General features: G+C 71.2%; 197 protein-coding genes, 1 tRNA gene, 2 pseudogenes and 1 riboswitch (2 of these 201 only partly in view). Of the genes and pseudogenes, 104 read left to right on the forward strand and 96 right to left on the reverse strand.

Going from position 1 to position 228,200, the window contains the following annotated elements; genetic code table 11:
* The 7 genes from J8N05_RS03445 to J8N05_RS03475 form a co-directional block, all read right to left on the reverse strand.
* A protein-coding gene (locus tag J8N05_RS03445; RefSeq protein WP_210880997.1) for an aldehyde dehydrogenase family protein crosses the window boundary here: on the reverse strand, positions 1-793 show its 5' portion. The gene continues 674 nt to the left of window position 1, outside the view; only the first 793 of its 1,467 coding nucleotides appear in the window; its start codon is at positions 791-793; the stop codon falls past the left edge of the window.
* The gene (locus J8N05_RS03450; protein ID WP_210880998.1) at positions 790-2,520 is read right to left on the reverse strand and encodes an N-acyl-D-amino-acid deacylase family protein; all 1,731 of its coding nucleotides are present in this window, start codon (positions 2,518-2,520) and stop codon (positions 790-792) included. Before J8N05_RS03450 ends, J8N05_RS03445 begins: the two co-directional genes overlap by 4 nt.
* Before the next feature lie 80 nt (positions 2,521-2,600).
* Positions 2,601-3,719, reverse strand: coding sequence for an LLM class flavin-dependent oxidoreductase (locus J8N05_RS03455; protein ID WP_210880999.1), 1,119 nt, complete (start codon positions 3,717-3,719; stop codon positions 2,601-2,603).
* 164 nt (positions 3,720-3,883) lie between these two features.
* Entirely contained in the window at positions 3,884-4,702 is an 819-nt protein-coding gene (locus J8N05_RS03460; RefSeq protein WP_210881000.1) for an SDR family NAD(P)-dependent oxidoreductase, read from the reverse strand.
* A 129-nt stretch (positions 4,703-4,831) separates the two neighbouring features.
* A complete protein-coding gene (locus J8N05_RS03465; protein ID WP_210881001.1) occupies positions 4,832-5,773 on the reverse strand; it encodes an LLM class F420-dependent oxidoreductase in 942 nt (313 codons plus the stop codon).
* Positions 5,774-6,010: 237 nt separating this feature from the next.
* A complete protein-coding gene (locus J8N05_RS03470; protein ID WP_210881002.1) occupies positions 6,011-6,667 on the reverse strand; it encodes a class I SAM-dependent DNA methyltransferase in 657 nt (218 codons plus the stop codon).
* Between the two features lie 127 nt (positions 6,668-6,794).
* Positions 6,795-8,024 (reverse strand): amidohydrolase family protein, encoded by a 1,230-nt coding sequence (locus tag J8N05_RS03475; protein WP_210881003.1) that lies wholly within the window; start codon positions 8,022-8,024, stop codon positions 6,795-6,797.
* A 224-nt stretch (positions 8,025-8,248) separates the two neighbouring features.
* Between J8N05_RS03475 and J8N05_RS03480 the strand changes: the two genes are divergently transcribed.
* The 4 genes from J8N05_RS03480 (at position 8,249) to J8N05_RS03495 (ending at position 12,608) form a co-directional block, all read left to right on the forward strand.
* Positions 8,249-11,203, forward strand: a complete 2,955-nt coding sequence (locus J8N05_RS03480; RefSeq protein WP_210881004.1) for an AfsR/SARP family transcriptional regulator — start codon at positions 8,249-8,251, stop codon at positions 11,201-11,203.
* Positions 11,204-11,419: 216 nt separating this feature from the next.
* A complete protein-coding gene (locus J8N05_RS47205) occupies positions 11,420-11,737 on the forward strand; it encodes a hypothetical protein (protein ID WP_247706129.1) in 318 nt (105 codons plus the stop codon).
* Between the two features lie 181 nt (positions 11,738-11,918).
* Positions 11,919-12,062 (forward strand): hypothetical protein, encoded by a 144-nt coding sequence (locus J8N05_RS03490; RefSeq protein WP_210881005.1) that lies wholly within the window; start codon positions 11,919-11,921, stop codon positions 12,060-12,062.
* Between the two features lie 144 nt (positions 12,063-12,206).
* Positions 12,207-12,608 (forward strand): DUF6247 family protein, encoded by a 402-nt coding sequence (locus tag J8N05_RS03495; protein ID WP_210881006.1) that lies wholly within the window; start codon positions 12,207-12,209, stop codon positions 12,606-12,608.
* Positions 12,609-12,701: 93 nt separating this feature from the next.
* Here J8N05_RS03495 and J8N05_RS03500 read toward each other — a convergent pair whose 3' ends face one another.
* The 3 genes from J8N05_RS03500 to J8N05_RS03510 form a co-directional block, all read right to left on the reverse strand.
* Entirely contained in the window at positions 12,702-13,886 is a 1,185-nt protein-coding gene (locus J8N05_RS03500) for a serine hydrolase domain-containing protein (protein WP_210881007.1), read from the reverse strand.
* A gap of 343 nt (positions 13,887-14,229) precedes the next feature.
* Entirely contained in the window at positions 14,230-14,889 is a 660-nt protein-coding gene (locus J8N05_RS03505) for a response regulator (protein WP_210881008.1), read from the reverse strand.
* Positions 14,877-16,148, reverse strand: a complete 1,272-nt coding sequence (locus J8N05_RS03510; protein WP_210881009.1) for a sensor histidine kinase — start codon at positions 16,146-16,148, stop codon at positions 14,877-14,879. The genes J8N05_RS03505 and J8N05_RS03510 overlap by 13 nt, the downstream gene beginning before the upstream one ends.
* A 280-nt stretch (positions 16,149-16,428) precedes the next feature.
* Here J8N05_RS03510 and J8N05_RS03515 point away from each other — a divergent pair, with 280 nt between their 5' ends.
* Genes J8N05_RS03515 through J8N05_RS03525 form a run of 3 tightly spaced genes read left to right on the forward strand, consistent with a single transcriptional unit; the run spans position 16,429 to position 20,073 of the window.
* Positions 16,429-16,686 (forward strand): hypothetical protein, encoded by a 258-nt coding sequence (locus J8N05_RS03515; protein WP_210881010.1) that lies wholly within the window; start codon positions 16,429-16,431, stop codon positions 16,684-16,686.
* 29 nt (positions 16,687-16,715) lie between these two features.
* The gene (locus J8N05_RS03520) at positions 16,716-17,447 is read left to right on the forward strand and encodes an ABC transporter ATP-binding protein (RefSeq protein ID WP_247706130.1); all 732 of its coding nucleotides are present in this window, start codon (positions 16,716-16,718) and stop codon (positions 17,445-17,447) included.
* Between the two features lie 4 nt (positions 17,448-17,451).
* On the forward strand, positions 17,452-20,073 hold the full coding sequence (locus tag J8N05_RS03525) for an ABC transporter permease (RefSeq protein WP_210881012.1): 2,622 nt from the start codon (positions 17,452-17,454) through the stop codon (positions 20,071-20,073).
* 82 nt (positions 20,074-20,155) lie between these two features.
* Here J8N05_RS03525 and J8N05_RS03530 read toward each other — a convergent pair whose 3' ends face one another.
* Positions 20,156-21,802 carry a fatty acid--CoA ligase family protein gene (locus J8N05_RS03530; protein WP_210881013.1) on the reverse strand — a complete coding sequence of 549 codons (1,647 nt, stop codon included), beginning with the start codon at positions 21,800-21,802 and terminating at the stop codon, positions 20,156-20,158.
* Positions 21,803-21,932: 130 nt separating this feature from the next.
* Between J8N05_RS03530 and J8N05_RS03535 the strand changes: the two genes are divergently transcribed.
* The 3 genes from J8N05_RS03535 to J8N05_RS03545 are packed head-to-tail and all read left to right on the forward strand — an operon-like array spanning position 21,933 to position 24,322.
* Positions 21,933-23,096, forward strand: a complete 1,164-nt coding sequence (locus J8N05_RS03535; RefSeq protein ID WP_210881014.1) for a lipid-transfer protein — start codon at positions 21,933-21,935, stop codon at positions 23,094-23,096.
* A gap of 9 nt (positions 23,097-23,105) precedes the next feature.
* Complete coding sequence (locus tag J8N05_RS03540) at positions 23,106-23,552, forward strand: Zn-ribbon domain-containing OB-fold protein (protein WP_210881015.1); 447 nt, start codon at positions 23,106-23,108, stop codon at positions 23,550-23,552.
* Positions 23,549-24,322 (forward strand): enoyl-CoA hydratase/isomerase family protein, encoded by a 774-nt coding sequence (locus J8N05_RS03545; protein ID WP_210881016.1) that lies wholly within the window; start codon positions 23,549-23,551, stop codon positions 24,320-24,322. Before J8N05_RS03540 ends, J8N05_RS03545 begins: the two co-directional genes overlap by 4 nt.
* 356 nt (positions 24,323-24,678) lie before the next feature.
* Here the strand turns inward: J8N05_RS03545 and J8N05_RS03550 are convergent, their stop codons facing one another.
* On the reverse strand, positions 24,679-27,057 hold the full coding sequence (locus tag J8N05_RS03550; protein WP_210881017.1) for a serine/threonine-protein kinase: 2,379 nt from the start codon (positions 27,055-27,057) through the stop codon (positions 24,679-24,681).
* 340 nt (positions 27,058-27,397) lie between these two features.
* The gene (locus J8N05_RS03555; protein ID WP_210881018.1) at positions 27,398-28,285 is read right to left on the reverse strand and encodes a VOC family protein; all 888 of its coding nucleotides are present in this window, start codon (positions 28,283-28,285) and stop codon (positions 27,398-27,400) included.
* A gap of 124 nt (positions 28,286-28,409) precedes the next feature.
* Here J8N05_RS03555 and J8N05_RS03560 point away from each other — a divergent pair, with 124 nt between their 5' ends.
* The gene (locus tag J8N05_RS03560) at positions 28,410-29,057 is read left to right on the forward strand and encodes a TetR family transcriptional regulator (protein WP_210881019.1); all 648 of its coding nucleotides are present in this window, start codon (positions 28,410-28,412) and stop codon (positions 29,055-29,057) included.
* A 203-nt stretch (positions 29,058-29,260) separates the two neighbouring features.
* Here the strand turns inward: J8N05_RS03560 and J8N05_RS03565 are convergent, their stop codons facing one another.
* Together J8N05_RS03565 and J8N05_RS03570 are read right to left on the reverse strand one after the other, a co-directional pair.
* Positions 29,261-29,809 carry a nitroreductase family deazaflavin-dependent oxidoreductase gene (locus tag J8N05_RS03565; RefSeq protein ID WP_210881020.1) on the reverse strand — a complete coding sequence of 183 codons (549 nt, stop codon included), beginning with the start codon at positions 29,807-29,809 and terminating at the stop codon, positions 29,261-29,263.
* A complete protein-coding gene (locus J8N05_RS03570) occupies positions 29,809-31,008 on the reverse strand; it encodes an acyl-CoA dehydrogenase family protein (RefSeq protein WP_210881021.1) in 1,200 nt (399 codons plus the stop codon). The genes J8N05_RS03565 and J8N05_RS03570 overlap by 1 nt, the downstream gene beginning before the upstream one ends.
* Before the next feature lie 148 nt (positions 31,009-31,156).
* Here J8N05_RS03570 and J8N05_RS03575 point away from each other — a divergent pair, with 148 nt between their 5' ends.
* From J8N05_RS03575 to J8N05_RS03585, 3 genes are all read left to right on the forward strand, one after another.
* The gene (locus J8N05_RS03575; protein ID WP_210881022.1) at positions 31,157-32,332 is read left to right on the forward strand and encodes a thiolase C-terminal domain-containing protein; all 1,176 of its coding nucleotides are present in this window, start codon (positions 31,157-31,159) and stop codon (positions 32,330-32,332) included.
* A gap of 887 nt (positions 32,333-33,219) precedes the next feature.
* Complete coding sequence (locus tag J8N05_RS03580; RefSeq protein ID WP_210881023.1) at positions 33,220-34,362, forward strand: C40 family peptidase; 1,143 nt, start codon at positions 33,220-33,222, stop codon at positions 34,360-34,362.
* Positions 34,363-34,366: 4 nt separating this feature from the next.
* Entirely contained in the window at positions 34,367-35,287 is a 921-nt protein-coding gene (locus J8N05_RS03585; protein ID WP_210881024.1) for a hypothetical protein, read from the forward strand.
* Positions 35,288-35,785: 498 nt separating this feature from the next.
* Here the strand turns inward: J8N05_RS03585 and J8N05_RS03590 are convergent, their stop codons facing one another.
* A complete protein-coding gene (locus J8N05_RS03590; RefSeq protein WP_210881025.1) occupies positions 35,786-36,352 on the reverse strand; it encodes a dihydrofolate reductase family protein in 567 nt (188 codons plus the stop codon).
* Between the two features lie 100 nt (positions 36,353-36,452).
* On the reverse strand, positions 36,453-37,022 hold the full coding sequence (locus J8N05_RS03595; RefSeq protein WP_210881026.1) for a hypothetical protein: 570 nt from the start codon (positions 37,020-37,022) through the stop codon (positions 36,453-36,455).
* A gap of 351 nt (positions 37,023-37,373) precedes the next feature.
* Between J8N05_RS03595 and J8N05_RS03600 the strand changes: the two genes are divergently transcribed.
* Positions 37,374-37,799 carry a pyridoxamine 5'-phosphate oxidase family protein gene (locus J8N05_RS03600; protein WP_210881027.1) on the forward strand — a complete coding sequence of 142 codons (426 nt, stop codon included), beginning with the start codon at positions 37,374-37,376 and terminating at the stop codon, positions 37,797-37,799.
* Positions 37,800-37,826: 27 nt separating this feature from the next.
* Positions 37,827-38,591, forward strand: coding sequence for a pyridoxine/pyridoxamine 5'-phosphate oxidase (locus tag J8N05_RS03605; RefSeq protein ID WP_210881028.1), 765 nt, complete (start codon positions 37,827-37,829; stop codon positions 38,589-38,591).
* A 61-nt stretch (positions 38,592-38,652) separates the two neighbouring features.
* Here the strand turns inward: J8N05_RS03605 and J8N05_RS03610 are convergent, their stop codons facing one another.
* The 5 genes from J8N05_RS03610 to J8N05_RS03630 form a co-directional block, all read right to left on the reverse strand.
* Positions 38,653-39,273, reverse strand: coding sequence for a GNAT family N-acetyltransferase (locus tag J8N05_RS03610; protein WP_210881029.1), 621 nt, complete (start codon positions 39,271-39,273; stop codon positions 38,653-38,655).
* A gap of 125 nt (positions 39,274-39,398) precedes the next feature.
* Positions 39,399-39,857: a Zn-ribbon domain-containing OB-fold protein gene (locus tag J8N05_RS03615; RefSeq protein ID WP_210881030.1), complete on the reverse strand. Its 459-nt coding sequence runs from the start codon at positions 39,855-39,857 to the stop codon at positions 39,399-39,401.
* A complete protein-coding gene (locus tag J8N05_RS03620) occupies positions 39,857-40,306 on the reverse strand; it encodes a DoxX family protein (RefSeq protein WP_210881031.1) in 450 nt (149 codons plus the stop codon). Before J8N05_RS03620 ends, J8N05_RS03615 begins: the two co-directional genes overlap by 1 nt.
* Positions 40,307-40,436: 130 nt before the next feature.
* Positions 40,437-41,840 (reverse strand): ATP-binding protein, encoded by a 1,404-nt coding sequence (locus J8N05_RS03625; RefSeq protein WP_407699963.1) that lies wholly within the window; start codon positions 41,838-41,840, stop codon positions 40,437-40,439.
* Between the two features lie 199 nt (positions 41,841-42,039).
* Positions 42,040-42,255, reverse strand: coding sequence for a hypothetical protein (locus J8N05_RS03630; RefSeq protein ID WP_210881033.1), 216 nt, complete (start codon positions 42,253-42,255; stop codon positions 42,040-42,042).
* 161 nt (positions 42,256-42,416) lie between these two features.
* Between J8N05_RS03630 and pglX the strand changes: the two genes are divergently transcribed.
* Together pglX and J8N05_RS03640 are read left to right on the forward strand one after the other, a co-directional pair.
* Entirely contained in the window at positions 42,417-46,001 is a 3,585-nt protein-coding gene (gene pglX / locus J8N05_RS03635) for a BREX-2 system adenine-specific DNA-methyltransferase PglX (RefSeq protein ID WP_210881034.1), read from the forward strand.
* A gap of 435 nt (positions 46,002-46,436) precedes the next feature.
* Positions 46,437-47,585 carry a flavin-containing monooxygenase gene (locus J8N05_RS03640; RefSeq protein ID WP_210890000.1) on the forward strand — a complete coding sequence of 383 codons (1,149 nt, stop codon included), beginning with the start codon at positions 46,437-46,439 and terminating at the stop codon, positions 47,583-47,585.
* A gap of 129 nt (positions 47,586-47,714) precedes the next feature.
* On the opposite strand, the gene J8N05_RS03645 is transcribed toward J8N05_RS03640, so the two are convergent.
* Positions 47,715-48,323 carry a TetR/AcrR family transcriptional regulator gene (locus J8N05_RS03645; RefSeq protein WP_247706131.1) on the reverse strand — a complete coding sequence of 203 codons (609 nt, stop codon included), beginning with the start codon at positions 48,321-48,323 and terminating at the stop codon, positions 47,715-47,717.
* A 225-nt stretch (positions 48,324-48,548) separates the two neighbouring features.
* On the opposite strand from J8N05_RS03645, the gene J8N05_RS03650 reads away from it, so the two are divergent.
* From J8N05_RS03650 to J8N05_RS03675, 6 genes are all read left to right on the forward strand, one after another.
* Positions 48,549-49,649, forward strand: a complete 1,101-nt coding sequence (locus J8N05_RS03650) for a medium chain dehydrogenase/reductase family protein (RefSeq protein ID WP_210881035.1) — start codon at positions 48,549-48,551, stop codon at positions 49,647-49,649.
* A 141-nt stretch (positions 49,650-49,790) separates the two neighbouring features.
* On the forward strand, positions 49,791-50,441 hold the full coding sequence (locus J8N05_RS03655) for an ABC transporter permease (RefSeq protein ID WP_210881036.1): 651 nt from the start codon (positions 49,791-49,793) through the stop codon (positions 50,439-50,441).
* Between the two features lie 130 nt (positions 50,442-50,571).
* The gene (locus J8N05_RS03660; RefSeq protein WP_210881037.1) at positions 50,572-51,291 is read left to right on the forward strand and encodes an SRPBCC family protein; all 720 of its coding nucleotides are present in this window, start codon (positions 50,572-50,574) and stop codon (positions 51,289-51,291) included.
* Positions 51,292-51,573: 282 nt separating this feature from the next.
* Positions 51,574-53,811 (forward strand): acetate--CoA ligase family protein, encoded by a 2,238-nt coding sequence (locus J8N05_RS03665; protein ID WP_210881038.1) that lies wholly within the window; start codon positions 51,574-51,576, stop codon positions 53,809-53,811.
* A 364-nt stretch (positions 53,812-54,175) separates the two neighbouring features.
* Positions 54,176-54,958 (forward strand): enoyl-CoA hydratase/isomerase family protein, encoded by a 783-nt coding sequence (locus J8N05_RS03670; RefSeq protein WP_210881039.1) that lies wholly within the window; start codon positions 54,176-54,178, stop codon positions 54,956-54,958.
* An 84-nt stretch (positions 54,959-55,042) separates the two neighbouring features.
* The gene (locus tag J8N05_RS03675) at positions 55,043-55,702 is read left to right on the forward strand and encodes a flavin reductase family protein (RefSeq protein ID WP_210881040.1); all 660 of its coding nucleotides are present in this window, start codon (positions 55,043-55,045) and stop codon (positions 55,700-55,702) included.
* A gap of 28 nt (positions 55,703-55,730) precedes the next feature.
* On the opposite strand, the gene J8N05_RS03680 is transcribed toward J8N05_RS03675, so the two are convergent.
* On the reverse strand, positions 55,731-57,065 hold the full coding sequence (locus J8N05_RS03680; protein WP_210881041.1) for an MFS transporter: 1,335 nt from the start codon (positions 57,063-57,065) through the stop codon (positions 55,731-55,733).
* 71 nt (positions 57,066-57,136) lie between these two features.
* Between J8N05_RS03680 and J8N05_RS03685 the strand changes: the two genes are divergently transcribed.
* The gene (locus J8N05_RS03685; RefSeq protein ID WP_210881042.1) at positions 57,137-58,126 is read left to right on the forward strand and encodes a GlxA family transcriptional regulator; all 990 of its coding nucleotides are present in this window, start codon (positions 57,137-57,139) and stop codon (positions 58,124-58,126) included.
* A gap of 293 nt (positions 58,127-58,419) precedes the next feature.
* Here the strand turns inward: J8N05_RS03685 and J8N05_RS03690 are convergent, their stop codons facing one another.
* The 3 genes from J8N05_RS03690 to J8N05_RS03700 all read right to left on the reverse strand — a co-directional run bounded on the left by J8N05_RS03690 (position 58,420) and on the right by J8N05_RS03700 (position 61,613).
* Positions 58,420-59,469, reverse strand: a complete 1,050-nt coding sequence (locus tag J8N05_RS03690; RefSeq protein WP_210881043.1) for a Zn-dependent alcohol dehydrogenase — start codon at positions 59,467-59,469, stop codon at positions 58,420-58,422.
* Between the two features lie 4 nt (positions 59,470-59,473).
* Complete coding sequence (locus J8N05_RS03695; protein WP_210890002.1) at positions 59,474-60,616, reverse strand: acyl-CoA dehydrogenase family protein; 1,143 nt, start codon at positions 60,614-60,616, stop codon at positions 59,474-59,476.
* A gap of 85 nt (positions 60,617-60,701) precedes the next feature.
* On the reverse strand, positions 60,702-61,613 hold the full coding sequence (locus tag J8N05_RS03700; protein ID WP_210881044.1) for an SDR family NAD(P)-dependent oxidoreductase: 912 nt from the start codon (positions 61,611-61,613) through the stop codon (positions 60,702-60,704).
* A gap of 101 nt (positions 61,614-61,714) precedes the next feature.
* Between J8N05_RS03700 and J8N05_RS03705 the strand changes: the two genes are divergently transcribed.
* Positions 61,715-62,641: a cyclase family protein gene (locus tag J8N05_RS03705; protein ID WP_210881045.1), complete on the forward strand. Its 927-nt coding sequence runs from the start codon at positions 61,715-61,717 to the stop codon at positions 62,639-62,641.
* A 440-nt stretch (positions 62,642-63,081) separates the two neighbouring features.
* Here the strand turns inward: J8N05_RS03705 and J8N05_RS03710 are convergent, their stop codons facing one another.
* The 4 genes from J8N05_RS03710 to J8N05_RS03725 all read right to left on the reverse strand — a co-directional run bounded on the left by J8N05_RS03710 (position 63,082) and on the right by J8N05_RS03725 (position 67,390).
* Positions 63,082-63,600 carry an ATP-binding protein gene (locus J8N05_RS03710; RefSeq protein WP_210890003.1) on the reverse strand — a complete coding sequence of 173 codons (519 nt, stop codon included), beginning with the start codon at positions 63,598-63,600 and terminating at the stop codon, positions 63,082-63,084.
* 515 nt (positions 63,601-64,115) lie between these two features.
* Positions 64,116-65,033, reverse strand: coding sequence for an acyl-CoA dehydrogenase family protein (locus J8N05_RS03715; RefSeq protein WP_210881046.1), 918 nt, complete (start codon positions 65,031-65,033; stop codon positions 64,116-64,118).
* Positions 65,034-65,036: 3 nt separating this feature from the next.
* Positions 65,037-66,191, reverse strand: coding sequence for an acyl-CoA dehydrogenase (locus J8N05_RS03720; protein ID WP_210881047.1), 1,155 nt, complete (start codon positions 66,189-66,191; stop codon positions 65,037-65,039).
* Positions 66,191-67,390 carry an amidohydrolase family protein gene (locus J8N05_RS03725; protein WP_210881048.1) on the reverse strand — a complete coding sequence of 400 codons (1,200 nt, stop codon included), beginning with the start codon at positions 67,388-67,390 and terminating at the stop codon, positions 66,191-66,193. The genes J8N05_RS03720 and J8N05_RS03725 overlap by 1 nt, the downstream gene beginning before the upstream one ends.
* Before the next feature lie 152 nt (positions 67,391-67,542).
* On the opposite strand from J8N05_RS03725, the gene J8N05_RS03730 reads away from it, so the two are divergent.
* Positions 67,543-69,054 carry a class I adenylate-forming enzyme family protein gene (locus tag J8N05_RS03730; RefSeq protein ID WP_210881049.1) on the forward strand — a complete coding sequence of 504 codons (1,512 nt, stop codon included), beginning with the start codon at positions 67,543-67,545 and terminating at the stop codon, positions 69,052-69,054.
* Here J8N05_RS03730 and J8N05_RS03735 read toward each other — a convergent pair.
* Together J8N05_RS03735 and J8N05_RS03740 are read right to left on the reverse strand one after the other, a co-directional pair.
* Complete coding sequence (locus J8N05_RS03735; RefSeq protein WP_210881050.1) at positions 69,033-69,545, reverse strand: EF-hand domain-containing protein; 513 nt, start codon at positions 69,543-69,545, stop codon at positions 69,033-69,035. The genes J8N05_RS03730 and J8N05_RS03735 overlap by 22 nt on opposite strands.
* Before the next feature lie 162 nt (positions 69,546-69,707).
* On the reverse strand, positions 69,708-70,082 hold the full coding sequence (locus tag J8N05_RS03740) for an STAS domain-containing protein (protein WP_210881051.1): 375 nt from the start codon (positions 70,080-70,082) through the stop codon (positions 69,708-69,710).
* A 407-nt stretch (positions 70,083-70,489) separates the two neighbouring features.
* Between J8N05_RS03740 and J8N05_RS03745 the strand changes: the two genes are divergently transcribed.
* Both J8N05_RS03745 and J8N05_RS03750 read left to right on the forward strand, forming a co-directional pair.
* Complete coding sequence (locus J8N05_RS03745; RefSeq protein ID WP_210881052.1) at positions 70,490-71,056, forward strand: sigma-70 family RNA polymerase sigma factor; 567 nt, start codon at positions 70,490-70,492, stop codon at positions 71,054-71,056.
* Positions 71,053-72,306, forward strand: coding sequence for a zf-HC2 domain-containing protein (locus J8N05_RS03750; RefSeq protein ID WP_210881053.1), 1,254 nt, complete (start codon positions 71,053-71,055; stop codon positions 72,304-72,306). The genes J8N05_RS03745 and J8N05_RS03750 overlap by 4 nt, the downstream gene beginning before the upstream one ends.
* 187 nt (positions 72,307-72,493) lie before the next feature.
* Here J8N05_RS03750 and purU read toward each other — a convergent pair whose 3' ends face one another.
* Entirely contained in the window at positions 72,494-73,345 is an 852-nt protein-coding gene (gene purU / locus J8N05_RS03755; RefSeq protein ID WP_210881054.1) for a formyltetrahydrofolate deformylase, read from the reverse strand.
* Positions 73,346-73,531: 186 nt separating this feature from the next.
* On the reverse strand, positions 73,532-74,032 hold the full coding sequence (locus J8N05_RS03760; protein ID WP_107015415.1) for an SCO4402 family protein: 501 nt from the start codon (positions 74,030-74,032) through the stop codon (positions 73,532-73,534).
* A gap of 117 nt (positions 74,033-74,149) precedes the next feature.
* On the opposite strand from J8N05_RS03760, the gene J8N05_RS03765 reads away from it, so the two are divergent.
* Positions 74,150-75,478 (forward strand): ABC transporter substrate-binding protein, encoded by a 1,329-nt coding sequence (locus tag J8N05_RS03765; protein ID WP_210881055.1) that lies wholly within the window; start codon positions 74,150-74,152, stop codon positions 75,476-75,478.
* A 67-nt stretch (positions 75,479-75,545) separates the two neighbouring features.
* Here the strand turns inward: J8N05_RS03765 and J8N05_RS03770 are convergent, their stop codons facing one another.
* Positions 75,546-77,363, reverse strand: coding sequence for a hypothetical protein (locus tag J8N05_RS03770; RefSeq protein ID WP_210881056.1), 1,818 nt, complete (start codon positions 77,361-77,363; stop codon positions 75,546-75,548).
* Between the two features lie 231 nt (positions 77,364-77,594).
* Entirely contained in the window at positions 77,595-78,980 is a 1,386-nt protein-coding gene (locus J8N05_RS03775; protein ID WP_210881057.1) for a transcriptional regulator, read from the reverse strand.
* A gap of 300 nt (positions 78,981-79,280) precedes the next feature.
* On the opposite strand from J8N05_RS03775, the gene J8N05_RS03780 reads away from it, so the two are divergent.
* From J8N05_RS03780 to J8N05_RS03790, 3 genes are all read left to right on the forward strand, one after another.
* Positions 79,281-79,964, forward strand: a complete 684-nt coding sequence (locus tag J8N05_RS03780) for a bifunctional DNA primase/polymerase (protein ID WP_210881058.1) — start codon at positions 79,281-79,283, stop codon at positions 79,962-79,964.
* A gap of 200 nt (positions 79,965-80,164) precedes the next feature.
* A complete protein-coding gene (locus tag J8N05_RS03785) occupies positions 80,165-80,935 on the forward strand; it encodes an ABC transporter ATP-binding protein (RefSeq protein ID WP_210881059.1) in 771 nt (256 codons plus the stop codon).
* On the forward strand, positions 80,932-82,536 hold the full coding sequence (locus J8N05_RS03790; protein ID WP_247706133.1) for a transporter: 1,605 nt from the start codon (positions 80,932-80,934) through the stop codon (positions 82,534-82,536). The genes J8N05_RS03785 and J8N05_RS03790 overlap by 4 nt, the downstream gene beginning before the upstream one ends.
* A 272-nt stretch (positions 82,537-82,808) precedes the next feature.
* On the opposite strand, the gene J8N05_RS03795 is transcribed toward J8N05_RS03790, so the two are convergent.
* Both J8N05_RS03795 and J8N05_RS03800 read right to left on the reverse strand, forming a co-directional pair.
* Complete coding sequence (locus J8N05_RS03795; protein WP_210881060.1) at positions 82,809-83,717, reverse strand: alpha/beta fold hydrolase; 909 nt, start codon at positions 83,715-83,717, stop codon at positions 82,809-82,811.
* A 772-nt stretch (positions 83,718-84,489) separates the two neighbouring features.
* Positions 84,490-85,182 carry a metal-dependent transcriptional regulator gene (locus J8N05_RS03800; RefSeq protein ID WP_107015407.1) on the reverse strand — a complete coding sequence of 231 codons (693 nt, stop codon included), beginning with the start codon at positions 85,180-85,182 and terminating at the stop codon, positions 84,490-84,492.
* A gap of 271 nt (positions 85,183-85,453) precedes the next feature.
* On the opposite strand from J8N05_RS03800, the gene J8N05_RS03805 reads away from it, so the two are divergent.
* Positions 85,454-86,212, forward strand: a complete 759-nt coding sequence (locus J8N05_RS03805) for an SIS domain-containing protein (RefSeq protein ID WP_210881061.1) — start codon at positions 85,454-85,456, stop codon at positions 86,210-86,212.
* Between the two features lie 252 nt (positions 86,213-86,464).
* Here J8N05_RS03805 and J8N05_RS03810 read toward each other — a convergent pair whose 3' ends face one another.
* Together J8N05_RS03810 and J8N05_RS03815 are read right to left on the reverse strand one after the other, a co-directional pair.
* Positions 86,465-87,841: a PAS domain-containing protein gene (locus tag J8N05_RS03810; RefSeq protein WP_210881062.1), complete on the reverse strand. Its 1,377-nt coding sequence runs from the start codon at positions 87,839-87,841 to the stop codon at positions 86,465-86,467.
* Positions 87,842-88,509: 668 nt separating this feature from the next.
* Positions 88,510-89,610, reverse strand: a complete 1,101-nt coding sequence (locus tag J8N05_RS03815; protein WP_210881063.1) for a citrate synthase 2 — start codon at positions 89,608-89,610, stop codon at positions 88,510-88,512.
* Positions 89,611-89,909: 299 nt separating this feature from the next.
* Here J8N05_RS03815 and pdxH point away from each other — a divergent pair, with 299 nt between their 5' ends.
* A complete protein-coding gene (gene pdxH / locus J8N05_RS03820) occupies positions 89,910-90,599 on the forward strand; it encodes a pyridoxamine 5'-phosphate oxidase (RefSeq protein WP_210881064.1) in 690 nt (229 codons plus the stop codon).
* Between the two features lie 221 nt (positions 90,600-90,820).
* Here the strand turns inward: pdxH and J8N05_RS03825 are convergent, their stop codons facing one another.
* The 8 genes and pseudogenes from J8N05_RS03825 to J8N05_RS03860 all read right to left on the reverse strand — a co-directional run bounded on the left by J8N05_RS03825 (position 90,821) and on the right by J8N05_RS03860 (position 101,294).
* Positions 90,821-91,435: a TetR/AcrR family transcriptional regulator gene (locus tag J8N05_RS03825; RefSeq protein ID WP_210881065.1), complete on the reverse strand. Its 615-nt coding sequence runs from the start codon at positions 91,433-91,435 to the stop codon at positions 90,821-90,823.
* Complete coding sequence (locus J8N05_RS03830) at positions 91,423-92,166, reverse strand: enoyl-CoA hydratase family protein (protein ID WP_210881066.1); 744 nt, start codon at positions 92,164-92,166, stop codon at positions 91,423-91,425. Before J8N05_RS03830 ends, J8N05_RS03825 begins: the two co-directional genes overlap by 13 nt.
* Positions 92,163-93,727 (reverse strand): annotated as a pseudogene (locus J8N05_RS03835) (4-coumarate--CoA ligase family protein). Before J8N05_RS03835 ends, J8N05_RS03830 begins: the two are co-directional and overlap by 4 nt.
* Positions 93,728-93,809: 82 nt before the next feature.
* Positions 93,810-95,000 carry an acyl-CoA dehydrogenase family protein gene (locus tag J8N05_RS03840; protein ID WP_210881067.1) on the reverse strand — a complete coding sequence of 397 codons (1,191 nt, stop codon included), beginning with the start codon at positions 94,998-95,000 and terminating at the stop codon, positions 93,810-93,812.
* Positions 95,001-95,180: 180 nt separating this feature from the next.
* Positions 95,181-97,061, reverse strand: a complete 1,881-nt coding sequence (locus tag J8N05_RS03845; RefSeq protein WP_210881068.1) for an acetyl/propionyl/methylcrotonyl-CoA carboxylase subunit alpha — start codon at positions 97,059-97,061, stop codon at positions 95,181-95,183.
* A 44-nt stretch (positions 97,062-97,105) separates the two neighbouring features.
* A complete protein-coding gene (locus J8N05_RS03850) occupies positions 97,106-98,704 on the reverse strand; it encodes an acyl-CoA carboxylase subunit beta (RefSeq protein WP_210881069.1) in 1,599 nt (532 codons plus the stop codon).
* Positions 98,701-100,503, reverse strand: coding sequence for an acyclic terpene utilization AtuA family protein (locus J8N05_RS03855; protein ID WP_210881070.1), 1,803 nt, complete (start codon positions 100,501-100,503; stop codon positions 98,701-98,703). The genes J8N05_RS03850 and J8N05_RS03855 overlap by 4 nt, the downstream gene beginning before the upstream one ends.
* Positions 100,500-101,294: a TIGR03084 family metal-binding protein gene (locus J8N05_RS03860; RefSeq protein ID WP_210881071.1), complete on the reverse strand. Its 795-nt coding sequence runs from the start codon at positions 101,292-101,294 to the stop codon at positions 100,500-100,502. The genes J8N05_RS03855 and J8N05_RS03860 overlap by 4 nt, the downstream gene beginning before the upstream one ends.
* 311 nt (positions 101,295-101,605) lie before the next feature.
* Here J8N05_RS03860 and J8N05_RS03865 point away from each other — a divergent pair, with 311 nt between their 5' ends.
* Entirely contained in the window at positions 101,606-102,301 is a 696-nt protein-coding gene (locus J8N05_RS03865) for a hypothetical protein (RefSeq protein WP_210881072.1), read from the forward strand.
* An 81-nt stretch (positions 102,302-102,382) separates the two neighbouring features.
* Here the strand turns inward: J8N05_RS03865 and J8N05_RS03870 are convergent, their stop codons facing one another.
* Positions 102,383-103,348, reverse strand: a complete 966-nt coding sequence (locus J8N05_RS03870; protein WP_210881073.1) for an EamA family transporter — start codon at positions 103,346-103,348, stop codon at positions 102,383-102,385.
* Between the two features lie 341 nt (positions 103,349-103,689).
* Positions 103,690-106,650: an FAD-binding and (Fe-S)-binding domain-containing protein gene (locus J8N05_RS03875; protein ID WP_210881074.1), complete on the reverse strand. Its 2,961-nt coding sequence runs from the start codon at positions 106,648-106,650 to the stop codon at positions 103,690-103,692.
* Between the two features lie 464 nt (positions 106,651-107,114).
* Between J8N05_RS03875 and J8N05_RS03880 the strand changes: the two genes are divergently transcribed.
* The 5 genes from J8N05_RS03880 (at position 107,115) to serC (ending at position 112,587) form a co-directional block, all read left to right on the forward strand.
* A complete protein-coding gene (locus tag J8N05_RS03880) occupies positions 107,115-109,121 on the forward strand; it encodes an ATP-binding protein (protein WP_210881075.1) in 2,007 nt (668 codons plus the stop codon).
* Positions 109,118-109,591 (forward strand): roadblock/LC7 domain-containing protein, encoded by a 474-nt coding sequence (locus J8N05_RS03885; RefSeq protein WP_210881076.1) that lies wholly within the window; start codon positions 109,118-109,120, stop codon positions 109,589-109,591. The genes J8N05_RS03880 and J8N05_RS03885 overlap by 4 nt, the downstream gene beginning before the upstream one ends.
* Positions 109,588-109,944 carry a DUF742 domain-containing protein gene (locus tag J8N05_RS03890; RefSeq protein WP_210881077.1) on the forward strand — a complete coding sequence of 119 codons (357 nt, stop codon included), beginning with the start codon at positions 109,588-109,590 and terminating at the stop codon, positions 109,942-109,944. The genes J8N05_RS03885 and J8N05_RS03890 overlap by 4 nt, the downstream gene beginning before the upstream one ends.
* A 27-nt stretch (positions 109,945-109,971) precedes the next feature.
* A complete protein-coding gene (locus J8N05_RS03895) occupies positions 109,972-111,201 on the forward strand; it encodes a cytochrome P450 (RefSeq protein WP_210881078.1) in 1,230 nt (409 codons plus the stop codon).
* A gap of 267 nt (positions 111,202-111,468) precedes the next feature.
* On the forward strand, positions 111,469-112,587 hold the full coding sequence (serC, locus tag J8N05_RS03900; protein WP_210881079.1) for a phosphoserine transaminase: 1,119 nt from the start codon (positions 111,469-111,471) through the stop codon (positions 112,585-112,587).
* 94 nt (positions 112,588-112,681) lie between these two features.
* Here the strand turns inward: serC and J8N05_RS03905 are convergent, their stop codons facing one another.
* The 3 genes from J8N05_RS03905 to J8N05_RS03915 form a co-directional block, all read right to left on the reverse strand.
* Positions 112,682-113,599 (reverse strand): hypothetical protein, encoded by a 918-nt coding sequence (locus J8N05_RS03905; protein ID WP_210881080.1) that lies wholly within the window; start codon positions 113,597-113,599, stop codon positions 112,682-112,684.
* A 206-nt stretch (positions 113,600-113,805) separates the two neighbouring features.
* Positions 113,806-113,991, reverse strand: coding sequence for a DUF397 domain-containing protein (locus J8N05_RS03910; protein WP_210881081.1), 186 nt, complete (start codon positions 113,989-113,991; stop codon positions 113,806-113,808).
* Positions 113,988-114,857, reverse strand: coding sequence for a helix-turn-helix domain-containing protein (locus tag J8N05_RS03915; protein WP_210890005.1), 870 nt, complete (start codon positions 114,855-114,857; stop codon positions 113,988-113,990). Before J8N05_RS03915 ends, J8N05_RS03910 begins: the two co-directional genes overlap by 4 nt.
* 177 nt (positions 114,858-115,034) lie before the next feature.
* Between J8N05_RS03915 and J8N05_RS03920 the strand changes: the two genes are divergently transcribed.
* Together J8N05_RS03920 and J8N05_RS03925 are read left to right on the forward strand one after the other, a co-directional pair.
* The gene (locus tag J8N05_RS03920) at positions 115,035-115,460 is read left to right on the forward strand and encodes an ATP-binding protein (protein WP_210881082.1); all 426 of its coding nucleotides are present in this window, start codon (positions 115,035-115,037) and stop codon (positions 115,458-115,460) included.
* Positions 115,461-115,894: 434 nt separating this feature from the next.
* On the forward strand, positions 115,895-119,230 hold the full coding sequence (locus J8N05_RS03925; RefSeq protein WP_210881083.1) for a WD40 repeat domain-containing protein: 3,336 nt from the start codon (positions 115,895-115,897) through the stop codon (positions 119,228-119,230).
* A gap of 127 nt (positions 119,231-119,357) precedes the next feature.
* On the opposite strand, the gene J8N05_RS03930 is transcribed toward J8N05_RS03925, so the two are convergent.
* Entirely contained in the window at positions 119,358-120,881 is a 1,524-nt protein-coding gene (locus J8N05_RS03930) for a cellulase family glycosylhydrolase (protein ID WP_210881084.1), read from the reverse strand.
* Positions 120,882-121,519: 638 nt separating this feature from the next.
* Between J8N05_RS03930 and J8N05_RS03935 the strand changes: the two genes are divergently transcribed.
* Both J8N05_RS03935 and J8N05_RS03940 read left to right on the forward strand, forming a co-directional pair.
* Complete coding sequence (locus J8N05_RS03935; RefSeq protein WP_210881085.1) at positions 121,520-122,524, forward strand: ATP-binding cassette domain-containing protein; 1,005 nt, start codon at positions 121,520-121,522, stop codon at positions 122,522-122,524.
* Positions 122,521-123,321 carry an ABC transporter permease gene (locus tag J8N05_RS03940; protein WP_210881086.1) on the forward strand — a complete coding sequence of 267 codons (801 nt, stop codon included), beginning with the start codon at positions 122,521-122,523 and terminating at the stop codon, positions 123,319-123,321. The genes J8N05_RS03935 and J8N05_RS03940 overlap by 4 nt, the downstream gene beginning before the upstream one ends.
* Here J8N05_RS03940 and J8N05_RS03945 read toward each other — a convergent pair.
* Entirely contained in the window at positions 123,302-126,442 is a 3,141-nt protein-coding gene (locus J8N05_RS03945; protein WP_210881087.1) for an ATP-binding protein, read from the reverse strand. The two genes, J8N05_RS03940 and J8N05_RS03945, sit on opposite strands and share 20 nt — an antisense overlap.
* A gap of 37 nt (positions 126,443-126,479) precedes the next feature.
* Entirely contained in the window at positions 126,480-127,475 is a 996-nt protein-coding gene (locus J8N05_RS03950) for a WD40 repeat domain-containing protein (protein ID WP_210881088.1), read from the reverse strand.
* Positions 127,476-127,574: 99 nt separating this feature from the next.
* On the opposite strand from J8N05_RS03950, the gene J8N05_RS03955 reads away from it, so the two are divergent.
* Entirely contained in the window at positions 127,575-128,273 is a 699-nt protein-coding gene (locus tag J8N05_RS03955) for a GDSL-type esterase/lipase family protein (protein ID WP_210881089.1), read from the forward strand.
* 7 nt (positions 128,274-128,280) lie between these two features.
* Positions 128,281-128,409: pseudogene (locus J8N05_RS47210) on the forward strand (Uma2 family endonuclease); the annotation flags it as partial.
* Here the strand turns inward: J8N05_RS47210 and J8N05_RS03960 are convergent.
* Together J8N05_RS03960 and J8N05_RS03965 are read right to left on the reverse strand one after the other, a co-directional pair.
* Positions 128,375-129,304: a hypothetical protein gene (locus J8N05_RS03960; RefSeq protein WP_210881090.1), complete on the reverse strand. Its 930-nt coding sequence runs from the start codon at positions 129,302-129,304 to the stop codon at positions 128,375-128,377. The pseudogene J8N05_RS47210 and the gene J8N05_RS03960 overlap by 35 nt on opposite strands.
* Before the next feature lie 112 nt (positions 129,305-129,416).
* Entirely contained in the window at positions 129,417-129,836 is a 420-nt protein-coding gene (locus tag J8N05_RS03965) for a hypothetical protein (RefSeq protein ID WP_210881091.1), read from the reverse strand.
* Positions 129,837-129,919: 83 nt separating this feature from the next.
* Between J8N05_RS03965 and J8N05_RS03970 the strand changes: the two genes are divergently transcribed.
* Positions 129,920-130,732, forward strand: coding sequence for a helix-turn-helix domain-containing protein (locus J8N05_RS03970; RefSeq protein WP_247706134.1), 813 nt, complete (start codon positions 129,920-129,922; stop codon positions 130,730-130,732).
* Complete coding sequence (locus J8N05_RS03975; RefSeq protein ID WP_210881092.1) at positions 130,729-130,944, forward strand: DUF397 domain-containing protein; 216 nt, start codon at positions 130,729-130,731, stop codon at positions 130,942-130,944. Before J8N05_RS03970 ends, J8N05_RS03975 begins: the two co-directional genes overlap by 4 nt.
* Here J8N05_RS03975 and J8N05_RS03980 read toward each other — a convergent pair.
* Entirely contained in the window at positions 130,926-131,771 is an 846-nt protein-coding gene (locus tag J8N05_RS03980; RefSeq protein ID WP_210881093.1) for a phosphotransferase, read from the reverse strand. The genes J8N05_RS03975 and J8N05_RS03980 overlap by 19 nt on opposite strands.
* Before the next feature lie 103 nt (positions 131,772-131,874).
* Here J8N05_RS03980 and J8N05_RS03985 point away from each other — a divergent pair, with 103 nt between their 5' ends.
* A complete protein-coding gene (locus J8N05_RS03985; RefSeq protein ID WP_210881094.1) occupies positions 131,875-132,201 on the forward strand; it encodes a hypothetical protein in 327 nt (108 codons plus the stop codon).
* The gene (locus J8N05_RS03990; RefSeq protein WP_210881095.1) at positions 132,198-132,710 is read left to right on the forward strand and encodes a hypothetical protein; all 513 of its coding nucleotides are present in this window, start codon (positions 132,198-132,200) and stop codon (positions 132,708-132,710) included. Before J8N05_RS03985 ends, J8N05_RS03990 begins: the two co-directional genes overlap by 4 nt.
* A 219-nt stretch (positions 132,711-132,929) precedes the next feature.
* Here the strand turns inward: J8N05_RS03990 and J8N05_RS03995 are convergent, their stop codons facing one another.
* Positions 132,930-134,453: a hypothetical protein gene (locus J8N05_RS03995; protein WP_210881096.1), complete on the reverse strand. Its 1,524-nt coding sequence runs from the start codon at positions 134,451-134,453 to the stop codon at positions 132,930-132,932.
* Between the two features lie 132 nt (positions 134,454-134,585).
* Between J8N05_RS03995 and J8N05_RS04000 the strand changes: the two genes are divergently transcribed.
* Positions 134,586-135,035, forward strand: coding sequence for a DUF6924 domain-containing protein (locus J8N05_RS04000; RefSeq protein WP_210881097.1), 450 nt, complete (start codon positions 134,586-134,588; stop codon positions 135,033-135,035).
* A gap of 91 nt (positions 135,036-135,126) precedes the next feature.
* Positions 135,127-136,119, forward strand: coding sequence for an aldo/keto reductase (locus J8N05_RS04005; protein WP_210881098.1), 993 nt, complete (start codon positions 135,127-135,129; stop codon positions 136,117-136,119).
* Between the two features lie 275 nt (positions 136,120-136,394).
* On the opposite strand, the gene thpR is transcribed toward J8N05_RS04005, so the two are convergent.
* The 3 genes from thpR to J8N05_RS04020 all read right to left on the reverse strand — a co-directional run bounded on the left by thpR (position 136,395) and on the right by J8N05_RS04020 (position 139,021).
* Positions 136,395-136,994 carry an RNA 2',3'-cyclic phosphodiesterase gene (gene thpR, locus J8N05_RS04010; protein WP_210881099.1) on the reverse strand — a complete coding sequence of 200 codons (600 nt, stop codon included), beginning with the start codon at positions 136,992-136,994 and terminating at the stop codon, positions 136,395-136,397.
* Positions 136,995-137,126: 132 nt separating this feature from the next.
* Complete coding sequence (locus J8N05_RS04015; RefSeq protein ID WP_210881100.1) at positions 137,127-138,476, reverse strand: MFS transporter; 1,350 nt, start codon at positions 138,474-138,476, stop codon at positions 137,127-137,129.
* Between the two features lie 107 nt (positions 138,477-138,583).
* Positions 138,584-139,021, reverse strand: coding sequence for a MarR family winged helix-turn-helix transcriptional regulator (locus J8N05_RS04020; RefSeq protein ID WP_107015362.1), 438 nt, complete (start codon positions 139,019-139,021; stop codon positions 138,584-138,586).
* Between the two features lie 164 nt (positions 139,022-139,185).
* Here J8N05_RS04020 and J8N05_RS04025 point away from each other — a divergent pair, with 164 nt between their 5' ends.
* Entirely contained in the window at positions 139,186-139,368 is a 183-nt protein-coding gene (locus J8N05_RS04025) for a ribbon-helix-helix protein, CopG family (protein WP_210881101.1), read from the forward strand.
* Between the two features lie 48 nt (positions 139,369-139,416).
* Here the strand turns inward: J8N05_RS04025 and J8N05_RS04030 are convergent, their stop codons facing one another.
* Positions 139,417-140,868: an NCS2 family permease gene (locus J8N05_RS04030; protein ID WP_210881102.1), complete on the reverse strand. Its 1,452-nt coding sequence runs from the start codon at positions 140,866-140,868 to the stop codon at positions 139,417-139,419.
* A 144-nt stretch (positions 140,869-141,012) separates the two neighbouring features.
* On the opposite strand from J8N05_RS04030, the gene J8N05_RS04035 reads away from it, so the two are divergent.
* Positions 141,013-141,261 carry a DUF2530 domain-containing protein gene (locus tag J8N05_RS04035; protein ID WP_210881103.1) on the forward strand — a complete coding sequence of 83 codons (249 nt, stop codon included), beginning with the start codon at positions 141,013-141,015 and terminating at the stop codon, positions 141,259-141,261.
* A 448-nt stretch (positions 141,262-141,709) separates the two neighbouring features.
* Positions 141,710-144,166, forward strand: coding sequence for an HAD-IC family P-type ATPase (locus tag J8N05_RS04040; protein ID WP_210881104.1), 2,457 nt, complete (start codon positions 141,710-141,712; stop codon positions 144,164-144,166).
* Between the two features lie 404 nt (positions 144,167-144,570).
* Here the strand turns inward: J8N05_RS04040 and J8N05_RS04045 are convergent, their stop codons facing one another.
* The 3 genes from J8N05_RS04045 to J8N05_RS04055 all read right to left on the reverse strand — a co-directional run bounded on the left by J8N05_RS04045 (position 144,571) and on the right by J8N05_RS04055 (position 150,252).
* Positions 144,571-145,458 carry a hypothetical protein gene (locus J8N05_RS04045; protein WP_210881105.1) on the reverse strand — a complete coding sequence of 296 codons (888 nt, stop codon included), beginning with the start codon at positions 145,456-145,458 and terminating at the stop codon, positions 144,571-144,573.
* Between the two features lie 205 nt (positions 145,459-145,663).
* Positions 145,664-148,870 (reverse strand): sacsin N-terminal ATP-binding-like domain-containing protein, encoded by a 3,207-nt coding sequence (locus J8N05_RS04050; RefSeq protein ID WP_210881106.1) that lies wholly within the window; start codon positions 148,868-148,870, stop codon positions 145,664-145,666.
* Between the two features lie 458 nt (positions 148,871-149,328).
* Positions 149,329-150,252: a DUF3027 domain-containing protein gene (locus tag J8N05_RS04055; protein ID WP_210881107.1), complete on the reverse strand. Its 924-nt coding sequence runs from the start codon at positions 150,250-150,252 to the stop codon at positions 149,329-149,331.
* A 435-nt stretch (positions 150,253-150,687) separates the two neighbouring features.
* Here J8N05_RS04055 and J8N05_RS04060 point away from each other — a divergent pair, with 435 nt between their 5' ends.
* The 4 genes from J8N05_RS04060 (at position 150,688) to J8N05_RS04075 (ending at position 154,355) form a co-directional block, all read left to right on the forward strand.
* Positions 150,688-152,109: an MFS transporter gene (locus tag J8N05_RS04060; RefSeq protein WP_210881108.1), complete on the forward strand. Its 1,422-nt coding sequence runs from the start codon at positions 150,688-150,690 to the stop codon at positions 152,107-152,109.
* A gap of 148 nt (positions 152,110-152,257) precedes the next feature.
* Positions 152,258-152,746, forward strand: coding sequence for a hypothetical protein (locus tag J8N05_RS04065; RefSeq protein WP_107015354.1), 489 nt, complete (start codon positions 152,258-152,260; stop codon positions 152,744-152,746).
* Positions 152,747-152,785: 39 nt separating this feature from the next.
* A complete protein-coding gene (locus tag J8N05_RS04070; RefSeq protein WP_210881109.1) occupies positions 152,786-153,466 on the forward strand; it encodes a futalosine hydrolase in 681 nt (226 codons plus the stop codon).
* Entirely contained in the window at positions 153,450-154,355 is a 906-nt protein-coding gene (locus J8N05_RS04075) for a 1,4-dihydroxy-6-naphthoate synthase (RefSeq protein WP_247706135.1), read from the forward strand. Before J8N05_RS04070 ends, J8N05_RS04075 begins: the two co-directional genes overlap by 17 nt.
* A gap of 125 nt (positions 154,356-154,480) precedes the next feature.
* Here the strand turns inward: J8N05_RS04075 and J8N05_RS47875 are convergent, their stop codons facing one another.
* Positions 154,481-154,864 carry a cold-shock protein gene (locus J8N05_RS47875; protein ID WP_107015351.1) on the reverse strand — a complete coding sequence of 128 codons (384 nt, stop codon included), beginning with the start codon at positions 154,862-154,864 and terminating at the stop codon, positions 154,481-154,483.
* Between the two features lie 195 nt (positions 154,865-155,059).
* Between J8N05_RS47875 and J8N05_RS04085 the strand changes: the two genes are divergently transcribed.
* The gene (locus tag J8N05_RS04085; protein ID WP_189771853.1) at positions 155,060-155,308 is read left to right on the forward strand and encodes a hypothetical protein; all 249 of its coding nucleotides are present in this window, start codon (positions 155,060-155,062) and stop codon (positions 155,306-155,308) included.
* A 15-nt stretch (positions 155,309-155,323) separates the two neighbouring features.
* Here J8N05_RS04085 and J8N05_RS04090 read toward each other — a convergent pair whose 3' ends face one another.
* Together J8N05_RS04090 and J8N05_RS04095 are read right to left on the reverse strand one after the other, a co-directional pair.
* Positions 155,324-155,944 (reverse strand): HAD family hydrolase, encoded by a 621-nt coding sequence (locus J8N05_RS04090; protein ID WP_210881110.1) that lies wholly within the window; start codon positions 155,942-155,944, stop codon positions 155,324-155,326.
* Positions 155,945-156,074: 130 nt separating this feature from the next.
* Positions 156,075-157,169: a hypothetical protein gene (locus tag J8N05_RS04095; RefSeq protein ID WP_210881111.1), complete on the reverse strand. Its 1,095-nt coding sequence runs from the start codon at positions 157,167-157,169 to the stop codon at positions 156,075-156,077.
* A gap of 163 nt (positions 157,170-157,332) precedes the next feature.
* Here J8N05_RS04095 and J8N05_RS04100 point away from each other — a divergent pair, with 163 nt between their 5' ends.
* Positions 157,333-159,981, forward strand: a complete 2,649-nt coding sequence (locus J8N05_RS04100) for a helicase-associated domain-containing protein (RefSeq protein WP_210881112.1) — start codon at positions 157,333-157,335, stop codon at positions 159,979-159,981.
* A gap of 507 nt (positions 159,982-160,488) precedes the next feature.
* Positions 160,489-160,758, forward strand: coding sequence for a hypothetical protein (locus J8N05_RS04105; protein WP_210890599.1), 270 nt, complete (start codon positions 160,489-160,491; stop codon positions 160,756-160,758).
* Here J8N05_RS04105 and istB read toward each other — a convergent pair.
* Positions 160,736-162,280 carry an IS21-like element helper ATPase IstB gene (gene istB, locus J8N05_RS04110; RefSeq protein ID WP_210881113.1) on the reverse strand — a complete coding sequence of 515 codons (1,545 nt, stop codon included), beginning with the start codon at positions 162,278-162,280 and terminating at the stop codon, positions 160,736-160,738. The two genes, J8N05_RS04105 and istB, sit on opposite strands and share 23 nt — an antisense overlap.
* A 246-nt stretch (positions 162,281-162,526) precedes the next feature.
* Between istB and J8N05_RS04115 the strand changes: the two genes are divergently transcribed.
* A complete protein-coding gene (locus J8N05_RS04115; protein ID WP_210881114.1) occupies positions 162,527-164,170 on the forward strand; it encodes a DNA repair helicase XPB in 1,644 nt (547 codons plus the stop codon).
* 80 nt (positions 164,171-164,250) lie between these two features.
* On the opposite strand, the gene J8N05_RS04120 is transcribed toward J8N05_RS04115, so the two are convergent.
* Positions 164,251-164,439 carry a hypothetical protein gene (locus tag J8N05_RS04120; protein WP_210881115.1) on the reverse strand — a complete coding sequence of 63 codons (189 nt, stop codon included), beginning with the start codon at positions 164,437-164,439 and terminating at the stop codon, positions 164,251-164,253.
* A 326-nt stretch (positions 164,440-164,765) separates the two neighbouring features.
* Between J8N05_RS04120 and J8N05_RS04125 the strand changes: the two genes are divergently transcribed.
* The gene (locus J8N05_RS04125; protein WP_210890008.1) at positions 164,766-166,814 is read left to right on the forward strand and encodes a HelD family protein; all 2,049 of its coding nucleotides are present in this window, start codon (positions 164,766-164,768) and stop codon (positions 166,812-166,814) included.
* 178 nt (positions 166,815-166,992) lie between these two features.
* Here J8N05_RS04125 and J8N05_RS04130 read toward each other — a convergent pair whose 3' ends face one another.
* Positions 166,993-167,646 carry a GOLPH3/VPS74 family protein gene (locus J8N05_RS04130; protein WP_210881116.1) on the reverse strand — a complete coding sequence of 218 codons (654 nt, stop codon included), beginning with the start codon at positions 167,644-167,646 and terminating at the stop codon, positions 166,993-166,995.
* Positions 167,647-167,892: 246 nt separating this feature from the next.
* On the opposite strand from J8N05_RS04130, the gene J8N05_RS04135 reads away from it, so the two are divergent.
* Positions 167,893-168,606, forward strand: coding sequence for a DUF3159 domain-containing protein (locus J8N05_RS04135; RefSeq protein WP_210881117.1), 714 nt, complete (start codon positions 167,893-167,895; stop codon positions 168,604-168,606).
* A 98-nt stretch (positions 168,607-168,704) separates the two neighbouring features.
* Complete coding sequence (locus J8N05_RS04140; RefSeq protein WP_247706136.1) at positions 168,705-169,361, forward strand: TetR/AcrR family transcriptional regulator; 657 nt, start codon at positions 168,705-168,707, stop codon at positions 169,359-169,361.
* Between the two features lie 106 nt (positions 169,362-169,467).
* Here J8N05_RS04140 and J8N05_RS04145 read toward each other — a convergent pair whose 3' ends face one another.
* Positions 169,468-170,160 carry a copper homeostasis protein CutC gene (locus tag J8N05_RS04145; RefSeq protein WP_210881118.1) on the reverse strand — a complete coding sequence of 231 codons (693 nt, stop codon included), beginning with the start codon at positions 170,158-170,160 and terminating at the stop codon, positions 169,468-169,470.
* Positions 170,161-170,349: 189 nt separating this feature from the next.
* On the opposite strand from J8N05_RS04145, the gene J8N05_RS04150 reads away from it, so the two are divergent.
* The 3 genes from J8N05_RS04150 (at position 170,350) to J8N05_RS04160 (ending at position 173,550) form a co-directional block, all read left to right on the forward strand.
* Positions 170,350-171,021, forward strand: coding sequence for an HD domain-containing protein (locus J8N05_RS04150; protein ID WP_210881119.1), 672 nt, complete (start codon positions 170,350-170,352; stop codon positions 171,019-171,021).
* 150 nt (positions 171,022-171,171) lie between these two features.
* Entirely contained in the window at positions 171,172-172,452 is a 1,281-nt protein-coding gene (locus J8N05_RS04155) for a Cmx/CmrA family chloramphenicol efflux MFS transporter (protein WP_210881120.1), read from the forward strand.
* 18 nt (positions 172,453-172,470) lie between these two features.
* The gene (locus J8N05_RS04160) at positions 172,471-173,550 is read left to right on the forward strand and encodes a GNAT family N-acetyltransferase (protein WP_247706137.1); all 1,080 of its coding nucleotides are present in this window, start codon (positions 172,471-172,473) and stop codon (positions 173,548-173,550) included.
* On the opposite strand, the gene J8N05_RS04165 is transcribed toward J8N05_RS04160, so the two are convergent.
* Positions 173,539-173,814, reverse strand: a complete 276-nt coding sequence (locus J8N05_RS04165; protein ID WP_210881121.1) for a DUF4031 domain-containing protein — start codon at positions 173,812-173,814, stop codon at positions 173,539-173,541. The two genes, J8N05_RS04160 and J8N05_RS04165, sit on opposite strands and share 12 nt — an antisense overlap.
* Entirely contained in the window at positions 173,811-174,200 is a 390-nt protein-coding gene (locus tag J8N05_RS04170; protein WP_210881122.1) for a hypothetical protein, read from the reverse strand. The genes J8N05_RS04165 and J8N05_RS04170 overlap by 4 nt, the downstream gene beginning before the upstream one ends.
* Before the next feature lie 189 nt (positions 174,201-174,389).
* On the opposite strand from J8N05_RS04170, the gene J8N05_RS04175 reads away from it, so the two are divergent.
* From J8N05_RS04175 to J8N05_RS04185, 3 genes are all read left to right on the forward strand, one after another.
* On the forward strand, positions 174,390-175,307 hold the full coding sequence (locus tag J8N05_RS04175; RefSeq protein ID WP_210881123.1) for a MurR/RpiR family transcriptional regulator: 918 nt from the start codon (positions 174,390-174,392) through the stop codon (positions 175,305-175,307).
* A 166-nt stretch (positions 175,308-175,473) separates the two neighbouring features.
* Positions 175,474-176,439 (forward strand): N-acetylmuramic acid 6-phosphate etherase, encoded by a 966-nt coding sequence (murQ, locus tag J8N05_RS04180; protein WP_210881124.1) that lies wholly within the window; start codon positions 175,474-175,476, stop codon positions 176,437-176,439.
* A gap of 228 nt (positions 176,440-176,667) precedes the next feature.
* Positions 176,668-177,267: a hypothetical protein gene (locus J8N05_RS04185; RefSeq protein ID WP_210881125.1), complete on the forward strand. Its 600-nt coding sequence runs from the start codon at positions 176,668-176,670 to the stop codon at positions 177,265-177,267.
* Here the strand turns inward: J8N05_RS04185 and J8N05_RS04190 are convergent.
* Together J8N05_RS04190 and J8N05_RS04195 are read right to left on the reverse strand one after the other, a co-directional pair.
* Entirely contained in the window at positions 177,264-178,832 is a 1,569-nt protein-coding gene (locus J8N05_RS04190) for a subtype B tannase (RefSeq protein WP_247706138.1), read from the reverse strand. The genes J8N05_RS04185 and J8N05_RS04190 overlap by 4 nt on opposite strands.
* Before the next feature lie 201 nt (positions 178,833-179,033).
* Entirely contained in the window at positions 179,034-179,600 is a 567-nt protein-coding gene (locus tag J8N05_RS04195) for a TetR/AcrR family transcriptional regulator (RefSeq protein WP_210881126.1), read from the reverse strand.
* 110 nt (positions 179,601-179,710) lie between these two features.
* Here J8N05_RS04195 and J8N05_RS04200 point away from each other — a divergent pair, with 110 nt between their 5' ends.
* Complete coding sequence (locus J8N05_RS04200; protein ID WP_210881127.1) at positions 179,711-180,646, forward strand: NmrA family NAD(P)-binding protein; 936 nt, start codon at positions 179,711-179,713, stop codon at positions 180,644-180,646.
* A gap of 307 nt (positions 180,647-180,953) precedes the next feature.
* Here the strand turns inward: J8N05_RS04200 and J8N05_RS04205 are convergent, their stop codons facing one another.
* The 5 genes from J8N05_RS04205 to thrC form a co-directional block, all read right to left on the reverse strand.
* Positions 180,954-182,105, reverse strand: coding sequence for an NADH:flavin oxidoreductase (locus J8N05_RS04205; RefSeq protein ID WP_210881128.1), 1,152 nt, complete (start codon positions 182,103-182,105; stop codon positions 180,954-180,956).
* A 236-nt stretch (positions 182,106-182,341) separates the two neighbouring features.
* Positions 182,342-183,970 carry a chaperonin GroEL gene (gene groL / locus J8N05_RS04210; protein WP_210881129.1) on the reverse strand — a complete coding sequence of 543 codons (1,629 nt, stop codon included), beginning with the start codon at positions 183,968-183,970 and terminating at the stop codon, positions 182,342-182,344.
* Positions 183,971-184,327: 357 nt separating this feature from the next.
* Positions 184,328-184,534, reverse strand: coding sequence for a cold-shock protein (locus J8N05_RS04215; RefSeq protein WP_007493268.1), 207 nt, complete (start codon positions 184,532-184,534; stop codon positions 184,328-184,330).
* A 464-nt stretch (positions 184,535-184,998) separates the two neighbouring features.
* A complete protein-coding gene (locus J8N05_RS04220) occupies positions 184,999-185,274 on the reverse strand; it encodes a MoaD/ThiS family protein (RefSeq protein ID WP_210881130.1) in 276 nt (91 codons plus the stop codon).
* Between the two features lie 69 nt (positions 185,275-185,343).
* Entirely contained in the window at positions 185,344-186,660 is a 1,317-nt protein-coding gene (gene thrC, locus J8N05_RS04225; RefSeq protein WP_210881131.1) for a threonine synthase, read from the reverse strand.
* A 15-nt stretch (positions 186,661-186,675) separates the two neighbouring features.
* A riboswitch (SAM riboswitch) is annotated at positions 186,676-186,833 on the reverse strand.
* Between the two features lie 175 nt (positions 186,834-187,008).
* Here thrC and J8N05_RS04230 point away from each other — a divergent pair.
* The gene (locus J8N05_RS04230; RefSeq protein WP_210881132.1) at positions 187,009-187,956 is read left to right on the forward strand and encodes a glucosyl-3-phosphoglycerate synthase; all 948 of its coding nucleotides are present in this window, start codon (positions 187,009-187,011) and stop codon (positions 187,954-187,956) included.
* Between the two features lie 213 nt (positions 187,957-188,169).
* Positions 188,170-189,579 (forward strand): alpha,alpha-trehalose-phosphate synthase (UDP-forming), encoded by a 1,410-nt coding sequence (locus J8N05_RS04235; RefSeq protein WP_210881133.1) that lies wholly within the window; start codon positions 188,170-188,172, stop codon positions 189,577-189,579.
* Between the two features lie 123 nt (positions 189,580-189,702).
* Here the strand turns inward: J8N05_RS04235 and otsB are convergent, their stop codons facing one another.
* The 3 genes from otsB to J8N05_RS04250 form a co-directional block, all read right to left on the reverse strand.
* A complete protein-coding gene (gene otsB, locus J8N05_RS04240) occupies positions 189,703-190,563 on the reverse strand; it encodes a trehalose-phosphatase (protein ID WP_210881134.1) in 861 nt (286 codons plus the stop codon).
* 29 nt (positions 190,564-190,592) lie between these two features.
* Positions 190,593-190,832, reverse strand: coding sequence for a DUF3263 domain-containing protein (locus J8N05_RS04245; RefSeq protein ID WP_210881135.1), 240 nt, complete (start codon positions 190,830-190,832; stop codon positions 190,593-190,595).
* A 132-nt stretch (positions 190,833-190,964) separates the two neighbouring features.
* Positions 190,965-192,230: an ABC transporter substrate-binding protein gene (locus tag J8N05_RS04250; protein WP_456339974.1), complete on the reverse strand. Its 1,266-nt coding sequence runs from the start codon at positions 192,228-192,230 to the stop codon at positions 190,965-190,967.
* Positions 192,231-192,412: 182 nt separating this feature from the next.
* On the opposite strand from J8N05_RS04250, the gene J8N05_RS04255 reads away from it, so the two are divergent.
* From J8N05_RS04255 to J8N05_RS04265, 3 genes are all read left to right on the forward strand, one after another.
* Complete coding sequence (locus J8N05_RS04255; RefSeq protein WP_210881136.1) at positions 192,413-193,354, forward strand: ROK family protein; 942 nt, start codon at positions 192,413-192,415, stop codon at positions 193,352-193,354.
* Complete coding sequence (nagA, locus tag J8N05_RS04260) at positions 193,351-194,523, forward strand: N-acetylglucosamine-6-phosphate deacetylase (RefSeq protein ID WP_247706140.1); 1,173 nt, start codon at positions 193,351-193,353, stop codon at positions 194,521-194,523. Before J8N05_RS04255 ends, nagA begins: the two co-directional genes overlap by 4 nt.
* A 118-nt stretch (positions 194,524-194,641) precedes the next feature.
* The gene (locus J8N05_RS04265) at positions 194,642-195,571 is read left to right on the forward strand and encodes a 1-phosphofructokinase family hexose kinase (RefSeq protein WP_210881137.1); all 930 of its coding nucleotides are present in this window, start codon (positions 194,642-194,644) and stop codon (positions 195,569-195,571) included.
* A 223-nt stretch (positions 195,572-195,794) separates the two neighbouring features.
* Here J8N05_RS04265 and J8N05_RS04270 read toward each other — a convergent pair whose 3' ends face one another.
* Both J8N05_RS04270 and cdgB read right to left on the reverse strand, forming a co-directional pair.
* Positions 195,795-196,781, reverse strand: coding sequence for a carbohydrate-binding protein (locus J8N05_RS04270; RefSeq protein WP_210881138.1), 987 nt, complete (start codon positions 196,779-196,781; stop codon positions 195,795-195,797).
* Between the two features lie 118 nt (positions 196,782-196,899).
* Positions 196,900-198,600 carry a diguanylate cyclase CdgB gene (gene cdgB, locus J8N05_RS04275; RefSeq protein ID WP_210881139.1) on the reverse strand — a complete coding sequence of 567 codons (1,701 nt, stop codon included), beginning with the start codon at positions 198,598-198,600 and terminating at the stop codon, positions 196,900-196,902.
* A gap of 326 nt (positions 198,601-198,926) precedes the next feature.
* On the opposite strand from cdgB, the gene J8N05_RS04280 reads away from it, so the two are divergent.
* Entirely contained in the window at positions 198,927-199,490 is a 564-nt protein-coding gene (locus J8N05_RS04280) for a flavin reductase family protein (RefSeq protein WP_210881140.1), read from the forward strand.
* A 284-nt stretch (positions 199,491-199,774) separates the two neighbouring features.
* Here the strand turns inward: J8N05_RS04280 and arfB are convergent, their stop codons facing one another.
* The gene (arfB, locus tag J8N05_RS04285; RefSeq protein WP_210881141.1) at positions 199,775-200,203 is read right to left on the reverse strand and encodes an alternative ribosome rescue aminoacyl-tRNA hydrolase ArfB; all 429 of its coding nucleotides are present in this window, start codon (positions 200,201-200,203) and stop codon (positions 199,775-199,777) included.
* Between the two features lie 258 nt (positions 200,204-200,461).
* Between arfB and J8N05_RS04290 the strand changes: the two genes are divergently transcribed.
* Both J8N05_RS04290 and J8N05_RS04295 read left to right on the forward strand, forming a co-directional pair.
* Positions 200,462-201,037, forward strand: coding sequence for a TerD family protein (locus tag J8N05_RS04290; RefSeq protein WP_210881142.1), 576 nt, complete (start codon positions 200,462-200,464; stop codon positions 201,035-201,037).
* Between the two features lie 275 nt (positions 201,038-201,312).
* Positions 201,313-201,828 carry a GNAT family N-acetyltransferase gene (locus J8N05_RS04295; protein WP_210881143.1) on the forward strand — a complete coding sequence of 172 codons (516 nt, stop codon included), beginning with the start codon at positions 201,313-201,315 and terminating at the stop codon, positions 201,826-201,828.
* 19 nt (positions 201,829-201,847) lie between these two features.
* On the opposite strand, the gene J8N05_RS04300 is transcribed toward J8N05_RS04295, so the two are convergent.
* Complete coding sequence (locus J8N05_RS04300) at positions 201,848-203,251, reverse strand: M1 family metallopeptidase (protein ID WP_210881144.1); 1,404 nt, start codon at positions 203,249-203,251, stop codon at positions 201,848-201,850.
* Positions 203,252-203,288: 37 nt separating this feature from the next.
* Here J8N05_RS04300 and J8N05_RS04305 point away from each other — a divergent pair, with 37 nt between their 5' ends.
* Positions 203,289-203,789, forward strand: coding sequence for a hypothetical protein (locus J8N05_RS04305; protein ID WP_107015315.1), 501 nt, complete (start codon positions 203,289-203,291; stop codon positions 203,787-203,789).
* A gap of 404 nt (positions 203,790-204,193) precedes the next feature.
* Here J8N05_RS04305 and J8N05_RS04310 read toward each other — a convergent pair whose 3' ends face one another.
* Positions 204,194-204,895, reverse strand: a complete 702-nt coding sequence (locus J8N05_RS04310) for a pentapeptide repeat-containing protein (RefSeq protein ID WP_210881145.1) — start codon at positions 204,893-204,895, stop codon at positions 204,194-204,196.
* A 128-nt stretch (positions 204,896-205,023) separates the two neighbouring features.
* Between J8N05_RS04310 and J8N05_RS04315 the strand changes: the two genes are divergently transcribed.
* Entirely contained in the window at positions 205,024-206,250 is a 1,227-nt protein-coding gene (locus J8N05_RS04315; protein ID WP_210881146.1) for an FAD-dependent oxidoreductase, read from the forward strand.
* 93 nt (positions 206,251-206,343) lie between these two features.
* Positions 206,344-207,390, forward strand: coding sequence for a zinc-binding dehydrogenase (locus J8N05_RS04320; protein ID WP_210890014.1), 1,047 nt, complete (start codon positions 206,344-206,346; stop codon positions 207,388-207,390).
* A 32-nt stretch (positions 207,391-207,422) separates the two neighbouring features.
* Here the strand turns inward: J8N05_RS04320 and J8N05_RS04325 are convergent, their stop codons facing one another.
* On the reverse strand, positions 207,423-208,247 hold the full coding sequence (locus J8N05_RS04325; RefSeq protein WP_247706141.1) for an aminoglycoside phosphotransferase family protein: 825 nt from the start codon (positions 208,245-208,247) through the stop codon (positions 207,423-207,425).
* Between the two features lie 253 nt (positions 208,248-208,500).
* On the opposite strand from J8N05_RS04325, the gene J8N05_RS04330 reads away from it, so the two are divergent.
* Both J8N05_RS04330 and J8N05_RS04335 read left to right on the forward strand, forming a co-directional pair.
* On the forward strand, positions 208,501-209,880 hold the full coding sequence (locus J8N05_RS04330; RefSeq protein ID WP_247706663.1) for an NAD(P)/FAD-dependent oxidoreductase: 1,380 nt from the start codon (positions 208,501-208,503) through the stop codon (positions 209,878-209,880).
* A 16-nt stretch (positions 209,881-209,896) separates the two neighbouring features.
* Positions 209,897-210,625, forward strand: a complete 729-nt coding sequence (locus tag J8N05_RS04335) for an alpha/beta hydrolase (protein WP_210881149.1) — start codon at positions 209,897-209,899, stop codon at positions 210,623-210,625.
* Between the two features lie 396 nt (positions 210,626-211,021).
* On the opposite strand, the gene J8N05_RS04340 is transcribed toward J8N05_RS04335, so the two are convergent.
* Positions 211,022-211,870, reverse strand: a complete 849-nt coding sequence (locus tag J8N05_RS04340; protein ID WP_210881150.1) for a hypothetical protein — start codon at positions 211,868-211,870, stop codon at positions 211,022-211,024.
* Positions 211,871-212,449: 579 nt separating this feature from the next.
* Between J8N05_RS04340 and J8N05_RS04345 the strand changes: the two genes are divergently transcribed.
* On the forward strand, positions 212,450-213,205 hold the full coding sequence (locus J8N05_RS04345) for a DUF5677 domain-containing protein (protein WP_210881151.1): 756 nt from the start codon (positions 212,450-212,452) through the stop codon (positions 213,203-213,205).
* 142 nt (positions 213,206-213,347) lie between these two features.
* On the opposite strand, the gene J8N05_RS04350 is transcribed toward J8N05_RS04345, so the two are convergent.
* Positions 213,348-214,166, reverse strand: coding sequence for a class I SAM-dependent methyltransferase (locus J8N05_RS04350; protein WP_210881152.1), 819 nt, complete (start codon positions 214,164-214,166; stop codon positions 213,348-213,350).
* A gap of 65 nt (positions 214,167-214,231) precedes the next feature.
* Here J8N05_RS04350 and J8N05_RS04355 point away from each other — a divergent pair, with 65 nt between their 5' ends.
* The 13 genes from J8N05_RS04355 (at position 214,232) to J8N05_RS04415 (ending at position 225,168) form a co-directional block, all read left to right on the forward strand.
* A complete protein-coding gene (locus tag J8N05_RS04355) occupies positions 214,232-214,948 on the forward strand; it encodes a GntR family transcriptional regulator (RefSeq protein WP_210881153.1) in 717 nt (238 codons plus the stop codon).
* Between the two features lie 467 nt (positions 214,949-215,415).
* A complete protein-coding gene (locus tag J8N05_RS04360) occupies positions 215,416-215,721 on the forward strand; it encodes a hypothetical protein (protein ID WP_210881154.1) in 306 nt (101 codons plus the stop codon).
* A gap of 20 nt (positions 215,722-215,741) precedes the next feature.
* Positions 215,742-216,788, forward strand: coding sequence for a DUF2637 domain-containing protein (locus J8N05_RS04365; RefSeq protein ID WP_210890015.1), 1,047 nt, complete (start codon positions 215,742-215,744; stop codon positions 216,786-216,788).
* A complete protein-coding gene (locus J8N05_RS04370; RefSeq protein WP_210881155.1) occupies positions 216,788-217,171 on the forward strand; it encodes an RRQRL motif-containing zinc-binding protein in 384 nt (127 codons plus the stop codon). Before J8N05_RS04365 ends, J8N05_RS04370 begins: the two co-directional genes overlap by 1 nt.
* Positions 217,172-217,200: 29 nt before the next feature.
* On the forward strand, positions 217,201-217,704 hold the full coding sequence (locus tag J8N05_RS04375) for a hypothetical protein (protein WP_210881156.1): 504 nt from the start codon (positions 217,201-217,203) through the stop codon (positions 217,702-217,704).
* Between the two features lie 17 nt (positions 217,705-217,721).
* Positions 217,722-218,273, forward strand: coding sequence for a plasmid transfer protein TraA (gene traA / locus J8N05_RS04380; protein WP_210881157.1), 552 nt, complete (start codon positions 217,722-217,724; stop codon positions 218,271-218,273).
* 69 nt (positions 218,274-218,342) lie between these two features.
* Positions 218,343-220,355, forward strand: coding sequence for a plasmid transfer protein TraB (traB, locus tag J8N05_RS04385; protein WP_247706664.1), 2,013 nt, complete (start codon positions 218,343-218,345; stop codon positions 220,353-220,355).
* A gap of 160 nt (positions 220,356-220,515) precedes the next feature.
* Complete coding sequence (locus J8N05_RS04390) at positions 220,516-220,827, forward strand: hypothetical protein (protein WP_210881159.1); 312 nt, start codon at positions 220,516-220,518, stop codon at positions 220,825-220,827.
* Positions 220,828-220,916: 89 nt separating this feature from the next.
* Positions 220,917-221,831, forward strand: a complete 915-nt coding sequence (locus tag J8N05_RS04395) for a bifunctional DNA primase/polymerase (RefSeq protein WP_210881160.1) — start codon at positions 220,917-220,919, stop codon at positions 221,829-221,831.
* Between the two features lie 167 nt (positions 221,832-221,998).
* Positions 221,999-222,181 carry a hypothetical protein gene (locus J8N05_RS04400; protein WP_210881161.1) on the forward strand — a complete coding sequence of 61 codons (183 nt, stop codon included), beginning with the start codon at positions 221,999-222,001 and terminating at the stop codon, positions 222,179-222,181.
* Positions 222,178-223,329 carry a DUF3631 domain-containing protein gene (locus tag J8N05_RS04405; RefSeq protein ID WP_210881162.1) on the forward strand — a complete coding sequence of 384 codons (1,152 nt, stop codon included), beginning with the start codon at positions 222,178-222,180 and terminating at the stop codon, positions 223,327-223,329. Before J8N05_RS04400 ends, J8N05_RS04405 begins: the two co-directional genes overlap by 4 nt.
* 180 nt (positions 223,330-223,509) lie before the next feature.
* The gene (locus J8N05_RS04410; RefSeq protein ID WP_210881163.1) at positions 223,510-223,710 is read left to right on the forward strand and encodes a helix-turn-helix domain-containing protein; all 201 of its coding nucleotides are present in this window, start codon (positions 223,510-223,512) and stop codon (positions 223,708-223,710) included.
* Between the two features lie 60 nt (positions 223,711-223,770).
* Positions 223,771-225,168 (forward strand): tyrosine-type recombinase/integrase, encoded by a 1,398-nt coding sequence (locus tag J8N05_RS04415; RefSeq protein WP_247706142.1) that lies wholly within the window; start codon positions 223,771-223,773, stop codon positions 225,166-225,168.
* Between the two features lie 46 nt (positions 225,169-225,214).
* Here J8N05_RS04415 and J8N05_RS04420 read toward each other — a convergent pair.
* Positions 225,215-225,289 (reverse strand) — tRNA-Thr (locus J8N05_RS04420).
* A gap of 252 nt (positions 225,290-225,541) precedes the next feature.
* Between J8N05_RS04420 and J8N05_RS04425 the strand changes: the two genes are divergently transcribed.
* From J8N05_RS04425 to J8N05_RS04435, 3 genes are all read left to right on the forward strand, one after another.
* Positions 225,542-226,672 carry an ABC transporter ATP-binding protein gene (locus J8N05_RS04425; protein ID WP_210881165.1) on the forward strand — a complete coding sequence of 377 codons (1,131 nt, stop codon included), beginning with the start codon at positions 225,542-225,544 and terminating at the stop codon, positions 226,670-226,672.
* A gap of 229 nt (positions 226,673-226,901) precedes the next feature.
* Entirely contained in the window at positions 226,902-227,384 is a 483-nt protein-coding gene (locus tag J8N05_RS04430) for a hypothetical protein (protein WP_210881166.1), read from the forward strand.
* 129 nt (positions 227,385-227,513) lie between these two features.
* A protein-coding gene (locus J8N05_RS04435; RefSeq protein ID WP_210881167.1) for a nucleotidyltransferase family protein crosses the window boundary here: on the forward strand, positions 227,514-228,200 show its 5' portion. It continues 45 nt past the right edge of the window; the window shows 687 of its 732 coding nt (coding positions 1-687); the start codon lies at positions 227,514-227,516; its stop codon lies beyond the right edge, outside the window.

A 228,200-nucleotide genomic window follows, 5' to 3' on the forward strand; every position in this document is an offset into this window, starting at 1 on the left:
TGCCGCCCAGCTCCATCAACTGCCGTTTCATCCCGCGCCCGCACACCTCGGCGATCCGCCGGCCGACCGCCGTCGAGCCGGTGAAGCTCACCATGTCGACGTCGTCCGAGTCGACGGCCGCCTCCCCGACCTCGGCGCGCGAGCCGGAGACGACGTTCACGACCCCCGGCGGTACGCCCGCCGCCTCCAGCGCCTCGGCCATCCGGTAGACGGAGAGCGGATCCTGCGGGGCGGGTTTCACGAGGACCGTGTTGCCCATCGCGAGCGCCGGGGCGATCTTGCCCGCCGGGTTCGCCCAGGGGTTGTTGTACGACGTGATGCAGGTGACCACGCCCACGGGACGTCGTACGGCGAGCGCGCCCAGCACGGCCGCCCCGCCGAACGGGCCCGCCTCGTTGATCTGCGGCGGCAGCGGCTCCTCGACGGGCTCCACGCGCGCGTACCGCTGGAACCGGGCCGCCCCGACGCCCACCTGCATCCCTCGTGCCGTACCCGTGGTGGCGCCCGTCTCCGCCTGCGCCAGTTCCGCGTACGGAAGGAGGTTGCGGCGGATCTCCTCGGCCGCCCGGTGCAGCACGGCCGCCCGTTCCTCCGGCGTCGTGCGCGACCACGTCCGGAAGGCCTCGCGGGCCGCGCCTGCCGCCGCGTGCACCTGATCCCGCGAGGCCTCCGGCGCCAACCCGACGACGTCCTCGGTCGCCGGGTCGATCACCTCGTAGTGGCCGCCGTCCGGCTCCACCCACGAACCCCCGATGAACAGCCCCCGCACCGAGGAGGCCGGCGCGCCCGTCACCTGGTGCTCACCGTGCGCGTGTCGCGGCCCGACCGGAGCACCTTGCCCGGTACGGCCCCGGTCACCACGTCGTCGCGTATCGACTCGACGCCGTTGACCCACACGGCCGTGACGCCGATCGCCTTGGAGTCGAGGCGCGGGCTGTCTCCCGGCAGGTCGTGCACCAGGGTGGCCTTGCCGGCGTCGATCCGTTCCGGGTCGAAGAGCACGAGGTCCGCATGGAAACCCTCCGCGATCCGTCCGCGCTCACGGAGCCCGAAGAGCCGTGCCGGATCGTCCGTGAGCATCTTCACCGCCTGCTCCAGCGTGACGAGTCCGCGGCCCCGCAGGCAATCCCCCAGGAACCGGGTCGTGTACGGCGCCCCGCACATCCGGTCCAGATGGGCGCCCGCGTCGGAACCGCCGAGCATGACGTCCTCGTGCCGCCACGTCTCCTGGCGCAGGGTCCACGAGTCGGGGTCGTTGTCGGTCGGCATCGGCCACAGGACCGTACGGAGGCGGTCGGCGGCACAGATCTCGACCAGCGTCTCGAAGGGTTCCTGGCCGCGCTCGGCCGCGATGTCCCGTACGACGCGGCCGGTCAGGCCCTCGTTCTCCGTGCTGTACGTGTCCCCGATGACGTACCGGCCGAAGTCCGCGAGGCGGCGGAAGACGCCCGCCTCCTTGGAGTCGGCCCGCCGCAGCATCTCGGCGCGGACCGCGGGGTCCCGCAGTTTCCCGATCCGTTCGGGCACCGGGAGGCCGAGGATCTCGCCCCAGCCGGGGATGAGGTTGAGGGCGCAGAAGGTGCCCAGCGACATGTTCATCGGCGTGAGGATCGGCATCGTGAGCGCGACGATCCGCCCGCCCGCCTTACGGGCCCGCTCGCTCGCCGCCAGCTGCCGCGGCACGCGCTCGGGGACGGCCGCGTCGATCGTCAGGACGTTCCAGTTCAGGGGGCGGCCGGCCGCCGCGCTCATCTCCACGAACAGGTCGATCTCGTCGTCGCTGAACTGGTCGAGGCAGCCCGCCACGATCGCCTCGATCTGAGTGCCCTCGCGCTCGCCCACCGCCCGGGAGAGGGCGAGGAGTTCGGCGGGCCCGGCGTGCCGGGAGGCGACCGGTTTCCCGTCGCCGTCGGAGTGGGTGGACGACTGGGTGGTGGACAGCCCCCAGGCCCCGGCCTCCATCGCCTCGTCGAGCAGCGCGACCATCGCCGCCAGCTGTTCCTGCGTGGGCTGCCCGCCGACCGCGTCCGGACCCATCACGTACCGCCGCAGCGCGCAGTGCCCCACCATGAAGCCGGCGTTGACGGCGATCCGGCCCTCCAGGGCGTCGAGGTACTCCCCGAAGGAGTGCCAGCTCCACGGCGCGCCCTCCTCAAGGGCGACCAGCGACATCCCCTCGACCTTGGACATCATCCGCCGCGTGTAGTCGGCGTCCTCGGGCCGCGCGGGGTTCAGGGGCGCGAGCGTGAAGCCGCAGTTGCCGCCCGCCACGGTCGTCACCCCGTGGTTCAGCGAGGGCGTCGCGTACGGGTCCCAGAAGAGCTGCGCGTCGTAGTGCGTGTGGGGATCCACGAACCCGGGGGCGAGGACGAGCCCGGAGGCGTCCTCGGACGTCCGGGCCTCCTCGGTGACCGCCCCGACGACGGCGATCCGCCCGTCCCGTATCCCCACGTCGGCGACGAAGGCGGGCCGCCCCGACCCGTCGACGACTCGCGCACCTCTGATCAGATGGTCAAGCACGACAGCCCCTTCGTTTGTTTTTTTGGGGGCGCGGGGAACTGCGCGACCAGCCCCGACGGACCCGCACCCTCCGACGAACCTCAGACCGCCCCGCGGAATCGAGTGGTCCGGTGGACGGGGTCGGTATCGATCTTCGGAATCACGTGCTCCCCGATCAGCCGGATCGTCTGGAGCGTCTCCTCCTTGGGCACCCCCACCGGCAGCCCGAACGACAACTGATCGGCCCCGGCCTGCTCCCACCGCTTGCACTGCGTGAGCACCTCGTCCGGGTCCCCGCAGATCAACAGCTCCTCGGCGATGAGCAGTTCGATGAACTCCTCGTTGTACTCCGGCAGCGTCTCCGGCCAGACGGGGAAACCCTCGGGCCGCGGGAACGTGTCGTGGTAGCGGAAGACGAGCGAGGGCAGATAGTGCAGCCCGCCGCTCACGGCGACCCGTACCGCCTCGTCGTGCGTGGGCGCGCAGACCGCCGTCGTCGTCACCATCACGTTGTCGTTGACGAAGTCCCCGACCGGCTCGGCCTCGACGACCGCCGTCTTGTACTGCTCAAGGACCCACTCCATGTCGGAGACCTTCTGCACGCTGAACCCGAGCACCCCGAGCCCCTTGCGGGCGGCCATGGCGTACGAGGGCGGCGACCCGGCGGCGTACCACATGGCGGGGTGCGACTTCCCGTACGGCTTCGGCAGGATCTTGCGCGGCGGGAGCTGCCAGTGCTTGCCCTGGAAGCCGACGTACTCGTCCTGGAGCCACATCTTGGGGAACTCGGCGATGGTCTCTTCCCAGATCTCCTTGGTGTGGTTCATGTCGGTGATGCCGGGGAGGAAGCCGAGGATCTCGTGCGAGCCGGCCCCGCGTCCGCTGCCGAACTCGAAGCGGCCCTCGGTGAGATGGTCGAGCATGGCGACCTTCTCGGCGACCTTCACGGGGTGGTTGACCTGGGCGAGCGGGTTGAAGATGCCCGAGCCCAGGTGGATGCGTTCGGTGGCGTGCGCCAGATAGCCGAGGTAGACGTCGTTGGCGGAGAGGTGCGAGTACTCCTCCAGGAAGTGGTGCTCCGACGCCCAGGCGTACTTGAAGCCGGACTTGTCGGCCTGGATGACGTACTCGGTCTCCTCCATCAGCGCCTTGTGCTCCGCGAGCGGGTCGGTCTCGGCCCGCTTGCCCACGTATCCCTGTACAAAGAGCCCGAATTCCAAGGAGGTTCACCGTCCCCTGTGTCCGTCATCCGTCCGGCGAACGCCGAACCTGACGCATCGTCAGATTGACCTGCCGCCGACTGTGGCACCGCACCCGTGAGGCGTCAATAGCTGATGGCCCGTCACATCCGGCCCGCCGCTCCCCGCCGCCGCTCACATCGCGCTCACATCGCGCTCACACCCGCCAGCCATCCGCCGTCGATCACGAAGGGCTGGCCGGTGATGTAGGAGGAGTCGTCGCAGGACAGGAAGAGGGCGAGCCGGGCCACCTCCTCGGCCCTGCCGATCCGGCCCATCGGGACGAGCTTGCGGTACAGCTTGGCGACGGCCGCCGAGGCCGCCTCCGCGGCCTCGGCCGAACGGGCGCCCCCCGATCCGGTGTCCGCCGTCGCCGGGTCCAGCAGGGCCGGATTGCTCATGGCGGTGTCGATCGCGCCGGGACAGACGGCGTTGACGCGGACCCCCTTCGGGGCCAGCTCCAGCGCGGCCACGCGCGTGAGGCCGACGATGGCGTGCTTGCTCGCGCTGTACGCGCCGACGTACGCCATGCCGGTGAGCCCGGTGTACGAGGCGGTGTTGACGATCGTCCCGCCGCCGGCCGCCTCGATCTCGGGGGCCAGGGCCTTGATGCCGAGGAAGACGCCGACCTGGTTGACGCGCACGATCTGCATGAACTCGTCGAGGGGGGTGTCGACGAGGGCGTTGAAGCGCAGGATGCCGGCGTTGTTGACGAGCCCGTCGACCTTCCCGTACGCCTCCTTCGCCAGCGCCACCGCGGCGGCCCAGTCGTCCTCCCGGCCGACATCCAGGTGTACGTACCGGGCGCGGGCCCCCAGTTCCTTGGCGAGGGTCTCCCCCTGCTCGTCGAGCACATCGGCGACGACGACCGAGGCGCCCTCCTCGACGAAGAGCCGGGCCTCCTGCTCCCCCTGCCCCCGAGCCGCCCCGGTGACGACGACGACCCGTCCGTCCAACTTGCCCATGATCACTCCTAAGCCGATGGGCGCCCTGTCAGGGGCGCGGGGCTGTGACATGTGCGGCTCCGCCGCGTGGGCGCGGCCGGCCACGACGCACCCGCGGCCGGGTACGGGTACGGGTACGGGTACGGCCGCCTACCCGAGCAGCGGGCCGACCCCCGACCCGAACGCCGCGATCTGATCTGTCAGTTCGGCCCGGCTCCGAGACCGGAACCGCACCTGGATCTGATGCACCCCCATCGCCGCGTACGCCCGCAGCGACTCGGCGATCTCCTCGGCGGAGCCGGAGACCGTCCGGCGGCCCACGGCCCACGAGGGCCGCCCCACGTACAGCGGCTCGGTGATGGCGCCGACGGTGAGCGGCCGGGTCACCCCCGCCTCCTCCCGCAACCGCCCGAGCCGGGCGATCTGCTCGGGCAGCCGCTCCCGCGGATCGCCCTGCGGCAGCCACCCGTCCCCCCGGACCGCGGCCCGCCGCACGGCCGCGGGCGAGGACCCGCCGACCCACACGGGTACGTGTTCCTGCGCGGGCCGGGGCAGCTGGCCGAGCCCCTCGAAGTCGTACAGCTTCCCGTGGTGGGAGGGATATTCGTCCGGGCCGAGCGCGGCCCGCAGCGCGTCGATGCACTCGTCGAGGACCGCCCCGCGCCGCTCGAAGTCCACCCCCAGCGCCTCGAACTCCTCCTGTACGTGACCTGCGCCGACCCCGAGGATCAGCCGGCCGCCGCTGAGGTGGTCGAGGGTCGCGTACTGCTTGGCGGTGGCGAGGGGGTGCCGCAGGCCGACGACGGCGACGTGGCTGAGCAGCCGTACGTGCTCGGTGACCCCCGCCAGGAAGGCGAGGGTGGCGACCGGGTCGTACCAGACCGTGCTCATCGCGGCGGCGAGGCGGCGCGGGACGGCGACGTGGTCGCAGCTCGCGAGGTACGCGAAGCCGGACACGTCGGCGGCCCGGGCGATCTCCACGAGATCGCCCGGGCCGGCGTCGGCCTCCCACGCCTCGGCGTAGAGGGTGCTCTGCGACTGGACCGGGAGCTGCATCCCGTACTCCAGTCGCCCTTCGGGGAGGTTCTGCATGGGCGGCGCCCCCTATCTGACGGGCCGTCATATTGATGGGCCGACACCCATCGTCATAGCTGACGGATCGTCAGACAAGGTATGTGCGGGGACTCGTCGCCCTGACGGGCCCGCCCGCGATCAGAACGCGCTCGGGACCCGGGCATCGGGCGGCAGCGCGCCGGTGGCACCGCCCAGGGCCGGCCGCCCGATCGCCGTCACCGGTGTGGAGATCGAGACCCGCCTCCGAGCCCGCTCTCAGGGGCGACGACGCGCGAGGATGATCCCGCCCAGCCTGCTCTCGGCCGAGGTGAGCGTCTTGTGCGTCTCGACGTCGAAGCCGGCTTGATCGAGCCACGCGATCGTCCGGTCGTGCTGTCGGCGGTGAACACGGACCTTCATCGGGTGCCCGCCGTAGCCCTCGGTCTTCAGATGCGACGTGTCTCCGAGGTGGAAGCTGAGCAGCAGGGGCCCACCGGGCTGGAGCACTCGGTGGAAGTGCGCGAGTACGGAGCCGATCTCGCTGTCGGGGATGTGGATCAGCGAGTACCAGGCGACCAGACCGGCGGCCGAGGCGTCGGCCAGGGCGAGGTCCGTCATGGAGCCGAGCTCGAAGCGCACCCCGGGGTGGTCGCGACGGGCCACCTCGATCATTCCGGGTGACAGATCGATGCCGAACACGTCCAGGCCCAGCTCTCGCAGGTGGCCCGTGATCCTGCCCGTCCCGCACCCCACGTCCGCGACCGGCCCGCCGCCCCGGGCACCCACCAGGTCCGCGAACCCGGCCAGGACCTCGCGTTCTTCGGGTGCTTCGTCCAAGATGTGTCGCGTCAGTTCCCTGTAACTTGCCGCGACGGTGTCGTAGGACGTCCGTGTGTCCGCCAGCCAGTCATCTGCGTCGAGTCCCATTTCCATCGGCCGCAGGGTACACAGATCATCGGTCATCGCTCGGCGTGACGGCCGGATCGGCCGGAATGCGCCGCACCGCGCGGGTGCGCGGTGCTGTTCGGCGCAGGCGTCGGCGTCCGGACGTCGGGTCCGTTCACCTCTGTTTCGCCGACGCCCAGAGTCCGTCCGCCGTCAGCCCCAGCAGTTCGATCGCGTTGCGGCGGACGATCCGGTCCACGACGTCCGCGTCCAGGTGGCCCATCTGGGCCTCGCCGACCTGGCGGGACTCGGGCCAGGTGGAGTCGGAGTGGGGGTAGTCGGTCTCGTAGAGGACGTTGCCGACGCCGATGGCGTCCAGGTTCTTCAGGCCGAAGGCGTCGTCGAAGAAGCAGCCGTAGACGTGCTCGGTGAAGAGTTCGGACGGCGGGCGGTGGACCTTGTCCGCGACGCCGCCCCAGGCGCGGTTCTCCTCCCACACCACGTCGGCGCGTTCGAGAATGTAGGGGATCCAGCCGATCTGCCCCTCCGCGTACATGACCTTCAGATTCGGGAAGCGCTCGAACTTGCCGCTCATCAGCCAGTCGACCATCGAGAAGCAGCAGTTGGCGAAGGTGATGGTGGAGCCGACGGCGGGCGGCGCGTCGGCGGAGGTGGAGGGCATCCGGCTGCTCGACCCGATGTGCATGGCGATGACCGTGCCGGTCTCGTCGCAGGCGGCGAGGAACGGATCCCACTCGTCCGTATGAACGGAGGGCAGTCCGAGGTGCGGAGGTATCTCGGAGAAGGCGACGGCCCGCACTCCGCGGGAGGCGTTGCGCCGCACCTCCTGGGCGGCGAGGTGCGGGTCCCACAGAGGGATGAGCGTGAGCGGTATCAGCCGCCCCCGCGCCTCGGGCCCGCACCACTCCTCGACCATCCAGTCGTTGTAGGCCCGCACCGAGAGCAGCGCCAGCTCGCGGTCGGCGGCCTCGGTGAACGTCTGGCCGCAGAACCGGGGGAAGGTCGGGAAGCAGAGCGCGGACTGCACATGGTTGACGTCCATGTCGGCGAGGCGCTGCGGGACGTCGTACGAGCCCGGCCGCATCTGCTCGTACGTGATGATCTCCAGCTTGATCTCGTCCCTGTCGTAGCCGACGGCGGTGTCGAGCCGGGTGAGCGGGCGGTGCAGGTCCTCGTAGACCCACCAGTCGCCGATCGGCCCGTCGTCGCCGGGGCCGCCCATGACGGGGGCGAACTTCCCGCCCAGGAAGGTCATTTCCTTCAACGGGGCGCGTACGACGCGCGGCCCGGTGTCCTGGTACTTCGACGGGAGCCGGTCCCGCCAGACGTTGGGGGGCTCCACCGTGTGGTCGTCCACCGAGATGATCTTCGGGAAGGTCTCCATGCGTTGTACGGTAACGCTGATCTGACGATCCGTCAGCTACTGGGGAGCGGTCTCCGGAATGCGGGGACCGCCCCGCGGGGTTGCGACTACGGAGTGTGGGCCCTGTGAGGGGATGCGTGAACTTGGCATGGCGGCCTGTGATCGGTGTCTCCCACGGCTGACGCATCCGCCATGAACAAGGCAAACTGGCCTGGTTGTCATGACGGTTCGGCAGGGGGACAGCGATGGACGGTGTACCGCGAGTACCGGAGCAGTGGGTTCCCGAGGAATCGGTGGCCCTGCGCTTCAGTGTGCTCGGACCGGTGCGCGCCTGGCGGGGGGCACAGGCGCTGCCCACGGGGTCCCCGCAGCAACGCGCCCTGCTGGCCGCCCTGCTGCTCCGTGAGGGCCGCACGGCGACGTCCGGCGAGCTGATCGACGCCCTGTGGGGCGACGACCCGCCGTCCCAGGCGCTGGCCGCCGTGCGCACGTACGCCTCGCGACTGCGCAAGATCCTCTCCCCCGGCGTCCTCGTCAGCGAGTCCGGCGGGTACGCGATCCGGCTCACCGACGCCTCCGGCGGCGGCGCCACCCTCGACCTCGCCCTGGCCCAGGAACTGGCGGCCGACGCGGAGAAGGCGAAGAGCAGGGGCGATCTGTGCCATGCGCGCGCCCTGCTGAACAAGACGCTGAGCCTGTGGGACGGGGAGGTGCTGGCGAGCGTCCCGGGCCCGTACGCGGAGACCCAGCGCACCCGGCTGCAGGAGTGGAAGCTCCAGCTCACCGAGTCCCGCCTCGACATGGACCTCGAACAGGGCTGTCACGCCGAGGCCGTCTCCGAACTCACCGCGCTCACCGCCGCCCAGCCCCTGCGGGAGCGGCTGCGCGGACTGCTGATGCTGGCGCTGTACCGCTCGGGCCGGCAGGCCGAGGCCCTGGCCGCGTACGCCGACACCCGGCGGCTGCTCGCCGACGAACTGGGCGTGGACCCGAGCCCCGAACTCCAGGAGCTCCAGCAGCGCATCCTCCAGGCCGACCCCGGCCTCGCCGAACCCTCGGCCCCGCTGGCCCCGGAGACCGCCGCCGCCCCGGTGCGCCCCGCCCAACTGCCCGCGACCGTCCCGGACTTCACCGGACGCACGTCCTTCGTCTCCGAGCTGTGCGACGTCCTCGCGAGCGCCGAGGGCCGCGTGATGGCCGTCTCCGCGCTGGCCGGCATCGGCGGCGTCGGCAAGACGACACTCGCCGTCCACGTCGCCCACCAGTCCCGCGTCGCCTTCCCGGACGGCCAGCTGTACGTGGACCTGCAGGGCGCGGGTGCGCGGGCCGCGGCGCCGGAGGCCGTACTGGGCGCCTTCCTGCGCGCGCTCGGCACCCCGGACTCGTCCATTCCGGACACCCTGGAGGAACGGGCGGCCCTCTACCGCTCGGTGCTGGACGGCCGCCGCGTCCTGGTCCTCCTCGACAACGCCCGGGACGCGGCCCAGGTCCGCCCCCTGCTGCCCGGCACCGAGGGCTGCGCCGCGCTGGTCACCTCGCGGGTGCGGATGGTCGACCTCGCCGGTGCGCACCTGGTCGACCTCGACGTGATGTCGCCGGAGGAGGCCCTCCAGCTCTTCACGAAGATCGTCGGCACCGAGCGGGTGGAGTCGGAACGCCAGTCCGCGCTCGACGTCGTGGCGGCCTGCGGCTTCCTGCCGCTCGCCATCCGGATCGCCGCCTCCCGGCTGGCCGCCCGCCGCACCTGGACCGTCTCGGTCCTCGCGGCGAAACTCGCGGACGAACGGCGACGCCTGGACGAACTGCAGGCCGGCGACCTGGCCGTGAAGGCCACCTTCGAACTGGGCTACGGGCAGCTGGAGTCCGCCCAGGCCCGCGCCTTCCGGCTGCTGGGCCTCGCGGACGGCCCCGACATGTCCCTCGCCGCCGCGGCCGCGGTCCTCGACCTGCCCCTCGACGACACCGAGGAACTCCTCGAATCCCTCGTCGACACCTCGCTGCTGGAATCGGCGGCGCCCGGCCGCTACCGCTACCACGACCTCGTACGGCTCTACGCGCGTGCGTGCGCCGAACGCGACGAACAACCGCCGGGCGAACGGGCCGCCGCGATGTCGCGTCTGCTCGACTTCTACCTCTCCACGGCCGCGCGCGTGTACGCCATCGAGCGCCCCGGCGACCGCCTGGTGGACCATCTGGAGACGACGCAGTACCCGGGCCTGACCTTCTCCGGAGGCAGCGCCGCGCTCGACTGGCTCTACACGGAGGCCGCACCGCTGCTGGCGTGCGTACGGCAGTCGGCGGGGACGGAGTTCCTGCGGCGGGCGGTGGATCTGTTGTGGGCCGCCAAGGATCTCACCGAGTCGGGGGCGAACTCGCACCAGTACGAGACCACGGCCCGGGCGATGTGCGACGCCACGCGGACCGCGGGGGACGAGCGGGCGGAAGGGAGGGCCAGGACGATCCTCACCGACGTCCTCCTGGTCTCCGGCCGCATCCAGCAGGCGGAGGACGAGGCCCAGCGCGCCATGGCGCTCGCGGGTGCCGCGCAGGACGCCACCGCGATCAGCTGGGTCGCCAACAACCGGGGCCTCATCTGCCTGCACCAGAGCCGGCACGCGGACGGCAAGGAGTTCTTCGATCAGGCCATAGAGCTTCTGCGGGCCGCCGACAACCGGCCGTTCGAAGCGACCAGCCTCTGCAATCTCTCGCGCGCCCACCTCGGCATGGGCAACGTCACCAAGGCCGTGGAGATCGCACAGCGCGGTGTCTCGATCCATGCCGAATTCGGCCGGACGGTACGCCTCGCCAACGGCCACTACGCGGTGGGGATCGCTCTGCACATGGCCGGGCGGCACTCCGAGGCGCTCGGCCACTTCTCCGAAGCCCTGGGCATCCTCGGGGACCACCGGCAGCGGCTCTGGGAGGGGACGACCCACTTCCGTATCGCCGAGGTCCATCTGGCCGCCCACCGTCCCGCGCCGGCGGCGCAACATGCCGAACAGGCGCTCGCACTCAGGTGCATCGGCGGCGACCGTATGCGGGGCAACGTCCTGACGCTGCTGGGGCGGGCCCTGTCGGTCCTGGGACAGGTGGACCGGGCCACGGCCTGCTGGAGAGAGGCCCTCAACCTCTACGAGCATTGTGGCGCCGAGGAGGCCGCCGAGGTGCGCGCCCTGCTCACACCCGCCGCCGCTGCGTGATCGACGGACCGCCCACCAGGGCGGATGCAGACGTTCAGCATTCGTTTATCTCCGCGCGTCAGTCTCTACCTGTCACACCGTCGCGTCGGGGGGCAGACGGTCTGACCAGGAGCCCAACCGGCTAGTGTGCGGCTCCGAACGCCCGTCCAGCGGCCCTCGGGGGAGTCTCTGGACGGGCGTTCTTCACTTGTCAACATCAGCAAAGGGAGTCACCCCATGAGCGACAAGAAGAAGGACACGGCCGGGGCTCTGCCGGACGACTCGGTCAAGGACGAGGCCATCACCACGATGGACAACCCGATGCCGACGCCGACGGCCGGGCCCGACCTCACCGCGATGGACAACCCGATGCCCACACCGCCGGCCGGGCCCGACCTGACGGCGATGGACAACCCGATGCCGACGCCGCCGAAGGACTCGGACGTCGTCGTCACACTGGACAACCCGATGCCGAGCGAGCCCGCCAAGGGTGGCGTCACGACGCTGGACAACCCGATGCCGACGCCGCCCGCGCTCGGTCTGGACAACAACTAAAGACCTTTCTCCCGACGGGGATCGGCCGCGGTGGCGCGGAGGGGGAGCCACCGCGGCCGAGGTCTGTCCGCGGGAGGGTTCAGGTCAATCGATGGCTCGAACCGTTCGACTCCATCGAACACACGTCCCCTGTCGCTAGGGTCGCTTGCGACTCGGAATCCCCTCTCCACCAGGAGCAGAGATGACCCGTACCAAGAAGATCCTCGCCACGATCGTCCTGATGCTCGGCATCACCGCGGCGGCCGCGAGCCCTGCGCTGGCCGATAACGGCATGCCCGTCGCGCCGCCGGACAACGGCATGCCCGTGGCGCCGGTCACCCCCTGACACTCCATCACCCCGACAGGGCCGAGCCCGGAACCCGTGCTCGGCCCGTCGTCGTGTCCGGGGCTCCGGGACCGGCCGGAATTCGTTGCCGGGCGGGCCCGGTTCTCGCGGTGCCCGCCCGTACGCCGTACTGTGCGGCTCACGATGACAGCGCACCCCATCGAGCCCGGCAGACCCCTCGTTCCCCGGCCGGAACGGACACCCGGCGCCCTTCGCGCGGCCGTCATCCGGGTTGCCCCGCACCGGCTCGCCGAGCTGGAGCGGGACACCGACGGGGCCATCGGCGCCGCCGCGCGCACCGGCAGTCTCGGACCGATCATCCAGTTGCTCGACACCTGGGCCGTCACCGTGGAGATCGCCAGGTTCCCGTCCACGGCCGCGCGGCTCCGCAAGGCCGAGCACACGGTGGGTGCCGCGGGGCGGGGCGCTCCCGCGCGGCGCGGGGCCCGGGACGAGATCCATGCGTTGCGGGCGGCGGCGCGGGAATCGCTGGCGCGGGATTCGCTGGCGCGGGGCTCGGGGACTTCGACGTCGGCGTCGGCGTAGGCTCGTTGCCATCTGCGGGCCGGTGGGGGCTGGTCGCGCAGTTCCCCGCGCCCCTAAGAGGCGCCCCTTACGAGGCGTGCCCCGGGGTTGGCGTTACGCGCAGAGTTCGTCGTCGATCAAAGCGTTCTGGGTGTCCTGGGTGGACGCGTCGGTGGAGCCGTCGCCGGTCGAGTTCAGGACGACGGTGCGGCTGCCGTCGTCGCTGGTGCCGTTGCGGGTGGTGTAGCCGGGGAGGTTGCCTCCGTGGCTGTAGTAGACCCCGCCGCAGGACAGCGGGACGCTCATCAGACCGAGGCCGTAACGCACACCGGGCCAGGCGTCGTCCAGTTCCGGGGCCGGTACGGTCGTCTTCATCGCCGTCAGCTCCGCAGGGCGCAGCAGCCGGCCGCCGAGGAGCGCCTGGTAGAAGCGGCTCAGGTCGGCCGTCGTACTGATCATGGCGCCCGCCGCGCCGCCCGCGGAGGCGTTGAGTTCGGTGATGTCGATCGCCGGCCCCTCCTCCTCGAAGCTGGAGTAGCCGCGCAGATGGCGGCCGGGGATACGGGACTCGGTGGTCGGGGCGAGGGTGTCGCGCAGGCCCAGCGGGCGGATGAGACGCCGGTCGACCTCCTCGTTCCAGGTGTGCCCGGTGGCCTTCTCGATGATCATTCCGGCGAGGATGTAATTGGTGTTGGAGTAGCTCCATCCGTCGCCGGGCGCGAATCCCGGGGTGTGCCGCATCGCGATGCCGACCAGCTCCTGCGGGGTCCAGGTGCGGTAGCGCTCGGCCTGGTAGCCGGCCGTGCCTTCGAACTCGGGGAAGTCCGACGTGTAGTCGAACAGTCCGCTGGTGTGCTGGAGCAGCTGCCGTACGGTGATCGCGCCGCCGTCGTTTCCGTTGCCCGAGACGACTCCGGGCAGCCACTGCTCCACGGTGTCGTCGAGCGACAGGCGTCCCTCGCCGACGAGTTGCAGGATCACCGTGGCGACGAACGTCTTGCTGGCGCTGGCGATCCGGAACCTGTCACCGGGGCGTACGGCCGCCTGGGTGGCTCGGTCGGCGACCCCGCCGGTGGCGTACCGGACGCCTCGCGGGCCCGTCGACCGCGCCACGACCCCGACGGTCCCGGTCTTCATGACCGCGTCCACGCCGGCCTGCAACGCCCTGCTGTGCGAGGCGCTGTGCGCGGGTGTGCCGGTGGCCCCGGTCGCGCCCGCGGCGGGCAGGGTCAGGCCGATGCCGGCCAGCACGGTCGCCAGGGTCGTGGCCACCACTCGGGAGGTGAGTTCGGTCTTCATGGGTCACGGGCTCCAAGCGTCTCGGTCGGGGTCGGGCCGTCGTCGCGGTACGACCACCACGCTAGAAACTCCACCTGTGCAACACGATCAAGCAGGCGCCCCAGGAGCCCCTGATGCACTCCCCCGCAAGAAGGTAGCGCCTCCTGTACCAACGAGCCGAGCCCCATCCCACCCAGGGGCGCGAGGAACTGCGCGATCAGCCCCCACCGACCCGCACCCCACAACCCAACCGGAACCACCCCCCCCACCCCAGGGGCGCGGGGAACTGCGCGGCCAGCCCCCACCGAACCCGCACCGCACCACGCACCCCGCACCCCACGCACTCCCCGTGACGGGCGGGCCGTCAGGCCCTGCGCCGCGCATCATCCAGGTACCGAAGAACCGCCGCCACCCGCCGATCCACCTGATCGGCCGGCGACAGGTCCAGCTTCGCGAAGATGCTGCGGATGTGCTTGTGCACGGCCCCCTCCGTGACCACGAGCCGTTCGGCGATCGCCCCGTTGCCGAGCCCCTCCGCCATCAGCGCGAGCACATCCCGCTCGCGCGGACTGAGCCGCTCCAGCCGGGTGTCCTGCCTACTGCGGGTGAACAGCTGCGCGACGACCTCCGGGTCGATCGCCGTACCCCCGCCCGCCACGCGATGGAGCGCGTCCAGGAACTCCTCGACCCGCCCCACCCGCTCCTTGAGCAGATAGCCGAGCCCGGTCACCCCACCGCCCAGCAACTCCGTGGCGAACGACTGCTCGACGTACGCCGACAGGACGAGGACCGCGAGATCGGGCCGTCGCCGCCGGGCCTCCACCGCCGCGACGATCCCCTCGTCGGTGTGCGTCGGCGGCATCCGTACGTCGAGGATGGCGACATCCGGCTTGTGGGTGTCGATGGCGTCGAGGATGCCGTCACCGGTACTGGCCGTCCCCACCACGTCGAGCCCTTCCGCGCGCAGCAGCAGCGCCAGCCCCTCCCGCAGCAGCGCGTCGTCCTCGGCGATCACAATCCGCATGGCAGTTCCACCTTGAGAGTCGTCGGGCCGCCGGGCGGGCTGGCCAGTTCGAGGGTGCCGTCGTGCGCGGCGATCCGGTTGCGGATGCCGGTGAGCCCGGACCCGGCCTTCTCGTCGGCGCCGCCCCGGCCGTCGTCGGTGATGTCCAGGCTCAGCCGCCCGCCACCGCTGCGGACCGTGACCGCCGCCTGCCGTGCCCCGCTGTGCTTGGCGATGTTCGTCAGGGTCTCGGCGACCACGAAGTAGGCGGTCGCCTCCACGGACGCGGCGCACCGCTCGGGCGCCTGGACGTCGATCCGGCAGGGCACCGGACAGCTCGCGGCGAGTCCGGTGAGCGCCCCGGCGAGCCCCCGGTCGGCCAGGACGGGCGGCAGGATGCCCCGGGCCACCGAGCGCAGTTCGGACAGGGCCTGTTCGGCGGCGCTCTGGGCGCGTTCGAGGAGTTCCTCGGCGCCCGCCGGATCGCGGGCGACCATGCGGCGTGCGGCGCCGAGGAGCACGGTGACGGTGACGAGCCGGTTCTGGGTGCCGTCGTGCAACGAGCGCTCGATACGGCGCAGTTCGGTGGCGTGGGCGTCCAGGGCGGCGGCCCGGGTGGCGGTGAGTTCCGCGACCCGCAGGGACAGGTCCGTGTCGGGCCCGGCCGCGAGGAGGACCCGGCCGGGCCGGGCCTGGAGGCGCGCCATGCCGGGGCTGAGGCCCAGGATGATGGCGGTCCAGCCGAGTCCCAGGAGGCCGGCGGCGGCCGCGTCGGCCCAGGTCTCCGCGACCCCTATGCCGAGGGACGTACTGGTCGCGCCCTCCGGCAGCAGGCGCCAGTAGAGCGGGAAGAGGGAGTCGCGCAGGGCCAGCAGCGGCAGCAGCAGGCCGGCGAAGCCGAGCAGCAGACCGAGCGAGGCGTGGCGGGCCAGCCAGCGCAGTTCGCGGCGTGTGGTCGGGTCGACGACGGCGAGCCGCAGCGCGGTCGGCGCCGGGTCCGGCCCGATCACCTCGGGTCCCCACCGGCCGAGCCGGTCGCGTTCGCGTCCGGCGAGCGCGTGCAGGACCCGCAGGACGAGCGGTGCCATCAGCAGTCCGACGCCCGCCAGGGACGCCACGGCGGTCACGGCGGCCCAGAAGAGAACGAGCAGCGCCATCAGCGCGGTGCCGAGTCCGCCGACGAGCTGTTCGAGAGCGGCGACGGCCGCGCCGGCCGCCCGGACGACGGTGGCCCGGATACCGGGCCTGTCCTCGCCGCCCTCGTCGGGTGGGGTCGGCATCCGCCCCTCCTCTCCCGCTCGTCCACAGCCCTGCGCGAGCGACCGTTCCACTGTCGTGGAGGAGCGTAGAGGTACAGCCTGCTGTACCCCCACTCGGGCTGCTGGCGGGCTCGGCCGACGGGGGTCCTGATCCGTAACTTCGAAGCCACGACAGCGAGACCCGCAGCGCGAGTCGCACACCGCGAATCGCCAACCGCGAACCGCACACCGCGCACCAGGCGCCAGGCGCCGCGCACCGCACAGGGTCCGAAGAGCTCGACGACTCCGAAGAGGGACAGCCATGACGACCACGGACCCCTACCGCCTCGACGGCTTCCCCGGAAGCACGGACCCGGCGCGGCAGGACGCCCCCCGGGAAGGCATCACCCGGGACCGCTTCGTGCGTACGGCGCTGTGGCTGGTCCTGGTGATCAGCACCGTCGGCAACATGGTGGCCTCCTACAGCGCCGCCTCCACCGGGGTCCACCTGGTCTGCGGCGGGGTCACCGCCGTGTGCGTGACCGCGCTCGTCGTCCGTCACCTGCGGGGCCGGCGATGAGCGGGGTCCTCGCGGGAGCCGGCCACCCGATGGCTGCACCGACCGCGCCGGCCATCGAGCTGGCCAACGTCAGCAAGACGTACGCGGGAGGCGTCCGCGCCCTCGACGACGTGTCGCTGAGCGTCGAACACGGCACGTTCCTCGCCGTGATGGGGCCCTCGGGCTCCGGCAAGAGCACGCTGATGCACTGCGCCGCCGGTCTCGACTCCCCCACCTCGGGCAGCATCCGTATCGGCGAGCGTGAGATCAGCGGGCTGAACGAGACCCGCCGTACCGAACTGCGCCGCGAGCACATCGGTTTCGTGTTCCAGTCCTACAACCTGGTCCCCGCCCTCAGCGTCGCCGACAACATCACGCTGCCGCTGCGGCTGGCGGGCCGCGCCCCGGACCGGGAATGGGTACGGACGCTGGTCGAGCGGGTCGGTCTCGCCGACCGGATGGCGCACCGGCCCGCCGAACTCTCCGGCGGCCAGCAGCAACGGGCCGCGATCGTACGGGCCCTGGTGGCGAAGCCCGCCGTCGTGTTCGCCGACGAGCCGACCGGCGCCCTCGATCTGCGCAGCGCCCACGAGGTGCTGGGCCTGCTGCGCGAACTGGTCGACGAGCTGCGCCAGACGGTGGTGATGGTCACCCACGACCCGGCCGCCGCCGCCCAGGCCCATCACGCGGTGGTGATGGCCGACGGCCGGGTGGTGGAGCGCCTGTACCGGCCCACCGCCCCCGAACTGGCCGACCGTCTCGTCAAGCTGGGAGAGGTCTAGAACCATGCTGCATCTCGCGGTCCGTATGGCAGGACACCGGATCACCGCCCTGATCGCGGTGGCGTGCGCGGTGCTCGGCGGCGCGGCCCTGATCACCGGCACGGGAGTACTGGCCGAGTCCGGCCTGCGCTCCCAGCTGCCGGCCGGACGGCTCGCCGGAGCCGGCGTCGTGGTCTCCACCGACCAGAGCTTCCATCCGGCCGGGGACCTGCCGATCGCCCTGCCGGAACGCGGCACGGTCCCGGCCTCCCTGGTCGACCGGCTCGCCGAACTGCCCGGGGTCACCGCGGCGGTCGGTGACGTCAGCTTCCCCGCCGCCGTGGTCGACGCCGACGGCCGCGTCGTACCGGCCGAGGAGCCGCGGACGGCCGGTCACGGCTGGTCGTCGACGAAGCTGCTCACGGATGCGGAGGTCAGGGGCGACGAGCCGTCCGGCGCCGCCGAGGTGGCGCTCGACCGGGCGACGGCCGAGGCCGCGGGTGTCCGGGCGGGCGACCGGGTCGAGATCGTCGCGGCCGGCCGGTCCGCCGCCGGGTACCGCGTCACGGCGGTGGTCGACGCCCCGGGCGCGGGCATCCTCTTCGCCGACCCGACGGCCCGGCGGCTGGCGGGCCGCGACGGCGGCAGCGGCAGCGTCGGCAATGCGGGAGCGCGCGCCGGGACCGTCGACCTGGTCGGTCTGCGCACCGAGCCGGGCGCCGAGGCCTCGGTGGCCGCCGCGGCCCGCGAGGCGGTCGAGGAAGCCGGCAGGAACGCCGGCAAGGACGCGAACGGAACCGCTTCCGGCAAGGCCGGCGCCGAGGTGATCGTCTCCACCGGTTCCGACCGCGGGGACATCGCCTCCCCCGGTGCGGGCGCGGCCCGTTCGCTGCTGATCCTGCTCGCCGGTTCGCTCTCCGGGATCGTCATGATGATCATCGGGTTCGTGCTGGCGAGCGCCCTGGCCGTGTCGATCGGCGGCCAGCGCCGCGACCTCGCCCTGATGCGGGCCGTCGGCGCGACCCCGAAGCAGATCAGACGGCTGGCCGCCGCGCAGGCCTCGGTCATCGCCGCCGTGGCGGTCGTGCCCGGGGTGGGCCTCGGCTATCTGCTGGCCGGGCAGTTCCGGCGGATGCTCGTCGACCGCGAGGTGATCCCGGCCGGTCTGCCGCTCACCTACGGCCCGCTGCCCGCGCTCGCCACCGTTCTCCTCCTGGGTCTCGCCGTGCAGGTGTCGGCCCGCGGTGCCGCGTGGCGCACCTCGCGGCTGCCGGCCACGGAGGCGGTCGCCGAGTCGCGCGTGGAGCCCCGTACCCCCTCGAAGGTCCGGATCCGCTCGGGCCTGCTGCTGATCGTCGCCGCGACGACACTCTCGGTGGTGCCGCTGCTGAGCCGGACGGTCCTCGGCGCGGCGGCCACCTCCATGGCCGGCATCATCGGCGCGATCGGTCTCGCTTTGGCGGGACCGGCCCTGGTCAAGGGCATCGGCGACACGGCGGCCCGCCGGCTGCGGCCCGGGGTCTCGGCCCCGACCTGGCTCGCGGTGGCGAACATCCGCGGGTACGCCCTGCGGCTGTCGGGGGTCGTCAGCGCGCTCGCCATGGCGGTCGTGTTCGTCCTGACCTACACCCTCGCGCAGACGACCGTCATGAGCGCCACCGCGCAGGACACCCGTACCGGCACGCTCGCCCAGCAGAACCTGAGCGCACCGGGACTCGGCGGGGTGCCCGCGGGCACCCTGGCGGACGTCCGGCGGACCGACGGGGTACGGGCGGCGGCCCCGGTCAGCGACACCACGGTCGTGTGGGAGTACGAGATGTTCGGCGAACCGGAGGTCGAGGCCGCCTCCGCGATGATCCTCACCCCGGCCGCGCCGGACGTCCTGGACCTCGGCGTACGGGACGGCAGCCTGGCCGGGCTCACCGGTGACACGGTCGCCGTCGACAGCGAGGCCGCCCGTTCCCGTGGCGCGGAGGTCGGCGAGCGGATCACTCTCGTCCTCGGGGACGGCAGCCGGGTCAGCCCGAAGGTCGTCGCCGTCTACGACCGCGGCCTCGGCTTCGGCCCGGTCGCGCTCTCCCACGACCTCGCCGCGGGGCACACCACCGCCGGCCTCGACCAGCGACTCCTCGTACGCACCGACGGCACCGACGCCGCCGAGCGCAACCTCGCCGAACTGGCCGCGTCCCGGCCCGGGTTGGCCCTGGCGCCCACCGACACCGGGTCAGGCGACAGCCTGAGCGACGCACCGGCGACGGTCTGGATCAACCTCGCCACCATCGTCGTACTCCTCGGCTATCTGCTCCTGTCCATCGCCAACAAGCTGGTCGCCACGACCGCCCAGCGGCGCAACGAGATCGCCACGCTCCGCCTCAACGGCACCACCCCGCGCCAGATCCTCGCGATGATGCGCCGCGAGGCCGCGGTGATCGGGGTCGCCGCGGTCGCCACCGGGCTGCTGCTGTCCGCGATCCCGCTCGTGCTGCTCGGCATCGGCTTCCTGGACCGGCCGTGGCCCGCGGGCCCGGTGTGGCTGCTCCCGGCCGTCGCGCTGACCGTGATCTGCACGGCCTTCGTCACGGTCGAACTCCCCACCCGGCAGGCCCTGCGCACGGCCCCGGCCCACGCGCTGTCCGCCCGCGAATAGCCCACGGGCGCACGGTCGCGTGGGCGCACGGCCGCGTGGGCGCGTGGGCGACCGGGGTCCCGTCGGCACAGGGCGGGGCCCCTCAACGCCGCCTGCGCAGCTCCCCCTTCACGACCTTCCCGCTGGCGTTCCTGGGCAGTTCGGCGACGAACTCCACCGCCCTGGGCACCTTGTAGTTGGCCATCTCGCGGCGCGCCCAGGCGATCAGGTCGTCGCCGGTGAGCGGGACACCGGGACGGCGTACGACATAGGCCTTGCCGACCTCGCCGAGCCGGGCGTCGGGGACGCCGATCACGGCCACGTCGGCGATGTCCGGGTGCAGGCCGAGGAGTTGCTCTATCTCCGCCGGGTAGGCGTTGAAGCCGCCGACGATGAACATGTCCTTGATGCGGTCGGTGATCCTGAGGTTGCCGGCCGCGTCCAGGACGCCGATGTCGCCGGTGCGCAGCCAGCCGTCCGGGGTCATCGCCTCCGAGGTGGCGGGGGCGTCCTCGTAATAGCCACGCATGACGTTGAAGCCGCGGACCAGGACCTCGCCCGGGGTGCCGGGGGCGACGGCCGTGCCCTCCCCGTCCACGACCCGCACCTCCGTGCCGGGGATCGCGCGGCCGGACGTGGACGCGATGACGTCCGGCTCGTCGCCGCGGCGGCACATCGTGACGATCCCGCTGGCCTCGGAGAGTCCGTAGGCGGTGAGGACCGTGCCCACGCCCAGTTCCGCCCGCAGCCGCTCCACCAGCAGCAGCGGCACGACCGCCGCGCCCGTCACCACCAGCCGCAGGGCCGAGAGGTCGTACGCGTCACGGTTGGGGTGGTCCAGGAGGGACTGGTGGAGGGTGGGCGGGCCGGGGAGCACCGAGATGCGTTCCGAGGCCACGTTCGCGAGGACCGTGTCCACGTTGAACACCGGCTGCGGGATCATCGTCGCGCCCCGCATCAGACAGGCGATGACGCCCGCCTTGTAGCCGAAGGTGTGGAAGAAGGGGTTCACGATCAGATAGCGGTCGCCCTCGCGCAGACCGGCCAGTTCGCACCAGACGTCGTACGCCCGCAGGGTCTGCGCGTGCGTGATCACGGCGCCCTTGGGGCGGCCCGTGGTGCCCGAGGTGAAGATGATGTCCGAGGGGGCGGACGGGTCGAGCGCCGAGGCCCGGGCCCGCACCTCGGCCTCCCCCACGCCGTCCCCGCTCGCCAGGAAGTCCTTCCAGGTACGGAAGTCGGCGGGGGCGTCGTCGGACAGGACGACCACCTGCTCCAGATGCGGAAGCCCCGGGAGGGGGCCCTCGCCCCGGCCGGTACGCGTGCCCGTGCCGGCGCCGGTGCCGTCCGGCTCCTCGCTCTCGACGCAGGCCCGCCGCAGGGACGCCACGTACGAGGTCCCCAGGAACGTACCGGTCACGAACAGCAGTTTCGTCCGGCTCCGGGCCAGTACGTACGCGGCCTCCGTCCCCTTGAAGCGGGTGTTCAGCGGGACGAGGACCGCGCCCGCCGACACCGCGCCGAGGGCGGACGTCATCCAGTCCAGGGTGTTGGGCGCCCAGATGGCCACCCGGTCGCCGGGTTCCACGCCGTTCGCGACGCAGGCCGCCGCCGCGCGTTCCACCCGGGCGCCCAGCTCCGCGTACGTGACGCGGGTACGGCCCTCGACGACCGCCTCCACGTCCGCGTACCGCTCGGCCGCCGCCCGCACGAGCCCCGGGATCGTCTCCCACTCCAAGTCACCGCGCACAGCAGGCCTCCCTCCGCCGCCCGAGCGGTCGTCCGATCGATCGGCCGGACGACCGCTAGCTGACTACCCGTCAGATTAGCTGTAGCCTGACGCCCTGTCAGCATTCGTGGACCGTCGTGGAGGTACGCCCATGGCAGGCACAGGGGCAGCGGGGCTCAAGGACGCGACCGCCGTCGTCGGGATCGGACAGACGCCTTTCGCCAAGCAACTCCCCGACAGCGAGAAGACCTTGGCCTGTCGGGCGATCCTCGCCGCCCTCGACGACGCGGGGATCTCACCGGCCGAGGTCGACGCGCTCGCCTCCTACACCATGGAGGAGACCGACGAGGTCGAGGTCGCCAAGGCCGTCGGGTTCGGCGACCTCAGCTTCTTCAGCAAGGTCGGCTTCGGGGGCGGCGGTTCATGCGCCACGGTCGCGCATCTGGCGTCCGCGGTGGCCACCGGCCAGGCCACGGTCGGCGTCGCCTGGCGCTCCCGCAAACGCGGCAGCGGACCGCGTCCGTGGAAGAACACGGCCGTCCAACTCCCCACCCCCGCCCAGTGGACCCGCCCCTTCGGCCTCCTGCGCCCCGCCGACGAGATAGCCATGCTCACCCGCCGCTATCTGCACGAGTACGGGGCGACCCGCGACCACCTCTTCAACGTGGCCCTCGCCTGCCGCAACCGGGCCAACCAGAACCCCGCGGCGATGATGTACGAACGACCGCTGACCCGGGACATGTACATGACCTCACGCTGGATCAGCGAGCCGCTCTGCCTGTTCGACAACTGCCTGGAGACGGACGGGGCGCTGGCCTGCGTGATCGTCTCCGCCGAACGCGCCCGCGACTGCCGACAGCGGCCCGTGTACGTGCACTCCGCCGCCCAGGGCCTGCCCGCCCAGCACCACGGAATGGTCAACTACTGGAACGACGACCCGCTGACGGGCCCCGCCTGGACGGCCGCCCGCCACCTCTGGAAGCAGGCGGACTTCACCCCGGAGGACGTGGACGTCGCCCAGATCTACGACGCGTTCACCCCGCTCATCCCGCTCTCCCTTGAGGGCTACGGCTTCTGCGGCCGGGGCGAGGGCGGCGCCTTCACGGAAGGGGGCGCCCTGGAGATCGGCGGCCGGCTGCCGCTGAACACGAGCGGGGGCGGCCTCTCGGAGGCGTACGTCCATGGCTTCAACCTCATCAACGAGGGCGTGAAGCAGCTCAGGGGGACCAGTACGGCGCAGGTGCCGGGCGCGGCGACCTGTCTGGTGACGGCGGGCGAGGGCGTCCCGACCTCCGCCCTGCTTCTGAGGACCTGAGGAGTGCACATGCTCACACCTGTGGTGGACGACGACGGCGCCCCCTTCTGGGAGTACGCGGCCCGCGGCGAACTGCGCGTCCAGGCCTGCGCCGAACCCGGCTGCGGGGAACTGCGCTTCCCGCCCCGCCCCTGCTGCCCGCACTGCCACTCCTTCGACAGCGAGTGGCGCAGGATGAGCGGCCGGGGCCGTATCTGGTCGTACGTGATCCCGCACCCCCCGCTCCTGCCGGACTACGCGGCGCAGGCCCCGTACAACGTGGTCGTCGTCGAACTGGCGGAAGCGCGGCGGATCCGGCTGGTGGGCAACCTCGTCAGCGGCCCGGACGCGCCTCTCAACTCGGTGGCGGGGGAACGGATCCGGATCGGGGCGCGGGTGCAGGTGGTGTTCGGTACCGGCGTTGGGGACGGCAGGGACGGCCCCCGGCTGCCGCGCTGGGTCCTGGAGCGGCCATGACCGCCCTGCGGACCACCACCGACAAGGAGACGGGCGTCGCGGTGGTGACACTGGACCGCCCGGACCGCCTGAACGCCATCGACCTGGAGATGACGGCTCAACTTAAGTCGCTCTGGGCGGAGTTCAGATTCGACGATTCCATACGGGCGATCGTCCTCACCGGGGCCGGCGACCGGGCGTTCTCGACGGGCCTCGACCGCGACGCGGAGATTCCGCAGCCGGCGTCTCCCTACATGCTCGACGACCCACTCGCCTCGATCGGCCCGAAGGCGTCCGACCTGTGGAAGCCGGTGATCGCCGCGGTGAACGGGATGGCGTGCGGCGGGGCGTTCTATCTGCTCGGCGAGGCGGACTTCGTGATCGCGGACGAGACGGCCACGTTCTTCGATCCGCACACGACGTACGGCATGGTCAGCGCGTACGAGTCCGTGTACCTGGCCCAGCGGACACCGTTCGGGGAGGTGGCCCGCATGGCCCTGATGGGAACGGCCGAACGGGTGTCCGCGCGGCGGGCGTACGAGGTGGGGCTGGTGTCGGAGGTGACGGAGCCGGGGGAGTCGGTGGAGGCGGCGGTGCGCTGCGCGACCGTGATCGCGTCCTACCCGCCGGCGGCGGTGCAGGGCACGGTCCGTGCCCTGTGGTCGGCCCAGGAGGCCACGCGGACGGCGGCGCTGTCGCAGGCACCCCAACTGATCACGCTGGGCAACCTGCCGCCCGACGCCCAGACACACCTCTTCAACACCCGATCCCCAACATCCCGAACCCGCTGAACCCTCCCCTGCGGGCGGGTGGGGGCCGGTCGCGCCGTTCCCCGCGCCCCTGAGGGGGTGGGGGTGTCGGCCGGAGACTCGACCGCGGGCGCATCGTGGCTGAGCGCGCCGTTCCCCGCGCCCCTGAAAAGCGGGGCTGCGCCCCAGCTTTTCCCTTCAGGCGCCCGCCGGCCTTCGCCCCTCAGGGGCGCGGGGAACGGCGCGCTCAACCCCCACCGGCCCGCGGTCAAAACCCGGCCCGAGCCACCCCCCACCCAGGGGCGCGGGGAACTGCGCGACCGGCCACGACGGGCCCGCACTCACCACGAACCCGCAGGGCACGCGCGTGGCGCGGAGCCGGCCGGTGGAACCCCGGTTCAGGAGCGGGCCGTGCCCGTTCCCTTTTCCGCGTCCAGTGCGTACACGCACCGATCCTTGCTGCACGCGTACACCACCCCGTCCTTGACGACCGGAGACCCCGTGATCTCCCCACCGGTGGCCAGCTTCCAGCGCAGCCGGCCGTCGTCCGCCTTCAGCGTGTACAGCAGGTGGTCGGTCGAGCCGAAGTGGATGCGGCCGTCGGCCACGGCCGGCGCCCCCACCAGGTCGCCGCCCGCCTGGAAGCGCCACTTCGGCGTCCCCGTGACCGCGTCCAGGGTGTAGAGCCCCTTGCCGCTGCCCACATGGACATGCCCCGCCGAGACGAGCACCGGGTCGATGGAGGACCGCGCCTCCGTCGCGATGCGCCAGCGGTCACGCCCGTCGGTGGCGTCGAGCGCGTACACCGTGCCGAGGTAGTCGGCGAGGTACACCCCGCCCCCCGTGACGGCCGGCCCCGGCGCGAACGTGGGCGCGCTCAGGAACACCGCCGGCGCCTCGAAGTGCCAGCGCACATGCCCGCCGGCGATGTCGATGGCGAGGACGCGCGTCCCGGCGGACACGTACACGTATCCGTCGTCGGCGTGCGTGATCCGGACGGGCACGCCCCCGCAGGAGGCCGCGTCGCCGATCGGGTACGACCAGCGCTCGTCCCCCGTACGGGCTTCGAGCGCGCGCAGCCGGGCGTCCTTCCAGACGTAGACCGTGCCGTCGTGGACGGCGGGACCGGCCTCCGGCGACTCGAAGTCCGTCTGGGCGCCGGTGATCTCCCAGAGCTTCTGCCCGTTGGCGGCCTCCCAGGCCTGTACGCCGCCACCGCGGGTGCCGGTGACGACCGTGCCGCGGTCGGCCTTGAGGGAGTACACCCAGGCGTCGGTCGGCAGCCGCCACAGGTCGGTGCCCTCGCGGGCGTCCAGCGCGAAGAGCGTGGGCCCGTCGGACGCGTGCACGCGCCCGTCGGCGACCGCCATCGACCAGGCGACGTCGCGCGTCTTGAAGCGGCGCCGCCCGGTGGCCACGTCCAGCGCGTGCACCTCGAAGGAGGTGACGTAGACCAGGTCTCCGGCGACGGCGGGCGTCCCCCACACGTCGTTCGACATACGGAAGCGCCACGGCCGCCAGGAGGAGCCGCCGTCGGGCCCGGCGGGCGCGGGGACGGCCGCCACGGGCTCGGCGCCGTTCACGCCGGGGCGCGAGCGGGACCAGGCGGCGGCGAGTCCGGCCTCGGGGGGAGGCGCCTTCACCGCCGCCGCGCGGGCGTCGGCGACGCGCGGGCCCGGCCCGATCGGCACCTGGGCACCGGCGAGACGTACGGGCCCGACGTCGGGCGCACCGCCCGGCCGGCCGACGCCCGCGCCGACCGGCATGCGCGGCGGCCCGGACGACGGCATGGGCGGGATCGGCGGGTCGTGCGGCGGCGGGGGCGGCACCACGGCCACCCCGCGTCCGCCGCTGCGGCCGGACGAGGGCTTCGGGGCGGGCCGGCCGCCGCGCCGCGTCTCGATGAGGCTGACGGCCCGCTCGGGCAGCCACGCGGACGCGGTACCGCTGTCGTCGGAGCCGGAGCCGAAGAGGTGGGGTGCCAGTTGGGCCTGGAGGTCGGCCGGGTTGGGGCGGGCCGTCGCGTCCATCTGCATGCAGGACTCGATCAGCGGACGCAGTTCGTCGGGGAGCCCTTCGAGGTCCGGCCCCTCCCTGAGCAGCATGAAGACGGTCTCGACGGGGTTCGCGCCGTGGAAGGGCGCGTGACCCGTGGCGGCGAAGACGAGCATCGAGCCGAGCGAGAAGACGTCGCTCGCGCCGGTCACGCTGCGGGAGTCCTTCGCCTGCTCGGGTGACATGTACGCGGGCGTACCGACGGCGACGTTCGTCATCGTCAAACGCGTGTTCGAGACACCGGAGGCGATACCGAAGTCGATGACGCGCGGCCCGTCCTCGACGACGAGGACGTTCGACGGCTTCAGGTCGCGGTGGACGAGACCGGCGCCGTGGATGGACTGCAGCGCCTCGGCGACGCCCGCGGCGAGCCAGCGGACCGCCTGGGCCGGCATGGGCCCGCACTCGGTCACTATCTCTTCGAGGGAGGGCGCGGGCACGTACGCGGTGGCCAGCCAGGGCACGGCCGCGCGCGCGTCGGCGTCGACGACGGCCGCCGTGTAGAAGCCGGAGACGGCACGGGCCGCCTCGACCTCGCGCGAGAAGCGGACGCGGAACAGCTGGTCCTCGGCGAGCTCGGTCCTGACCGTCTTGATCGCCACGCGCCGGCCCGAGGCCGAGCGCGCGAGATAGACCAGCCCCATGCCGCCGGCGCCCAGCCGTCCCAGCACCTCGAACGGCCCGATCCGCCGCGGATCGTGCTGTGTCAGCTGATCCACCACTTGCCTGCCACCTCCCCGTACGCGGCCGCGCTTCCAGCCACCGCTCCAGCCGCAGCTTCAGCCACTGCGCAGCGTCTCACCACCGAACCGATCCGGCGGTACGCACCCCGATTCTTCCTGTCCTGCGCTCCGGTTGCGAACCCGGGACCCATTCGGGATGTCTCCCACCATTCCCGGGCAAAAAGCCCGCCGCCGCCTTGATTTTCAACGTCGGCCGGGGCTTTTCGGTGCCTTTCAGAGCTTCCCGCACGGGTTTCGGCCCTGGAGCATCGTCTATTTCAGCGGCGCAGAAACCTGAAATTCCGCGCTGGAGCATGACTCGTCCCCCATCGTGGACGCCTCATCCGCCGTCGCGGCGCTGCAGCAGCGCGAACGACGCCCCCTGATTATCACTGACGACGGCCACCCGTCCGTACGAGGTGTCGAAGGGCGGCGCCTGGACCCGGCCGCCGAGCCTCGCCACCGCGCCGAGCGCCGCCTCGCAGTCCTGGACCCCGAAGTGCACGAGGAAATGGGGCGGCATCTCGGCGGGATAGACGTCGGAGATGTGGGCGCGGCCGAATTCCCGGGTGACGCCCGGCCCGAAGAGGGCCTCGCGGAAGAGACCGGGATAGAAGGCGTCGGCGGTGGCGGTGTCCCGTGAGTACAGCTCGACCCAGCTGAAGGTGCCCGTCCCGCGGCTGCCGCCGAAGCCGGGGTGCGTACCGGCCTCCCAGAGCCCGAAGACCGCGCCCTCGGGGTCGGCGGCGAGGGCCCCGATCCCGTACGGGCCCACCGGCACGGGGGTCGTGACGATCTGGCCGCCCCCCTTGCGGATGCGGTCGGCCATGTCGTGGGCGTCCGGGGTGGCGAACCAGACCGTCCAGACGGTGGGCATCCGCCCGTCCCGCTTCGGTACGAGGGCCGCGACGGGTTCCCCGCCGAGCCGCGCCCGCACGGCGCCCGCGTACGGACTGTCGGCCCACTGCGCGGCCTCGGCCTCGGCCCTGGTACCTGCCCTGGTCCCGGCCCCTGCCTCGGCCCCTGCCTCGGAGGGTGCGGCGCCCTCCGAGGGACCGGCGGGGTCCGTGAGGTCCGTGAGGTCCGCAGGGTCCGCAGGGTCCGCGGAGTCGAAGGTCCAGCCGAACAGTCCGCCGTAGAAACGCTTGCCCGCCTCGACGTCCGGCAGCTGGGCGTCGATCCAGCAGGGGACGCCCTCGGCGAACGCGGCAGAGTCAGATCCAGCCATGCGGCCAAGCTAACGGCGTTCCGCCGATCCCGCAGAGCGGGCGGCTCCACCGCTCCGCAGGTCGGTGCACCCCATTTGCAGTCGGCCGAATCGCGCTCCGATCACCCCTCGGTAAGCTGACGGCATGACAGGACAAGTGCGTACCGTCGACGGCCGTGTGGCCGGTCGGCGCGGGCAGGCGACGCGGCAGAAGCTGCTCGACTGCCTCAGCGAGATGCTCAGCTCCTCGCCCTACCGCGACGTCAAAGTCATCGACGTCGCCCGGAAGGCGGGCACTTCACCGGCGACCTTCTACCAGTACTTCCCGGACGTCGAAGGCGCCGTCCTGGAGATCGCCGAGCAAATGGCGGCCGAGGGAGCCGGGTTGACCGAGGTCCTCGAAGGACGCTCCTGGGTCGGCAAGGCGGGCTGGCAGACCGCGCAGGAACTCGTGGACGGATTCCTTGAGTTCTGGCGCAAAAACGATGCCATCCTCCGGGTCGTCGACCTGGGCGCCGCCGAGGGCGACAAACGCTTCTACAAGATCCGTATGAAGATCCTCAACTCCGTGAACAACTCCCTCACGGACACGGTCAAGGAGCTCCAGGCCAAGGGCAAGGTCGACAAGGACGTCAACCCCGCGGCCATGGCGGGCTCCCTCGTGGCGATGCTCGCGGCGGTGGCCTCGCACCAGAAGGGCTTCCAGACGTGGGGCGTCAAGCAGGCTGAACTGAAGCCGAACCTGGCGCTGCTGGTGCACCTGGGTGTCACGGGCAAGAAGCCGACCAAGTAGGCCGCCCAGACATTCCGCACGTTCCCGGCTCGCCGCTTCCAGGCACACGTCCTGTCACACGGGCGGCAGTTCACCCCGGAAGATTCCCCGGTGGACTGCCGCCTGTCGCGCTCCCGGGACCGGGTCCAGGTCCAGGCCCGCACCCGTCATCTCCGCACGAGCCCTTCACCTCCGTACGAGCCCGTCATATCCTCATAAGCCCGTCATCTCCGCACGATCCGGAACAGCCGGATCTCCCGCTCCACCCGCGCCTGGTACGTCGCGTACGGCGGCCAGAACTCCAGCAGCGCCCGCCACACCGCGTCCCGTTCCGCACCGGCCAGCAGACGGGCGGTCACCGGGATGTCCCGGCCCTTCCAGTTGATCTCCGCGTCCGGGTGCGCGAGCAGATTGGCGGTCCAGGCGGGATGGTCCGTACGCCCGAAGTTGGACCCGATGAGAATCCAGCTCCCGACGGCACCCTCGCCCCCGCCCTCACCCCCGGCCCCGCCCTCGACCGCGTCCTCCCTGGTACGCGTCTCCGGCATGCAGGCCAGCGGCGTACGCCTGGGCAGCCCGCTCCTCGCGCCCCGCGCCGTGAGGATGACACCGGGCAGCATCTGAGCGCTGAGCAGCACCTTTCCGCGCGTGAGCCGGTGCACCGCGCGGTCCAGCGCCGGCACGACGTGCGGTGCGACCTTCGCGAAACCGCGGGTAGAGGACACCTTCTGCACCAGCCGCACCCCGGGCCGCCGGGACGGGGACACGGTCATCAGACCGCCACCTCCCCGCCGCCGAAGAGCCGTGCCTCCTGCGCCGCGTACGCGCGCAGCCGGTGCACCGGCCCGAAGAGCAGTTCGTCACCGGCCGCCCGCTTGAAGTACAGATGCGCCTCGTGCTCCCAGGTGAACCCGATCCCGCCGTGCAGCTGAACGGCCTCGGAGGCGCAGACGCGCAGCGCCTCCAGAGCCTGCGCGAGCGCGAGTCCGCCGACCCGCTCCCGGCCCTCGACGGTCGCCCAGGCCGCGTAGTAGGCGGCGGAGCGCGCGCCCTGGACCTGTACGTACAGATCGGCCAGCCGGTGCTTCACCGCCTGGAACGACCCGATCGCCCGCCCGAACTGCTCACGCTGCTTGACGTACTCCACGGTCCGTTCCAGTACGCGGTCGGCGCCGCCGACGGCCTCCGCGGCGAGGACGGCGGCGGCCGAGTCCCCCACGCGCACGAGGACACCGCCGACGTCCGCGCCGTCCCCGTCCCCGTCCCCCAGCAACTCGGCTTCCACATCCCGCAATTGGATGCGGCTCTGCGAACGGGTCTCGTCGAGGGAGGTCTGCCGTACGCGGGTCACCCCCTCCCGTACGAGCTCCCGCACAAGGAAGAAGAGGGTGCGCGGGCGGGCGAAGCCGCCGGTGTGCGCGGCGACGACCAGCAGGTCGGCGCTGTGCCCGTCGAGCACCTGGTCGGCCTGCCCGTACAGCCGCCACCCGCCGTCGGCCCGCCGCGCCTGTACACCGCCGGCCCGTCCGCCGCCCGCCCAGTCGCCGCGGTTGCCGCCGGTCAGGCCGAGGGCGGTGGTCAGCGCCGCCCCCGGTACGACGAGGGCGGCGGTGAGTTCACCGGAGGCGATACGGGGCAGCAGCGCGGCGCGCTGGTCCGCGCTGCCGAGGCCGAGCACGAGGGGCGCGCCGAGCACGGCGGTGGCGAGGAGGGGCGACGGGGCGAGGGCACGCCCCATCTCCTCCGCCGCGAGGGCGAGTTCGGACGTCGTGCACCCCACTCCCCCGTACGCCTCGGGGAGGGCGAGGCCGGGCAGGCCGAGCTGCTGGGCGAGGGCCTCCCAGAGGCCGGGGTCGTAGCCGTCCGCGGTCCGCACCGCGGACCTGACCTCCTCCGGGCCACAGCGTTTGAGGAGCAGCTCACGGAGGGTGCGGCGGATCTCGTCCTGTTCCGCGGTGAAGGTGGCGTCCATCGGCGGGCTCCTCCCCGGGCCGGGTGACCGGCGTCCGGTTCCCTGATCTGACGGGCCGTCATGTTAGAGCGGCGGCAGGCAGATGCCCAGGGTCACGACAGCACGACGCCTCCCCCATCCCTCCCTATCTGATGTACCGTCAGATCCCATGACGACCCCGTCCGGGAACCGCAAGGTGGCAGTTGTCGGTGTGGCCCTCTCCGACTGCGGGCGCGTGGACGGGGCGACGCCGTACGCGCTGCACGCCCAGGCCGCGCGCAGGGCCCTGGCCGACTCGGGCCTGGACCGCTCGGTGATCGACGGCTTCGCCTCGGCGGGCCTCGGCACGCTGGCGCCGGTCGAGGTGGCGGAGTACCTGGGTCTGCGCCCGACCTGGGTGGACTCCACGTCCGTCGGCGGCTCGACGTGGGAGGTCATGGCGGCGCACGCGGCCGACGCGATAGCCGCGGGCCACGCCAACGCCGTCCTGCTGGTGTACGGGTCCACCGCCCGCGCGGACATCAGGGCGGGCCGCCGCACCGGCAACCTCTCCTTCGGCGCCCGGGGGCCGCTGCAGTTCGAGGTCCCGTACGGGCACACGCTCATCGCCAAGTACGCGATGGCCGCGCGGCGCCACATGCACGAGTACGGCACCACGCTGGAGCAGTTGGCGTCGGTGGCGGTGCAGGCGCGGCAGAACGCGGCGCTCAATCCCGACGCGATGTTCCGCGACCCGATCACGGTGGACGACGTCCTGTCGGGGCCGATGATCGCGGACCCCTTCACCAAGCTGCACTGCTGCCTGCGGTCGGACGGCGGGGCGGCGGTCCTGCTGGTGGCGCAGGAGTACGTACGCGACTGCCGTACCGCTCCCGTCTGGATCCTCGGCACCGGTGAGCACGTCTCGCACACGACGATGTCCGAATGGCCGGACTTCACGGTGTCGCCGGCTGCGGTGAGCGGACGGATCGCGTTCGAACGGGCGGGAGTCCGGCCCGGTGACATAGACGTGGCGCAGATCTACGACGCTTTCACGTACATGACGCTCGTGACCCTGGAGGATCTCGGCTTCTGCGCGAAGGGGGAGGGGGGTGCGTTCGTGGAGAAGGGGCGGTTGAGGGTGGAGGGAGGGGAGTTGCCGGTCAACACGGACGGGGGCGGCCTCTCGGGCCAGCATCCCGGGATGCGCGGCCTGTTCCTCCTGGTGGAGGCGGTACGACAACTCCGCGGCGAGGCGGGACCCCGCCAGACCCACCGCCCCGACGACACCCTGCCCGAACTGGGCGTGGTGTCGGGGACGGGGGGTTGGTTCTGCTCGGCGGGGACGGTGGTTTTGGGGCGGTAGGGGGTGGGGGGGTCCGGCCGGTTGTCGGGTGCGGGCCGGTGGGGGGCTGGTCGCGCCGTTCCCCGCGCCCCTGTGGGGCGGGGCGGCTCCGACCGGTTACCGAGTGCGGGCCGGCGGGGGCTCGTCGCGCAGTTCCTCGCGCCCCATAGGGGCGGGGCGGTGGGGGTTACCCGCACCGTTCCCCGCACCCCTGACGGGGTGGGCGGCTGCGGCCGGTTATTGCGTGCCGGTCCGTCGTGGCTGGGCGCGCAGTTCCCCGCGCCCCTGAAAAGCGGGGCTGCGCCCCGGCTTTTGTCTTTGGGGGCGCGAGGAACGGCGCGAGCAACCCCCACCGACCCGCGGCCAACAACCGGCCGCAGCCACCCCGCCCCTCGGGGGCGCGGGGAACTGCGCGATCAGCCCCCACCGGCCAGCGCAGGCCATGGACCCGCGGGCCCCTTTCGCCCCTCAGGGGCGCGCGCGGGGAGCCGCGTGATCAGCCACGACGGGGCTGCGGTCAAAGACCCGGCCGGCACCCCCACCCACCCCAGGGGCGCGGGGAACTGCGCGAACGGCCCCCACCGGCCCGCACTCGGTAACCGGCCGGAGCCACCCCGCCCCTCAGGGGCGCGGGGAACTGCGCGATCAGCCCCCACCGGACCCGCAGACGAACATAACGGTCCAAACAACCCCACCACACACCAAGCAACCCGCACCCCCAAAGACGTACGGGAGTAGAAAAGTTGGCTGCGGGGAGATTGACACGCGTGGGGATACAGGGGCCATCCGTGCAAGGGACGGTAGTGTGTTCGAAGGTTGAACGACCCCCCGCAGACAACGCGGTGGCGACTCCGACACACAAGCAGTCCGTCCGAGCAGCCCGCACGCGACCTCTGAAAGTGGAGCTGATGAACGTGTCGACCGGCGGCAGACGGCTCCGCAGTCGCGCCACCATAGCCACCCTCACCCTCACCCTCACCATCGCCATCTCCCTCATATCCGGACCGAGTTACGCAGCCCCGGGCGAACCCGACCCCGGGAGCGACCAGTCCATCGAGGACATCCGCACCGAGCTGGACGGCCTCTACCGCACGGCGGAGGTGGCCACCGAGGCGTACAACACCGCGGACGAGAAGGCCAAGAAGCAGGAGAAGCGGCTCAAGTCGCTCCGCAAGGGCCTGACCCGCGCCGAGAACCGCGTGGACGACCTGCACGACCTCGGCGGCGCGGCAGCCCGGACGCAGTACCGCGGCGGCGACCTCGCCGCCACCGGCATCCAGTTGCTGCTGGGCGACCACCCCGAACAGGCCCTGAACGAGGCGTCCCAGGCCCGTCAGGCCATGCGGGGCCTGGCCAACGTCTCCGAGTCCCAGAAGACCGCCCGCGCGGAACTGAGCCGGCAGACCGACTCCGCCGAGAAGGAACTGCGGAAGCTGAAGAGCAGCCGCGCGGACAAGGCCGAGGCGAAGCAGAAGATCGAGGGGAAGATCGCCGAGGCCGAGCAGATCGAGGCGGGCCTCGAAAAGGACCAGACCCGCAAGCTGGCCGCGCTGGAGAAGCAGCGGAACGAGGAGGCCGAGTCCCAGTGGACGGCCTCGGGCGGCGGCGGCACCTCGACCGGGAACGGCGGCGGAACCGGCGGCGGAGGCGGCGGGGGCAATAACGGCGGTGGCTCGATCGGCGGCGGGACGACGGCCACCGGAGCAGCCGCGAAGGCCGTCGACTTCGCGATGGCCCAGATCGGCAAGCCGTACGGGTGGGGCGCCACGGGCCCGTCGGCGTACGACTGCTCGGGGCTCACGTCCGTGGCCTGGGCGCGCGCCGGCCACCCCATACCCCGTACGTCACAGGCGCAGTGGGCGGGGCTGACCCGCGTCAGCCTGGCGTCCGCGCGGCCCGGCGACCTGATCATCTACTTCAGCGACGCCACGCACGTGGGCATGTACATCGGGGGCGGGAAGATCGTCCACGCCCCCCGCCCAGGACGCACGATCACGATCGCCCCGGCCGCCTCCATGGCCATCCTCGGCGTCGTCCGACCGGGAGTATGAGCGGATGTCCCACTCGCTGACACCCCGTGACACGGGAAACCTGCCCGCGCTCGCCGCACGGCCGCTGATCCGCCTCGACGCCTACGTGGCCGAGGACGGATCGACCGTGGTCAACGGCCATCTGCTGCAGATGGGCGGCAACCACAAACCCAACGAGGCGATCCTCGACGCCATCGCCATGTTCGCCCGCACCCTGGGGGCCCCGGTGGCGGCCACCGTCATCGACCGCTCCGTGATGCAGGTGGCACGCCTGCGGGTGCATCCCGACGGGTCGAGCCGGACGATCGCCGACGAGGACGATCTGCCGCCGGGGCTCGAACGGACCGCCGCGGAGGAGGAGGCGTTCCCTCCGCTCGCCCGCGTCGAGCGGATCATCCAGCACGCGCAGCGGGAGGAACTGCATGCCGCGTTCGTGCTCGCCAGCGCGTTGCGGGAGCACCTCACGCTGCGCCGGGGGCCGGAGGACGATCTCTCGCTGGAGGCTCGGGCGATAGAGGCGTACCTCGCCCATCTGCGCGGCGACTACACGCTGTCCATCACGCTCGCGCTGACCGTCGCGCGCATCCGGTGCCGCGTCGACCTGAACCGGGCCGCGCCCGATGTGGCCCGGGCCACGGCGGCGTGGCAGCGGCTGAACGACGAGGGTCAAGTGGTCACGCGGGGGCAGGAGTTGCTCCACATGTGGGGGCGGTTGTCCGCGGAGGGGCTGTTGCTGGAGCCTGCGCACCAGGCGATGGCGCATACGGTCCGGACGCGGCTGGAGCATGGCGGGCGGGCGGTTCCGGCGGCCCCGGTCTCGGCGCCGGCCCTGCCGCCGGGTCAGGCGCCGGCCGCCCCGGACGCCCCCGAGGACAAGCCCCTCAAGCCCACGCGCAGGGGCCTGCGCCGCTTCACCCGCAAGGCGACCAGGACGCCGGCTCCTTAGGGGGCGCCCCGGCGGGGACGAGTACGCGGTTCGCCGACTGCGGCCCGGCGGGGGCCGTTCGCGCAGTTCCCCGCGCCCCTGAAGGGGCGGGCCTGCTCCCCTGACCTGGGTGAACACGCAGTCCACCGGGTGCAGGCCGGTGGGGGTTGCCCGCGCAGTTCCCCGCGCCCCTCAGGCGGCAGGGGCGCGGGCAACCTCCCACCGCCCCGCCCCTTAGGGGCGCGGGGAACTGCGCGGCCAGCCACGACGGACCCGCGGTCAAAAACCCGACCGACACCCCCACCCCCCTCAGGGGCGCGGGGAACTGCGCGGGCAACCACAACGAACCCGCAGTCAAAAACCCGGCCAACACCCCCACCCGCCCCCTCAGGGGCGCGAGGAACTGCGCGGGCAACCACCACGGACCCGCGGTCAAAAACCCGACCGACACCCCCACCCCCCCAGGGGCGCGGGGAACTGCGCGAACGGCCCCCACCGGTCCGCAGACGACAACCCGGCCTAAGCCACCCCACCCCCCGGCCCGTACACAAGATTCAGCACGCCCGTCCGGAACGTCTCCGACGAGATCAGCGTCAGCGGAATCGACGCATCCCCCTCCTCGAACAACCGCATCCCCTTCCGCACCGCGATCGGATGCACCAGCAGATGCAGTTCGTCCAACAGCCCCGCCCCCAACAGCTGCCGTACGACAGACACGGACCCGCTGAGCGCGATGTCCCCGCCCTCCTCGTTCTTGAGGGCGGTCACCACCTCGACAAGGTCCCCCTCCAACTGCTCGGAGTTGCGCCACTCGAACTGAAGCCGCGTCCTCGACACCACGATCTTGCGCACGTCACCGAGCTGCTTGGCGAACCCCGCGTCCTCGCCCCCGGCGGCCTCCCGCTCCGGCCACGCCCCGGCGAAGCTGTCATAGGTCTTGCGGCCGAACAGCATCGTGTCCGCCGAACCGAAGGTCGCCCCGACAGCCGCGCCCATCTCGTCGTTGAAGTAAGGGAAGTGCCACTGGTCGGGCGCCTCGACGACGCCGTCGAGCGAGATGAACAGTCCGGCGCTGATCTTCCTCATGATGTTCCTCCAGGGTCCGTAGGAGCCGGTCGGTGCAGATCCGCGTACCGGTCACTACTTGGACGGCAAGAGCCGGAAAAACTAATCGGCACCCAGCCCATCACGCCCCGGCCGCGAGGACCAGCGGAGAGCGGGAGACGGAAGCGACCGACACCAGGACGACCGGGACGACCGGGACCGGCGCGACAACCCCGCCCCCACGCCCACCCGCACCCGTAGCCACACCCGCACCCGCACCCGCCGCGAAGACGAACACCCGCAGCACCAGGAACCGCCCCACCCCCGCGAGCCCGGAAGCCGCGAGGTAGACGATCTGCTCGGTGAGCACCCCGGGCGACGACTGCACCAGGTGCAGGGCCAGTACGGCGAAGGAGGTCACCGCGTAGGCGGCCGTCGCCGACCCCGCCGACTGCCAATGCCGCCGCCACCCGGCCCGCTGACCGGTCCCGAAAGTGAACAGCGCGTGCAACTCGGTGCACAGAGCGGTCGACACGACAGTGATCACCGCGTTCGCCACCACCCACGGCATCGCCCCGGCCAGCAGCGCCACCGCACCGCTGGACAGCACCCCGACACCCCCACCGCACACCACGAACCGCACGAAGGAGACGAACGCCCCGGGAGCGGCCACACCCACCGTCTCCGGCTCCGCCGCGAGCTGCGCCTTCATGGGGGTTTTCCTTCCGGGGGAAGAGGCTGCGGCCCCTTCGATCAACTGGCTTCGACCGGGTTCAACAATGCCGTCGCCCGGCCGCCCCATCGAGACAGTCCGCACCCGGATCCATGGTGGTGCCAGCCCTACCCCCGGCCTGCGCCGCACCCCCGCCTCGCCTCGCACCCCGCCCCGCTCCGCGCGCCCGCTGCCGCTCCGGCGCGCCGACGCCGTGGCGCTCCCGGAATACACGGACGGGCGCACCACGCTGAAGGAGCTGAAGGCACCACCGAAGGCACCACCGAAGGAACCACCGACGGACCGCGGAAAGACATCCCAGGCACCCCGACGACCCTCCGGAGGAACCCCATGGCCCTGACCCGTGAAGAACGCGAGAAGTTCCTCGCCGAACCGCACATCGCCGCGCTCGCCGTGGACGCGGGGGCGGGCCGCGCCCCGCTGACCGTGCCGATCTGGTACCAGTACGAGCCCGGCGGCGACGTCTGGATCCTGACCGGGCTGAACTCCCGCAAGAACGAGCTGATCAGCGCCGCGGGCAGGTTCTCCCTGATGGTGGACCGGCTCGAACCCACCATCCGGTACGTGTCCGTCGAAGGGCCGGTCGTCGAATCGACCCCCGCGACCCGCGAGCGGCTCCACGAGATCTCGGCCCGCTATCTCCCGGCGGACAAGGTCGACGGGTACGTCGACTTCTCCTGGAAGGAGCACGGCGAGATGGTGGTCATCCGGATGCGCCCCGACCGGTGGCTGTCGTCCGACCTCGGTTCGGTCTGAGGGCGCCCACCGCGTGACAATCGGCGCATGAGTGCCGACAGCGCCGACGCCCCCACCCCGCCCACGACCGACTCACCCGGCTCACCACACTCCCCTGGCTCCCCCGCCCCCTCAGCCGCCTCCGATCCCTCGGCGCCCTCCGAGTTCGTACGGCTGCTGAGGGCTCAGCGGGTCTGGGACACCGAGCTGCCGGACTTCGCCCCGGCCGCGGCACCGGCCGGTCCGCTGCCGCTCTTCGAGCAGTGGTTCGCCGAGGCCGTGGCCGCCGGGCAGGTCGAGCCGCACACGATGTCGCTGGCCACGGCGGACGCCGAGGGCCTGCCCGACGTACGGACCGTGATGCTGCACGGCGCCGACCAGGAGGGCTGGCACTTCGCCTCGCACGCGGGCAGCCGCAAGGGTCGGCACCTGGCGGCCCGCCCGTACGCGGCGCTCGGCTTCTACTGGCCCGCGCAGGGCCGGCAGATCCGGGTACGCGGCCCGGTGACCGTCGCCCCGCCCGAGGTCGCGCGGGCCGACCTGCACGCCCGCTCGACCGGCGCGCTCGCCTCAGCCCTGGTGGGCAGACAGAGCGAAGTACTGCACTCGTACGAGGAGTTGGAGCGCGCCTCGGACGCGGCCTGGGACCGCGCCCGGCGCGAACCGGACGCCTCGGCGCCGTCGTGGACGGTGTACGTGCTGGCCCCGGACGAGGTGGAGTTCTTCCAGGGCGACGCGCGCCGCCGCCACGTACGCCTGACCTACCGCCGCCGCGAGGACGGCACCTGGCGCAAGGACCTGCTGTGGCCCTGACGGCCACCGCGGTCCGGGCGGTCCGCGCAGGCGGCTCAGGGCAATCAGGGCACGCAGGGCACTACGGCAGTACGGGCGCGGGCTCCAGATCCGTCGCGGGGTCCGTGGCCAGCCGGCCGTGCAGGTGGACGTCCCGGAAGGCGTCCAGGCGCCCCGACTCGAACATCGCGCCGCGCAGCGTCCCCTCGGCCGGGTACCCGCACCGCTCGGCGATCCGGCACGACGCCTCGTGACCGAGCGCGTGCCCCAGCTCCAGCCGGTGCAGGCCCAGTTCCTCGAAGGCCCACCGTGAGGCCAGGGCGAGGGCGCGCGTGGCCACCTGGCGGCCGCGCGCGTCGGGGAGCACCCAGTAGCCGACGCGGGCGACCCGTATGACGTGGTCGATGTCGTTGATCCCGACGTGCCCGAGCGGTACGCCACCGGTCGCGTCGGTGACGCAGAAGGAGGCGCCCACCCCCTCCTGGGCCGCCTTGACCCGCGCCGCCATCGACTCCTGCGCGTCGGCACGGCCCTCTATCGGCTTGAGCGGTGTGTTCCACCGCTGGAACTCGGGGTCGAGGTATCCCCGCAGCCACGCCTGGACATCCCCCTCGGTGTCCGGGTCCCAGGGGCGGAGCCGCAGTCCGTGGCCGCGGATCTCGGGATGGGGGAGGGAGCCGGAGGACTCGTACAAGTCGGTCATTGAGCCATTCAACAACGGCCCCGAGCCGGAACGGGACGAGGGTCGCCCCGAAGCCCCGGGAAGCCCCTGGAAGCCCCGAGAAGCCGCGGAAGCTCTGAAAAAGGAACTAAGGAAACTAAGAAAGCTCAGGAAGAGAAGCGGGGCCGGAACACCGGAACAGCGACGCCCTCCTCCACTCTCCCCTCCCCCTCCCCTTCCCCTTCCGCCCGGAAGGCCACCTCCAACGCCATCTCCACCCGCAGGTCGCCCTCCCCGCACTCCACCACCTCGGTCATCATCCGCGGCCCCTCTTCGAGGTCGACGACGGCGGCGACGTACGGGGTGCGGGCCCCGAAGGGCGGCAGGTCGTTGCGGTGGACGACGGACCAGGTGTAGAGCGTGGCCCGGCCGCTCGCCCGTTCCCAGGTCACGGCCTCGCTCCAGCAGTGCGGGCAGAACTCGCGCGGGTAGTGGTGGGCGCGCCCGCACGCGCCGCACCGGCGCAGCAGCAGGCGCCCGTCGGCGGCGGCGTCCCAGTAGGGCCGGGTGAAGGCGTCGATCTCCGGCAGGTCGTAGCGGGCCGGTACGCCGGAGCCGGCCGCCATCAGAAGAGTCCCAGCGCGCTGTCCAGCGACCACGTCTGCCAGGACATGCCGAACAGGGCCACGAGGGAGATGAGGGCCATCATCGCGTTCTGCCCCTGCTCGGCCCAGTCGTGGATCATCAGGACGAGGTAGAGGAGATTGAGCAGCAGACCGCCGACCAGGGCGATCGGGGTCAGGAAGCCCACGACGAGGCCGAGGCCCAGGGCGAGTTCCGCGTACACGACGACGTACGCCATCGTGCGCGGCCGGGGCGCGACGACCACGTCGAAGCCGCTGCGCACCGAGGTCCACCGGTGCTTCGCGGCGACGTCGGCCGCCCAGGCGATCCCGGTGCCCCGCTCGAACCAGCCCTTCTTGTCCTTGTGCCGCCAGCTCTCCAGCCACCACAGCCCGAGCCCGACCCGGAGCACGGCGACCCATTCCGCACCGGTGAGCCAGATGGTGTCCATGGCACCGCATCCCCTCCGCAGCCGCAGATCTGACGGTACGTCAGTTCAGTCGATGCGAAGGCACTCGCGCAAGACCGCGTGCGGAAACTTTCCGCCGACCACCCAGGCTCCATTCGCCGGCGAAGGTCCATCAGGTCAGGACTCCTTCGGGGACCGCCCTTCCGTACAACTCATCCAGTCCGACCAGCAGTACGCCCCCCTGCCTGGCTTCGACACGCAGCGCTTCACTGAAGCCGGCAGCACTGAAGCACGCCAGGCCGCAATGCCCGGTGTCCATCCCCCGCACGGCGAGCAGCTCTCTGGCCCGACGGAGGCGTTCCAGGTGACCGACTCCCATGACCGTGCCCCACTTCACCTCACCGAGCAGAGCAACCGACTGCGCACTGCCACCGGAGCCCGGCTCGACGACGGCCACGTCGATCTGAATCTGCCGACGTTCCTTCGGATCCGTCACCACGCCGCCGCCGACAGTTCCGAGAGAAGTACTGAGCAGGGATCTCCCCGGCCCCAGCACGTACTCACGGCACACCGTCTCGAAGTGCGGCCCCGCCACCTGAGCGGCGAAGCGCTCTGCGGACTGCGCCCACACCTCCTGGGCCTGGCCACTCTCCAACCGCGCCCAGGACGGCCGCATGACGGCCTCATAAAAGTTGATCAGCGGTTCGGTGATGCGGTACTGCGACTTGCCGGCCCGAAAGACATCTTCCTCTCGCGCGAGGAGATGGCTGTCCTCCAGCACATTGAGCGGATGGGAGATGTCGACGGACTTGCGTCCGATGTAGCCGGCGATACCGCCCCGCGTCGTGTTGCCCTGCGCCACAGCCGCCAGCACCGAGTGATACAGGGCGGTGTCACGGATGTCCGCCTCCTCGGCGAGCAGATACCGCGCCTCCCGGAAGAGAGGACTGAACGGCGAGAGGACGGTGCGGCAGAGCCAGTCGTCGAAGTCGGCCAAACTGCCGGGAACGTCGTCCGCAAGGAACTGCCGACGATACGCGGGGGTCCCTCCGACAACGGCGTGCAGCCTGGCGGCCAGTGCCGGATCGCCGCCGACATCCCAGAAGTCCGCCGCCGCCCGATACCCGAAAGGCCGTACGACGAGTTCGATTTGGGCACGGCCACGCAAGGGTGCCGTGCTGGCCAGCAGCCCACCCATGACCGACATGGCCGAGCCGCACAGGAGGAGCCTCATCCGACTCCCCTCCACCTGGAAGCGGTCGGTCTCCCGCTGGATGAGCGAGGGGAGCTCCGGCGCCACCTTCGCCAGGTACGGAAACTCGTCGATGACCACGAGAAGCGGCGCCTTCGGGTCGGCACCTCCCGGAGTGTCGCCCTTTCGGGGGGAGGCGAGCCCGAAGAGATACGAGATCGCGTCGTCCCACGTGGCGAAGGAGAAGGCCACCGGGGAACTGGCGTACTCGGCCAGGGCTGCGCTGAACTGGCGGAGGGACTCCGCCTCGGTCCCCGCCGTGGCGCCGAAGTAGAACCCTCCGTACTGCTCGACAAGCGCGCGCAGCAGGTAGGTCTTGCCCATCCGCCGTCTGCCGCTGAGGATCCCGAGCATGGCGTGCGGCAGGGGCCGGTCCACGAAGGCGGTGAGCGCGTTCCACTCATCCCCGCGATCAAAGACGCGTGACGGCTTGCCCGGCTTGGCCCGCTGCTGCAAGTGAACTCCCGAGACCAATTCGTAAGGGATACAGCACTAAGGAGTGTACCCCTTACAGAATGATGCGTCACGCGGCCACAAAGGCCCCGACCGCGAGGCCAAGCGTCGCCACCCCAAGGAAGGTCACACCACCCGCCGCGAGCGCCACCTTCACCCTCTCCCCGGCCGGGTCACCACTTGTCGCCAGCCAGAAAATACCAGCGGCGACACAACCAATCAGCAAAGCGCCAATTAGCACGAAACCCACCCATACCCACTTGAGCCTCCCACCATCACCATCCATGAGCCACCCACCCCCTTTCATCGAAGACAACCGGCCACCACGACCGCCCCATCGCCAGAAGAGTAGACCGCGATCACAACACTCTCCAAACTTTATGACACTCTCTCGTTGATAAAGTGGGGCTCGCACCACACGAAGACAATGGGAAGGGGCACACGCCCGTGGACAACGGCCTGCTGGGCGACCTGCTGGGGCTCACAGCCCGCATCGAGTCGGACCTGCGCACTCGCGTCCCCGCCGATCCGGCCGTCGAGAATCTGCGCGACGAGTACAAGACCGCCAGGCAGGCCGGGCTGACGTCAGGGACATGGGCAGGCTGGCTGGATGCCCGGCTCTCCCAGGTGGCGACCGCGTGGGTACTCGCGACCGTGATGATCCGGTTCTGCGAGGACAACGAGCTGCTCGACATCCCCTTCGCTGTTCATCCGGCCGACCTCACGGGCGAGGACTCCTACTCGGCCCGCACACACACGACGGCAGGCGACGTGCTGGTACACGCCGTCGACCGACTCCGCGCGCATCCCGCGATGGCCTCCGTGTTCGACGGCTCCGGGCATCCCTTCCGTCAGCTGCGCCCCAGCGACGAGGTCGGCAGGGAAGTGCTGTCCGTCTGGCGCCGCCGGAACCCGGACGGCACTCTCCGGCACGACTTCACCGACGCCTCACGCTCCACGGAGTTCCTCGCCGATCTCCACTCGGCGCTCAACGAGCGGGCACGGAAGTCGTACGGCCAAACCTCCACTCCTCGGTTCGTGGTCGACCTCATCCACGATCTGGTACTCGAACCGGCCCTCGCGGAATACGCGGCGGACCGGACATCGGGCACCGGGGGGCTGTCCGGATTCCGGGTCGTCGACCCCGCTTGCGGCTCGGGAGCGTTCCTCCTCGACGCGTACGAACGGCTCTTCCGGCGTTGGTCCGACACCCGGCCGGACATGAGCCCGTGGCAGCGTGCGGCACGGGCTCTACGATCGGTACACGGCTGCGACATCGACCCGGGCGCTGTGAACGTCACCCGGTTCCGTCTGTTGCTGGCCGCCATGAACAGCACTGGGGAGCGACGTCTCGACAAGGTTCCCGACCTGTCGCTGGTCGTCGCGACCGGTGACTCCCTTCTCTACGGCCGTACAACGCGTCCGAGTCGAACCACGAGTCCGGGTCTGCTGCGCTCCGAGTTCGACGAGTGCCAGGCCCACCCCTCGGAGGTCGACGAGTACGCCGCTCGGCACGGGTTTCTTCTCCCGGCGTCGTACCACGTGGTGACGACCAATCCGCCGTACATCACCGTCGCGGACAAGGCACTGTCCGCGACCTATCGCGACCTCTACGAGAGCTGCAGTGGCGCGTACACGCTGCCGGTTCCCTTCACGGAACTGGCCTTCGAACTCGCGCGGCGGGGCGAAGCGGGCGGCCGGGTCGGTCTTTTCACGTCCAACTCCTTCATGAAGCGTGAGTTCGGACGGAATCTCGTCGAGCACACTCTGGCCAGGGTGGAGATCACGCACGTCATCGACACGTCGGGGGCATACATCCCCGGTCACGGCACACCGACCGTCATCCTCGCGGGCCGCAACCATGTGGCCGATCCCGGTACGCCTGTCCATACGGTCGTGGGCCGCCGGAGTGAACCCTCGGCACCGGCGGTCCCCGAACAGGGACACGTCTGGCAGTCTCTGCGGGCCTTGGCATTCATGACCGGGGCGGTGAGCGAGTGGGCGGAGTCCTACGAGCAGGACCGCAAGCAGTTGAGCGTCTTCCCCTGGAGTCTCACGCCGTTGGCGGCCCGCGACGTGTTGCGCCGCATGGAGACCGGTGAGCGGCTCGGCGACCGGGTCGTGCGCATCGGATACGCCGCCAATACCGGAGCCGACGACCTTTTCTGCGCCACCGGCGGTACGTTCCGGCGCCAGGGCGCCGAGGAGTCTGCCACCGTCCCGGTGCTGACCGGTTCCGAGGTGCGGGACTGGTCGGCGTCCCCAGCACTCAAAGCGTTCTTCCCCCGTACGCCACAGCGCTTCGACCCCGTCATCGACCTGCACAGCCTTCCCGGACACCACCGACGCCTGTGGCCGTACCGAACCGTGTTGAAGGAGCGGAAGGGCGCGAAGAAGTCGTCCCCCTGGTACGACTGGCACCACATCGCGTCCACCGGCGACGCGCATCCGTGGTCCCTCGTCTTCCCCTGGGTGGCCACCCATCCCCACTTCAGCCTGCTCCGGGGTGCTGCCGTTCCCCTCAACTCGGCACCAGTGATCAAGCTGCCGAAGAGCACCTCGGCGGAGTCCCATCTCGGGCTGCTGGGCACCCTCAACAGCTCGGCCGTGAGTTTCTGGCTCAAGCAGATGAGCCAGAGCAAGGGACAGTCACGCGTGGACCAGCTACGTGGCTCCGAAGCTGGCGGTGACGCATGGGCGAAGATCTACGAGTTCACCTCGACCCGGCTTCTCGACCTGCCCCTTCCTGCCGAGTTCCCTGTCGCGGAGGCGGCCGAGCTGGACCGGCTCTCGGCCGAGTCGCAGCACGTCCTGCGGGAGATCGCAGCCCCTGACACCCGCGTCACCGCAGACTTCCTCGGCTCAGCCAAAGCCCGGTCCTCGTCACTCAGAGCACGGATGATCGCCCTTCAGGAAGAACTCGACTGGGAGGTGTACGCCCACTACAACCTGATCTCAGACGCCGGGGAACTGACCGGCCCGGTCGAGGACGTACCCGCCCTCGCCATCGGGGAACGAGCCTTCGAGATCGTGCTCGCCCGGCGCGCCGCGACGGGTGAGGTGCAGACGCAGTGGTTCACGCGTCACTCGGCCACGCCGCTGACCGACGTTCCTCAGCACTGGCCCCCGGCGTACCGAGATCTGGTACGACGCCGGGTGGACGCCATCCAGCGGAGTACCTCCCTGGGGCTGCTGGAGCAGCCGGAGTACAAGCGCCGCTGGGCGGTCGAACCCTGGGAAGCAAGGATCCATGCCGTGCTCCGGCAACGCCTGCTGGACCACTGCGAAGCGCCCCACCTGTGGTTCGAGATCTCCCCGACAGGACGTCAGCCCGTTCCGCGGACCGTCCGCCAACTGACCGAGCTGCTGGGCGGGAACGAGGACTTCACCAGGCTGGCAGGCCTCTACGCTCCCGCTGCCGGGGTGTCCGAAGTGCTGCTGGACCTGCTCACCGACGAACACGTACCCCAGGCAGCACCTCTTCGGTACAAGGCATCGGGCCTCGCCAAGCGTCGCGTCTGGGAAGAGACGTGGGAGGCACAACGTCGAGAGGACCGGCAGGAGATCGCCGACGACGTACACCACTCGACGCCGGCCCCACCGCGCTTCATGGCCGTGGACTTCATGAAACCCTCCTACTGGAGACACCGCGGCAAGTTCGACATCCCTGACGAGCGGTTCGTCTCGTTGGCGTCGTCCGCCTCGCCGCTTTCTCCCCTCACACCGATCGGCTGGGCGGGCTGGTCCGCCGACGAGCGAGCCTTGGCGGTGTGCCGCCTCCTTGCATCCGATTCCCACGCCCACGCACAGCGTCCGGCGTCGGCCGTGCCCTTGCTCAGGGCATTCGCGGATCTACTCCCGTGGACCGCTGCGGTCACTCGCGGCACCGCCCCGTCCCCGCCGCTGGAGGGCAGCGAATCCCTTCGTCACGCCTACGAGCAGCACCTCACCCGCCTGGGCCTCTCGGCCGAGGATGTGGACACGTGGCGCCCCCCAGCCCCGAAGCGGGGCAGGCCACGCAGAGGCGCATAGCCCTGGCATCGAAACAACACAAGGCCGCCGCCCGGGTCATCACGTGCATCGCCGTCTCCGCGTAATCCGAGGCACCTACGCCACCGGACCCACACACCCCTCCTACAGCCGTGATCAATTCGCAACCGATTCCGGGCTTGACCGAGACCCATCAAATGCCGACATGCATACGCTCGGCACATGGCCGACTCTCCCGACCCGACACCCCGGACACCCGAGACACCCGAAACGTCCGAGGCGTCCGCAGCACCCGCAGCACCCGCAGCACCCGCAGCGTCCGAAACACCCGCGGCGTCCGAGGCACTCGCGGCGTCCGAGGCACCCGAGCCGACCCCGTCGGCTTCGTCCACGTCGTCGGCTTCGTCCACGTCGTCGACGCCCTCGGCCTCGCCGGCACCGCCGACCGCGACGGCCGCGCCTCAGCAGGACCGGCCCGTGTACGTCATCGGGGGCGGACCGGGCGGCCTCGCGGCGGCGCACGCGTTGCGCGTCCAGGGCGTACGGGCTGTCGTGCTGGAGAAGTCCGACCGGGTCGGGGCCTCCTGGCGGCGGCACTACGACCGGCTGCGGCTGCACACCACGCGGCGGCTCTCCGCGATGCCGGGCCTGCCGATGCCCCGTTCGTTCGGGCGGTGGGTGTCGCGCGACAACGTGGTGCGCTATCTGGAGAAGTACGCCGAGCACCACGAGTTGGAGATCGTCACCGGCGTCGAGGTCTCCCGCGTGGAGCGCTCCGCCGACGGCACCGGCTGGCTGTTGCACGCCACCGGCGGACGTGAGCTGACCGGCAGCGCGGTGGTCGTCGCCACCGGCTTCAATCACACGCCGCACGTGCCCGACTGGCCTGGCCGCGACGGGTACACGGGCGAGTTCCTGCACGCAGGCGAGTACCGCAACCCCGCACCCTTCGCCGGACAGGACGTCCTCGTGGTCGGTGTGGGCAACACCGGCGCCGAGATCGCCGTCGACCTCGTCGAGGGCGGCGCGTCGCGCGTACGCCTCGCCGTGCGGACCGCGCCGCACATCGTGCGCCGGTCGACGGCCGGGTGGGCGGCCCAGTACACCGGGATACTCTGCCGGCGGCTGCCGGTCGCGCTGGTGGACCGGCTGGCCGGGCCGATCGCCAAGCTCAGCATTCCGGACCTCGCCGCCCAGGGGCTGCCGCGGCCCGACACCGGGCTGTACTCACGGGTGAAGGAGGGGTCCATCCCCGTGCAGGACGTCGGCCTCATCGACGCGGTCCGCAAGGGCCGGGTCGAGGTCGTGGCGGCGGTCGAGGGCTTCGAGGACGGCAAGGTCGTCCTCGCGAACGGCGACCGCGTCGGCCCGGACGCCGTGATCGCCGCGACCGGCTACCGGCGGGCCCTGGAGAACGTCGTCGGCCACCTCGACGTGCTCGACGGCCGCGGCCGCCCGGTCGCGCACGGCGCCCGCACCCCGAAGAACGCCCCCGGCCTGTACTTCACCGGCTTCACGAACCCCATCAGCGGCATGTTCCGCGAACTGGCCCTGGACGCCGAGAAGATAGCGAAGGCGATCGCACGAGACGCCGACCGCAGGAACCCGTCCCGCCTCCCCCGCTGACACCGACCCCCGGCGGCCGTTGCCGCCGGGGGTGACGGCCACCATGCGCCCCGGCCGGGCCGCCGGGCACCGACCCCCGACGCCCCAGGCCGCCCCGCGCACCCCCTCCGGGCGCAACGCCCCGCGGCCCTACCCCTCCGTGAAATGCGCGAGCGTGCCGATGAGTCGTTCCGCGATGTTCGGGGGCCAGGGGAACGACGGGGCGACCGCCCGTTGGTGGGCCAGTCCGTGCAGGCCGAGCCAGAGTGCGACCACGTCGGTCGCCACGTCGGCGCTGGCCGAGGAGCCCTCCGCGACGCACTCCTGGAGGGCCTCGCCGAGTCGCCGCATGCTCGCCTCGCCGAGCGCGCCGAGGTCCTCCGCCGTCACGGAACTCGCGTCCGGATCGGGCATCCAGAACCCGCCGAACATCGTGCGATAGCGCCCCGGGTGGGCCTCGGCGAACTCCAGATAGCCCTCGCACAGGGCCGTGAGCCGCGCGCGGGGCGAGTCGTCGGCCGCGTCCACGGCCGCGCGCAACTGCTCGTCCAGCTCGGCGAAGGCGTTGCGCACCACGGCCAGCATGATGGCGGGCTGATCGGCGAAGTGCCGGTAGATCGAGGGGGCGGCGATACCGACCTTGCGGGCCACGGAGCGCAGGGTGATGGCGCTCTCGTCGCCGGTCTCGTCGAGCAGGGCGACCGCCGCCGTCACGATCTCCTGGCGCAGCCGGTCCCCCTCCCCCCGGCGGTTGCGCACGCGGACGGGCGTCGCCGCGCTGTCGCCCGCGTCGTCTCCCGTACCTGCTCCCGTACCTGTTCCCGTGCCTGTTCCCGCACCTGTTCCCGCACCTGTTCCCATAGCTGCTCCCATACCCGTCACCTTACAGCGCGAAGCTTATGAGCGTTTCCTCTTGCCATCCGTGAGCTAACAGTCATAGCCTTACGACCGTAAGCACACGGCAGCAACTTCAAGGGGTACGCCATGACCAACACCGCCGCCCACGCATCCGCCACCTCCACCACTCCCGTCGTCTCCGCGACCGAGGTCGTCCTGCCCGGTCTGGTCGAGCCGGACGGCCTGGAACTCCGGAGCCGCGAGCTCCCGGCGCCGGCCAAGGGCCAGGTCGTCCTGCGGATGGACGCGACGGGCGTGTCGTTCGCCGAGCAGCAGATGCGGCGCGGCAAGTACTACGACCAGCCGTCGTTCCCCTTCGTGCCCGGCTACGACGTGGTCGGCACGGTGACGGCGGCCGGCCCGGACGTGGACACCGCGCTCGTCGGCCGCCGGTTCGCCGCGGTCACCAAGATCGGCGCCTGGGCCAGCCACCTCCTGGTCGACGCCGTGGACCTGATGCCCGTACCGGACGAGGTGGACGCGGCCGACGCGGAGACCGTCGTCGTCAACGGCATCACGGCCTGGCAGATGCTGCACCGCATCGCCAAGGTCCGTACCGGCGGCACGATCGTGGTCCTGGGCGCCAACGGCGGCGTCGGCTCCACGCTCGTCCAACTGGCCCGTCACGCCGGGATCACCGTCATCGGCACGGCGTCCGCCCGCCACCACGCGACCGTACGGGAACTGGGCGCGACTCCGGTCGACTACCGCGACCCCGACATGTACGCCCGGATCCGCGAACTCGCCCCGGCCGGCGTGGACGCGGTGTTCGACCACGTCGGCGGCGCCGGGGGGGAGCAGTCGTGGCAGCTGCTGCGCAAGGGCGGCACGCTGGTCTCGTACGGCACCGCCGCCACGAAGGACGACGAGGGCAACTCCCAGGTACCGGTACTGAAGCTGTTCGCGCGCCTCGCCGCGTGGAACTCCCTGCCCAACGGCAGGAGCGCGCACTTCTACAACTTCTGGGCCGGCAAGCGCCGTTGCCGGGCCTCCTGGCAGCAGCGGATGACCGAGGACCTGACCCAGGTGCTGCGCCTGGTCGCCGACGACGTCCTCACCCCGCAGATCGCCGCGCGGATCCCGCTGTCGGACACCGCCGCGGCCCTGACGCTCGCCGAGTCCCGCACGGTCGCCGGAAAGATCGTCATCGTCCCCGCTGCCGCCCCCGCCCCCGCCCCGGAGGCGTGACGCGTCGAGCACCGCGGTTACGCCACTCGCACGCGCCGTCGGCACTCCAACACCCCCACTCCACCCCGCCCCACTCCTCAGTCCGCAGCTCGCACCCGCACTCGCACTCGCGCCCTCGCCCGCAGCCCGGAGGTATCCGCCATGTCCGTCACCACCACCGCCGCCACCGCCACGGCCGTCCCCCTCACCGGCCACCCGGACGCGGCGTTCGCGCCGACCGCGGCGCGTGTCCCGGGCGACGTCGACAACCGTGCGACCTACGTGAGCTTCGGGCTGGCCTACCTGTTGGGCCACGGTTCCGCCGCGGTCTCCGAGGGCGCGACCCCGCTGCTCGACCTGCCCGGCTGGCTGCCCATGACCCTCCTCGGCGCCGGGCTGGCCGTCGGCACCGTCCAGGCCACGGTCGCCGCCCTACGTGCCCAGCGTGCCGCCGCCGGGCCGGACGACGTCCTCTCCGGCAAGCTCCTCGGCGCCGCCTGGGTCACCGCCTTCGCCGCGCTCTTCCTCGCGATCACCGGTCTGACGGCCACCCTCGACATTCCCGACGTGCAGTCCCTGCTCTGGCCCACCGGTTCCGGCTTCGTCGTCGGCCTGCTCTACATCGCCGAAGGCGCCCAGCGCCGCAACCTGCTCCACTACGGCCTCGGCACCTGGCTCGCCCTGACCTCCACCGCGGCCCTCCTCCTCGGCACCCCCGGCCTCTACTGGGTCCTCACGCTCGCCGGCGGCGGCGCCTACGCCCTGGCGGCGGTCCTCGAAGGCCGCCGCCTCGCCGCTCCCGCAGCCCCGTAACCCGGTAACCCCGCGAACCCCGTAGAACGCACCCACCGAAGCCCTCCCCTGCCACCCCAGCCCCACCACCACCATCGCCATCTCCATCGCCACCATCGCCATCACCACCACCCACAGCGAGAGGAACACCATGCCCAGCAACAGCTCCTCCTCCCTCCCCGTCCAGCCCTCCCGCCGTCAGCGCCGGCCGCGGACGCGCATACGCACCGCCACCACGCTCACGGCCGCACTCGCCGCGATCGGCGTCCTCGCGAGCACCGCTCCCGCCCAGGCCGCCTCAGCCTGGACCGCCGCCCCCACCCGAACGGGACCCCCGCACCAGACGGACGGGCTGAAGTGCCAGGGCAAGGGCACGAACCCCGACGCCCTCATCCGCTACCGCACCGACATCGTGATCAAGGCCCCGCTGAGCACCGTCTTCAAGCTGCAGACCGACGTCGAGCGCTGGCCGTCGTGGCAGGCGCCGGTCCTCTCCGCGAAGCGGCTCGACCACGGCCCGCTCCGCGCGGGCTCGCAGTTCCGGTGGACGACCCCGGCGCCCGCCACGCCCACCACCCCCGAGACCACCCTGAACATCACCTCCACCGTCCGCGGCCTCGACCGGAACTCCTGCATCCGGTGGACGGGCCCCGCGGTCGGCGAGGGGCTGACCATCGACGAGGGCGTCCACGTCTGGAACTTCACCGAGGTCAAGGGCGGGGTGCGCGTACAGACCGAGGAGACGTGGACGGGTGCCCAGGTCGAGGCGGACGTCCCCCTGGCGACCTCGATGCTCGGCGCGGGACTCGAACAGTGGCTCCGCGAGCTGAAGACCACCGCGGAATCCCGCACCGGCGGACCGTGCGCCTGACGGACGGCCACCCGCCCACCCGGAGGCCCGTTCCCCGGCCACCGGAAGGCCCGTTCCCCGCCCGCCCGGCGGGGAATTCGCCACGCGCCGGAACCCGCACCTTCGGCACCCACACCTGTGGCCGCCACTGTGGCAGCCACTATGGCCGCCACAAGTTCTTTGCTTCCCGACCCATTCCTGACGCAGCGTCAGTTCAGTAATCTGGCCTTATCTGACACTGCGTCAGTTGTTGGCAGTCATGTTGGCAGTCGTATTGGCAGTCATACAGGAGCGGGCGGACCGATGCTTGGATCAACCCACGGCACCCTCACCACCGACTCCCGCCGGGCCCGGGTCATCGCCTGCGGCGAGCAACCGGCCCCTGCCGTGCACGGCAGGCCGGCCGCCACCGACGACCTCGACGTCAGCGGCAGGCCGCTGTACGCCGGCGTACCCGATCTGGACCGCTTCTTCCGCCCCGAGTCGGTGGCCGTCGTCGGCGCCTCGGACGCCGAAGGGCGACCGAACACCGGCATCACCCGCCAACTGCTCGCCTGGGCCGAGCGGGTGGGCGCGCGCCTGCATCCGGTGCACCCCACCCGGGAGACCGTGTTCGGTCTGCCCTGCGTCCCATCGGTCGCGGAACTGCCCGAACAGGTCGATCTGGCCGTGCTGCTGGTCTCCGACCCGCTGCCCGTGATCGAGCAACTCGCCGAGACCAAGGTGCGGTTCGCGGTCGCCTTCGCGTCCGGATTCGCCGAGACGGGAACCGTGGGCGCCGCCGCCCAGGACCGGCTCGCCGACGCCGTACGGCGCTCCGGAATCCGCTCCGGCCTGCGGCTGCTCGGCCCGAACACCAACCTCAACGCCTTCGAGAAGTTCCGCGACGACCTCGACGGCCCGGCGATCGCGCTGATCACCCAGTCCGGCCACCAGGGCCGCCCCGTCTTCACCCTCCAGGAACTGGGCATCCGCGTCTCCCACTGGGCCCCCACCGGCAACGAGGCCGACCTGGAGAGCGCCGACTTCATCTCCTACTTCTCCGAGCAGCCCGAGGTGGGCGCCATCGCCTGCTACGTCGAGGGCCTCAAGGACGGCCGCTCCTTCCTCCTCGCCGCCGACCGGGCCGCCCGGCGCGGGGTCCCCGTCGTCGCGGTCAAGGTCGGCCGCACGGAGACGGGCGCGCGTACGGCGGCCTCCCACACCGGCAAACTGACGGGCGCGGACGCGGTGGTGGACGCCGCGATGCGCCAGTACGGGGTCGTACGCGTCGACGGCCTCGACGAACTCCAGGACACGGCGGCCCTGTTGGCCCGCGCCAGGCCACCGTCCGCCGACGGAGTGGCCGTCTACTCCATCTCAGGCGGTACGGGCGCCCACTTCTCGGACCTGGCGACGGAGGCGGGCCTGCGCCTGCCGCCCCTCTCCCCCGCCAAGCAGGCCGAACTCCACCAGTGGATACCCGAGTACCTGGACGTCACGAACCCCATCGACAACGGCGGTCACCCGGTCGGCGACTGGCGGGGCCGCAAGATCATCGACGCGATCCTCGCCGATCCGGCCGTCGGGGTGCTGATCTGTCCGATCACGGGCCCCTTCCCGCCCATGAGCGACAAGCTCGCGCGGGACCTGGTGGACGCGGCGGAGCAGACGGACAAACTGGTGTGCGTGGTGTGGGGTTCACCGGTCGGCACGGAGTCCGCGTACCGCGAAACGCTCCTCGGTTCCTCCCGGGTCGCGACCTTCCGCACGTTCGCGAACTGCATCACGGCGGTACGCGCCCACCTGGACCACGCCCGCTTCACCGCCTCCTACCGCTCCCCCTTCGACGAGGCCCCGCGCACCCCGTCCCCCTCCTGCCGCAAGGCCCAGGCGCTGATGCGGCCGGGCAGCAGGCTGAGCGAACACGCGGCGAAACAACTGCTGCGGGCGTACGGGATCCGGGTGCCGCGCGAGCAGTTGGTGACCAGCGCGGCGGCCTCCGTACGGGCGGCCGGTCTGGTCGGGTACCCGGTCGTCATGAAGGCGTCCGGTGCGCGGCTCGCCCACAAGACGGAACTGGGCCTGGTGAAGATCGGCCTCACCTCCGCCAGCCAAGTACGGGACTCGTACCGCGAGTTGACCGACATCGCCCGGTACGAGGACGTGTCGCTCGACGGGGTTCTGGTGTGCCAGATGGTGGAGCAGGGGGTCGAGATGGTCGTCGGCGTGACGCACGACGACCTCTTCGGTCCGACGGTGACGGTCGGGCTGGGCGGCGTACTCGTGGAGGTCCTCCAGGACACCGCGGTACGGGTGCCGCCGTTCGGCGAGGACCAGGCACGGTCGATGCTCGACGAGTTGCGGGGGCGGGCGCTGCTGGACGGCGTCCGCGGGCGGCCTCCGGCGGACCTCGACGCGCTGGTGGAGGTCGTCCTCCGCGTCCAGCGGATGGCCCTGGAACTGGACACGGACCTGTCCGAACTGGACATCAACCCCCTGATGGTCCTCCCCCGAGGCCAGGGAGCGGTGGCCCTGGACGCCCTGGCCATCTGCCGCTGACCCACTGCGTGGGGCTGGGGGAACGGGGTTGGGGGGACGAAGAGGATGCGTCTTCAACCGCGGGCCGGTGGGGGCTGGCCGCGCAGTTCCCCGCGCCCCTAAAGGGCGCCCCTCCGGGAGCGCAAGGAACGGCGCGCCCAGCCACAACCACCCCACACCCACAAACCCACCCCAGCCCCCACCGCCTAAGGGGCGCGGGGAACTGCGCGGCCAACCCCCACCGAACCCGCACCCAACACCCCAAGGCCAGGCCCCACCCCCTCAGGGGCGCGGGGAACTGCGCGACCAGCCCCCACCGGACCCGCACCCACCCACAACCCATCACACCCACTCCCTCTGTCTCCCCTCCCCCCTCGGAGCCCCCATGATCATCCACACCCTCGACGACACCCACGTCTCCTGGATCACCCTCAACCGACCCGAGGTCATGAACGCCATCACCCCCGAGCAACGGGAAGAGCTCATCCACCTCATGGAGACCGCGTCCGCAGACGCGAACACCCGCGCGGTCGTCCTCACAGCCACCGGCCGAGGTTTCTGCACAGGCGCAGACCTCCGCGGAGGCCCACCCCCCGAGGACCGCCTCCCAGGAGACGTATCCCGCGTCATAAAGAACGGCGCCCAACGCCTCATCACCGCAATCCTGGACTGCGAAAAACCGGTGATCGCCGCAGTGAACGGCACCGCGGCCGGCCTCGGCGCCCACCTCGCGTACGCCTGCGACCTCATCCTCGCCGCGGAATCGGCAAGATTCATCGAGGTGTTCGTCCGCCGCGGCCTCGTCCCCGACGGCGGCGGCGCCTACCTCCTCCCCCGCCTGATCGGCCCGCACCGCGCGAAGGAGCTGATGTTCTTCGGCGACGCCCTCACCGCCGCGGACGCCCACCGCCTCGGCCTGGTCAACCGGGTCGTCCCGGACGGCGAGTTGGAGAAGACGGCCCGCGCCTGGGCCGAACGCCTCGCCACCGGCCCCACCCGCTCCCTCGCCCTCACCAAGCAACTGGTGAACGCCTCCCTGGACTCCGACCGCGCCACCGCGTTCACCGCCGAAGCCACCGCGCAGGAGATCAACATGACGACGTCGGACGCCACGGAGGGCGTGACGGCGTTCGTGGAGCGCCGCACCCCGGACTTCACAGGCCGCTGAACACCGCCGAACGCCACCGAAGACCACCGAAGGCCACCGCACCCCTTCCAATCTGACGCCCCGTCACCTTCAATGGACGGTGTGATGGGACACGCAGGAATGGCCGCGGCAGCCGTCCGCTATCTGAGGTCGGCCGGGGAGCCGAGGACCGCGGGACCGGTCGACCCGCTCCCGCGCCCGGACCTGCGCGCGGTCGGCGACGACGAACGCGCACCGATCGACCCGGCGGAATTCCGCCGCGTACTCGGAAACTTCGCCACGGGCGTCACCGTCATCACAGCTCCGGCCCCGGCCACCACCCCGGACTCCGCCCCCGGCACCCCATCCGGCACACCCTCCGGCTTCGCCTGCCAGTCCTTCGCCGCGCTGTCCCTCGACCCGCCCCTGATCGCGTTCATGGTCGCGCGTACGTCCACGACCTGGCCGCGTATCGCCCGCGCGGGCGTCTTCTGCGTGAACGTCCTCGGCGCGCACCAGGGCGACCTGTGCCGCCGCTTCGCGGTGAGCGGCTCGGACAAGTTCGCGGGTGTCGACCACGAACCGTCGCCGGTCTCCGGTTCGCCCCGCCTGGCCGGCGCCACCGCGTGGATCGACTGCGCCGTCCACGCGGTCCACACGGGCGGCGACCACCTGATCGTGGTGGGCCGGGTGAACGCCCTGGGCACCCCCGACCCCGACCCCGACGGCAACGGCGGCGCCCCCCTGCTCTTCCACCGCGGCCGCTTCGGCGACTTCACGGCCTGACGCCCCCCGAACGCCGTCCGGCCCCGCCCTAGGCCCTGGCGAGAGCGGTCGCCCCCGGCACCACCCTGCGCCGGATCACCAGCGCCATCAGCGCCGCCACCGCGCACAGCGCCCCGGAGGCGTACCACATCACGTCGTACGAGCCGAAGGCGTCGCGGGCCACCCCGCCCAGGAAGGCGACCAGCGCAGCCCCGACCTGGTGGGAGGCGAGGACCCAGCCGAAGACGATGGCGCTGTCGTCGCCGAACCGGTCGCGGCACAGGGCGATGGTGGGCGGCACGGTGGCGACCCAGTCGAGCCCGTAGAAGACGATGAAGAAGACCATCGGCGGGTGCACCGAGGGGCCGAGCAGCAGCGGGAGGAAGAGGAGCGAGACGCCGCGCAGGGCGTAGTAGACGGCCAGCAGCCGGCGCGGGTCGAAACGGTCCGTGAACCAGCCGGAGGCGATCGTGCCGACGACGTCGAAGACCCCGATGACCGCGAGCAGCGAGGCCGCCGCCGTGATGGGCATGCCGTGGTCGTGGGCGGCGGGCACGAAGTGGGTCTGGATCAGACCGTTCGTCGAGGCGCCGCAGATCGCGAAGGTCCCCGCGAGCAGCCAGAAGGGCCCGGTGCGCGCTGCGGAGAAGAGGACCTGCACCGCCCGGCGCGCGGCCCCCGGCACGGGCGGCGGCTTCTCGACGAACTCCGTCGCCCCGTACGGCTTGAGGCCCACGTCCGCCGGATGGTCGCGGAGCAGCAGCCAGACGAACGGTACGACCGCGAGCGCCGCGAGGGCCACGGTCACGGCGGCCGGGCGCCAGCTGTGCTCCGAGACGATCCACGACAGTACGGGCAGGAAGATCAGCTGCCCGGAGGCGGAGGCCGCGGTGAGGATGCCGGTGACGAGGCCGCGCCGCTCGGTGAACCAGCGGTTGGTGACCGTGGCGGCGAAGGCGAGGGCCATCGAGCCGGAACCCAGGCCCACGAGCAGCCCCCAGCACAGCAGCAGCTGCCAGGCCGCGGTCATCCACACGGTGGCGCCGGAGCCGACCGCGATCACGACGAGCGCGAGCGCGACGACCCGCCGGATGCCGAACCGGTCCATGAGCGCCGCGGCGAACGGCGCCGTCAGCCCGTACAGCGCGAGGTTGACGGAGACCGCGAGGCCGATCGTGCCGCGCGACCAGTCGAACTCGTCGTGCAGCGGGTCGATCAGCAGCCCCGGCAGGGAACGGAAGGCCGCCGCGCCGATGATCGTCACGAAGGTGACGGCGGCGACGAACCACGCCCGGTGCACCCGGGTGCGGCGCCGCGCGCCTCCGCCGGTTCCGGGGTCCTGCGCGGGTACCGCCTCGCTCGCGGCGTCGGTTGTCTGGGTCACGTCACCGAGCTTCCGTCCTCGGCCTGCCCCGAACGAGTGGCCCGAAGGACAGCATTCGCTAGGATCGGGCCATGGGTACGCACACGCCGGACGCCCCGCCCCCTCGGCACCGTGTCGTCGTCCTCGCCCTGGACGGCCTCCTCCCCTTCGAGCTGGGCATCCCGCAGCGCATCTTCGGGCGCGCCAAGGACACCCGGGGCCGCAGTCTGTACGAGATCGTCACCTGCTCCGTCCGGCCGCCGGGCCCGGTCGAGACGGACGCCGACTTCTCCGTACTGGTCGAGAACGGCCCGGAGGCCCTGGCCACCGCCGACACCGTGGTCGTCCCGGCCTCGTACGAGCTGGGCCCGGTCCACGACGAGGGTGTGCTCACCGAGGAGCTGGCCGCGGCCCTCGCCCTGATCCGGCCGGGCACCCGGCTCGTCTCGATCTGCACGGGCGGGTACGTCCTGGCCGCCGCCGGGCTGCTCGACGGGCGCCCGGCGACCACGCACTGGGCGTCCGCCGAACACTTCCAGCGCCTCTTCCCGAAGGTGCGGGTCGACGCGGACGTGCTGTTCATCGACGACGGGGACGTGCTGACCTCCGCCGGGGTCGCGGCGGGCATCGACCTGTGCATCCACATCGTGCGCCGCGACCACGGGACCGCCGTCGCGAACGAGGTGGCCCGCCGCACGGTGGTGCCTCCGCACCGGGACGGTGGGCAGGCGCAGTACATCGAACGGCCGGTGCCCGAGCCGCAGTTGGCGACGACTGTCGGGGCGCGGGCGTGGGCGCTGAGCCGGTTGCACGAGCCGATCCAGTTGCGGGACATGGCGGCGCAGGAGGCGATGTCGGTGCGGACGTTCACGCGGCGGTTCCGGGAGGAGGCGGGGCTCAGTCCCGGTCAGTGGCTCACGCAGCAGCGGGTCGAGCGGGCTCGCCATCTGCTGGAGTCCACGGACCTGTCGATGGACCAGGTCGCGGCGGACTCCGGCTTCGGCACGGCCCAGTCGATGCGCCAGCATCTCCAGTCGGCCCTAGGGGTCACCCCCACGTCCTACCGCCGAACATTCCGCTGAACAACTCGTCTCCGCCCCCGCCGCCCCTACCCGTTCCCGTCCACGCATGGGGGCTCCGCCCCCTATCCCCCGCTGCGCAGTTCCCCGCGCCCCCAACCACCTAGGGGCGCGGGGAACTGCGCGGCCAACCCCCACCGGCCCCGCACCCACAAACCCACGCGAGTCCCACCCCCTAAGGGGCGCGGGGAACGGCGCAGTCTTTTGCCTTTAGGGGCGCGGGGAACTGCGCAATCCTTAGGGCCCGCCCCCACCGGACCCGCACCCGCAAGCGGCAAGCGGCAAGCCGCACGTTCCTAGAACGTCAAAACAGCCCGGGCCGCAAGCCCACCCCGCGCATCCGCGACCGCCTTCTCGAACTCGTCCACCCCATACGTCTCCGTCACCAGCTCATCCAGCAACAACCGCCCCTCCCGATACATCTCCGCATACAGCGCAACATCCCGCTGCGGCCGCGAGGACCCGTACCGGCACCCGAGGATCGACTTGTCCAGGTACATCGACGAGACGAGGAACGACGCCTCGGCGCCGGCGGGCGGCACGCCCAGCAGTACCGCCTGCCCCCGCCGGTCGAGCAGATCGACGGCCTGCCGTACGAGCTCGACCCGCCCCACGCACTCGAAGACGTGATCCGCCCCCGTCGGCAGAACGTCCCGCGCCCCCTCCACGGACGTGAAGAAGTGCCCGGCCCCGAACCGCCGCGCCACCCCCTCCTTCGCCGGATTCGAGTCCACCGCGACCACGGTCAGCGCCCCGGCGATCCGCGCGCCCTGGATCACGTTGAGCCCGATCCCGCCCGTCCCGATGACGACGACGCTGTCCCCGTGCTCCACGCGCGCCCGGTTCAGCACGGCCCCGACCCCGGTCAGCACCCCGCATCCGATCAGTGCGGCCGAGGCCATCGGGATGTCCTTCGGGATGCGTACCGCCTGCACGGCCTTCACCAACGTCCGTTCGGCGAAAGCGGAGTTGGACGCGAACTGGTACAGCGGCCGCCCCTCCCGCAGGAACGGCCGCTGCGGCATCCCGATGGCCTTGCGGCACATGGTGGGCCGCCCCCGGTCGCACTCGGCGCACGCACCGCAGTTCGCGAGCGTGGACAGGCAGACGTGGTCGCCGGGCTGCACGTGGGTGACGCCCGCGCCCACCTCCGCCACGACTCCCGCGCCCTCGTGTCCGAGCACCACGGGTACGGGGAAGGGGATGGTCCCGTCCAGCACGGAGAGGTCGCTGTGGCACAGCCCCGCCGCCGAGACCGCGACCAGTACCTCGCCGGGCCCCGGATCCCGTATCTCCAGATCGTCCACCGTCCGGGCCTGCTCACCGTCGAAGATCACGCCCTTCATGGCCTCAGCCCTTCGCTTCCCTGGGAAGGCCGAGCACACGCTCGGCGATGATCGTGCGCTGGATCTCGTCCGAGCCGCCGTAGATCGTGTCGGCCCGGCTGAAGAGGAACAGGTGCTGAAGCGCGTCCAGTTCGTAGGGCGAGCCGGCCGACCAGTCCCCGGGACCGACCGCCGCCCCGGCCCCCCGTACCCGCATCGCCAGCTCGCCGAGCCGCTGATGCCACCGGCCCCACATCAGCTTGGCCACGCTGGGAGCACCCTGGTCCGCCGAACTCCCCAGCGTCCGCAGGGCGTTCCACCGCATGGTGCGCAGCTCGGCCCACTGGCGTACGAGCAGATCGCGCACGACCGGGTCGTCGGCCGCCCCCGAGGCGACGGCCGCCTCGATCACCTGCCCCAACTCCTGGGCGAAGCCGACCTGCTGGGCCAGCGTGGAGACTCCGCGTTCGAAGCCGAGCAGGCTCATCGCGACCTGCCAGCCGTTGCCCTCGCCGCCGACGAGATGCTCCGCGCGGGCGTGCGCCCCGTCGAAGAAGACCTCGTTGAACTCGCTGGTCCCGGTCATCTGCCGGATCGGCCGTACGTCGATACGTCCGGGCTGGTCCATGGGGACGAGCAGAAAGCTCAGCCCGCGATGCCGCCGCGACCCCGCCTCCGTACGCGCCAGCACGAAGCACCAGTCCGCCTCGTGCGCCAGCGAGGTCCAGATCTTCTGCCCGCTGATCCGGTACCCGTCCGCCTCCCGCACGGCCTCCGTACGGATCCCGGCGAGGTCGGACCCGGCCCCGGGCTCGCTGTACCCCTGGCACCACAGCTCGTCACCGGAGGCGATGGGCGGCAGGAAACGGTTCTTCTGCTCCTCACTGCCATGCGCGATGAGCGTGGGAGCCAGCAGCTTCTCCCCGATGTGCCCACTGCGGGCCGGCGCCCGGACCCGCGCGTACTCCTCGGCCCACACCACCTGCCGTTCCAGCCCGACCGCACGATTCCCATACCCCTCCACCCCCCACCCGATCCCGATCCACCCCCCACCCCCAAGAACCCGCTCCCACTCCCTGCGGTCCCCGACACCCCCCACATGCTCCGCAAGCCACCCCCGCACCTCAGCACGAAAGGCTTCATCCTCCGACGTACGCCCGAATTCCAAGATGTCCTCCCACCGCCCAGCTTTCAGGGGCGCGGGGAACTGCGCGACCAGCCACAACGCACCCGCACTCACCCACGACCGCCTCCTACGCCCCCGCCCCCTTCGCGGCCCGAGCAGCCCGCTCCATCTCCTGCACCCGCTCCAGCAACGGCATGGGATCCACCCCCACCGCCCCCGGCAGAAAGTCCGCGATCCGCTCAGGCGTCCACCCCCCTTCCGCATACCCGGCACGGAGTTCCCGCGGCTGCGCCCACACCGCGATCTTCGGCCCCGCGACGGTGTACACCTGCCCGGTGATCCCCTCCTCCCGGGCCCGCCCGGACAGCAGGTACACCACGAGCGCGGCCACATCCTCCGGCTCACCGATCTCCGCCAGCTCCATCGGCACGTTCGCGGACATCCGCGTACGCGCGACCGGCGCGACCGCGTTCGCCGTCACCCCGTACTTGTGGAGCCCGAGCGCCGCGCTGCGGACGAGCGAGATGATCCCGCCCTTCGCCGCGCTGTAGTTGGCCTGCGAGACGGACCCCTGGTGGTTGCCGCTGGTGAACCCGATCAGCGTCCCGGCACCCTGCTTGCGCATGACGGCGGACGCCGCACGGAACACGGTGAACGTGCCCTTCAGATGCGTGGCGATCACCGGGTCCCACTCGTCCTCGGACATGTTGAAGAGCATCCGTTCGCGCAGGATCCCGGCCACGCAGACGACCCCGTCGAGCCGCCCGTACGCCTCCAGGGCCGTGTCGACGATCCGCTGCCCGCCCGCCATGGTGGAGATGTCGTCGGCCACCGCGACCGCTTCCCCGCCGGCCGCCCCGATCTCCTTGACGACGGCGTCGGCGACCGAGCTGCTCGGCTCCGAGCCCTCGATCGAGACGCCGTAGTCGTTGACGACGACCCGTGCGCCCTCGGCCGCGGCGGCCAGTGCCACCGCGCGTCCGATGCCCCGGCCCGCCCCGGTCACGGCGACGACCCTGCCTTCCAGGAAGTTCCCCACGCCCTGGCCCCTTCCCGCGGTTTCTGACGGTCCGTTAGATTTGCTACGGCTCAGATTCTACGACCCGTCAGATACCTGGAGACAAGCCCCGGGGAGTACTCATGTCACTGCCGGCCGAGTTCCACGAGATCGCCAAGCGCGTGAACAACTGGGGGCGTTGGGGCGCCGACGACGAGATCGGCACCCTGAACCTGATCACCGACGAGGTCGTGCGCGAGGCCGCCGCGAACGTCCGGACCGGCCGTCGCGTACCGCTGGCGCTCCCGCTGCGCCAGGACGGCGTGCAGACGGGGATGATCCCGGGCCGGGTCGATCCGCTGCACACGATGGTGCAGATCAACCAGGAGCTGTTCGGCCCGGGCACGATCGCGTGCAGCGACGACGCCGTGACGATGGGCCTCCAGGCGGCCACCCACTGGGACGCGCTCAGCCATGTCTCGCACTCGGGCAGGCTCTACAACGGCCGCCCCGCCGGCACGATCACGGCGCACGGGGGCGCCGAGTTCAACGGCATCGACAAGCCCCGGCACATCGTCTCGCGCGGCGTCCTGCTGGACGTGGCCCGCGCGCGCGGCGTGGAGCGCCTGGACGGCGGGCACGCGGTGACCCCGGAGGACCTCGAAGCGGCCGAGGAGCTGAGCGGCACGAAGGTCGGCCCGGGCGACATCGTGCTCGTACGCACCGGTCAGATCCAGCTCCTCCTCGCGGGCGACAAGCACGGGTACGCCTTCCCCTCCCCCGGCCTGTCCGTGCGCACCCCGGAGTGGTTCCACGCCCGCGATGTCGCGGCGGTCGCGAACGACACCCTCACCTTTGAGATATTTCCTCCGGAAATAGAGGACTTGTGGCTGCCCGTCCATGGGCTCCATCTGGTCGAGATGGGCATGCTCCAGGGCCAGAACTGGAATCTCGAAGAGTTGTCCACAGCCTGTGGAGAAGTCGGCGGCTCCACGTTCCTGCTGTCGGCGATGCCCGAACCGTTCACCGGAGCCACGGGAACCCCCGTCGCACCGGTCGCGATCCTCTGAAAGCCCGGACCACCGGGGCCGGCTGGCGGCGCGTCTCCCCCAGTACGACCACGCCCGGGCGAGCGAGGCCCCCACCCCACCCCGGGCGCGGCACCGCGCGCCGCCATCCGGCTCTCCGGCGCGCCTGCCCCCGACCCCTCGGGAGCCGACGCCGAATCGCGATCCGCGCTCGCCGAGGGCTCCCGTCACCGAAGACCTCGACGTCCCCTCACGGCGAACCGCTGACCACAAGCGTGATGAAACGGACACGAGCCGTCAACGCCTGTTCGGCGATTCATGCCATTGGCGCGCTTTGTGACGCCCGCGGGCGGAAGCACGGCCCGGCGCACTCGGCATCACCGGACACCAGGGCCCCGGACTCCGTGCCACCCGTGCGCCAGCGGGCGCACCCGTGCCCGAGCGCCCGCTCCCGCGTGACGGGCCCGGCGGGGAGCCGGTGCCTACACGGCCTCGTACGCCAGGCCCCCGTACACCACGGGAGATGCCGCCGAGGGCCCCACCGGCACCGCGTCGCATCCCGTGACGAGGGGGGTCGCCGACGAACATCGGTCCACCTCGCACCAGATGCGCTTCCCGGCGCCCTCGGAACTCCAGCCCCACCGGTCGGCGAGACCGTCGACGAGTGCGAGGCCGCGGCCGTTGGTGTCGTCGCCGTCCGCGCAGCGCGGGCGCGGGGCCCGGGTGCTGGCGTCGACGACCTCCAGGCGGACGGTCGCGACGGCGTCCCCGACGGCCCGCTCACCGGCTGTCGGCCCGCTCGCCGCGTCCGGCACGAACAGCCGCAGGACCGCGGGGCGGCCGGTGTGCACCACGGCGTTGGTGACCAGCTCCGAGACGAGCAGGATCAGCGTCTCGGCCAGGGGCTCATCGGCCTCTATCCCGGAACCCGCGAGCCGCGAACGGGCCCACCTCCGGGCTCGCCCCACCTCCGCGGGGTCGGGCCGGATCTCCAGCTGCACTTGAAGCACCTGCACCGCTCACACCATCCGAACCGGCGGACACATCGCCTCGCGCCTCGCAAGGGCCACGATCGTGGTCAGAAAAGGGCTCACGGAACGTGATTCCCTCAGGAGACAGCATGGTTGACGTACAGTCACCCCAACAAGCGCTTCGGGCATATTCCAGCGCGAAGGAGTACGCGTGCGGCATACTGTGCGACGCTCGCCACGGGGAGTCGAACAGGCAGGAACGGTCCTGCTTCCTGCCCCGCGAGCGGCACGCATCGCCGGATCCGGGGCTGCCCCGGGGGCAACACCGTGATGGCCCGGCCTCAGAACCACTCGCATCCCACACAAGGTACCGGAGCGGGCCGCCGACTCCAGGCCGTGACGAGTCACGCGTAGGACACAACCCGGTATCAACGCTCGGTAATTCCGGTATGCCACGTTCCGTGACTTCCGTCCTTTCGGGCGCCTGCCGCTCCTCGCCGCAGTGCCACGATCGGCGGCATTGAGCGCCGCCCGGCCCGCGCGGCTCACGTCCCGGGCCGCGCCGCCGACGCCAGCAGATCCTCCGCGAGCGCCTCCTCGGCCGCCGCGGCGCCCGGCCCGCGGCGGGCCCGCGACCAGGCCCGTTTGAGGTGGAGGTGGACATCGGACTCCCAGGTGAATCCCATCCCGCCGTGCACCTGGAGGCAGTCGCGGGCCCCGCGCTCGGCGGCCTCGTCGGCCAGCAGCCGGGCCGCCGCGATGTCGAGCGGGTCGGCGGTGACGGCCGCCGCGTACACCGCCGCACGGGTCACTTCCACCCGCACCAGCATCTCCGAGCACAGGTGTTTCACCGCCTGGAAGGCCCCGATCGGCTGCCCGAACTGCTCACGGGTCCGGGCGTGTTGCACGGCCAGCGCGCACGTCCACGCGGCCGAGCCGAGCTGCTCGGCGGCGGTCAGCAAGGTGGCGACCGGGTCGGCCGGCGCGGCGCGGGGCACCCGGTGCAGGGGCGTCAGCGGATCGACGGACCGCAGGGCGACGGCTCCGCCCGCATCTCCCCGTACGACGTCCGCCTCGTCCAGCCATTCGACGAGGTCGCCGTCGACGGCGGTGACGACACACGCGCCGGTGGCGGCGCCGGGCACCTCACCGGCCGCGAGGTGGGTGGCCACGAGCGGTCCGGGCAGCAGCGCCCGGCCGGCCTCCTCGAAGGCGAGCACCGCCTCGGGCAGCCCGAGCCCGACCCCGCCCCGCTCCTCCGGCAGCCGCAGCGCGAAGAACCCGGCCTCGCCCAACTCGCGCCAGAGCGCCCGGTCGAGCCCACCGCCCGCTCGCGGCCCCCCGGAGCCCTCTCCTCCCGGGCCCGCGGCGGCCCGCAGCCGCTCCCGCCCGAACCGCCGTACCAGCAGCTCGCGCACCCCGGCCCGTAACGCCCGTTGATCGTCGCTGAGTTGGAAATCCACCGGTCACCGTCCCTTCGGGAGGCCCAGAATCCGCTCGGCCACGATGTTCCGCTGGATCTGCGAGGTCCCGGCCGCGATGGTGTACGAGAGCGACGACAGCCGGTCGACCGTCCACTCCCTGCCCAGGTCGAGCGCTTCGGGACCCAGTACCTCGGCCGCCGCGTCGTACAGCTCCTGCCGTGCCTGCGAGTAGCGCAGTTTGAAGACCGAGCCGCCGACGCCCGGCACTCCGCCACCGCGCTCGGACTCGCTGACGTTCCACTGCGTCAGCCGCCACAGTGCCCGGAACTCGGCGTTGAGACGGCCGAGTCTGCGCCGCAGCGGCACGTCGTCCCACCGGCCGTTCTTGCGGGCCTCCCGCGCCAGCTCCCCGAGCACGCGCCGGCAGGCAACCACCTCGCCCACGAAGGCGGTGCCGCGCTCGAAGGACAGCGTCACCATGGTCACGCGCCAGCCGTCGTTCTCCTCGCCGACCCGGTTGGCGACGGGCACCCGCACCTCGTCGAGGAAGACCTCCGCGAACTCGGCCGACCCGGCGAGCGTACGGAGCGGCCGTACGGTGATCCCCGGCGTGTCCATCGGCATCGCCAGCCAGGTGATCCCCCGGTGCTTCGGCGCCTCTGTGTCGGTCCGCACCAACAGCTCGCACCAGTCGGCGACTTCGGCGTGCGAGGTCCAGATCTTGGAACCGCTGACCACGTAGTCGTCGCCGTCCCGCCACGCGCGCGTGCGCAGCGACGCGAGGTCGGACCCGGCGTCCGGCTCGCTGAACCCCTGGCACCACACCTCCTCGCCCCGCAGCACGGGCGGCAGCCACCGCGCCCGCTGCCGAGCGCTTCCCTCGGCGGCGATGGTCGGCCCGGCATGCAGCAGCCCGACGAAGTTGGCCCCTACGTAGGGAGCACCCGCCTTCTCGGTCTCCTCCAGGAAAATCAGATGCCGGGTCGGTGTGGCGCCACGGCCTCCCGCGTCGACCGGCCAGTGCAACCCCGCGTACCCGGCGTCGTACAACAGCCGCTGCCACCCGAGGTCGTACGCACGCCGCCCCGGCCAGTCGTCGGCCGAGGGCTTGGGAGGCAGCCCGGGAAGTACCTCACCCAGCCACTCCCGCAACCGCGCCCGGAACTCCTCGTCCTCGGCCGAGTAGGAGAGGTCCATTACCTGTCGCGGTCCAGGTCGAGGCCCAGCATGCGGATGGCGTTGCCGCGCATCAGCTTGTAGACGGTCTCGTCGTCGAGGCCCTTCACATGGTCGAGGGCGACCTCCTTGGTGTGCGGGAAGGTCGAGTCGACGTGCGGATAGTCGGTCTCGAACGTGGCGTTGTCGCGTCCCACCACGTCCAGCGAGGCGACCCCGTGCTTGTCGCGGAAGAAGCAGCAGAAGATCTGCCGGTAATAATAAGTAGAAGGCGGCTCGGGAATCAGATCCCGCACCCCGCCCCAGGCCCGATGTTCCTCCCACACGTCATCGGCCCGCTCCAGCGCGTACGGAATCCACCCCATCTGCCCCTCGCTGTACGCGAGTTTGAGCCGAGGAAACTTCACGAGGACGCCGCTGAACAGGAAATCCATCATCGAGGCCATGGCGTTGTTGAAGCTCAGGGACGCCTGCACGGCGGGAGGGGCATCGGGCGACGCGGCGGGCATCTGACTGCTGCTGCCGATATGCATGTTGACGACCGTGCCGGTCTCCTGGCAGACGGCGAAGAACGGATCCCAGTACCCGGAGTGAATGGACGGCAGCCCCAAATACGTCGGTATCTCCGAGAAGGTCACAGCTCGCACCCCCCTCCCCGCGTTGCGCCGGATCTCGGCGACGGCGAGGTCGATGTCCCAGAGCGGGATGATGCACAGCGGAATCAGCCGCCCCCCGCTGTCCCCGCACCACTCCTCGACCATGAAGTCGTTGTAGGCGCGCACGCAGGCCAGCGCGACCTCCTTGTCGTGCGCCTCTGCGAAGGTCTGCCCGCAGAACCGCGGGAAGGTGGGGAAGCACAGGCTCCCCTCCACATGGTTGGCGTCCATGTCCTTGAGCCGCTCGACCGGATCCCAGCACCCGGGCCGCATCTCCTCACGGGTGATGCCCTCAAGCGTCATCTCGTCCCTGTCGAACCCGACGGCGGCGATGTTGCGCTTGTACGGGAACTTCAGGTCCTCGTAGATCCACCAGTCGGTCGGCGGCCCGTCCGGGTCCATCGTGATCCGGTACTTGCCCGCCACGTAGGCCAGTTCACCGATACCCGCCGTCAGGGGCTTGGGCCCCCGGTCCCGGTATTTCCTCGGCAGCCAGGTCTCGAAGAGGTGGGCGGGCTCGATCACATGGTCGTCGACGCTGATGATCCGAGGCAGTTCGGTCATGAGTCCAGCCCTCTCCGGCGGCAAATCTGATGACCCGTCAGAAGGCAGGCTAGCCCCGCACCCCTGGACCGACAAGGCGCAGACGCCTACGCTCTCCACGCGACCTGACTACCCGTCAGTTACCTTGGCCATCAGCGGTGAGGAGCACGGGCATGCCCACGGACACCGCGCACACACTCGACACCTCCCGCACCTTCTGGGAACTCGTCGAACGCCGCGCAGCGCTCACCCCCGACCGCCCGGTCCTCCTCCAGGACGACCGCACCCTGACCTTCGAGGAGCTGCGCGCCGGTGCCGAACGGACGGCGGCGGGCCTGCACGACATGGGCGTACGCCCCGGAACGGTGGTGGCCTGGCAGCTGCCCACCCGCATCGAGACCGTCGTCCTCGCGATGGCCCTGACACGGCTCGGCGCGATCCAGTCCCCGATCATCCCCTTCTACCGCGACCGCGAGGTGTCCTTCGCCGTCCACACCTCGCAGGCGGAGTTCTTCGCGGTCCCCGGCACCTGGCGCGACTTCGACCACACGGCCATGGCCGAACGCATCGACGCCCGCGGCACCTTCGAGGCGTACGACACCCTCCCCACCGGCGACCCGGCGTCACTCCCCGCCCCGCCCACCACCGGGACGGACGTGCGCTGGATCTACTGGACGTCGGGCACGACCTCGGACCCCAAGGGCGTCCTGCACACGGACCGTTCACTCATCGCCGGCGGCAGCTGCCTCGCCCACGCCCTGCACCTGTCGGAGGCCGACACGGGCTCGATCGCGTTCCCCTTCGCCCACATAGGCGGCCCCGACTACCTGGTCATGCTGCTGCTGTACGGGTTCCCGGCGGTCCTCTTCGAGAAGTTCGCGCTGCCGGACGCGCTGGAGGGCTACCGCAAGCACGGGGTGACGGTGGCGGGCGGTTCGACGGCGTTCTACTCCATGTTCCTGGCGGAACAACGCAAGCAGCCAAACGTCAAACTCATCCCGACCCTGCGCCTCCTGGCCGGCGGAGGGGCGCCCAAACCCCCCGAGGTCCACCACGCGGTCGTACGCGAGATGGGCGTGAAACTCACCCACGGCTACGGCATGACAGAGGTCCCGATGATCACCATGGGCTCCCCGGACGACACGGAGGAGAACCTGGCGACGACGGAGGGCAGACCCCCACGGGGCATGGAGATCCGCATCACAGAGGGGGAAGTGCGCCTGCGAGGCGAAGCGGTGTGCGCGGGCTACCTGAACCCGGACCAGACGACGGAGGCCTTCGACGAGGACGGCTTCCTGATCACGGGGGACCTCGGCCACCTCACGCCCACCGGCCACCTGGTCCTGACGGGCCGCCTGAAGGACGTGATCATCCGCAAGGGCGAGAACATCAGTGCCAAGGAGCTGGAGGACCTACTGCACAACCATCCGGCCATAGCCGACGCGGCAGTGATAGGCCTCCCCGACGCGGAGCGAGGAGAAAGAGTCTGCGCGGTGATCGAGCAGACCACCGGAACCTCGCCCCTCACCCTCCCCGAGGTGACGGCCCATCTGCGCGCGGAAGGACTGTCCCCCCACAAACTGCCGGAGCAGCTGGAGGTGGTGGACGCCCTTCCGCGCAACGAGACACTGCGCAAAGTGCTGAAGTATCAACTACGGGAGCGCTACTCGGGCACCGTGAAGTAGCGGGCGAAGGCACTCACGATGTCGGGCTCGGTCACCACGCCGTCGGCGTCCGAGTCGAGAGCACCGGCTGCGGTGGCAGCGACATCCCCGGGCACGCCCAGGGCCTTGAGGATCCGCGTGGTCTCGTCGAGGGTCACGGAGCCGTCCCCGTCGCCGTCCGCGACGGCGAGCGCCGCGTCCAGGAAGGGGCGGGCGATCTCGGCGAAGCGGTCGGGGTTGTCGCGCAGCCGCTTCACGGCCCCGTTCACGAACTCCTCGCGGGTGATCCGCTGGTCGCCGTCCCGGTCCGCTATGCCGGCCATGCCCTGCCAGAAGGCCTCCGCGCCGATGTACAGGGCCTGGCCCTTGTCGCAGCGGGCCGTCGTGCCGAACTCGGCGAGCAGCGCCTTCGTCGCCGCGTTGAAGTCCTCGCGGTCGATATAGCCGTTGCCGTCCTGGTCGAAGCCGGCGAACCGGGCGGCGATCTTCCGCTCGTACTCGGTACTGACCATGTCTTTCGGGCCGCCTTACCTCACGTGGGTGCGTCTGGCAGGAGCGTACGACGACCAGCCCCCTCGGGGAGCCGGAAAACGACGCTTGCGCCAAGACCGGGGGAAATCCGCGACAACACCGTCACGAACACACCCGACGATCTTCCCCCCTCGTGACGGGAATCACGCGGAAAGCGAACTCGCCTCGTCGTCCACGGCGGCGTCGACATCGGCGTAGGCGTCGAAGAGCCTGCGCACACCGAGGGCACCCAGCACCCGGTTCACGTGGGACCCATCCTCCGCTCCCTGCGCGGGGAGGATCACCCGCAGACGCCCCTGACAGGAGCGGATCAGCCGCCGCGAGGCGATGAGCACACTCACGCCGCTGGAGTCGCAGAACAGCACCCCGGACAGATCCAGCACGACATCCCGCCGCCCGTCGGCCACGGCCTCGTGCACCCGCTGCCGCAGTACGGGCGAGGTCACCAGATCCATCTCACCCGAAACCCGCACGACGGCCCAGCCGCGCTGCTCGCCTTCGGTCACCCTGAGCGTCACGCGTCTGTCCCTCGCTCGACGATGTCGGACCCGGACGGCCCGGTTACGGCCGGACCCGGAAACGGAAGCCACAACTACGCTTCCCTGCTGCGTGGCTGCCCCACCCCCCGCACCCCGAAACACGGAATATCGAATCGAAACGCACCCCACACGACCGCTTCCATTCAAGCGGCAGCAGACCCGACCACCCCCAACCAGAACAATTCCCCCACGACCCCACCCAAAGTAACAACAGCCACACACACCGCGACAATCCCCCTACCACCCCGCCCCCTCCCCGGGGCGCGCATTGCCACAAAGGGGCGTGCGTCACCACGGGTGCCGACTACATTCGTGAGGAGACCGGAGAGGAGAATCCGGTGGACACGGGCACAGGCGCACGGCACGAACAGGGGCGAGGGGGCCGCATGGCCAGGAGGGACACGCCACCCCGCTGGGACCGCAAGATGCAACAGCGGCTCGCACGAGGGGAGGCGGCAGCGCTCGGCGAACTCTATGACCGCTTCGCTTCACTCGTGCACGGTCTCGCCCATCGCGTCCTGGGCGACGAGCACGCGGCCGACGGCATCACCCGCGAGGTCTTCGCCCACGTCTGGGAGAACCCCGAGTCGTACGACCCCAAGCAGGGCCCCCTGCGCTCCTGGGTCGCCACCCTCACGCACCGACTCGCCGTGCAGCGCCTGCGCACCACGGAGACCGCCGCGCTCGCCCAGGACGGCACGGACGACACCGACGAACTGGAACGCAAGGTCCGCCGCGCCTCCGTGGCGGCCCGCGCCGACTACATCGTCACGTCCATGCCGACCCCGCTGCGCACCGCCCTGGAACTCGCCTACTTCCAGCGCCGCGACTACCAGCAGACCGCGGCGGACCTGGGCGTCACCGCGGACGAGGCCCGCCGCCGCCTGCGCCTGGGCCTCCAACTCCTCTCCACGGCCCACGACACGTCCCCCGACCAAGGGGGCACAAGGTGAGCAACACAAACCCTTTCGACGAGTACGACGACAACCCGGCCCCCCACAACCCTCCACGCATCCCCGTCCCACGCACCTCACTGGAGGACACGGACCTCCCCCTGCCCACCCTCACGCCCATCCCCACCCCCGCCCCTCCCCTCCTCCTCGAACACCGGGTGCTGAAGGCGCTGCTCGGCGCCTGGGCGCTGGCGGCCTGCTCGCCCGAGGAGACGGCGGCGGTGGAGGAGCATCTAGGCGACTGCGGTGCCTGCGCGGACGAGGCCCTGCGCCTGCGTGAAGCGGTGGGCCTCCTGCACCCGCCGGAGACCCTCGACCTGGACCCGGCCCTGCGCACCCGGGTCCTGCAGGCCTGCCTGACCCGCCGCCCGCCCCGGATCCCGGTCCCCTCCTGGGCCACCCCGTACGACGCGGAGACCGCCCGCCTGGACGCCCTGCTCCAGGACATCGGCGACGCCGAGTGGCACGCCCCGGTGCGACTGCGCTGGTTCGACGGCAAGGAACCCACCAGCCGACGCACCACCGTCGCCGGAGTGATCGCCCACCTCCTGACCGTGGACGGCCTGGTCGCCGTCACACTGGGCCTGGAAGACCCCCTGGAAACCCGGACGGACACCCCCACCCCCGCGGCCCGCACCGAGGCCTTCTGGGGCGCCACCAGTTACCCGCCCACGCGTTCCGTACGCGGCCCCTGGCGCGAGCAGTCCCACAACCTCGTCCGCACGGTCGCCTTCGCGGGCGGAGGCTCCGGCCGCCTCCCCGTCCCGTACGGCGACTTCGAACTCCCGCTCCGGGACTCCATGCTGGACCGGGCCTTCGAGACCTGGGTCCACGCGGGGGACATCGCCGACGCGGTCGACTACCCCTACGAGCCGCCCTCGCCCCGCCATCTGCACGCGATGATCGACCTGGGCGCCCGCATGCTCCCCTCGGCCCTGGCCGCCCGCCGCCAGGCAGGCCTCGCGGCCCCCGGCGAAACCCCCCACCTGGTCCCCGCCGGCACCCCGGGCCGCAGCCTCCGCCTGGAGATCGAGGGCCTGGGCGGCGGCGAGTGGCTCATCCCGCTCGACTCCCCCGGCGCCCTGGCCTCCGCGGACCGCGAGGTGGCCCACGTGGCCCTGGACGGCGTGGAGTTCTGCCAACTGGCAGCGGGCCACGTCTCCCCCGAGGAAGCGGCGGCAGGCCAATCGGGCGACCGAGAGGCAATCAGAGACGTCCTCTTCGCAGCAGCATCACTGAGCCGCATGTAGAAGACAGGCCCCCCTGGACGCGCACCCGCAAGAGACCGGAGGGGGCCGGGGCGACGTGTCCGCCCGCAGCGGCCGGCGCGTCCGCCAACGGTGCCCTCTCCAGCCAAGTCAATCGCGCCGGACCGAGGACGGACACGTCGCCCCGGCCCCCGCCCCACTCCCCCGGCAGGCGTCCGACCACGAACCGTCAGTCAAAAACAACGGTCCGGCGCCCGTTCAACAGGATCCGCCGCTCCGCATGCCACTTCACGGCCCGGGCCAGCGCCTGGCACTCCACGTCCCGCCCCACAGCCACCAGCTGCTCCGGCGTGACCTGGTGCCCCACCCGCTCGACCTCCTGCTCGATGATCGGCCCCTCATCAAGATCGGCCGTCACATAGTGCGCGGTGGCACCGATCAGCTTCACACCCCGCACATGCGCCTGGTGATAAGGCTTCGCACCCTTGAAGCTAGGCAGAAAAGAGTGATGAATATTAATAATTTTCCCACTCAACTGCTTGCACAGATCATCCGAGAGCACCTGCATGTACCGAGCCAACACGACCAGCTCGACCCCCTGCTCCCGCACCAACTCCAGCACCTGCGCCTCAGCCTGCGGCTTATTTTCCTTGGTGACCGGAATATGCCGAAACGGCACATGGTACGAGTCCACCAGCTCGGCGAACTCCGTGTGATTGGACACCACAGCCGCGATCTCGACGGGCAGCGCGCCGATCCGCGCGCGGAACAGCAGATCGTTCAGGCAGTGCCCGAACTTGCTGACCATCAGCACGACCCGCATCTTCTCGTCGGCCCGGTGGATCTGCCAGTCCATCTGGAAGGAGTCACCGATCGCCGCGAAGCTCGCGCGCAGCTTGTCCACGGTCACGGGGGGCTCCGCCGAGAAGTGGACGCGCATGAAGAACAGTCCCGTGTCGTGGTCACCGAACTGCTGGCTGTCCTCGATGTTGCAGCCGGTCATGAAGAGGTAGCTCGACACGGCGTGCACGATGCCCTGCTTGTCGGGGCAGGAGAGCGTCAGGACGTACTGGTCGTTCATTTCGCCAGGGTCCCACAAAGGTGCGGCCCCCCAGGCACCAGCCCGGTGTTCGTCTGCGGGCCCGGTGGGGGCTGAGCGCGCAGTTCCCCGCGCCCCTTAGGGGCGAAAGCTGGGGCGCAGCCCCGCTTTCAGGGGCGCGGGGAACTGCGCGGGTGACCCCCACCGACCCGCACGTACGACGAATCCTCAAGCGGAGCGGGTCATGATCTGCAATACCTCAAGCGTGCGGGGCGGAACGTCCGGATCCTCCCCGTCGCTCACAGCCATCCGCACATGCGCATCCCGCGCGGCCCGAACCGCATCGGCCCACCCCGCATGTTCGAGATACACGGAGACGGCCGCATCAGGCCCCACCTGATGCATGATCCTCAACACCCGCAACACCGCGGAGTCGACCAGCGCCGCCTCCTGCGAGTCCCGGAAGATCGTCCCCACATATTTCTCGGCTGACCAGTTGTCCAGCCAGGTGTCCTCGACAAGGCGATAGACGGCGTCGGTCACATCCCCGTACCCGTCGACCCCCGCGAGCCATATCCCCCGCTGGAACTCGGTGTCGGAAAGCATGTGCAGCGCGGAGCGCACATTGCTGCGCCAGCGCCACCACGGCATATCGTTCAGTGGCATGCCGCCCATGGTGGATGAGCGACGCCCGCGACGGGAAGAGTTCTCCGAACCTTGCACGGTCACCGATCGTACGTTCCCGCCGAACCGGCCCACCCCGCACCCCGGTGTTCACCCGGACGTCACCATGCGTTGACCAAGGGTCACACCAGCCGTAGCGGTGTGACGGAATCGTGCGTAACCATGACCGGCCGGCGACGCACCCGCAGCTTCCTCCCCGCCCTGCACCTCCGCCCCCACCCTCGCCCCCGCCTGCGCCTCCCCGCCGCCAGGGCGAGAGTGCTGTCGGCGGGCGCGCTGGCGGTGTGTCTGTCGACGGCCGTCGGTTGCGGTGTCGTCCCCGGTGTCACAGGGGGTTCCGGGGACGACACGATCACCGTCATGACGTGGGCGCCCGAAAAAACCAAAACGACCAACAAGCCCGGAATGCCCGCCCTGGCCAAGGCGTACGCACGCTGGGTCAACTCCCAGGGCGGCATCAACGGCCGCAAGCTCAAGGTGCTGACCTGCAACGACCACAACGACACGGTGGCGGCCGCGAGCTGCGCCCGCCGCGCCGCCGCGGAGAACGTCGTCGCGGTCGTCGGTTCGTACAGCCAGCACGCCCGCTCCTTCCTCGCCCCGCTGGAGGCGGCCGGCATCCCCTACCTCGGCGGATACGGCGTCACGGACGACGAGTTCACGAGCCCGCTCTCGTACCCGGTGAACGGCGGCCAGCCGTCCCTGCTGGTCGGCCTGGGCCAGCAGCTGGCCAAGTCCTGCGGCCCGGTCACACTCGTCCGCCCCGACACGATCGCGGGCGACGAACTGCCCGTACTCCTGGACTCGGGGCTGACCTCGGGCGGCCACAAGGCCTCCGTCGACCAGCGGGCCGCCGAGGACGCCACGGAGTTCTCCGGGCACGCCCAGCAGGCCCTGCAGCGGGTCACGAAGGACCCGCAGGAGGAGGGCTGTGTGATACCCGCGCTCGGCGACCGCACGGACACCTTCATGGACTCGTTCCGGCGGACCCGCGAGGACTACCCGGCGGTACGGACGGCCTCCGTGCTGGGCAGCATCGATCAGTCGATGATCGACGCGACGGGAAACATGTACGAGGGCTCGTACGTCACCGGCTGGTACCCCGCGTCGAGCGACAAGCGGTGGAGCCGGATGCGCGAGGTCATCCAGAAGGAGGCGTTCGGCGACAACCGGATCGACGCCTCCGATCCCGGCGTGCAGACGACCTGGATCGCGTACACCGTCCTGAAGCAGGCCGTCGAGTCGCTGGGCGACGGCGACGTGACCGCGCGGTCGATCAGGCGCACGCTCGACGACGGGCTGAAGGTCGACACGGGCGGGCTCACCCCGACCCTGAACTGGAGCTTCCAGGACCTGATCGCGGCGAGCGGCTTCGCGCGCCTGGTCAACGCGGACGTGACCTTCCAGGTGGTGCGCAAGGGCAAGCTGGTCACGGAACGCAAGGGCTTCGTGGACGTCTCGAAGGTCCTGGAGACGACCCAGACATCCTGATCGTCCCCGCGGACCGCAACGGCCCGGACCCGGACCCAGCCGTCCCGCCGACGAACCGAACCCTTGATCAGAGCTGCCCCGGCTGCCGCTCCGTGAGGTCGTAGGTCTGCGCGATGGAGTTCCACAGCTTCGCGGCCTTGGCCTTCTGCGTGGTCGCGGTGCCGCTCTCGCGGTTGCCCGCGGCGGTCTGCCCCGTGGACCGGGCCTGCCCCTTGTTGCAGCCCTTCTTGCCCGCGGCCTGGTCCGCCCACGCGGCGTAGTGGGTGTCCGCCGCGGCGGAGGCCTTCCACGCGCTCTTGAGCGCGGCGGTCAGCTGCGCGTGGTTCTCCAGCTTGTCCACGGACAGCCCCGCGAGCCGCGTGACCAGTCCGTTGCGCTGCTCGGCGGCGTCGCGCAGATCGGTGGCCGCCTGGCCGAGGTCGGTGCACTTGCGTACGTTGTCGACGGCCTTGACGACCGAGTCACGGCTGTTGCCACTGTCCGCCAGGAGCTTGTCCAGGGCCACGGCCTGCTTCTCCTCCGGCCCCGCCGAGGACGAGCCCGAGTCCTCGGTGGCCGGCGCGGTCGCCGCGACCGTCGTGTTCTCGTCGCCCTTGTCCTCCTCGCCCCCGCCACCGCTGAGCAGGGCGCCCGCGCCGATGCCCAGCACGGCGATACCCACGCCGACGGCGGCGATGAGGGGGACGCGCGACCGGGAACGGCCACCGCGGCCGTGGTCACCGTCCGCGGCGGCCCGGCGTGCGCCACGCCCGCCGGGACCCTCGGGGCCGGCGGGCGCACCGGCGCCACCGGAGGCGCCGAAGCCGCCGGGCGTACCGAAACCGGCCGGAGCACCGAACTCGGGCGAGGCACCGCCCGGTTGTCTGCCCCGCCGCGACCGCGGCTGGTCGACCGGGGGCAAGTGCTGGGTGGCGCCCGCGGCGTCGGCCCGGAAAAGATTGTCGAACTCGGCGGGCGGCTGCTGCCGGTCCTCCGGCCCGGGCCCGCCCGGCCGTACGCCGAATCCGGCCGCGCCGGGCTGCGAGGGCACAGGCGCCATGAACTGGGTGGGCTGGGCGTCGGGGTCGACGGCGGCGGGCAGCGGCCCGGGACCGTCGGACGGGACCCGCCCGAGGTACTGCGTGGAGTCACCGGAAGCCGTGTTCGCTCCCGTACCCGCACCCGCCGCGGGCATCTCCGGAGGCAACGCCCCGGGCCCCACCGGCGGAAGGAACTGCGTGGCGCCCTCGTCCATGGGAGCGGCGCCACTGACGGGCGGCAGGAACTGGGTCGCGCCCTCGTCCATGGGGGCGGCGGGCGGCAACGCTCCCGCTCCCGCTCCGGAGACGTCCGGGTAGCCGTAGCCGCCCTGGCCGTGCGCCCCGGAAGGGCTCCCGGCGGGGTTCTGCGTCTGCGAGACCCCGTACCCGTCACCGGTACGGCCGTCGTACTGCTGTTGCTGCTGAGGCTGTGCCTGGGGTATCGCGCCGCCGGGCGGCTGCGGGGCGGCGCCCCACTGACCGCCCTGGGCCTGCGCCCCGTACGGACCGGCAGGCGGCTCGGTGTACTGCGAGACCTGCCCGCCACCACCGGACGCACCCCAGCCCGAGCCCTGCGCGCCCTGGCCGGCGGCACCCTGCGGCCCGGCGCTCCAGCTGGATATCTGCGTATCGGGCGCCTGAGCGGCACCACCGGCCCCGCCACCCGCGTTACCGGCATTACCCCACTCGTCGGCCTGCGGAGCGGACCGCGGACCCCACGGCTGGTCCCAGGCCTGACCGCCCGCCGGGACCGCGCGGTCGCCGGTCTGGCCCGGCAGGAGGGGCTCGCCGCCGTCGGACGGCAGCACGATGCCTTCGCGCGCGGGTCGCGCCGAGGGCTCGTCGCCCTGTCCGTTGTGCGTCACCGGGACTCCTACGAATGGGGGACCTTCGGAATCGTCGGTTCACGCTACCGGGTCCCCAGGAGCCGGTGCCACGCAGCACGGGACGTGACACCCGCCACCGGGGACAGTGGGTGACAAACCGCCCCCGGAAAGCTGTTCGAGCCCCCTTTTTGCGCCTCCTTTCCCAACGCGTGCTTCTTTTCTCACACGTTCACGCCCGGCCGGCCCGGACCGGCTCCCGCCCCGGCGGCCCTAAGCGGCCGCCTGAAGCTCCATCCGCGCGCCGAACTCCCGCACCACGGGCTCGTCCCTGTACGGCTCCAGGCGCTGCTGGAAGTCGTCCAGGTACTCGGCGCCGCGGTTGGAGCGCAGCGTGCCCAGCAGTTCGACCGCGCGCAGGCCCGTGTGGCAGGCCTCCTCCACCTCGCGCTGCTGCACCTGCGCGCTGGCCAGGAGCACGTACCCGATCGCGCGCCGGCGGGCCCGTGACTCGGGGTGCCCGTCGAGGGACTCCTGCGCGCGCCGCGCCGCCGCCTCGGCCTGCCCCAGATCACGGTGACAATGCGCCAGTTCGTCGGCGAGATAGGCCTCGTCGAAGTGCGCGATCCAGCGCGGGTCGTCCCCGGACTCCGGATCGGCCTGCTCCAGCGCCGCCACGGCCCGGCCGGACGCCGACTGCGCCGAACGCGCGTCGCCCAGCAAGGCATGGCCCCGCGCCTCCGCGGCGTGGAACATCGACTCCGCGCGCGGTGTGACCCGCCCGCGCGCCCCCTCCTGCGCCGCCCGCGCCAACTGGGCGATCTCCCGGGGGTTTCCGAGCTGTGCGGCCAGGTGGCTCATGGACGCGGCGAGCACGTACCCGCCGTATCCACGGTCGCCCGCCGCCTGCGCGAGCCGCAGCGCCTGGATGTAGTAGCGCTGCGCGAGACCCGGCTGCCCGGTGTCGATCGCCATGTAGCCGGCCAGTTCCGTCAACCGCGCGACCGCGGCGAAGAGTTCACGCCCGACCGCTTCCCGATACGAACCCGCCAGCAGCCCGGAGACGACGCTGTTCAGGTAGTGCACGACGACCGGGCGGACATGCCCGCTGCCGTACTGGTGGTCGAGGTCGACGAGCGCCTGCGTCATCGCGATCACCGCCGCCACGTCGGACTGCCCGACCCGTGGCCCGGCCGAGCGCGAGACCTGCGCGTCCGGCGACGAGATCAGCCAGTCCCGGCTCGGCTCGACGAGCGCGGAGGCCGCGACGGACGAACCGGACAGGAAGTCCCGGCGCCCCACGTCGCTGCGCCACAGCTCGCAGACCTGCTCGATCGCGCCGAGGACCGTCGGCGAGAACTGCAGACCCACGCCCGAGGCGAGGTTCTTGCCGTTCGCCATGCCGATCTCGTCGATCGTGACGGTCCGGCCCAGCTTGCGGCCCAGCGCCTCGGCGATGATCGCGGGCGCCCGGCCGCGCGGCTGCTGTCCGCGCAGCCAGCGCGCCACGGACGTCTTGTCGTAGCGCAGATCGAGACCGTGTTCCGCGCCGCACATGTTGACCCGGCGGGCCAGACCGGCGTTGGAACAGCCCGCTTCCTGAATGAGCGCCTGCAGTCGTTCGTTCGGCTGCCGCGCGACGAGAGGCCTTGCGGCCATTGGCGTACCCCCTGTGGCTGCGGTGCCTGCCCACGCGCACCGAGTTGATGAGCTCTCAGTGACCGGGATCTCCCGCCCCTGGCGAAGGGAGCGAAAGTCCGGCCTCGAAGATCAATGCCCCGCGGACATACCGAAGATGCGAGACATGCGAGGATTGCCGGGTAAAGGCTGCTGCCCGCCCCACACAGGGCTACCCACCCCCCGCTGCCGCCTCCCATGCGCGCCCCCACAGATGCATCCATGCGCCCCACGCGTGGGATCGGTGCTCCTCCCCCGCGCGCGCGGGGCCCGTAACCCCTGATGGGTGCGGGAGTTGAGTTCAGCGTGGAAGAGACCATCGCAGGCACCGAGACCGCCCAGATCCCGAAGCAGCGCGGCGAGTCGCTGCAGGACACAGCCGTGCGCTATGCCGAGGAGCGCCACTGGGACGTGTTCCCCGGCACCTGGCTGGAGGCCGTCGACGGCGTGCAGTGCTGCTCGTGCGGCGATCCGTCGTGCGCGGTGCCCGGCGCGCACCCGGCGCGCGACGACTGGGAGACGGTGGTCACGGGCAGCGTGACCGTCGCGCGCCGGCTGTGGGCGAAACAGCCCGCGGCGTCGATCCTGCTGCCGACGGGGCGGACGTTCGACGCGATCGACGTGCCCGAGACCGCGGGGTTCCTCGCGCTCGCGCGCATGCGGCGGATGGAGCTGACGCTCGGGCCCGTGACGTGTACGCCGGATCGGCGCATGCAGTTCTTCGTGCTTCCCGGAGCGGCGGCGAAGGTGCCCGATCTCGTACGGAAGCTGGGGTGGCCGCTCGCCTCCCTCGACCTGGACGTGCTCGGCGAGGGCACGTACGTGGCCGCGCCGCCCACGCGGTTCGGGGCGCGGGGGGCTGTGCAGTGGGCCTGCCGGCCTACGCCTGCGAATCGGTGGCTGCCGGATGCGGAGGAACTGATCTCGCCGCTCGCGTACGCGTGCGGCCGCGACGCACGTCGGTGACGCCAGCCGTCGCGCCCGTCCGGTGGACATCTGACGGCCCGGTGGGGGCCGTTCGCGCAGTTCCCCGCGCCCCTTAAGGGGCGCGGGGAACTGCGCAGTCTTTTGTCTTTTAGGGGCGCGGGGAACTGCGCGGGCAACCCCCGCCGGGCTGCGCGTGCGGACAACGCGCGGCTCCGAACACGTCACGTATCGTGCGGAGCATGACGGTCGCGGTGCGAGTACACGGGCTCTGGAAGCGGTTCGGGGAGCAGATCGCCGTCGCGGGGATCGATCTGGAACTGCCCGCGGGCCAGTTCATCGGCCTCGTCGGCCCCAACGGCGCGGGAAAGACCACCACCCTCTCCATGGTGACCGGCCTGCTGCGCCCGGACCAAGGCACCGTCGAGATCGTGGGCCACGACGTGTGGCGCGACCCCACCGAGGTCAAGGCCCGCATCGGCGTACTCCCCGAGGGCCTGCGCCTCTTCGAACGCCTCTCCGGCCGCGAACTGCTCGCCTACACCGGCCGCCTGCGCGGCCTGCCCGGCACGGAGGTCGACAAGCGCGCCACCCAGCTCCTCGACGTACTCGACCTCGCCGGAGCCCAGCACAAACTGGTCGTCGACTACTCCACCGGCATGCGCAAGAAGATCGGCCTTGCCGCGGCCCTGCTGCACAACCCTGAAGTGCTGTTCCTGGACGAGCCGTTCGAGGGCGTCGACCCCGTCTCCGCCCAGACCATCCGCGGCGTCCTGGAGCGCTACACCGCCTCCGGCGCGACCGTCGTCTTCTCCTCCCACGTGATGGAGCTCGTCGAGTCGCTCTGCGACTGGGTCGCCGTGATGGCCGCGGGCCGCATCCGCGCGCACGGCCCGCTCGCCGAGGTGCGCGGCGAGGCGCCCTCCCTCCAGCAGGCCTTCCTGGAACTCGTCGGCGCGAACGGCCGCACCACCGGTTCCGACCTCGACTGGCTGGGCGGCGGCGCCAGGTGAGCGCCGACTCCGTCACCTCCGTCACCCCCGTCGTCGTACGGCTGAAGCTGTCCCTCCTGCGCAACGGTCTGCGGCAGTCGTCCGGGCGCCGGGCCGCGTACGTGGCCTCGCTCGTCGTCGTCCTCCTCTTCGCCGCGCTCCAGCTCCTCGGCCTGATCGCGCTGCGCGGCCACTCGCACGCACTGAACGTCACCGTGCTGCTGACGGCCGTTCTGGCCCTCGGCTGGGCCGTGATGCCGCTCTTCTTCCCCGGCGGCGACGAGACCCTCGACCCCACCCGCCTGGTGATGCTCCCGCTGCGCCCCCGCCCCCTCGTACGGGCCCTGCTGGTGGCGTCGCTGGTCGGCATCGGCCCTCTCTTCACCCTGGTCCTGCTCGTCGGCTCGGTCGTCGCGACGGCCCACGGGGCGGCGGCGTACGTCACCGGCGTCGTCGCGATCGTTCTCGCGCTCCTGCTCTGCGTGGCCCTCGCACGGGCCGTCGCGACCGCCAACCTCCGTCTGCTGACCAGCCGCAAGGGCCGTGACCTGGCCGTTCTGAGTGGCCTGGTGATCGCGGTGGGCGCCCAGGTCGTCAACTTCGGCGCGCAGCGGCTCGGTTCGTCGGGCCTGGCCACGCTGGACCCGGCGGTGGACGTACTGCGCTGGGTGCCGCCCGCGTCCGCGCTCGGCGCCGTGGACTCCGTCAGCGAGGGCTCGTACGCCGTCGCCGTCGCCCAGCTCGCCCTGAGCGGCCTGGCCCTCGCGGCGCTGCTGAGCTACTGGCAGCGGACCCTCACCCGGCTGATGACCTCGCCGGACGGCTCGACCCTGCAGGCCGCCGAGCCCGTACGGGACAAGGCGGGGCGTTCCTCCGGGCTCGGCCGGCTGCTGCCCGCGGGGCGCACGGGCACGGTCATGGCACGCAGCCTGCGGTACGTGTGGCGGGATCCCAAGACGAAGGCCGCGTGGGTGACCTCGCTCGCGATCGGCCTGATCGTGCCGGTGTTCAACGCGTTGCAGGGGACCGGCTCGATCTACTTCGCGTGCTTCGCGGCGGGGATGCTCGGCATCCAGATGTACAACCAGTTCGGGCAGGACACGTCCGCGTTCTGGATGGTCGCGATGACGATCTCCTCGACGAGGGACGCGTACGTCGAGCTGCGGGGCCGGGCGCTGGCCCTCCTCCTGATCACCCTCCCGTACACCGCTCTCGTCACCGTCCTGACGACGGCGCTGCTCGGCGACTGGGGCGCCCTGCCCGAGGTGCTCGGGCTCTCCTTCGCGCTGCTCGGCGCGATGCTGGCGACGGGTGCCTGGTCCTCGGCGCGGTTCCCGTACTCGATCCCGCAGGAGGGCTACAAGAACGTCGCTCCCGGGCAGGCGGGGCTGGCCTGGATCGCGATCTTCGGTGGCATGGTCTCGGCCGCGCTGCTGTGCGCGCCCGTCATCGCCCTCACCATCTGGCTGAACGTCTCGTCCACCGGCGGGAACCGGACCTGGCTCCTGCTCCCCCTGGGCACGGCCTACGGCACCCTCCTCACCCTGTCGGGCCTCCGCCTGGCCGCCCCCCGAACCTCCCGCCACCTCCCAGAAATCCTGACAGCGGTAAGCAAGGGCTGACCTCACTGCTTCCAGGGGCGCGATGAACGGCGCAATCTTTTGGCTTTGGCTTTGGCTTTCAGGGGCGCGGGGAACGGCGCAGTCTTTTGCCGTTTAGGGGCGCGGGGAACTGCGCAATCTTTCGCCTTCCGCCCCACAGGGCCGCGGGGAACAGCGAGCCTTCCGCCTCCAGGGGCGCGGGGAACTGCGCAGTCTTTTAGGGGCGCGGGGAACTGCGCGACCAGCCCCCACCGGGCCCGCAGCCGGACGACACAGACCCTCCCCCCGACCCCCTACCGAAGCACCTCGTCCAGGAACGGCTCAACCGCCGCCCGCCAAGCCTCCGGCTGGTCGTAGTGGACAAGATGCCCCGCATCCACCACCTCCGCATACCGCCCATCAGGCAGCACCCGAACCATCTCCTGCGACTCGGCCCGCCCCAACTCCCCGTCCAGCCCCCGGACGACCAGCGTGGGACACCGCACCTGCGCCAGTTCCTCCCAGTGCGCGTCGTACACCCACGTCTCCCGCGACTTGAGCATCTGCTCGGGCTCGAAGACCGGCCGCCACCCGTCCTCGTGCTCGACCATCACCTCGGCGTAGAACTCACCGCGCGAGGTGTTCGGCCGCTCCACCCAGGGGTCGTCCTCGCCGAACCACTTCCGGACGTCCGCGAGCGTGGCGAACGGGACCGGCCAGGACTTGAACCACTCCTCCCACTCGCGCTGCGAGGCCGCCCCGAGCGCCGAGGCCCGCATGTCGCAGATGACCAGGCCCCGCACCAGGTCGGGCCGTCTGGCCGCGAGCTGCCAGGCCGTCAGGGCGCCCATGGCGTGCCCGATGAGGACGGCGGGGGCGAGGCCCAGCTCTTCGAGAGCGGCCTCCGCGTCCTCGACGTACGCCCCGCGCGTGTACTCCGTCTCCGGCGGCTTCGCGCTCTGTCCGTGGCCCCGCTGGTCGAGCGCCACGGCCCGGTGCCGCTCGGCGAGCCAGCGGGCGGTGGACGCCCAGTGCGAGGCGCGGCCCATGAGTCCGTGGAGCAGGAGCACGCCGGGCGCCTGCTCGCCCCCGCCGGCCCTCGCCGCGCCCGCACCGCCCCTGTCCGCACCGCCCCTGCCCGGATCGGTCTTGGGAGGATCGGCGAACTCCCAGGCAGCGAGGCGTATCCCGCTCGCACCGCTCACGTCGATGCGCCGCACCATACGCTGGCACCCCCCTTGATCCGCTCGGCCGGCTCGTCCCGCACGAGCCCGCCGGTCCACTCTTGCCCTTCGCCGTGCCGCTGCTCCTGCTGGTTGTTCCTGCGTAATCAGTGGTCGTTCCGTCACCCATACGCTATCGAATGCGTATTCGAAAGTGGGCCTCTCGGCGGTAACACCCCTCCTTCGAGTGACCTCGACCAAGGATTGACCGCCGCCGCCGAGGGGAGATCTTCAACGGGAGGCGGGCCGCTCGGGGAAAACGGTCCGAAGGGGATGACCCTGGGAGCTCGGGGCTCCGGGTCAGCACAGGGGAGGACAGGCCTCGGCGCCTCAGGGCGCCGAGGCCCTCCTCACGTCCACGGCACATCCTTGCGCCCCCTCCCCGACCGCGCGTCGGCGCCGCTGCCGTCCCGGTCCAGAGCCCTCAGGTCATATGCCTATCGCGACAGCCTCGCATGGGAACGGCCCATTCGCTGCGATTCCGCGCACTGAATCTCTGTTTCTGCGGGAACGCCGAGGTGGGGCAACTGGGGCGCCTGTTAAGGGAGTTGACGGCGATGTCCGGAGCGTCGGGAAACGGCCGCGAGCGGTCCTGGTCAGGGCCCCGCTCCCCGGGGTGCCCCCGGAGTACGCCGACGCGCACGACGGCGCCCGGACAGGCGCACGGAGAACCGCGCGACCGGCCCGGCAGGGTCGCGCGGGCGGCCCCGCTCCCCGTACGGGCCTGTGCGCACAGCGCACAGGGGTCGACGGGCAGTGGTTCCCCCCGCTGCTACCTCTTCGCCACGAACACGTGGGACGCCACGTCCGACTCCAGCTCCGCGGCCTCCCCGCCGCTGCCCACGAGCACCCCGCCCGCGGACTCCGTCACGCTCACCACCGAACCGGGCTGTACGCCCGCCCGGCGCAGCGTGTACATCAACTGCGCGTCCGTCTGGATCGGCTCGCCGATACGGCGTACGACGACCGTCTTGCCGTCGAGGCCGGGGTCGAGGTCGGCCAGCGAGACCATGCCCGCGTCCAGGAAGGGGTCCGCCCCGTCCTTCTCGCCCAGCTCCTCCAGGCCCGGGATCGGGTTGCCGTACGGCGACTCGGTCGGGTGGCGGAGCAGTTCGAGCACGCGGCGCTCGACCGCCTCGCTCATCACGTGCTCCCAGCGGCAGGCCTCCGCGTGCACCTGCTCCCACTCCAGACCGATCACGTCGACGAGCAGGCACTCGGCGAGGCGGTGCTTGCGCATCACGCGCGTGGCCAGCCGGCGGCCCTCCTCCGTGAGCTCCAGGTGGCGGTCGCTGGCGACGGCCACGAGACCGTCGCGCTCCATGCGCGCCACGGTCTGGCTGACGGTCGGCCCGCTCTGGTCGAGCCGCTCGGCGATCCGGGCGCGCATGGGGACCACACCTTCCTCCTCCAGCTCAAGGATGGTGCGGAGATACATCTCCGTGGTGTCGATCAGTCCGGACATACGTGCCCCTCGATTAGCTCTGCCGGAGGCTGGGTGGCTCACCGGCGTGTGCGCTGGCCCTGGCATCAATTCTGACGCATCCCACTGACAACCGTGCCGCGCCGTGGGAACCACGTGGTGACGAGTGCCCGCGCGATGCGGCCGGGCCCGGCACCCGGCCGGGCGGAGAGGGACCCTCGTGACCCAGTGTCGCCCCTGTGGAGCGTATTGACACAGCAGTGGTCCAGACCGCAACGTGATCCGCGACACGACAGGGGAAGGGGCTTCGCCGATGAGCGACAGCAAGCTGGCCGGGCAGTTCTTCGACGCCGCGATCGGCCTGCTGCAGCGGGTACGGGACGAGGAGGCCGCGTCGATCGAGGCCGCCGCGACGATGATCGCCGACACGGTCGCCGACGGCGGGCGGCTCTTCGCGTTCGGTGCCGGGCACTCGTCGCTGGCCGCGCAGGACCTCGTCTACCGCGCGGGCAGTCTCGCGCTGATGAACCTGCTCGCCGTGCCGGGCGCGGTCGGCGTCGACGTCATGCCCGCGACGCTGGGCTCCGCGCTGGAACGGGTCGACGGGCTCGCGAGCGCGGTCCTCGGGTCCAGCCCCGCCCGCTCCGGGGACCTCCTGGTGGTCATCTCCCTCTCCGGGCGCAACGCGCTGCCCGTCGAGATGGCGATGAGCGCCCGCGCGCTCGGGCTCAAGGTCATCGGGGTCACGTCGGTCGCGTACGCGTCCGAGACGGCGTCCCGGCACGCGTCGGGGACGTACCTCAAGGACCACTGCGACGTCGTTCTCGACTCGAAGATCGCGATCGGTGACGCGGAGCTCACGCTCGACACGATCGCGGCGCCGTTCGCTTCCGCGTCCACCGTCGTGACCTCGGCGCTCCTGCAGTCCGTCATGGCGACGGCGGCGGGTGTCCTCGCGGACCGCGGGTTCGAACCTCCGCTTCTGCGGTCGGGGAACGTGGACGGCGGGCTGGAGTGGAACGACCGGGTGTTCGAGGAGTACGGGGACCGGATCTTCTACTGGCAGCGCTAGCCTGCCGGCGGGTGCGGCTTGAGTGCGGGGCTGCGCCCCTGCACCGGGCGCGTTGTCGGGTGCGGGTCGCCTGTGGCTGGTCGCGCAGTTCCCCGCGCCCCTGGAAGGCGGGGCTGCGCCCCTGCCCCCGGCGCGCTGTCGGGTGCGGGTCGCCCGTGGCTGGTCGCGCAGTTCCCCGCGCCCCTGAAAAGCCGGCTTCGCCGTGCCTTTCATCTTTGCGGGGGGGGGCTGGGGGCGCAGCCCCCAGGGGGGTCACGGGAGGGTTGCCGCCAGGTCCAGGGCTGCGGCGATGCGGACGGCGACATCCTCCGCGTACGTCGCGTCGAAGCGTTCGAACTGCGTGCGGCTGGCGCCGCGCAGGAACGTGACGACGCCCAGCGTCCGCCCACGGCTGCGCAGGACGACGCACAGCGCGTGCACCGAGTCCGCGGGCCACTGCCGGGCCACGGCCCAGTCGCGCATGCGGTCCGGCTCGGTCGACCCCGCACTGGCGCGTACGGAACCGATCCGCTCGACGCACTGCAGCGCCGGATGCCCGTCGGAGTAGCGCACGGGCAGCCCGGCCCGCCCCGCGGGCAGGCTGGGACCAGGCGCCCCGGAGGGCGTGGCGGGCCCCCGTACGAGCCGGACCGGGCCCTCGCCGTCCGCCACCGAACCCCCGGCGACCCGGTCGATGAGCGCGTGGTCGGCGAATCCGGCCAGCGCGAAGTCGAGGTGGACGGACGCGGCCTCCGCCGGGTCCTCGCACTCGGCGGCGGCCCGCGCGGCCCGGTGCAGCTGGTTCGTCCTGAAGCGCAGCAGCGCCGCTTCCTGCTCGGTCTGCTTGCTCTCGGTGACGTCCTGGAAGAGCCAGCCCACCCCGAGCGGAACCGGTTCCTCCGTGAGCGGTGAGGCGAGCCGCACGAAGCCGCTGCGCCAGCAACGGCGCCGCTCCCCCTCCGCGGTCCGCAGCGTCACCCACATCTCGGCGGGCGCGGGCGGCGCACCCTCCGCGAGGACGTGTGTGAGCGCGCTCTCCAGCTCCTCCACGCCCTGTGCGATCAACTCGCCCAGGGGACGGCCCAGTACGGCCGTACGTCCCGTGCCGAGCGCCCGCGCGGCGTGTCCGTTGACCACGGCGGGCCGCAGATCGGCGTCGACGAGGACGACACCCCAGGAGGCGTCGTCGAACAGGGCCTCGCTCAGGGCGATCGACCGCTCCAGATCGATCTGCGCGTGCACCTCGCTGAAGGCGCAGTACACCCCGGCCGGCTTCCCGTCGGGCCCCGGCACGGCGGCCGACTGGGTCCGTACGAGCACCCGGCCGCCCTCCTTGGTGAGCAGCGCGAACTCGTGGACCTGCCGGCCCGGGGCCTGCATCGCGGACAGCAGCCGGTTCTCGATCTCCTCGGCGTCAGCGGCCCGCACGGCCCAGTCGGCGAACCCGTGCCGTCCGACCGCCTCGGCCGCGGTCCAGCCGAGGATCCGCTCGGCCTCACGGTTCCAGTGCGTCACCACTCCGTCGGCGTCGAACGCGCACAGCGCCGCGTCCATCCCGTCGAGCAGAGCGGCCAGCAGATCGGCCCCGTCCCGCTCCGGCTCGTCCGGCCCGAGCTCGTCCGTGGTCCCACTACGCCGCGAAGCACTCACCTGGCACCCCCTGCAGGCCGTGTCGGCGTGTCCTGCGCGGTGTGCCCGCGCGTCTGTCCACTCACTACGAATCACTCACTAGGAATCATTCAACTCGAACGTGACGCAGCCCACATCTGGTTCCCGCAAGATTGCGGAAATCGTTGTGCGCGGGCACTTCACCCCCGGTCGGCCGGATCTCCGTCGTCCCGGCCCCCTCACAAGATCGCTTCCCACGCCGACGCCGTCAACGCATCGGAACCCCGGAAAATCGCCGTCCCGGAAAATCACTTGAGCGAAGCCGCGACGCTTCTTAGTGTGTGTCGCACGCCGAAAGGAGGTGATCGGGTACATGTCTGAAACCCGGACCAGCGAGGTGGCTGCGGGCTAGCGGCCCGTCACCACACACAGTGCGGTGCCGGACCAGTGCGTGAGACGAACGTGCGGCCGGCCCAATCTCAGCAGTCACCCGACCCGCGTGCTCGCCGGTAAGTCCGGCCGGCCCCCTCCTCGGAGGGGACCCGAGCACGCGGGTCGTCTGCGTTCCCGTTCCCGCCGGTACGCCGCACTCGCCGCCCCACCTCGCCCGTACGCCGTACGTGCCCCCGCGTGTCACACGTGTGGCGGCGCCCCATGTTCTCGTAGCCCCATGGAGAGCGCCGCCACATGTGCCGTGCACCCATACGAAATCAGTGGGCGATGTCTCCGTAGCCCTCGATCTCGGCCGGGTTGCGGGTGCCGGGGCCGGTGTAGCGCGCGGACGGCCGTACGAGGCGGCCGGTGCGCTTCTGCTCCAGGATGTGCGCGGACCAGCCGGCGGTACGGGCGCACGTGAACATCGAGGTGAACATGTGCGCCGGGACCTCCGCGAAGTCCAGGACGATGGCGGCCCAGAACTCGACGTTCGTCGCCAGGACGCGGTCCGGGCGGCGGGCGTGCAGTTCGGCGAGGGCCGCCTTCTCCAGGGCCTCGGCGATCTCGAAGCGTGGGGCTCCCAGTTCCCGTGCGGTGCGGCGGAGCACCCGCGCGCGCGGGTCCTCGGCGCGGTACACCCGGTGGCCGAAGCCCATCAGGCGCTCGCCCTTGTCGAGGGCCTGCTTGACGAACGCGTCGGCGTCGCCCGTGCGTTCGATCTCCTCGATCATGCCGAGGACGCGCGAGGGGGCACCACCGTGCAGCGGCCCCGACATGGCGCCGACGGCACCCGAGAGGGCCGCCGAGACGTCCGCGCCGGTGGAGGCGATGACGCGGGCGGTGAACGTGGACGCGTTCATGCCGTGCTCGGCGGCGCTGGTCCAGTAGGCGTCGACCGCCGCCACGTGCTTGGGGTCGGGCTCGCCGCGCCAGCGGATCATGAAGCGTTCGACGACGGACTGCGCCTTGTCGATCTCCCGCTGCGGGACCATCGGCAGGCCCTGGCCGCGGGCGGACTGGGCGACGTACGACAGGGCCATGACGGCGGCGCGGGCGAGGTCCGCGCGCGCCTGCTTCTCGTCGATGTCGAGGAGCGGTTTGAGGCCCCAGACGGGGGCGAGCATGGCGAGCGCGGACTGGACGTCCACGCGGATGTCACCGGAGTGGACGGGGATCGGGAACGGCTCGGCGGGCGGCAGGCCGGGGTTGAACGCTCCGTCCACGAGCAGCCCCCAGACGTTGCCGAAGGAGACGTGGCCGACCAGATCCTCGATGTCGACGCCCCGGTACCGCAGGGCGCCGCCCTCCTTGTCCGGTTCGGCGATCTCCGTCTCGAAAGCGACGACTCCCTCAAGTCCGGGTACGAAGTCGGACATCAGGCGGCTCCTCATGATGTGTGCGACAGACGATGTGTGGGATGTGCGCTGTGCGGGGTGAGCTGTGCGAGGGGTGGGTGGTGCGGTGTCCTTGTGGGTGCGAGCGTGCGGTTACGCGGTCGCCTCTTGGACTCGCGGTCCGTACGTCACTCCGGTCATGCCCCGTGCGGTCGGCGGTCACCCAACCTCTTGACAGCTGGACGATATCCCTTGGTGTCACCTTTGGGGAGAGTACGCGGCACTCAGTGCCAGTCAGTGATGAAGCCCACGCCCGCCGACGAGTACGGCAGGATGACCGGGTGACCGACAGTGACCCCCTTCTCGGCCCCCCGCTCGACCCCGCGTCGATGCGCAAGCAGTACCGGGCCGCGGGACTCGACGAGACCGAGCTGGCCGACCACCCCATGGAGCAGTTCGCGCGCTGGTTCGTACAGGCCGCGGCGCACGGTGAGGCGCTGGGCGGGGTGTACGAGCCGAACGCGATGGTCGTCTCCACGGCGGACGCCGAGGGGCGGCCCAGTTCCCGCACGGTGCTGCTGAAGCAGTACGACGAGCGGGGGTTCGTCTTCTTCACGAACTACGAGTCCCGCAAGGCGCGCGAGCTGACCGAGAATCCGCACGTGTCGTTGCTCTTCCCGTGGCATCCGGTGGCGCGGCAGGTCGTCGTCACGGGGACCGCGCGGCGTACGGGGCGGGACGAGACGGCGGCCTACTTCCGTACGCGGCCCCATGGGTCGCAGCTCGGGGCGTGGGCCAGTGCGCAGTCCTCCGTCGTGTCCTCGCGGGACGAGCTGGACGCGTCGTACGCGGAGCTGGTGGCGCGGTATCCCGAGGGGGAGCAGGTGCCTGTGCCGCCGCACTGGGGTGGGTTCCGGGTTTCGCCCCGGGCGGTCGAGTTCTGGCAGGGGCGGGAGAATCGGCTGCACGACCGGTTGCGGTACGTGGTCCAGGAGGATGGGGTCTGGCGGGTTGAGAGGCTCAGTCCCTGAGGGGGTGCCCCTCCGACCCCCTCGCGGTAGGGGGTGGCGCCTGGGCATCGGTTGCGTCCGACCCGCCGTCGTGGCTGGTCGCGCAGTTCCCCGCGCCCCTAAAGGCAAAAGATTGCGCCGTTCCCCGCGCCCCTTAAAAGCCAAAGGACTGCGCCGTTCCCCGCGCCCCTGAAAGACAAAGGCAAAAGACTGCGCCGTTCCCCGCGCCCCTTGCGGAGGCCTCAGCCCAGTGCGTTGTCCAGGATTGCTGCCCACTGGGTGACCACCCCTGCGCGGCGGGTCGTGTCGTCCGTGAGGAGGTTGGCGAGGCCCAGGCCCCGGGACATGTCCAGGAAGCCCTGGACCGTTTCGCGGACGCCGGGGCGGGTCTCGTCGGCGTTCAGGAGGTCCACGGCGATGCGATGGGTCTCGCGGCCGACGCGGCCCTCCAGTTCGGTGACGCGGGAGCGCAGCTGGTCCTCGTTGGAGGCGGCGACCCACAGATGCAGGGCGGCGCGGAACAGAGGACCCGTGTAGAGGTCGACCAGGGCGACGACGACGGCACGACGGTCGGCCGCGCCCTCGGGGAAGAGGGCGCGCAGCGCGGTGGAGCGTTCCTCGGCGACGTACTCGACGGCCGCCGTGAAGAGGTCCTCGCGGGTCGGGAAGTGGTGCTGGGCGGCGCCTCGCGACACCCCCGCGCGTTCGGCGACGACGGAGACCGTGGAGCCCGCCCAGCCGCGTTCGGCGAGGCAGGCGACCGCGGCTTCGAGGAGGCGCTGCCGGGTGGCGCGGCTGCGGTCCTGTTTGGGGACGCGCTCCGCCGGCGCCTGTGCCGCGCCGTTCACCAAACCCATGAGGCATCCCGTCGTTCGAGGAAGGCGGTCATTCCCTCGCGGGCCTGCGCGGAGGAGAACAGCCGGGCCGAGAGCGCGGTCAGGTCGGCCGCGTCCCGGTCGAAGGTGTCCAGCACCTTAGCCGTGAGCAGCCGCTTCGTCTCGGCCAGCCCCTGGGGCGAGGACCGTCGCAGCCCGTCGAGCACCGGCGCGAGTACGTCGTCCACGTCCTCCCCCGCCGCCCCCGCCACCGTGACGAGGCCGATGCGGGCGGCCTCGGCCGCGTCGAACTTCTCGCCGGTGAGGTAGTAGCGGGCCACCGCGCGCGGGTCGAGGCGCGGCAGGAGGGGCAGCGAGATCACGGCGGGGGCGACCCCGATGCGTACCTCCGTGAAGGCGAACGTGGCCTCCTGGGAGGCCGCCGCGACGTCGCAGGCACCGAGCAGTCCGAGGCCGCCCGCGCGGACGTGTCCGGTGACGCGGGCGACGACCGGCTTGGGCAGTTCGACGATCTGCCGCAGCAGGGCGACGAGCGTGTCGGGGTGCGGGGGGTCGTTGAGGTCCGCGCCCGCGCTGAAGGTGTTGCCGGTGTGGGTGAGGACGACGGCGCGTACATCACCGTCCTTGCCGGCTTCCGTCAGCGCGTCCGCCAGATCCGCCACCAGCCGTGCGGAGAGGGCGTTGCGCCGCTCGGGCGCGTCGAGCGCGAGGGTGGTGATCCCGCGCTCGTACGACCGCCGCACCGTCGTCATGCGCGCTCCCGCAGTTCTCGTCGGAGGATCTTCCCGGAGGCCGCCCTGGGCACCGCGTCGAGGAACGTGACGTGCCGGATCTTCTTGTACGGGGCGACGCGCTCGGCGACGTACTCCATGATCTCCTCCGCCGTGAGGTCCGGCGCGTTGCGCTGACGCACCACGTACGCGTGCGGCCTCTCGTTGTTGTCGGTGTCGTAGACCCCGATGACGGCCGCGTCGGCGAGGCCGGGGTGCGTCAGCAGGAGGGCTTCGAGTTCGGCGGGGGCCACCTGGAAGCCCTTGTACTTGATGAGTTCCTTGACCCGGTCGACGACGTACAGCCAGCCGTTCGCGTCGACTGGCCGACGTCCCCGGTGGAGAGCCAGCCGTCGTCGTCGATCATCGCGGCCGTCTCGACGGGCCGGCCGAGGTAGCCCTTCATGACCTGGGGGCCGCGGATGACGATCTCGCCGCGTTCGCCGACGCCGAGGTCCTTTCCGGAGTCGTCCAGGGAGACGATGCGCATCTGCGTCCCGGCGATGAGTTTGCCGACGCTTCCTGGGGGCGGGTTCTTCTCCTCCAGAGGGACCACATGGGTGCCGGGCGAGAGTTCCGTCATGCCGTACGCCTGGCCGACCGGCGGCAGGCCGAGCCGGCGCGCGCACGCTTCGGCGAGTTCGGCGTCCAGGGGGGCCGCCGCGCTGATGACGTACTTCAGGGACGACAGGTCGTAGCCCTCGACGGCCGGGTGCTTGGCGAGGGCGAGGACGATCGGCGGGGCCACGTAGAGGCCGGTGATGCGGTGTTTCTCGATGGCCGCGAGGAACGTGTCGAGGTCGAAGCGCGGCAGCACGACGACGGTGGCGCCCTGCCTGAGGGGTGCGTTCATGAGGGCCGTCAGCCCGTAGATGTGGAAGAACGGCAGCACGGCGAGGATGCGGTCGCCGGGGCCCATCGGCATGGTGGGCGTCAGCTGCGCGAGGTTGGTGGCGATGTTCCGGTGGGTGAGCATCACACCCTTGGGGGTGCCGGTCGTCCCCGAGGAGTACGGGAGGGCCGCCACGTCCGTCACCGGGTCGATGTCGATCCGCGGCTCGGGGGCGGTGGAACCCAGCATGTCGAGCAGCGAGCGGTGCCCTTCCGCCTGGTCGCAGACGAGGATCTCCCGGATGCCGCCCGCGAGTTCGGCCGCCGCGCGGGCCGTCTCCAGGAGCGGCGACACGGTGACGATCCACTGGGCTCGGCAGTCCCGCAGCTGTTTCGCGAACTCCTCGGGCGTGGCGAGGGGGTGCACGGTGGTGACCGACGCCCCCGCGCGCGTGGCGGCGTAGAACGCGGTGGGGAAGGCGACGGTGTTGGGGCTGTGCAGGGCCAGGACGTCGCCCTTGCGGACGCCGAGTTCGGCGAGCGCGGCGGCGATCCGGCGGTGGAACGTGTCGAGTTGGGCGTAGGTGAGGGTCATGCCGTTCACGCCGTCGATCAGCGCGGGTGCGTCGCCCCGGGAGGCGGCGCTGCCCAGCACCGCCTCGTGGATGGGTTCTTCGACGGCGGGAACGTCCTCGTACTCGCTGCGGAACACCATGGCGGGCCCTTTCCAGGAGCCGGAAGTTGCACGGAAGCCGGAGAATATGAGGGAGATGAGGCTGTACGGGAGATGGTGCCTAATAGGACTTGGGCAGGCCCAGGGTCTGGTGCGAGACGTAGTTGAGGATCATCTCCCGGCTGACGGGCGCGATACGGGCCACCCGGGACGCGGTGATGAGCGACGCGAGGCCGAACTCGCCGGTCAGGCCGTTGCCGCCGAGCGTGTGCACGGACTGGTCGACGGCCTTCACACAGGCCTCCGCCGCCGCGTACTTCGCCATGTTGGCGGCCTCCCCGGCACCCACGTCGTCCCCGGAGTCGTACAGGAGGGCGGCCTTCTGCATCATCAGGCGGGCGAGTTCGAGGTCGATGTGGGCCTGGGCGAGGGGGTGCGCGATGGCCTGGTGGGCGCCGATGGGCTCGCGCCACACGGTGCGCTCGCGGGCGTAGACGAGGGCCTTGGAGAGCGCGTAGCGGCCCATGCCGATCGCGAAGGCGGCGGTCATGATGCGCTCGGGGTTGAGGCCCGCGAAGAGCTGGAGCAGGCCCGCGTCCTCGTCGCCGACGAGCGCGTCGGCGGGCAGGCGTACGTCGTCCAGGGTCAGCTCGAACTGCTTCTCCGCGCCGTGCAGTTCCATGTCGATCTGCCGCCGCCCGAAGCCGGGCGCGTCGCGGGGGACGATGAACAGGCACGGCTTGAGCTTGCCCGTGCGGGCGTCCGCCGTGCGGCCGACGACGAGGGTGGCGTCGGCGATGTCGACGCCCGAGATGAACACCTTGCGGCCGGTGAGGATCCAGTCGGCCCGCCCTTCCGGCTGTCCTGCCGGGCCGTCGGTCGCGCGGCGGGCCGTGGTCGTGATGCGGTGGCTGTTGGAGCCGGCGTCGGGTTCGGTGATGCCGAAGGCCATGGTGCGGGTGCCGTCGGCGAGGGCCGGGAGCCACTCCCTCTTCTGCTCTTCGGTACCGAAGCGGGCGATCACCGTGCCGCAGATGGCCGGTGAGACCACCATCATGAGCAGGGGGCAGCCCGCGGCGCCGAGTTCTTCGAGGACTATGGAGAGTTCGGCTATGCCGCCGCCTCCGCCGCCGTGTTCCTCCGGAAGGTTGACGCCGAGGTAGCCGAGCTTGGCGGCTTCCGCCCACAGTTCTGTGGGGTGGGATTTTTCCGCGATGACCTTGGCGAGGTAGGCGTGGCCGTAGCGGTTGCCGAGGGCGGAGACCGCTGCGCGGAGGGTTTTGTGCTCGTCGGATTCCAGGACCGTTGCCATGAGGACTCCTCGGGGGGCTCGGGGGGCTCGGGGGGAGGGGGCTGGTGTCGGGTGGCGGGTGCGGGTGCGTCGTGGCTGGTCGCGCAGTTCCCCGCGCCCCTGAAGACAGAGGCAAAGGATTGCGCCGTTCCCCGCGCCCCTGAAAGACAAAGGCGAAAGATTGCGCCGTTCCCCGCGCCCCTAAAGGGGCTCGACCACTGCCAAGAGGGTGCCGACCTCCACCTGTTGGCCCGTGCTCACGCGCAGAGCCGTCAGTGTGCCTGCCGTCGGGGACGTGATCTTGTGTTCCATCTTCATGGCCTCCAGCCAGATCAGGGGCTGGCCCGACCGGACCGGGGTCCCTTCGGCGAGGTCTTCCGCCAGGCAGACCACCGTGCCCGGCATGGGGGCCAGGAGGGAGCCGGGGGCATGGTCGGGCTCGGGGGCGGGGAAGCGGGGCAGGGCCGTGAGCGCGGTGTCGTTCACATGGACCCGGTCGCCGTACCGGGCCACCGCGAACTTGCGGCGTACGCCGGCTATGTCGAGTACGACGAGGTCCGCATCCGCCTGGACCACGTGGACGCCGTCGGCGGCCGGGCCCTGCCGGGTGTGCCGGTAGTGGACCTCGTGCTCCTCGCCCGCCACGAGGTAGCGCCTGCTCTGCGGCTGCGAGGGCAGGTTCCGCCAGCCGCCGCCGAACCGGGAGCGGCCGTGCGCGTCGGCGAGCGCGGCGGCCAGCGGGGCGTACGGGTCCGGGGTCGCCTCGGTGAGGTCGGCGAGGTGGTGCGCGTAGAACGCCGTGTTCATCCGGGCCGCAGTGAACTCCTCGTGGCGCAGGGAGCGTACGAGGAGGTCGCGGTTGGTGACCGGGCCGTGGACGGTCGCCCGCTCCAGGGCTCCGGCGAGTCGGCGGATCGCCTCCGCGCGCGTGGGCGCGTGGGCGACGGCCTTGGCGAGCATGGCGTCGTAGTGGACGCCGATCGTGTCGCCGTCCCCGTAGCCGGTGTCCAGCCGGACGCCGGGTACGGACAGCCGGTGCAGGGTGCCGGTCTGCGGGGCCCAGTCCTGGGCGGGGTCCTCGGCGTAGAGGCGGGCCTCGACCGCGTGGCCGGACGGGGCCGGCGGGTCGCCGTCGAGGGTGCCGCCCTCGGCGACGCGCAGTTGCAGGGCGACCAGGTCCGTCCCGAACACGGCCTCCGTCACAGGGTGTTCGACCTGGAGGCGGGTGTTCATCTCCAGGAAGTGGACACGCTCCTCCCCCGCGCGATCGGCCGAGACCAGGAACTCCACCGTGCCCGCGCCCGTGTAGGAGATCGTGCGGGCGGCTGCCGTGGCCGCCGAGAGCAGGCGCTGCTCCGTCTCGGGGCCGAGGCCCGGCGCCGGGGCTTCCTCGATGACCTTCTGGTGGCGGCGCTGGAGGGAGCAGTCGCGGGTGCCGAGCGCCCACACCGTGCCGTGGCCGTCGGCGACGATCTGCACCTCGACGTGGCGCGCGTGCTCGACGTACGGCTCGACGAAGACCGTGCCGTCCCCGAAGGCGCTCTGGGCCTCCGCGGAGGCTGCCGCCAACTCATCCTTCAGGTGGACGAGTTCGCGGACGACCCGCATGCCGCGTCCGCCGCCGCCCGCCGACGCCTTCACCAGGACCGGCAGATCCTTCGCGGTCACGGCGTCCGGGTCCAGGGGCGCGAGCAGCGGCACCCCGGCGGCGGCCATCAGCTCCTTGGCGCGGGTCTTGGAGGCCATCGCCCCGATCGCCTCGGGGGACGGGCCGACCCAGACGAGGCCCGCGTCGAGGACGGCCCGCGCGAAGTCGGCGTTCTCGGAGAGGAAGCCGTAACCGGGGTGGACGGCGTCGGCGCCCGCCGCGACGGCGGCCTTCACGATCAGCTCGCCGCGCAGGTACGTCTCGGCGGGCGAGCTGCCCGGCAGGCGTACGGCGGAATCGGCCACGCGCGCGTGGAGGGCGTCCGCGTCGGCGTCCGAGTACACGGCGACCGTACGGATGCCCAGCTCGTGGCAGGTGCGGAAGACACGGCAGGCGATCTCGCCGCGGTTGGCGACCAGCAGACTCGCAATCATGGGGCCTCTCACATCACTCACGCCCGTCACATCACTCACGCCTCTCACATCCGGAAGACGCCGAAGCCGCCGCGCGCGCCCTCGTAGGGGGCCGTGTGGAGGGCGGACAGGCACAGGCCGAGGACGGTTCGGGTGTCGCGCGGGTCGATGACGCCGTCGTCGTACAGCCGCCCGGACAGGAACATCGGCAGGGACTCGGACTCGATCTGCTGCTCCACCATGGCGCGCAGGGCCGCGTCGGCGGCGTCGTCGTACGGCTGCCCCTTCGCGGCGGCCGACTGCCGGGCGACGATCGACAGGACTCCGGCGAGCTGCTGCGGGCCCATGACGGCGGACTTGGCGCTGGGCCAGGCGAACAGGAAGCGCGGGTCGTACGCGCGACCGCACATGCCGTAATGGCCCGCTCCGTAGGAGGCGCCCATGAGGACGGACAGGTGCGGGACGCGGCTGTTGCTCACCGCGTTGATCATCATCGCGCCGTGCTTGATGATGCCGCCCTGCTCGTACTCCTTGCCGACCATGTAGCCGGTGGTGTTGTGCAGGAAGAGCAGCGGGATGTCGCGCTGGTTGGCGAGCTGGATGAACTGGGCGGCCTTCTGCGACTCCTCGCTGAACAGCACGCCGCGCGCGTTGGCGAGGATGCCGACGGGATAGCCGTGCAGGCTCGCCCAGCCGGTCGTCAGGCTCGTCCCGTAGAGGGGCTTGAACTCGTCGAAGTCGGAGCCGTCGACGATCCGGGCGACGACCTCGCGCGGGTCGAAGGGGTGCTTGAGATCGCCGGGGACGATGCCCAGCAACTCCTCCGGGTCGTACTTCGGCGGCTCGGCCGGGGCCGGATCGGCGTACGCCTTGCGGTGGTTGAGGCGGGCGACCACGCGCCGCGCCTGCCGCAGGGCGTCCCGCTCGTCCACGGCGAAGTAGTCGGCGAGACCCGACACGCGCGCGTGCATCTCGGCGCCGCCCAGGGACTCGTCGTCGCTCTCCTCGCCGGTGGCCATCTTCACCAGCGGCGGCCCGCCGAGGAAGACCTTCGCACGCTCCTTGACCATGATCACGTGATCGGACATGCCGGGGATGTACGCACCGCCCGCCGTGGAGTTGCCGAAGACGACGGCGACGGTCGGGATACCGGCCGCCGAGAGCCGGGTGATGCCCCGGAAGATGGCGCCCCCGGGGATGAAGATCTCCTTCTGGGAGGGCAGATCGGCACCGCCCGACTCGACGAGGCTGATGCTCGGCAGACGGTTGGCGTACGCGATGTCGTTGGCCCGCAGGGCCTTCTTCAGGCTCCAGGGGTTGCTGGCGCCGCCGCGTACGGTCGGGTCGTTGGCCGTGATCAGGCACTCGACGCCCTCGACGACACCGATGCCCGTGACGAGCGAGGCGCCGACCGTGTAGTCGCTCCCCCAGGCGGCGAGCGGCGACAGCTCCAGGAACGGTGTGTCGGGGTCCAGGAGCAGCTCGATGCGCTCCCGGGCGAGCAGTTTGCCGCGTTTGCGGTGCCGGGCCACGTACTTCTCGCCGCCGCCCGCGAGGGCCTTGGCGTGCTCGGTGTCGAGGTCGGCGAGCTTGCCGAGCATGGACTCGCGGTGGGCCGCGTAGTCGGCGGAGGAGGTGTCCAGCGCGGACGCCAGGACCGTCACAGCAGTACCTCCGGTATGTCGAGGTGGCGGGAGCGCAGCCATTCGCCGAGGGCCTTGGCCTGCGGGTCGAAGCGGTGCTGCGCGGCGACGCCCTCGCCGAGGATCCCCTCGACGACGAAGTTCAGCGCGCGCAGGTTGGGCAGGACGTGCCGTACGACGGTCAACTCTGCCGTCTCCGGGAGGAGTTCGTGGAACTTGTCGACGGTGAGGGTGTGGGCGAGCCAGCGCCAGGCGTCGTCCGTGCGCACCCAGACGCCGACGTTCGCGTTGCCGCCCTTGTCGCCGCTGCGGGCCCCGGCTACGAGGCCGAGGGGTGCACGGCGGACGGCGGACCCGACGGTCGGGAGGGGTTCGGGGAGCGGCGGTTCCTGAGAGGGCGCGAGAGGCTGGAGTACGCGGGTGTCGTGGGGCGGCGACACAGCGATCCGGCGTCCGTCGTGGAGGACTGCCACATGGTCCACGTCCACATGGGGGACGTACACATCCTCGAAGACCCCATAGGGGGCGCCCTTCCCCGGTGGCGCCATCACATGGAATCCGGGATAGCTGCCCAGGGCCAGTTCGATGGCGGCTCCGCTGAGGGTGCGGCCCACGGTGTCCTGGTCGGGGTCGCGCACGACGAGCCGGAGCAGGGCGCTCGCGGTCTCCTCGGTGGGCGCGTCGGGGCGGTCGGTGCGGACGAGTTCCCAGCGGACCTCGGCGGGGCGGGACTTGGCTGCCGCGAGCGCGGTCTCCAGCTGGGCCCGCACGAAGGCGGCCTTCGCCTCGATGTCGAGCCCGGTCAGCACGAGGACGACCTCGTTGCGGAAGCCGCCGAGCCGGTTGAGCCCGACCTTGAGCGTGGGCGGCGGCGCCTCGCCCCGCACTCCGTCGACACGGACCCGGTCGGGGCCCTCCTGGGTGAGGCGGACCGAGTCGAGGCGGGCGGTGACGTCGGGGCCCGCGTACCGGGCGCCCGCCGTCTCGTACAGGAGCTGGGCGGTGACCGTGCCGAGGTCCACGACGCCGCCGGTGCCGTCGTGCTTGGTGATGACGCTCGTGCCGTCCTCGTGGAGCTCGGCGACCGGGAAGCCCGGGTGGCGCAGCCGGGCGGGGTCGTGCTCGGTGAAGAAGGCGTAGTTGCCGCCGGTGGCCTGGGTGCCGCACTCCAGCACGTGCCCGGCGACGACGGCTCCCGCGAGCCGGTCGTAGGCGTCCGGCGCCCAGCCGAAGTGGGCGACCGCGGGCCCGGTGACCAGGGCGGCGTCGGTGACCCGGCCGGTGACGACGATGTCCGCGCCCTCGCGCAGACAGGCGGCGATGCCCTCGCCGCCGAGGTAGGCGTGCGCGGCGAGATTCCCCGGGCCCGGGTAGCGGGCGGTGAGGTCGTCGCCCTCGACATGGGCGACCCGCGCCGGGATGCCGAGCCTGGCCGCCAGCTCCCTCACGGCTGCTGCGAGTCCGGCGGGGTTGAGGCCGCCCGCGTTGGCCACGATCCGTACGCCGCGCTCGTGTGCCAGACCCAGGCACTCCTCCAGCTGGCGCAGGAAGGTGCGGGCGTAGCCGCCGGCCGGGTTCTTGAGGCGGTCGCGGCCGAGGATGAGCATGGTCAGCTCGGCGAGGTAGTCGCCGGTCAGAACGTCCAGCGGGCCACCGGTGAGCATCTCGCGCATGGCGTCGAAACGGTCGCCGTAGAAGCCGGAGGCGTTGCCTATGCGGAGGGGGCGGGTGGCGCTGGTGGCCGGGTCCGGCGTCGGACCGGGTGCGCCGGAGGCGGGGGCGCCGGTGGTGTGGCCGCCCGTGGCGGGGCCGTCGGTCATTCCGCGGCCCCCTTCGGTGCGCGGCCCGTGCCGGGCGGGCCCGCGAAGGCCTGGGCGATGTCCAGCCAGCGGTCGGCGTCGAGGCCCTCCGCCCGGACCGCGAGGTCGACGCGGTTCGCCCGCTGGGTGACGAGGAGGCAGAAGTCGAGCGCGGGGCCGGTCACGCGCTGGGCGGCGTCCTCGGGTCCGTACGACCACACCTCGCCCGAGGGTGCGGTCAGCTCGACGCGGAACTCCTCCTCGGGCGGAGTGAGCCCCCGTACCCCGAAGGCGAAGTTCCGGGCCCGCACACCGATGCGCACCACATGACGGAGACGGTCGGTGGGTGGCCTCATCACATGCAAGGTGTCCGCGATGTCCTGGCCGTGGGCCCAGGTCTCCATAAGACGGCCCGTCGCCATGGAGGCGACCGACATGGGCGGCCCGTACCAGGGGAAGCGCGTTCCGGCGGGTGCCGCGCGCAGTGCCTTCTCCAGTGCCTGCCGACCGGCACGCCACTCGGCGAGAAGCCGGCCCGGGGGCAGCGCGGCCCCCTCGTCCGCGCCCTCGTCCACGAAGCCGTCGGGCGAGGCGAGTGCCTTCTCGACCTCCTGCGCGAAGGCCGCGGCGTCGGTCACGGCGAGCAGCGCGGACCGGTCGGTCCAGGCGAGGTGCGCGATCTGGTGGGCGACGGTCCACCGGGGGGCCGGCGTGGCGAGCGCCCAGCGATCCTCCGCCAACTCACCTACCAGGGCGTCGAGTTGCTCGCTCTCCCGGCTCAGATCGTCGATCACGGACGACGGGTCGGACACGATGGCGCTCCCCTCGGGGCACGACGGTGTGCGGTGCGGTGCATGGCGTGCGGTGCGTTCTGGAGCATGGCAGCGGCCGGAGAAACAAGCAAGCGTGCTTGCATTGATTGGTGCGGACGCAGGGGCTGCACACACGTGAGCCCATGCCATGGATTGTCGCGACCTCATGGGTCAGGCAACACACATGTGCCTATTGAGGTGCGTTCCAGGCATTGCCGGACACTTCACCCGGGAGCAGCATGCGGTGTACGGCGGGGGCGCACACCGCGGTCACCCGTCCCGACATCCGACAGGGTTACAGAGAGGGCCACATGAGCACCCATTCGGAACCCCTGCGTCGCCTGGCTCTGGACAGGCTCATCAAGGACGCCGGTGGAACGGCACTGCCCGACGACGCGTCCGACGAACCGCATTTCGCCGAACTTCTCGACGAATGCGCGGCGTTGATCGACGAGATCACCTTCACCAAGAAGAACGACGGACATGTGGCGCAGGCGACGATGGGCGCCCATCCCCTCGTCACCTACGACCCCGCGTACTCGTCCGGGGAGGCCACCACGGACGACGTACCGTTCCGCACGGCCTCGATACTCCACGAGATCATGCACGTGAGCGTGGACAAGCTCTACGACAAGCCCACCGATCCGAGCGAGAAGATCTACTGGCAGTCGGTGAACTTCCACTACGCCACCACAGCTGGCAGTTCGTTCGCCGAGCAGAGCCAGACCGTGACGGAGAACCTGCAGAAGGTCATGGCCCGCGCCACCGCCGACTCCAAGGTGGACACGACGCTGCGCAGCCACATCGAGAGGCGTTACATCTACGGCTGCGCCGGCCCGCACGTCCACTACGACACGGTCCTGCTCGACCTTCTCGTCTATCTGCGCCTGAAGGGGCACAGCAGGAAGAACGTGCTCTTCGCCTACCTGACCAAGCTGTCGCAGGAGGCACGGAACCGTCGCATGGACTCGAAGGGCGGCCCCGTACCGCCCGCGTCCGCGACCTGAGAGAGGGCCCGCCCTCCTCGGCCGCCGCGCCCCCGGTCCGCACCCCGGGAGTGTCCGGTCAACGGGCCCGCAGTGACTGCCCTAGCCCACGTTCTTGGCTTTTCCGCGGCCCACCTGGGTGCGTACCGCTCCCATGCTCGCCGCGATGACCAGGCCGATCGCCAGGCCCTCGGTGACGGACAGCGTCTGGCTCAGGACGAGGAAGCCGGCGATCGAGGCGACGGCCGGTTCCAGGCTCATCAGGACCGCGAAGGTGGAGGCGGGCATCCGCCGCAGGGCGAGCAGTTCCAGCGTGTACGGGAGGACGGAGGAGAGGATCGCGACGGCCGAGCCCAGGGCGAGCGTGGTCGGGTTCAGGAGCTTGGCGCCCGACTCGACGAGGCCCAGGGGCAGGAACGCCACCGCCGCGACCACCATCGCCAGCGCCAGCCCGTCGGCCTGCGGGAAGCGGCGCCCCGTACGTGCGCTGAAAACTATGTACGCGGCCCACATGGCGCCTGCCGACAGGGCGAAGGCCACACCCATGGGGTCGAGGGTGCTGAAGCCTCCGCCGCCCAGCAGGAAGACACCGCCGAGAGCGAGGCCGGCCCAGACGAGGTTGACGGCCCGGCGTGAGACGACCACCGAGAGGATCAGCGGGCCGAGGACTTCGAGGGTGACGGCGGGGCCGAGGGGGATGCGGGCCACGGACTGGTAGAAGAGGCCGTTCATCGCGGCCATCGTGATGCCGAAGACGACGACGGTGCCCCAGTCCGCGCGCGAGTGCCCGCGCAGCTTGGGCCGGCAGATCACCATAAGGACGATCGCGGCGACCGCGAGGCGCAGGGAGACCACGCCGAGCGCTCCCGCGCGTGGCATGAGGCTCACGGCGAGGGCGCCGCCGAACTGGACGCTGATGCCGCCGGCCAGGACCAGGCCCACCGGGCCCAGGGCCCTGATGCCTCGGGGGGTCGCCTCCGCGGAGGGCTCGGACGTGGGGTCCGGGGTCGCTGCGGCGGTTGCGGGGTCGGCGACCGGGACGGGGTGGTCGGCGCGGGGGATGGTCACGGGGGCGTCCAGGAAGTTCGGTTCGGGTCAGGTCGGTCGGTGCGCGGTGTGTACATCGTGGTGGACTTGCCAGTCCAGGGTAATGGACTTCGTCAGGGTTGTGAAGCCGTTTTGGAGCTTACGCGTGCGCTCCGCTGGGGGTGGGGTGCCCTTGGGGGCGGGGGTGGGGGCAGGGGTGGGGGTCGTGGGGGAGTGCGGGTGCGTTGTGGCTGGTCGCGCAGTTCCCCGCGCCCCTTAGGGGGTGGGGGTGCGGGTTGTGGGTGAGTGCGGGCTCGTTGGGGCTGAGCGCGCAGTTCCCCGCGCCCCTTAAAGGCAAAAGATTGCGCCGTTCCCCGCGCCCCTTAAGAGGCGGGGCGGTCCGTCGGGAGGGCCCTTGCCAGGATTTCTGCCAAGTGGTGGCCCTGTGTCCTTGTCGTCTGGTGGAGTTGGGTGCGGCAGGAGAAGCCGTCTGCCAGGAGTACGGCGTTTTCGGGGGCCTCTCGGACCGCCGGGAGCAGTTGTTCCTCGGCGCAGGCCGTCGACACCTCGAAGTGGCCCTTCTCGAAGCCGAAGTTGCCCGCGAGGCCGCAGCAGCCGCCCGCCAGGGTGCCGGTCAGGCCCGCCGCCTCGCGCAGGCGGCGGTCCGCCGCGTCGCCCAGGACCGCGTGCTGGTGGCAGTGGGTCTGGCCGACGACCGGGCGGTCCAGACGCGGGGGCGTCCAGTGCGGGGCGTGGCGTTCCAGCGCCTCCGCGAACGTCACCACCGCCGCCGCCAGGCGCCGTGCGCGCGGATCGTCGGGCAGCAGCTCCGGCAGATCCGTACGCAGGGCCGCCGCGCAGCTCGGTTCGAGGACGACGACGGGCGGGGGTTCCGAGGCGGACGCCGAGTCCAAGAGGGAGTCCAGGAGCGGGTCCATCAGGTCGAGCGTGCGGCGCATCACCGTCCGGGCGCGGTCCAGCTGTCCCGTCGACACGTAGGTCAGGCCGCAGCAGACCCCCGGACCGGGACCGCGGGAGGACGGTCGTCCGCCGGCGGTCACCGGGGTCACGTTCAGGCCCGCCGCCTCCAGGACCCGTACGGCCGCCCTGCCGACGGACGGGGAGAGGTGTTCCGTGAAGGTGTCCGGCCACAGGAGCACCCTCTTCGGTGCGGCGGAATCCGTCGGCGGTTCCGCGGGCCCCGTCCGCGCGCCGCTGCCCCGGGCCCACCACCGGCTGAACGTCTCCCCCGCCACCCGCGGGATCTCCCGCTCCGGCGCGATGCCGCCCAGCCGTTTGGCGAGCGCCGCCAACGGCCGTACCGAGGCGAGGAGGTTGACCAGCCGCGCCGTACGCGTGCGGTCCACCAGCCGCAGCCACAACGGCAGCCACCCCATCGCGTAGTGCGCCGCCGGCCGCCTGCGGCCCTCGTAGTGGTGGTGCAGGAACTCCGCCTTGTACGTGGCCATGTCGACGCCGACCGGGCAGTCCGAGCGGCAGCCCTTGCAGGACAGGCAGAGGTCCAGCGCGTCGCGTACCTCCGTGGAGCGCCAGCCGTCCGTGATCACCTCGCCCGCCAGCATCTCGTGCAGCAGTCGCGCGCGCCCCCGCGTGGAGTGCTCCTCCTCACCGGTGGCGCGGAAGGACGGGCACATGACCGAGGAGCCCGCCACTGTCTCGGTGCGGCACTTGGCGACGCCCACGCAGCGGCGTACCGCCGCCGAGAAGTCGCCGCCGTCGGCCGGGTAGCCGAACTCGACGTCCACCGGTTCGCGCGGGAGGACCGCGAACCGCAGGTTCTCGTCCAGCCGGTGCGGCCTGACCAGCATGCCGGGGTTGAGCAGGCCGTCCGGGTCCCAGAGGTCCTTCACCCGCTCGAAGAGACCGACGGCCCGGGGCCCGTACATCTTCGGCAGCAGTTCCGCCCGCGCCTGGCCGTCCCCGTGCTCCCCGGACAGCGATCCGCCGTGCGAGACGACGAGTTCGGCCAGGTCCTCCGAGAAGCGGCGGAAGCGGCTCACGCCCGCGGGGGTCAGCAGGTCGAAGTCGATGCGTACGTGGATGCAGCCGTCCCCGAAGTGGCCGTACGGCGCCCCGCGCAGCCCGTGCGTCTTCAACAGGCCCCTGAAGTCCCGCAGATACGCGCCGAGCCGGGCCGGTGGCACCGCGCAGTCCTCCCAGCCGGGCCAGGCCTCGGTGCCGTCCGGCATCCGGGTCGCCGTGCCGCTGGCGTCCTCGCGGATGCGCCACAGGGTGCGTTGCGCGGCGGGGTCGGTGACGACCAGGGAGTCCGTCACGTCCGCCGCGCGGGCGATCGCCTCGGCACGCGCGCGTGCCTGTGCCTCCGTGTCGCCGCCCGTCTCCACGAACAGCCAGGCGCCACCTCGGGGCAGGCCCGCGTCCGGGGGTACGAGGTCGGCCGCCATCCCCTCCACCGTCAGCGGCCCGTGGGGCAGCAGGCCGGCCGCAGCCTCCGCCGCCGCGCTCTCGTCCGGGTAGGCGAGGACGGCGAGCGCACGCGCGCGTGGTGCCTGTACGAGGCGTACGACGGCCTCCGTGAGGATGCCGAGGGTGCCCTCGGAGCCGCAGAGGAGGCGGGCCACGTCCGCGCCGCGTTCGGGGAGCAGTGCGTCCAGTGCGTATCCGGAGATGCGGCGCGGGAGGGCGGGGAAGCCGGTGCGGAGTGTCTTCAACTCGGCTTCCACCAGGGCGCGCAGACCGTCCGGTGCGCCCGCCCAGTCGGGGCCGGGGCGGAGGCGGTCGCCTCGGGCGGTGAGTACGGAGAGTGCGCGTACGTTGTCCGCCGTCGTGCCCCAGGCCACCGAGTGCGAGCCGCAGGAGTTGTTGCCGATCATTCCGCCGAGCGTGCAGCGGCTGTGGGTCGAGGGGTCGGGGCCGAAGCGGAGCCCGTGCGGGGCGGAGGCCTCCTGGAGGCGGTCCAGGACGACGCCCGGCTGGACCACGGCCGTGCGGGTGTCCGCGTCCACGGAGAGGACGCGGTTCATGTGGCGGGTGAAGTCGAGGACGACGCCCGTGCCCGTCGCCTGGCCGGCGATGGACGTGCCTGCGCCGCGGGCTACGACCGGTACGGCCAGTTCGGCGCACACGGAGAGTGTTGCCGCTACGTCGTCGGCGTCTCTCGGGGCTACGACGCCCAGGGGGACGCGGCGGTAGTTGGACGCGTCCATGGTGTGCAGTGCTCGCGCGGTCGCGTCGAAGGTGACCTCGCCGTGGACCGCTTTGGTCAGCGCGGCGGTCAGTTCGCGCGTCAGCTCCGGCCCGCGATCCGGTTGCGGCTTGCGCTTCGGTTGCGGCTGTGGCGTCCCGAGATCCGTTTCCCTCATGTGGCCAAGCATGCATGGCCCCTGCCGGGGTGGGCGGGAGTGTGCGGTGTGCGCCTTCGGCGCGGGGAGGGGGATGGCTGGGGGCTGGGCTTCGGCTGGCCCGCCGTTGTGGCTGGGCGCGCAGTTCCCCGCGCCCCTTACGGGGCTCCCGCCCGGATCTCGGCTTACCCGCCGTCGTGGTTGCGCGCGCCGTTCCCCGCGCCCCTAACGGGGGCGCCCGCCCGGACCTCGACTCACCCACCGTCGTGGTTGCGCGCGCCGTTCCCCGCGCCCCTAACGGGGGCGCTCGGGGTGGGGTGTTTCGTGCGCCCCGTTGTGCGCCGGGGCGGCTCCTCAGGGATTCGCGGACGAATTGTGAGAGTGCGCCAGAACGTGCCCGTTCCGATCACGAAGTCCCATATAGTGACCGCCAGTTGAGCACCAGGTGTCGCATCCCGCCCAGGACACGACCGAGGACACGATTCATGACCGCGCCCACCTCGCAAGCGCGCCCCACAAAAGATCGGCCGTCCCTCGCACAACTCGGCAGCGCACGTCCCCGTCTGCGTGCCGTCGCGGTCGCTCCGCTCCTGACGGTCGTACCGGCCGGGTTCGCCGTCGGAGCCGCGGTCGCCCTGGCCCCCGCTCAGGCGCGCGTCCCCCTCGGCTGGGGCCTGGGCGCGGCCCTCCTCCTGCTGTGCGCGGCCGTGGCCGTGGCCGGCCATGCCGCGCAGACCTCACGATTACTCCTCCGCCGTCTCGAAACGGTCTCCCAGGAAGCCGGCCGATTACTCCAGGAGAAGGCCGCCCTCACGGAGGAATCCGCCAGGGAACACGCCCGGCTCACCGACGAGTTCACCCGGGAACGCGCGCGGCTCGCCGAGCAGAACGCCCACCAGAAGGTGCGACTCGCCGCCGAACTCGACCGGGAGCGCACCCGCCTCGGCGCCGAGAACGCGCGCGTGACCGACGAGTTGCGGCAGGCGAGAACCGACCGGGCCACCGCGATCTCGGCCTCCGCCAACACCGCCGGCCGCCTCCAGGCCCTCGCCACGAGCATGCTGGCCGATCTGCGCGCCATGGAGGAGCGGCACGCCGACGAGGACGTGCTCGCCGACCTCCTCCACCTCGACCACAGCACCGCGCAGGCGGGCCGTCTCGCCGACTCCGTCGCCGTCCTCACGGGCGCGCGTTCCGGCCGCCGCTGGGCGCGGCCCATCGTCATGGAGTCGATCCTGCGCGGCGCGATGGGCCGCATCGGCGGCTATCAGCGCGTACGCATCCACTCCGCGAGCGAGGCGGCGGTCGCCGGGCACGCCGCCGAGGCCGTGATGCACGCCCTCGCCGAGATCCTCGACAACGCCGCGAACTTCTCACCGCCGACGGCCGAAGTGCACGTCTACGTGGAAGAGGTACCGGCCGGGGTGATCGTCTCCGTGGAGGACAGCGGCCTGGTGATGGGCGAGGCGCAGCTCCGTCGCGCCGAACTGGCCGTCTCCGGTACGCAGTCGGGGCTCGGCGGCCTAACCGGCGCCCGGCTCGGCCTCACGGTCGTCGGCCTGCTCGCCCGCAAGTATGGCCTGACCGTCTCGTTCCGCCCCTCGGCGCGCGGCGGCACGGGCGTCCTGGTCCGCATCCCGCAGGACATCCTCGCGACCCCGGCCTCGGCCTCGGCATCGGCATCGACTCCGGCATCGCCATCGGCTCCGACCACTGTCCCGACCCCTGCTTCCGCGTCCGGACGGGCCGCCGCGGCGGACTCCGCACCCACCTACGTACCGGCCTCCGCGCCACATTCGACACCGCCGCCGTTCCGGGCACCCTTTTCAGCCCCGGCTCCGGCCCCGGCCTCGACCCCGCCTTCCGTCCAGACCCCGTACCCGATCCCCGAGCCGGCCGCCCCGACGGATCCCACGGACACGGCGGACGCGGCGCGCACGACCGGCGCGGCGGACCCGGTCCTACGGGGATCCTCGTCGCCCTTCCCCGGACCGCGCCCCGGGCCCTGGTCCGACCCGGACGACCCGGAGGAGTTCCCCTGGTCCGGCTCCCACGGGTCGTACGCCGCTTCCCACGCGCTCCCCGACCTGGACCCGGAGCCGGTCCCGGCCCACGGTTTCCGGCCCCGGCCCGCCGAACATCCCCACCATCCCGACCCCTCCGGCCCTTCCAGCCCCTCCGGCCCTTCCAGCCCTTCCGGCCCTTCCGGCCCTTCCGGCCCCGCCGACCACGCCGAACTGCTCCCGAGGCGTCACCGCGGTCGCACCCTCGCCGAGTCCGAGGCCGCGGCCGAAGCCACCACGGAAGCCGCGGCGGAAGCCACCGCGGGCACGGGACCGGCCGACACCGACCGCACCCCCGACGACGTGATGAACCGCGCCACCCGCTTCAACAGCTTCCGCCAAGCCGTGCGCCGCCCTCCGGCGGACGAGCCCGTACAGGCCCGTACGAGCCCTGCCACCCCCCACCCGGAAGGCGACCCCACGTCATGACCCTCCACACCGGCACCACCTCGGCGACCGACATCCCCTCGGCCGCCTCCGCCGCCTCCGCCGCCCCCGCCACGTCGACGACCGAGGAGAAGCTCGGCTGGCTCGTGCAGGGGCTGCTGACGCGCACCCCGGGTGCCCGGCACGCGCTCGTGCTCTCCCGCGACGGCCTCAAGCTGTGCAGTTCGCCGGAACTCTCCGTCGACCAGGCCGACCACCTCGCCGCCATCGCCGCCGGGATCCAGGCGCTGTCCCACGGGGCCTCCCTCCAGTTCGGGGACGGCACCGGGGACGTACGGTCGGCGATGACCGAGTTCTACGGCGGGATCCTGTTCATCGTCGAGGCCGGCGAGGGCGCGCACCTGGCGCTGGTGACGGCCGAGGAGGCCGACGCCGGGCTCGTCGGACACAACATGGGCCAGCTCGTGGAACAACTCGACGGACACCTGAGCGCGCCACCACGCCGGACATGAGCCGCCCGGGCAGAGACGACGCGCCCGACCGGCTCTACACCCTCACCCAGGGGCGTACCCGGTCCGCGCCCGGCACGCCCTTCGACCTGTTGACGCTGGTCGTCGCCGAGTGCGATCCGGTGCCCGGCATGCAGTCGGAGCACGCGGCGATCCTGCGCCTCACCGGGCGGCCCACCGCCGTCGCCGAGGTCGCCGCGGAGCTTCGGCTGCCGGTCACCATCACGAAGATCCTGCTCTGCGACCTGCTCGCCGAGGGCCGCGTCAGCGCCCGCCATCCCCGCAGGGCCGAACTCGGCGGCCGGCCCGATCCCCACATCCTGGAGCAGGTGCTCGTTGGACTCCGCAACCTCTGAAACCCCTGACGCCCGGGGGACGGCCCGGTGAGCCCCGACCCCGTACGCCTCGGTGGTCCTCGGTTCCTTTCCGCCGAACCCGCCGCCCTGTACCGGGAGTTGCGGCGCGACTTCGGCGCGGTGGCCCCCGTGCTGCTCGACGCGGACATCCCGGCGTGGCTCGTCCTCGGCTACCGCGAGCTGCACCAGGTCACCGGGGACGCCGTGCTGTTCAGCCGTGACTCCGGCCTGTGGAACCAGTGGGAACGCGTTCCCGACGACTGGCCGCTGCTGCCGATGATCGGGCGCGGGCACTCCTCCGTCCTGCACACCGTCGGCGAACGCCATCGCACGCGCGTGGCGGTGATCGGCGGCGCCCTCGACGCCGTCGACCCCTTCGAGCTGCGCGCCCACGTCGAACGGCTCGCCGACGAGCTGATCGACGCGGTGTGCGCGGACGGCACGACGGACCTCGTCGCGCGCTACGCGGACCTGCTCCCCGTACGCGTCCTCGCCGCCCTCTACGGCTTCGCCGACGAGCAGGGGCCGGGCCTGGTCGCCGCGCTGAACGACATGGTCGACGGGCGCGAGGACGCCCACGCGGGGCAGTTGCACGTGGCCGCGTGCATGGCGCGGCTGGTGGCGGACCGGGCGGCGCGGCCCGGGGACGACGTGGTCAGCCGCATGCTCGCCTCCGGTCGTACGGCGCCGGGCCCCGCGCTGACGCACGAGGAGATCGCCAAGGATCTGATCGTCATGCTGACCGCGGGCCAGCAGCCGACCGCGGGCTGGATCGGCAACTCGCTGCGGCTGATGCTGACGGACGCGCGGTTCGCCGCCTCGCTGTTCGGCGGGCGGCGCAGTGTCGCCCAGGCCATGAACGAGGTGCTGTGGGAGGACACCCCCACCCAGGCCGTGGCCGGCCGCTGGGCGTCCCGCGACGCCCGGCTCGGCGGGCGGGCCGTGCGCGCCGGGGATCTGCTGCTCCTCGGCGTCCAGGCCGCGAACCACGATCCGCAGGTACGTACCCACGGCACGGCCCTGACCGGCGGGAACAGCGCGCACTTCTCCTTCGGGCACGGGGAGCACCGGTGTCCGTTCCCGGCGCAGGAGATCGCGGAGGTGGTCGCGCGCACGGCGATCGAGGTGGTCCTGGACCGCCTCCCCGACCTCGACCTGGCGGTCCCCGCGTCCTCCTTGACCCGCCGCCCCTCCCCCTGGCTGGGCGGCCTGACCACCCTCCCGGTCCGCTTCACACCGACGGCGCCACGGGGATGACGCCTTCCCTCGCCCCCGCCGCCCTTACCCGTTCCCGTCCACTCATGGGGGCTCCGCCCCCTCGCCCCCTATTGCGCAGTTCCCCGCGCCCCTGGGTACCTAGGGGCGCGGGGAACTGCGCAAGGGGGGGTAGGGGGCGGAGCCCCCATGCAGTGACGGGAACGGGTAAGGGCGGCGGGGGCGAAAACCAGCCCTTCCCCACCCCCCGGTGTCTCATCCGACGGACGACGTTTCACCCACGTTTCCGGGAACGGCTACGCTCCCGTTGTGGCTGATATCCAGATCCCCGCAGACCTCAAGCCCGCCGACGGCCGTTTCGGCGCGGGCCCCTCCAAGGTGCGAACGGAGTCGCTCAGCGCGCTGGCCGCAACCGGCACGTCCCTGATGGGCACATCCCACCGCCAGGCCCCGGTCAAGAACCTCGTGGGGAAGGTCCGCGAAGGTGTGAGCGACCTCTTCTCGCTCCCCGAGGGCTACGAGGTCGTCCTCGGCAACGGCGGCTCCACCGCGTTCTGGGACGTGGCGACCCACGGACTGATCGAGAACAAGTCGCAGCACCTGACGTTCGGCGAGTTCTCGTCGAAGTTCGCCAAGGCGTCCAAGCTGGCGCCGTGGCTGGCGGACCCGGACGTCATCACCTCCGAGCCGGGTACGCACCCGGAGGCGGTGGCCCAGTCCGGCGTGGACGTCTACGCCCTCACCCACAACGAGACCTCCACCGGTGTCGCCGCCCCCATCAAGCGGGTCGCGAACGCCGACGACGGCTCCCTGGTCCTCGTGGACGCCACTTCCGGCGCGGGCGGCCTCCCGGTCGACATCGCGGAGACGGACGTCTACTACTTCGCCCCGCAGAAGTCGTTCGCGGCGGACGGCGGCCTGTGGATCGGCATCTTCTCCCCGGCCGCGATCGAGCGCGCCGAGCGCGTCCACGCGAGCGGCCGCCACGTACCGGAGTTCTTCTCGCTCCCCACGGCGATCGACAACTCCCGCAAGAACCAGACGTACAACACCCCGGCGCTCGCGACCCTCTTCCTCCTCAACGACCAGTTGGAGTGGATCAACGGCCAGGGCGGCCTCGACTGGTCGGTCCGCCGCACGGCGACCTCCTCGCGCACGCTCTACGGCTGGGCCGAGGACGTCAAGTACGCGAACCCGTTCGTCACCGACCCGGCCAAGCGCTCGCAGGTCATCGGCACGATCGACTTCTCGGACGACGTGGACGCGTCCGCGGTCGCCAAGGTCCTGCGCGCCAACGGCATCGTCGACACCGAGCCCTACCGCAAGCTCGGCCGCAACCAGCTCCGCGTGGCGATGTTCCCGGCGATCGACCCGTCGGACGTCGAAGCGCTCACGAAGTGCATCGACTACGTGATCGAGAAGCTCTGACCTTCTCCGCGGAGAACTTCTCGTACGCCGATGGGGGCGCCCGGACAACACCGGGCGCCCCCATCATCTGTCCGGGGACGGGTTCTTGAGCCGCTCAGCTCCGGCCCGGCGCGTAGTAGGTGCTGATCCAGGCCAGACCGGTGCGGCTCACCGCGACCATCGCCACCTCCGCCCCCGCGCCGAAGTAGTACGTGCGGCTGCCTGCGCACTGGTCCAGTGCGCTGGTGACCGCCGCGGCATCGGTATTGCGGATCTTGGCAGTGGCCTCGGTGAGATAGCCGTCGACGAGGCTGCGTATCCGCTGCTCGCCCGCTTCCCCCGACAGATCGCCCGCATTGTGGGGCAGGTGCTTGAGGGCGTGCTCGACGACCGCCTGCGGGCTGCCGAAGGTGAGCTTCCCCGATTGCTGTTTCAGTGTCTCGGCGAAGGGGAGGCTGTGGGCGGCCCAGACGCTCGCGTCTCCGATGTGCAGGGGCCGCGCCATGCCCGCCGCCTCCAGCGCCACGCGGTACCGCGTCAACAGCTCCGACTGGTCATGGCCGGACACGTACGTGTTCGGCGGCAGCGACTGACCGACGGCCAGGTACGCGGCTTGCGCGTGCACGAAGTCCGCGCAGGTGGCGGGTTTTTGTTCTACGGCGAATGCACCGGCATCCTGAAGGATCTCTTGGGCGCCGAGGAAGACGCCCATCTTCGTGGCACCATCCCAGTGGCGCAGGAGACGGATCTTGTCGCTCACGTCGGTGTACTGCGCGGCGTTTCCACCGAGCGCCTTGTACACCGGCTGCATCTGCTGCGCCAGCGACCCGTTGGTCACCACCCGCTTCTTGTGCAGGATATTGACGTCGCCGCCCACCATGGCCGCGAAGTCATCGGAAGCTCGGTTCGAGTCCAGGAACGCCGGGTGCGCCGAGAAGCTGTCCTGCCTCCACTCCACCAGCCAGTACGGCTCCGTGCGCTGGACCTGGGCTTTCAGGTCGCTCAGTCGCCGGTTGAGCTCCTCCCATGGCATGAGCTGTCCCCCTTCGTGTCGTGTCGTCGAAGGTGCTGTGAAGGCGTCAGCGTGGCACGGAAGCCGTCATACCGGGACACGTCATGGTGGCGTAATCGCGCTGCGCCAGTCAGCCGACGCGCATGGCCAGGACTGCCGGGCGGGCGGGGCGTACGGGTTGCGGCAGGCCGCTGTCCTCCCCCCTGCCTGCACCCACGCGGAACGGCCTAGCCGAACTGCCGCAGGAACGCGTGCCAGCTCTCGCGGGAGACGGTGAGGAGGGGGCCGTCCGATGCCGGCTGCTTGCTGTCGCGGACGGCCCGACCGCCGACGGCCGTGTCGGCGACCTCGACGCAGGCGTTCTCCGCGCCCGAGTACGACGACTTACGGAAGGGGCTTATGACCTCGGTCACGATGTGTCTTCCTTCAAGCTCCGCAGTATGCCCCGGATGAGCGTCACGCTCGCGTCAGGCGTCAACGCTGACGATCGTAGTAGGTCGTATGCATTGGCGTAAGCGGCGAGATCCTCGGCTCCTTCAAGGACCGATGCGCCTCGCAGATTGTCCATGGCAACGGCCTCGACCGTCGGCTCCTCGTCGAAACTGAAGGAGGAGAAGGCAGAGGAGTAACCGGCCAGGACGCCCGCGCTGAACGGCAGCACCTGCACAGTGACGTTCTTCCGCTTTCCGATCTCAAGAACAGCGGACAACTGCTCGCGGTGAATGTCGACGCTCACCAGCGGGTGTGTGAGGACCGCTTCCCAGACGATAGCCGTGTACGACGCGCCGCCCTCCTCGATCTTCGCCTGTCGCCCCGCGCGCACCTTCACCAGCTGGGCGGCCCGTTCCGGCTCGATGCAGTGAGGGCTGGCCGCGATAACTGCTTCCGCGTAGGCCGCAGTTTGCAGCAGCCCCGGAATCATGACCGGCTGCCACTCCCGGATGTAGGTCGCGTCGTCCTCCAACGCGATGTGATCGACGTAGTCCGGCCGCAGATGCGCGGCATGCTCAAGCCACCAGCCCCGTCGCTTCGACTGCCGGGCCAACTCCTCAAGTTTTTGGCGGACTTCGAGGTCGCGCACCCCGTACGCATCCAGCAGCGCCCGGATTTCGAGCGGTCGGGCGGACACATGCCCGGTCTCGATGCGACTGACCCTGGTCTGGTGGGCCGCGATCACCTCGGCGGACTGCAGCTGGTCCAGTTTCGCCGCCAGCCGGTAGGTCTTGAGCGCAGCGCCAAGTCGCCTGCTGCGCACCGTCGGCCGTCCCGCTACGGGCATCCCGGCCCCCTCTCCTGTCGCGACGAAACTGTAGGGCATATCTCGATCGAACATACATCCAGGTGCTTACATGCACCTCTATCGATTGCAAGTCGACTTCTTGCCGCCCTACGCTCATGCAAAGCAGAGGTGTTCATTTCCGCATCTTGACGACACATCAGGGAGTACGGCACCCCCATGCCCGAGACCGAGACCTTCCGCATCCCCCGCCACAGAAGCCACATCCCCGCCGCCCGCCAACGCGTCCGCAGGACACTCGTGGGCTGGGGTGTCACCGGCGAACTCGCCGACGCCGTCACCCTGTCGGCGAACGAACTCGCCACCAACGCCGTGACGCACTGCCGAGTGCCCTGCGCCCGCATCCGGATCACGCTCACGCTCGACGGCCCGGAGTTGGTCCTGGAGGTCTCCGACCCGGACCGGGACGGACTTCCCCGCCCGCGCGACTCGGCCCCGGACGAGGAGAGTGGCCGCGGCCTCGCGCTGGTGGAGGCGTCGGCCGACTCCTGGGGGTACCGGCAGGGCCCGTACACGAAGAGCGTGTGGGCCCGGTTCACGCTCGTGGAGAAGCCGGCGGGGGCCCGTGTTCCGGTTCCTTCGTGACGCGGTCGCCCGCCTGGGCAGCCGACCGCGTCCCCGCCGTCCCGAGGTCGGCGACTGGGACCTCGCGCGTGAGGTGAGAGCGCCGGACCCCTACGTGTGGCGACTCCCCAGCCCCCACGACGCCCGCTGGCGCCGCTGGTCCAGACGCCATCGACTGACCGGCTGCTACCCGCCGTTGATGGCTGAAGAAGATTGCTGGAAGCGCCCGGACCACCTCCGGGCCCCGCACCCGCCCCGTCAGGCCGAGGACGACATGGTCCGGCTGTACGTGCTCGTGCGCCGAGATCCAGAAAGCGTGCGGGCGACCGCCCACCAGGCCCCTGACGCCCTCGGCCTAGCACACGGACGATGGCCGTAGAGGAACTCTCCAGGGGGTCACCCGGCCGAGCGGGCAGGAGTTCCCTTCGGTTCCAGGAGGGGATCAGCATGGCCGAGTGACCCAGCTCTCGACGCGGCGCAACCGCCACCGCATCATCCGTGACGCGGTCCTGGCCGTCATCGGTACGGCGTGCATCGGATTCGCGGTCTGGTTCATGACGACGGACTTCGGCGGCAAGGACGCCGACGACCCGGTCGCGGTCCTCGGACTCATCGCCGGCATCGCATCGCTGCTGGTGGCCCTCGCCGACCTCGTGTTGCAGCAACCCGCCCCGCCCAGCCCTGCCGCATGCGCGGACGACCTGGCGGACAGTCTCCGGGCGCAGTGGCGGGAAGAGTCACAGGCTCGCGGGCTGCACAATCCCCAGGTTCTGCCCCTGGCCTGGGCGGCGACCCGTCGCCCCGTCGCCGACTCGCCGGGAGGCAGAACCGTACGGCTGCGGCTCGACGGTCGACTGCAAGGGGTCTTCTCGGCGGTGACCGCTCAACTGGCCACGGCGTACCAAGGGTTGCCGCAGAGACGACTGGTCACCATCGGTGAACCGGGCGCGGGCAAGACCGTACTGGCACTGCTGCTCACTCTGGGACTGCTCGACGCACGACAGCCCGGCGATCCCGTACCCGTCATGTTGTCCGCCTCCTCCTGGGACCCCGTGCGCGAACGGCTGGACGACTGGATCGCGCGGTCCCTCGCCGCCTCCCATTACGACGGCCGCCTGGAGATCCCCCGCATCCTGCTGAGCCATGGCCTGCTGCTCCCGATCCTCGACGGGCTCGACGAGATCCCCGAATCGGCCCGCCGCAGCGCCGTCCGGGGCCTCAACCACGCGATCGGTGACGACCGCCCCGTCGTGGTCACCTGTCGTGCCACCGAGTACGAGGACCTCATCCGGGGCGGCGCCCCCACCCTGCGCCGCGCTCCGGTCATCGAGGTGTCGCCCGTGCTGCCCGAGGACGCCATCGGCTACCTGGAAGCCGTGCCGTGGCCGAACGCCACCGACTGGACTCCCGTGTTCGACCGGTTGCGGACCGATCCCGGTGGCCACCTGGCGACCGCGCTGTCCACTCCGCTCATGGTGACGTCGGTCCGCCTGGTCTATCAACACAGCGCCGGGGACCCGGCGGAACTGCTGGATCCAGCACGCTTCGACTGCCAGTTCGCGGTGGAGGACCATGTCATCCACCAGCTCGTGGACGCCGCGTACAGCCCTGCTCCCGGGCCGCCCGGTGGAGGTGGACCGCGGCGGCGGTGGACCGCGGAGCAGGCGCGGGGCTGGCTGACGTTTCTGGCCTGCTATCTGCACGACCATCGGGAGCGGGACCTGGCGTGGTGGCGGATGAGTGACCATCTGCTCTCCCGGTGGATGGGACCGGCCGTCGGCATCGGCCTGGGGGTGGTACTGGCTCTGTTCTCCTTCGTATGGAACACGGCACTGAGCATCGAGGATGTCGACAGTCAGGCGGCAACTCTTGCGATGGCCCTGATCATCGGCGGCGGTTTCGCTCTGTTGTCCTACATCGTGTGGTACGCCGCCTCGGTGCGGCCGCCCGGCCGGCTGACGGTGTCGGCGCAGGGTGCGTTGGGGCGGCTCCGCCGGGGCTTCGGCAACGGAGCCGCGCTGAGTGCGGTATCCGTGGCGCCCCTGATGCTGGCCGGTTCCGGATTCGTCGTCCTGTCCACGCTGGGCGGGCCGGGCAGCCTCGAAGCCGCCGAGTTCTGCGCCGAGATGCTCATGGTCTGTCTGTCCCTGACCTGCGTGCTGGGCATGTCGCTCGCCGCGCACAGTTGGCTCAGCGCACCGCCGTCCCGGGCGAGCCGGGTCAGTCCCCGGTCCCTGCTGCGGCAGGACCGGGTCTCCTCACTCACCGGGGCCCTGACGTCGGGCCTCGTCGTAGCCGCGACAGGTCTGGCCGGGTGGTATGCCGGAGTGCTGCTCGGTGATGTCGTGTTCCGCGTGCTCACCTACGGAGCGGGATGGCCCGGCCAGGGAGCGATGGACGAGCTCGCCGAGGTCAGATGGCGTACCCTGCGCGACTGGTTCAGCACCGGCGGACCGATCTCGCTGCTCGGCCTGGCCGTGCTGCTGCCCGGCACCGCGTTCGCGCTCCTCGTCCTCCTGCCCAGAGCCTGGCCGCGGTTCGTCCTGACCAGGAGCTACCTTGCCGCACGCGGCAAGTTGCCCTGGCGATTGATGACGTTCCTCGCCGACGCCCGGCAGCGAGAACTGCTGCGCCAGTCGGCGGGGGTCTACCAGTTCCGGCACATCCGGCTGCAGGAAGCCCTGGCCGGTCAGCCGACCTACGCCCCCGACCGGTCGGCCCCACCCGCCGATCAAAGGAAGAAGATCACCCGTCGCGTGGTGCTGGCCGTCGGCGCGGGAAGTGCCCTCACCCTGGCGGCGGGCGGGCTCATCGGACGCCATGACCGAAGCCGGGGCGTCTTCCACAGCCCCGAGATGATGCGCATGACAGGAGTGGCCTTCCGGCCCGGCAACCCTCAGGAGCTCGCCGTCGTAGCGGCGGACGGAACCCTGTGGCTGTGGAACGGAGACAGCTCGTACGAGCCGTCCCCGCTCCACGAAGGGGGCGGGGACGACGGATACGCCAGTTCCGATGTGGCGTTCCACCGGCATGGCAGATACCTGGCCGCGGCCATGCCAGGAGCCATGCAACTGAGGGACATGGAGAACGACGGGAAAGTATCCGACCAGTTCTCCTGGGATGAGGGGGATGTAGAGGCAACAGTCGCCGCCATGCAGAACGGAGACCACATCGCAGGCACAGCAGATGACAAGGGTTACCTGTGGAGGGTGACTGAAGCCGGCCGTCTTACGAAACCGTCCGCATTCAATGCAGGAGAAAACGGATCTCACGTTGCGGAGTTCCTGCCCGACGACAGCCTTCTCACCACGACCGATGAACTCGATATGGCTGTCTTCAGGACCCCCGCACTTACCCCACTGCACAAGTGGCCGACCTCGGACATTCTCGCCACCGCGGCCTCCCGCAGCGGCACTATTGAATTTGGCCACGAGAAGATCATCACGTGCCCCCGGAATCACCGCCTCGTCCTGATCGATTTTCTGGGCGGCTATCTCGTGTCCTACGGCTCCGGCGGAGTGGAGCGCCTGGACCACGAGTTCGGCCCCACCACCGCGGCGGCGTTCAGTCCCAGCGGGAGGCTTCTCGCAGTGGCGGAGCCGCACGGCGACGTGCGCCTCTTCGCGGTCGGCAGCGGCATCGTCGCCCCCACCCGATTGGCCACGCTCTACGGACACACGGCATCGGTCAGTTCCATCGATTTCAGCCATGACGAAAGACTGATGGCCACGGCCGGCGAAGACGGCACTGTGCGCGTCTGGAAGCTTGCCGACTTCGGCGTCTCCCCTTGACAGCAGACCCCCTGACAACAGGTCCTGTCGGCGCCGGGAACTGATTCGATATACCTCATACCTCTCCGAGGGCGCCCGGTTATTCACCGGGCGCCCTTTCCTCACGTAATGCGGGCAGCCGTGCGGCTCAGGTCGCCGTGCAGCTCACGCTCGGCGTACCCCCGCCTCCCGGCGCTCCCCCGAACCCGAACGTCGCCGAACCGCCCACCGCGACCGACCCGTTGTGGTCGGCGTTGACGGCCGTCACCGTCGCGGCGCTCTGGGTGTACGACGCGTTCCACATGCTCGTGACCTTCTGGGCGCCCGGCCAGGTCCAGGTCGTCTTCCAGGACTTGAGCGCGGTCGTGCCGGTGTTGGTCACCTTCACCTCGGCGTTGAAGCCGCCACCCCAGTCGCTGCTGACGGTGTACGCGGCGGTGCAGGCGGCCGTGCCGCCTCCCGGGTCACCGGGGTCGCCGGGGTCGCTTCCCCCGCCCTCCGCCGGGAAGCCCGGCGCCTTCACGCTCGCCAGGTAGTCGTCCTTCACCGTGTCCACGGTCGTCCAGTCGTCCTTCAGGATGCCGCCCGTGTCACCGGAGTTGGGGTTCCACGACCAGAAGGTCCAGGAGATGCTGTCGGCGCCGTACGTGCCGGTCGGGCGGAGGTAGCTCACCAGCGCCGCGAGCCACTTCTGGTCGACGGTCGACTGGAGTGTCGTACCGAACTCGCCGACCCACACCGGCGCGATGTTCTGCTTGAAGATGTAGCCCCAGTACTTGTCCCAGACGCCCGGCATGTTGGCGGGGAAGGTCGGATCGCTGAACCAGCTCTGCTGGGCGACGCTGGTGGCGTAGTCGTGGGCGGAGTAGACGACCCGGTTCGGGACGTCGAGTTGTACGGGGTACTGCGCGACCCCCATCAGATTGCCGCCCCACCAGCCGGACACGCCGTCGACGGTCTGCACGCCCTCCACGAAGATCAGCAGCTCGGAGTTGACGGACAGGACCGCGTTCCCGGCGCGCTGGGCGGCGAGCCGCCAGTCCCTCGTCGTGTCGCCGCAGCCCCAGCAGGCGGGATCGTGCGGCTCGTTGTGCAGATCGATGCCGATCACCGTGGGGTTGCCCTTGTAACGGGTCGCCAAGGCCTTGAGGTTGGTGATCCACGTGGTCTCGGGGACCGCCGCGGTGTACCAGAGCGCCGACTGGCCCGCCGCGTCCGGCCGGTGCCGGTCCAGGATGACCTTGAGGCCGTCCTGACCCGCGTACGCCACGAGCTTGTCGATGATCTGGAGGGGTGAGAGCCCCTGGAGGTCGGCGTTCTTGCCGCCGGAGAAGTCGATGCTGTTGGCGACGGCACCGCTCTTGAGGATGTCGTCGCTGTAGGGCAGCCGGATGGCGTTGTAGCCGAGCGACTTCATCTGGTCGATCATGCTCTTGTAGTCGCGGGCCCAGAGTCCGTGGACGGCGTTGTTGGACGTCTCGAACCCGAACCAGTTGATACCGGCTATCCGTACCGGCTGTCCTGCGGCGTCCAGGATCTGCCGGCCGCTGGTGTGCCAGTAGCCGGCTCCGGGGGCGGCGGCCGTGTCGGCGTGCACGGCCTGGACACCGGCCAGCGGTAGCAGGAGCGCCACGACGGCAGCACCCAGCGCTCTTCGCAAGCTGCGAAACATGTCGCTGCTTCCTCTCGGGGGAGATCGGGAAGGCGCGGGCCCGGAACGTGGTGGGAGCGCTCCCACCCCACCGCGCTCCCCCATGGAAGGCATTCCGCGTGGACACGTCAAGGAGTCGGGCGGCATTCGGGACACTCGGGTCCCTCAAGGGCGCCCCCGGCCAACGCACGTCCGCGCCCGCGCCCGCGCAGACGGTGCAGACGGTAGGCAGTGCGGCGGGTGCGGCCCGGTGGGGGCCGTTCGCGCAGTTCCCCGCGCCCCTAAAACAGCGGGGGCCGACGTCTAGACGCCATCGCTCCCCCGCACCACGCACCCCACGCCCCTCAGAGCAGGGGCCGACACACGGACGTCTCTTGGGGGCACGGAAAACGGCGCGACACGCCCCAACAAACCCGCACCCTCCCAACCCCCTCACCCCCCACTACCCAAGGGGCGCGGGGAACGGCGCGACCAGCCCCCACCAGCCCGCACCCAGAGGCCAAGCCCAGCCCCCACTTTCAGGGGCGCGGGGAACTGCGCGGCTCGCCCCCACCGGCCCGCACCCGGAACCCGAACCCGCACCCGCACCCGCCCCGGCTCCAGCCCGCTGAAACCCCACTGAAACCCCGCTGAAGGCGCCCTCCCGCAACCTCTGCGGCATGACGCCAACCACACAGCACCCCCCGGCCATCCCGGCCATCGCAGCCATCGCCGCCAAAGGACTCCGCAAGTCCTACGGCGACAAGCCCGTCCTCGACGGGATCGATCTCACCGTGCCACCCGGCACCGTCTTCTCCCTGCTGGGTCCGAACGGGGCCGGCAAGACCACCGCCGTAAAGATCCTCTCCACCCTCATCACCGCCGACGCGGGCGAACTGCGGGTGGGCGGCCACGACCTGGCCACCGACCCGCATGCGGTGAGGGCCACCATCGGCGTCACCGGCCAGTTCTCCGCCGTCGACGGCCTGATCACCGGCGAGGAGAACATGCTCCTCATGGCCGACCTGCACCACCTGCCGAAGAAGGAGGGACGGCGCATCGCCGCCGAACTTCTCGAACGCTTCGACCTCACCGACGCCGCCAAGAAGCCCGCCTCCACCTACTCCGGCGGCATGAAACGCCGTCTCGACATCGCCATGACCCTGGTCGGCAGCCCCCGGATCATCTTCCTCGACGAACCCACCACCGGCCTCGACCCCCGCTCCCGCCACACAATGTGGCAGATCATCCGCGACCTCGTCACCACCGGCGTCACCGTCTTCCTCACCACCCAGTACCTCGAAGAGGCCGACCAGCTCGCCGACCGCATCGCCGTCCTCAACAACGGCCGCATCGCCGCGGAGGGAAGCGCCGAGGAGCTGAAGCGCCTCATCCCCGGCGGGCACGTACGGCTGCGGTTCACCGACCCCGACGCCTACCGCTCCGCCGCCTCCGCCCTCCGCGAAGCCTCCCGCGACGACGAGGCACTCGCGCTCCAGATCCCCAGCGACGGCAGCCAGCGCGAACTGCGCTCCATCCTCGACTGGCTGGACTCCGCCGGCGTCGAGGCCGACGAACTCACCGTGCACACCCCCGACCTCGACGACGTCTTCTTCGCCCTGACCGGCGACACCAACCGGACCGCAGACCAAGCCGCCGACCAGATCAAGGAGACCGTCCGATGAGCGCCCTCTCCCCCTCCGTACGCGACTCCGTCCGCGACTCGAAGACCATGCTGTGGCGCAACCTCCGCCACGTACGCCGCTATCCCTCCATGACCCTCAACCTGCTGCTCACGCCGATCATGCTGCTGCTCCTCTTCGTCTACGTCTTCGGAGGCGCGATGAGCGCGGGCATCGGCGCCGGCGCGGACCGCTCCGACTACATCGCGTACGTCGTCCCCGGCCTCCTGATCATGACCATCGGCAGCACGGTCGTCGGCGCCGCGATCTCCGTGTCCATGGACATGAACGAAGGGCTCATCGCCCGCTTCCGCACCATGGCGGTCTACCGCGGCTCGGTGCTCATCGGGCACGTGGTCGGCAGTGTGCTGCAGGTGCTCGCCAGTCTGGTCCTCGTCGGTGTCGTCGCCGTGGCCATCGGTTTCCGCACCACGGACGCCACGGCCGTGGAGTGGCTGGCGGCGTTCGGACTGATCGCGCTGTTCGCCCTCGCGCTGACCTGGATCGCGGTCGGAATGGGCATGGCCAGCCCGAACCCGGAGGCCGCCAGCAACATGGCGACGCCGCTGATCCTCCTGCCCCTCATCTCCAGCGCCTTCATCCCGGCCGACACCATGCCGGGCTGGTTCCGGCCGATCGCCGAGTACCAGCCCTTCACCCCGGCCATCGAGACCCTGCGCGGCCTGCTGCTCGGCACGGAGATCGGCCACAACGGGTGGATCGCGGTCGCCTGGTGCGTGGGCCTGACCGTGCTCGGTTACCGCTGGTCGACGGCACGCTTCAACCGCGACCCCAGCTGAACGCCATGATCGTGCGGGCCGCCTCCCGCAACTCGTCGCGCCCCAGGGCGGCGTACTCCGACACCGCGTCGGCGTACGCCGCCCCGTCGGCTTCCCCGGCCGCCCGCCGGGCGCGGTCCGCCGACATCGTCGGCTGGTAGTCGCGCAGCACCCGCAGCCGTTCCGCCAGCGCCAGCATCCGTACGGCCGAGGCGTCACCGGAGGCGAGCCCCGCCACGCCGAGGGCGTGCAGCACCGTCCCGGACACGGGGAGGTCCATGGGCGAGCCGGCCGGAGCGGAGAGCATGGCCTCCAGGCCCTGCCGGAGCCGGGCGACGGGTTCCGCGACGAGTTCGAGACGGCCGGCGTACGCGTGTGCCGTCACCGCCGCCGACTGAAGCTGCAGCACCCACCGGTCCAGGAACGGATCGCCGCCGTGCGTCGGGCCGGCTCCGCTCGCCCCGTCCACGGCGCCGCGCCACAGGCCGAGCCCGACCTCCGTCAGCCCGCGGGCGAGCGCGATCTCGGCGCGGGCACCGAGATCGGCGCTGTAGGAGTCGTCGTTCCGCGTGGTGCCGACGGCCTCCGCCTGCCGCAGCCAGTACTCGGCCTCGTCGGCGTCGCCGCGTTGCAGGCAGGCGAGGACCAGGCCCCCGCGTACGCCGATGGAGTCGTGCGCGTCGCCGAGCCGGGGCAACGCCTCCAGCGCCGCCTTGAGGTGCCCGTACGCGGCGTCCCCCCGCTCCGACTGCAGGTACAGCTCGCTCAGCCGGGCGTGGCCCAGGACCTGGAGGAACGGATTGTCGACCGGCGCCAACGCTTCGATGATCCGGCGGGCCGAGGCGAGCGCGCGGTCGATGTCGTGCTCGTACTCCCAGACGTAGGTGGCGGCGCACTCGGCGACGCCGGCGAGCAACGGCTGGTCGCTGGCGCAGAGTTCGCGCAGTACGTCGTAGTCGGGGGGCCGCATCGCCGGGGCCGCGCTCAGCACCACCGCGAAGGCCCGCAGCAGGGTGTCGGGCGGGGCCGCGGGGAGCCGCCGGAGGGTGACGAGCTGGCGTACGGCGACCGGGCCGTACCCCATGAACACGCTCACCGTGCACAACACCGCCGCCGCGCGGGCGACTTCGACGTACGCGGGCTCGGGGTGGTAGTGCGACAGGGGCGGGCCGGTGTCGGCGGCGAGGGCGGCGAGGCGCGGGTAGTTGGAGCCGGTGGACCACAGGGCGGTCAGGACGGCGGTGAGGGCGGCGACGGTGGGGCCGTCGTCGCGGGCCAGGGCGTACCGCAGCGCCGCCACGAGGTTGTCCTGCTCGGTCCTGATCAGCTCCCAGGCGGTGCGTGGTTCCGGGCCGAAGATCCAGTCGTGGTACGTGACTCCGAAGTCCCGTGCCCAGGCGAGGAACCGGCCGACGGCCCTCTCCTCCTCGCCCGCCTCGGCGCACCGGGCCGCGCTGAACTCCCGTACGGTCTCCAGCATTCCGAAGCGCACGCCGACCGCGGTGTCGGTGACGGTGAGCAGCGACTGCCCGGCGAGCTGCTCCAGCAGGGACAGCGCGTCCTCGCCGAGGACCCGCTCCACCGCTTCGCCGGAGAACCCGCCGGGGAAGACGGACAGCGTGCGCAGCGCGGCCCTGGCCTCCTCGTCGAGCAGGTTCCAGCTCCAGTCGACGACGGCGTGCAGGGTGCGGTGGCGTTCGGGCACGTTCCGGGTCCCGCCGCGCAGGAGCGCGAAGCGGTCGCCGAGGCGGCGGGCTATCTCCTCGACGGAGAGGACGCGTACCCGCGCGGCGGCCAGTTCCACGGCGAGCGGCAGGCCGTCGAGGTGGCGGCACAGCTCGGCCACGGCGTCCGGCGGCAGTTGCACACCGGGCCGGGCGGCCCTCGCCCGCTGGCTGAACAGCTCGACCGACGTGTCGAGACCCAGCTCCGGCAGCGCGTACACCGCCTCCGACGTGAGGCCCAACGGCGCCCGGCTGGTGACGAGGACCCGCAGGTCCTTCGAGGACGACACCAGGGCCTGTACGAGGTCGGCGGCGCCCCGGACGACCTGTTCGCAGTTGTCGAGGACCAGCAGGGCGGGTCCCGGGCCGAGCACGCCGAGGACGCCGGACACCGGGTCGGCCGCGGTGTGGGCGGCCATGGCGCCGTGCCGTCCCTCGCCCGCGCCGAGCGCGGAGGCCACCTCGGCGCTCACGTCGTCGTCCGCGGTGACACCGGCGAGCGGCACGAAGTACACGACGCGCTGCTCGGCCCGGCGGCCGACGGCGTGCGCGAGCCGGGTCTTGCCGAGGCCGCCGGGGCCGACGACGCTGACGGCGCGGGAGGTGCGCAACAGCCGCCCCACCGCCGCGATGTCCTCGTCGCGCCCCAGCAGCGGATTCGGTTCGTGCGGCACACCGTGCCGGACCACGGGCGCCTCGCCGTGCAGCAACTCCCGCTGTACGGACTTGAGTCCGGCGCCCGGCTCCGTACCCAGCCGGTCGCGCAGGTCGCGGCGGTACGCCTCGTAGCGGACGAGCGCGGCGGACGGGCCGGCCGTCACCGCTTCGCCGCGCAGCAGTTCGGCGAGCACCTCCTCGTCGCGCGGATGCTCTGCGGCGGCCACGGCCAGCGGCCCGGCGGCCTCCGCGTGCCGTCCGAGACGGGCGAGCGCGAGGGCCCGTGCGCGGGCGAGGGCGCCGTGGACGGGGGCGCGTTCGGCGCGCAGCGCGGCCACGGGGTCGTCGGGGTCGCCGTCCCGCTCCGGGATGCCCGGCCACAGCGCGAGCCCGGCGTCGGCGGCGGCCAGCGACGCCGCGTGGTCCCCGGCCCTGGCCCGGTCGGCGCTCGCGGCGGCGTGCAGCAGGAGGGCGGAGCTGTCGACCTGGTCCTCGACGAGGCCGAGCCGGTAGCCGGTCGGGGTGCTGACGACGAGGTCGGCGCCCAGCAGCGCCCGCGCCCTGGACACGAGGACCTGCAGCGCTTTTCCGGGCCGTTCCGGCAGTTCGTCCGGCTGCCACAGCCCGGCCACCAGCCGCTCGGTGCCGCAGCCCGTGCGCGGGTCGCCCGCGAGGAGCGCGAGGAGGGCGCGCAGCCGGGGCGCGGTGACCTCCTGCCCGCGACAGGCGACGCGCGGCAGCAGGGTCAGGTCGATGGTCACGCGTGCACCCTAGCCAAGCCGGGACGCCGGACAGGCCTCAGTCGCGGCGCCGGAAGAGCCGCTTCAGTCCGTAGACGACGGCGAAGGCGACGGCGAGGGCGATGGCGCCCATCTTGAAGTTGCCGTTCTCTCCGTCGTCGCCGCCGTCCGCGGAACTGCCGCCGCCGGACGAGGACTTGTCGCCCCCGCCCCCCGGCACGCTCCCCGGCTCGACGGAACTGCCGCCGCCCTCACTCCCGTACAGCAGGGTGGATCCGTCGGGGGTGTACGTCACCGACTCGCCCTGCCGCTGCAAGGGCACGTGCAACTGCGCCTGGCGCTTGGGCTTCCCGTTGTTCCACTTGTACGCGATACCGCCGAAGTAGCCGCGTACGGCGAGCTGTTCGCCGTCGGGCGAGAAGGCGCCGTCGGTGGCCCAGAGGCCGATGTCGGCGGTGCGCTTGAAGGTGTTGGTGCCGGAGGCGGACAGTTCGGCGGGCCCCTCGTACAGGCCGCCGCCGTCCTCGTTCTTCGAGACGATGTAGACCCGGCCGGTCTTGGGGTGCACCATCAGCGCCTCGGCGTCCCGGGCCCCGTCCGCGTACTTCACGTCGTACTGCGTGGCGCGGATCGTCTGGTCCTTCAGTTCCTTGGGCTCGGGCAGCTCGTAGATCCACACGTGGTCCCAGGTGCCGCCGAGGTTGTCGCCGATGTCGCCGACGTACAGATGGCCGTTCGGCCCCATGGAGATGGCCTCGACGTCCCGGGGCCGTCCGACGCCCGTCATGGTGACGGTCGCGACGGTCTTGCCCGTCCTGCTGTCGACGGCGTAGAGGAAGGCGCCGTCGTCGCTGTCGTTGTGGGTCCAGTAGACGCCGGGGTGGGCACGGGACGCGACGAGCCCGCTGGACTCGGTGATCCGGGGGTCCTCGATGGTGAACCCGTCCGATCCGTCGTCACCGGCTGCGACGGCGGCGACGGCAGCGGGTGCGGCGGGCAGGGCGAGCACCCCGGCGAGCAGGGCCCCGGCAAGGAGAACGAACGAGCGACGCATGCCCCCAGCCTGCCACCCCGTCGCGGGTTCGGCGGGCGCGTGTCCAGCTTCACATCCCGTCGGACCCCGCCTCCGCCGGTGATCGTCCATCATGAGCGGATGCTCAGGTTCATGCCAGTCGGTGATTCCATGACGATCGGAAGCGCCGGCGAACACACGTGGCGCTACCGCATGTGGCAGCACCTGCGCGCGACGCACGGGACCCCGTTCCAGATCGTCGGCCCCCGCGAAACCCTCTACGACAAGGCCACGGGCGCCGCCGACTCGTACGAGTACGCGGACCAGGACCCGGGCTTCCCCCGTGCCCACCTCGCCGGGTGGGGCGAGGGCTGGTACCACCTGAGCCCGCTGATAGCCGACGCGGTACGAACATCGCGGGCGGACGTGCTCCTGGTCTCCCTCGGCCTGATAGACCTCGGCTTCTACACGAACGCGCCCCAGACGTCGGAGAACGTCCGCGCGTTCGTCGCCGAGGCCCGGTCGGCGAACCCCCACATCGCGATGACCCTCCTCCCCGTGATCCCGAACATCAGGGCGGAATCGGACGCGTCCTTCGCCCGGGAGGTCACCCTCTTCAACGACCTCCTGGCGAAGACGACGGCGGACCTGGACGAGCCGGGCTCCCCTCTCCTGCTGGCCTCGCTCCCCCACGGGTACGACATCCACACGGACACGTACGACGGCACGCACCCCAACGCGGCGGGCGAACACAAACTGGCGGCGGCGTTCGCGGAGGCGATGCACCAGGGGTGGGGAGTGGGCGCCCCCTACGACTCCCACCTGGCCGAAACGACCTGACCGGATCAGCTTCATCGCGGAGGTCATCGACCCCCACAGGGCGAAGAACGACTACGGCCCCAAGAGGACCGCGTACGCCGTCGCCGAGGTCCCCGTCTACCTCACGCTGAAGACGGACGAGTTCCCCCGGGACTGAACCCCTGACCCCACTGCTGGAGTGTCGCCTCGTACGCGGCGGTCGTGCGGCAGCGGAGGCAGTGGGTCTCGTCGGCTCGGGGGCGGAAGACGTGTTCGCTGCCCGGGCCCTGGCAGGTCACGAGGTTTCGGCGGGGCGGGGCCGCGGGCCGCTCCGGTTGCGGGGCGGGAGTGGGCGCCTTCGTCGCCGGGAGTTTCTGGAGCAGGCGGTGGCGCAGGAAGCCGACCGCCGAGCGGATGCCGTCCGTCGGCAGGCCCGTCGTCAGGGCTCGGCGGAGGTCCGCCGCCGAGACACCCCTGCGCAGCCATTCCGCCGCCGCGCCCGCCAGCAGTCGGGCCTCGCGCACGCCCAGGAGCAGGTCGCGGTTCACGTATCGCAGGGACAGCAACACGCCCTCCGCCTCCGCCAGATCGGCCAGCGGCGTGTCGTCTTCGGGTGGGGGGTGGGGAAGGTTCTTCTCTTCCAGTTCTTCTTTCTGGGGAGAGTCACCGACCGGCCGTTCCCCCGGTCCGCCGACCGTCGGTGGGCGCTCACTCGGTGGCACCGGTGGCGCGGCGACGGCCGGCTCCCCCTCGCGGGCCCGGGTCGCCTCCTCACGCGTAAGGGTGACGTTGGCGAGGAGTTGTTCCGTGACCCAGCGGCCTCGCGCGCCCTGCTCACGCCACTCGTGCAAGTAGCCGCACTCGGTGAGGAGTTGCTTGGCCTTCTGGTACGCCCGACCCTTCATGCCCAGCCTGCCCGCGTGTTCGCTGAGCGGCCTGGGGTCGGCCCCCTCAGGCAGTCCCTGCACGTACAGCAGCAGGATCTTCGCGTCGCTGTTGAGCCGCGAGTGCCGTACGACGTCGTGTGACGCCTTCGTGTAGCGCCGGATCGGCGCGATAGCATGCCGAAGCATCCTGGGTGGACCTCCGCTTAAGACCACTCGGTGGTGAAGGTCCTCGGGTGGTGTTCGCAGCACCTCCGGGGACCGCTCCGCGTGCGGATGCGCACGGAGTGTGATGTCGCGATCACGTTACATGACCGATCACACGACTCACGACCTCCGCCAGCAACCCCGCCTCCACGAACGGCACTTCGGGCGTCGGCTCCGACCGCCAGTCCAACGGCCAGGTCAGCCCGTCCAACGCGGGCACCCCCACGTACGCCCAGCCCCGCGCGTCCCGGCCCAGCGCCCGCACGCCGTTGGGCCAGCGGTGGCCGGTGGCACTTTGCGGGGGCAACAGGAAGTACATGTACCGGCATCCCGTTGACCCGCGCACGATCGGGCCCGCCTGGAAATCCGTGAACTGGATGAGTTCGTACGCCACTTGTTCTGCGAGGACGCCCGCGATGCGTACGGCGTCGAAGTGGATACCGGCGTGGCGGAGGCCGTGGCCGGAGGCCGGGATCCAGGGGTGCACCCTGACCGGTGCGGTTTCCGAGTTCATGGAGCAAATGCTTATGGCCGCTCACATACTGTGACCAGGGTTATGCGGGGTCCGTGCACGTCTGTGCACTTGGGGAGGTCGTTGTGCACGCCAGTGAACAGAGCTCCAGCAACCTTGAGATGTTCGGCTCGTTGCTGCGGTTCTTCCGCGAACGGGCCGGGATGACGCAGGAGGGGTTGGGTGGGTACGCCGGTTACTCCAAGTCGCAAGTCGCCATGGTGGAACGGGGCGAGCGTGCGCCCAAGGGGAAGCTCGTCGAGATCGCGGACGAGACGCTGAGTGCACAAGGTGCACTTCTTGCGGCGGCAAGGAAGCTGAAGACCAGTCCGCTTCCGGCCTGGACCGCGACTTACGCAGAGATCGAAGCCGAGGCCACGGCGCTGCACACGTACGCGAATCACGTGGTACCCGGTCTGCTGCAAACGGAGGCGTACGCCCAGGTGGCGATCGGCTGCAACTACCCACCGCTGGAGGACGAGGAGATCGAGGAACAGGTCGCGGCGCGGTTGGTCCGCCAACGGCTCTTCCAGCGCAGGCCAACCCCCGCCCTCAGCTTCGTTCTGGAGCAGATCGCACTGACGCGTCCGATCGGAGGCCGTCACGTCCTCGGAGAACAGCTCCGCCACATCTTGGAGGTCGGGCGCAGACGCAACGTCGAGATTCAGGTCATGCCATCGGATCGCGAGACGCACTCCGGGCTGAACGGACCGATGATCCTGCTGGAAACCGTGGATCGACGCCAACTTGCCTACGTCGAAGGCCAGAACGGCGGCTACTTCGTGAGCGAACAGCCCTCCCTGGGCGACTTGTTCGGCAGGTATGGCACTCTGCGAGCTCAGGCCCTCACTCCAGAAGAGTCCGCCAAGTTGATCGAACAGGTGGCACACGAACTATGAGCACCGACCTGCACTGGTTCAAGAGCAGCTACAGCGGCAACCAAGGCGAATGCCTGGAGATAGCGATACCCCAGACCACCTCCCTCCCCACGATCCACATCCGCGACTCCAAAACCCCCAACGCCCCCACGCTCACCGTCACCCCGGCGACATGGTCCGCTTTCCTCCCGTACGCGGCCACGTACGGAAGTGATCAGCCCAACCCGCAGTGATCGAGTGCGATACGAACCCGGTCGAGCCCCTCCGCCCGCCAGTGGTCCCGGTCGGGCATCTGGTCGGCCCCGCGCCACCGCCAGGCCGAGAACAGCGCCCAGTTCAGGGCGCGACACCGGTGCACCAGGTCAGGGTCCGCACCCGCATAGCGCCTCCCCACTTCCTCAGGCGCGTGGGCGAGGTCGAACTCGACCGGCCCCCGGCAACACGTGCCGAGGTCGACGAAAAGCGGCCCCCTCCTCGTGTTCAGGAGATTTCCCGGATGGGGTTCGCCATGCAGCAACTGCTCGCCGGCGCTGCCGACGCCGATCGCGGCGCTCAGCCCGCTCAGGGTGGTGCTGAGGAGTTCGCGGTCGGTGTCGGACAGTTCAGGGGACCGCTTCCGGTCGTCCACTTCCCTCAACGCCACGGCGACCCGGTCGGTGAAGTGCGGCACGGCGGCCAACTCGATCCGGCGCAGGGCGGCATGGTGCCGTGCGAACGCGTCCGCGTAGTCGGCCGGTGCGATCTCCGGGCCGGCCGGTTCGTAGTAGGTCCAGAGCGAGACGGCGAAACCGTCGCGCACGTGGACGCGGGGCTCGACGCGAGGGTCGAGCTCGGCCACCGGAGCGCCGACGTCGACGAGACGCCGTGCGACCTCCACCTCGAACTCGGAATCGGCCAGCTGCCCCAGGGGCGCGACCCGGGCCAGCACATCACAGGGAGTCAGACGCAGGGCGACGCGGTCCGAGTTGTGGACGACGATCACCTCGTCGACCCGTAGGCCCAGCTCCGAAGCGACCGCCCGCCCTGCCGCGACGGCACGACGGAGTTCTACTGGCTCCACACCGATCCCCTCATCCACCTGGAGACAGCCCTACCCCGGATCGCTCCTGCACAGCCCCACGCTTCGCACGCCGCCCCGTACAAAGGTGTTGTACGTTGACGGTATGGCCGCAAAGCGCAGCATGATCACCTTTGCCACGGACCCGGAGACCAAAGAACGCATCCGCTCCTACGCGGAAGCGGCGGGAGTCGATGTCAGTACGTACGTCATGGCCGCCGTGGGCGCCGCGATGGCCCACGACGACCAGGTCGCCCGGACCTTCGCACCCCTCGACGACCTGATCGCCGAGACGGAGGCGCAGGACGCCACGACCGGCCGGCCGCCGCAGGAGGACGAACAGGATTCGGTACCGGACGCCGAGCGCGAGGAGATCTCCGCCTCCCTGGACGCCTTCTTCGGTTCGAGCACCCGGCACAGGGGCGTCGCATGACAGCTGTGGTCTACGACGCCGGGATGCTGATCCATCTGGAGCAGGGCCGAAAGAAGGCCGTAAGCCTGCACCAGGAGATCCTTCGGCGCGGAGGGCACCGGCCGATCGTCCCGCTCCCCGTGCTCGGGCAGGTCTGGCGGCCGGGAGCCGGGAACTACACCTGCCTGAAGGCTGTGCTCGCGGGCTGCACGGTCTATGCCGCCCGAGACTCACGAGCTCCGCTGTTCACCGCCAAGGGGTGGGACGACCCGCTCCACGCCTGCCGGCCGTGCGTGGCCGGGCACACGGAGGCCGACGGCAAGCGCGTGGGCGCGCTCGGTGCCCGGGCCAAGCTTCCCGCGAAGAAGGACTTCGACGTCGTGGACGCGTTGGTGCTCATGATCGCCGCCCATCACGGCAGAGCCCTGATCGTCACCACCGACCTCGACGATCTGCCGGCCTACCGGGAAGCTCTCGGCGAGCACCACATCGGCATCTGCCATCCGGACGCCCCCCAGCGGATTCTCTGACGTCGCGGAGCTACGAGAAGCCTCCCCGCGCGACGAAGGTCCTCGGCCCAACCTCACTCAAGGTCGCCCCGGTGAACACCGAACCCGAAGACACGATCAGGCGCCGCAAGCGCGCCTCCTTCCTGCGGTGGCTCGCCGAGGGCGGGCTGCCTGATCTCACCGGTCCCGTGGACCATCCGGACCGTCGACTCGTTGGATCCGTCAAACCCCTCAGACCCGTCAGACCCGATGCCACGCCAGGTCCGACATCACCGCAACCGGCAAGGACGGATTCGACGCCGCCGCTTCCGCCACCTGCCAGTCCGTGGCCGTGAGCAGTTCCGTGATGACCCGTGGCGGGAGGGCCGGGTGAGCGGCGGCCGTCGGTGCGGCCTGTCCGTCCTTCAGACAGGCGAGCAGCGCCGCGGCCGGTGCCGCGCGATGCCGGGCGATCTCGCGGAACGCCTTCCGCACCGGTGGTTCGTGCCGGGTCAGCTCCTCCAGCAGGGCCGGGGTCGCGTCCGGGTTGGTCGCCACCTTGGCCAGGACCCGTACGCCGTGGCGTTCGACCATGGTGCGCAACTGCGCCTCGGTGAGGCCGGGGTGGGGAGCCAGGGCCTTGACCACCTTCGCGTCGGGGTCGTCGGCCAGCCGGTCGCGTATCCCGGGCGGCAGATCCCGCCGGTGGGCCACGAGCATGCGGGACGCCGGGTCCGGTGACCGCGCGAGGTGCGCGATCTCCGCCGGTGAGGCGGCGGCGACGCGCGGCACCAGCGTGGCGCCGACCTTGGCGGTCGCGGCCAGGCGGGTGAGCACGTCCAGAGGCACGCGCGGGTGGTGCGCGAGCGCGCGGCGCACCTCGGGGTCGTGGTCGTCCGCCATCGCCCTGATCAGGGCCTCGTCGAGCGCGGGGTTCTCGGCGATGTCCCTGCGGATACCGGGGTGCGGGTCCGCGGCCAGCCGCGCGTACGCCTGCCTGGGCAGGTCCTGGCGGGTGGTGAGCACCCAGCGCAGGAGCGTCGACGGGTGGTCCACGAAGGCGACGACGGCTTCGACCGGGGTGGCGGGGTTACGGAGCGCCGCCTCCCGCGTGTGGTGGACGGTCGACTCGTGGGAGCCGTCGCAGGACGCGCCCAGCAGCAGATCGCAGTCGGGGCGCGAGCACTGCGGATCGTGGACGAAGGGGATCTCCTCGCGGTCGCAGACCAGACAGTGGCGCGCGGCCGGCTGTCCTGCTCCCGTGAGCAGCGCCGCCAGCGTGGCGGGCGGGGTCGCCTCGTTGGCCGCCACCGCCCGGCGCACCTCGGCGTGCGGATGTGTCGCGAGCCTCGCGGTGACGTCCGGAGCCGTCGTCCACAGGGCCAGCTCGGCCAGCACCCGTACGTCCGGGTCCGCCGCGAGGGTGTCCACCACGTCGGGCGGGAGGCCGGGGCAGGCCGCCAGCTTCTCCCGGCGCTCGTGGATCGGGTCCGCCGCCAGGAGGTGCGCCCACTCCGGGCGGCCGGCGCCCCGGTCGAGCAGGGCGAGGGCCGCGTCGGGCCGGGCGACGGGGTCGATGTCGGCGGCGGTCAGCAGTCCCTCGTACGCGAGCCGCACCGCACCTTCCTCGACCCGCTCGGCCAGCGCGAGCGCCTGCGCACGGCTGAGGTCCGCGCGGCAGGCGAGGTCGTCGGCGAGGTCGTCGTCCGCGAGGGATATCAGCCGGTCCAGCAGTTCGGACGGCAGGGCCGGATTGGCGGCGAGCCCGCACAGGATGTGATGCACAGGGGCATCCTGCCCGACCCGGCGCCCACTTCCCGGCCCCGGCTGTCGGGCCCGTTGTCAGACCCTCCCCCTACGCTTCGGATCACCGTCAACGCGGCCCCTGGCGCCGCTCGTTGGAAAGAGTGCCGATCTGTGCGAGTTCTGCCGAAGACCGACGCCGACTACCCGCCCATGCTGCTGGTGCGTACCGACTACCGCGACGACGACGCCTGGCAGCGGGTGCTGGCCGTACTCGACACGCCGTGGGTCTTCGACGAGGGCGACGAGGACAACGGCCGCCTCAAGGAGGACATCGTCCGCGTGGACGACCCCGCGTGGGCGGACGCGACCCCCTTCGACGTCCTCGCCGCTCTCACCGCGCCCGGGGAGGGGGATGAGGAGGAGGCCGGCGAGTGCGGGTGGCCGGTGGTCTTCCTCGCCGACCGCGCCAGCATGGAGGGCCCGGAACCGACACTCCTCGCGGTGAGCCCCGACCCGGAGGAGCAGACCGCGCCGTACCGCATACCGGCCCTGGAGACCCCGCACGAGATGCACTGCAACCTGGCCATCGCGAACATGGACTTCGACGAGTTCGGAGGCTAGCCCCCGGGCTCCCGGGCCCCGCCCCCGTCCCGGCGGTCACCGCGGAGCGAGGTGTTGCCTAGAGCGCACTCGACGACGTTGGCTGTGAACCATGAAGTACACGCAGCTGGGACGCACAGGACTCAAGGTCAGCCGACTCGTCCTCGGCACCATGAACTTCGGTCCGCAGACGGACGAGGCCGACAGTCACGCGATCATGGACGCGGCGCTGGACGCGGGCATCAACTACTTCGACACCGCCAACGTGTACGGCTGGGGTCCGAACAAGGGCCTCACCGAGGAAATCGTCGGAAGCTGGTTCGCCAAGGGCGGTGAGCGGCGCGACAAGGTCGTGCTCGCCACCAAGGTGTACGGCAACATGGCCGCCGAGGGCGACGCCTGGCCCAACCACGACAAGCTCTCCGCGCTCAACATCCGGCGCGCGGTGGACGCCAGCCTGAAGCGGCTGGGAACCGACTACATCGACGTCTACCAGTTCCACCACATCGACCGCAGCACCCCGTTCGAGGAGATCTGGCAGGCGATCGACGTCCTGGTCCAGCAGGGCAAGATCCTGTACGCCGGGTCCTCCAACTTCCCCGGCTACAAGATCGCCCAGGCCAACGAGATCGCCGCCCGCCGCGGCGGCACCATCGGCCTCGTCAGCGAACAGTGCCTCTACAACCTCGCCGAGCGCCGCGCCGAGATGGAGGTCATCCCGGCCGCGCAGGAGTACGGGCTCGGCGTCATCCCGTGGTCGCCGCTCCAGGGCGGTCTGCTGGGCGGGGTCCTCAAGAAGGAGATCCAGGGCGGGCGGCGGGCGAGCGGCCGGGCCGCCGACACCCTCGCCGACCCCGCGGGCCGCGCACGGGTCCAGTCGTACGAGGACCTGCTCGACAAGCACGGCATCGAGCCCGGCGAGGCGGCGCTGGCCTGGCTGCTGACCCGGCCCGGCGTCACGGGCCCGATCGTCGGCCCGCGCACCGCCGAACAGCTGGAGTCCGCGCTCCGAGCCGTCGAGCTCGAACTGAGCGACGAGGTTCTCACCGGCCTGGACGAGATCTTCCCGGGCCCGGGCCCGTCCCCGGAGGCCTTCGCCTGGTAGCCCCACCCGGGCAGCCGACACCTTGATGGGCCGCCCCGACAGGGGCGCCCTGAAGGGGCGCGGGGCTGTGTCCGTATGCGGCTCCGCCGCGGGGGCGCGACCAGCCACAGCGGACCGTCAGCCGACAACGGTCCCCCTCGACCGCCCGCAGCAGCGACCGCGTCACCTACCGACGGCCGCCGCCAGAGCCACCACGACGAACATCAGCACAAGCACACCGGCCATGATCCGGTTCCGCGTCTTCGGGTCCACGCACCGAGCGTAACCGCCCACCCTCAGCCCACCCCGCCTCGGGGTCCGCCAGGCGGCCCGCCGAGGGGCCACCGCGCAAGCACCTCGTACCGCGGCTGCTCCCCCGGCACCCCCGACACAGGCAGCCGGCTCCGCATCAGGCACAGCTCGCCCACCGTCCAGGCCCGCCCCTCGAACCCGTCCAGCGCGGACACGTACGGGGTGAAGTCCGCCGACTCACGGTTGCTGCGCGCCAGCGTGAGGTGCGCCCGGTAGGCCCGGTGCTCCTCCCGCGTCACCCCCGCCCTGCGCCCCGCCGCCACCGCCCGGTCGGCCAGCAGCCGCAGAGTCCGTACGTCCCCTGCGGCGCCCGCCCACAGCGCCCGTCCCCCGAAACGGCCCCCGCCGCGCAGGGACAGCGAAAAGGGATCCGTCCGCCGGGCCGACCGCTCCAACCGGACCGACAGCTCCGGTACGAGCCCGTCGTCGACCTCCCCGTAGAACGCGAGCGTGAAGTGCCAGCCGGGCCGGGTGGTCCAGCGCACTCCGTCGCCCGCCCCCGGCAACCGCCGCAGTCCGTCGACCACCGCACCGAGCTCGACCGTCACATCCTCCGGCGGCAGCACAGCGGCGAAGAGTCTCATACGCCAACCCTGCCAGCTACGGGTCAGGAACAGGGGCGCGGGGAACTGCCCGACCAGCCCCCACCGGGCCGGGCCGACAGACCGACGCGCGGGCCCGGGGCCCAGATCCGCCAGCCGCCCGGACGGCTACGGCTACGCCGCCGTCGCCAGCACCCGCTCCCGCGGAACGAACCGCACCTGCGGATGCCCGTGGTGCCAGCCCACCGACAGACGCAGGCCGCCCACCCTGGCCAGGGCGAGGCCGACCGTCGCCGCCGCCAGCACCGAGACGACGCCGCCCATGGCGAAGCCCACCCGGGGCCCGTACGCGTCCGTGATCCAGCCGACCACGGGCGCCCCCAGCGGCGTACCGCCCATGAAGACCATCATGAAGAGCGCCATGACACGGCCGCGCATGGCGGGGTCGGTACCCATCTGGACGGCGGTGTTGGCCGTGACGTTGACCGTCAGACCGGCCATCCCGATGGGGACCATGAGCGCGGCGAAGAGCCAGTACGACGGGGCCAGCGAGGCCACGATCTCCAGCACTCCGAAGGCCACGGCGGCGGCGATCAGCACACGCAGCCGGGCCGTGCCGCGCCGGGCGGCGAGCAGCGCGCCCGCGACCGATCCCACGGCCATCAGCGTGTTGAAGAGGCTGTACGCGCCCGCGCCGCCGTGGAAGACGTCGTCCGCGTAGGCCGACAGCCAGACGGGGAAGTTGAAGCCGAAGGTGCCGATGAAGCCGACGAGGACGATCGGCCAGATCAGCTCGGGGCGGCCGGCGACATAGCGCAGACCCTCGCGGAGCTGGCCCTTGCCGCGCGGGGCGCGCTCGACCTGGTTCAGCTCACTGGAGCGCATCAGGAGCAGGCCCGCGATGGGCGCGACGAACGACAGGCCGTTGAGCAGGAACGCCCAGCCCGTGCCCACACCGGTGATCAGCAGGCCCGCGACGGCGGGGCCGATCAGCCGGGCGGACTGGAAGTTGGCGGAGTTGAGGCTGACCGCGTTCTGGAGCTGGCCGGGGCCGACCATCTCGGCGACGAAGGACTGCCGGGCCGGGTTGTCGATCACCGTGGCGAGGCCCACGGCGAAGGCGGCGACGTACACGTGCCAGACCTGGACGTGTCCGGTGAGGGTCAGGAAGGCGAGCGCGATGCCGGTGAGGCCCATCGCGGTCTGGGTGGCGAGGAGCGTGGGGCGCTTCGGCAGGCGGTCGACGAGGACTCCGCCGTAGAGGCCGAAGAGCAGCATCGGCAGGAACTGCAGGGCCGTGGTGAAGCCGACGGCGGCGGACGAGCCGGTGAGGCTCAGCACCAGCCAGTCCTGGGCGATCCGCTGCATCCAGGTGCCGGTGTTCGAGACGACCTGGCCGGTGAAGAACAGCCGGTAGTTCCTGATCTTCAGCGAGCTGAACATCGAGGAGCGGGTCTTGGGTGCGTGCGGGGTGTCGTGGGCGGCAGGTGCGGGGGCGGAGTCTGCTCCGGGTCCCGTACTCAACGGCGTTCGCCTCCTTGCGTGGTGGTGCGGGTGGCTCATGTGGTGCTGGTGGTGCTGGTGGTGCGTGCGGCCTCGCAGTCGTCCGCGAGGCCTGCGGCTTACGCCGCCTACAGATGCGCGAGCTTCTCCAGTACGGGGGCGGCCTCGCGGAGCTTGGCCCACTCGTCCTCGTCGAGGCCGTCGACGAGGGAGGCCAGCCACGCGTTCCGCTTCGTGCGGCTCTCCGCAAGCATGGCCTCCGCGCGCTCGGTCTGCGTGACGACCTTCTGGCGGCGGTCGTCCGGGTGCGCTTCGAGGCGGACCAGGCCCTTCGCCTCCAGCAGCGCCACGATGCGGGTCATCGAGGGCGGCTGCACGTGCTCCTTGCGGGCGAGTTCGCCCGGTGTGGCCGTGCCGCAGCGGGCGAGGGTGCCCAGGACCGACATCTCGGTCGGGCTCAGCGACTCGTCGACCCGCTGGTGCTTGAGTCGGCGCGACAGACGCATCACGGCGGAGCGCAGGGAGTTCACGGCGGCAACATCGTCGCCATGGGTGAGGTCAGGCATGTTCTTTAGAATAACTCATTACTCTTCCTAAAGACCACCGCGACACCCCGCGAATGACCGTGAGTCCGGCCACTCACGCTCGCGCCAACCCTTACTTCACCCAAACGAGTGAGACAGGTGCGGAAAGTGACACAGGACACGCCCCGGCCGCGACCCTCGTACCCATGGGGACCACTGTGCTCAGCCTGCGGATAGACGAGGAGCTGCTCGACCGGCTCCGGCAGCACGCGGCGAAAAGGGGAATGAGCGTCCAGGACTATGTCGTCCGGACGCTCATTCGCGATGACTTCGACGAGCGGTTCTCGACCGCGGTCGAGGAGACGGAAAAGTTCTACGGGGTTCCGTAGGCCCTGAGGTCGGCGCTCGGCCGGACCCCGGGTCGGGATCAGGTCAGGTCAGGTCAGGCCGAGCGCCGGCATCAGGTAGTAGAAGGCGAAGACCGCCGACACCACGTACATGGCGACCGGCACGTCCCGGCCGCGCCCGGCCGCCAGCCGCAGCACGACGAACGTGATGAAGCCCATGCCGATGCCGTTCGTGATCGAGTACGTGAACGGCATCATCAGCATCGTCACGAACGCCGGGATCGCGATCGTGTGGTCGGCCCAGTCGATCTGCCGGACGGAGCCGGACAGGATCAGGAAGCCGACCGCGAGCAGCGCCGGGGTGGCGGCCTGCGACGGGACCATCGTGGCGACCGGGGTGAGGAAGAGCGCCACGGCGAACAACGCGCCGGTGACCACGTTCGCGAAGCCGGTGCGCGCGCCCTCGCCGACCCCCGCCGTGGACTCCACGAAGCAGGTGGTCGCGGACGAGGAGGTCGCGCCGCCCGCGGCGACCGCGATGCCGTCGACGAAGAGCACCTTGCTGATGCCCGGCATGTTGCCGTCCGCGTCGGTCAGCTTCGCCTCGTCGCCGATGCCCATGATCGTGCCCATCGCGTCGAAGAAGCACGACAGCAGGACCGTGAAGACGAACAGCACACCCGTCAGTACGCCGACCTTGCCGAAGCCGCCGAAGAGGCTGACCTGGCCGACGAGGCCGAAGTCGGGGCTCGCGACCGGGTTGCCGGGCCACTTCGGGGTGGTCAGGCCCCAGGAGGGCACCTCGGCGACCGCGTTGATCACCACGGCGACGACCGTCATCGCGACGATCGAGATGAGGATCGCGCCCGGCACCTTGCGCACGATCAGCGCGAGGGTCAGGAGCGTGCCGAGGACGAAGACCAGGACGGGCCAGCCGTTCAGATGGCCGGTGCCGCCGAGCTGCAGCGGCACGGTCGTCTGGGCGACGTCCGGGATACGGGAGACGAAGCCCGAGTCGACCAGGCCGATCAGCATGATGAACAGGCCGATGCCGATCGCGATGCCCTTGCGCAGGCCGAGCGGTACGGCGTTCATGACGCGCTCGCGCAGACCGGTGGCGACGAGCAGCATGACCACGAGGCCCGCGAGCACCACCATGCCCATCGCGTCCGGCCAGGACATCCGGGGCGCCAGCTGGAGCGCGACGACGGTGTTCACACCGAGGCCGGCCGCGAGGGCGATCGGTACGTTGCCGATGACGCCCATCAGGAGCGTGGTGAACGCGGCCGTCAGCGCGGTCGCGGTGACCAGCTGGCCGTTGTCGAGCTGGTGCCCGTACATGTCCTTCGCGCTGCCCAGGATGATCGGGTTCAGCACGATGATGTAGGCCATCGCGAAGAAGGTGGCGAAACCGCCGCGGATCTCGCGCGGCAGGGTGCTGCCGCGCTCGGAGATCTTGAAGTAACGGTCGAGGGCGCTGCGGGCGGACGCGGGGTCCGGCTCGTCGGGCGCGGAAGCCTTGGCGGGGGCCGAGGTGGGCATCGAGGACCTTTTTGGAGTTTCGTACGAGCAAAAGTGGCCATGGTCAGGCAGATTCAGTATGAACATATGACGGCTTTGGCGCTATCTCCGCGCGTAGACCGCTGGGGCGTCTGCGCCTCCGCGCTCTCCTCGTAAGCTGTCCCCATGGCGAAGTGGACACCGACACACGAGGCACCGGAACCGCTGGAGGGGCCTGTGGTGGCCACCGTCACGGGCGGTGCGATCCTCTGGTTCGTCCTCTTCCTTGTCCAGCTGCCGTTCTACGGCTGGCTCGACGACCACGGGCACCTGTGGTGGCTGTGGACGTGCCTCGCGGGGGCGGGGCTGGGGTTGATCGGGATCTGGTACGTACGGGGCCGCGAGGCGGCGATCCGCCGAGCCTCCGCACCGTAGGGGTTGACGTCTCCGGTCGTACGTCCAGTGCGGCTGGGTGGGGGCCGTTCGCGCAGTTCCCCGCGCCCCTAGAGCGGCTGCGCCGCTCCCCGGGGCAAAAGCTGGGGCGCAGCCCCGCTTTTGAGGGGCGCGGGGAACTGCGCGGCCGACCACGACGTGCCCGCAGACAAGATCGAACGCCCGCCCCCACCCCCCAGGGGCGCGGGGAACGGCGCAGTCTTTCGCCTTTAGGGGCGCGGGGAACTGCGCGGCCAGCCACGTCCGGGCCGCGGACAACATCCAACGCCCGGCCCCACCCTCCAGGGGCGCGGGGAACGGCGCAGTCTGTCGTCTTCAGGGGGACAGGGGACCGCCGTGTACTACCACGGCAGCATCCCCGCTCCTCCGCTGGTCGGATCTTGCCGCACTCACCGGGTGAAGCCGCATATCCCCCCGTACCGTCGAAGACATGACGCACATCGACGCGGGCGCCGAACTCGACCCCGTGCACCCCGTCCCGCTGCCCGCCAGTGCCAGCGCCAGCGGAACCGCGAAGGGACTGACCGCCGCCGAGGTCGCCGAGCGCGTCGCCCGGGGCGAGGTCAACGACGTCCCCGTGCGCAGCAGCCGCTCCACCGCGGACATCGTCCGGGCCAACGTCTTCACCCGGTTCAACGCCATCATCGGCGTGCTCTGGCTGATCATGCTGTTCGTCGCCCCGTTCCAGGACAGCCTGTTCGGGTACGTGATCCTCGCGAACACCGGCATCGGCATCATCCAGGAACTGCGCGCGAAGAAGACCCTGGACTCCCTCGCGGTGATCGGCGAGTCCCGCCCCACCGTCCGCAGGGACGGCACCGCCACCTCCATCGGCACCTCCGAGATCGTGCTGGGCGACCTCATCGAGATCGGCCCGGGCGACAAGATCGTCGTGGACGGGGAGTGCGCCGAGGCCGACGGCCTGGAGATCGACGAGTCCCTGCTCACCGGCGAGGCCGACCCCGTGGTCAAGCACCCGGGCGACCAGGTCATGTCGGGCAGCTTCGTGGTCGCGGGCGGCGGCGCGTTCAGCGCGACGAAGGTGGGCCGCGAGGCGTACGCGGCGCAACTCGCCGAGGAGGCGAGCCGATTCACCCTCGTCCACTCCGAACTGCGTACCGGCATCTCCACGATCCTCAAGTACGTGACCTGGATGCTGATCCCGGCCGCCGTGGGCCTCGCCATCACGCAACTCGTCAGCAAGGACAACGACTTCAAGGACTCCATCGCCCGCGCCGTCGGCGGCATCGTGCCCATGGTCCCCGAGGGCCTGGTCCTGCTCACCTCGGTCGCCTTCGCCATAGGGGTCGTCCGGCTCGGCCGCAAACAGTGCCTCGTACAGGAACTCCCCGCCATCGAGGGCCTCGCCCGCGTCGACACGGTCTGCCTCGACAAGACGGGCACGCTCACCGAGGGCGGCATGGACGTCACCGAGCTGCGCCCGCTCGGCGCCGACGGGCACGGGGAGGGGGAGGGCGACGAGGCGTACGTGCGCGAAGTACTCGGCGCCTTCGGCGCGTCCGACCCCCGCCCGAACGCCTCCCTCCAGGCCATCATCGACGCCTACCCGGACAGCGCGGACTGGCGCCACGAGGGCGCGCTGCCCTTTTCCTCCGCGCGCAAGTACAGCGGGGCGTCCTTCGACGAGGGCGGGGACGGGGACGGTGACGAGGGCCGGGTGAGCACCTGGCTGCTGGGCGCGCCCGACGTGCTGCTCGCCGACGACGACCCCGTGCTCGCCGAGACCGAACAGCTCAACGAGCAGGGGCTACGGGTCCTGCTGCTGGCCCGTGCCGTCCGGGAACTCGACGACCCGCGGGTCAAGGAGGGCGCACGCCCGACCGCGCTCGTCGTCCTGGAGCAGCGGCTGCGGCCCGACGCGGCGGACACCCTGCGGTACTTCGACGAGCAGAACGTACGCGCCAAGGTGATCTCCGGCGACAACGCCGTGTCCGTCGGCGCGGTCGCCGCCAAGCTCGGTCTGCCCGGTGCCTCCGCCACGGTCGACGCGCGCCGGCTGCCCGCCGAGCGGGAGGAGATGGCCGAGGCGCTGGACCAGGGGTCGGTGTTCGGGCGGGTCACCCCGCAGCAGAAGCGGGACATGGTGGGCGCGCTCCAGTCGCGCGGGCACACGGTGGCGATGACCGGTGACGGCGTGAACGACGTACTCGCCCTCAAGGACGCCGACATCGGTGTCGCGATGGGCTCGGGGTCCGAGGCCACGAAGGCGGTCGCCCAGATCGTCCTGCTCAACAACAGCTTCGCGACGCTGCCCTCGGTGGTCGCGGAGGGGCGCCGGGTGATCGGGAACATCACCCGTGTCGCCACGCTGTTCCTGGTCAAGACGGTGTACTCGGTGCTGCTCGCGGTGCTGGTGGTGTGCTGCCAGGTGGAGTACCCGTTCCTGCCGCGGCATCTGACGCTGCTGTCGACGCTGACGATCGGGGTGCCGGCGTTTTTCCTGGCGCTCGCGCCCAACAAGGAACGGGCCAAGCCGCACTTCGTCCGCCGGGTGATGCGGTACTCGATCCCGGGCGGCGTGGTGGCGGGGCTGGCGACGTTCACGACGTATCTGCTCGCCCGGCACCACTACTCCGGGGAGGGGGCGTTGGACGCGGAGACCAGCGCGGCGACGCTGACGCTGTTCCTGGTGTCGATGTGGGTGCTGGCGATCGTGGCGCGGCCGTACACGTGGTGGCGGATCGGCCTGGTGGCCGCGATGGGGCTGGGCTTCCTGCTGGTGCTGGTGGTGCCGTGGCTGCAGTCGTTCTTCGCGCTGAAGCTGGTGGGGGCCACTATGCCGTGGACCGCGGTGGGGGTGGCGGTGGTGGGCGCGGGGGTGCTCGAACTGGTGTGGAGGTGGGTGGACCGCCGCTTTCCCGTCTAGCCGCGGGGGGACGAGGAGGGGGTGCACCTTGGTGGGGGCCGTTCGCGCAGTTCCCCGCGCCCCTTAAAAGCTAAAAGATTGCGCCGTTCCCCGCGCCCCTAAAAGCCAAAAGACTGCGCCGTTCCCCGCGCCCCTGAGGGGTGTAGGTCAAAGCCCGCGCCCCTGTGGATCCCCGCGAGGGGGCGAGGGCGCAGCCGAGCCCTTGAGGGGCGCGGGGAACTGCGCGGCCAGCCACGACGCTCCCGCACAACGACGAAAAGCCCGGGGCTACGCCCCTCAGGGGCGCGGGGAACTGCGCGGCCGGCCACGACGCTCCCGCAGGTAGTCGAACAGCCGCGCCCCGGGAACACCGACGGCCCCACGCCAGTGGTCGGCGTGGGGCCGTCGCGCAGTGCGGCGGAAGGTTACTTCACGTCCACGAAGTCACCCGCGGAGTTGACCGCCGGCGTAGTCGACGTGCCCGCGAAGGCGTAGCGGAAGGTGCCGTCGACGGAAGCCGTGACGGTGGTCTTCAGCTTGCCCGCGGAGCTGCCGGAGCCCGACTTCACGGTCTTGACGTTCGTGTAGGTGGACGAGCCCTTCTTCTTGAACTGGAGCTTCACGGACTGCTGGGTGTAGCCCGCGTACTTGTTCGTCTCCCAGTTGGCACGCGTCAGGGCCCCGGTGACCGTGATGGTCTTGCCCTTCTTCACGGGCTCGGGAGAGGCGTTGACGGTCAGCCGGGAGTTGCGCAGGACCTTGGTGGTGCCAAGGTCACCCTGGTCGGCGTAGGAGCCGGTGTTGTAGTTGAGCAGCAGCGCGCCGCCCTTCCAGGAGCCGGCGTCGCTGTTCAGCAGCTCGCCCTCGGCCGGGAGGATGTCGACGTAGCCGGTGCAGTTGGCGACGGTCGCCGAGGTCTCGGTGCAGGTCGCCGCGTCGAAGCCGAAGATGACGTTGTCCGGGGTGGCGAACGAGCCCTTGTAGATGTACGGGCCGGTCGCGAAGTCCAGGGAGCCGAGGTCCACGTCGGCGCCGTGGGTCAGCTTGTAGGTCACCTTGGTGGAGACCTGGTTGGTGGTGCCGACCTTGTGCACCGAGGCGATCTTGAAGTTGGAGAAGGAGGCGTCCAGGTCGCCGTCGACGGCCGCGGCGGCCTTGCTGCGCTGCGCCTTGGACGCACCGCTGTGGGCAGCATCGAAAGCGGCGGCGGCGGTCTCGCGGTACGAGGAGTCGTCGGCCTGCGCGACCGGGACGGCGAACGCGGAGAGGGCCAGGGCACCGGTGACGGCGGCCACGGTGGCACGTATGCGCATATGTTTCCCCCGGTGGAGAAAGGGGGCCCGACGGACGTCTTCACGTGGGCCCGTGTGATCTTGGAGCCTGTTGGCTCGCATGATCAGATACACCGCGCGGACCGATGGTTGTACGCCGGGTGAATATTTTGTGACCATGTGACGCAGAACACTTTCACGACCCGCCGGGGCGCACGGCGCGCGGCCACGCCCCGGCGGGCGGCGCTCAGTCGAACCAGCGGTCCCGCGCCAGTTCCTCCGTCCTGGACGGGTCCTCCAGCAGGGCGGCGACCTCGAAGCGGCGGGGCCACTGCCCGGCCGCCCACGCGAGACCCGCGGCGACGCCCTCCAGCGTGGCCGCGTGCAGCACCCCGTCCCGGGTGCGGCGCCAGTCGAGTTCGGTGCCGTCGACGACCAGTTCCTCGTGCTCGACGTAGGTCGCGGGGGTCGAGGGGCCCAGCAGAACCCGTACGGACTCCGGTACGTCGTGTTCCGCGCCCTCGCTGGTCACCTCGCCGGTGACGGACTCGCTCAGCCGCCGGACCTGGAACAGTTCGGCGAGGTCGGCGGCCCGCGCGGGCCGTACCGGGAGCAGGGGCGTGCCCGCGGTGAAGGGCAGCAGGTCGGGCGAGTCGACGACCACGGCGTCGGCCGCGTCCACGACCCGCACCTCGCCGTCCACCACGGCCCGCAGCTCGTCCGGGAGGGTCACCTGGTCGGGGTCGAGGTCCGCCAGCGCGCCGTACAGGGCGTGCAGTTGGGCCGCGGACACCTCGCGGTCGGGGTCGGCGAGCCGGTCGAGCAGTTCGGCGGCGCCGCCCGGTTCGGCGAGCAGCGCGGCCACGGACGTACGGACGCCGAGGGCCCGCAGCACCTGCTCGTCGTCGAAACCGGCCGCGTCGGCGGCGTCGTACAGGCCGTGCAGGAGCGGGTCGCCGCCCTCGGCGCGCAGGCCGGCCGGGCGGCGGCCGTCGAGGACGGGATGCCCGCGCAGCCACCAGGCGGTGTACGAGCGGATGATCTCGTGCGTGCCGTCCGGCAGCAGGACGCGGACCGGCTGGGTGAGGGCGTCCCGCAGCGGCGGGCGGGAGAGCAGGGCGAGGGCCTCGGGCCAGCGGTCGTCGTCCACGAGGTCGAGGTCGCGCACGGCGACGATCTCCGTCGCGACGGGCGGCACGGGTGAGTCCGGCAGCCCGTCCAGGGCGTCCTCGCACCACACGTCCACGGCGTCGAGCAGCCCGGCGTCGTCGGGTTCGGCGAAGTCGCCGTCCTTCGGCTCCAGTTCGTCGGGGTCGAGGACGACGTCCGTGGCGCGTACGAGGGTGAAGTTCGCGAGGACGCCGCAGGCGGCGAGGGGCTGCTCGCCCCAGCGTTCGGCCAGTTCGGGGTCGACGGAGGCGAGTTCGTCCTCGCGCATCACCTGGGCGAAGGGGCTGCCGGGCAGGACGAGTTCACCGGCGGGGACGAGTTCGCCCTCGTCGTCGGGGAGCGCGAGCGCGCCGAGCCAGGGTTCGTCGCCGGGTTCGAGGTCGGCGTCCCGGACGAGCGCGAGGACGGTGTCGGCCAGTTCCTCGGCGTCCGGGGTGGTGTCGTCGTCCCAGGCGCCCCGGTCGTCGTCGAGGGAGCCGGCGACGGCGGCGCGGACCTGCGGGGTGGTCAGGACGGCCCGCGCGGTGGCGGGCAGGGCGCCCAGCTTCTCCAGGAGCGGATGGACGGCGTCCGGATGGGCTACCTTGAGCCCGAGCCGGGCGAGGGCGTCAGGCGCGGCCCCGGCCGTGGTCGCAGTCGTGGCCGTGGTCGCGGCGCCGTCCGCGGTGGGCAGCAGGACCTGGCGGGGGCCGATCGTCGTCCGGCCGTCGGCCAGCGGCACCGGCAGCCCGGAGAGGCGGTCCGGGTCGACCCCGGCGAGGCTGTCGTACAGGCGCCGCCACCACTCGGGGGCCTTCTCCAGGCCCGCGAGCCGGTCGACGACCTCGGCCAGCGGGACCCGCGCGACCCCGAGGGTGCGCAGTTCCGCCCGCCGTTCGAGCCCGGCGGGCAGCAGGCTGGGCAGCACCTCCGCGAGCACCCGTACGGTCTCGGCGCCCGCCCCCTCCGCCACCTCGGCGTCGCGGGGGCGCAGGGCCTCGGGCAGGCCGGTGTCGGAGTCCGCGTCGTCGCCGCCGCCGGACCCGTCGACCGGTGCGGCCGGTTCGGCCGGTGCGGCCGCGGGCGGCAGGAAGGCGGTACGCGGCAGCCGTTCGAGGATCGCCTGCCGCAGGGCCCCGTCCAGCTCGCCCTTGCCGAGCGGGCCGGGCACCAGGCCGATGATCCCCTCGGTCACGGGCCGCCAGGCGGCGAGCAGTTCGACGTACGCCTCCGCCGCGCGCTGCACCAGGAAGTCGGTCAGCGGGCCCGGGGCCGCGTGGCGGCGGGTGGTGTCGAGCGGCAGCGAGGCGATGAGCAGCGCGGGCACACCGAGGGGTTCGTCGCTGGGCGTGGGCGCGTGCACGACGGGGCCGGTACGGGGGCGGCCCGGGGTGCCGTCCGCGTCGACCGGGACGGCCCAGGTGACCGACCAGTGCGGGCGCAGGCGCTCCTCGACGGGCCGGTCGGCGAGCAGGGCGGGCTCCAGGGCACCGTGCGCGGAGACGGTGCGCCAGCGGGTCGTACCGTCACGGGAGTCATCGACGACCACACCGCCGCCGTCCTCCTCGGTACGCCGCCGGATCGTCCGTACGCCGCCGTCGCCGCTCTCGACGACCACTTCCGCCAGGCCGGGCAGGGCGAGCAGCAGGGCGTCGTCGACACCGTCGAGGAGCCGTTCCGCGAGCGCCTCGGCGGCGGGGTCCCGCAGCGGCAGCACGACGACACTGTCGTACGGGTCCGGCGCGGAGCCCTCGGCCGCGAACGGCAGCCTGAGCAGGGGTACGTGGCCGTCGCGGCGGCGCAGTTCGTCGCCGAGGCCGGGGCTGTGGCGGGCGATGCCGGTGGCGAGGTCGCGGGCCTCGGCGAGGGACCAGCGGACGCCGCCGTGCCGGCCCAGCAGGGCGGGTTCGTCGGTGACGGCGAGGACGGCCGCGAAGCCGACGCCGAAGCGGCCGACCGCGCTGTCGCTCTCGTCGCGCTTGGCGGAGGCGCGCAGGGTGGAGAGGGATTCGACGCCGGTGGCGTCCAGGGGGGCGCCGGTGTTGGCGGCGGCGAGGACTCCGTCGCGCAGGGTGAGGCGCAGGCGGCCGGGGACGCCTGCGCGGGAGGCGGCGTCGGAGGCGTTCTGGGCGAGCTCCACGACGAGGCGGTCGCGGTAGCCGCCGAGAACGAGGTCCTCCTCGGAGTTGGCGTCCTCACGGAACCGTGCCGGGCTGGTCGCCCAGGCGTCCAGCACCCCGCGTCGCAGCCGGGCCGTCCCGAACGGATCCGCGCCCTCGGCAGCCGGCCGCACGAAGTTGCTCACGCTTGACACTCCCTCATCGTCGTACGCCCGCGCGCATCGGCCGGCCGCGGCAAGAAGGTACCGCGCGGGTCCCTTGGCAGGGGGCCAGGGTTGGAAGGGGGGGCTCCGCGGGGTGGGCGGGTGCGGGCCGGTGGGGGCCGGCCGCGCCGTTCCCCGCGCCCCTGGGGAGTGGCTACGCCCGGCTGTGACGTGCGGGTCGTGTGTGGCTGGCCGCGCAGTTCCCCGCGCCCCTAAAAGCCAAAAGACTCCGCCGCGCACCTGGAGATGGGGCGCAGCCCCGCTCTCAGGGGCGCGGGGAACTGCGCGGCCAGCCACGACGCACCCGCGGACGACGAACAACCGGGGGCCGTGCCCCCTCAGGGGCGCGGGGAACTGCGCGATCAGCCACCACGTGCCCGCGGACGGCAGACGAGGGTTTGAGGGGGTGGGCCGCGCCGTCACGCGAACGGCCCGCAGAACTAGCTGTGGCCGTATTCCGACGCCGACCCGTCCGGCCCCACCGGCACCGACCCCGAATCCGGCGAAGGCCGCAGCGGAAACGGATCCACCCGCGTCTCGTCGATCACCGGCGGCGCGGGCCGCGCAGGCGTAGGCATGACCGCCGCCTCCGAATGCCCACCACACCCGTACGAGAGCGACACGACACGCCCGTCCGCGGGCGAGAACTCGTTCGCGCACAGACCGAACGCCTGACCGAGCGACCCGCCCACGGGATTCAGGAACCCACAGCTGACGCACGTCGCCGGCGCGGCCTGCGCCATCGCGGTCTTCGCCCCGTACGACTCCTCCCACCGGTCCGCCGCGACATGCAGCCCGTACCGGGACAGCACACGCGCCCGCCGCATCCCCAGCTCCTCGGCCACGGACGCGATCGACCCGCGGGACGGCACGAGCGGCAGCGCGGCCGGCGTCCGCGCCGTGATCTCGGCGTCCTCCGCCTCGGCCAGCTGGGCCATCTCCTCGGAGATCGGCGCGTTCGGAGCGGGCTCGTCCTCGCCGGAGTAGCCGGGTTCCAGACGCAGATCCTCCGCGTCCGTGGGCAGCAGGTCCCCGGGCCCCATGTCCCCCGGCCGGAGCCGCTCGCTCCACGGCACCCACTCGGGTGCCAGCAGGGCGTCGGTGCCGGGCAGCAGCACGGTCTCGTCGAGGGTGACGACCTTCGCCCGGGAGGCCCGGGCCACCGTCACGGCCCAGCGCCACCCGCGGTAGCCCATCTCCTTGCACTCGAAGAAGTGCGTGACGACGCGGTCCCCTTCGCTGACCAGTCCCGCGTGCTCCCCCACCACGCCGGGAGCGGCGGCCTCCTCGGCGGCTGCCCGGGCGAGGTCCACGGCCTCGGCACACAGACGGTCCGGGGTCCGGCTTCGCGTTGTCGCGCTCACAGGTATCGCTTCTCTCCTACGCCGTCTCACGAGTGCGCCATCCCTCGACGGGGGTGCGGACGGAGCGGACCGGAGGGCCGCGTCGACGTCCGCGCCCGATCGCACTCGGGCGCACCTACGTCATCCATTCTGCGGGATGACCGAGAGGCGCGCGGCCGAGAACAACCGCCGCGGGCGCGCTACGCACGCTACCGTCTCGTCGGCGCTGGGCCTACACCGGCGTTGCCTTCATACTGTCGCGCCGTCTCCCCGACCGGGTGCACGGGACGCTCCAACCGTATGTGCGGCCCGCTCCGGACGGGGTCCGGGAGGCGCCCGCGACCGGTGCGCAGAACGGCCTTCGCGCATGTCCGGCACCCGATCCCCCGCGCCCACTCCGCCGCTATACGGGCGGTAACTGCGCTACTTCCGCCAATCTCGGGGCACTATTGCGGAGTGGCAGCCGCGAGGTCGCCCCAAGGCGCCACCGGAATCGGTGAGGCCGGGGCAGGACGTAAGAGCGGGTCGGGTCCGGTGCGCGGGGCCGTCCGTTCGGTCGGCCATGCCCTGCACCTGCCGTTCAGCGGTACGGCGAGAGGCATCAGAAAAGCGACCCACGCGCACGGCGCGGGCGAGTCGGGCCTCGGCAAACTGATCGAACTGCACGGCGTGAACGGCGCCGGCGACATGCTGATCACCGTCGCGCTCGCCTCGACGGTCTTCTTCTCGGTCCCGACGGACGAGGCCCGCGGCCGTGTCGCGCTCTACCTGGCGATCACGATGGCCCCGTTCACGCTGCTCGCCCCCGTCATCGGCCCCCTCCTGGACCGCCTCCCGCACGGCCGCCGCGCCGCGATGGCGGGCGCGTTCATGGCGCGCGCGTTCATGGCCCTGCTGCTGTCGGGCGCGGTCGTCACGGGCAGCATCGAGCTGTACCCGGCGGCCCTCGGCGTCCTGGTGGCCTCGAAGGCGTACGGCGTGGTCAGAAGCGCCGTGGTGCCCCGGCTCCTGCCACCCGCGTTCTCCCTGGTCAAGGCGAACTCGCGGGTCACGCTCGGCGGTCTGCTGGCGACGGGCGTGGCGGCCCCGATCGGCGCGGGCCTGCAGGCCCTCGGCCCCCGCTATCCGCTCTACGGCGCCTTCCTGATCTTCGTCGCGGGTACGTTCCTGTCGTTCTCCCTGCCGCACAAGGTCGACTCGGCCAAGGGCGAGGACAAGGCCCTGCTCGCCGCCGACGAGCAGCATCTGCACGGTCCGCACCTCAAGCAGCCCAAGCGCCCGGGGCTGCGCACGGTCGGCACGGCGGTCACGCACGCGCTCGCCGCGAACGCCGCGCTGCGCGGCCTCTCCGGGTTCCTGATCTTCTTCCTGGCGTTCCTGCTGCGCGAGCACCCCCTCGCGGGCGCCAGCGCGGCGGTCTCGCTGACCGTCGTGGGCGTGTCGGCGGGCGTGGGCAACGCGCTGGGCACGGCGGTCGGGGCGGCCCTGAGATCCCGGGCACCGGAACTGATCATCGTCACCGTCGTCGCGGTGGTGCTCGGTGTGGCGATCACGGCGGCGGTGTTCTTCGGGGTGCTCCTGGTGGCGGTGCTCGCCGCGTTCGCCGGGTTCGCCCAGGCGCTGTCCAAGCTGTCCCTGGACGCGCTGATCCAGCGGGACGTACCGGAACTGGTGCGGACGTCGGCGTTCGCGCGCTCGGAGACGATCCTCCAGATGGCCTGGGTGGTCGGCGGGGCGATCGGTATCGCGCTGCCGCTCAACGGCACGCTCGGCATGGCGGTGGCCTCCGGGATCATCGCGCTCGGCTGGCTCACCACGGTCCGCGGACTGCTGAGCACGGCCCGGCACGGCGGCCGGCACCACGCGCACCTGGCCTGAGCCGCCCGGTCACCACTCGACGACTGCCCGGTCACCACTCGACGACCGCCCGATCACCACGTGCTCACCGGGGTGATCCGCGCCCGCGGCACGCCGCGTAGCCCACCCACATGGCCGGGCCACGGGACCCGCCCGATAACCTTCGCCCATGAGCTCCCAGCGTCCCCTTGCGCGCCGTCGCCGCGCCGTCGCCGCCGCAAGTGCCGTTTCCGCCGGACTTCTCGTGCTGTCCGCCTGCGACAAGCCGACGCCGATGGCCACCGTCACGGTCGGCAAGAACTCGGTCAGCGTCGAGGCCGAGTGCTACGAGGACGGCAAGACCATCGGCAAGGAGGAAGCGACCAAGTGCGCCCTCAAGAAGTCCTCCGACACGATCAGCGTCTCGCAGGGTGAGACGCTGCGCATCGGTGTCGACCCGGAGATCGCCGACGAGGGCTGGGCCCTGTGGCTCAACGGCCAGCAGGTCACGTCCCCCTTCAAGAAGACGTACTACGCCTTCGAGGGCGTCGACCTCTTCGCCGAGCAGTCGGGCCAGGCCGCCCCGAAGACGATCTACATCAGCGTCGTCCAGCAGAACAAGGCCGGTACGCAGGTCCAGGGTGTCTGGAACTTCAAGCTTGAGAACGCGGACGCCTGAGCCGCCGCTGAGCCGCCCGATCCTCAGGGAGCGCCGCTCATGCGTGTCCTCGTGACCACCGCGGTCCCCGCCGAACGGGACGCGGTGGCCGCGGCGTTCACGGCGCCGGCGTCCGCGTCGTTGGTGCTCGATCCGCTCGCCGGTGGCGTGGGACCGGCCGCGGCCGCCGCGTCGACCGCCGCCGCGCTCACCGCGGCCGCGCTGACCGGTGAGCCGTACGACCTGGTCGTCTCCGCCGGTATCGGCGGCGGGTTCCTGCCCGACGCGCCCGTCGGCTCGCTCGTCCTCGCCGACGAGATCACGGTCGCGGACCTCGGCGCCGAGACCGCTGACGGGTTCGCCCCGGTCACCGAACTGGGGTTCGGAACCGTCACGCACCGGCCGCCGAATTCACTCGTACGAGAGATCGCGGCCGTCACAGGAGCACGTCAGGGGGCTGTCCTGACCGTCAGCACGGTGACCGGCAGCGCCGCGCGCGCGGTGGAACTGCGCCGACGCCACCCGCGCGCGCTCGCCGAGGCCATGGAGGGCTTCGGGGTGGCGGAGGCGGCCGCGGCGCACGGCGTCCCCGTCCTGGAGATCCGTGCCGTGTCCAATCCCGTGGGCCCCCGGGACCGCGCCGCCTGGCGGATCGGCGAGGCCCTCGCGGCACTCACCGGGGCCTTCGGGAAGCTTGCGCCCATACTGGAGAGTTGGAACCCACATGACCTCACCCACTGAGCCCTCGCAGACGCCTCAGCCCTCGCAGCCCTCGCAGCCCTCGCCGACGCAGCCGCTGAAGATCGCGTACTCGCCCTGTCCGAACGACACCTTCGTCTTCGACGCCTGGGCGCACGGCCGGATCCCGGGGGCGCCCGCGCTCGACGTGACCTTCGCGGACATCGACATCACCAACGGCATGGCCGAGCGCGGCGAGTTCGACGTCCTGAAGGTGTCGTACGCCGTCCTGCCGTACGTCCTGGACGAATGGGCCCTGCTGCCCTGCGGGGGCGCTCTGGGGCGGGGCTGCGGGCCGCTGGTCCTCACCCGGGAGGCGGGCGTGGACCTCACCGGCCGTACCGTCGCCGTGCCGAGCGAGCGGTCGACCGCGTACATGCTGTTCCGCCTGTGGGCCGCGGACACCGTTCCCGGCGGGGTCGGCGAGATCGTGGTCATGCCGTTCCACGAGATCATGCCCGCGGTACGGGACGGGAAGGTGGACGCCGGGCTGGTCATCCACGAGGCCCGTTTCACGTACCAGAACTACGGTCTGCACAAGCTCGCGGACATGGGCGAGCACTGGGAGCGGACGACGGGGCTGCCGATCCCGCTGGGCGCGATCATCGCTCGGCGGTCGCTGGGCGAGGCCGCGCTGGGGCTGCTCGCCGAGTCCGCGCGGGCGTCCGTGCGGGCCGCCTGGGACGATCCCGAGGCCTCGCGGGCGTATGTGATGGAGCATGCGCAGGAGATGGACGCGGCGGTCGCCGATCAGCACATCGGGCTGTACGTCAACGAGTTCACGGCGGATCTCGGGGAGGACGGGTACGCGGCGATCCGTGGCCTTCTCACGCGGGCGGCGGCGGAAGGGCTTGTGCCGGCGCTTGCGCCGGGGGCGCTGGACTTTCCCTAGCGGGTCCCTCGCCGGGAGGTGCGGGTCCGGATCGCATGTGCGGGTCCGGTGGGGGCTGGTCGCGCAGTTCCCCGCGCCCCTCATGTGGGCTGCGCCCATGCCATGGGGCGCAGCCCGGGAGGTTGCTATACGTCCAACTGGTCCGCCACCGCGCGCAGTAGGCCGGCGATCTTCGCGCCGGAGGCCTTGTCGGGGTAGCGGCCGCGCTCCAGCATCGGGGTGATGTTTTCCAGGAGGGTCGTCAAATCCTGGACGATGGAGGCCAGTTCGTCGGGCTTGCGGCGCTGGGCCGCCGCGACCGACGGCGTGGGGTCCAGGAGCGTCACCGAGAGTGCCTGGTCACCGCGCTGTCCGGCGACCACACCGAACTCCACCCGCTGCCCCGGCTTGAGAACATCGACTCCGGCGGGCAGGACCGAGGAATGAACGAAGACGTCGCCGCCGTCGTCGCGGGAGAGAAAGCCGAAGCCCTTCTCGCTGTTGAACCACTTGACCTTGCCGGTAGGCACGTCTGTCCTCGTCCTCGTACTCGTCGGAAACTGCGTCGGAAAGACTTCAAGACTTCGGCTGAAACTGCTCGGGAAACAGGTCCGTACAGCACTACAGCGGGTCGTCGGACCCGCCGGTACCAAGGCTAATGGTCCGGCGGCTGCTGACAAGACGTCGCCGGATTGTTCCTCCGGGCAGGGAACTACCCTGGTCGAGTGCGTGACAAAACCCAACCGAATTCCGCCGCGGCCGGAGAACGACTCATCCGTGCCGGTGCCATCGTGTTCTTCGTCGGAGCTGTGGCCACTCTGGTCACCGTGGCCCCGCTGCTGCTCGACACGACGCCCTTTCCTACGTACATGTTCGGTCTGAGCATGCTGATGGGCGTCGGATTCCTCATCGCGGGAGCGGGGGTGTTCCAGTCGATCGCCGACGGCCGCCGGCAGGCACGCGGAAGTTCGTGACCGCCCGGCGGTCGCCTATCGGTGGGTGGCCAGCCAACTCGGGAACTCCAGCAGGTCCTTGAGGACCACGTCGGCGCCGGCCGCGCGCAGTTCCTCCGCGTCGCACGGGCCGGTGGCCACCGCGACGGACAGCGCCCCGGCGGTCCGCGCGCCGCGTACGTCGCCGGTGTGATCGCCGACGTAGACGCCCGCGTCGTACTCGCGCAGGGCCTCCGCCTTGCGCTCGGCCCACAGGTCGCCGATGACCGCGTCGGCGTCGATGCCGAGATGGCTGAGATGCAGCTTGGCGTTCGGCTCGTACTTGGCGGTGACGACGATCGCCCGGCCGCCGGCCTCCCGTACCGCCGTCATCGCCTCACGGGCGCCGGCCATCGCGGGCGTCGGGGCGATGGCGTGGGTGGGATACATCTCCCGGTACACGTCCGCCATGGCCTCGACCTCCCCGGCCGGAAACCAGTTGACCAACTCCTCCGCGAGCGGCGGCCCGAGCCGGGTGACGGCGAGATCGGCGTCGATGAAGGTCCCCGTCCGCACGGAAAGCGCCTGATAACAGGCCCGGATCCCGGGCCGGGAGTCAATAAGGGTCATGTCAAGGTCAAACCCGACGGTCAACACACGAGAAGTCATATAACCCATTGTGCCCACCGCTTTTAGGAGCACGGGGCCGTCACGCGGGACGCGACCGGCTGCTTTTAGGGGCGCGGGGAACTGCGCGACAAGCCCCCACCGGCCCGCGGACGACATCCGACGGCCCCACCCGCCACCGTCACTTCCGGCGCTGCGACCGCCACACCAGGTACAGCGCCGAAGCGACGGCCGCGCCGCGCAGCACCCACGGCCAGGTCTCGGCGATCGCCTCGCTCATCCGGTCCTGCGCGATCGGCTCGCCCCAGCGCCCCTCGTTGCGGCCCCAGATCCAGACGATGCCCCCCGAGGCGACGATGCCGGGCAGGACGAGGACGGCCCACTTCGCCTCGGCGGGACTCAGCCGTCGCGAGAGGTAGGCGATGAGCCAGCCGAGGCCCAGCATGACGAGGTTGCCGATGACCGCGCCGGCGACCAGGAGCGCGGCGGCGAGCAGGAGGAGGGGGTTCGACCAGCCGCCGCCACCGCCACCGCCGAGGGGGCGCAGGCGGGGTACGAAGCGACGGCGTACGCGCCCGGCCGGTGCGGGTACCTCGACGACCTCCTCCGCCGCTGCGGACTTGGGCCCGGACTCGCCCTCCTTACCGGGCTTTTCGGGTGTTTCGGGCTTGTCCGGTTCGTCGTCCGGCGGCGGCCTGAACAGTTCCGGGATCTCGATGCCGCCCGTGAAGCCCGGCACGCTGTCCGTCGCCCCGAACGGGCCGCTCTCCACCCGCCACCAGTCGGGCTGGGGCCCGGTGCCCAGCTCTTCCGTGCTGGCGAGGTGCGGCGGGGTGGGCGGGGAGCCGACCATCCCGGTCGTGTCCGACTCGGCCACCTCCGGGTGGGCGGCACGCGGCCGGGGCACCGCGCGGCGCAGCCGCTTGGGACGGGCCGCAGGTTCCTGCGCGCGCTGGGCGGGCACGGCGGACCGCTTCGGCGCGGACGACTCCGTACCGGCAGCCCTGTCCGTACCGGCACCGGCACCGGCGCCCGCGCCGCCGTCGGTCCGGGAGCCGGCGGCCTCGACCACCGACTCGGGCGTGCCGATGCGGTCCAGGATGCGGCGGACCGCGGCCGGGCTGTCGAGGGTCGCCTTCGTCCGGCGCCGGTCGATCTCGCCGCGCAGCTCGGACACGAGCCGCATCCGCGTCCCCGACGGCAGCTGCCTCTGCTGGGCCAGGTCGCCCACCCGGCTCAGATAGTCGAATACTAGCTGGTCGCTCTCGATCCCCACGAAGTCCCCTCCGGGGCGCCCACGTTGCGTTTTCCCGTGCGACCGACGGTACCGCGCCCGCCGCCGGTGGTCGGCTCCGGCACGGCCCCGGCACGATCCCGGCACGGCCGCGGCTCACGCCAACGGGAACGGCGGCGGGGGCCCACCCGCTACCGTGGATCGGATGAGCGTCCAGGAGCAGTCGTCAGAGGAGCCCGGCGGGGCGCCCACGGAGGAGCCCGCCCCCGCCGGGGCACACCCTCGTTCGCTCGCGGAGGACCTGCGGGCCCGCGACGACTCCTCCCTGTCCGCGCTGCTGCGGGCCCGCCCCGACCTCATCACCCCCGTACCGACCGACCTGACCCAGCTGGCCACCCGGGCCGGTACGCGGGCCTCCGTGATCCGGGCCCTGGAGCGCCTGGACCGGTTCACCCTGCAGACCGCGGAGGCGCTGGCCGTGGCCCCGGAACCGGCGCCGTACGGCACGCTCCAGGACCTGCTGGCCGGTGACGCGGGCGATCCGGCGGTCGTCGAGGCGCTTCCGCGTGCCGTGGCCGTCCTGCGTGAGCAGGCGCTGGTGTGGGGCTCGGACGACCGGCTGCGGCTGGTGCGCACGGCCCGCGAACTGCTCGCGCCCTCGCCGCAGCACCCCTCCCCGACAGGGCTCGGCCCGACGGTCGCGGAGGCCACCACGGGCATGTCCCCGGGCCGTATCCAGGAACTCCTGACGGCGGCCGGACTGCCCACGACGCACGACGCGGTCTCCGCGGTGGAGTCGCTCACCGGGCTCTTCACCGACCGCGCCCGGATGTCGGCCCTGCTCGACCAGGCCCCGCCGGACTCCCTCGAAGTCCTTTCGCGGCTGGTCTGGGGGCCGCCGTACGGTCAGGTGACCGCCGATCCGGCGACCCGGCTGCGCTGGCTGATCGACCGCGGACTGCTGCTGCCGACGGCGCCCGGCACGGTCGTACTACCCCGCGAGGTGGCCCTCCATCTGCGCGAGGGGCGGGCGCACCAGCGGACGGAACCGCTTCCTCCGCCGGTCGAGCCCACCTCCGTACACCGTCCACAGGTTGTGGACAGCACGGCGGCCGGGCAGGCGTACACGGCGCTCGCCACCGTCGAGGAGCTGCTGAAGGACTGGGACGAGGGCGGTCCGTCGGTGCTGCGCGCGGGCGGTCTGAGCGTGCGCGACCTGAAGCGGACGGCCGTGGCCCTCGACGTACCGGAGCCGGTCGCCGCCTTCTGGGTCGAACTCGCCTACGCGGCGGGCCTGCTGGCCACGGACGGCGAGGCCGACGAGCGGTACGCGGCGACGCCCGCCTACGACGAGTGGCTGGAGCTCCCGGCCGCCGAGCGCTGGACCCGGCTGGCCACGGCGTGGCTGTCGGCGACCCGTACGGCGGGCGTGGTCGGCGGACGCGACACCAAGGAGCGCACGCTGGCGGCGCTGGGCCCCGGCCTGGACCGCTCGGCGGCGCCCGAGGTCCGGCACCGGGTCCTCACGCTCCTCGCCGCGCTGCCCGAGGGCGGCTCCACGTCCGCCGACGCCCTCGTGGCCCGCCTCCACTGGGAGCGCGCCCTGCGCGGCGCCGCCTCCTCGGACGACCTGCGGTCGCGGATCGCCCGGTGGACGCTGACCGAGGCCGAGTCCCTGGGGATCACCGGCAGGGGCGCGCTGTCCGCGCACGGACGGGCGCTCATGGGTGCGCCGCCCGGCGCACCCGCCCCCGCGCCCGCCACCGGACCCGGCGACAAACTGCCCGTCCACCACCGGCACACCCACCATCCGGTGCCCGCGCCGGAACCCCGCTCCCCCGCCGAGGTGGCCTCCGCCGCCGCGCTGGCCGGCCGGCTGCTGGCGCCGCTGCTTCCCGAACCCCTCGACCACGTCCTCCTCCAGGCGGACCTGACGGCGGTGGCCCCGGGCCCGCTGCGCCGCCCCCTCGCGGACGTGCTGGACGTCCTCGCGGACGTCGAGTCGAAGGGCGGGGCCACGGTCTACCGCTTCACACCGGGCTCGGTCCGCCGCGCCCTGGACGCGGGCCGCTCGGCCTCCGACCTCCAGGCGTTCCTGGCCGCACACTCCCGTACGCCCGTTCCGCAGCCGCTCGCCTACCTGATCGACGACGTGGCGCGCAGACACGGGCACCTGCGGATCGGCGCGGCGTCGGCGTACGTGCGCTGCGACGACGACGCGGTCCTGAACGAGATCGTCGCCGACAAGCGGGCGCAGGGGCTGCGGCTGCGCCGCCTCGCGCCCACGGTGCTGGCGGCCCAGGCCGATCCGGCCACGCTCCTCGAAGGGCTGCGCGCGATGGGTTTCGCACCGGCCGCCGAGTCCGCCGAGGGCGATGTGCTGATCACCCGCGCGCTCGCGCACCGCACGCCCCCGCGCACGGCGCCCGAGCCGGTCCCCGACGGTCCGCCGTCCCCCGACACCATCCTGCTGGGGGCCGCGATCCGGGCCATCCGCGCGGGCGACCTGGCCTCCACGGCCCCGCGCAAGCCGTCCGCCTCCGCCTCCGGTTCCGCCGACTCCGGCTCCGACTCCGGTTCCGGTTCCGGTTCGTCCGGTGGCGGGCGGAACGGCACTCTCCCGCGCACCACCGCCGCCGAGACCCTCGCCACCATGCAGGCCGCCGTCCTCACCGGCGGCACCCTGTGGATCGGTTACGTGAACGCCGAGGGCTCCGCCAGCCAGCGCGTCATCGCCCCCGTCCGGGTGGAGGGCGGTTTCGTCACGGCGTACGACCACACCGCGGACGAGGTCCGGACGTATCCGCTGCACCGGGTGACGGGCGTGGCGGAACTGGCGGACGACCAGGCCTGAGTCAGCTCGCCCACCGGTCTCCCTCGCGCTCCCTCTCCCTCGTAATCCGCCTCCCTCGCACTCCGCCTCACTCGTTCGGGTGTAGGCGGCGGTTCATGCGCGCCACGCCGGACGCTTCCCACCCATGAGGGACCTTGTGGGTTCTCCGGCATTCCCGCGCCGGCCGCTGGGCAGCCACTGGGCGTCCTGCTCACGCAACGAACCCATGTGAAGAAGAGGGAATCCCATGCGTACTGCCCGTCGTGTCGCCACCGTCCTGATCGGTACCGCCGCGCTGCTCGGCGCACTCGCCTCACAGGCCGCGGCGATCGGCATCGATCTCGGCGGGGGCGTGACGTTCTGAGCCGCCCCCGCGCGGCACGTCATACCCCGTAAGCCCCGTCCCGCCCCGTACGTCCTGCGGGCCGGACCCGGTCCGACCGGGTCCGGCCCGTCCCCTCCGTGGGCCCCGCCCCCGCTCAGCGGCACCCGAAAGGTTCTGTAGCTCCCATGCGTCCCCTCCGTCTCATGCTGCAACCCGCCTGTCCCACGGCCTCCGAGCCCTCCGTGAATCCCGCGGGCCCGGAGCGCCGTACGCACCACGCGCGCACCGCCGCCGCGGTCGCCCTCATCGCCTCGGCCGTGCTCATCGGCGTACTCGCCCCGCAGGCCGCCGCGGCCCGGCGATCCGCCCTGCCGCTGCCGCTGCCGGTGACCGCCGTGGAACCGCTGGTGACCGAGGGGATCGGCATCGAGGGGCCGCTGATCAACAACATCACTCTGCCCACGCTGAAGTGACCCGGCGCATGCGGTAGCTGTCCCCTTCGAGGCGCACGATCTCCGCGTGGTGCGCAAGCCGGTCGACCATCGCGGGGGCGGCGCCGCCGAAGACCTCCTCCCAGCGGCCGAGCGGACGGTCGGTGGTCACGATCAGGGAGGACCGCTCGTAGCGGTGCGCGACGAGCTGGAAGAAGAGGTGGGCGGTGTCCGGGTCGAGCGGGGTGTAGCCGACCTCGTCGACGATGAGCAGCGGGCGGGCGTCGAGGTCCGCCAGTTCCTCGCCGAGCCGGCCCGCAGACCGGGCGCCCGCCAGTCGCGCGGCCCACTGCGCCGCGGTGGCGAAGAGCACTTGGTGCCCCGCCTGGCAGGCCCGTACGCCGAGGCCGACGGCGAGATGCGTCTTGCCGGTGCCGGGCGGGCCGACGAACACCACGTTGCGCCGGGCCGCGACGAAGTCCAGGCTGCCGAGCCGGGACACGGCCTCCCGGTCGAGCACCCGGGGGTACTCCTCGTCGAAGTCCTCCAGCAGCTTCCGGGCGGGGAACCGGGCGTCACGGATCCGGGCCTCGGCACCGGGCTCCGTGGAGTCGTGCGGGTCGTGCGGGTCGGCGGACTCGTACGGGTTGTGCGGGCTGTGCGGGTCGTGGGCGTCGTACGGGGAGGAGACCGTCTGCACCGGGATCGGGGCGGTGGTCTGCGCGGCGAGCTGTGCGGCGGCCTGCGAGACGGACGGGCCCGCGACCGGGACGGGGACCCGTGCGGCGGGCACGGTCTTGGCCGCGAACGCGAACTCGGCCGGGACGGAGGACCCCGTCATCCCGCCGGCCGCCCTCCCGCCGCCCTCACCCCTGAACCCGGACCCGGCACCGGAGGCGTACGCGTACCCGAGCCCCCGCTCCTGCCCACCCGCATGCTCCTGCGCATGGGCTTGGCCGTGGATCAGCGCGTGGGCGAGCCCATGCCCCTTGTGCAGGCGCTCCCCGTGCGTCGCCATCGGGCCCGACATGTACGCGAGGATCGCCGCCGAGGCGATGAACGCCATGTGGATGACCGTCCCCCACAGCAGCGAGTGGTGCGAGGTGTGGTGCACATCCACGAACATCTGCAGCAGATGCACGGACGAGATGCCCACGATGGCGGTGGCGAGCTTCACCTTGAGCACGTTGGAATTGACGTGCGAGAGCCATTCCGGCTGGTCACGGTGGCCCTGGAGACCGATGCGCGAGACGAACGTCTCGTACCCGCCGACGATCACCATGATCAGCAGATTGGCGATCATGACGACGTCGACCAGCTTCAGGACGGCGAGCATCACGTACGTCTCGTTCGCCTGCCCGGTCACGCTCCGGATGATTAAAGTCCACAGCTCTCTGAAGAACTTGTAGACGTACACCCCCTGTGCGGCCACCAGTCCGAAGTACAGCGGGGCCTGGAGCCAGCGGGTGGCGAAGAGCGAGTACCCGAGAGTCGCGCTCGGCTGCGAGGCGGGCGGCGTCTCGGGCTGCGGCTCGGGCGGCGGGGCATGGCTGTGATGAGACAACAGTGAGCTCTCCCTGGGCGGCGAACCGGATGGCGAACCGGGTGGTGACCTGCGGCAGTGACCTGCGGAATCGCCATTCTTCGGGGCAGCGACCGTAAATCTGAATTCACACCACTCATTGGAATGAATAGACATTCAGTAGGACAGGACAGGGGGCAGCAGGCGTTCGCGGCGGCGGGCCCCGGCCATCAGGCACACTGGACGTTTGGCCGTGCACATCGCACGGCTGTGCAGAAGGGGACGCGCGTGAATGGTCCACTCATCGTCCAGTCCGACAAGACCCTGCTCCTGGAGGTCGACCACGAGCTGGCGGACGAGTGCCGCCGGGTCATCGCTCCCTTCGCCGAGCTGGAGCGCGCGCCGGAGCACATCCACACCTACCGGGTGACCCCGCTCGGGCTGTGGAACGCGCGCGCGGCCGGACACGACGCCGAGCAGGTCGTGGACGCGCTCGTGCAGTACAGCCGCTATCCGGTGCCGCACGCGCTGCTGGTCGACATCGCGGAGACGATGGGCCGCTACGGCCGGCTCACCCTGAGCAAGCACCCGGCCCACGGGCTCGTCCTGACCACCACCGACCGGCCCGTCCTTGAGGAGATCCTGCGCTCGAAGCGGATCACCCCGCTCGTGGGCGCCCGGCTCGACCCGGACACCGTGGCCGTGCACCCCTCCGAGCGCGGCCAGATCAAGCAGACGCTCCTGAAGCTGGGCTGGCCCGCCGAGGACCTCGCCGGGTACGTGGACGGGGAGGCGCACCCCATCGGGCTCGCCGAGGACGGCTGGTCCCTGCGGCCGTACCAGAAGCAGGCCGTGGAGAACTTCTGGCACGGCGGGTCGGGTGTGGTCGTGCTCCCCTGCGGCGCCGGAAAGACGCTGGTCGGCGCGGGTGCGATGGCCGAGGCGAAGGCCACCACGCTCATCCTCGTCACGAACACGGTCTCGGCCCGGCAGTGGAAGCACGAGCTGGTCAAGCGCACGAGTCTGACCGAGGACGAGATCGGCGAGTACAGCGGTACGCGCAAGGAGATCCGCCCGGTCACCATCGCGACGTACCAGGTGCTGACGACCAAGCGGAAGGGTGTCTACCAGCACCTGGAGCTGTTCGACTCCCGCGACTGGGGGCTGATCATCTACGACGAGGTGCATCTGCTGCCCGCGCCGGTCTTCAAGTTCACCGCCGACCTCCAGGCGCGCCGCCGGCTCGGTCTGACGGCCACGCTGGTGCGTGAGGACGGCCGCGAGTCGGACGTGTTCTCCCTCATCGGGCCGAAGCGTTTCGACGCGCCCTGGAAGGAGATCGAGGCGCAGGGGTACATCGCGCCGGCCGACTGTGTCGAGGTCCGGGTGAACCTCACGGACTCCGAGCGGCTGGCGTACGCGACCGCCGAGGCGGAGGAGAAGTACCGCTTCTGCGCGACGACGGCGACCAAGCGCAAGGTCACGGAGGCGCTGGTCAGGCGGTTCGCGGGAATGCAGACCCTGGTCATCGGCCAGTACATCGACCAGCTCGACGAACTGGGCGAGCATCTGGACGCGCCGGTCATCAAGGGCGAGACGTCGAACGCGCAGCGCGAGAAGCTCTTCGACGCGTTCCGTGAGGGCGAGATCAGCGTGCTGGTCGTCTCGAAGGTCGCCAACTTCTCCATCGACCTGCCGGAGGCGACGGTCGCCATCCAGGTGTCGGGCACCTTCGGCTCCCGCCAGGAGGAGGCCCAGCGCCTCGGCCGGGTGCTGCGTCCGAAGGCGGACGGCCACCAGGCGCACTTCTACTCGGTCGTGGCCCGCGACACCATCGACCAGGACTTCGCGGCCCATCGCCAGCGCTTCCTGGCCGAGCAGGGCTACGCGTACCGGATCGTGGACGCGGACGAGCTGCTGGCCGACAACTAGCGCTCAGCCGGTCGGTGCTCGGGGGGCCGGGGCCCTCGGGGGCGCTCGGGGGGCGCTCCGGGGGGGGCGCTCCGGGGGCGCTAGCGGCGGCGTACGCCGGCCTCCTCGCCGTACTCGCCGAGGAGGACCACTCCGAGGGCGGCGCCGGCGAAGACCTTGACGGCGCGCAGGGCGTCGCCGACACGGTGGCGGTGACTGCCCCGCAGGGCGGTCGCGCCGTTCGGCGGGCGGGGGCGGGCGGGGGCCTGGGTGAAGGTCGCGGTACTCATGCATCCATGGTGGAACGTCCGCGCCCCACTTCCATCGGTCTGCGGACCGAACCTGGGGCGTCCCCACGTACGACTTCGGAGCGACCTCCACCCCGTAGGTGGGGGGCGGTGTCCCCTAGGGGTCGCGGAGGCCGGGGTGTGAAAACGGTTGGCCCCGGACGTGCCCGCTCGCCTAAGATCTCCGCTCTTGCCCGCCTCCCGTCGTGGAGCGCCGCCGTCCGGACGGAAACCGGTCGGTTCACCGCCACAGTCAGCGGGGCCCGCCCGGCCCCGCCGTTCCCGCAGGCCCGGAGGCAACACCCGTGTCCACCCCGTCCGACTCCGCCATGCCGTCCGACGATCCCCTCTCCCGTGAACGCGCCCACCTCGCGGACTCCCGCGCCGCACTGCGGTCGATGCGCGAGGACGTCCAGTCCCTCGACATCCGGGACGTGACCGCGAACTGGGTCAACGCGGAGGTCCTGACCCGCCAGATCGACGAACGCATCAAGGCCCTCGCCGACCTGTCCCACACCCCGCTGTTCTTCGGCCGCCTCGACTACCTGCACGCCCCGGGCGCCGAGCAGGCGGAGGGCGCCGAGGGTGAACGTTTCTACATCGGACGCCGGCACGTGCACGACGCCGGCGGCGACCCGATGGTGATCGACTGGCGCGCCCCGGTGTCCCAGCCGTTCTACCGGGCCTCCAAGAAGACCCCGATGGACATCGCGCTGCGCCGCCGCTTCGGCTACACCGGCGGCGACCTCACCGCGTACGAGGACGAGCACCTCTCCGACCCCGCCGAGACCGCCGCCACCAGCAAGCTGCTCCAGCAGGAGATCGAGCGCCCGCGCGTGGGCCCCATGCGCGACATCGTGGCGACCATCCAGCCCGAACAGGACGAGATCGTACGGTCCGGTCTGGGCGGTTCGGTCTGTGTGCAGGGCGGTCCGGGCACCGGCAAGACGGCCGTCGGCCTGCACCGGGTCGCGTACCTCCTGTACGCCCACCGCGACCGGCTGGCCCGCACCGGCACCCTCGTCATCGGGCCCAACGCGTCCTTCCTGCACTACATCGAGCAGGTGCTGCCCGCGCTGGGCGAGCTGGAGGTCAAGCAGGCCACGGTCGCCGACCTGGTCGCGCATGTCGAGGTGCGGGGCACGGACGAGGCGGCGACCGCCGTCGTGAAGGGCGACGCGCGGATGGCCGAGGTGCTGCGCCGGGCCGTTCGCGCGCACGTGACCCTGCCCACCGAGCAGGTCGTGGTGGTCCGCGGCTCCCGGCGCTGGCGCGTACCGGAGTACGAACTGACCGCCATCGTGCAGGAGTTGCTGGACCGGGACATCCGGTACGGCGCCGCCCGCGAGGCCCTGCCGCAGCGCATCGCGCACGCCGTGCTGGTGCAGATGGAACGGGCGGGCGAGGCACCGGACGACCGGGTGCAGGACGCCGTCGCCCGCAACCCCGCGGTGAAGGCGGCCGTGAAGGCGATCTGGCCGCCGGTGGACCCGGCGAAGCTGGTCTTCCGCCTGCTCTCGGACGCGGACTTCCTGGCGCTGCACGCGGAGGGTGTGCTCAGCGGGGAGGAGCAGGAGACGATCCGCTGGGCGAAGCCCGTGCGGTCGGTGAAGTCCGTCAAGTGGGCCGCCGCGGACGCGGTGTTGATCGACGAGGCCAACGACCTCGTACAGCGCACGCACTCCCTCGGGCATGTGGTGCTCGACGAGGCGCAGGACCTGTCGCCGATGCAGTACCGGGCGGTGGGGCGGCGCTGCACGACCGGTTCGGCGACCGTGCTCGGGGATCTGGCGCAGGGTACGACGCCGTGGGCGACGCGCAGCTGGGAGGAGGCGCTGGCGCATCTCGGCAAGTCGGAGGCGGTGGTGGAGGAGCTGACGGCCGGTTTCCGCGTCCCGACGGACGTGATCACGTACGCGTCCCGGCTGCTTCCGCACATCGCGCCGGGGCTGGCGCCGGTGGCGTCGGTCCGGGAGAACCCGGGCTTCTTCGAGGTCCGGCGGACCGGGGCGGACGCCGACGCGGTCGCCGAAGTGGTCGGCGCGTGCGAGGAGTTGCTCGCGCGGGAGGGGTCGGTGGGGCTGATCGCCGCGGACGGGCGGGTGCCGGTGCTGTCCGCTGCGCTGGCGAAGGCGGGGCTTTCGCACCTCGCTCCCGGCGAGGAGACGACCGCCTCCGCCCGGCTGACGCTGGTGCCTGCGTCGCTCGCGAAGGGGCTGGAGTACGACTACGTGGTACTGGACGAGCCGCAGGCGGTGGTGGCCGGCGAGCCGGACGAACGGACGGGTCTGCGCCGCCTGTACGTCACGCTGACGCGGGCGGTGTCGGGGTTGATCGTGACCCATGCGGATGCCTTGCCGGCGCAGCTGGGGGATTGACGGGCCGCGTTCCGGGTGCGGGCCGGTGGGGGCTGGCCACGCAGTTCCCCGCGCCCCTGAGGGGCGGGCCGGTGGTCGGGTGCGGGCCCGTGGGGGTTGCTCGCGCAGTTCCCCGCGCCCCAACCCCCCAGGGGCGCGGGGAACTGCGCAGTCTTTTCGACCGCACGCGCGTGGGCGGTCACGCGCTCCAGCCGCCGCCTACCGCCCGGCTTGCCAGGTATGAGTCGCGGAGCGCCTTGCGCAGGCCGGGGATCGTTTCGTCGTAGCGGGCGGCGAGCGCCTTGAGCGCCTGTTTGTGCGTGCGCAGGTCCGCGCGGCTCCATACGCAGGTGACCTCCAGCTCGACCGTCAGCACGGCAAGGGCCAGGTCCTCCAACGGGATCGACGCCGGGTCGGTCCGGTCGAGGACGGTGCCGCGAACCCGTTCCTGGAGGGCGCGCACATTCTCCGGCTGGGTGACGGTGACGCGGTCGGACGGGACGAGTCCCAGCACCTTGTTGCGGGTGACGGTGACCTCCCCCGCCGCGGCCAGCTGGTCGCGTACCGGTTTCTCGGCGGTGTGGGCCTTGTTGTGCACGAACTGGAGCCAGCTCTTCGGCCTGTTGTCCGGCAGGTCGCTCCAGACCGAGGCGAGGAAGGAGTCGTCCGGCGTCCTCCCCGACTTACGGATCACCTTCCCGCCGGTGGCGTCGAGGAGTCCGTCGCGGGCCAGCTCGGTCAGGGCGCCGGCGCGCAGCAACTGGCCGCGGCCCTGCAGGTTGTCGAGCTGGAACTTGCCCTTGTCCACGGTGTAGCAGAGCAGATAGAGGTGTTGCGGCAGGCCCTGGATCATGTCGTCTCCATCTTCGTCCCCATCTCGTCTCCGGCTCCTCGATGACGCGGACCGCTGTCACTCAATGACCGTGTCACTTAGTGACAACTGCTTCAAGCGCGCCCGATCAAACCACAGCCCCCGATCCGCAACGTGACCCACGTCACACACGTGCAGAGGTGTAAGAATGTCACTTACTGCCAACCCGTCATTAAGCGACAATCGACAGTGCACCTCACCCCAGACGACTCGGGAGAACTGACCACCATGAGGACCAAGAGCTTCCTGGCGACAGAGTCCGACACGTCCGGCACGCCGGCGCAGCAGTCCGCCACACAGTCCGAGCGGACCGCGCCCCCGCAGCGCCCCTCGGTCCTCGACCAGGCCGGAGGCACCAAGGGAGTCGTCTACTCGGCACTGCCCGCGCTGGCGTTCGTCGTCGCCCACAACTTCAGCGGCATCACGGTGTCGATCGCCGCCGCCCTCGGCGTCGCGGTGGCCATCGGCGTGCTGCGCCTGGTGCGCGGGGAATCGGTGCAGCCCGCGGTCGGCGGTGTCTTCGGCGTCGTGATCGCCGCCGGCGTCGTCTGGTTCACCGGCTCCGCCAAGGACTACTTCCTCATCGGCATCTGGGCGAGCCTGGCGGGCGCCATCCTGTTCCTCGCCTCCGTCCTGGTGCGGTGGCCGCTGGCCGGCGTGCTCTGGAACGCGGCCACCGGCAAGGGGAACGCCTGGCGCGAGGACAAGCGCTCGCGGTTCTACTACGACGTCGCCACGCTGGTACTGGCCGCCGTCTTCGGTGCCCGCTTCGCCGTCCAGGAGTACTTCTACGTGACCGACCAGGTCGGTTCGCTGGGCGCCGCGAAGATCGCCATGGGCTTCCCGCTGCTCGCCCTCGCCCTCCTGGTGGTCGCCTGGGCCGGCCGGAGCTCGAACAAGCGGCTGACGGCCATCGGCCTGGCGCCCGCCGAGCGGGGCTGACCGCTCGGCGACACTTGGTGTCAATATGTCACTGACCCGTCGGCGGCACGACAGCCGTCACGGGCGGAGACACAAGGACACGAGCGGAGGTGACCCGCATGGAGACCGCCAAGCGCGGCAGAAGCGGCATGAGCGAGCAGCGACGCCACCGGCTGCGTCTGGAGATCTCCCGGGAGGCGTCCCGGCTGTTCTGGGAACAGGGAGTGGACGCCACCAGCGGTGACCAGATCGCCGAGGCGGTGGGGCTGTCCACGCGCACCATCTGGCGCCACTTCCGCAGCAAGGAGAGCTGCGCCGAACCCATCGTCACGCAGGGCGTGGAATGGGAGATGAGCACACTGCGCGACTGGCCCGCCCACCTCTCGCTCGAAGAGCGCTTCAGCACGGAGGCGCTCCGGTTCCGGCGTGAGGCCAGCCCCGTCGAACTGGCCGACAACGGCCTCGCGATCCGGATGATCCGGCTCGGCGACACGGAGCCCGCCCTGCGCACCGCCTGGCTGATGGCCTGCGACCAGGTGGAGCGCGAGATGGCCGGGATCATCGCGAAGCGGCTGGGCCGCCCGGCCACCGACCTCCAGGTGCGCCTGCACGCCGCGGCCGCCTCCGCCGCCATCCGGGTCCTCAACGAGGAGATCGGCGCGGCCCTCCTGGACGGCGCCGACCCCGCCCAGTTCGCCGACGCCCCCGAACGCCTGGCCCGCGCGGTCCGCGAAGCCACGGGCGGAACGGTAGGAGACCCGGTCACAGACCTGTAGGGGTACGGGGCTTTCAGGGGCGCGGGGAACGACCCTTAGGGGCGCGGGGAACTGCGCAATCCCTGACGCCCACCCCCACCGCCCCGCAGACGAAACACCCGCCCACTCACCCCGCATCCAGCGCGGAGCGCCACTCGCGAACCGCCGCCGCGGACACCACCCCGGCCCAACCCCCCACCCGCGCCGCACCCCCGATGTGGAACGCGTCCACACCCCCCGCCCGCAGCCGGGCGACATGGCCGAGACGCAACCCCCCGCCCACGAGAAGCTGGGGCTCGTACCCCGCCTCCCCCCGCCGCCCCGCCTCCGCGAGCAACGTCGGCATGCCCTCGTCCACGCCCCCCACGGCCCCCGCCGTGAGATACGTGTCCAGGCCGGGAAGTTCGCAGAGCCGCTTGCGCAGGGCGTCCCGGTCGGCCGCCCGGTCGATCGCCCGGTGGAACGTCCACCCGCAGCCGTCCAGTTCGGCGAGCACCGACTCCAGCGCGGCCAGATCGGGCTCCCCGTTCTCGTCCAGGAACCCGAGCACGAACTCGTCCGCCCCGGCCGCCCGCAACTCCCGCGCCACCCGTACGAGCGCTCGTACGTCCCCGGCCGCGAAACCGTCCGCCAGGCGCAGCATGACGCGCAGCGAGATGCCGACGGCGGCCCGGATCCCGGCGAAGGTCTCGACCGGCGGGGTGAGCCCGTCGGCGGCCATGTCGGTGACGAGTTCCAGCCGGTCCGCGCCTCCGGCCTCGGCGGCGACCGCGTCCTCGACGTCAAGGGCGATCACCTCCAGGACTGCACGCTTGCTCATAGGACCTCTTCCCTCGGGCGGCTACAGATCGACGGGATTGACGGGCTACAGGTCTAGTCCAATAGTCAGCCTACGCGACCGTCGTCGGCGGACGAGGCGGACGAGGCGTACGGACGCCCCCGGCGAGTGCGCGCGCATCCTCGCGCACCCCGACCGAACGCGGGCGACGGCAGGCGGACAATGGAACCCATGGCCGATCCCGACGCCCTGCGCACCCGCTGGTCCCGCACACTCCACCGGAGCCGCGGAACGGAGACCCCCGACTCCGCCCTCGACTCCACCCCCACCCCCTCGCCGGAGGCCTACGCCGACAACCTCCTCGCCCGCTGGTCGGAACCCCAGCGGCGCTACCACACCCTCGATCACCTCACGGCGGTGCTGGACCACGTCGACGTGCTGGAGAAGGCCGCGGACGACCCGGATCTGGTCCGGCTGGCCGCGTGGTTCCACGACGCGGTCTACCTCCCCGACCGCTCCGAGAACGAGGAACGCTCGGCCCGGCTCGCCGAGCGCGCGCTCCCCGAGGCCGGCCTCTCCGCCGCCGCGACGGCCGAGGTCGCCCGCCTCGTCCGGCTGACGGTCACGCACGCCCCGGCCGGCGACGACCCGAACGGGCAGGTCCTGTGCGACGCCGACCTGGCGATCCTCGCCTCGCCGCCGGACGCGTACGCCGCCTACACGGCAGCGGTCCGCGAGGAGTACGCCTTCGTGCCCCCGGACGCCTTCCGCGAGGGTCGCGCGGCGATCCTCCGCCAGCTCCTCGATCTGCCGCGCCTCTTCCACACCCCTTACGGGACAAGGGAATGGGAGGGCCCGGCCCGTCACAACCTGACGAGCGAGCTGACGCTGTTGACGGCCTGAACCCCACCCGGTGGAATGGGCTGTCCACCGTCGAGGTTGGCACTTGATATGCCCGTCCCCACGAGCTCCAGCTCACCCACGCCCGCCCGCACGCCACAGCCCGAGCCTACGTCCGTACCCACGTCCGTACCCACGTCCGTACCCACGTCCATGCCCCTGGCCGTCTACATCCTCGGGCTCTCCGTCTTCGCGCTGGGCACCAGCGAGTTCATGCTCTCCGGGCTGCTGCCCGCCGTCGCGGACGACATGCACGTGTCCATTCCGCGCGCGGGCCTGCTGATATCCGCCTTCGCGGTCGGCATGGTCGTCGGCGCGCCCCTGCTGGCCGTGGCCACGCTCCGGCTGCCCCGCCGCACCACCCTCATCGCGCTCATCAGCGTCTTCGGCCTCGGCCAGATCGCGGGCGCCCTCGCCCCGAACTACGCCGTGCTCTTCACGTCCCGAGTCGTGAGCGCGCTGGCCTGCGCCGGCTTCTGGGCGGTCGGCGCGGCCGTCGCCGTCGCCATGGTCCCGGTGAACGCCCGTGCCCGCGCGCTCGCCGTGATGATCGGCGGCCTGTCGATCGCGAACGTCCTCGGCGTCCCGGCGGGCGCCTTCCTCGGCGAGAGCCTCGGCTGGCGCTCGGCGTTCTGGGCGGTCGGCGCGGCCAGCGCGGTCGCGCTCGTCGGAGTGGCCACCCTCATCCCCCGTATCCCGCTCCCCGACGAGAAGCCCCGGCTCAGGAACGAGCTGCGGATCTACCGCGACCGGCAGGTCTGGCTCACGATCTCGCTGATCGCGTTCTCGGCGGGCGGGGTGTTCTGCGCGTTCAGCTATCTCGCGCCGCTGCTCACGGACGTGGCCGGGCTCGACGAGGGCTGGGTGCCTGCGGTGCTCGCGCTGTTCGGGATCGGCGCGCTCATCGGGACGACGATCGGCGGCCGGATCGCGGACGCGCACCTCTTCGGCGTGCTGCTGTCGGGCATCGCGGCCTCGACGGTCCTGCTCGTGACGCTCGCCCTGCTCGCGCAGTACGCCGTCGCGGCGGCCGTCCTCGCCTTCCTCCTCGGCGTCTCCGCCTTCTACACCGCCCCGGCGCTCAACGCCCGGCTGTTCAACGTCGCGACCGCCGCCCCCACCCTGGCCGCCGCGACCACCACGGCCGCCTTCAACCTCGGCAACACCGGCGGCCCCTGGATCGGCGGCGCCGCCATCGACGCGGGCCTCGGCTTCGCCTCCCCCGCCTGGGCGGGAGCGGCCCTGACCATCACGGCGGGCGTACTGACCGCGATCTCGCTGCGCCTGTACCGGCGCGGGACGTCGTCGCGAGTGGTCACCCGGGCCGCACCCAGGATCGAGACCGGCACGGCGGCCGAGCCGGCGGTCGAGCCGGCGGTCGAGGCCATGACCGTGATCGGGGCGGACAAAAATACCGACCGCTCCGCGAACTGATCACCTATCCTCACCGGCATGCGAGCCATGGGTGGGGACCAGGTGGAAGAGGCCGTCTCGGGTGCGGTCGCGGCCCTGCGGGGCGCGGCCGACCGGGACTGGGACGTACGAGCGGGCCGTCTCGAATGGAGCTGCCGCAGAACGGCGGAGCACATCGCCTCGGACCTCGTCTCGTACGCGGGCCAGCTCGCGGGCCGCCCCACCGACCGCTACGTACCCTTCCGTATCGCCTTCGACGAGTGCGAGAGCCCCGAGGACCTCCTCCAGGTCGTCGAGACGACCGGCGCCCTCCTCGCGGCGGCCGTGCGCACCACGCCGAGGGAGGCGCGGGCCTTCCACCCGTTCCCCTTCCGCAGCGCGAACCGTGAGGGTTTCGCCGCGATGGGTGTCGCCGAGGTGCTCCTGCACACGCACGACATCGCGGAGGGCCTGGGCATCGCGTACGAGCCGCCGGCCGCGCTCTGCGCCGACGTGCTGACGCGGATCTTCCCGCACGTACGCCCCGAACCCGGCCCCGACCACTGGCGGACCCTCCTGTGGGCCACGGGCCGCGGCGAACTGCCCGGCCGGGCGCCCCTCACCACCTGGCGGTGGAGCAACAACCTCGTCATACCGGCCGAACGCCTCACCCTCCAGGGCGTCACCCCCGCGGCGGCCGCCGACCTCACCGCGGGCGGCACCGGCGGCTTCGAGTGGATCGAGGGCGGCCCCTTCCAGGGCACGCGGGACGCCGCGGGCATGGTCGTCAAGGCGTACGAGGCCGGGGTGCACCGGCCCGAGTGGGGCATGTTCGTCCTCGTACGGCGGGAGGACGGCCGCGCGGTCGGCGGCATGGGCTTCCACGGCGCCCCGGACGACGAGGGCCGCGCCGAGGTCGGCTACGACCTGGCCGAGTCGGCCCGCGGCAACGGATACGCCACCGAGGCCCTGCGCGCCATGTCCGCCTGGGCGCTGGCCCGTGACGACGTCTCCTACCTGCTCGCGACGGTGGACCGCACCAACTCCCCCTCCCAGCGCGTGATCTCACGCGTGGGCTTCACCCGGGTGGGCTCGGTGGACGACGACGGGGAGCAGTACGCGTACGAGCTACGCGGCTGAGCCCGGCCGCCCCTTGGGCCTGCGCAGCCCGGACGCGTGCAGGATGCGTACGACCTCGCGGCTGCGGACCTGCACCGCGCCCTCCCGTACGGCGTCCTCGTACCGGTGCGAGGGGATGTCGTAGTGATCGCGCTCGAAGGCGCGGGCGGGAGCGCCCAGGCGCCGCGCGAACTCATGAAGCTCGTCGAACGACACATCGCTCACCAGGTGGGACCACATGCGGCCGTGCCCCGGCCAGTCGGGCGGGTCGATGTACACGGTCACGAAGAACTCTCTCCGCTTCCCAGGGCCGGTCCGAGCGCGCCCACCGGGGCGACGCTCACCCCGGCCTTGTGACACACCCAGTGCGGGTCGGGTCCCAGTTCCGGCTCCACCTCCAGGGCGTGCGGATCACCGTCACCGCAGACGGGACAGAGTGGCCAGCGCCCGTACGTCTCCAGCAACGCGTCCTGGACGTCCTGGGCGACCAGCCCGGCCACGTACTCCACACCCTCGGGCCACTGCTCCACCCACCACCGCCGCTGTACGACGGACTCCTCGACCATCGACACGACATCGGCCTCCGCGACCTCCCCCGCCACAAGATCAGCGATAACGAGAGCCCGAGCCGCATGAAGAGCCCGTTCGAGAGGAGCGACGGATGATTCCATACATACATTGTGCGCCAGCGGGTTTCGGGCCCCCGGGGAACGGCCCGGTCTTCTGCTTTTAGGGGCGCGGGGAACGGCGCAGTCTTTTCGCCCTTCAGGGGCGCGGGGAACTGCGCGACCAGCCCCCACCGGCCCGCACCCGACGAACCACCCCTTGACCCTCCCCCCACCCGAAAATATCTTTCATACGTGACCCAAGAAGTGAAGGAAATTTTCGCGGGCGAACCCCCGCCACCCCCCGCAGCCCTCGCCGCAAAGGTCCGCACCCTGGCCCCCTCGATGACCCGCTCCATGCAGCGAGTGGCGGAAGCCGTCGCCCAGGACCCCGCAGGCTGCGCCGCCCTCACGGTCACCGGCCTCGCAGAACTGACCGGCACCAGCGAAGCGACAGTCGTCCGCACGGCCCGCCTCCTCGGCTACCCCGGCTACCGCGACCTGCGCCTCGCCCTCGCCGGCCTCGCCGCCCAGCAGCAGTCGGGCCGCGCCCCCGCCGTGACCGCCGACATCGCGGTCGACGACCCGATCGCGGACGTCGTCGCCAAGCTCGCGTACGACGAGCAGCAGACGCTCGCCGACACCGCCGCCGCACTGGACACGGTGCAACTGGGCGCGGCGGTCGGGGCGCTCGCGGCGGCCCGCCGTATCGACGTGTACGGCGTCGGCGCGTCCGGGCTCGTCGCCCAGGACCTCACCCAGAAGCTGCTGCGCATCGGGCTGATAGCCCACGCCCACAACGACCCGCATCTCGCCGTGACCAACGCCGTGCAGTTGCGCGCCAAGGACGTGGCGATCGCGATCACGCACTCCGGGGCGACCGGCGACGTCATCGAGCCGTTGCGGGTCGCGTTCGAGCACGGGGCGACGACGATCGCGATCACGGGGCGGCCGGACGGGCCCGTGACCCAGTACGCGGACCACATCCTGACCACGTCCACGGCCCGGGAGAGCGAGCTGCGGCCGGCGGCGATGTCGTCCCGGACGAGTCAACTGCTGGTGGTGGACTGCCTGTTCATCGGGGTCGCCCAGCGCACGTACGAGACGGCGGCGCCGGCGCTGTCCGCGTCGTACGAGGCGTTGGCCCACCGGCACCGGAGTACGCCGCGGTAGGGATGGCCGGGGGGTCGTCTGCGGGTCCGGTGGGGGCTGGTCGCGCAGTTCCCCGCGCCCCTTAGGGGCGAAAGGCTTGCGCCGTTCCCCGCGCCCCCAGAAGCATCCGCGCCCCTCAACACACCCGCACCCGCACCCGCACCCGCACCAGAAAGAGTCGCCGTACATGACCTCAAGCGCCGATGCCACCGACGCCCCCTCGTCCTCCGCATACCGCAGTGTGCGGGCCGAGTTGGAGGGCCTGACCACGGAGGCGTTCCGTCCCGAGCACTCCGACATCGACCGACTGCCGACGCTGGACATCGCGAAGATCATGAACGGCGAGGACGCCACCGTGCCGACCGCCGTCTCCGCGCAACTGCCGAACATCGCGGCGGCGATCGACGCCATCGCGGAGCGCATGGGGCGCGGCGGCCGGCTCGTCTACGCCGGCGCCGGCACCGCCGGACGGCTCGGCGTGCTGGACGCGTCGGAGTGCCCGCCGACGTTCAACACGGACCCGGCCGAGGTCGTCGGGCTGATCGCGGGCGGTCCGGCCGCGATGACGACGTCGGCCGAGGGGGCGGAGGACTCCGCGGAACTGGCCGTCGAGGACCTGTCCGCGCTGGGCCTCACGGCGGACGACACGGTCGTCGGCGTCTCCGCCTCGGGCCGCACCCCGTACGCGATCGGGGCGGTCGAGCACGCCCGCGCGCTCGGCGTCCTCACGGTCGGCCTGTCCTGCAACGCGGACAGCGCGCTGGCGGCAGCGGCCGACCACGGCATCGAGGTCGTGGTGGGCCCCGAGCTGCTCACGGGCTCCACCCGGCTGAAGGCGGGCACGGCGCAGAAGCTCGTCCTCAACATGCTGTCGACGATCACGATGATCCGCCTGGGCAAGACGTACGGGAACCTGATGGTCGACGTACGCGCCTCGAACGAGAAGCTGCGGGCGCGTTCACGGCGTATCGTCGCGCTCGCCACGGGTGCCTCGGACGAGGAGATCGAGGCGGCGCTGGCCGCGACGGACGGCGAGGTGAAGAACGCGATCCTCACGATCCTGGGCACCGTGGACGCCCCCACGGCCGCCGACCTCCTCAAAGCAACGAACGGCCACCTGCGCGAGGCCCTGGCAACGACCCACCGCCCCTGACCCCACCTACCTACAGGGGCGCGGGGTGCTTTTAGGGGCGCGGGGAACGGCGCAATCTTTTGTCTTCGGCTCTTAGGGGCGCGGGGAACGGCGCGACAAGCCCCCACCGGACCCGCACCCGACGAACCCACCCCGCGCACCCTCACGCACCCTCACGCACCCTCACTGTCAGTGCCACATGCGACGCTGGTACAGCCGTGAAGCCAATCGGAAGGGACCCCAAGAGCCGTGAACCACGCGCAACTGACCGCCCTGGGCAGAGCCCTCCGCGTGCTGGGCGAGCACGGAGACGCCCTCTCCCCGGAGATGCCCGACGCCAAGCTCCACGAGGTGAAGGCGGATCTGAAGCGCGCCCTGGACCTCCTGGACGAGACCGTCACCACCGCGGCCCCCACCACCCGCTGCGCGGAACACCCCACGGGCCCGGTGGACGAGGACGCCCCCGACCTGTGCCTGCTCTGCGAGACCCGCCGCCGCCTGGCCCGCCGCTCGAAGGTGAACGACTCGTTCCAGGACTCCTTCCCGCAGGGCCGCCCGACGACCCCGGACGGGACGTCGGAACGGACCACGTCCCGTTACGGCGTCCGGGGCGACCGGCCCCAGCCCCAGCAGCGCTGGCTGCCGGAGATGTGGACCGGCCAGGCCTGGCAGCTCTGCGGCACGCCCCGCCGCGACAAGCAGGAGGCCGAGCTGTATCTCGCCGCACAGCGCCGCAGCCCCCGCCCCGGCATGGCGTACCGACTGGTCCACGAGTTCACGGACTACGAGGTGCTGCGCATCTGGGGCACCCCGGTGAAGGTGGACATCGAACCGATGGGAAACCTCTAGCCCTGGGGCCGGCCCTGGTGCCGGTGGCCCGAGACCTCCCCGATCCACTCGACGAAGGCGCCCGGATCCTGGTCGGCCCCGTGCCCCGCGTCCCAGTAGTACGCGGTGTCGACGTCGTCACCCAGGCTCGTGAGACGGGCCGAGAGGTTGCCCGCGATCGACAGCGAGGTGTCGGTGTCCTTGGTGCCGAGGCGTATCCACCAGTGCTTCGCCCGGTTGTGGTTGAGGTTCTCGACGAGGTGGTGCATCGGGTTCATCAGGTCGAGCTTCGCGGGGATGTCGGCGTCCAGGCGCGCGCTGTCGCCGCTCTCGTGCCGCAGGCTGTAGAGCGTGAAGTGCCGGGCCTTCGTGGTCCCCGTGCCGAACAGGTTGTTCTCGGGGGTGGCCAGGGTGAAGCCGTCGAAGGACGGGGCGTTCTTCTTCCGGGCGCCCACATGCGTGAGGAAGCCGTCCCATGAGAAGGCGGCCCGCCCGCCCGAGCCGCCACCGGGAGTACCGCCCGGGGTCCAGGTGATGAAGGGGTTCGCGGCGAGATAGGCGGCCCGGTCCGCGTCCGGCAGTGCGGCCAGGTACCGCGTGGCCGACGGCTCCAGATGCGTCCTCAGCAGGAACGCGTCCAGGTTGCGCGCGGTGAGGGCGCCGAAGCCCTTCGCCCGCAGCCCGAGCGAGGCCAGGTGCTCGGCGTACGCGGCCCTCAGCTCCCCGGAGACGGTCGGATCGACCTGCGCGCCACCGCCCAGCGGGTTGTCCCCCCAGCACCACTCCGCCATGTCGGCGTGTTCGAGGTCGATGATCGGGCACCAGGCCCCGGCGGCGAAGATCGCGTCGCTCGTGTCGGCCGCGCCGATCGCCTTCAGATACGGCTCGTAGAGCGGGCTGTCACCGGACGCGCCGAGCAGCGCGGACAGTGCCCCGCCCGCGCTGACCCCGGACGAGACGATCCGCCGTACGTCGCCGGGGACGCGGCCCTTGTTGAACGTCAGGTACCGCACGGCGGCCTTCAGGTCGACGATGACGGCCGGCGCCGTGCCGTAGTAGACCCCGGAGGCGTCGACGAGCGTACGACCGCGGGCGCCGGGCTCCACGACGACGTACCCGGCGGCGAGCGCGAGCGCCTGGCGGCTGGTTCCGCCGCCCATCCCGGACGCGACGATGCCGGTGTTGTCCGCGACGGACGACGGCATGTACCCGCCGATGCCGTTGGCGAGGAGGATCGGGGCGCCCGTGGCGTCCACGGCCGTGCCGTCGATCCGCACCGGCACGCTGACGTTCAGGGACTGGTAGGTCGCGTCGACCGGCTCGGCCACGTAGGAGGCGACCTTGTAGAAGCGGTACACGACCTCGTGGGCGACGCCGCCGGTGTCCTGGATGGTGAGGGTCGACTCGGCGTAGGCGTCCGGATCGAAGGCCAGATCCGCCGAAGCCCCCGCCTCCACCCCGGTCCCGGTCCCGGCCGCGGACTCGGGCCGCCGGTCGGGCGTGGCGGCCCGCGCGCCGGAACCGAACCCGACCGCCGTCCCCACGGTCGCCGCGGTTGCCCCCATGACCACTGCTCTGCGCTTCACGTCCGTCTCCTGTCCTCAAGCACGGCTCGAAGCACTCAGTGCACCAGCCGTTCCTGAGGACTTCCCCTGCCCCTGCGGTGACGGCGCAGGGAACCGGCCAACGGCCCGGACACCCACGTCCTGCCTGCTCCGCCGCCATACCGAGCGAATCGCCCACAAAATTGTCAGCAATTTTGGCGCAAATCCGCACGGCCCGTCGCCCTACCCCAATGGGCTCAGCCCCACCACCGCCAACCGGAACAACCGGTCCGCCTCCGCCGCGGGGTCCCGGTGATGTTCCGTGGCGAGCACGATGCCGACCGCGAGCGTGATCAGGTCGGCGACCGTGACGCCCGCCGCCACCGCGCCGTCCCGCACGGCGCGGCGGAGCAGCGGCCCCCCCGCCTCCTCCAGCGACCACGAGCAGGAGTTCTCGTGCACCGGATCGACCGGGGACCCGTCGTACGTCAGCGCGGCGGCCAGCCCGCGCGCGGAGACGCAGTAGGCGACGACGTCACCCATCCACTCCAGGAGGGCATCCCTGCTGTCGCCCTGATCCGTCAGTTCCTCGGCGCGGGCACAGAGCGCCTCGATCCGCGTCCGCGACACCGCCTCCAGGAGCGCGCGACGCGTCGGGAAGTGCCGGCGGACCGTGGCGGAGCCGACCCCCGCGGTGCGCGCGATCTGCTCCAGGGACGCGTCCGCCCCGTGCGCGGCGACCTCCTCCTCGGCCACCGCGAGGATGCGCGCGTAGTTGCGCCTGGCGTCGGCGCGCTGATGGTCGGGCATCGGATCTCACCTCGTGCTTTGTCAAACGGCGGGCCCCGCCATATCTTAGGCGAAGAGGAAACGGCGGGCCCCGCCGTTTTGATGCGTCAGCGCCTCGAAGGAGCACCCGCATGCCCGGAACCACAGGCTCAGACTCCGCACCCGTCCTGGTCACGGGCGCCACCGGCAGACAGGGCGGCGCCACCGCCCGCGCCCTGCTCACGGCGGGGATTCCCGTACGGGCGCTGGTACGCGACCCGGCCACGGACCGCGCCAAGGCCGTCGAGGCGCTCGGCGCGGAACTGGTCACCGGCGATCTCCACGACCGCGACTCCGTGACGCGCGCCGCTCAGGGCGTCCGCGCGGTCTTCTCCGTACAGATGCCCGGCATCACGGAGGACGGCTTCGACTTCGACGGGGAGGTGCGGCAGGGCGTCAACCTCATCGAGGGCGCCAGGGCGGCCGGAGTGCCGCAGTTCGTGCACACCTCCGTCAGCGGTGCCGGTCAGCACACGGAGGATCCCGGCTGGGCCGAGGGGCGGTGGGCGTCGACGGCGGCCACGCTGGAGGCCAAGCGGGAGATCCAGGACCGGCTCCGCGAGGCGGGCTTCCCCCGCTGGACGCTGCTCAAGCCGGGCTTCTTCATGGAGAACTTCCTCCCGTCGATGCGGTTCCTGTTCCCGCGCGGGGTCGAGGGCGGGATCGTCAGCGTGCTCAAGCCCACGACCCACCTGTCCCTCGCCGCGGTGGACGACATCGGCACGGCTGCCGCCGCGGCCGTCGCAGCGCCGGAACGGTTCGACCGCGTCGAGCTGGAACTGGCCAGCGACTACCTGTCGATGGCGCGGATCGCCGAGATCCTCTCCCGGGCGCTGGGTACGCGTCTGGCGGCGCCGGACATGACGGAGGTGGAGGCGCTGGCCGCTGGGATGCCGGCGATGGGGGCGTCGCACGAGCGCCTGAACGTCGTCGGTCAGCCCGGCCGCCCCCAGTTCGCCCGCGACCTCGGCATCGCCCTGACCCCCTTCGAACGGTGGACAACCCAACACCTGCCCCCGACAACCTGACCCCGTCTGCTCCGCCCCCGCCGCCCCTACCCATCCCCGTCCACACATGGGGGCTCCGCCCCCTCGCCCCCTTTCGCGCAGTTCCCCGCGCCCCTAGCTACCTAGGGGCGCGGGGAACTGCGCGAGCAACCCCCACCACCCCGCAGCCAACCCCCCACCCGCACCCCCACCCCCTAGGGGCGCGGGGAACTGCGCAATCCCGTAGGCCCGCCCCCACCGGACCCGCACGGACAGGGGCGCGGGGAACTGCGCAATCGGTTGGCCCCACCCCCACCGGCCCGCAGCCAAAGCCGCGCCCCGCCCGAAATCAGCTGAGCGAGCGCAGCGCCCCCGCATCGAAGGCAGCCAGTTCCCCGAACCGCCCGTCCAGCACCTTCACGGCCCACTCCGGGTCCTGGAGCAGCGCGCGGCCGACCGCGATCATGTCGAACTCCTCGTTCTCCAGCCGGTCGAGCAGATCGTCGATGCCCTTGACCGGCGCGCCCTCGCCACGGAACCCCTTGAGGAAGTCCCCGTCCAAGCCGACCGACCCGACGGTGATGGCGGGCTTGCCGGTGAGCTTCTTCGTCCAGCCGGCCAGGTTCAGGTCGGAGCCGTCGAACTCCGGCAGCCAGTAGCGCCGCGTCGACGCGTGGAAGGCGTCCACTCCGGCCGCGGCCAGGGGCGCCAGCAAAGAGTCGAGCTCCGCCGGGGTCTGTGCCAGGCGCGCCTTGTAGACCTCCTGCTTCCACTGCGAGTAGCGGAAGAGGACGGGGAAGGTCGGCGAGACGACCGCCCGCACCGCGGCCACGATCTCCGCGGCGAACTTCGTACGGGCGACGAGGTCCCCGCCGTACCCGTCCGTGCGGCGGTTGGTGCCCGCCCACAGGAACTGGTCGAGCAGATAGCCGTGCGCGCCGTGCAGCTCCACCCCGTCGAAGCCGATGCGCTCGGCGTCGGCCGCGGCGTCGGCGAAGGCCTGGATGACGTCGTCGAGGTCGGCCTGGGTCATCTCCTTGCCCTGGCCGGCGGTGCCGTCCATGCGCAGGCCGGACGGACCGACCGCGGGCGCGTCCGCGAACGGCGGTTCCCCGGCGGAGCGCACCATGCCGATGTGCCAGAGCTGCGGCACGATCGTCCCGCCCGCCGCGTGCACGTCCGCGGCGACCTTCGCCCACCCGGCGAGCTGCTCCTCGCCGTGGAACCGCGGGACCCGGTCGCTGTTCCCGGCCGACTCGTGGCCCACGTACGTGCCTTCGGTGACGATCAGACCGACACCGGCGGCGGCGCGGCGCGCGTAGTACGACGCCACGTCCTCCCCGGGAACTCCGCCCGGCGAGAACTGCCGGGTCATCGGCGCCATCGCGATCCGGTTCGGAACGGTCAGCCCGTTGAGGGCGACGGGCCGGGAGAGAACCTCGGCGGCGCGGGAGGCGGAGGGAGAGGCGGAGGCGGCGACGGTCACGTGGGGGCTCCTCATGGGGGGAGAAGGGAGGGAATTGCACATCCCATCGGGTATGTGCATGCGCATGGATAACTCCCCGGACAACCATCCCGGCGACCGAGGCATTCCGCCGCCCCGCCGCCCACCCCTGTGACCCCGGACACGCCCGAGGGCGGCACCCCTGGAATGGGGTGCCGCCCTCGGTTCGTACAGCTGTGATGAAGCAGTGCCGCAGCGGTGCCGCGGCGGTGGACCGCCGATCCGTCTCCGGATCAGAAGTCCATGTCACCGCCCGGCATACCGCCACCGGCGCCGGCGCCGGCCGCGGCCTTCTCCGGCTTGTCGGCGATGACGGCCTCGGTGGTGAGGAACAGCGCGGCGATGGAGGCGGCGTTCTGCAGGGCGGAACGCGTGACCTTCGCCGGGTCGATGATGCCCTCGGCGATCATGTCCACGTACTCACCGGACGCGGCGTTGAGGCCGTGACCGACGGGCAGGTTGCGGACCTTCTCGACGATGACGCCACCCTCAAGACCGCCGTTGACGGCGATCTGCTTGAGCGGGGCCTCCAGGGCGAGCTTCACGGCGTTGGCGCCGGTCGCCTCGTCACCCGAGAGCTCAAGCTTCTCGAAGACCGAGGAAGCCTGGAGCAGAGCCACGCCACCACCGGCGACGATGCCCTCCTCGACGGCCGCCTTCGCGTTGCGAACGGCGTCCTCGATGCGGTGCTTGCGCTCCTTGAGCTCGACCTCGGTGGCGGCACCGGCCTTGATGACGGCCACGCCGCCGGCCAGCTTCGCCAGACGCTCCTGGAGCTTCTCGCGGTCGTAGTCCGAGTCCGAGTTCTCGATCTCGGCACGGATCTGGTTGACCCGGCCCTGGACCTGGTCGGCCGAGCCGGAGCCGTCCACGATCGTGGTCTCGTCCTTGGTGATGACGACCTTGCGGGCGCGGCCCAGCAGGTCCAGACCCGCGTTCTCCAGCTTCAGGCCGACCTCCTCGGAGATGACCTCGCCGCCCGTGAGGATGGCGATGTCGCCGAGCATGGCCTTGCGGCGGTCACCGAAGCCCGGAGCCTTGACGGCGACGGACTTGAAGGTGCCACGGATCTTGTTGACGACCAGCGTCGACAGCGCCTCGCCCTCGACGTCCTCGGCGATGATCAGCAGCGGCTTGCCGCCCTGCATGACCTTCTCAAGGAGCGGGAGCAGGTCCTTGACGTTGGCGATCTTCGAGTTGGCGATCAGGATGTACGGGTCGTCGAGGACGGCCTCCATACGCTCCATGTCGGTGGCGAAGTACGCCGAGATGTAGCCCTTGTCGAAGCGCATGCCCTCGGTGAGCTCAAGCTCAAGACCGAAGGTCTGCGACTCCTCGACGGTGATGACGCCTTCCTTGCCGACCTTGTCCATCGCCTCGGCGATGAGCTCGCCGATCTGGGTGTCGGCGGCGGAGATGGAGGCCGTGGAAGCGATCTGCTCCTTGGTCTCGACATCCTTGGCCTGCTCAAGAAGGGCACCGGAGACGGCCTCGACGGCCTTCTCGATACCGCGCTTGAGGGCCATCGGGTTGGCACCGGCGGCTACGTTGCGCAGACCCTCGCGGACCAGCGCCTGGGCGAGCACGGTCGCCGTGGTCGTTCCGTCGCCGGCGACGTCGTCCGTCTTCTTGGCGACTTCCTTGACCAGCTCTGCGCCGATCTTCTCGTACGGGTCCTCAAGCTCGATCTCCTTGGCGATGGAAACACCATCGTTGGTGATCGTGGGGGCGCCCCACTTCTTCTCTAGGACGACGTTACGACCCTTGGGGCCAAGGGTGACCTTGACGGCGTCGGCGAGCTGGTTCATCCCGCGCTCGAGACCGCGCCGTGCCTCCTCGTCGAACGCGATGATCTTGGCCATGTGAAGTGGTCCTCCCGGACTGGGGTGGAATCTCCAGGACCGCGCCCGCGCCCGCGACGGACGGCCTGCAGACCTCGTGGTTCCTTGCCCCACCTGGCCTGCGGGCCTCACTGACCCGGTCCTCGTTGTCACTCTCACCTTCAGAGTGCTAACGCCAATGATTAGCACTCGACCCATGCGAGTGCAAGCGCCTCTCAATGATCCGCAGGTGGGAGGGGGTGCGAGGCAGGGGCGCCCGATGACCTTGAGGCGCCCCCGGCCTTTCGCGCCCGGCGTCCGGACATGCCGAAGGGCCCGCACCCGGGAGGTACGAGCCCTTCGGAAGAAGAACGTCGCTGCAGTAAGTCGGCGCGTGCTTCAGCCGGTCGCCAGACGGACCATGTCCGCCTGCGGCCCCTTCTGGCCTTGCGAGATCTCAAAATCGACCCGCTGACCCTCTTCCAGGGTGCGGTAGCCGTCCATCTGAATCGCGCTGTAGTGGACGAATACATCCGCACCACCGTCGACCGCGATGAAGCCGTACCCCTTCTCCGCGTTGAACCATTTGACGGTGCCCTGAGCCATGCCTAACTCCCCTATTACTGGCCCTTGCACAGACCCGCACTTCGCGGATCCGGGTCAGACCTCACCCCCCAACGGTTGGGGGTGTGCGCCGGAACGCGTCGACCGCGGCTGAATGTATCCGTCCAACTGCCGTCTGCAACAGGTCAATCCGACGAGAATTCCGGGCACGGCTGATCGGAAATATGTGAAGGATTTACGAAGGATCAGGGCAAGTCGGGCCCGGTAAATGCCATAAACGGCTCAAAATGACCAGTTACTTTGGCTACTTCTTGTCGGGCTCCGGGCGCGAACTCATAAGCGCCGATCTTGCGAAGCGAAGCAGCTTCCCCAACTGTACCGCGCTCAACCATACAGAATTGCCCCCTCCGCTTCAGGCGCGGAGGGGGCAATTCGATGAACTCTGCGTGTTCGACATTACCAAGGGTAACGAACGGCGCCGCCGAACGGGGCACCGTGCGGGGCGCTCAGCCTCCGGCGACCGCCGGGATGATCGAGACCCCGACGCCGTCCGGCGTAGCCGTCTCAAGCCCCTGCTCGAAGCGGACGTCGTCGTCGTTCACGTACACGTTGACGAACCGCCGCAGCTTGCCCTGGTCGTCCAGGACGCGGGCGGCGATACCGGTGTGGTTCTTCTCCAGATCGGCGATGACCTCGGCGAGGGTCGCCCCTTCGGCGGCCACTTCGGCCTGCCCACCGGTGTAGGTACGCAGAATGGTGGGGATACGGACGTTGACGCTCACGGGACCTCCATCAGGTAGGGCTGTGGTACAGCGCCCCTTCTTCGGGGGCGCGGGGAACTGCGACAGCGATCAGGACCCGAGCCCAGCCTCGTGGAAGGAGTCGAGGTTCGGGCGGATGGTCGCGGTCAGCCCCGTGTCGGAGGCGACGGCGTCCAGCGTCTTCAGACCGTCCCCCGTGTTGAGGACGACGGTCGTCAGACTCGGGTCCAGCAGACCGGCCTCGATCAGCTTCTTCGTCACCCCCACCGTCACCCCGCCGGCGGTCTCCGCGAAGATCCCCTCGGTCCGCGCCAGCAGCTTGATCGCGTCGACGACCTGGTCGTCGTTCACGTCCTCCACGGCCCCGCCCGTCCGGCGGGCGATGTCGAGCACGTACGGCCCGTCGGCCGGGTTGCCGATGGCGAGGGACTTCGCGATCGTGTCCGGCTTCTGCGGCCGTACGACGTCGTGCCCGGCCTTGTAGGCGACGGACACCGGCGAACAGCCCTCGGCCTGGGCACCGAAGATCTTGTACGGCTTGTCCTCGACCAGACCGAGCTGGATCAGCTCCTTCAGCCCCTTGTCGATCTTCGTCAGCTGCGAACCGGAGGCGATCGGTACGACCAGCTGGTCCGGCAGCCGCCAGCCGAGCTGCTCACAGATCTCGTACGCCAGGGTCTTGGAGCCCTCCGCGTAGTACGGCCGCAGGTTGACGTTGACGAAGCCCCAGCCCTCGCCGGCCGGGTCGCCGATCAGCTCGGAGCAGAAGCGGTTCACGTCGTCGTAGTTGCCCTCGATGCCGACGAGCTCGCCGCCGTAGACCGCGGCCATGACGACCTTGCCCTGCTCCAGGTCGTGCGGGATGAACACGCAGGAACGGAAGCCGGCCCGCGCGGCGGCGGCGCCCACCGCGCCCGCGAGGTTGCCGGTGGAGGAGCAGGAGAGCGTGGTGAAGCCGAAGGCGCGCGCGGCCTCCAGCGCCTGGGCGACGACACGGTCCTTGAAGGAGTGCGTCGGGTTGCCGGAGTCGTCCTTCACGAAGAGCTTGCCGGCGTCGACGCCCAGCTCACGGGCCAGGTTGTCGGCCTTGACGAGCTTGGTCCAGCCCGGGTTGATGTTCGGCTTGTCCGCCACGTCCGCGGGGACGGGCAGCAGCGGCGCGTACCGCCAGATGTTCGCGGGACCGGCTTCGATCCGCTTGCGGAGTTCCTCGGTGTCGTAACCGGAGAAGTCGTACGCGATCTCCAGCGGGCCGAAACACTCCTCGCAGGCGAAGACCGGACCGAGCGGTACGCGGTGACCGCACTCGCGGCAGGAGAGCGCGGCGGCCGGACCGAGATCGACGGCGTTCGCGGAGTCCGCGGAGGGGGTGGAGTTCGTGGTGCTTGCAACTGTCTGCGCAGCCATGGAGGCGAGGCCCTTTCCTCATCTTCCTCACGACGCACTTCGCCATGAGACGGATTTGGCACCTTCCCGAGCCGGGAGCCTCGCCGCACTGATCGACAATGATCAGGACGAGACCGGCTGGAGGGTTGCCGGGGCTTCAACGGGCCGTATCCCTCTGCCCCTCTGGATGAGCGGTATTTAGTTGTCTACGCAACGACCCCCGACATGCGATGGTCATCAGCGTTGTTCAAGACTGTAACCGACGGCATGGATGGTGGAGAGAGCCGTCCGAACCGCGAGATGACCGTCACACCGGTTTACGTCGCGGCGGGACGCACGCATCCCGATGAACGCAAGGGAGAGCCGCACGTGCTGGAAGACGTCGAGCGCTGGCTGAGCACGCGCTCCTGGTCCGTCGAGGACCGCCCGCTCAAGAAGCTGATCGCCGCGAAGCGGTCCACGGGCTCCACGGTCAGTGTCGTACTGCCCGCGCTCAACGAGGAGGAGACCGTCGGCGAGATCGTCGCCGTGATCCGCCGTGAGCTGATGACCGCGAGAGTGCCGCTCGTCGACGAGATCGTGGTGATCGACTCGGGATCGACGGACCGCACCTCCGAGGTCGCCGCGGCCGCGGGTGCCCGGGTGGTGCACCGGGACGAGATCCTGCCCCGTATCCCGGCCGTCCCCGGCAAGGGCGAGGTGCTGTGGCGCTCGCTGCTCGTCACGCGCGGGGACATCGTGGCCTTCGTCGACGCGGACCTGAAGGAGTTCTCGGCGGACTTCGTCTCCGGGATCGTCGGTCCGCTGCTCACGGATCCGGGGGTCGACCTCGTCAAGGCGATGTACGACCGTCCGCTGGGCTCCGCGTCGGGCCAGGGGGGCCGGGTCACCGAACTCATGGCCCGGCCGCTGCTCAACATGCACTGGCCGCAGCTGGCCGGCTTCGTCCAGCCGCTGGGCGGGGAGTACGCGGCCCGCCGCTCGCTCCTCGAACGGCTTCCGTTCCCCGTCGGGTACGGGGTGGAGCTGGGCATGCTGGTCGACTCGCTGCATCTGGTCGGGCTCGACGCCCTCGCGCAGGTGGACGTGGGCGTCCGCAAGCACCGGCATCAGGACGGGCAGGCGCTCGGGCGGATGTCCGCGGCGATCTATCGGACCGCTCAGCTCCGGCTGGCGCGCGGGCACATGATCCGGCCGTCGTTGACGCAGTTCGTCCGGGGGGAGCGGGGTTTCGAGCCGCGAACGCATTCGGTGGACATGGAGGAACGTCCCCCGATGACCGACATCAGGGAGTACGTGTCGCGCCGCGCGGCTTAGTCGGGAGCCTGCGGGAGCATTGTCGTCCGCGGCCCGGTGGGGGCCGTTCGCGCAGTTCCCCGCGCCCCCATCAGGGGCGCGGGGAACTGCGCAGTCTTTAGGGGCGCGGGGAACTGCGCGGCACGCCCCCACCGGGGGCCAGGTGACCCACGACCTCCCGCCGCGGCCAGGGGGAACGTTTGAGCGGATAGCGCTGCGGCTAGATTTCGAGTCATGGCTCCCACCCACGGCACACACCCCGTCCTCGTCGCGTCCAACCGCGGCCCGGTCTCGTACACCGAGGACGAGTCCGGCGAGCTCACGGCCAAGCGCGGCGGAGGCGGACTCGTGTCGGGCCTCTCCGCCATCGGCCCCGACGCCGGCGCCCTGTGGGTCTGCTCGGCCCTCGGCGACGGCGACCGCGAGGCCGTCCGGCGGGGCGTGGGCGAGGACGGCGTCCGGATGCTCGACATCGACGCCGACACCCACGCCGCCGCGTACAACGGCATCGCGAACTCCGCGCTGTGGTTCGTCCACCACATGCTCTACCAGACCCCCCTGGAACCCGTCTTCGACGCGGAGTTCCGGCGCAAGTGGGCGGCCTACGAGACGTACAACCGGGCCTTCGCCGAGGCACTGGCCGAGGAGGCGGCGGACGGCGCAGCGGTCCTCGTACAGGACTACCACCTGACGCTCGTGCCGCGGATGCTCCGCGAACTCCGTCCCGACCTGCGCATCGGGCATTTCTCGCACACCCCGTGGGCCCCGCCGGACTACTTCCGGCTCCTCCCGGACGACATCGCGGCGAAGGTCCTCGACGGCATCCTCGGCGCCGACCGGGCCGCGTTCCTCACCCGGCGGTGGGCGGACGCGTTCACGCAGTGCTGTCGGGCCGTACTGGGGGACGACTTCGACCCGGACACGCGGATCGGCGTGCACGGCCTCGGCGCCGACGCGGACTTCCTGCGCGAGCGTTCGCACCGCCCGGACGTCGACGAGCGGATGGCCGCGCTGCGCGAGCAGATCGGCACCGCGCCCGACGGCAGCGCCCGGAAGACCGTCGTGCGGGTGGACCGGACCGAGCTCTCCAAGAACATCGTGCGCGGCCTGCTGGCGTACCGGCAGCTGCTGGACGACCGGCCCGAGTGGCGCGAGCGGGTGGTGCACGTGGCGTTCGCGTACCCGTCGCGGCAGGACCTGGCGGTGTACCGCGACTACACGGCCGAGGTGCGGCGGGTCGCCGACGAGATCAACTCCGCGTACGGGACGGCCGGGTGGACGCCGGTCGTGCTGCACGTGAAGGACGACTTCGCGCGCTCGCTCGCGGCGTACCGGCTGGCCGACGTGGCCCTCGTGAACCCCATCCGCGACGGGATGAACCTCGTCGCGAAGGAGGTGCCCGTCGTGTCCGACGACGGGTGCGTGCTGGTGCTGTCGCGGGAGGCGGGGGCGTACGAGGAGTTGGGCGAGGACGCGGTTGTCGTGAACCCGTACGACGTGTCGTCCACCGCGGATGCGTTGCATGAGGCGTTGACCGTGCCTCTTGCTGAGCGGGCCGAGCGGACGAAGCGGTTGGCTGTGGCCGCCACCGCGTTGCCTCCGGCGCAGTGGTTTCTTGACCAGTTGCATGCGCTCGGCTCTTAGGGGCGTTCGCTGACGCGGGGTCGGTTTGGAGCTGCGGGCCGGTGGGGGCCGGTCGCGCAGTTCCCCGCGCCCCTTAAAGGCAAAAGACTGCGCCGTTCCCCGCGCCCCTTTGGGGCTGCGCCCCTAGCGGGGCGGTGCCAAGTGGGTGGCCAGGGCCGTGAGCAGCCTCGTGACGCCCTCCGGGCCGTCCACCACCAGGTCTGCGCGGTCGGCCAGTTCCGTCACCTCTGTGCTGCCGCTGCAGACCAGGAGGCCCGGGATGCCGTCGGAGCGGAGTTTTTCGACGGCGGCGAAGGCCGGCAGGTCGCCGAGGTCGTCGCCGACGTACATGACCGACTCGGCGCCGGCATCGCGCACGTACGCGCCGAGGGCGACGCCCTTGTCCATGCCCGCCGGACGCAACTCCAGCACCAGCCGCCCCGGTTCGACGATCAGGCCGTGCTTCTGGGCCAGCCGGGACAGCGGTTCGCGCAGTGCCTCGAAGGCGGCCTGCGGGTCCTCGGCCCGGCGGGTGTGGACCGCGACGGCCCGGCCCTTCTCCTCGATCCAGCTGCCCTGCCAGGCGCCGATGCCGTCGAGGAAACCGGGCAGTTCGGCGCGGACCGCGGCGACACCGGGGTGCGGCGCGGGGGCCCGGACCGTACCGGTGACCGCGTCCCAGCGCTCCGCCCCGTAGTGGCCGAGCACGACGAGGTGGTCGAGGCCCGGGACCCCGGCGAAACCGCCGTACCGCACGGCGACCGACGCGGGCCTGCCGGTGACGACGGCCACCGACGCGACCTTGGGGGCCAGCGCCGCCAGGGCCGGTACGGCGTCCGGGTGGGCGCGGGCCTGCTCGGGGTCGGGGACGATCGGCGCGAGCGTGCCGTCGAAGTCGAAGGCGAGGACGGCCTTGTGGGGCCGCGCGAGGATCGCGGCGAGGCCGTCTCGGCCCGCCGCGGTCGCGGGGCTCGGCAGCGACGATGGGTCGGGGTGACTGGCCATGCTGCGACCCTATCCGCCGAGGTGGCGTCTTAAGCCTCCCGCTCGCCCCTGCGTACCTCACGGACGCGCCGCAGGCGGTTGACCGTCACCGGGTCGTACGCGAGGGCCCGCTCCGCGTCCAGCAGGGCGTTCAGCAGCTGGTAGTAGCGAACCGGGGCGATCCCCAGCTCCTCACGGACAGCCCGCTCCTTGGCCCCGGGCGACTCCCACCCCCGCCCCTCCAACGCGAGCACGTCCCGTTCCTGCGCGGTCAGCTCCTGGTCACCCATACGCCCAACGCTAACCCCGAAGGGGCGCGGGGAACGGCGCGATCTTTTGTCTTTCAGGGGGCGCAGCCCCCAAGGGGCGCGGGGAACTGCGCGGCCCGCCCCCACCGGACCCGCACCGCCCAACCGACGGAGTCACCCCGCGTTCTGGGCAGCGGCAGCAGCCCGCTGCAACTGCCCCAGCACGGCCCCCGGCTTCCCGTCCGGGCTCACCGCTTCCCCGATCCGCTGCTTGATGTCCGCGCTGACCGCGGCCCAGGACGTCTGCCCCACGGGATACAGCTCGGCGTTGGGCAGCTCGCCGAGGAAGTCGACGAGGTCGGCGTCGTCCTTGTCGAGGGCCATCGCCTCGGACGCGGACGTCGTCACGGGCAGCAGGTCGTACTCGTGGGAGAACTCAAGGACGTTCTCGTCGCTGTACACGTAGTCGAGGAAGTCCCCGATCTGGTCCTTGTGCCCGTTCTTCTTGAACGCCATCATCCAGTCGGCGACACCCATGGTGGCCTTGGAACGCCCCTTCGCGCCGGGCATCGGCACCATGCCGAACTTCACGCCCTTCGCCGCGGCGGCCTTCATCAGCGTCGGGTGGCCGTTCAGCATGCCGACCTCGCCGCGCGTGAACGCCGCGAAGGCGTCCGCCCGGTTGAGCTTCGCGGGCGCGACCGGCCCGGTGAGGCCCTTGTCGACGAGCTCCTCCTTGAGCCAGGTGAAGGTGTCGACGTTCTGCGGGGAGTCGATGCTGTAGGAGCCGACCGTGTCGGTGTACCCGTCACCACCGCTGAGCAGCCACATCAGCGTCTCGGCCTGCGCCTCCTCCGGCCCCAGCGGCAGCGCGTACGGGTACTTCACGCCCTTGGCCTTGAGCGCCGCCGCGTCGGAGGCGAGGTCGCTCCAGCTCTCCGGCGGGGTGAGGCCGGCGTCGGCGAAGAGGGTCTTGTTGTAGAAGAGCAGCCGGGTGGAGGAGGCGAACGGCATGCCGTACTGCGTGCGGTTTATCTCCCCCGCCGCGGACAGCTGCGACACGAAGTCGGCCTGGGTGTCTATGGAGAGCACGTCGCCCGCGCGGTAGAGCTCCCCCGCGGCGGCGTAGTCGGCGTACGCGCCGACCTGCGCCAGGTCGGGCGGGTCGCCCGCGTCGACCATGGCCTTGACCTTGGCGTCCACGTCGTTCCAGGAGTAGACGCTGACCTGGACGTCCACACCGGGGTGCTTCGCCTCATAGGCCTGCGTCAGCTTGTCCCAGTACTTCTGGGAGCTGTTCGCCTTGGAGTCGCCGTAGTCGGCCGCCACGAGTTTCAGCGTGACGTCACCGGACCCGGCGGAACTTCCGCAGCCTCCGAGGGCCGCGGTCACACCCAGTGCGGAAGCCACCGCGATCAGACTTGTCACTCGCCGCTGCACTACAGCCGTCCTCAACCCTGTTCGTCCCATGAGCGCGCCCTGGCGTCCGCGTGCCCAAGTGCCCGCGTACCCCACCGATTCGCTCATGCGATCCCAAACTTTCGAATCGCAATTTTCGCTCTAAGGTCTACACCACGTAAGTGGACTAGACCTCTCACGGGGTAAGGGGCGACACTGTACGTGTGAGACACGTCATCGCCCTGGATGTGGGCGGCACCGGAATGAAGGCCGCCCTCGTGGGGGCGGACGGCGAGCTGCTGCACCAGGCCCGCCGCTCGACGGGCCGGGAGCGCGGCCCGGACTCCGTCGTCGAGTCGATCCTCGCCTTCGCCGCCGACCTGCGCGCGCACGGCGAGGACCACCTCGGCGAGCCCGCGGCGGCCGCGGGCGTCGCCGTCCCCGGCATCGTGGACGCCGACCGCGGCATCGCCGCCTACGCGGCCAACCTCGGCTGGCGCGACGTACCACTGCGCAAGCTGCTCAGCGAGCGGCTGTCCGGGGCGCCGGTCGCCCTCGGCCACGACGTACGCACCGGTGGCCTCGCCGAGGGCCGGATCGGCGCAGGCCGGGGAGCGGACCGCTTCCTGTTCGTACCGCTGGGCACGGGCATCGCCGGCGCGATCGGCATCGACGGCCGGGTGGAGGCGGGCGCGCACGGTTTCGCGGGCGAGATCGGCCATGTCGTCGTACGTCCCGGAGGCGCCCCCTGCCCGTGCGGGCAGCACGGCTGCCTGGAGCGGTACGCGTCGGCGGCCGCGGTCAGCGAGGCGTGGGCCGAGGCCTCCGGCGACCGGGACGCGGACGCGGCGGACTGCGCGAAGGCCGTCGAGTCCGGCGCCCCCCGCGCGCGGGCGGTCTGGCAGGACGCGGTGGACGCGCTCGCGGACGGACTCGTCACCGCGCTCACTCTGCTGGACCCGCGCGTCCTGATCATCGGTGGCGGTCTCGCCGAGGCGGGGGAAACCTTGTTCACACCACTGCGGGCCGCGGTCGAGCGGCGCGTCACCTTCCAGAAACTGCCGTCCATCGTCCCCGCGGCACTCGGAGACACGGCCGGCTGCCTCGGCGCGGGCCTCCTCGCCTGGGACCTGCTGGCCACCACTTCGGAGGTATCCGCCCGATGACCACTGAGCGCATGTCTCCCACCGGCCCGCACATCACGATCCTCACCGGCGCGAACGTAGTCCTCCCCACCGGAACAGTGCACGGCGGACGCCTGATCGTCGACGGCACCCGCATCGCCGGGAGCGCTCCCGAGGGCGCCCCCACCGTGGACCTGCGCGACCACTGGGTGGTCCCCGGCTTCGTCGACATGCACAACCACGGCGGCGGCGGAGCCTCCTTCACCTCGGGCACGGTCGAGGAGATCCTCAAGGGCATCCGCACCCACCGCGCGCACGGCACGACGACCCTCGTCGCCTCCACGGTCACCGGCGACATGGACGGCCTGGCCCAGCGCGCGGGGCTGCTCTCCGAACTGGCCGAGCAGGGCGACATCGCGGGCGTCCACTTCGAGGGCCCGTTCATCTCCCCGTGCCGCAAGGGAGCGCACTCCGAGAAGCTGCTGCGCGACCCCGACCCGTCGGAGGTCCGCAAGCTGATCGACGCGGCGCGCGGCCAGGCCCGGATGGTCACCCTCGCCACCGAACTGCCGGGCGGCATCGACTCCGTACGCCTGCTCGTCGAGCACGGCGTCATCGCGGCGATCGGGCACACGGACGCCACGTACGAGCAGACGGTGGAGGCCATCGACGCGGGCGCGACCGTGGCGACGCACCTGTTCAACGCGATGCCGGTGCTCGGGCACCGCACGCCGGGCCCGATCGCGGCCCTGCTGGAGGACGAGCGGATCACCGTCGAGCTGATCAACGACGGTGTCCATCTCCACCCGGCGTCCCTGCAGTTGGCGTTCCATCACGCGGGCGGTGGGCGGGTGGCGTTCATCACGGACGCGATGGACGCGGCGGGCTTCGGCGACGGCCGCTACATGCTCGGCCCGCTGGAGGTGGAGGTCGCGGACGGTGTGGCGCGGCTGGTGGAGGGCGGCTCGATCGCGGGCTCCACGCTCACCCTGGACCGGGCCTTCAAGCGCGCGGTGACCGTGGACCGGCTGCCCGTCGAGGACGTCGTCGCGGCCATCTCCGCCAATCCGGCACGGCAGTTGGGCCTGTACGACCGGGTGGGTTCGCTGGAGCCGGGCAAGGACGCCGACCTGGTGGTCCTGGACTCCGCCTTCGAGCTCAAGGGTGTGATGCGCCGGGGCGCGTGGCTGGTCGAACCTCGGACCGCCTGAGCCGGGGACTGGGCCGACGGCCGTTGCCTTTGGCATGATCGGACTTTCGGACGAGCACATCCGTGGCATCCGCGCGCGCACCGGGCGAGCGGGTCCGCATCGAGAGAGGCAGGCCCAGGTGATTCTCACGGTCACGCTGAACACCGCTCTCGACATCACGTACCGCGTACGGGAGTTGCGGCCCCACGCGTCCCACCGGGTCGACGAGATGACCGAACGGCCCGGCGGGAAGGGCCTGAACGTGGCCCGGGTGCTCGCGGCCCTCGGCCACGAGGTGACCGTGACGGGCTTCGTGGGCGGCGTCACCGGGCGGGCCCTCCGCGACCGGCTGGCGCGGACGCCGGAGGTCGTCGACGCGCTGGTCCCGGTGAGCGGCTCGACCCGCCGCACGATCGCGGTGGCCGACACGACGACCGGTGACACGACTCAACTCAACGAACCGGGCCCGGAGATCACGCCCGCCGAGTGGGCCGACTTCCAGGAGGCGTACGAGGTTCTGCTGCGGTCCTGCTCCGCGGTGGCCCTGTGCGGCAGCCTGCCGCCCGGGGTGCCGGTCGGGGCGTACGCCCAACTCGTGCGCACGGCTCGGGCGTTGGCGGTTCCGGTGCTGCTCGACACGAGTGGGGAGCCGTTGCGGCGGGGGATCGCGGCCCGCCCCGACGTCGTCAAGCCGAACGCGGACGAACTGGCCGAGCTGACCGGCTCGCACGACCCGTCGCAGGCCACGCGGGACGCGCGGCGGCGCGGGGCGCACGCGGTGGTGGCGTCGCTCGGCGCGGACGGGCTGCTGGCCCGCACGCCCGAGGGCGACTGGCGCGCGGCCCCGCCCCGGCCGGTCCGCGGCAATCCGACGGGCGCCGGGGACTCCGCAGTCGCGGGCCTGCTGTCGGGCCTGGTGGAGAAACTGCCCTGGCCGGACCGCCTGGCCCGAGCGGTCGCGCTGTCCGCGGCGACGGTACTGGCCCCTGTGGCCGGGGAGTTCGACCGCCCAGCCTACGAGGAACTGCTGTCCCGAGTCTCCGTGACGAGCCAGACGACCGCGGCGTAGCGCTCCGCGCGGGTCGTTTCGTCACGTGCCGGCCGGTGGGGGCTGGTCGCGCCGTTCCCCGCGCCCCTAAAAGATGCGCCGTTCCCCGCGCCCCCATCAGGGGCGCGGGGAACGGCGCAATCTTTTGTCTTACAGGGGCGCGGGGAACTGCGCGAACGGCCCCCACCGGACCCGCACCCGAATCCGGACCCCACCACGGCAAGTAGAAAGCCAGAATCAACGCTCAGTTCTTGACCTGCCCGGCCTTCAGCCGAAGCTGGTCGAGGAGCACGTCACAGTCGTCCCCCTCCTGGCAGGAGATGGAGATCGTGTTGGTGCCCTTGGTGAGAGTGGGCCAGGAGTAGGTCTCCGTCCACCCCTTCTCCCACTCGTTCTCCTTGGCCCCCGCGAAGTTCCCGAGGTTCAGCTTGCTGCCGAACTCCTTGCCGTTCACGGTGAGCGTCATCTTGGCGTCCTTGCCGGGGACGCTGTACTTCGTGAAGACGGTGTACGTCCCGGCCTTCGGGATGCCGTTGACGGTCCAGGTGACCTCGGCGCCGACCTGGTTGAGGCCGGTCACGTAGATGCCGCCCGCCGCGCTCGCGCCCTCGATGTCCGAGGCGGTCGTCACACCGGCACCGAGCTTCAGGGCCTTCGCGTCGATGTCGGGCAGCTCGGCCGGCTCCTCGGCCTCCTTGCTGGACGTCTCGCTCGGCTCGGCGCTCTGCCCGGCCGACGCGGTCGGACCGGCGGTGTCGTCGCCGCTCTTGTCGTCGTCCGAGTCCCCGCCCGTCATCGCGATGGCGATGCCGATCACCACGGCCGCGACCACGGCGACGGCGCCGATCAGCAGCCCCTTGGTGTTGGGCCCGCGGCCCCGGCCGCCACCGCCCCGGCCGCCGTGCGTCTGCTGGTGCGTGGTGGACGCGCCGCCGGAGTGGTTCTCGGCCGTGGCGTAGTTCGCGGTCGGCTGGCCGTACTGCCCCTGCTGCCCGTACGTGCCCTGCTGCTGCGGCACCTGCCCGTACTGCGCGGTGGGGGCGGCGGCCTGCGCGGCGGACTGGCCGTACTGGCGCTCTCCGACCGGACGCACCCGGTTGACCGAGCCGGGGTAGCCGTAACCACCACCGCCGCTCGGCGGCTGGGCTCCGGCGGCCTTCCCGTCCTCGTACAGATAGCCGAACGGGTCGTCGTCCTCGGGCGTGCTCGCGCCGTTGTTGCCGGGCGTCATCCCTTGGTCTCCTAGCGGGTGCGGTACAGATGCGGTACGGGGGATCGAAAGGCGAGCCTACCCGGTTCCGATGCCCCAAAAGGGTGACTCAGCTCGCATGACAGCGCTGACCTGCGGATCAGCCCGCACGCCTGTGCGCTTTGGGACGAGAACGTTTCTCTACGTACATCCGCTCGTCAGCGGACTGCAAGACCTCGTCCGCCGTCATGCCGCAGTGTGCCCACCCGATACCGAAGCTGGCACCGACCCGCATGGCCCGTCCGTCGACCCTGATCGGCTGGATTATCTCGTTGCGCAGCCGTACCGCGAGGTCCTCCGCGTCGGCCCGGCCGAGCCCGTCGGCGAGCACCACGAACTCGTCGCCGCCGAGCCGGGCGACCGTGTCGCCGTCGCGCACGGCGCCGCCCAGCCTGCGGGCGACCTCGATCAGCACGTAGTCACCGGCGTTGTGCCCGAAGCGGTCGTTGATCGACTTGAAGCCGTCGAGGTCGCAGAAGAGCACCGCGAGCCCCTTCGTGCCGTCGTCGCGCTCCCCCTCGGGTGTGACGGTGTGCACATGGTGGTCGTACGCGTCCAGGGCGTCCGGGACCGGCCGGTAGTCGAAGCCGTGCCCGTTCACGTCGTAGGCGTTCACGTCGTACCCGTTGGCGCTCGCGTTGCGCGCGGCCACCACTTCGCCGTACGCCGCGTCGATCGTGTCGACCACACCGGGTTCCATCGCCGTGGGGCGGGCGCACAGCCGGGCGGCGAGCCGGGAACGCAGCTCCGCGGAGTTCGGCAGGCCGGTGAGCGAGTCGTGCGAGGCGCGGTGGGCGAGCTGCAGCTCGCGGCGCTTGCGCTCCTCGATGTCCTCGACGTGGGTGAGCAGGAAGCGCGGCCCGTCGGCGGCGTCCGCGACCACGCTGTTGCGCAGCGACACCCACACGTACGTGCCGTCGCGGCGACAGAGCCTCAGCTCGGCGCGCCCGCCCTCGGCGGAGGTCCGCAGCAGGGTGCCGATGTCCTCGGGGTGGACGAGGTCGGAGAACGCGTAGCGGCGCATCGAGGAGGCGGGGCGGCCCAGGAGCCGGCACAGCGCGTCGTTCGTCCGCAGGATCCGGCCGTGCTGGTCGCCGCCCATCTCGGCGACGGCCATGCCGGAGGGCGCGTACTCGAAGGCCTGCCGGAAGCTTTCCTCGCTGGCCCGCAGCGCCTGCTGCTCGCGCTCCAGACGGACCAGCGCGCGCTGCATGTTGGCGCGCAGCCGCGCGTTGCTGATGGCTATGGCGGCCTGGAACGCGTACATCTGCAGGGCCTCGCGGCCCCATGCGCCCGGATGCCGTCCGTTGCGCGGACGGTCCACGGACAGGACGCCTATCAGCTCACCGCAGGAGCCGCTCGGGACGCTCGGGGTGTACATGGGGGCGAAGAGCCGGTCGGCGGGGTGCCACTCGTCCTCGAAACGCGGTTCGGGGCCGTCGGTGTACCACTGCGGGACGTCGTCCTCGTCGAGGACCCAGCCCTCGGTGTGCGGTATGAACCGCAGGTCGCCCCAGGCCTCGCCCATGTTCAGCCGGCGCTCCCAGGATTCGCGGGAGCCCGTGCGGCCGGTGATGAGCGCCTCCGCAGCGGAGTTCCCGGCGAGGGCGGCGACCACCAGGTCGCCGTCGGGCTGGACGAGGTTGACGGCGGCCAGTTCGTAGCCGAGGCCGTTGACGACTCCGTCGGCCACGGTCTGCAGCGTGTCGGCCAGGCTGCGGGCCGTGTTCATGTCCGCCATGACCGTGTGCAGCTGCCGCAGGGTCGCAAGGCGGACGTACGGCTCCGACTCGGTCTCCATTCGCCCTCCCCTCGAAGACCTCGACAGCAACTCCAGGGCTCTCTCCCCGCCTACTCCCTGCCAGCTTCCTCGCCACTGAATCACAGCGCGCTGCCCACTCGGTACACAGGGTCAACAAAATATGGCACCTGTGACTCAAGTCACAGGTGAAGATGAACAATTGAGTAGAGTTTCTGTGTTTTCGCGGTGCGTTTACTGAACGCAAATTTGTGGAACATGTGCGCGCGCCTGGTAAGAGATACGAGTCACACTCCCACTTCAGTCCTAGGACCCGGTTCGGACGATGGTCGGATGTGTCCACCGTCGGCGGAGAATAGCGTCTTCGTGTGCTGAACACTCCCTCTGCCGCTCCGCCCGCCCCGTCCGTGCATGCTGTGGGGGTGAGCAACGACGAGTTCCGCGCGGCCATGTCCCGGCTGGCCGCCGGCGTGGTCCTGGTGACCGCGCACGAGCCGCAGGCCGACCCGGACGGCCCGAGCGGCGAGGACGTCGGCATGACGGCGACCTCCTTCATGTCCGTGTCCCTGGACCCGCCCCTGGTCCTCATCGGCCTGCGCGAGGGCTCCCGCATGGACGACCTGCTCGCCGAACAGCCCCTGTGGGCGGTCTCCCTGCTCGCCGAGGGCCAGAGTTCCGTCGCGAGCCGCTTCGCCATGAAGAACCGCATCTCGGACCGCCTGCTCTTCGCGGACGTGCCGTACGTCCGCGGCAAGGAGTCCGGCGCGCCCCTGCTGGACGGCGCCCTGGCGACCCTGGAGTGCCGCACCGAGCAGCGGGTGACCGCGGGCGACCACACCCTGGTGATCGGCCGCGTCCTGACGTCCTCGCTGCCGAGCGCCGAGGGCGGCCCGCTCACGTATTTCCGGGGCCGCTACCGGCACTTGGACTAGGCCTTTCCCGGTCCCACCGGGGATTCGATCGCGCCCGACCGTGTACGAATGTGAAGCCGGGCATGTGCCCGCTCCACTTTTCTCCGGGCTTTTCTTCCGCCGTCGGAAAACCCGCGCCGGGCGGTACGGGCGGGACGAACAGAGCACTGCCGCCAAAGAAGTACCGGGAGAAGCACTGGAAGAAGCACAGGAAGAGGCGCTGAAAGAAGTACCGGGAGAAGTCCCGGAACAAGTTCCGCACCGGCCCCGGAACAAGTGCCGGACCAGCCCGACACCCCTTTCTCTCACCCCCAGTCGCGCCCGGAACGCCCGCGCTTGGTGTCGCCCCGCTGTTTCTTCTCGCGAAGCCGGCGCTCATTGATTCCGCGCGGAATACGGGTGGCGCGGCGGGCCCTGGGCGGCGGGGCGCTGGCCTCGGCGAGCAGGGAGGCGAGCCGCACGGCAGCCGTCTCCCGGTTGCGCCACTGGGAGCGGTGCTCGGAGGCGCGCACGGCGACGACCCCGTCGACCAGCCGGTCGGCGAGCTTTGCGAGTGCGCGCTCCTTCCACACCGGCGGCAGCGACTGGGTCTTCGCGAGGTCGAAGCGCAGTTCGACCTGCGAGTCGGTCGTGTTGACGTGCTGGCCGCCCGGACCGGAGGAGCGCGAGAAACGCCACATCAGCTCGGCCTCGGGCAGCGAGACGGAGCCACGGATGACGTAAGGACCGGACATGGCCCCATGGTCCCTTGTCTGTCCGGTCCACGTCACCAGCTTTTCGGCACCGGAACGGTCACCGGCCCGCGCCCGCCCCGCGCCCCGGCCCCTCGGGACGCGGCCCCGCCCTCCCAGGTAAAGAAAGTAAAGAGGAGCGGAACCCTGGGGACCCCCATCGGCGTTCTTAGGGATGGCGGTAGCTTCGTCCCGTACGAAGCCCGACGCGCAGCACCGCACGATCCGTTCGCACGAACAACGAGGGAAGGACTCCCAACAATGGCTGTAAGCCTGTCCAAGGGTGGCAACGTCTCGCTCACCAAGGAGGCTCCGGGCCTGACCGCCGTCACCGTGGGCCTCGGCTGGGACGTCCGCTCCACCACGGGAACCGACTTCGACCTGGACGCCTCGGCCATCGCGGTCAACCCCGCGGGCAAGGTCTACTCGGACTCGCACTTCATCTTCTTCAACAACAAGCAGACCCCGGACCAGACGATCGTCCACACGGGCGACAACCGCACGGGTGAGGGCGCCGGCGACGACGAGGCGATCAACGTCAACCTCGCGGGTCTCCCCGCCGACATCGACAAGATCGTCTTCCCGGTCTCGATCTACGACGCCGAGACGCGCTCGCAGAACTTCGGCCAGGTCCGCAACGCGTACATCCGCATCGTGAACCAGGCTGGCGGCACCGAGATCGCCCGCTACGACCTCTCGGAGGACGCGGCCACGGAGACGGCCATGGTCTTCGGCGAGCTGTACCGCAACGGCGCCGAGTGGAAGTTCCGCGCGGTCGGCCAGGGCTACGCGTCCGGCCTGACGGGCATCGCGAAGGACTTCGGCGTCAACGTCTGATCCAGCACGCGCACGACATCCGAGGGGTCCGGTCCGGCTGCAGCCGGACCGGACCCCTCGGTCGCACACGGCCCCCGCACCGGCGCCCCCAAAGAGGCGCGGGCCCGGTCGCACCGGCGCCCCCAAAGGGGCGCGGGGAACTGCGCGCCCAGCCCCCACCGGACCCGCACCCGAATCCACACCCAAATCCGCACCCGAAGCCGACCTCCCCGCACCCCCCACCCCTTCCCCTCACCCCTCCCCGCACCCCCAGCGGAGCGCCTACCCTTCGCGGCGTGATCCTCGAACCGCTGACCCTCACCCCGGACCACGACCTGCCGGGCCCCCTCCTGACCGAACTCACCGCCCTCTACGCCTCGAACCACGCGTTCTACGCCCTCAGCGGTGACTTCCCCGACCCGCACGACATCCGCCCGGAGCAGGTCGCGAAGGCACTGGCGGACGAGCTGGCGAACCCGGACGTGGAGGTCCTCCAGGCCCGCAGCGCCGGACAGCTCGTCGCGATCGCGATCACGCTCGCCCACCACCCGGACCCGGGCGACCCCGACCCGTGGATCGGCCTGCTGCTGGTCGACGCGGCCCACCAGGGCAAGGGCCACGGAAGGCAGCTGGCGGCACGCATCGAGGACCGCTTCCGCGAGGCGGGCCGGGACGCCGTGCGCCTGGCGGCCCTGGACAACAACCCGGGCGCCTTCGCCTTCTGGACGACGATCGGCTACGAGACGATCGGCCACCGCAAGGACCGCCAACTGGGCCGCCCCTGCACGGTCCTACGCAAAATCCTTCGCTAGCCCTGTCGCTGCACGCATCTCAGGGACTCCCGGGCCGCCCCTCCCCGTACAGCCAGTCGTCCCAGATCCCCGAGAAGTCCTCGTCCGGCGCCGCCTTCTCCACGAAGGCGGTGAAGTCGTCCGTGTCCGCGTTGCCGTGCCGCCGCTCGGCGGCCCACCCCCGCACGATGCCGAAGAACACCTCGTCACCGACCGTCTGCCGCACCTTGTGCAGCACCATGGCACCCCGCTCGTACACAGGACTGTCGGAAATCTGCGCGGCCTCGGGCGGCCGGGCGGGCGGAAAGGCCCAGACGGCATCGCTCTCCGCCTCCTTGTCGAAGTAGTCCCCCTCGTACAACGCGTCGAAGACGTCCTGCACGGAGTCCCCGCCGTGGTCCTCGTCCCACAACCACTCGGCGTACGTGGCGAAGCCCTCGTTCAGCCACATGTCGCGCCAGGACTTCGGGGTGACGGAGTTCCCGTACCACTGGTGGACCAGCTCGTGCACGAGGAGTTCCACGCCGGGCGCGCCGGGGAACACGGGCCGGTTCTGGGTCTCCAGGGCGTACTCGGCATCGTCCTCCCGCTCCACGATCGCCCCCGTCGACGAGAACGGATACGGCCCGAAGGTGTCCTCGGCCCACTCCATGACCTCGGGAATGCGATCGAGCACCTCGGCGCTGTCCGCCGCCTGCTCAGGATCCACGGCCACGTAGACGGGCAGCCGCCCAGCCATCGACCGACGGATCTCGAACTCCCCCACCGCCACGGTCACCACGTAAGAGGCCACAGGCTCCGCAACCCGCCACTCGAAGACAGCCCGCCCATCCTTGACCGTCCGCTTCCGCAACTCCCCGACGGAAACGACCTCCAGCCCTTCGGGCACCTCGACGACGATGTCGTACGAGGCCTTGTCACTCGGATGATGGTTCCCGGGAAACCACGCCATGGACCCGGTGGGCTCCCCCAGCCCCAGAGCCCCGTCCTCGGTGGGCAGCCACCCCTCCTCGGACCCGTCCGGATCGGTGATGACCTCCGGCACGCCCTCGTAGCGCACCACCGCCACGAAGGAGTCACCGCCGTCGAGATCCTTACGCGGCCGAACGGTCAACTCATGATCACCACTGCGGTTGAACCGAGCGGGCTCCCCGTCCACCTCGACCGACCCGACCCCCATCCCCTTGAGATCAAGGTTGAACGCGCTGAGGTCCTTCTCCGCCCGAGCCCGGATCTCCGCCTTCCCCACCAGCCGCCGGGACTTCGGTTCGTAGTCGAGCGTGAGCCCGTAATGGATCACGTCGTACCCCCCGTTCCCGGCCTTGGGAAAGTACGGATCCCCCACCCCGGAACCCCCCGCGACACCCCCCACACCCCCGTCACAACCAGTGAGCAGGCACACCAGCAGAACCGCGACGGAACCAAAGGCAACAGACCGGGGCATGGGGGCGATCCTAGAACGGCGTGACACCATCACCCACGTGCTCGACATCGGCTACGCCCTCTCCTCCCGCTTCCCGGACCCCCCGCAGACCGACTACCGCCGCGCGGACGTCCACGCTCTGCGCCACGATCTGTTCTGCGGAGACGTCTACCTCGCCGACACGAAGGCGGACCGGGAGCTGTCCACAGGCTGGGGATGGGTGCCCGTACTCGACTTCGCGTGGGCCCTGTGCGACATCGTCGAACAGCTCGACCAGGACCCCATGGGCAGCAGGGCCTCCCGCCCCCAGCGCGCCGAACTGGACTTCACCGAGTCCACCGACCGCATGCTCTTCGAGCGCCGCTTCGGCTGGGTGGACATCGAGTCGGACTGGATGCCGGTGGAAGAGCCCCCGCTCACGTTCTCCCACACCGAACTCCGCCGCGAGGCCCGTGACTTCCTCCACGACGTCCTGGCCGACCTGACAGACCTCCACGAGGGTCTCCGGGACAACCCGGCGATCTGGAACCTGGAAGCCCGCTTCCCCAGACTCCCCTGAGCCGGAAACCCTGGGGCTGCGCCCCCAGCCCCCCATCGGCCTGAACGGCCTCGTCCTCAAACGCCGGACGGGCTGAAAAACAACGACCACCACCCCAGCCAGCAAGCGAACGCGGAAGCGAACCAAACCCCAAACGCACCGCAAGACAGAAGACAGCCACCGAACGCCGGACGAGCCAAAAGACGACCGACACCCGGCGCGTGGGACTCGGCACCCGACGACGGCGCCCGGGAGCGGGCCGTGCCGGTACGTCGAAAGTCCGCCGCGTACGGCTCCCGCAAAAAAGTCAGACCTTCCAACCGAGAGCCGTATGCACGGGGGCGGCGGACTCGACGTACCGGCACGGCCCGCTCCCACCCCAACGCACCACACCCCCCCCCGGGCCCTAAGCCCCGCAGGACCCCTCACACATCAACCCCCACCACCCGAACCCCCACCTCCGCAGCAAACACCCCCGCCAGATCCAACAACTGCGCCGGACTGATCACAGCCCCCGCCAACCGATCGACCCCCCGCGCGAACCCCACCTCGGCCGCCCGCCGCAGATCCACGTCCGTCAGCGACACCCCGCTGAAGTCCGCCCCCTTCAGCACACAGTCCACGAACTCCACCCGCTCCAGCCGAGCACCCCCGAAGTCCGGCTCGACCAGCACACACCCCTCGAACACCACGTCCCGGATCCGCGCCTCCCGCAGATTCAGGTAGTCGATCTTCCCCCCACGGAAGACCACCCGCTCCAGCACGGCGCCGTGCAACTGCACCCCGCCCAGCCGCGCATCGACCACCTCCACGTCCCGGAAGGTCGCCGACCCGAAGTCCGTCCCCACCCCCCGCAACCCGGTGAGCACGGAATCCAGCACCCGCGCATGATGCAGCCGTGTCTCATCGACCGCGCACCCCGTCAGCGCGCAGTCCATGAACCGCGCACCCCCACCGTCCTGCCCCACGAAATCCAGCTCGCCGAACAGCAGCCCGTCATAGTCGCCGTCGGGCTCCAGCTCCCCACCCCCGTACGGCTCCAGCGACGGCAGCCGCACCTCGGGCCGCCGAGCACCCTTGACCCCCGCGCCCGCCCTGGACCCGGCCTTCGCCACTCTGCTCACCATCCCCCCATCCTGCACCCCACCACTGACACCCTCCCTGACCAGCCAAATCACCACCGCATGTCACATTCCGAGCCCACCACGAGTCGTAAGGACAACGCAGAACACCCCACCGAAAAGGTACGGACCCCATGCACCCCACACCGCATTCCACACCGCATTCCACACCGCATTCCACACCGCACCTCACGATCATCGGCGGCGGCTTCGCCGGCCTCACCGCCGCCATCACCGCCGCGGAGACAGGCGCCAAGGTCACCGTGTACGAGGCCCATCACACCCTCGGCGGCCGGGCCCGCACCGCCGAGGGCCCGTACAGGACGAACGAGGGCCCGCACGCCCTCTACAAGGGCGGCCCCCACTGGACCTGGCTCAAACAGCGCGGCCTCCTGGGCGAACTGGCCCCGCTCCCACCCCTGGAAGCCGCCCGCCTCCGCCTCCACCACAAGGGCGCCCTCCGCCGCACCCCGCCCCTCGCCATGCTCAGACTCCTGCGCCGCACACCCCAACAGGCCCCCATCGACCAGGACTTCGCCACCTGGGCCACGAGCATCGCGGGCGAGGAGGGCGCGACCGCCGCGGCCCACTACTCCGCGGTCGCCCTCTTCCACCACGCCCCCGGCACCCTCTCCGCCGCCTTCGTCCAGGAACGCCTGCGCCGCGCCACGAAGTTGCCCCCGGAGGCGCACTACCCCCGCGGCGGCTGGGCGAGTGTGATCGACAGGATGGCGGCCCGCGCCTGGAACCTCGGTGTACGGGTGGAGACCCTCGCCCGCGTCGACACCCTCGACGCCCTCCCCGCCGGCCACGGCCCGGTCATCGTGGCCACGTCCCTCGACGCGGCCCGCGCCCTCCTCCGGGACGGCTCCCTGACCTGGCCGAGCGGCCGTACGGCCCTGATCGACCTGGCCGTCCGCACCCGCCGCGGCGACGCGTTCGCCGTCTCCGACCTGGACGCCCCCGGCTGGATCGAGCGCTTCACGGCCCAGGATCGCACCCTCGCCCCACCCGGCGAACAGCTCCTCCAGGGCCAGTTCCCGATCGCCCCGCACGCGTCACGCGCGGACGGCATCGCCCGCGCCGAGCGGCTCCTCGACCTCGCCCTGCCGACCTGGCGCGAGCGGGTCACGTACCGGCGCGAGGCGCTCGCGAACGGCCGCACGGGCGCCGTCGACCTCCCCGGCACGAGCTGGCGCGACCGCCCGCACGTGGACCGCGGCGACGACGTCTACCTCGCGGGCGACCAGGTGGCCGCTCCGGGCGTGCTCTCCGAGGTGTCGTTCAACAGCGCGCTGGAGGCGGTGTCCCTGGCCTTCGGGATCCGCAGCAGGGCAGGCCTTGACCTCAAGCATGCTTGAGGTCGAAAGCTGGGGTGCACCAACCGCACACCACACCCCCGGGGGAACCCCATGCCCACCACGAAGCCCGCCCCGGAACGCATGCCGGAACCCATGCACGCCATCCGCCTCCACACCTTCGGCCCGCCCGAGAACCTCACGTACGAGCGCACGCAGGCCCCCCGCCCCGCCCCCGGCCAGGTCCGTATCGAGGTCGCCGCCGCGGGCGTACACCTCCTGGACACCGCGCTCCGGGCGGGCGTCAGGGGCCCGTACCCCGAACTGCCCGCCCTCCCCACGATCCCCGGCCGCGAGGTCGCCGGCACGGTCGAGTCGCTCGGCGAGGGCGTCGCCGCCCTGTGGCTCGGCAAGCGCGTGGTGGCCCATCTGGGCCTCAACCCGGGCGGCTACGCGGACCTGGCCGTCACCGACGTCGACCGCCTCCACGAGATCCCCCGGAACCTCGACTTCGCCCAGGCGGTCGCGATGATCGGCACGGGCCGTACGACGATGGGGATCCTCCAGTTCACCGACCTGACCCCCGCCGACGTGGTCCTCGTCCCGGCCGCGGCGGGCGGCATCGGCACCCTCCTCGTGCAGTACGCGCGGCACGCGGGCGCCACCGTGATCGGTCTGGCGGGCGGCCCGGACAAGGTGGCACGCGTCGAGAAGAACGGCGCCGACCTGGCCGTCGACTACAAGGACCCCGCCTGGCCGGACGAGGTGAGGCGTTTCCTCGGCGACCGCCCGGCCACGGTCGTCTTCGACGGAGTGGGCGGCGACACGGCGCAAAAAGCAGTCGCACTCCTCGCACACCCCACGGGCCCTACAAGCCCCACGCGTCCCACGCACCCCGGCCATCGCGCCGACCGCGCACACCCCACCGGGCGGCACATCGTCTTCGGCTGGTCCGGCACCGGCCTGCACGACGGCACCCCGTACCTCGTCGAGGGCGTGTCCCGGTCGGTCCTGGGTCCCGCCATGCTGCAGAGGACAGGCGGCCCCAACCCCCTGCGCACCCTGGAACTGCGCGCCCTCACCGAGGCCGCCGAGGGCCGCCTGGTCCCGGACGTGCACCGCTTCCCGCTCGCGGAAGCGGCCGCCGCACACCGCGCGCTGGAGACCAGGGCCACCCACGGCAAGGTGGTCCTTGAGCCCTGAGACCCCGCCCGCCGCCCGCCACCCGCCGGGGCTCAACGCCCCAGCAAAACCCGCGCGATACCGACCTGGTCCTCGTCCAGCCCCTCGCCCTCCTCGACCCGCCACAGCGAGTTCTGCAGCACCCGTCCCAGCGTCCAGGCCCGCGCCCGCGCCCGGTCCACCCCCAGCACCTCCGTCATCAGGTCGAAGCGGCGCTCCAACGCCCCCTCCTCGCACCGGTTCCAGAGCGCGGGCAGCAGTTCGAAACAGGGGTCCCCGGCGAGCGGCTTCGGGTCGATGACGAGCCAGGGTTCACGGTCGGCCGCGAGGACGTTCTCGAAGTGCAGATCCCAGTGCAGCAGCCGGTCCCCCGGCTCGCCCGCGACCTCGCGCACGGCCGCCGCGCAGTCCGCGAGCAGCCGCCGGTCGTCCGCCGCGGCGAGGGAGCGCGTCACCGCGGGCAACCGCTCGAACATGTCCGCGGTGACGGAGTCCAGCCGCCGCAGCCCCGCCGGCGCCGGCACGGCCGTCATCCGCGCCAGCAGTTCGGCCAGAACCGACGTCGCCTTCATCACATCCGGCACGTCGGCCAACGGCCGGTCCTCGTCGAGCCGTTCCAGCAGCAGCGTGCCGCTCTCCACGTCCTCGTCCAGCAGCCGTACGACCCCGTCGCCGTCCCAGGTGCGCAGCGCCAGCCCCTCACCGGCCGTCTCCTCGTCGAGGTCCTGCAGTTTCAGCACGGCCCGCGTCCCGTCGCCGCGCACCACGGGCAGCACCACCGAGACCTGTCCGCTCATCGGCGCGCCCTCCTGGCGCAGCCCCCACCGCTCCAGAAACCGCCCGCCGCGCTCCAACAGCCGCTCGGATCCCACCGTCACCACCCTCACCCTCTCCAGAACCACGAAATCCGAAGGAGACACCCGCCACCCGGAGAAGCTAACGTCACCGCGCATGAGCAGCACGGAGAACGCGGACAGCGCGTCCGACCCGGACAGCGCGTCCGACCCGGACAGCGCATCCGGCCCGGACCGCACGCCCCCCGCGCCTTACGCGCCCCCCAGGCCCCGGACACCACCCCTGCCGCAACCTCCGCCGCAGCCGCCGCGGGCACCGGGCGCGCCCCGCACCACCGTGAACGGCGGCATATCGTTCTGGTACGCCGAGGAGGGCCTGCCCGCCCCCCGCGAGCCCCTTCAGGGTGACGCGAACGCCGACGTGGTGATCGTCGGCGGCGGCTACACCGGGCTGTGGACCGCGTACTACCTGAAGAAGGCCGCGCCCTTCCTGCGGATCACCGTCCTGGAGCAGAAGTTCTGCGGCTACGGCGCCTCCGGCCGCAACGGCGGCTGGCTCTACAACGGCATCGCGGGCCGCGACCGGTACGCGCGCCTGCACGGCCACGAGGCCGCCGTACGCCTCCAGGAGGCCATGAACGCCACGGTCGCCGAGGTCGTCAGGGTCGCCGGCGAGGAGGGCATCGAGGCGGACGTCCACCGGGGCGGCGTCCTCGAAGTCGCGTACACCCCCGCCCAGCTGGCCCGTCTGAAGGCCTTCCACGAGACGGAACTCTCGTACGGCGAGAAGGACCGCGAGCTGTACGGGGCCCGCGAGACCGCCGACCGGGTCCGGGTCGCGGACGCGGTGGGCTCCACCTGGACCCCGCACGGCGCCCGGCTGCACCCGGTGAAACTGCTCAAGGGCCTCGCGGCGGCCGTCGAGGCGCTCGGCGTCACGATCCACGAGTCGACGCCCGTCACGGAGATCAGGCCCAAGCACGCCGTCACCCCGTACGGAACAGTCCGCGCGCCCTACGTCCTGCGCTGCACGGAGGGCTTCACGGCCTCCCTGAAGGGCCACAGACGCACCTGGCTCCCGATGAACTCCTCGATGATCGCCACCGAGCCCCTGACCGCCGCCCAGTGGGAGTCGGTCGGCTGGGAGGGCCGCGAGACCCTCGGCGACATGGCCCACGCCTACATGTACGCCCAGCGCACCGCCGACGGCCGCATCGCACTGGGCGGCCGCGGAGTCCCGTACCGCTTCGGCTCCCGTACGGACAACGACGGCCGCACCCAGGCCTCGACGGTCGAGGCCCTGCACGGACTCCTCCTGCGCCTCTTCCCCCAGCTCTCGGGCATCGCCGTGGACCACGCCTGGTCGGGCGTGCTCGGCGTACCGCGCGACTGGTGCGCGTCGGTCACCCTCGACCGCGCCACCGGCCTCGGCTGGGCGGGCGGTTACGTCGGCTCCGGTGTCGCCACGGCGAACCTCGCCGCCCGCACCCTGAGGGACCTGGTCCAGCGGGACTCGGGCCAGTCGGGCGAGACGGACCTCACCACACTGCCCTGGGTCGAACACAAGGTCCGCAAGTGGGAACCAGAACCTTTCCGCTGGCTCGGGGTACACGGCATGTACGCGACGTATCGAGCCGCCGACCGCCGCGAAGTCACCACCCGTGCCGCACAGTCGTCCCGGATCGCGCGTTTCGCCGACCGGGTCGCGGGCCGCTGAAAGACAGGGGAACCCCATGAGCACCGCAGTCATGGACACCGTCCGCTACTCGTCCGACGGTCAGCTCCTCGACATCCATCGCGCAGCCGCCCCGGACGCCCCGACGGTCCTGCTCTGGCACGGCCGCGGCCCCGCCGAACGGGACGTCCTCGGCGCCCTGGCCGCGGAGGTCGCCCGTCTCGGGGCCACCGTCATAGTGCCCGACTGGCACCCCGACGCCCCCGACGGCGGCCGTCCGCAGCTCGCCGCGTCGCTCCGCTTCACCTGGGACTTCGTACGGGACCCGGCACAGGTCGTCCTCGTCGGCTGGTCCCTGGGGGGCCGTGCCGCGATGGCCACGGCCCTGCGCCCGGACCCGCCGGAGGGCTGGCGCCCGGCCGCCGTGGTCGGCATCGCCGCCCGCTACAACCAGCCCGAGCCCCTGCTCGGCCTGCCGTCCCCCATGGACGTCTGCGCCTCGGCCCCGCCCCTGCCCATCCACCTGGTGCACGGCACCGAGGACACGGTGTGCGACTTCGCCAACGCGGGCGAGTTCCAGCGCGTCCTGGCCGCCGCCGGCCGCAAGGCCCCGCTCACGGAGCTCACCACGGACCACCCGGGCGCGGTCATGGCCGAGTACTCCCCGGAATGGGGCCGCTGCCGCCCCGCCCACTCGGGCCCCGCCCACCGGGAGGGCCTGCGCACGGCCCGGGTCATCGCCCGGGCGGCGGGCCTGCCCACGCAAAAGGCCCGGACCACCGAGTGACCCGGACCTCTCCGCACCCCATCAGGAGCCCCCTGTCGGATTCGAACCGACGACCTACGCATTACAAGCTGTCCGAGCTTGTTCCATAGCGGTCCGGGGACGTCCGGCAATGAGTTCGCCTTGCAGGTCAGGCGACGTGCCGGACGTCCGTGGACGGGTGCGTACCGTGCCGGATCGGGCAGCAATCGAGACTAAAACTGAGACTGGCCGCATAGCCCGCCTCTGTGACCAGAAGAGCGGACGGCTAATTTACAGTCTGCATGATGCCCCTCCCTCACCTGCAACGTTGCGTCACCTGACACAACCTGCCCCAGGGATGCGCCAGAGAACGATCACCACCCCCGCACGCAGCAACCACTCCGCTGAGGGTGATGTCACTGCCCTACGGCCAGACCCTCACGCACCCGCCCCTGGGGACACTCCTTGGCTCTGGGTGCCGGTCGATGGTTGCTGCGGCGTCCCCCCTTGATTGGCTTCCATAACAGGTGTCCTTACAGAATCTAGGACGTGCCGCGGGGAAACGCCCAGTCTCTTGCTTCCCCAAAGCGCTGCCGGACCCAGCAGGAAAACGAGGGCAGCAGGTACAGCCGCCGCCAGAGGGACACCAATTCCAGCAGCCACACCCAATCCGATTGCCGCAACGCTGGACCCTCCAACAACGATCCAAATATCTCTCCTATCAATCTCGCCCTGCGAAGACTGAGTAACGGACTCCGCAGAAGTTACGCTTGAGACGTCGAGAAGATTTAGCCATCGCTGCTCCAAAAGACCATCCAGTAGAGATTCAAGCTCCCGAACAAGACCCGGAACCCCTTCGCTGCCATCAATAAGGAGCCTTCCGGAAGATTTCATAAGAACCTGTTGAACTCCGCTTACGTGACGCAACACCTCCAAACGCCTCTCAGTATCTGGAAATTCAGGTGAGTCCGAAGCGAAATCGCCAAGATTCTGACACAGGATGGAATTAAAACGGTCTACAGTCAAAGCTTTCGCGCGCCCCATAAGCATCTCACCACAGAGATAGAGCACGGATACGCACGTGAGCAGCGCCTGAGCATCCGCCTCCTGCTTGCGCCACCTCTTCCCGACCTGCAGGAATCGCCAAGCAGAAATAACGCAGAAAACGCCAATAAAATTAATAGCAACAAGCAATTTCATATCCCTGGAGCTCAGTACACCATCACCATCACCACTCAAAACTATCGCGCAACAGAATGCAGCAAGAAGAGGGAATCCGGTGAGCATAATTAGGACCTTGACAGATCGAAGCAAGGCCCTAGACTTCCTATCCGCCCTACCGTACTCACGAAGCAAGCGCCCATAACGCACCCGAGAAGAAATTCCAAGGACCCTAACAACGGCGATCGCTCGCCGGACACTTCTCCTATCATGTTCACCTTCAGGACGAACTTTAAATGGCAAGAGAGGGACGTACCTCCCTCGACGCCAAGGGGTGCGTCTAGAAATATTCCGGATATAGAATTCAACGTAAATCATGGCTGCAGCAACGCCTAGAACACTAACGATCACTGCTTCTAGAATGATCGACCATTTTTGTTGACTCATGCCCCCCCCTGCCTTGAAACTGACTCCTGCAGACAACAAATCATGCAATCAGAACACTCAACGGCTAGACAGGAAGCTACTCCAACCACATGCCAGATGTCGGTTATTCGACGATCGTTTCAGCTGGACGGCTGGCGGTTCAACGGGTACAGGCACCCTTCAGGCCAGTGGGCACACCTTCGCGGTAAGCGGGTACGCGCCATCTCAGGATGGAACGCGCCGTGTGCTACGGCGCTGCGCTCGGGCACCCTTGCCTCCATGACGAAGGTTGAGCAAGACAACGCTCGGGCCATCACTGGCCTGGAAGCATTGACAGAGCTGCTGGAATCGGGTGTGGCAACGTTCGCCCCTGCTTCGGAGGACCAACGGCCGTTCCTAGTCGGTTGGGGCCTGCTGGCAGCTCTGCACGGTCAGGCGTCCGCCGTGGTGCTACTTCATCGGAAGGGGTTCGGCCACGAGGCAGCCCCGAATCGCCGCTTGATGATCGAGTACATGGCGCAGCTTCAATGGCTGGCGAGGGACGGAGAGGAAGCCGTCGATTCTCTGAATAAGGCGTTCCAGCACACCCAGGAAAAGCTGCGCAAGGCAATAGACCAGGGCAACACCTTTTCGTACGACGCTGAGGTAGCTGCGTCGGCCGACGCAGTCGCGGCGGCAGTCATCACGCCTAACACGGCCAACCAGTACGCGAACACCAGCAAGCTACTGAACAGCCTGGCAACCAAGGGCCTACTGGAAGTCTGGCTCAGTGAAACGCAACTGTCACACTCAGGGCTGACGACCGCTCAGGCGTTCCGTGATGACTCCAGCGAGGTCGTGCGACTGCTCGCGCGGCCGGAGTATGGGAAGGCTTCCGACCCAAGCGAGCGTTCGCCACTCATGGCCTGCCTGCTGCTTCACCTCGGCATGCAGGCGTTCAACGACTTGATGGCGGGTCAGCCTTGGACCGCAGACCTTGACCGCATCGGCAGGGAGGCCGGCCTGGTCGATGACGAAAGCCCCCTTGATTCCTGATCCGGGTCACAAGTGGTTGCTGTCGCCCCCAGTAGCGCCATCTGACCGCCAGATTTGCAGCGGGCTCCGTTCGCTACCTGTGACCTGGGGTGTCCCCGACAAACATTGCCGTCGGGGACACCTGGGGGACAGGACTGCAAGTTCAGGCAACGACATCTCCGGGGGCACGCCCAACGGCAAGCAGATGGGAGCTGGCAGCTAGCAACTCCGGATACGGCTCTGCCATCCGTGCGGCTGCCATCGCAGAGGCAATCAGATCATCGGTAGGCCCCTCGCCGGGCTGCTGTTCAACGGCCTTGACGAGTGACCATGCGGGACCCTCGATGCCGAAGACCTCCACATCAGTCAGCCCCACTTCGCGTAGTTCGTCGGCAAGCTCTTCTGCCCGGTGGAAGTACGCCAGGGTGAAGTGAGGACCGTCGTGCACCGCCGTACGGAGGATCTTGGACACCGGCTCATACATGCGATCGGTGTGCAGATGCGCGTAGGTGACGTGCTCGAACAGGGAGGCGTAGCGGTTGATAGCTGCTGCGGCCACAAGACCGCCGGGCTTGGCTACGCGACTTGCTTCGGCGAGTGCCTGGCGGCGGTCTGCCGCAGAGGGCAGATGGTAGAGCGGCCCGAGTAGCTGGACCACGTCATAGCTGCTGTCGCTTGCATCTAGTGCTCGCGCGTCCCCAAGTGACGCTTCGCAGATGGCCGATGCCTGTTCAACGTGGCGGGGGATGGGGTCCACCAGGGAGACCCTGTAACCGTCTCTGGTCAACCATTCCGCGTGCACTCCAGCTCCGCCGCCGACGTCCAGCACGCTAGCGGGCGCAGACGGCAGGAAGCGACGCAGGAGCTCTTGCGTGCGGGCCAGCTCAAGCCGTCCGTCCGCTGAGCGATGCAGGCGTTCGCTCTCGTCCACGGTCTCGCCATAGAAGCGGAGGACAGAGGGTGCCAATCCGAGATTCGACATAACGGCAGTATGCTGTGTACCGGTGGACCAGTCCAGCAAGGAGATACCGAGCAAGAGAGGCAGTCATGGCACTACTGAAGTACGAGGAGATCGCGGAATCGCTACGAGCCCGCATTGCCGCCGGAGAGTTCGCGGCGGGTGAGATCGTGCCATCAGGGCGTGACCTGGCAGAACAGTGGTCGGTCTCGCGCGCGACTGCCATCAAGGCGATGGACGTACTGCGGAACGACGGCGTCGTCGTCGCCAAGCAGGGCACCGGCTTTGTGGTGACAGAGACACCCGTCGCGCGGCCTGCGGGCGCACGCCGGGCTGGGTCCGCACGTGTGAGCGGCGGTATGCCCTTCCTGCGCGTGGGTGAACCGGATTGGGCAGAGCCGCCGGCGCGCGTAGCCGCCGTGCTGGGCCTGGATTCAGGCGTCGCTACGTTGCGACGCATCAGGATTCACCAGCTCCCGGACGGAAGTCCGCACAGCTACGCAGAAGCGTGGTTCCCGCCCGAGGTTGCCGAAGCCTCCCCCCGGCTTGCACAGACCGCCCCCATCCCGGAAGGGACCACTCGCTACGTCCGTCGACAGACCGGCCGCTTCCCTGCGGAGGGGGTCGACGTGACCACGGTTCGCTTGGCCACGGAGACGGAAGCCCGCCACTTGGGTCTACCCGAAGCGATGGCGGTTGCCGTGGTCCTGCACACGGCCTACGACCAGGATGGGCGCCCGCTTGTGTGCGAGGAAGGGGTCACACCCTCCTCTCACTATGAGCGGGTGGAGACCTATGCGATGTAGGCCAGAGTGACCCACGGGAAAGCTGGACCGGTCAGCCGGTCCAGCTTTTTTCTTTTCTTTTCCACCCTCTGAGCTGCACAGATCCCCAAATGGCGGTATGACGTGCGGAGTTGACGCTTGACTGGACCGGTCCACCGGTCCAGTCTATGGATGTGCCCGGAGGAAAGCCCGAGAGGGTGAGTACGAAGTGAGTACGCATTGATTGAAAACTCAACAGCGTGCCTGAGGTAGCCGCTCCACCTCTGCAAGCAAGAGGGCGGCGTGCGCGGGTTCTGTCCCGTGTGCGGTTCAGCGCAACTCGACCTTTCCGCAGCTCATCGGCTGCGGGCCGGTTGCCTCCGCTGCTCGTCTCGTACGAGCAGCGCTGAGGGGAGCCGGATCTTTCCGTCTTCAACGGCGCGCGGCCCCGGAGGTGCAACTCCGGGGCCGCTGTACGGGCCGTTCCACTACTGAAGGAGTCACGACCCATGAAGTGCATCGTTGCTGGTCATGAAGCCGTTACCGCGTCAGAGTTCGCAGAGCTCGCGCTGGGTATCGACATCGAACTGTTCACCGGCCTGGCTACCGAGTCGGACACCGACCGCGCGGCCCGCCTGGACGTTGCGCGGGAAGTCCTGGCGGAGCTGCGCGAAAGCGACCCCCAGACCGCCGCCTACGCGCAGTCCCTGCTCCGTACGAGCCCGCTCAACCCCCGTCCGACCGTCCGGCGCTCGCGCCGGACCGCGAGCCGTGCGGCCCTGCACCACACCGTCCGCACGGCAGCCGCGGCGTGAGCGGGGAGCCCCGCGGTCGGATGGCGAATTCGCTAAGTCCGCAGCAGATTCAGTCCGCGGAGAGGACGCTGGCTGCGGGCACGTGGACGATCACCGCGGGTGCGGTGCTGTTCTCGGTGCTCACGGTCACGCCGCTGGTGGAGGAAGTCACACCGGCTGAGTGGGCTTGGACGGCGCCGATCCTGCCGCTGGTGGTCGACGCAGCCGTTGTCATCGTGGTTCGCCTGGACGCGGTCGTGGCACGGCTCGGGGGCGACTCCGGGCGCTGGCCGGCCGTGCTGCGGTGGATGACCGGTCTGATGACCCTGCTCCTCAACGTCGGCAACAGCGCGCTGAAAGGCGACCAGGTAGGGGTGGCCGTGCATGCGGTCGCACCCCTGCTCCTGATCGTCACCGCGGAAGCCGGACTCGCCTACCGGCGCGCGATCAATACGGCGTTGGAGCGCATCGAGCGTTCACGAGCCGCCGAAGCCGCGGAGCGTGAACAGCAGGTGCGGGCGGATCGTGAACACGAGCGGCAGACCCGTGAACAGCGTGAACACGCAGCCCGCGAACACGCCGAGCGCCTGGAGCGCGAGCGGGCCGACCGCGAGGCAAGTGAGCGGTCCGCGGAGCGTGAGCATGCTGAGCGGTTGGAGCGTGAACGCCTGGATCGTGAGGCGGACATGCGCCGTGAGCAGCGCGAACACGACAACCAGGTCCGCCGCGAGACGCAGCAACGTGAAGACGCGCTGCGCCGTGAACAGCAGGAGCGAGCAGAGCGTTCACGCCTCGTTCCCCCGGTCCGCGAGACGGCCGGCCACCCTGTCCGCGAGGCAGGCACGGCGGAGTCCGTGAACACGGCGGATGCCGCCGTGAACACGGCCGTGAACAGCGGATCGCAGACGTTCACGAAGATGCCCGAGTCCGACGCTCGTTCCTACCTCCGGTCCTTCCGTGAGGGTGAGCGGACGGTGCGGCAGCTCTCGGAGGACACCGGCTGGTCGATCGGCTGGGTGTCCGCCCGGGTGCAGGAAGCCCGCGAGCAGCAAGCCGGCAAGGCGCCGCAGGTTGAGGCGATGTTCTGATGCCGACTGCCTACGCGAAGTGCTTCGACCCGTCCGGCCTCCGGTACGGGGTGCCCACCTACCCGTGGCGCATGGCTCCGGACGGCTACGCCACCCGCCGTCAGTTACGGGCCCGCGGGCTTCGGCCTGGTGGGCAGCCGATAGCGGCGCAGCTCATGCGGTTCAACCGCCGTACCGGCGGCCCGCGGGTGGCCTACCTGTACCGCGAGGAACTGGCGCTGCCGGTGCGGCCGATGACGTCGCGCAAGTGGGGCGCGCTCGCTTTGGCGATGCTCGCCCGCCGTACCTGCCCCGGCTGCCGGCTCGACGTCGGTTACTGCATTCCCCGCTCGTACGGCATCTGCGGGTCCTGCATCGCCTCCGAGGAACAGCGCACCGCCTGAACATCCCTCTTTCACCTGGGAGTTTCGCTGTGACCAGCCGTACCCGACCCCGCCGCGCCGTGAAGGTGCCTGCCGGGGCCACCACCGTCCGTATCCCCCGCCAGCGCGGGCGCCGCAACGCTCAGCCGTTCGTCGTCGTGATGCCCGAACAGCCCTCCCTCACCCGGGAGGCCCTGTCGGTCGTGGGCGGTCTGCTGTGGCACTTCCGCAGCGCGCTCGCCCCCACTGGTTTCGCCCTGCTTGCCCTCGTGGTGACCGCGCTCCTGCACGTGATCGCGTGGTGGTCGGGGCTGATCCTCGCCCCCGCCGCCGCGGCTCCGCTGGTGTGGCTGCTGGTCATGCAGCGCCGCCGCCCCGCCGCCGGCTCCGCCCTCGCCTACCGCATCGCCCTCGCCGCGCTGACCGCGGCGTCGCTGGCCTGGCTGGCGCTGGCCGCTGGGTTCGGGCCGCTGGCCGGAGCGCTTGAGGTGTGGTGGCTGCTCACCTGGCTCACCGCACAGACCGCGTGGCTCATCGTCCGCCGCACCCACTGACCTCAGGAGATTCTTCGATGGCAGCACACGCACGTCCTCAGCGCGCCGCCGGCTCCGGGGCCAACGGCGCGAACAACGGCAAGGGCAACAAGTTCGCCAACGCCGGCGCCGCCGCGGGCGGGTTCGTCGGCGCGATGGGCAGCTCGTTCGTCCCGCCGATCAACGTCACCGTGAACAACAACAAGGGCATGGCCCGCACCGGCAGCAGCAACTCTCAATCCCTGCTCCCGGCACCGGAGTTCACCTCCCCGGCGATGGTCCGCAACTACTGCAACACCCTGCGCGCCGCGGCCGTGACGCTGTCCATCGAGGTGGCCATGGGCGCCGAAATCCTCAAAGGCGTGCTCGCCACCGTCCCCGACCCGGACGGACGGCCGTTCGGCTCCCGACTCCGCGCGGCGAAGGTCGCTCGGAAGATGCAGAAGTCCGCCGACGATCTGCGCCACGCCGCGAAGAACGCCGCGGCCTGCTACGCCACGTTCCAGCAGGAGTTCGAGGAAGAGATCAACCGGGTGCGTCACCGCGCCCGCAAGCCGCAAGCACCGGTCATGAACTGGGCCCAGCAGTAAGGGAGGCGACACCGTATGAGCAGGAACAACCGGCGCAGCCGGAGCGACTTCCCCGACAACGCAACCGTCATGTCCCCCTACACGCTGGCCGACCAGGGCTCCGGCGGCAGCATCGGCGCCTACCTCCTCAACCGGGCCAAGCCGCATCTGCCCCCGTGGCTCGGGGTCGGTGCGGCGGGTCTGGCCGGAGCGCTCGGCAACTGGCGCTGGGACGAATCCGCTGCCGCCGGGGTCGGTCTGACCCTCGCCTCGGTGGCGCTGTCCGGCGCCACCTGGTGGATCGGCCGCTCCACCAGCACTCAGCGCCGCCTGCACTCCGCGATCACCGTGGCGTCCGGATCGGCGTGGGTGACGGCCGCGTGCCTGGCTGGGCCGATGGCGGGTCCGCTGGATGACCTGTACCTGATGGGCGGCCCCGTCCTCGCGCTGTCGTGGAACGTGCGGATGCTCTTGCGCACCTCCGACCCGTCGGGCGAGAGCGGCGATAAGGGACTGCTGGAGAAGGTCGGTTTGGCGCGGGCGCAGATCGGTGCGGCGAAGGTGGAGCCGAACCGGGTCACCGCGCCGGTGGCGTTGGAGCCGGGTGAGCAGACCAACGAGGACGTCACCAAGAGCCTCGCCCGCCTCGCCTCCGCGCTGGACCTGCCGCGCAACGCCGTGCGCTACACCCCCGACCCGGGCTCGGAGCGGCGTGGGGAGCTGGTCATCGTCCCCGAGGACATGCTCAGCGAAGTGGTGGAGTGGGAGGGTCCGTCGAACGTGGGCGGCTCCATTGCTCAGCCGCTGGTCATTGGCCGCTACGACGACGGCGCCCCGCTGGTCATCTGGCTGCCCGGCGACCCGGAGGCGGGCCGCAACGGCACCCACGTCCTGGTGGCCGGCGGAACGGGCTCCGGCAAGGGCGATGCCGCCCTCAACCTCCTCACCGAGGTGGTCTCCCGCCGGGACGTCATCGTGTGGTTCTCGGACCCGAAGATGTACCAGGACTTCGCCCCCCTGCGCCCCGCACTCGACTGGGCCGCCGAGGGCGGAGCCTCCACCGAAATCATGGTCGCCGCCGTGGAAGCCGTCATCCCGGCCCGTACCCGCTGGCTCGGTGCGCACGGCTATCGGCAGTGGGTCCCCGAAGCGGCCGAGACGCAGAACAGCGCTGAGCACACCTGCCGCACGGACGGCACGGTGTGCGGGTGCGAGGGGATGCCGTTCCTGGTCACCTGGTTCGAGGAAGCCGCCAACACCCTCCGCGCGCTCGGGGACGACGCGTTCACCGGCATCGCCCAGGAAGCCCGCTCCGCCGGCGTCTCCCTGATCGTGTCGCTGCAGCGCCCCTCCTACGACCAGATGTCCACCAGCACCCGCGCGTCCCTGCCGTCCGTGCTCGCGCTCGGCTGCGACCCGCGCGACGAGGGATTCTCCCTCCCCGACGAGGTCCTGGCCGCGGGCGCGCACCCGGGAGCGTGGGGCAACCGGCGGCCCGGCTACTGCTACGCCGTCTCCCCCGGCATCCCCGAAGACCGCTACGCCTCCCCGGGCCGGACCCGGCGCTTCACCCACCGGGCCGTGCCGGTCATGGAAATGCTCGCCACCTGGTCCCAGCGCAACGGCGCCCTCGCCGACCCCATCACCGCCGGCGCCGCCGTCAGCATCGCCGGAACCGCCTACACCGGCCGCCCCGACGAGAACGACCCTTCGGAGCCGGCGGGGCTGCGGGTGGTCCAGGAGGAGGACGCCATGGACGATCAGAACGGGCCGCGGGTGGACCCCGAGGACGCGCACATCGACCCGGAAGCCGACCTCCCCGAGACGGAAGAAGGCGACGACGCCCCGATCTTCGGGCAGGACTCCGGGCGCAAGCCGACTCCGCAGGAGGCGCGGGAGCTGTTCGCCCGCGCGCTCACGGAGTTCGAGCAGAGCGGCCAGATGATCGTGGGGCCGGTCGACTTCCTGGAGTGGTGCGACCGCAACCAGCTCTCCCGCCCGTGGGTGTCCGCCCGACTCAAGGAAGCCGCCATTGACGGTCGGCTGGAGGCGACGAACACCACCGGACGGTGGCGCATCGTCCCCGCCCTGACAGCCGCGTGACGCCTGACACCGTCACGGCACCCTGACACCCAAACCCCTAGGCACACGCGGTGTCACGCACTCCTGACACCCCGCCCTGACACCCGCCTGACACCTCACCCACGCACGCCCACGGCGCCCCTGCGCCCGCTCGCGCGTGCCTCACCCGAGGAAGGCTCCGATGACCCACCACGACCCGCCGGGGATCATCGCCCCGCACATCCCCGCCGACGCCTACCGACGCGCGCAGACCACCGGGCAGCCGGTCGTCATCGTCGTCCCGGCCAACAACACGAACGCCCTCCCGTGGCCCCGGATCGTGACCGCGCTCGCTGTGGCCGGGGCCGCGGCCCTGGGTGGGTGGGGGCTGGTCGTCGCGCTGTGCGCGCTGCTCGATGCCGCCGCCCACACCGCGACCGTCATCGCCGGCGCCGCCGGACCCATCGGATTCGGCGGAATCACCCTCCGGCTCGCCCGTACCAAGCACCTCTAGCTACGCCAAGGGCGGCCCCCTCGTCTCGCCAAAGTCGCGGGGCCGCCCTTGTCAGCCAGCATCCATTTACGGAACTGGAGACCTCCAGCATGACCCATGACCCCCGTACCGCGCTGCTGTCCGCAGCGCTGGATGCCGCCGCGCGCGGCTGGCACGTCTTCCCGCTCCGGCCCGGCACGAAGCGGCCGGCCCTGCACGGGGCCGACCGGTGCCGCACCACCGGTGACTGCGCCGGTGGGCATCTGAAGTGGCAGGAGCGGGCGACCGTCGACCCGCACCGCATCACCCTGTGCTGGCAGACCAGCCCCGCCAACATCGGGCTCGCCACCGGCCCCTCCGGGCTGGTCGTCGTCGACCTGGACGTACCCAAGAACCAGGACAACAGCAACAGCAGTGCGGACACGCCTGACGGCGCGACGACCTTTAAGGCGCTCTGCGAGCGCACCGGCCACCCCGTCCCCACCACCCACCGGGTCCGGACCGCAAGCGGCGGACACCACCTGTACTTCACCGCCCCGGCCGGTATCCGGCTGGGCAACACCGCGGGCACCCTCGCACCCCTGGTCGACACGAGGGCATGGGGCGGCTACGTCGTCGCCGCCGGCAGTCTCACCCCGGGCGGCTCGTACGAGACTGTCCACGACACCGCCCCGGCACCCTTGCCCGGGTGGCTGCTGGAGTTGCTGCAACCGGCCCCGGCTCGCCCGGTGGTGCCGTTGCGGCTGCCCGCGGTCAACGGCAGTCGCGCGGCGCTGGCAGCGCTGGAAGCCGAATGCGCGGTCGTCGCGGCGGCGCCGGAGAAGCAGGGCAACATCACGCTGAACCGGTGCACGTTCAAGGTGGGGCGGTTCGTCGCGTGGGGCGACCTCCCCCGGCACGTGGCAGAGAACGCCTTCCAAGCGGCGGGAGAGGCCCGGGGACTCACCGCTGCGGAGTGCCGGAGCACGATCCGCAGTGCTCTGGACAGTTCCCTGCGCAAGGTCCGGCCTCGGGAGACGGCATGAGCACCCCACCCCGCCCCCGCTTGGAAGGCCAACCAGAACCGAGCGGCCCGCACCCCGCCCAACCGGCCGCGCTCGGGCCGGTCGTGGGCGAGCCGAAAGGCGCCGCCCGTCAGGGCGTCCGCACTGCTCTTCGTCCTGACTCGCCGGCCGGGGACGGCCGATACCCCATGGCATGGCTGCACATCGTCGCCCCGCGCGGCGCGGTGCCCACCGCCACCTCGAAATGCCTGTGCGGACGTGATCGCAGCGCGGTCGGCAAAGCCCGCGTGCTCGCCCTGATCACCGACCACACCGCTCACCGCGACACCTGCCCGCTCCGCACCACACAGGAAGGGAGGGCCGCCGCATGACCGACCCTATCGACGGCGCCGCACTGCTCAACGAGGTAGAAGCCTTCCACCGCCGCTTCAACGTCTTCCCCACCGAAGCCGCATACGTCGCAGTCACCCTGTGGGACGCGCACGCCCACCTGCTCGACGCGTTCGACTCCACCCCCCGCCTCGCCTTCCTCTCCCCGGAACCGGGATCGGGGAAGTCCCGCGCGCTGGAGGTGGTGGAGACCCTGGTGCCGCGGTCCATGGCCGCGGTCGACGCGTCCGCGTCCGCGCTGTTCCGGTCCGTCTCCGGCATCGACGGCGGCCGGCCCACGATCCTGTTCGACGAGATCGACACGATCTTCGGGCCGAAAGCCGGCGAGAACGAACAGCTCCGCGGGTTCATCAACGCCGGCCACACCCGCGGCAGGGTCATGTACCGGTGCGTCGGAGACGGCTCCAACCAGCAAGTACAGGGCTTCCCCTCGTACTGCGCCGTCGCCGTCGCCGGACTCGGCTCGCTGCCGGACACGATCATGACGCGGTCCGTCATCGTCCGCATGCGACGGCGGGCCCGCAACGAGAGAGTGGAACAGTTCCGCACCCGCATCCACGTGCGGGAAGGCAACCAACTCCGGGACCGGCTCGCCAAGTGGGCCGAAACCATCCAGGACCAGGTCACCGACGCCTTCCCCGAAATGCCCGACGGGGTGGCCGACCGGCCCGCGGACGTATGGGAACCCCTGCTCGCCATCGCCGACGCGGTCGGCGGACCGTGGCCGAAGCGGGCGCGGGAAGCCTGCCTGACCATGGTCAAAGCCTCCCGCGCCAACGACAAGGGCAGCATCGGCATCCGGCTCCTGACCGATCTGCGGGACCAGGTCCTGACCGGGATCGACCGGCTGCCCACCGTCGCCATCCTCGACCGGCTAAACGCCCTTGATGACGCCCCGTGGGCCGACTTCAACGGCAAGCCGCTCGACTCCCGCAAGCTTTCCAAGATGCTCAGCGAGTACGTCACCGCGGACGGAGACCCGGTCGGCTCCCGCAACATCAAAACCGGCGGAGGCGGGGTCCTCAAGGGCTACTACGCCACCGACCTGCACGACGCATGGCAGCGCTACTGCCCCCCACCCCCTCAGAATCCGCTACCTCCGCTACCCGGCACCGAAAACACGGTCTGACCAGCAAAAACGTGGTAGCGGCAACCGGCATCGATTGCCGCTACCCCCGCGCTACCCATCCGCTACCGCTACCCCTTCCCGCTACCTCAAACAGGCCCCTGACCTGCAAGGTAGCGGCGGTAGCGGAAGTAGCGGACCTCAGAGGGACCCCCGCCGGACCGTCCGCAGAGGAGCCACCGCATGAGCACCGCCCTCGCGCCTACCGAGCAACTGCTCTACACCGCGGAGGAAGCCGCAACGGTCCTTCGCTTGGGCCGTTCCACCGTCTACGAACTGATGGCCGCCGGCGAGCTGCGGTTCGTCAAGCGCGGTCGTTCCCGCCGGATCAAGCGAAGCGCCCTCGAAGCATTCGTGGACAGCCTCGAACCGCAGCCCGTCTGACCTGACCCACCCGAGGCGGCCCCGGCTTGTGCCGGGGCCGCCTCTTGCATGGAGGCATACGTGAGCCCTCGTAAGTCGAACCTGGAATCCAGCATCTACTTCGGTGATGACGGCTGGTGGCACGGCCGCGTCACCATGGGCGTGCTGCCCGACGGGAGCCCCGACCGCCGCCACCGCATGGCCCGCACCGAACCCGCAGTGCGCCGCAAGGTCCGCGAACTGGAGAAGCTCCGCGACGAGGGGCGCGCGACCAAGGCAGGCCGTAAGCCCACGGTCGGGCAATGGATGGAGACCTACCTGACCGACATCGCGAGCCTGAAGCTCAAGCCCCGCTCGCTGGACGACTACTGGTCCAAGACCCGCAACGACATCGTCCCCGGAGTCGGGAAGCACCGCATCGACAAGCTCGCCCCGGAGCACCTTGAGCAGATGTACCGGGCCATGCTCGATGCCGGGCGCGCCCCCTCCCACGTCGTCAAGGTGCACCGCATCCTGTCGCGCGCCCTGAAGATCGCCCACCGCCGCCGGATGATTGGCGAGAACGTCGCCACCCTGGTCGACCCGCCCAGCATCGACGAGACGGAGACGAACCCGTTCACCCAGGATGAGGCGAAAGCGTTCCTGGAAGCGGCAGCCAAGCGGCCCACGTTCATGCGGTGGATCGTCGGTGTCGGCATGGGGTTCCGGCAGGGCGAAACCCTGGGACTGCGGTGGCCCTACGTCGACCTACAGGCCGAGCTGTTCCACCCTCGGTGGCAGCTCCAGCGCCTCACGTGGAGGCACGGCTGCGGTGACGCGCACGCCTGCGGGGCACGCCTGCACCGCTTCGAGCCCTGCCCGCCGAACTGCGCCGCCCACAGCGGCTACAAGCGCGGTTGTCCGAAGCCGTGCACCAAGACGTGCGTCAAGCACGCGAGTATCTGCCCCGACCGCAAGGGCGGAGGTCTGGCCTTCACCCGCCCCAAGACCAAGAAGAGCACGAACCCCGTACCGATCCCGCCCGCATTCATCCCCTACCTGCTCGCGCACAAGGCGCAGCAGGACGAACTACGGGAGGCGGCCGGCGAACTCTGGCAGGAGCACCATGCCGTGTTCACCCGACCCGATGGACGCCCCATCGACCCCCGGGACGACTGGGGAGAGTTCAAGGAGCTGTTGGCGGAGGCGGGCATCGGTGACCGTCGCCTCTACGACGGGAGCCGTCACACGGCGGGCACGATCCTCAATGAGCTGGGGGTGGACATGCCCACCATCATGGAGATCCTTCGGCACACGCAGATCAGCCAGACCCGCCGCTACGTCAAGGGCCGCTCGCACCTCTCGAAGGACGCCATGCGCCGCATGGGCGACACCTTCCTGCCCGCCCCGGAACCGGCGCCTGAGCCCCCGACTGAGACTAGAACTGAGACTGGAGACAGCCGCGCGGCTCGCGCACTCCGGCGCCGCCGCATCCGCTGAACGAAAATGCCCAGCTCAGACAATGTCTGAGCTGGGCATTGAAATGAGCCCCCTGTCGGATTCGAACCGACGACCTACGCATTACAAGTGCGTTGCTCTGGCCGGACTGAGCTAAGGAGGCCTGCACGCGGACGTGCCTGTGCGTGCTCGCAGGCACGCCCGAAGCAGTGTACCCACGTCACAGCGGGGGCCCGTCGAAAATTTCCTCGAACTTCATTACCCACCGAGTACTGACAGAACGTGTGAACGCGGGGTAGCGTCCTGAACCAGTCCGCTCATGTGGACTACACCACTACGGATCGTTCCGTAGTGGAACACCACCTTTACAACGGATCGTCCGGCACGTTCCTGCCGGTGAAGGGGGCCCCTCACCATGGCCACTGTCTCGTTCAACAAGGCGACCCGCATCTACCCGGGTGGCGAGAAGCCCGCCGTCGACCAGCTTGAGCTCGACGTCGCGGACGGCGAGTTCCTCGTCCTCGTCGGTCCCTCCGGCTGCGGAAAGTCCACCTCCCTGCGCATGCTCGCGGGTCTTGAGGACGTCAACGGCGGATCCATCCACATCGGCGACCGCGACGTCACGCACCTGCCGCCCAAGGACCGGGACATCGCCATGGTGTTCCAGAACTACGCGCTGTACCCGCACATGACGGTCGCGGACAACATGGGCTTCGCGCTCAAGATCGCCGGCGTCAACAAGGCCGAGATCCGCCAGAAGGTCGAGGACGCTGCGAAGATCCTCGACCTCACCGAGTACCTCGGCCGCAAGCCGAAGGCCCTCTCCGGCGGTCAGCGCCAGCGTGTCGCCATGGGCCGCGCCATCGTGCGTGAGCCCCAGGTGTTCCTCATGGACGAGCCGCTGTCGAACCTCGACGCCAAGCTCCGTGTCTCGACCCGTACGCAGATCGCGTCGCTGCAGCGCCGCCTCGGCATCACCACGGTGTACGTGACCCACGACCAGGTCGAGGCCATGACGATGGGCGACCGCGTGGCGGTCCTCAAGGACGGTCTGCTCCAGCAGGTCGACTCGCCGCGCAACATGTACGACCGCCCGGCGAACCTCTTCGTCGCCGGCTTCATCGGCTCCCCGGCGATGAACCTCGTCGAGGTCCCGATCACCGACGGCGGCGTGAAGTTCGGCAACAGCGTGGTGCCCGTCAACCGCGAGGCCCTCAAGACCGCCTCCGACAAGGGTGACCGCACGGTCACCGTCGGCGTCCGCCCCGAGCACTTCGACATCGTCGAGCAGGGTGGCGCGCCGGCCCTGTCGAAGGAGGCCTCGGACGCTCCGGCCGGCCTCGCCGTCACGGTGAACGTCGTCGAGGAACTCGGCGCCGACGGCTACGTCTACGGCAGCGCCAAGGTCGGCGACGACCTCAAGGACCTGGTCGTCCGCGTCAGCGGCCGCGCGGTCCCGGAGAAGGGCGCCACGCTGCACGTCGTGCCGCGCGCGGGCGAGACCCACGTGTTCTCCACCTCCACCGGTGAGCGCCTCACCGACTGATCGCGCAACCGCCCCCACCGGCCGGGCGGTTCCCGGAGAATTCACCCAGGTTGACGAAGAAGGCCCCGCAGACCGCTGCGGGGCCTTCTTCGTTGTCGACAAATACCCCGGCAGACCGGTCATTTCGACATCTGTTCGTCAACATCAAACTCGAAAACGGTCGCTCCCCCGTCCCCCGAACTGATTACTAAATGTCGCCAAATCATCACCCCGCGCTACCCTCACTCGCGTGAAGCACTCCACTAACCACTCGACGCGACACGGCCACGGCCCCTCCGGCCGACCGACCCGACACGGCCGCGGTCCGGCCCGCCGGATCGGCCGTACCCTCGCCCTCGTTCTGCCCGTCGTCCTGGTGCTCTCCGGCACGCTCGCGGTCACCCGGGTCAACTGGTCGGGAAACGAATCCTCGACGTCGGCTCTCGCAGCCTCCGCCGAGAACGTCTCCCGGCGCGCCCCGTCCCGAGCTCCACACGACGTGCTGCGCGACAAGCTCCTGCTGGAGCTCCAGGAGAAGAACCCGGGGGTCGCCCTCACCCATCTCCAGGAGGCCGTGAACGGCCGTCCGTCCCTCGGCAGGCACTGCGCCTCCATCGCCCGGTCCCTCGGCCGCGCGGCGGTCCGCGCGTACGGCCCGGTCCGCGCCCAGTCGTTCGCCCGCCCGGTGTGCGACACGTCCTTCGCCACGGGCGTAGCAGCCCAGCACGCCTGAGCCCGGGCCCCGCAAGGGGCGCGGGGAACTGCGCGACCAGCCCTCCACCCACCCGCAGATGCCCATTTCCCCCGCGCCCCTCACAAACCCCACCGGCTGATCCCGCGGTGCGCCACGTAAAGTTCGGGCATGACCGATCCGAACGCAGCGTCGCGCCCCGTGCAAGCCGTCGTCCTGGCCGGCGGCCAGGGCTCAAGGCTGCGTCCCTACACCGACGACCGCCCCAAGCCGATGGTCGAGATCCCCGGCACCGGGACCCCGATCATCGGCCATCAGCTGACCTGGCTCGCCGAGGAGGGCGTCACCGACGTCGTCGTCTCCTGCGGCCATCTCGCCGAGGTCCTGCAGGAGTGGCTGGAGTCGACGGAGCTGCCCGTCTCCGTGACCACCGTGGTCGAGTCGGAGCCCCTGGGCCGTGGCGGCGGCCTCAAGTACGCCGCGAAGCACCTGCCCCACCCCGACCGCCCCTGGTACGCGACGAACGGTGACATCTGGACCCGTTTCTCGCTGCGGGAGATGGCGGACTTCCACACCGAGCGCGACGCGGTGGCGACCCTCGCGCTGGCCCGTCCCCGCCTTCCGTGGGGCGCCGTCCAGACCGACGACTTCGGCCACATCACGGACTTCATCGAGGCCCCGCCGACCGCGCACGGCATCAACGCGGGTGTGTACGTGTTCTCCCCCGAGTTCGCCGATCTGCTGCCCTCCCTCGGTGACCACGAGCGCTCCACGTTCCCGCGGCTGGCCCGTGAGCGCCGCCTGGCGGGCTATCCGATCCCGCAGGGCGCGTACTGGCGCGCCATCGACACGGCGAAG

Source organism: Streptomyces liliiviolaceus (genome assembly GCF_018070025.1).
GTDB classification, from domain to species: Bacteria; Actinomycetota; Actinomycetes; order Streptomycetales; family Streptomycetaceae; genus Streptomyces; species Streptomyces liliiviolaceus.

What these genes read in the sequence shown, in the direction of transcription:
- J8N05_RS03460 (WP_210881000.1), bottom strand. Translation starts at nt 4,702, where the DNA reads ATGGGCAAGTTGGACGGACGGGTCGTCGTCGTCACCGGGGCGGCTCGG.
- J8N05_RS03465 (WP_210881001.1), bottom strand. Translation starts at nt 5,773, where the DNA reads ATGCAGAACCTCCCCGAAGGGCGACTGGAGTACGGGATGCAGCTCCCG.
- J8N05_RS03470 (WP_210881002.1), bottom strand. Translation starts at nt 6,667, where the DNA reads ATGGAAATGGGACTCGACGCAGATGACTGGCTGGCGGACACACGGACG.
- J8N05_RS03475 (WP_210881003.1), bottom strand. Translation starts at nt 8,024, where the DNA reads ATGGAGACCTTCCCGAAGATCATCTCGGTGGACGACCACACGGTGGAG.
- J8N05_RS03480 (WP_210881004.1), top strand. Translation starts at nt 8,249, where the DNA reads ATGGACGGTGTACCGCGAGTACCGGAGCAGTGGGTTCCCGAGGAATCG.
- J8N05_RS47205 (WP_247706129.1), top strand. Translation starts at nt 11,420, where the DNA reads ATGAGCGACAAGAAGAAGGACACGGCCGGGGCTCTGCCGGACGACTCG.
- J8N05_RS03490 (WP_210881005.1), top strand. Translation starts at nt 11,919, where the DNA reads ATGACCCGTACCAAGAAGATCCTCGCCACGATCGTCCTGATGCTCGGC.
- J8N05_RS03495 (WP_210881006.1), top strand. Translation starts at nt 12,207, where the DNA reads ATGACAGCGCACCCCATCGAGCCCGGCAGACCCCTCGTTCCCCGGCCG.
- J8N05_RS03500 (WP_210881007.1), bottom strand. Translation starts at nt 13,886, where the DNA reads ATGAAGACCGAACTCACCTCCCGAGTGGTGGCCACGACCCTGGCGACC.
- J8N05_RS03505 (WP_210881008.1), bottom strand. Translation starts at nt 14,889, where the DNA reads ATGCGGATTGTGATCGCCGAGGACGACGCGCTGCTGCGGGAGGGGCTG.
- J8N05_RS03510 (WP_210881009.1), bottom strand. Translation starts at nt 16,148, where the DNA reads ATGCCGACCCCACCCGACGAGGGCGGCGAGGACAGGCCCGGTATCCGG.
- J8N05_RS03515 (WP_210881010.1), top strand. Translation starts at nt 16,429, where the DNA reads ATGACGACCACGGACCCCTACCGCCTCGACGGCTTCCCCGGAAGCACG.
- J8N05_RS03520 (WP_247706130.1), top strand. Translation starts at nt 16,716, where the DNA reads ATGGCTGCACCGACCGCGCCGGCCATCGAGCTGGCCAACGTCAGCAAG.
- J8N05_RS03525 (WP_210881012.1), top strand. Translation starts at nt 17,452, where the DNA reads ATGCTGCATCTCGCGGTCCGTATGGCAGGACACCGGATCACCGCCCTG.
- J8N05_RS03535 (WP_210881014.1), top strand. Translation starts at nt 21,933, where the DNA reads ATGGCAGGCACAGGGGCAGCGGGGCTCAAGGACGCGACCGCCGTCGTC.
- J8N05_RS03540 (WP_210881015.1), top strand. Translation starts at nt 23,106, where the DNA reads ATGCTCACACCTGTGGTGGACGACGACGGCGCCCCCTTCTGGGAGTAC.
- J8N05_RS03545 (WP_210881016.1), top strand. Translation starts at nt 23,549, where the DNA reads ATGACCGCCCTGCGGACCACCACCGACAAGGAGACGGGCGTCGCGGTG.
- J8N05_RS03555 (WP_210881018.1), bottom strand. Translation starts at nt 28,285, where the DNA reads ATGGCTGGATCTGACTCTGCCGCGTTCGCCGAGGGCGTCCCCTGCTGG.
- J8N05_RS03560 (WP_210881019.1), top strand. Translation starts at nt 28,410, where the DNA reads ATGACAGGACAAGTGCGTACCGTCGACGGCCGTGTGGCCGGTCGGCGC.
- J8N05_RS03565 (WP_210881020.1), bottom strand. Translation starts at nt 29,809, where the DNA reads ATGACCGTGTCCCCGTCCCGGCGGCCCGGGGTGCGGCTGGTGCAGAAG.
- J8N05_RS03570 (WP_210881021.1), bottom strand. Translation starts at nt 31,008, where the DNA reads ATGGACGCCACCTTCACCGCGGAACAGGACGAGATCCGCCGCACCCTC.
- J8N05_RS03575 (WP_210881022.1), top strand. Translation starts at nt 31,157, where the DNA reads ATGACGACCCCGTCCGGGAACCGCAAGGTGGCAGTTGTCGGTGTGGCC.
- J8N05_RS03580 (WP_210881023.1), top strand. Translation starts at nt 33,220, where the DNA reads ATGAACGTGTCGACCGGCGGCAGACGGCTCCGCAGTCGCGCCACCATA.
- J8N05_RS03585 (WP_210881024.1), top strand. Translation starts at nt 34,367, where the DNA reads ATGTCCCACTCGCTGACACCCCGTGACACGGGAAACCTGCCCGCGCTC.
- J8N05_RS03590 (WP_210881025.1), bottom strand. Translation starts at nt 36,352, where the DNA reads ATGAGGAAGATCAGCGCCGGACTGTTCATCTCGCTCGACGGCGTCGTC.
- J8N05_RS03595 (WP_210881026.1), bottom strand. Translation starts at nt 37,022, where the DNA reads ATGAAGGCGCAGCTCGCGGCGGAGCCGGAGACGGTGGGTGTGGCCGCT.
- J8N05_RS03600 (WP_210881027.1), top strand. Translation starts at nt 37,374, where the DNA reads ATGGCCCTGACCCGTGAAGAACGCGAGAAGTTCCTCGCCGAACCGCAC.
- J8N05_RS03605 (WP_210881028.1), top strand. Translation starts at nt 37,827, where the DNA reads ATGAGTGCCGACAGCGCCGACGCCCCCACCCCGCCCACGACCGACTCA.
- J8N05_RS03610 (WP_210881029.1), bottom strand. Translation starts at nt 39,273, where the DNA reads ATGACCGACTTGTACGAGTCCTCCGGCTCCCTCCCCCATCCCGAGATC.
- J8N05_RS03615 (WP_210881030.1), bottom strand. Translation starts at nt 39,857, where the DNA reads ATGGCGGCCGGCTCCGGCGTACCGGCCCGCTACGACCTGCCGGAGATC.
- J8N05_RS03620 (WP_210881031.1), bottom strand. Translation starts at nt 40,306, where the DNA reads ATGGACACCATCTGGCTCACCGGTGCGGAATGGGTCGCCGTGCTCCGG.
- J8N05_RS03625 (WP_407699963.1), bottom strand. Translation starts at nt 41,840, where the DNA reads ATGGGCAAGACCTACCTGCTGCGCGCGCTTGTCGAGCAGTACGGAGGG.
- J8N05_RS03630 (WP_210881033.1), bottom strand. Translation starts at nt 42,255, where the DNA reads ATGGATGGTGATGGTGGGAGGCTCAAGTGGGTATGGGTGGGTTTCGTG.
- J8N05_RS03650 (WP_210881035.1), top strand. Translation starts at nt 48,549, where the DNA reads ATGACCAACACCGCCGCCCACGCATCCGCCACCTCCACCACTCCCGTC.
- J8N05_RS03655 (WP_210881036.1), top strand. Translation starts at nt 49,791, where the DNA reads ATGTCCGTCACCACCACCGCCGCCACCGCCACGGCCGTCCCCCTCACC.
- J8N05_RS03660 (WP_210881037.1), top strand. Translation starts at nt 50,572, where the DNA reads ATGCCCAGCAACAGCTCCTCCTCCCTCCCCGTCCAGCCCTCCCGCCGT.
- J8N05_RS03665 (WP_210881038.1), top strand. Translation starts at nt 51,574, where the DNA reads ATGCTTGGATCAACCCACGGCACCCTCACCACCGACTCCCGCCGGGCC.
- J8N05_RS03670 (WP_210881039.1), top strand. Translation starts at nt 54,176, where the DNA reads ATGATCATCCACACCCTCGACGACACCCACGTCTCCTGGATCACCCTC.
- J8N05_RS03675 (WP_210881040.1), top strand. Translation starts at nt 55,043, where the DNA reads ATGGGACACGCAGGAATGGCCGCGGCAGCCGTCCGCTATCTGAGGTCG.
- J8N05_RS03685 (WP_210881042.1), top strand. Translation starts at nt 57,137, where the DNA reads ATGGGTACGCACACGCCGGACGCCCCGCCCCCTCGGCACCGTGTCGTC.
- J8N05_RS03690 (WP_210881043.1), bottom strand. Translation starts at nt 59,469, where the DNA reads ATGAAGGGCGTGATCTTCGACGGTGAGCAGGCCCGGACGGTGGACGAT.
- J8N05_RS03705 (WP_210881045.1), top strand. Translation starts at nt 61,715, where the DNA reads ATGTCACTGCCGGCCGAGTTCCACGAGATCGCCAAGCGCGTGAACAAC.
- J8N05_RS03720 (WP_210881047.1), bottom strand. Translation starts at nt 66,191, where the DNA reads ATGGACCTCTCCTACTCGGCCGAGGACGAGGAGTTCCGGGCGCGGTTG.
- J8N05_RS03725 (WP_210881048.1), bottom strand. Translation starts at nt 67,390, where the DNA reads ATGACCGAACTGCCTCGGATCATCAGCGTCGACGACCATGTGATCGAG.
- J8N05_RS03730 (WP_210881049.1), top strand. Translation starts at nt 67,543, where the DNA reads ATGCCCACGGACACCGCGCACACACTCGACACCTCCCGCACCTTCTGG.
- J8N05_RS03735 (WP_210881050.1), bottom strand. Translation starts at nt 69,545, where the DNA reads ATGGTCAGTACCGAGTACGAGCGGAAGATCGCCGCCCGGTTCGCCGGC.
- J8N05_RS03745 (WP_210881052.1), top strand. Translation starts at nt 70,490, where the DNA reads ATGGCCAGGAGGGACACGCCACCCCGCTGGGACCGCAAGATGCAACAG.
- purU (WP_210881054.1), bottom strand. Translation starts at nt 73,345, where the DNA reads ATGAACGACCAGTACGTCCTGACGCTCTCCTGCCCCGACAAGCAGGGC.
- J8N05_RS03765 (WP_210881055.1), top strand. Translation starts at nt 74,150, where the DNA reads ATGACCGGCCGGCGACGCACCCGCAGCTTCCTCCCCGCCCTGCACCTC.
- J8N05_RS03775 (WP_210881057.1), bottom strand. Translation starts at nt 78,980, where the DNA reads ATGGCCGCAAGGCCTCTCGTCGCGCGGCAGCCGAACGAACGACTGCAG.
- J8N05_RS03780 (WP_210881058.1), top strand. Translation starts at nt 79,281, where the DNA reads ATGGGTGCGGGAGTTGAGTTCAGCGTGGAAGAGACCATCGCAGGCACC.
- J8N05_RS03785 (WP_210881059.1), top strand. Translation starts at nt 80,165, where the DNA reads ATGACGGTCGCGGTGCGAGTACACGGGCTCTGGAAGCGGTTCGGGGAG.
- J8N05_RS03795 (WP_210881060.1), bottom strand. Translation starts at nt 83,717, where the DNA reads ATGGTGCGGCGCATCGACGTGAGCGGTGCGAGCGGGATACGCCTCGCT.
- J8N05_RS03800 (WP_107015407.1), bottom strand. Translation starts at nt 85,182, where the DNA reads ATGTCCGGACTGATCGACACCACGGAGATGTATCTCCGCACCATCCTT.
- J8N05_RS03805 (WP_210881061.1), top strand. Translation starts at nt 85,454, where the DNA reads ATGAGCGACAGCAAGCTGGCCGGGCAGTTCTTCGACGCCGCGATCGGC.
- J8N05_RS03815 (WP_210881063.1), bottom strand. Translation starts at nt 89,610, where the DNA reads ATGTCCGACTTCGTACCCGGACTTGAGGGAGTCGTCGCTTTCGAGACG.
- J8N05_RS03825 (WP_210881065.1), bottom strand. Translation starts at nt 91,435, where the DNA reads ATGGGTTTGGTGAACGGCGCGGCACAGGCGCCGGCGGAGCGCGTCCCC.
- J8N05_RS03830 (WP_210881066.1), bottom strand. Translation starts at nt 92,166, where the DNA reads ATGACGACGGTGCGGCGGTCGTACGAGCGCGGGATCACCACCCTCGCG.
- J8N05_RS03840 (WP_210881067.1), bottom strand. Translation starts at nt 95,000, where the DNA reads ATGGCAACGGTCCTGGAATCCGACGAGCACAAAACCCTCCGCGCAGCG.
- J8N05_RS03845 (WP_210881068.1), bottom strand. Translation starts at nt 97,061, where the DNA reads ATGATTGCGAGTCTGCTGGTCGCCAACCGCGGCGAGATCGCCTGCCGT.
- J8N05_RS03855 (WP_210881070.1), bottom strand. Translation starts at nt 100,503, where the DNA reads ATGACCGACGGCCCCGCCACGGGCGGCCACACCACCGGCGCCCCCGCC.
- J8N05_RS03865 (WP_210881072.1), top strand. Translation starts at nt 101,606, where the DNA reads ATGAGCACCCATTCGGAACCCCTGCGTCGCCTGGCTCTGGACAGGCTC.
- J8N05_RS03875 (WP_210881074.1), bottom strand. Translation starts at nt 106,650, where the DNA reads ATGAGGGAAACGGATCTCGGGACGCCACAGCCGCAACCGAAGCGCAAG.
- J8N05_RS03880 (WP_210881075.1), top strand. Translation starts at nt 107,115, where the DNA reads ATGACCGCGCCCACCTCGCAAGCGCGCCCCACAAAAGATCGGCCGTCC.
- J8N05_RS03885 (WP_210881076.1), top strand. Translation starts at nt 109,118, where the DNA reads ATGACCCTCCACACCGGCACCACCTCGGCGACCGACATCCCCTCGGCC.
- J8N05_RS03890 (WP_210881077.1), top strand. Translation starts at nt 109,588, where the DNA reads ATGAGCCGCCCGGGCAGAGACGACGCGCCCGACCGGCTCTACACCCTC.
- J8N05_RS03905 (WP_210881080.1), bottom strand. Translation starts at nt 113,599, where the DNA reads ATGCCATGGGAGGAGCTCAACCGGCGACTGAGCGACCTGAAAGCCCAG.
- J8N05_RS03915 (WP_210890005.1), bottom strand. Translation starts at nt 114,857, where the DNA reads ATGCCCGTAGCGGGACGGCCGACGGTGCGCAGCAGGCGACTTGGCGCT.
- J8N05_RS03920 (WP_210881082.1), top strand. Translation starts at nt 115,035, where the DNA reads ATGCCCGAGACCGAGACCTTCCGCATCCCCCGCCACAGAAGCCACATC.
- J8N05_RS03930 (WP_210881084.1), bottom strand. Translation starts at nt 120,881, where the DNA reads ATGTTTCGCAGCTTGCGAAGAGCGCTGGGTGCTGCCGTCGTGGCGCTC.
- J8N05_RS03935 (WP_210881085.1), top strand. Translation starts at nt 121,520, where the DNA reads ATGACGCCAACCACACAGCACCCCCCGGCCATCCCGGCCATCGCAGCC.
- J8N05_RS03940 (WP_210881086.1), top strand. Translation starts at nt 122,521, where the DNA reads ATGAGCGCCCTCTCCCCCTCCGTACGCGACTCCGTCCGCGACTCGAAG.
- J8N05_RS03950 (WP_210881088.1), bottom strand. Translation starts at nt 127,475, where the DNA reads ATGCGTCGCTCGTTCGTTCTCCTTGCCGGGGCCCTGCTCGCCGGGGTG.
- J8N05_RS03955 (WP_210881089.1), top strand. Translation starts at nt 127,575, where the DNA reads ATGCTCAGGTTCATGCCAGTCGGTGATTCCATGACGATCGGAAGCGCC.
- J8N05_RS03960 (WP_210881090.1), bottom strand. Translation starts at nt 129,304, where the DNA reads ATGCTTCGGCATGCTATCGCGCCGATCCGGCGCTACACGAAGGCGTCA.
- J8N05_RS03965 (WP_210881091.1), bottom strand. Translation starts at nt 129,836, where the DNA reads ATGAACTCGGAAACCGCACCGGTCAGGGTGCACCCCTGGATCCCGGCC.
- J8N05_RS03975 (WP_210881092.1), top strand. Translation starts at nt 130,729, where the DNA reads ATGAGCACCGACCTGCACTGGTTCAAGAGCAGCTACAGCGGCAACCAA.
- J8N05_RS03985 (WP_210881094.1), top strand. Translation starts at nt 131,875, where the DNA reads ATGGCCGCAAAGCGCAGCATGATCACCTTTGCCACGGACCCGGAGACC.
- J8N05_RS03990 (WP_210881095.1), top strand. Translation starts at nt 132,198, where the DNA reads ATGACAGCTGTGGTCTACGACGCCGGGATGCTGATCCATCTGGAGCAG.
- J8N05_RS04005 (WP_210881098.1), top strand. Translation starts at nt 135,127, where the DNA reads ATGAAGTACACGCAGCTGGGACGCACAGGACTCAAGGTCAGCCGACTC.
- thpR (WP_210881099.1), bottom strand. Translation starts at nt 136,994, where the DNA reads ATGAGACTCTTCGCCGCTGTGCTGCCGCCGGAGGATGTGACGGTCGAG.
- J8N05_RS04020 (WP_107015362.1), bottom strand. Translation starts at nt 139,021, where the DNA reads ATGCCTGACCTCACCCATGGCGACGATGTTGCCGCCGTGAACTCCCTG.
- J8N05_RS04025 (WP_210881101.1), top strand. Translation starts at nt 139,186, where the DNA reads ATGGGGACCACTGTGCTCAGCCTGCGGATAGACGAGGAGCTGCTCGAC.
- J8N05_RS04030 (WP_210881102.1), bottom strand. Translation starts at nt 140,868, where the DNA reads ATGCCCACCTCGGCCCCCGCCAAGGCTTCCGCGCCCGACGAGCCGGAC.
- J8N05_RS04035 (WP_210881103.1), top strand. Translation starts at nt 141,013, where the DNA reads ATGGCGAAGTGGACACCGACACACGAGGCACCGGAACCGCTGGAGGGG.
- J8N05_RS04040 (WP_210881104.1), top strand. Translation starts at nt 141,710, where the DNA reads ATGACGCACATCGACGCGGGCGCCGAACTCGACCCCGTGCACCCCGTC.
- J8N05_RS04045 (WP_210881105.1), bottom strand. Translation starts at nt 145,458, where the DNA reads ATGCGCATACGTGCCACCGTGGCCGCCGTCACCGGTGCCCTGGCCCTC.
- J8N05_RS04065 (WP_107015354.1), top strand. Translation starts at nt 152,258, where the DNA reads ATGAGCTCCCAGCGTCCCCTTGCGCGCCGTCGCCGCGCCGTCGCCGCC.
- J8N05_RS04070 (WP_210881109.1), top strand. Translation starts at nt 152,786, where the DNA reads ATGCGTGTCCTCGTGACCACCGCGGTCCCCGCCGAACGGGACGCGGTG.
- J8N05_RS04075 (WP_247706135.1), top strand. Translation starts at nt 153,450, where the DNA reads ATGACCTCACCCACTGAGCCCTCGCAGACGCCTCAGCCCTCGCAGCCC.
- J8N05_RS04090 (WP_210881110.1), bottom strand. Translation starts at nt 155,944, where the DNA reads ATGGGTTATATGACTTCTCGTGTGTTGACCGTCGGGTTTGACCTTGAC.
- J8N05_RS04100 (WP_210881112.1), top strand. Translation starts at nt 157,333, where the DNA reads ATGAGCGTCCAGGAGCAGTCGTCAGAGGAGCCCGGCGGGGCGCCCACG.
- J8N05_RS04105 (WP_210890599.1), top strand. Translation starts at nt 160,489, where the DNA reads ATGCTGCAACCCGCCTGTCCCACGGCCTCCGAGCCCTCCGTGAATCCC.
- J8N05_RS04120 (WP_210881115.1), bottom strand. Translation starts at nt 164,439, where the DNA reads ATGAGTACCGCGACCTTCACCCAGGCCCCCGCCCGCCCCCGCCCGCCG.
- J8N05_RS04125 (WP_210890008.1), top strand. Translation starts at nt 164,766, where the DNA reads ATGCCGTCCGACGATCCCCTCTCCCGTGAACGCGCCCACCTCGCGGAC.
- J8N05_RS04130 (WP_210881116.1), bottom strand. Translation starts at nt 167,646, where the DNA reads ATGATCCAGGGCCTGCCGCAACACCTCTATCTGCTCTGCTACACCGTG.
- J8N05_RS04135 (WP_210881117.1), top strand. Translation starts at nt 167,893, where the DNA reads ATGAGGACCAAGAGCTTCCTGGCGACAGAGTCCGACACGTCCGGCACG.
- J8N05_RS04140 (WP_247706136.1), top strand. Translation starts at nt 168,705, where the DNA reads ATGGAGACCGCCAAGCGCGGCAGAAGCGGCATGAGCGAGCAGCGACGC.
- J8N05_RS04145 (WP_210881118.1), bottom strand. Translation starts at nt 170,160, where the DNA reads ATGAGCAAGCGTGCAGTCCTGGAGGTGATCGCCCTTGACGTCGAGGAC.
- J8N05_RS04150 (WP_210881119.1), top strand. Translation starts at nt 170,350, where the DNA reads ATGGCCGATCCCGACGCCCTGCGCACCCGCTGGTCCCGCACACTCCAC.
- J8N05_RS04155 (WP_210881120.1), top strand. Translation starts at nt 171,172, where the DNA reads ATGCCCCTGGCCGTCTACATCCTCGGGCTCTCCGTCTTCGCGCTGGGC.
- J8N05_RS04160 (WP_247706137.1), top strand. Translation starts at nt 172,471, where the DNA reads ATGCGAGCCATGGGTGGGGACCAGGTGGAAGAGGCCGTCTCGGGTGCG.
- J8N05_RS04170 (WP_210881122.1), bottom strand. Translation starts at nt 174,200, where the DNA reads ATGGAATCATCCGTCGCTCCTCTCGAACGGGCTCTTCATGCGGCTCGG.
- murQ (WP_210881124.1), top strand. Translation starts at nt 175,474, where the DNA reads ATGACCTCAAGCGCCGATGCCACCGACGCCCCCTCGTCCTCCGCATAC.
- J8N05_RS04195 (WP_210881126.1), bottom strand. Translation starts at nt 179,600, where the DNA reads ATGCCCGACCATCAGCGCGCCGACGCCAGGCGCAACTACGCGCGCATC.
- J8N05_RS04200 (WP_210881127.1), top strand. Translation starts at nt 179,711, where the DNA reads ATGCCCGGAACCACAGGCTCAGACTCCGCACCCGTCCTGGTCACGGGC.
- J8N05_RS04205 (WP_210881128.1), bottom strand. Translation starts at nt 182,105, where the DNA reads ATGAGGAGCCCCCACGTGACCGTCGCCGCCTCCGCCTCTCCCTCCGCC.
- groL (WP_210881129.1), bottom strand. Translation starts at nt 183,970, where the DNA reads ATGGCCAAGATCATCGCGTTCGACGAGGAGGCACGGCGCGGTCTCGAG.
- J8N05_RS04215 (WP_007493268.1), bottom strand. Translation starts at nt 184,534, where the DNA reads ATGGCTCAGGGCACCGTCAAATGGTTCAACGCGGAGAAGGGGTACGGC.
- thrC (WP_210881131.1), bottom strand. Translation starts at nt 186,660, where the DNA reads ATGGCTGCGCAGACAGTTGCAAGCACCACGAACTCCACCCCCTCCGCG.
- J8N05_RS04235 (WP_210881133.1), top strand. Translation starts at nt 188,170, where the DNA reads ATGGCTCCCACCCACGGCACACACCCCGTCCTCGTCGCGTCCAACCGC.
- otsB (WP_210881134.1), bottom strand. Translation starts at nt 190,563, where the DNA reads ATGGCCAGTCACCCCGACCCATCGTCGCTGCCGAGCCCCGCGACCGCG.
- J8N05_RS04245 (WP_210881135.1), bottom strand. Translation starts at nt 190,832, where the DNA reads ATGGGTGACCAGGAGCTGACCGCGCAGGAACGGGACGTGCTCGCGTTG.
- nagA (WP_247706140.1), top strand. Translation starts at nt 193,351, where the DNA reads ATGACCACTGAGCGCATGTCTCCCACCGGCCCGCACATCACGATCCTC.
- J8N05_RS04270 (WP_210881138.1), bottom strand. Translation starts at nt 196,781, where the DNA reads ATGACGCCCGGCAACAACGGCGCGAGCACGCCCGAGGACGACGACCCG.
- cdgB (WP_210881139.1), bottom strand. Translation starts at nt 198,600, where the DNA reads ATGGAGACCGAGTCGGAGCCGTACGTCCGCCTTGCGACCCTGCGGCAG.
- arfB (WP_210881141.1), bottom strand. Translation starts at nt 200,203, where the DNA reads ATGTCCGGTCCTTACGTCATCCGTGGCTCCGTCTCGCTGCCCGAGGCC.
- J8N05_RS04290 (WP_210881142.1), top strand. Translation starts at nt 200,462, where the DNA reads ATGGCTGTAAGCCTGTCCAAGGGTGGCAACGTCTCGCTCACCAAGGAG.
- J8N05_RS04300 (WP_210881144.1), bottom strand. Translation starts at nt 203,251, where the DNA reads ATGCCCCGGTCTGTTGCCTTTGGTTCCGTCGCGGTTCTGCTGGTGTGC.
- J8N05_RS04310 (WP_210881145.1), bottom strand. Translation starts at nt 204,895, where the DNA reads ATGGTGAGCAGAGTGGCGAAGGCCGGGTCCAGGGCGGGCGCGGGGGTC.
- J8N05_RS04315 (WP_210881146.1), top strand. Translation starts at nt 205,024, where the DNA reads ATGCACCCCACACCGCATTCCACACCGCATTCCACACCGCATTCCACA.
- J8N05_RS04320 (WP_210890014.1), top strand. Translation starts at nt 206,344, where the DNA reads ATGCACGCCATCCGCCTCCACACCTTCGGCCCGCCCGAGAACCTCACG.
- J8N05_RS04335 (WP_210881149.1), top strand. Translation starts at nt 209,897, where the DNA reads ATGAGCACCGCAGTCATGGACACCGTCCGCTACTCGTCCGACGGTCAG.
- J8N05_RS04340 (WP_210881150.1), bottom strand. Translation starts at nt 211,870, where the DNA reads ATGCTCACCGGATTCCCTCTTCTTGCTGCATTCTGTTGCGCGATAGTT.
- J8N05_RS04345 (WP_210881151.1), top strand. Translation starts at nt 212,450, where the DNA reads ATGACGAAGGTTGAGCAAGACAACGCTCGGGCCATCACTGGCCTGGAA.
- J8N05_RS04350 (WP_210881152.1), bottom strand. Translation starts at nt 214,166, where the DNA reads ATGTCGAATCTCGGATTGGCACCCTCTGTCCTCCGCTTCTATGGCGAG.
- J8N05_RS04355 (WP_210881153.1), top strand. Translation starts at nt 214,232, where the DNA reads ATGGCACTACTGAAGTACGAGGAGATCGCGGAATCGCTACGAGCCCGC.
- J8N05_RS04360 (WP_210881154.1), top strand. Translation starts at nt 215,416, where the DNA reads ATGAAGTGCATCGTTGCTGGTCATGAAGCCGTTACCGCGTCAGAGTTC.
- J8N05_RS04365 (WP_210890015.1), top strand. Translation starts at nt 215,742, where the DNA reads ATGGCGAATTCGCTAAGTCCGCAGCAGATTCAGTCCGCGGAGAGGACG.
- J8N05_RS04370 (WP_210881155.1), top strand. Translation starts at nt 216,788, where the DNA reads ATGCCGACTGCCTACGCGAAGTGCTTCGACCCGTCCGGCCTCCGGTAC.
- traA (WP_210881157.1), top strand. Translation starts at nt 217,722, where the DNA reads ATGGCAGCACACGCACGTCCTCAGCGCGCCGCCGGCTCCGGGGCCAAC.
- traB (WP_247706664.1), top strand. Translation starts at nt 218,343, where the DNA reads ATGTCCCCCTACACGCTGGCCGACCAGGGCTCCGGCGGCAGCATCGGC.
- J8N05_RS04390 (WP_210881159.1), top strand. Translation starts at nt 220,516, where the DNA reads ATGACCCACCACGACCCGCCGGGGATCATCGCCCCGCACATCCCCGCC.
- J8N05_RS04395 (WP_210881160.1), top strand. Translation starts at nt 220,917, where the DNA reads ATGACCCATGACCCCCGTACCGCGCTGCTGTCCGCAGCGCTGGATGCC.
- J8N05_RS04400 (WP_210881161.1), top strand. Translation starts at nt 221,999, where the DNA reads ATGGCATGGCTGCACATCGTCGCCCCGCGCGGCGCGGTGCCCACCGCC.
- J8N05_RS04405 (WP_210881162.1), top strand. Translation starts at nt 222,178, where the DNA reads ATGACCGACCCTATCGACGGCGCCGCACTGCTCAACGAGGTAGAAGCC.
- J8N05_RS04410 (WP_210881163.1), top strand. Translation starts at nt 223,510, where the DNA reads ATGAGCACCGCCCTCGCGCCTACCGAGCAACTGCTCTACACCGCGGAG.
- J8N05_RS04425 (WP_210881165.1), top strand. Translation starts at nt 225,542, where the DNA reads ATGGCCACTGTCTCGTTCAACAAGGCGACCCGCATCTACCCGGGTGGC.